The sequence below is a fragment of the Streptomyces sp. NPDC058646 genome, assembly GCF_042716875.1.
Taxonomy (GTDB): domain Bacteria; phylum Actinomycetota; class Actinomycetes; order Streptomycetales; family Streptomycetaceae; genus Streptomyces.
In genome coordinates this window covers 56704-281842 of sequence record NZ_JBHXRK010000005.1, presented here as the reverse complement: position 1 = coordinate 281842, position 225139 = coordinate 56704, and the positions used below count along the sequence as shown (strand labels likewise).

The 225139-nt window shown below is 74.1% G+C and carries 196 protein-coding genes, 1 tRNA gene and 4 pseudogenes (2 of these 201 running past the window's edge); 117 read left to right on the top strand and 84 right to left on the bottom strand.

The features are described from left to right. The 6 genes from ACFWUZ_RS09230 to ACFWUZ_RS09205 form a co-directional block, all read right to left on the bottom strand. Positions 1-1108, bottom strand: the 5' portion of a protein-coding gene (locus ACFWUZ_RS09230; RefSeq protein ID WP_384369609.1) for an acyl-protein synthase. Its footprint begins 41 nt before the window's first position; the window shows 1108 of its 1149 coding nt (coding positions 1-1108); the start codon lies at positions 1106-1108; the stop codon falls past the left edge of the window. After that, positions 1105-2256, bottom strand: a complete 1152-nt coding sequence (locus ACFWUZ_RS09225) for a GNAT family N-acetyltransferase (RefSeq protein WP_384369606.1) — start codon at positions 2254-2256, stop codon at positions 1105-1107. Before ACFWUZ_RS09225 ends, ACFWUZ_RS09230 begins: the two co-directional genes overlap by 4 nt. Next, entirely contained in the window at positions 2253-3725 is a 1473-nt protein-coding gene (locus tag ACFWUZ_RS09220; protein ID WP_384369603.1) for an MFS transporter, read from the bottom strand. Before ACFWUZ_RS09220 ends, ACFWUZ_RS09225 begins: the two co-directional genes overlap by 4 nt. Beyond that, positions 3722-5005, bottom strand: coding sequence for a phenylacetate--CoA ligase family protein (locus ACFWUZ_RS09215; RefSeq protein ID WP_384369601.1), 1284 nt, complete (start codon positions 5003-5005; stop codon positions 3722-3724). Before ACFWUZ_RS09215 ends, ACFWUZ_RS09220 begins: the two co-directional genes overlap by 4 nt. A gap of 242 nt (positions 5006-5247) precedes the next feature. Beyond that, positions 5248-5907 (bottom strand): response regulator, encoded by a 660-nt coding sequence (locus ACFWUZ_RS09210; RefSeq protein ID WP_384369598.1) that lies wholly within the window; start codon positions 5905-5907, stop codon positions 5248-5250. Beyond that, positions 5904-7166 carry a sensor histidine kinase gene (locus tag ACFWUZ_RS09205; protein ID WP_384369595.1) on the bottom strand — a complete coding sequence of 421 codons (1263 nt, stop codon included), beginning with the start codon at positions 7164-7166 and terminating at the stop codon, positions 5904-5906. The genes ACFWUZ_RS09210 and ACFWUZ_RS09205 overlap by 4 nt, the downstream gene beginning before the upstream one ends. A 133-nt stretch (positions 7167-7299) precedes the next feature. Here ACFWUZ_RS09205 and ACFWUZ_RS09200 point away from each other — a divergent pair, with 133 nt between their 5' ends. Both ACFWUZ_RS09200 and ACFWUZ_RS09195 read left to right on the top strand, forming a co-directional pair. Beyond that, positions 7300-8208 (top strand): ABC transporter ATP-binding protein, encoded by a 909-nt coding sequence (locus ACFWUZ_RS09200; protein WP_384369592.1) that lies wholly within the window; start codon positions 7300-7302, stop codon positions 8206-8208. Beyond that, the gene (locus tag ACFWUZ_RS09195) at positions 8205-9062 is read left to right on the top strand and encodes an ABC transporter permease subunit (RefSeq protein WP_384369589.1); all 858 of its coding nucleotides are present in this window, start codon (positions 8205-8207) and stop codon (positions 9060-9062) included. The genes ACFWUZ_RS09200 and ACFWUZ_RS09195 overlap by 4 nt, the downstream gene beginning before the upstream one ends. A 54-nt stretch (positions 9063-9116) precedes the next feature. Here ACFWUZ_RS09195 and ACFWUZ_RS09190 read toward each other — a convergent pair whose 3' ends face one another. From ACFWUZ_RS09190 to ACFWUZ_RS09165, 6 genes are all read right to left on the bottom strand, one after another. Then, positions 9117-10328, bottom strand: a complete 1212-nt coding sequence (locus ACFWUZ_RS09190) for a hypothetical protein (RefSeq protein ID WP_384369586.1) — start codon at positions 10326-10328, stop codon at positions 9117-9119. Between the two features lie 41 nt (positions 10329-10369). Next, on the bottom strand, positions 10370-10504 hold the full coding sequence (locus tag ACFWUZ_RS09185) for a hypothetical protein (protein WP_384369583.1): 135 nt from the start codon (positions 10502-10504) through the stop codon (positions 10370-10372). 51 nt (positions 10505-10555) lie between these two features. Continuing rightward, entirely contained in the window at positions 10556-10732 is a 177-nt protein-coding gene (locus tag ACFWUZ_RS09180) for a hypothetical protein (protein ID WP_384369580.1), read from the bottom strand. A gap of 62 nt (positions 10733-10794) precedes the next feature. Further along, positions 10795-12429 carry a carboxylesterase/lipase family protein gene (locus ACFWUZ_RS09175; protein WP_384369577.1) on the bottom strand — a complete coding sequence of 545 codons (1635 nt, stop codon included), beginning with the start codon at positions 12427-12429 and terminating at the stop codon, positions 10795-10797. A 308-nt stretch (positions 12430-12737) separates the two neighbouring features. Continuing rightward, positions 12738-13643: a 5'/3'-nucleotidase SurE gene (gene surE, locus ACFWUZ_RS09170; RefSeq protein WP_384369574.1), complete on the bottom strand. Its 906-nt coding sequence runs from the start codon at positions 13641-13643 to the stop codon at positions 12738-12740. Positions 13644-13774: 131 nt separating this feature from the next. Beyond that, entirely contained in the window at positions 13775-15028 is a 1254-nt protein-coding gene (locus ACFWUZ_RS09165) for an MFS transporter (protein ID WP_384369571.1), read from the bottom strand. 1154 nt (positions 15029-16182) lie between these two features. On the opposite strand from ACFWUZ_RS09165, the gene ACFWUZ_RS09160 reads away from it, so the two are divergent. From ACFWUZ_RS09160 to ACFWUZ_RS09150, 3 genes are all read left to right on the top strand, one after another. Next, positions 16183-16914: a phosphatase PAP2 family protein gene (locus ACFWUZ_RS09160; RefSeq protein WP_384369568.1), complete on the top strand. Its 732-nt coding sequence runs from the start codon at positions 16183-16185 to the stop codon at positions 16912-16914. Between the two features lie 100 nt (positions 16915-17014). After that, a complete protein-coding gene (locus tag ACFWUZ_RS09155) occupies positions 17015-18673 on the top strand; it encodes a carboxylesterase/lipase family protein (protein WP_384369565.1) in 1659 nt (552 codons plus the stop codon). 63 nt (positions 18674-18736) lie between these two features. After that, positions 18737-19744, top strand: a complete 1008-nt coding sequence (locus ACFWUZ_RS09150; protein WP_384369561.1) for a LacI family DNA-binding transcriptional regulator — start codon at positions 18737-18739, stop codon at positions 19742-19744. 94 nt (positions 19745-19838) lie between these two features. Here ACFWUZ_RS09150 and ACFWUZ_RS09145 read toward each other — a convergent pair whose 3' ends face one another. Next, on the bottom strand, positions 19839-20597 hold the full coding sequence (locus tag ACFWUZ_RS09145; protein WP_384369558.1) for a phosphatase PAP2 family protein: 759 nt from the start codon (positions 20595-20597) through the stop codon (positions 19839-19841). Positions 20598-21642: 1045 nt separating this feature from the next. Beyond that, positions 21643-22596 (bottom strand): alpha/beta hydrolase fold domain-containing protein, encoded by a 954-nt coding sequence (locus tag ACFWUZ_RS09140; RefSeq protein WP_384369555.1) that lies wholly within the window; start codon positions 22594-22596, stop codon positions 21643-21645. A gap of 241 nt (positions 22597-22837) precedes the next feature. On the opposite strand from ACFWUZ_RS09140, the gene ACFWUZ_RS09135 reads away from it, so the two are divergent. Beyond that, complete coding sequence (locus tag ACFWUZ_RS09135) at positions 22838-23359, top strand: ATP-binding protein (RefSeq protein ID WP_384369551.1); 522 nt, start codon at positions 22838-22840, stop codon at positions 23357-23359. Between the two features lie 328 nt (positions 23360-23687). Here ACFWUZ_RS09135 and ACFWUZ_RS09130 read toward each other — a convergent pair whose 3' ends face one another. Next, entirely contained in the window at positions 23688-24422 is a 735-nt protein-coding gene (locus tag ACFWUZ_RS09130) for a carbonic anhydrase (RefSeq protein WP_384369548.1), read from the bottom strand. Positions 24423-24893: 471 nt separating this feature from the next. On the opposite strand from ACFWUZ_RS09130, the gene ACFWUZ_RS09125 reads away from it, so the two are divergent. From ACFWUZ_RS09125 to ACFWUZ_RS09115, 3 genes are all read left to right on the top strand, one after another. Then, positions 24894-26219, top strand: coding sequence for a cytochrome P450 (locus ACFWUZ_RS09125; protein ID WP_384369545.1), 1326 nt, complete (start codon positions 24894-24896; stop codon positions 26217-26219). Positions 26220-26334: 115 nt separating this feature from the next. Continuing rightward, positions 26335-27429, top strand: coding sequence for an amidohydrolase family protein (locus tag ACFWUZ_RS09120; RefSeq protein ID WP_384369542.1), 1095 nt, complete (start codon positions 26335-26337; stop codon positions 27427-27429). Between the two features lie 12 nt (positions 27430-27441). After that, on the top strand, positions 27442-28005 hold the full coding sequence (locus ACFWUZ_RS09115; protein WP_384369539.1) for a hypothetical protein: 564 nt from the start codon (positions 27442-27444) through the stop codon (positions 28003-28005). Positions 28006-28125: 120 nt separating this feature from the next. On the opposite strand, the gene ACFWUZ_RS09110 is transcribed toward ACFWUZ_RS09115, so the two are convergent. Then, a complete protein-coding gene (locus ACFWUZ_RS09110) occupies positions 28126-28863 on the bottom strand; it encodes a hypothetical protein (protein WP_384369536.1) in 738 nt (245 codons plus the stop codon). Positions 28864-29019: 156 nt separating this feature from the next. Between ACFWUZ_RS09110 and ACFWUZ_RS09105 the strand changes: the two genes are divergently transcribed. Next, positions 29020-29709, top strand: coding sequence for a M15 family metallopeptidase (locus ACFWUZ_RS09105; protein WP_384369533.1), 690 nt, complete (start codon positions 29020-29022; stop codon positions 29707-29709). Between the two features lie 21 nt (positions 29710-29730). Here the strand turns inward: ACFWUZ_RS09105 and ACFWUZ_RS09100 are convergent, their stop codons facing one another. Both ACFWUZ_RS09100 and katG read right to left on the bottom strand, forming a co-directional pair. Further along, entirely contained in the window at positions 29731-30996 is a 1266-nt protein-coding gene (locus ACFWUZ_RS09100; RefSeq protein ID WP_384369530.1) for a PP2C family protein-serine/threonine phosphatase, read from the bottom strand. A gap of 138 nt (positions 30997-31134) precedes the next feature. Beyond that, positions 31135-33366 carry a catalase/peroxidase HPI gene (katG, locus tag ACFWUZ_RS09095; RefSeq protein ID WP_384369527.1) on the bottom strand — a complete coding sequence of 744 codons (2232 nt, stop codon included), beginning with the start codon at positions 33364-33366 and terminating at the stop codon, positions 31135-31137. Between the two features lie 430 nt (positions 33367-33796). Between katG and ACFWUZ_RS09090 the strand changes: the two genes are divergently transcribed. Beyond that, a complete protein-coding gene (locus ACFWUZ_RS09090; protein WP_384369524.1) occupies positions 33797-34213 on the top strand; it encodes a Fur family transcriptional regulator in 417 nt (138 codons plus the stop codon). Between the two features lie 108 nt (positions 34214-34321). Here ACFWUZ_RS09090 and ACFWUZ_RS09085 read toward each other — a convergent pair whose 3' ends face one another. Then, positions 34322-34453: a hypothetical protein gene (locus ACFWUZ_RS09085; protein ID WP_384369521.1), complete on the bottom strand. Its 132-nt coding sequence runs from the start codon at positions 34451-34453 to the stop codon at positions 34322-34324. Positions 34454-34828: 375 nt separating this feature from the next. Here ACFWUZ_RS09085 and ACFWUZ_RS09080 point away from each other — a divergent pair, with 375 nt between their 5' ends. From ACFWUZ_RS09080 to ACFWUZ_RS09070, 3 genes and pseudogenes are all read left to right on the top strand, one after another. Next, positions 34829-35845, top strand: a complete 1017-nt coding sequence (locus tag ACFWUZ_RS09080; RefSeq protein ID WP_384369518.1) for a hydroxyacid dehydrogenase — start codon at positions 34829-34831, stop codon at positions 35843-35845. Positions 35846-35918: 73 nt separating this feature from the next. Further along, a pseudogene (locus ACFWUZ_RS09075) lies at positions 35919-36335 on the top strand (carbohydrate ABC transporter permease); the annotation flags it as partial. A 95-nt stretch (positions 36336-36430) separates the two neighbouring features. Continuing rightward, positions 36431-37951 carry an HAD-IA family hydrolase gene (locus ACFWUZ_RS09070; protein WP_384369515.1) on the top strand — a complete coding sequence of 507 codons (1521 nt, stop codon included), beginning with the start codon at positions 36431-36433 and terminating at the stop codon, positions 37949-37951. A gap of 54 nt (positions 37952-38005) precedes the next feature. Here the strand turns inward: ACFWUZ_RS09070 and ACFWUZ_RS09065 are convergent. Both ACFWUZ_RS09065 and ACFWUZ_RS09060 read right to left on the bottom strand, forming a co-directional pair. Continuing rightward, positions 38006-40421 (bottom strand): annotated as a pseudogene (locus ACFWUZ_RS09065) (polysaccharide lyase 8 family protein). Positions 40422-40670: 249 nt separating this feature from the next. Continuing rightward, positions 40671-41927, bottom strand: coding sequence for a Gfo/Idh/MocA family protein (locus ACFWUZ_RS09060; protein WP_384369512.1), 1257 nt, complete (start codon positions 41925-41927; stop codon positions 40671-40673). A gap of 479 nt (positions 41928-42406) precedes the next feature. Here ACFWUZ_RS09060 and ACFWUZ_RS09055 point away from each other — a divergent pair, with 479 nt between their 5' ends. Continuing rightward, positions 42407-42814, top strand: a complete 408-nt coding sequence (locus tag ACFWUZ_RS09055; protein WP_384369509.1) for a luciferase family protein — start codon at positions 42407-42409, stop codon at positions 42812-42814. Positions 42815-42917: 103 nt separating this feature from the next. Here the strand turns inward: ACFWUZ_RS09055 and ACFWUZ_RS09050 are convergent, their stop codons facing one another. Beyond that, positions 42918-43376 (bottom strand): MarR family winged helix-turn-helix transcriptional regulator, encoded by a 459-nt coding sequence (locus tag ACFWUZ_RS09050; RefSeq protein WP_384369506.1) that lies wholly within the window; start codon positions 43374-43376, stop codon positions 42918-42920. A gap of 177 nt (positions 43377-43553) precedes the next feature. Between ACFWUZ_RS09050 and ACFWUZ_RS09045 the strand changes: the two genes are divergently transcribed. Both ACFWUZ_RS09045 and ACFWUZ_RS09040 read left to right on the top strand, forming a co-directional pair. Next, positions 43554-44378, top strand: a complete 825-nt coding sequence (locus ACFWUZ_RS09045) for an SDR family NAD(P)-dependent oxidoreductase (RefSeq protein WP_384369692.1) — start codon at positions 43554-43556, stop codon at positions 44376-44378. A 175-nt stretch (positions 44379-44553) separates the two neighbouring features. Beyond that, positions 44554-45294 carry a PP2C family protein-serine/threonine phosphatase gene (locus tag ACFWUZ_RS09040; RefSeq protein ID WP_384369503.1) on the top strand — a complete coding sequence of 247 codons (741 nt, stop codon included), beginning with the start codon at positions 44554-44556 and terminating at the stop codon, positions 45292-45294. Between the two features lie 245 nt (positions 45295-45539). Here the strand turns inward: ACFWUZ_RS09040 and ACFWUZ_RS09035 are convergent, their stop codons facing one another. The 4 genes and pseudogenes from ACFWUZ_RS09035 to ACFWUZ_RS09020 all read right to left on the bottom strand — a co-directional run. Continuing rightward, the gene (locus ACFWUZ_RS09035) at positions 45540-45791 is read right to left on the bottom strand and encodes an EF-hand domain-containing protein (RefSeq protein ID WP_384369500.1); all 252 of its coding nucleotides are present in this window, start codon (positions 45789-45791) and stop codon (positions 45540-45542) included. 121 nt (positions 45792-45912) lie between these two features. Then, complete coding sequence (locus ACFWUZ_RS09030; protein ID WP_384369497.1) at positions 45913-47415, bottom strand: cellulose binding domain-containing protein; 1503 nt, start codon at positions 47413-47415, stop codon at positions 45913-45915. Between the two features lie 349 nt (positions 47416-47764). Continuing rightward, a complete protein-coding gene (locus ACFWUZ_RS09025) occupies positions 47765-47944 on the bottom strand; it encodes a CsbD family protein (protein ID WP_384369494.1) in 180 nt (59 codons plus the stop codon). Positions 47945-48163: 219 nt separating this feature from the next. Then, positions 48164-48286: pseudogene (locus ACFWUZ_RS09020) on the bottom strand (DoxX family protein); the annotation flags it as partial. 74 nt (positions 48287-48360) lie between these two features. On the opposite strand from ACFWUZ_RS09020, the gene ACFWUZ_RS09015 reads away from it, so the two are divergent. Then, entirely contained in the window at positions 48361-49305 is a 945-nt protein-coding gene (locus tag ACFWUZ_RS09015; RefSeq protein ID WP_384369491.1) for a hypothetical protein, read from the top strand. Here ACFWUZ_RS09015 and ACFWUZ_RS09010 read toward each other — a convergent pair. Further along, positions 49292-50032, bottom strand: coding sequence for a YoaK family protein (locus ACFWUZ_RS09010; protein ID WP_384369488.1), 741 nt, complete (start codon positions 50030-50032; stop codon positions 49292-49294). The genes ACFWUZ_RS09015 and ACFWUZ_RS09010 overlap by 14 nt on opposite strands. 75 nt (positions 50033-50107) lie before the next feature. On the opposite strand from ACFWUZ_RS09010, the gene ACFWUZ_RS09005 reads away from it, so the two are divergent. From ACFWUZ_RS09005 to ACFWUZ_RS08990, 4 genes are all read left to right on the top strand, one after another. After that, positions 50108-50542, top strand: a complete 435-nt coding sequence (locus ACFWUZ_RS09005) for a VOC family protein (protein WP_384369485.1) — start codon at positions 50108-50110, stop codon at positions 50540-50542. A 63-nt stretch (positions 50543-50605) separates the two neighbouring features. Continuing rightward, positions 50606-50758: a hypothetical protein gene (locus ACFWUZ_RS09000; protein ID WP_384369482.1), complete on the top strand. Its 153-nt coding sequence runs from the start codon at positions 50606-50608 to the stop codon at positions 50756-50758. 57 nt (positions 50759-50815) lie between these two features. Next, the gene (locus ACFWUZ_RS08995) at positions 50816-53152 is read left to right on the top strand and encodes an AAA family ATPase (RefSeq protein ID WP_384369479.1); all 2337 of its coding nucleotides are present in this window, start codon (positions 50816-50818) and stop codon (positions 53150-53152) included. A gap of 23 nt (positions 53153-53175) precedes the next feature. After that, positions 53176-53517 (top strand): NTP pyrophosphohydrolase, encoded by a 342-nt coding sequence (locus ACFWUZ_RS08990; RefSeq protein WP_384369476.1) that lies wholly within the window; start codon positions 53176-53178, stop codon positions 53515-53517. A gap of 116 nt (positions 53518-53633) precedes the next feature. Here ACFWUZ_RS08990 and ACFWUZ_RS08985 read toward each other — a convergent pair whose 3' ends face one another. Continuing rightward, entirely contained in the window at positions 53634-54134 is a 501-nt protein-coding gene (locus ACFWUZ_RS08985) for an SH3 domain-containing protein (RefSeq protein WP_384369472.1), read from the bottom strand. A 426-nt stretch (positions 54135-54560) separates the two neighbouring features. Between ACFWUZ_RS08985 and ACFWUZ_RS08980 the strand changes: the two genes are divergently transcribed. From ACFWUZ_RS08980 to ACFWUZ_RS08945, 8 genes are all read left to right on the top strand, one after another. Continuing rightward, a complete protein-coding gene (locus tag ACFWUZ_RS08980) occupies positions 54561-55739 on the top strand; it encodes a sensor histidine kinase (protein ID WP_384369469.1) in 1179 nt (392 codons plus the stop codon). A 34-nt stretch (positions 55740-55773) separates the two neighbouring features. Then, positions 55774-56436: a response regulator gene (locus ACFWUZ_RS08975; protein WP_384369466.1), complete on the top strand. Its 663-nt coding sequence runs from the start codon at positions 55774-55776 to the stop codon at positions 56434-56436. A gap of 52 nt (positions 56437-56488) precedes the next feature. Continuing rightward, positions 56489-56863, top strand: coding sequence for a YbjQ family protein (locus tag ACFWUZ_RS08970; RefSeq protein WP_384369463.1), 375 nt, complete (start codon positions 56489-56491; stop codon positions 56861-56863). A 219-nt stretch (positions 56864-57082) separates the two neighbouring features. Then, complete coding sequence (locus ACFWUZ_RS08965; protein WP_384369460.1) at positions 57083-58414, top strand: VWA domain-containing protein; 1332 nt, start codon at positions 57083-57085, stop codon at positions 58412-58414. A gap of 211 nt (positions 58415-58625) precedes the next feature. Further along, positions 58626-59354, top strand: a complete 729-nt coding sequence (locus tag ACFWUZ_RS08960) for a DUF2625 family protein (protein WP_384369457.1) — start codon at positions 58626-58628, stop codon at positions 59352-59354. A gap of 125 nt (positions 59355-59479) precedes the next feature. Continuing rightward, positions 59480-59962: an LPXTG cell wall anchor domain-containing protein gene (locus ACFWUZ_RS08955; protein ID WP_384369455.1), complete on the top strand. Its 483-nt coding sequence runs from the start codon at positions 59480-59482 to the stop codon at positions 59960-59962. A gap of 41 nt (positions 59963-60003) precedes the next feature. Then, the gene (locus ACFWUZ_RS08950) at positions 60004-60624 is read left to right on the top strand and encodes an RNA polymerase sigma factor (protein WP_384369689.1); all 621 of its coding nucleotides are present in this window, start codon (positions 60004-60006) and stop codon (positions 60622-60624) included. Next, on the top strand, positions 60621-61163 hold the full coding sequence (locus ACFWUZ_RS08945) for a hypothetical protein (RefSeq protein ID WP_384369452.1): 543 nt from the start codon (positions 60621-60623) through the stop codon (positions 61161-61163). Before ACFWUZ_RS08950 ends, ACFWUZ_RS08945 begins: the two co-directional genes overlap by 4 nt. A gap of 183 nt (positions 61164-61346) precedes the next feature. Here ACFWUZ_RS08945 and ACFWUZ_RS08940 read toward each other — a convergent pair whose 3' ends face one another. Continuing rightward, positions 61347-61805, bottom strand: coding sequence for a MarR family winged helix-turn-helix transcriptional regulator (locus tag ACFWUZ_RS08940; RefSeq protein ID WP_384369449.1), 459 nt, complete (start codon positions 61803-61805; stop codon positions 61347-61349). Between the two features lie 208 nt (positions 61806-62013). Between ACFWUZ_RS08940 and ACFWUZ_RS08935 the strand changes: the two genes are divergently transcribed. The 3 genes from ACFWUZ_RS08935 to ACFWUZ_RS08925 all read left to right on the top strand — a co-directional run bounded on the left by ACFWUZ_RS08935 (position 62014) and on the right by ACFWUZ_RS08925 (position 65435). Continuing rightward, positions 62014-63234 carry an MFS transporter gene (locus ACFWUZ_RS08935; RefSeq protein WP_384369446.1) on the top strand — a complete coding sequence of 407 codons (1221 nt, stop codon included), beginning with the start codon at positions 62014-62016 and terminating at the stop codon, positions 63232-63234. Between the two features lie 46 nt (positions 63235-63280). Next, positions 63281-63712: a heme-binding protein gene (locus tag ACFWUZ_RS08930; protein WP_384369443.1), complete on the top strand. Its 432-nt coding sequence runs from the start codon at positions 63281-63283 to the stop codon at positions 63710-63712. Between the two features lie 124 nt (positions 63713-63836). Beyond that, positions 63837-65435: a glycoside hydrolase family 20 protein gene (locus ACFWUZ_RS08925; protein WP_384369440.1), complete on the top strand. Its 1599-nt coding sequence runs from the start codon at positions 63837-63839 to the stop codon at positions 65433-65435. Between the two features lie 3 nt (positions 65436-65438). On the opposite strand, the gene ACFWUZ_RS08920 is transcribed toward ACFWUZ_RS08925, so the two are convergent. Further along, positions 65439-66248 carry an endonuclease I family protein gene (locus ACFWUZ_RS08920; RefSeq protein ID WP_384369437.1) on the bottom strand — a complete coding sequence of 270 codons (810 nt, stop codon included), beginning with the start codon at positions 66246-66248 and terminating at the stop codon, positions 65439-65441. Between the two features lie 727 nt (positions 66249-66975). After that, the gene (locus ACFWUZ_RS08915) at positions 66976-67782 is read right to left on the bottom strand and encodes a glutamate ABC transporter substrate-binding protein (RefSeq protein WP_384369434.1); all 807 of its coding nucleotides are present in this window, start codon (positions 67780-67782) and stop codon (positions 66976-66978) included. Between the two features lie 1242 nt (positions 67783-69024). On the opposite strand from ACFWUZ_RS08915, the gene ACFWUZ_RS08910 reads away from it, so the two are divergent. Then, positions 69025-70815 carry an ankyrin repeat domain-containing protein gene (locus tag ACFWUZ_RS08910; RefSeq protein ID WP_384369431.1) on the top strand — a complete coding sequence of 597 codons (1791 nt, stop codon included), beginning with the start codon at positions 69025-69027 and terminating at the stop codon, positions 70813-70815. A 113-nt stretch (positions 70816-70928) separates the two neighbouring features. After that, positions 70929-71471, top strand: a complete 543-nt coding sequence (locus ACFWUZ_RS08905; protein ID WP_384369428.1) for a TerD family protein — start codon at positions 70929-70931, stop codon at positions 71469-71471. Between the two features lie 45 nt (positions 71472-71516). On the opposite strand, the gene ACFWUZ_RS08900 is transcribed toward ACFWUZ_RS08905, so the two are convergent. Together ACFWUZ_RS08900 and ACFWUZ_RS08895 are read right to left on the bottom strand one after the other, a co-directional pair. Beyond that, entirely contained in the window at positions 71517-73091 is a 1575-nt protein-coding gene (locus ACFWUZ_RS08900) for an alpha/beta hydrolase (RefSeq protein ID WP_384369425.1), read from the bottom strand. 269 nt (positions 73092-73360) lie between these two features. Further along, a complete protein-coding gene (locus ACFWUZ_RS08895; protein WP_384369422.1) occupies positions 73361-73981 on the bottom strand; it encodes a TetR/AcrR family transcriptional regulator in 621 nt (206 codons plus the stop codon). A 182-nt stretch (positions 73982-74163) separates the two neighbouring features. Here ACFWUZ_RS08895 and ACFWUZ_RS08890 point away from each other — a divergent pair, with 182 nt between their 5' ends. The 6 genes from ACFWUZ_RS08890 to ACFWUZ_RS08865 all read left to right on the top strand — a co-directional run bounded on the left by ACFWUZ_RS08890 (position 74164) and on the right by ACFWUZ_RS08865 (position 80598). After that, positions 74164-74985: a phosphatase PAP2 family protein gene (locus ACFWUZ_RS08890; protein ID WP_384369419.1), complete on the top strand. Its 822-nt coding sequence runs from the start codon at positions 74164-74166 to the stop codon at positions 74983-74985. Beyond that, on the top strand, positions 74982-75926 hold the full coding sequence (locus tag ACFWUZ_RS08885; RefSeq protein WP_384369416.1) for a DMT family transporter: 945 nt from the start codon (positions 74982-74984) through the stop codon (positions 75924-75926). Before ACFWUZ_RS08890 ends, ACFWUZ_RS08885 begins: the two co-directional genes overlap by 4 nt. Before the next feature lie 91 nt (positions 75927-76017). After that, the gene (locus tag ACFWUZ_RS08880; protein WP_384369413.1) at positions 76018-76284 is read left to right on the top strand and encodes a GlsB/YeaQ/YmgE family stress response membrane protein; all 267 of its coding nucleotides are present in this window, start codon (positions 76018-76020) and stop codon (positions 76282-76284) included. Positions 76285-76601: 317 nt separating this feature from the next. Continuing rightward, positions 76602-77087, top strand: coding sequence for a ribonuclease E activity regulator RraA (gene rraA, locus ACFWUZ_RS08875; RefSeq protein ID WP_384369410.1), 486 nt, complete (start codon positions 76602-76604; stop codon positions 77085-77087). Between the two features lie 88 nt (positions 77088-77175). Next, a complete protein-coding gene (locus ACFWUZ_RS08870; protein ID WP_384369407.1) occupies positions 77176-78861 on the top strand; it encodes a peptide-N4-asparagine amidase in 1686 nt (561 codons plus the stop codon). A 27-nt stretch (positions 78862-78888) separates the two neighbouring features. After that, positions 78889-80598 (top strand): serine/threonine-protein kinase, encoded by a 1710-nt coding sequence (locus tag ACFWUZ_RS08865; protein ID WP_384369404.1) that lies wholly within the window; start codon positions 78889-78891, stop codon positions 80596-80598. A 73-nt stretch (positions 80599-80671) separates the two neighbouring features. Here ACFWUZ_RS08865 and ACFWUZ_RS08860 read toward each other — a convergent pair whose 3' ends face one another. Together ACFWUZ_RS08860 and ACFWUZ_RS08855 are read right to left on the bottom strand one after the other, a co-directional pair. Then, the gene (locus ACFWUZ_RS08860) at positions 80672-81364 is read right to left on the bottom strand and encodes a transglycosylase SLT domain-containing protein (protein WP_384369401.1); all 693 of its coding nucleotides are present in this window, start codon (positions 81362-81364) and stop codon (positions 80672-80674) included. 401 nt (positions 81365-81765) lie between these two features. Beyond that, complete coding sequence (locus ACFWUZ_RS08855) at positions 81766-82743, bottom strand: dihydrodipicolinate synthase family protein (RefSeq protein ID WP_384369398.1); 978 nt, start codon at positions 82741-82743, stop codon at positions 81766-81768. Between the two features lie 70 nt (positions 82744-82813). Here ACFWUZ_RS08855 and ACFWUZ_RS08850 point away from each other — a divergent pair, with 70 nt between their 5' ends. The 4 genes from ACFWUZ_RS08850 (at position 82814) to ACFWUZ_RS08835 (ending at position 86837) form a co-directional block, all read left to right on the top strand. Further along, complete coding sequence (locus ACFWUZ_RS08850) at positions 82814-83800, top strand: LysR substrate-binding domain-containing protein (RefSeq protein ID WP_384369395.1); 987 nt, start codon at positions 82814-82816, stop codon at positions 83798-83800. 66 nt (positions 83801-83866) lie between these two features. Next, complete coding sequence (locus ACFWUZ_RS08845) at positions 83867-84952, top strand: S-(hydroxymethyl)mycothiol dehydrogenase (RefSeq protein WP_384369392.1); 1086 nt, start codon at positions 83867-83869, stop codon at positions 84950-84952. A 218-nt stretch (positions 84953-85170) separates the two neighbouring features. Then, on the top strand, positions 85171-85935 hold the full coding sequence (locus ACFWUZ_RS08840) for a PIG-L deacetylase family protein (RefSeq protein WP_384369389.1): 765 nt from the start codon (positions 85171-85173) through the stop codon (positions 85933-85935). 68 nt (positions 85936-86003) lie between these two features. Further along, a complete protein-coding gene (locus ACFWUZ_RS08835; RefSeq protein ID WP_384369386.1) occupies positions 86004-86837 on the top strand; it encodes an enoyl-CoA hydratase/isomerase family protein in 834 nt (277 codons plus the stop codon). An 18-nt stretch (positions 86838-86855) separates the two neighbouring features. Here ACFWUZ_RS08835 and ACFWUZ_RS08830 read toward each other — a convergent pair whose 3' ends face one another. Then, positions 86856-87752 (bottom strand): SDR family oxidoreductase, encoded by an 897-nt coding sequence (locus ACFWUZ_RS08830; RefSeq protein WP_384369383.1) that lies wholly within the window; start codon positions 87750-87752, stop codon positions 86856-86858. A gap of 50 nt (positions 87753-87802) precedes the next feature. Next, entirely contained in the window at positions 87803-88972 is a 1170-nt protein-coding gene (locus tag ACFWUZ_RS08825; RefSeq protein ID WP_384369380.1) for a hypothetical protein, read from the bottom strand. Between the two features lie 253 nt (positions 88973-89225). On the opposite strand from ACFWUZ_RS08825, the gene ACFWUZ_RS08820 reads away from it, so the two are divergent. The 6 genes from ACFWUZ_RS08820 to ACFWUZ_RS08795 all read left to right on the top strand — a co-directional run bounded on the left by ACFWUZ_RS08820 (position 89226) and on the right by ACFWUZ_RS08795 (position 95146). Continuing rightward, positions 89226-90200: an NADPH:quinone oxidoreductase family protein gene (locus ACFWUZ_RS08820; RefSeq protein ID WP_384369377.1), complete on the top strand. Its 975-nt coding sequence runs from the start codon at positions 89226-89228 to the stop codon at positions 90198-90200. Continuing rightward, positions 90197-91441 carry an acyl-CoA dehydrogenase family protein gene (locus ACFWUZ_RS08815; RefSeq protein ID WP_384369374.1) on the top strand — a complete coding sequence of 415 codons (1245 nt, stop codon included), beginning with the start codon at positions 90197-90199 and terminating at the stop codon, positions 91439-91441. Before ACFWUZ_RS08820 ends, ACFWUZ_RS08815 begins: the two co-directional genes overlap by 4 nt. Beyond that, positions 91438-92559, top strand: coding sequence for an acyl-CoA dehydrogenase family protein (locus ACFWUZ_RS08810; protein WP_384369371.1), 1122 nt, complete (start codon positions 91438-91440; stop codon positions 92557-92559). The genes ACFWUZ_RS08815 and ACFWUZ_RS08810 overlap by 4 nt, the downstream gene beginning before the upstream one ends. Positions 92560-93323: 764 nt before the next feature. Continuing rightward, entirely contained in the window at positions 93324-93875 is a 552-nt protein-coding gene (locus ACFWUZ_RS08805) for a hypothetical protein (RefSeq protein WP_384369368.1), read from the top strand. Between the two features lie 35 nt (positions 93876-93910). After that, positions 93911-94267, top strand: a complete 357-nt coding sequence (locus ACFWUZ_RS08800; RefSeq protein ID WP_384369365.1) for a tyrosinase family oxidase copper chaperone — start codon at positions 93911-93913, stop codon at positions 94265-94267. A gap of 15 nt (positions 94268-94282) precedes the next feature. After that, on the top strand, positions 94283-95146 hold the full coding sequence (locus tag ACFWUZ_RS08795) for a tyrosinase family protein (protein ID WP_384369362.1): 864 nt from the start codon (positions 94283-94285) through the stop codon (positions 95144-95146). 67 nt (positions 95147-95213) lie between these two features. Here ACFWUZ_RS08795 and ACFWUZ_RS08790 read toward each other — a convergent pair whose 3' ends face one another. Then, positions 95214-95492 (bottom strand): chaplin, encoded by a 279-nt coding sequence (locus ACFWUZ_RS08790; protein ID WP_384369359.1) that lies wholly within the window; start codon positions 95490-95492, stop codon positions 95214-95216. 237 nt (positions 95493-95729) lie between these two features. Here ACFWUZ_RS08790 and ACFWUZ_RS08785 point away from each other — a divergent pair, with 237 nt between their 5' ends. Continuing rightward, positions 95730-97232 (top strand): carboxylesterase/lipase family protein, encoded by a 1503-nt coding sequence (locus tag ACFWUZ_RS08785; RefSeq protein ID WP_384369356.1) that lies wholly within the window; start codon positions 95730-95732, stop codon positions 97230-97232. Here the strand turns inward: ACFWUZ_RS08785 and ACFWUZ_RS08780 are convergent. Then, positions 97210-98454: an alpha/beta hydrolase-fold protein gene (locus ACFWUZ_RS08780; protein ID WP_384369353.1), complete on the bottom strand. Its 1245-nt coding sequence runs from the start codon at positions 98452-98454 to the stop codon at positions 97210-97212. The two genes, ACFWUZ_RS08785 and ACFWUZ_RS08780, sit on opposite strands and share 23 nt — an antisense overlap. Positions 98455-98694: 240 nt before the next feature. Beyond that, positions 98695-99381 (bottom strand): GNAT family N-acetyltransferase, encoded by a 687-nt coding sequence (locus tag ACFWUZ_RS08775; RefSeq protein ID WP_384369350.1) that lies wholly within the window; start codon positions 99379-99381, stop codon positions 98695-98697. A gap of 140 nt (positions 99382-99521) precedes the next feature. Between ACFWUZ_RS08775 and ACFWUZ_RS08770 the strand changes: the two genes are divergently transcribed. Then, on the top strand, positions 99522-100322 hold the full coding sequence (locus ACFWUZ_RS08770; protein ID WP_384369346.1) for an alpha/beta fold hydrolase: 801 nt from the start codon (positions 99522-99524) through the stop codon (positions 100320-100322). 124 nt (positions 100323-100446) lie between these two features. Next, entirely contained in the window at positions 100447-101115 is a 669-nt protein-coding gene (locus ACFWUZ_RS08765; RefSeq protein ID WP_384369343.1) for a (2Fe-2S)-binding protein, read from the top strand. 62 nt (positions 101116-101177) lie between these two features. On the opposite strand, the gene ACFWUZ_RS08760 is transcribed toward ACFWUZ_RS08765, so the two are convergent. Next, positions 101178-102947: a S8 family serine peptidase gene (locus ACFWUZ_RS08760; protein ID WP_384369686.1), complete on the bottom strand. Its 1770-nt coding sequence runs from the start codon at positions 102945-102947 to the stop codon at positions 101178-101180. Positions 102948-103218: 271 nt separating this feature from the next. Then, positions 103219-104622, bottom strand: coding sequence for a cation:dicarboxylate symporter family transporter (locus tag ACFWUZ_RS08755; RefSeq protein WP_384369340.1), 1404 nt, complete (start codon positions 104620-104622; stop codon positions 103219-103221). A gap of 104 nt (positions 104623-104726) precedes the next feature. Here ACFWUZ_RS08755 and ACFWUZ_RS08750 point away from each other — a divergent pair, with 104 nt between their 5' ends. Continuing rightward, a complete protein-coding gene (locus tag ACFWUZ_RS08750; protein WP_384369337.1) occupies positions 104727-106331 on the top strand; it encodes an ATP-binding protein in 1605 nt (534 codons plus the stop codon). Then, the gene (locus tag ACFWUZ_RS08745) at positions 106328-107101 is read left to right on the top strand and encodes a response regulator (protein ID WP_384369334.1); all 774 of its coding nucleotides are present in this window, start codon (positions 106328-106330) and stop codon (positions 107099-107101) included. The genes ACFWUZ_RS08750 and ACFWUZ_RS08745 overlap by 4 nt, the downstream gene beginning before the upstream one ends. Here ACFWUZ_RS08745 and ACFWUZ_RS08740 read toward each other — a convergent pair. Together ACFWUZ_RS08740 and ACFWUZ_RS08735 are read right to left on the bottom strand one after the other, a co-directional pair. Beyond that, complete coding sequence (locus ACFWUZ_RS08740; RefSeq protein WP_384369331.1) at positions 107053-107904, bottom strand: tyrosinase family protein; 852 nt, start codon at positions 107902-107904, stop codon at positions 107053-107055. The genes ACFWUZ_RS08745 and ACFWUZ_RS08740 overlap by 49 nt on opposite strands. Then, a complete protein-coding gene (locus ACFWUZ_RS08735) occupies positions 107901-108290 on the bottom strand; it encodes a tyrosinase cofactor (RefSeq protein ID WP_384369328.1) in 390 nt (129 codons plus the stop codon). Before ACFWUZ_RS08735 ends, ACFWUZ_RS08740 begins: the two co-directional genes overlap by 4 nt. A 302-nt stretch (positions 108291-108592) precedes the next feature. Here ACFWUZ_RS08735 and ACFWUZ_RS08730 point away from each other — a divergent pair, with 302 nt between their 5' ends. Then, positions 108593-109984, top strand: a complete 1392-nt coding sequence (locus ACFWUZ_RS08730; RefSeq protein ID WP_384369325.1) for a glutamate decarboxylase — start codon at positions 108593-108595, stop codon at positions 109982-109984. Positions 109985-110148: 164 nt separating this feature from the next. Here the strand turns inward: ACFWUZ_RS08730 and ACFWUZ_RS08725 are convergent, their stop codons facing one another. Together ACFWUZ_RS08725 and ACFWUZ_RS08720 are read right to left on the bottom strand one after the other, a co-directional pair. Beyond that, a complete protein-coding gene (locus ACFWUZ_RS08725) occupies positions 110149-112599 on the bottom strand; it encodes a Helicase associated domain protein (protein ID WP_384369322.1) in 2451 nt (816 codons plus the stop codon). Between the two features lie 173 nt (positions 112600-112772). Then, complete coding sequence (locus tag ACFWUZ_RS08720) at positions 112773-114407, bottom strand: sigma-70 family RNA polymerase sigma factor (protein WP_384369318.1); 1635 nt, start codon at positions 114405-114407, stop codon at positions 112773-112775. A 392-nt stretch (positions 114408-114799) separates the two neighbouring features. On the opposite strand from ACFWUZ_RS08720, the gene ACFWUZ_RS08715 reads away from it, so the two are divergent. Further along, positions 114800-116977, top strand: a complete 2178-nt coding sequence (locus tag ACFWUZ_RS08715) for a tetratricopeptide repeat protein (protein ID WP_384369316.1) — start codon at positions 114800-114802, stop codon at positions 116975-116977. On the opposite strand, the gene ACFWUZ_RS08710 is transcribed toward ACFWUZ_RS08715, so the two are convergent. Further along, positions 116949-117812 (bottom strand): IclR family transcriptional regulator, encoded by an 864-nt coding sequence (locus ACFWUZ_RS08710; RefSeq protein ID WP_384369312.1) that lies wholly within the window; start codon positions 117810-117812, stop codon positions 116949-116951. The two genes, ACFWUZ_RS08715 and ACFWUZ_RS08710, sit on opposite strands and share 29 nt — an antisense overlap. An 87-nt stretch (positions 117813-117899) precedes the next feature. Here ACFWUZ_RS08710 and ACFWUZ_RS08705 point away from each other — a divergent pair, with 87 nt between their 5' ends. Both ACFWUZ_RS08705 and ACFWUZ_RS08700 read left to right on the top strand, forming a co-directional pair. Beyond that, positions 117900-118550, top strand: a complete 651-nt coding sequence (locus ACFWUZ_RS08705; RefSeq protein ID WP_384369309.1) for a bifunctional 4-hydroxy-2-oxoglutarate aldolase/2-dehydro-3-deoxy-phosphogluconate aldolase — start codon at positions 117900-117902, stop codon at positions 118548-118550. Then, a complete protein-coding gene (locus tag ACFWUZ_RS08700) occupies positions 118547-119569 on the top strand; it encodes a PfkB family carbohydrate kinase (protein ID WP_384369306.1) in 1023 nt (340 codons plus the stop codon). The genes ACFWUZ_RS08705 and ACFWUZ_RS08700 overlap by 4 nt, the downstream gene beginning before the upstream one ends. A gap of 100 nt (positions 119570-119669) precedes the next feature. On the opposite strand, the gene ACFWUZ_RS08695 is transcribed toward ACFWUZ_RS08700, so the two are convergent. After that, positions 119670-121004, bottom strand: coding sequence for a glycoside hydrolase family 18 protein (locus tag ACFWUZ_RS08695; protein WP_384369303.1), 1335 nt, complete (start codon positions 121002-121004; stop codon positions 119670-119672). A 351-nt stretch (positions 121005-121355) separates the two neighbouring features. Here ACFWUZ_RS08695 and ACFWUZ_RS08690 point away from each other — a divergent pair. Next, positions 121356-121429: transfer RNA gene (locus tag ACFWUZ_RS08690), tRNA-Trp, on the top strand. A 143-nt stretch (positions 121430-121572) separates the two neighbouring features. Here ACFWUZ_RS08690 and ACFWUZ_RS08685 read toward each other — a convergent pair. After that, the gene (locus ACFWUZ_RS08685) at positions 121573-122055 is read right to left on the bottom strand and encodes a hypothetical protein (RefSeq protein WP_384369300.1); all 483 of its coding nucleotides are present in this window, start codon (positions 122053-122055) and stop codon (positions 121573-121575) included. A gap of 165 nt (positions 122056-122220) precedes the next feature. Here ACFWUZ_RS08685 and ACFWUZ_RS08680 point away from each other — a divergent pair, with 165 nt between their 5' ends. Then, entirely contained in the window at positions 122221-123723 is a 1503-nt protein-coding gene (locus ACFWUZ_RS08680) for a PE-PGRS family protein (protein ID WP_384369297.1), read from the top strand. 221 nt (positions 123724-123944) lie between these two features. Here ACFWUZ_RS08680 and ACFWUZ_RS08675 read toward each other — a convergent pair whose 3' ends face one another. The 4 genes from ACFWUZ_RS08675 to ACFWUZ_RS08660 form a co-directional block, all read right to left on the bottom strand. After that, positions 123945-124343 carry a VOC family protein gene (locus tag ACFWUZ_RS08675; protein WP_384369294.1) on the bottom strand — a complete coding sequence of 133 codons (399 nt, stop codon included), beginning with the start codon at positions 124341-124343 and terminating at the stop codon, positions 123945-123947. A gap of 143 nt (positions 124344-124486) precedes the next feature. Then, positions 124487-125353 (bottom strand): sugar phosphate isomerase/epimerase family protein, encoded by an 867-nt coding sequence (locus ACFWUZ_RS08670; RefSeq protein WP_384369291.1) that lies wholly within the window; start codon positions 125351-125353, stop codon positions 124487-124489. After that, positions 125350-126507, bottom strand: coding sequence for a dihydrodipicolinate synthase family protein (locus ACFWUZ_RS08665; protein WP_384369288.1), 1158 nt, complete (start codon positions 126505-126507; stop codon positions 125350-125352). The genes ACFWUZ_RS08670 and ACFWUZ_RS08665 overlap by 4 nt, the downstream gene beginning before the upstream one ends. Then, on the bottom strand, positions 126504-127628 hold the full coding sequence (locus ACFWUZ_RS08660; RefSeq protein ID WP_384369683.1) for a Gfo/Idh/MocA family protein: 1125 nt from the start codon (positions 127626-127628) through the stop codon (positions 126504-126506). The genes ACFWUZ_RS08665 and ACFWUZ_RS08660 overlap by 4 nt, the downstream gene beginning before the upstream one ends. A gap of 230 nt (positions 127629-127858) precedes the next feature. Between ACFWUZ_RS08660 and ACFWUZ_RS08655 the strand changes: the two genes are divergently transcribed. After that, positions 127859-128935, top strand: a complete 1077-nt coding sequence (locus ACFWUZ_RS08655; protein ID WP_384369285.1) for a LacI family DNA-binding transcriptional regulator — start codon at positions 127859-127861, stop codon at positions 128933-128935. Then, positions 128932-129765 carry a sugar phosphate isomerase/epimerase family protein gene (locus ACFWUZ_RS08650; RefSeq protein WP_384369282.1) on the top strand — a complete coding sequence of 278 codons (834 nt, stop codon included), beginning with the start codon at positions 128932-128934 and terminating at the stop codon, positions 129763-129765. Before ACFWUZ_RS08655 ends, ACFWUZ_RS08650 begins: the two co-directional genes overlap by 4 nt. 422 nt (positions 129766-130187) lie before the next feature. Here ACFWUZ_RS08650 and ACFWUZ_RS08645 read toward each other — a convergent pair whose 3' ends face one another. From ACFWUZ_RS08645 to ACFWUZ_RS08630, 4 genes are all read right to left on the bottom strand, one after another. Then, positions 130188-131288 (bottom strand): sensor histidine kinase, encoded by a 1101-nt coding sequence (locus ACFWUZ_RS08645; RefSeq protein WP_384369280.1) that lies wholly within the window; start codon positions 131286-131288, stop codon positions 130188-130190. Then, positions 131281-131988 (bottom strand): response regulator transcription factor, encoded by a 708-nt coding sequence (locus ACFWUZ_RS08640; RefSeq protein WP_384369277.1) that lies wholly within the window; start codon positions 131986-131988, stop codon positions 131281-131283. Before ACFWUZ_RS08640 ends, ACFWUZ_RS08645 begins: the two co-directional genes overlap by 8 nt. Positions 131989-132068: 80 nt before the next feature. After that, a complete protein-coding gene (locus ACFWUZ_RS08635) occupies positions 132069-132773 on the bottom strand; it encodes a VanZ family protein (RefSeq protein ID WP_384369274.1) in 705 nt (234 codons plus the stop codon). A gap of 190 nt (positions 132774-132963) precedes the next feature. Continuing rightward, on the bottom strand, positions 132964-134106 hold the full coding sequence (locus ACFWUZ_RS08630; protein WP_384369271.1) for a substrate-binding domain-containing protein: 1143 nt from the start codon (positions 134104-134106) through the stop codon (positions 132964-132966). Positions 134107-134363: 257 nt separating this feature from the next. On the opposite strand from ACFWUZ_RS08630, the gene ACFWUZ_RS08625 reads away from it, so the two are divergent. From ACFWUZ_RS08625 to ACFWUZ_RS08605, 5 genes are all read left to right on the top strand, one after another. Beyond that, on the top strand, positions 134364-136163 hold the full coding sequence (locus ACFWUZ_RS08625; protein ID WP_384369268.1) for a beta-galactosidase family protein: 1800 nt from the start codon (positions 134364-134366) through the stop codon (positions 136161-136163). A gap of 14 nt (positions 136164-136177) precedes the next feature. After that, positions 136178-137248, top strand: a complete 1071-nt coding sequence (gene galT, locus ACFWUZ_RS08620; protein ID WP_384369265.1) for a galactose-1-phosphate uridylyltransferase — start codon at positions 136178-136180, stop codon at positions 137246-137248. Next, the gene (galK, locus tag ACFWUZ_RS08615) at positions 137245-138402 is read left to right on the top strand and encodes a galactokinase (protein ID WP_384369262.1); all 1158 of its coding nucleotides are present in this window, start codon (positions 137245-137247) and stop codon (positions 138400-138402) included. Before galT ends, galK begins: the two co-directional genes overlap by 4 nt. Positions 138403-138508: 106 nt before the next feature. Beyond that, the gene (locus tag ACFWUZ_RS08610) at positions 138509-139459 is read left to right on the top strand and encodes an aldo/keto reductase (protein WP_384369259.1); all 951 of its coding nucleotides are present in this window, start codon (positions 138509-138511) and stop codon (positions 139457-139459) included. Then, a complete protein-coding gene (locus ACFWUZ_RS08605; protein WP_384369256.1) occupies positions 139456-140421 on the top strand; it encodes a D-2-hydroxyacid dehydrogenase family protein in 966 nt (321 codons plus the stop codon). Before ACFWUZ_RS08610 ends, ACFWUZ_RS08605 begins: the two co-directional genes overlap by 4 nt. Before the next feature lie 61 nt (positions 140422-140482). On the opposite strand, the gene ACFWUZ_RS08600 is transcribed toward ACFWUZ_RS08605, so the two are convergent. Together ACFWUZ_RS08600 and ACFWUZ_RS08595 are read right to left on the bottom strand one after the other, a co-directional pair. After that, on the bottom strand, positions 140483-141349 hold the full coding sequence (locus ACFWUZ_RS08600; RefSeq protein ID WP_384369253.1) for an ABC transporter permease: 867 nt from the start codon (positions 141347-141349) through the stop codon (positions 140483-140485). Next, complete coding sequence (locus tag ACFWUZ_RS08595; protein ID WP_384369250.1) at positions 141346-144150, bottom strand: alpha/beta fold hydrolase; 2805 nt, start codon at positions 144148-144150, stop codon at positions 141346-141348. The genes ACFWUZ_RS08600 and ACFWUZ_RS08595 overlap by 4 nt, the downstream gene beginning before the upstream one ends. A gap of 217 nt (positions 144151-144367) precedes the next feature. Here ACFWUZ_RS08595 and ACFWUZ_RS08590 point away from each other — a divergent pair, with 217 nt between their 5' ends. The 5 genes from ACFWUZ_RS08590 to ACFWUZ_RS08570 all read left to right on the top strand — a co-directional run bounded on the left by ACFWUZ_RS08590 (position 144368) and on the right by ACFWUZ_RS08570 (position 148500). Then, entirely contained in the window at positions 144368-145903 is a 1536-nt protein-coding gene (locus ACFWUZ_RS08590) for an ATP-dependent DNA ligase (protein WP_384369247.1), read from the top strand. A gap of 58 nt (positions 145904-145961) precedes the next feature. After that, positions 145962-146639: a helix-turn-helix domain-containing protein gene (locus ACFWUZ_RS08585; RefSeq protein ID WP_384369244.1), complete on the top strand. Its 678-nt coding sequence runs from the start codon at positions 145962-145964 to the stop codon at positions 146637-146639. Between the two features lie 37 nt (positions 146640-146676). Next, the gene (locus tag ACFWUZ_RS08580; protein ID WP_384369241.1) at positions 146677-146862 is read left to right on the top strand and encodes a DUF6126 family protein; all 186 of its coding nucleotides are present in this window, start codon (positions 146677-146679) and stop codon (positions 146860-146862) included. Positions 146863-146941: 79 nt separating this feature from the next. Continuing rightward, entirely contained in the window at positions 146942-148024 is a 1083-nt protein-coding gene (locus ACFWUZ_RS08575; RefSeq protein ID WP_384369238.1) for a dihydrodipicolinate reductase, read from the top strand. Beyond that, entirely contained in the window at positions 148021-148500 is a 480-nt protein-coding gene (locus tag ACFWUZ_RS08570) for a carboxymuconolactone decarboxylase family protein (RefSeq protein WP_384369235.1), read from the top strand. The genes ACFWUZ_RS08575 and ACFWUZ_RS08570 overlap by 4 nt, the downstream gene beginning before the upstream one ends. 79 nt (positions 148501-148579) lie before the next feature. On the opposite strand, the gene ACFWUZ_RS08565 is transcribed toward ACFWUZ_RS08570, so the two are convergent. The 4 genes from ACFWUZ_RS08565 to ACFWUZ_RS08550 all read right to left on the bottom strand — a co-directional run bounded on the left by ACFWUZ_RS08565 (position 148580) and on the right by ACFWUZ_RS08550 (position 152938). Continuing rightward, a complete protein-coding gene (locus ACFWUZ_RS08565; protein ID WP_384369233.1) occupies positions 148580-150226 on the bottom strand; it encodes a GMC oxidoreductase in 1647 nt (548 codons plus the stop codon). 305 nt (positions 150227-150531) lie between these two features. Continuing rightward, positions 150532-150855, bottom strand: a complete 324-nt coding sequence (locus tag ACFWUZ_RS08560; protein WP_384369230.1) for an agmatine deiminase family protein — start codon at positions 150853-150855, stop codon at positions 150532-150534. Beyond that, positions 150837-151091 carry a hypothetical protein gene (locus ACFWUZ_RS08555; protein ID WP_384369227.1) on the bottom strand — a complete coding sequence of 85 codons (255 nt, stop codon included), beginning with the start codon at positions 151089-151091 and terminating at the stop codon, positions 150837-150839. The genes ACFWUZ_RS08560 and ACFWUZ_RS08555 overlap by 19 nt, the downstream gene beginning before the upstream one ends. Before the next feature lie 284 nt (positions 151092-151375). Then, a complete protein-coding gene (locus tag ACFWUZ_RS08550; protein ID WP_384369224.1) occupies positions 151376-152938 on the bottom strand; it encodes an MFS transporter in 1563 nt (520 codons plus the stop codon). Positions 152939-154397: 1459 nt separating this feature from the next. On the opposite strand from ACFWUZ_RS08550, the gene ACFWUZ_RS08545 reads away from it, so the two are divergent. Next, positions 154398-157952 carry a S8 family serine peptidase gene (locus tag ACFWUZ_RS08545; protein ID WP_384369221.1) on the top strand — a complete coding sequence of 1185 codons (3555 nt, stop codon included), beginning with the start codon at positions 154398-154400 and terminating at the stop codon, positions 157950-157952. A 74-nt stretch (positions 157953-158026) separates the two neighbouring features. Here the strand turns inward: ACFWUZ_RS08545 and ACFWUZ_RS08540 are convergent, their stop codons facing one another. Then, positions 158027-158545, bottom strand: coding sequence for a hypothetical protein (locus tag ACFWUZ_RS08540; RefSeq protein ID WP_384369218.1), 519 nt, complete (start codon positions 158543-158545; stop codon positions 158027-158029). A gap of 183 nt (positions 158546-158728) precedes the next feature. On the opposite strand from ACFWUZ_RS08540, the gene ACFWUZ_RS08535 reads away from it, so the two are divergent. The 3 genes from ACFWUZ_RS08535 (at position 158729) to ACFWUZ_RS08525 (ending at position 162601) form a co-directional block, all read left to right on the top strand. Beyond that, positions 158729-159472 carry a hypothetical protein gene (locus ACFWUZ_RS08535; protein ID WP_384369215.1) on the top strand — a complete coding sequence of 248 codons (744 nt, stop codon included), beginning with the start codon at positions 158729-158731 and terminating at the stop codon, positions 159470-159472. Positions 159473-160091: 619 nt separating this feature from the next. Then, positions 160092-161516 carry a cytochrome P450 gene (locus ACFWUZ_RS08530; RefSeq protein ID WP_384369212.1) on the top strand — a complete coding sequence of 475 codons (1425 nt, stop codon included), beginning with the start codon at positions 160092-160094 and terminating at the stop codon, positions 161514-161516. Positions 161517-161638: 122 nt separating this feature from the next. Next, the gene (locus ACFWUZ_RS08525; protein WP_384369209.1) at positions 161639-162601 is read left to right on the top strand and encodes a hypothetical protein; all 963 of its coding nucleotides are present in this window, start codon (positions 161639-161641) and stop codon (positions 162599-162601) included. A gap of 30 nt (positions 162602-162631) precedes the next feature. Here the strand turns inward: ACFWUZ_RS08525 and ACFWUZ_RS08520 are convergent, their stop codons facing one another. Continuing rightward, on the bottom strand, positions 162632-164029 hold the full coding sequence (locus ACFWUZ_RS08520) for a gluconate:H+ symporter (RefSeq protein WP_384369206.1): 1398 nt from the start codon (positions 164027-164029) through the stop codon (positions 162632-162634). A 105-nt stretch (positions 164030-164134) separates the two neighbouring features. Beyond that, positions 164135-164638: pseudogene (locus tag ACFWUZ_RS08515) on the bottom strand (gluconokinase); the annotation flags it as partial. Positions 164639-164776: 138 nt separating this feature from the next. Here ACFWUZ_RS08515 and ACFWUZ_RS08510 point away from each other — a divergent pair. Then, the gene (locus ACFWUZ_RS08510) at positions 164777-165487 is read left to right on the top strand and encodes a FadR/GntR family transcriptional regulator (protein ID WP_384369203.1); all 711 of its coding nucleotides are present in this window, start codon (positions 164777-164779) and stop codon (positions 165485-165487) included. Positions 165488-165578: 91 nt separating this feature from the next. Here the strand turns inward: ACFWUZ_RS08510 and ACFWUZ_RS08505 are convergent, their stop codons facing one another. The 5 genes from ACFWUZ_RS08505 to ACFWUZ_RS08485 form a co-directional block, all read right to left on the bottom strand. Then, positions 165579-165995 (bottom strand): VOC family protein, encoded by a 417-nt coding sequence (locus ACFWUZ_RS08505; RefSeq protein WP_384369199.1) that lies wholly within the window; start codon positions 165993-165995, stop codon positions 165579-165581. A gap of 10 nt (positions 165996-166005) precedes the next feature. Further along, positions 166006-166425, bottom strand: coding sequence for a helix-turn-helix domain-containing protein (locus ACFWUZ_RS08500; protein ID WP_384369196.1), 420 nt, complete (start codon positions 166423-166425; stop codon positions 166006-166008). A 110-nt stretch (positions 166426-166535) separates the two neighbouring features. Then, positions 166536-166916, bottom strand: coding sequence for a VOC family protein (locus tag ACFWUZ_RS08495; protein ID WP_384369193.1), 381 nt, complete (start codon positions 166914-166916; stop codon positions 166536-166538). A gap of 52 nt (positions 166917-166968) precedes the next feature. Beyond that, positions 166969-168870 (bottom strand): ABC transporter ATP-binding protein, encoded by a 1902-nt coding sequence (locus ACFWUZ_RS08490; RefSeq protein WP_384369190.1) that lies wholly within the window; start codon positions 168868-168870, stop codon positions 166969-166971. Positions 168871-168903: 33 nt separating this feature from the next. Then, positions 168904-170085 carry a GNAT family N-acetyltransferase gene (locus tag ACFWUZ_RS08485; protein ID WP_384369187.1) on the bottom strand — a complete coding sequence of 394 codons (1182 nt, stop codon included), beginning with the start codon at positions 170083-170085 and terminating at the stop codon, positions 168904-168906. 95 nt (positions 170086-170180) lie between these two features. Here ACFWUZ_RS08485 and ACFWUZ_RS08480 point away from each other — a divergent pair, with 95 nt between their 5' ends. Next, positions 170181-170603, top strand: coding sequence for a DUF350 domain-containing protein (locus tag ACFWUZ_RS08480; protein WP_384369184.1), 423 nt, complete (start codon positions 170181-170183; stop codon positions 170601-170603). Between the two features lie 89 nt (positions 170604-170692). Here the strand turns inward: ACFWUZ_RS08480 and ACFWUZ_RS08475 are convergent, their stop codons facing one another. Then, positions 170693-171922, bottom strand: coding sequence for an acyltransferase (locus ACFWUZ_RS08475; protein WP_384369180.1), 1230 nt, complete (start codon positions 171920-171922; stop codon positions 170693-170695). After that, positions 171919-172962 (bottom strand): alpha/beta hydrolase, encoded by a 1044-nt coding sequence (locus tag ACFWUZ_RS08470; protein WP_384369177.1) that lies wholly within the window; start codon positions 172960-172962, stop codon positions 171919-171921. The genes ACFWUZ_RS08475 and ACFWUZ_RS08470 overlap by 4 nt, the downstream gene beginning before the upstream one ends. Before the next feature lie 235 nt (positions 172963-173197). On the opposite strand from ACFWUZ_RS08470, the gene ACFWUZ_RS08465 reads away from it, so the two are divergent. Continuing rightward, positions 173198-174181 carry a protein kinase gene (locus ACFWUZ_RS08465; protein ID WP_384369174.1) on the top strand — a complete coding sequence of 328 codons (984 nt, stop codon included), beginning with the start codon at positions 173198-173200 and terminating at the stop codon, positions 174179-174181. After that, positions 174079-174360, top strand: coding sequence for a M23 family metallopeptidase (locus tag ACFWUZ_RS08460; protein ID WP_384369171.1), 282 nt, complete (start codon positions 174079-174081; stop codon positions 174358-174360). The genes ACFWUZ_RS08465 and ACFWUZ_RS08460 overlap by 103 nt, the downstream gene beginning before the upstream one ends. Before the next feature lie 39 nt (positions 174361-174399). Here ACFWUZ_RS08460 and ACFWUZ_RS08455 read toward each other — a convergent pair whose 3' ends face one another. Both ACFWUZ_RS08455 and ACFWUZ_RS08450 read right to left on the bottom strand, forming a co-directional pair. After that, positions 174400-175080, bottom strand: a complete 681-nt coding sequence (locus tag ACFWUZ_RS08455) for a response regulator (protein ID WP_384369168.1) — start codon at positions 175078-175080, stop codon at positions 174400-174402. Continuing rightward, positions 175077-176432, bottom strand: coding sequence for a sensor histidine kinase (locus ACFWUZ_RS08450; protein WP_384369165.1), 1356 nt, complete (start codon positions 176430-176432; stop codon positions 175077-175079). The genes ACFWUZ_RS08455 and ACFWUZ_RS08450 overlap by 4 nt, the downstream gene beginning before the upstream one ends. A gap of 79 nt (positions 176433-176511) precedes the next feature. Between ACFWUZ_RS08450 and ACFWUZ_RS08445 the strand changes: the two genes are divergently transcribed. From ACFWUZ_RS08445 to ACFWUZ_RS08435, 3 genes are all read left to right on the top strand, one after another. After that, positions 176512-177459: an AEC family transporter gene (locus ACFWUZ_RS08445; protein ID WP_384369162.1), complete on the top strand. Its 948-nt coding sequence runs from the start codon at positions 176512-176514 to the stop codon at positions 177457-177459. Then, positions 177456-177989: an HXXEE domain-containing protein gene (locus ACFWUZ_RS08440; RefSeq protein WP_384369159.1), complete on the top strand. Its 534-nt coding sequence runs from the start codon at positions 177456-177458 to the stop codon at positions 177987-177989. Before ACFWUZ_RS08445 ends, ACFWUZ_RS08440 begins: the two co-directional genes overlap by 4 nt. Positions 177990-178060: 71 nt before the next feature. After that, a complete protein-coding gene (locus ACFWUZ_RS08435; protein WP_384369156.1) occupies positions 178061-178453 on the top strand; it encodes a hypothetical protein in 393 nt (130 codons plus the stop codon). Here ACFWUZ_RS08435 and ACFWUZ_RS08430 read toward each other — a convergent pair. The 4 genes from ACFWUZ_RS08430 to ACFWUZ_RS08415 all read right to left on the bottom strand — a co-directional run bounded on the left by ACFWUZ_RS08430 (position 178407) and on the right by ACFWUZ_RS08415 (position 183786). Continuing rightward, the gene (locus ACFWUZ_RS08430) at positions 178407-179489 is read right to left on the bottom strand and encodes a hypothetical protein (RefSeq protein ID WP_384369153.1); all 1083 of its coding nucleotides are present in this window, start codon (positions 179487-179489) and stop codon (positions 178407-178409) included. The two genes, ACFWUZ_RS08435 and ACFWUZ_RS08430, sit on opposite strands and share 47 nt — an antisense overlap. 161 nt (positions 179490-179650) lie before the next feature. Further along, a complete protein-coding gene (locus tag ACFWUZ_RS08425) occupies positions 179651-181177 on the bottom strand; it encodes an FAD-binding oxidoreductase (RefSeq protein ID WP_384369150.1) in 1527 nt (508 codons plus the stop codon). Positions 181178-181503: 326 nt separating this feature from the next. Continuing rightward, a complete protein-coding gene (locus tag ACFWUZ_RS08420) occupies positions 181504-182157 on the bottom strand; it encodes a class I SAM-dependent methyltransferase (protein WP_384369147.1) in 654 nt (217 codons plus the stop codon). 33 nt (positions 182158-182190) lie between these two features. Then, on the bottom strand, positions 182191-183786 hold the full coding sequence (locus ACFWUZ_RS08415) for an IucA/IucC family protein (RefSeq protein WP_384369680.1): 1596 nt from the start codon (positions 183784-183786) through the stop codon (positions 182191-182193). Between the two features lie 144 nt (positions 183787-183930). Here ACFWUZ_RS08415 and ACFWUZ_RS08410 point away from each other — a divergent pair, with 144 nt between their 5' ends. Together ACFWUZ_RS08410 and ACFWUZ_RS08405 are read left to right on the top strand one after the other, a co-directional pair. After that, the gene (locus ACFWUZ_RS08410) at positions 183931-185463 is read left to right on the top strand and encodes an IucA/IucC family protein (RefSeq protein ID WP_384369144.1); all 1533 of its coding nucleotides are present in this window, start codon (positions 183931-183933) and stop codon (positions 185461-185463) included. Between the two features lie 196 nt (positions 185464-185659). Further along, positions 185660-186412 carry a GntR family transcriptional regulator gene (locus ACFWUZ_RS08405; protein WP_384369141.1) on the top strand — a complete coding sequence of 251 codons (753 nt, stop codon included), beginning with the start codon at positions 185660-185662 and terminating at the stop codon, positions 186410-186412. A 45-nt stretch (positions 186413-186457) separates the two neighbouring features. Here the strand turns inward: ACFWUZ_RS08405 and ACFWUZ_RS08400 are convergent, their stop codons facing one another. Beyond that, a complete protein-coding gene (locus ACFWUZ_RS08400) occupies positions 186458-186781 on the bottom strand; it encodes an AsnC family transcriptional regulator (protein ID WP_384369138.1) in 324 nt (107 codons plus the stop codon). A gap of 229 nt (positions 186782-187010) precedes the next feature. Here ACFWUZ_RS08400 and ACFWUZ_RS08395 point away from each other — a divergent pair, with 229 nt between their 5' ends. The 3 genes from ACFWUZ_RS08395 to ACFWUZ_RS08385 all read left to right on the top strand — a co-directional run bounded on the left by ACFWUZ_RS08395 (position 187011) and on the right by ACFWUZ_RS08385 (position 191211). Further along, positions 187011-187970, top strand: a complete 960-nt coding sequence (locus tag ACFWUZ_RS08395) for a SigB/SigF/SigG family RNA polymerase sigma factor (RefSeq protein WP_384369135.1) — start codon at positions 187011-187013, stop codon at positions 187968-187970. A gap of 386 nt (positions 187971-188356) precedes the next feature. Then, the gene (locus ACFWUZ_RS08390) at positions 188357-189418 is read left to right on the top strand and encodes a glycine betaine/L-proline ABC transporter ATP-binding protein (RefSeq protein ID WP_384369677.1); all 1062 of its coding nucleotides are present in this window, start codon (positions 188357-188359) and stop codon (positions 189416-189418) included. After that, on the top strand, positions 189418-191211 hold the full coding sequence (locus ACFWUZ_RS08385; protein WP_384369132.1) for an ABC transporter permease/substrate binding protein: 1794 nt from the start codon (positions 189418-189420) through the stop codon (positions 191209-191211). The genes ACFWUZ_RS08390 and ACFWUZ_RS08385 overlap by 1 nt, the downstream gene beginning before the upstream one ends. 84 nt (positions 191212-191295) lie before the next feature. Here ACFWUZ_RS08385 and ACFWUZ_RS08380 read toward each other — a convergent pair whose 3' ends face one another. Continuing rightward, positions 191296-193491: an MMPL family transporter gene (locus ACFWUZ_RS08380; protein WP_384369129.1), complete on the bottom strand. Its 2196-nt coding sequence runs from the start codon at positions 193489-193491 to the stop codon at positions 191296-191298. 276 nt (positions 193492-193767) lie between these two features. Here ACFWUZ_RS08380 and ACFWUZ_RS08375 point away from each other — a divergent pair, with 276 nt between their 5' ends. The 22 genes from ACFWUZ_RS08375 to ACFWUZ_RS08270 all read left to right on the top strand — a co-directional run bounded on the left by ACFWUZ_RS08375 (position 193768) and on the right by ACFWUZ_RS08270 (position 217354). Further along, on the top strand, positions 193768-194943 hold the full coding sequence (locus ACFWUZ_RS08375; RefSeq protein ID WP_384369126.1) for a sensor histidine kinase: 1176 nt from the start codon (positions 193768-193770) through the stop codon (positions 194941-194943). After that, positions 194940-195608: a response regulator gene (locus ACFWUZ_RS08370; RefSeq protein ID WP_384369123.1), complete on the top strand. Its 669-nt coding sequence runs from the start codon at positions 194940-194942 to the stop codon at positions 195606-195608. Before ACFWUZ_RS08375 ends, ACFWUZ_RS08370 begins: the two co-directional genes overlap by 4 nt. Before the next feature lie 143 nt (positions 195609-195751). Then, positions 195752-195976 (top strand): hypothetical protein, encoded by a 225-nt coding sequence (locus tag ACFWUZ_RS08365; RefSeq protein ID WP_384369120.1) that lies wholly within the window; start codon positions 195752-195754, stop codon positions 195974-195976. A 617-nt stretch (positions 195977-196593) separates the two neighbouring features. After that, entirely contained in the window at positions 196594-199818 is a 3225-nt protein-coding gene (locus tag ACFWUZ_RS08360; RefSeq protein WP_384369117.1) for a TIM-barrel domain-containing protein, read from the top strand. 219 nt (positions 199819-200037) lie between these two features. After that, positions 200038-200955 carry a LysR family transcriptional regulator gene (locus ACFWUZ_RS08355; RefSeq protein WP_384369114.1) on the top strand — a complete coding sequence of 306 codons (918 nt, stop codon included), beginning with the start codon at positions 200038-200040 and terminating at the stop codon, positions 200953-200955. Between the two features lie 251 nt (positions 200956-201206). Beyond that, a complete protein-coding gene (locus ACFWUZ_RS08350; RefSeq protein WP_384369111.1) occupies positions 201207-202985 on the top strand; it encodes an enoyl-CoA hydratase-related protein in 1779 nt (592 codons plus the stop codon). A gap of 70 nt (positions 202986-203055) precedes the next feature. Then, a complete protein-coding gene (locus ACFWUZ_RS08345) occupies positions 203056-204111 on the top strand; it encodes a hydrogenase expression protein HypE (protein WP_384369108.1) in 1056 nt (351 codons plus the stop codon). 95 nt (positions 204112-204206) lie between these two features. Beyond that, positions 204207-205991 (top strand): nickel-dependent hydrogenase large subunit, encoded by a 1785-nt coding sequence (locus tag ACFWUZ_RS08340; protein WP_384369105.1) that lies wholly within the window; start codon positions 204207-204209, stop codon positions 205989-205991. Then, positions 205988-206512, top strand: coding sequence for a hypothetical protein (locus ACFWUZ_RS08335; protein ID WP_384369102.1), 525 nt, complete (start codon positions 205988-205990; stop codon positions 206510-206512). Before ACFWUZ_RS08340 ends, ACFWUZ_RS08335 begins: the two co-directional genes overlap by 4 nt. Then, the gene (locus ACFWUZ_RS08330) at positions 206509-207177 is read left to right on the top strand and encodes a DUF5947 family protein (RefSeq protein ID WP_384369099.1); all 669 of its coding nucleotides are present in this window, start codon (positions 206509-206511) and stop codon (positions 207175-207177) included. The genes ACFWUZ_RS08335 and ACFWUZ_RS08330 overlap by 4 nt, the downstream gene beginning before the upstream one ends. Continuing rightward, entirely contained in the window at positions 207174-207941 is a 768-nt protein-coding gene (locus tag ACFWUZ_RS08325) for a DUF6084 family protein (RefSeq protein WP_384369096.1), read from the top strand. Before ACFWUZ_RS08330 ends, ACFWUZ_RS08325 begins: the two co-directional genes overlap by 4 nt. After that, complete coding sequence (locus ACFWUZ_RS08320; RefSeq protein ID WP_384369093.1) at positions 207938-209380, top strand: hypothetical protein; 1443 nt, start codon at positions 207938-207940, stop codon at positions 209378-209380. The genes ACFWUZ_RS08325 and ACFWUZ_RS08320 overlap by 4 nt, the downstream gene beginning before the upstream one ends. Next, positions 209377-209913: a hydrogenase maturation protease gene (locus tag ACFWUZ_RS08315; RefSeq protein ID WP_384369090.1), complete on the top strand. Its 537-nt coding sequence runs from the start codon at positions 209377-209379 to the stop codon at positions 209911-209913. Before ACFWUZ_RS08320 ends, ACFWUZ_RS08315 begins: the two co-directional genes overlap by 4 nt. Then, positions 209910-210017, top strand: a complete 108-nt coding sequence (locus tag ACFWUZ_RS08310; RefSeq protein WP_384369087.1) for a DUF6893 family small protein — start codon at positions 209910-209912, stop codon at positions 210015-210017. Before ACFWUZ_RS08315 ends, ACFWUZ_RS08310 begins: the two co-directional genes overlap by 4 nt. Before the next feature lie 148 nt (positions 210018-210165). Further along, complete coding sequence (locus tag ACFWUZ_RS08305; RefSeq protein ID WP_384369084.1) at positions 210166-210564, top strand: hydrogenase maturation nickel metallochaperone HypA; 399 nt, start codon at positions 210166-210168, stop codon at positions 210562-210564. 3 nt (positions 210565-210567) lie between these two features. Beyond that, positions 210568-211437: a hydrogenase nickel incorporation protein HypB gene (gene hypB, locus ACFWUZ_RS08300; protein WP_384369081.1), complete on the top strand. Its 870-nt coding sequence runs from the start codon at positions 210568-210570 to the stop codon at positions 211435-211437. Continuing rightward, positions 211437-213818, top strand: a complete 2382-nt coding sequence (gene hypF, locus ACFWUZ_RS08295; protein WP_384369078.1) for a carbamoyltransferase HypF — start codon at positions 211437-211439, stop codon at positions 213816-213818. The genes hypB and hypF overlap by 1 nt, the downstream gene beginning before the upstream one ends. Then, entirely contained in the window at positions 213787-214122 is a 336-nt protein-coding gene (locus ACFWUZ_RS08290; protein WP_384369075.1) for a HypC/HybG/HupF family hydrogenase formation chaperone, read from the top strand. The genes hypF and ACFWUZ_RS08290 overlap by 32 nt, the downstream gene beginning before the upstream one ends. Continuing rightward, positions 214119-215261, top strand: a complete 1143-nt coding sequence (hypD, locus tag ACFWUZ_RS08285; protein ID WP_384369072.1) for a hydrogenase formation protein HypD — start codon at positions 214119-214121, stop codon at positions 215259-215261. Before ACFWUZ_RS08290 ends, hypD begins: the two co-directional genes overlap by 4 nt. Next, on the top strand, positions 215254-216315 hold the full coding sequence (gene hypE, locus ACFWUZ_RS08280; RefSeq protein ID WP_384369069.1) for a hydrogenase expression/formation protein HypE: 1062 nt from the start codon (positions 215254-215256) through the stop codon (positions 216313-216315). The genes hypD and hypE overlap by 8 nt, the downstream gene beginning before the upstream one ends. A 91-nt stretch (positions 216316-216406) precedes the next feature. Beyond that, entirely contained in the window at positions 216407-216757 is a 351-nt protein-coding gene (locus ACFWUZ_RS08275) for a PRC-barrel domain containing protein (RefSeq protein ID WP_384369066.1), read from the top strand. Positions 216758-217102: 345 nt separating this feature from the next. Then, positions 217103-217354 carry a DUF6158 family protein gene (locus ACFWUZ_RS08270; RefSeq protein WP_384369063.1) on the top strand — a complete coding sequence of 84 codons (252 nt, stop codon included), beginning with the start codon at positions 217103-217105 and terminating at the stop codon, positions 217352-217354. Between the two features lie 21 nt (positions 217355-217375). Here the strand turns inward: ACFWUZ_RS08270 and ACFWUZ_RS08265 are convergent, their stop codons facing one another. Then, the gene (locus tag ACFWUZ_RS08265; RefSeq protein ID WP_384369060.1) at positions 217376-217924 is read right to left on the bottom strand and encodes a DUF6328 family protein; all 549 of its coding nucleotides are present in this window, start codon (positions 217922-217924) and stop codon (positions 217376-217378) included. A gap of 230 nt (positions 217925-218154) precedes the next feature. Here ACFWUZ_RS08265 and ACFWUZ_RS08260 point away from each other — a divergent pair, with 230 nt between their 5' ends. Both ACFWUZ_RS08260 and ACFWUZ_RS08255 read left to right on the top strand, forming a co-directional pair. After that, a complete protein-coding gene (locus tag ACFWUZ_RS08260; RefSeq protein ID WP_384369057.1) occupies positions 218155-218730 on the top strand; it encodes a TetR/AcrR family transcriptional regulator in 576 nt (191 codons plus the stop codon). Between the two features lie 10 nt (positions 218731-218740). Beyond that, complete coding sequence (locus ACFWUZ_RS08255) at positions 218741-220264, top strand: MFS transporter (RefSeq protein WP_384369054.1); 1524 nt, start codon at positions 218741-218743, stop codon at positions 220262-220264. On the opposite strand, the gene ACFWUZ_RS08250 is transcribed toward ACFWUZ_RS08255, so the two are convergent. Beyond that, positions 220227-221606, bottom strand: coding sequence for a tetratricopeptide repeat protein (locus tag ACFWUZ_RS08250; protein WP_384369051.1), 1380 nt, complete (start codon positions 221604-221606; stop codon positions 220227-220229). The two genes, ACFWUZ_RS08255 and ACFWUZ_RS08250, sit on opposite strands and share 38 nt — an antisense overlap. A 139-nt stretch (positions 221607-221745) precedes the next feature. On the opposite strand from ACFWUZ_RS08250, the gene ACFWUZ_RS08245 reads away from it, so the two are divergent. Continuing rightward, a complete protein-coding gene (locus ACFWUZ_RS08245) occupies positions 221746-223104 on the top strand; it encodes a M64 family metallopeptidase (protein ID WP_384369048.1) in 1359 nt (452 codons plus the stop codon). Positions 223105-223353: 249 nt separating this feature from the next. Here the strand turns inward: ACFWUZ_RS08245 and ACFWUZ_RS08240 are convergent, their stop codons facing one another. Next, positions 223354-223542 (bottom strand): DUF6381 family protein, encoded by a 189-nt coding sequence (locus ACFWUZ_RS08240; RefSeq protein ID WP_384369045.1) that lies wholly within the window; start codon positions 223540-223542, stop codon positions 223354-223356. Positions 223543-223716: 174 nt separating this feature from the next. Between ACFWUZ_RS08240 and ACFWUZ_RS08235 the strand changes: the two genes are divergently transcribed. After that, positions 223717-224814: a glutamate--cysteine ligase gene (locus ACFWUZ_RS08235; protein WP_384369042.1), complete on the top strand. Its 1098-nt coding sequence runs from the start codon at positions 223717-223719 to the stop codon at positions 224812-224814. A gap of 91 nt (positions 224815-224905) precedes the next feature. Then, a protein-coding gene (locus ACFWUZ_RS08230) for a class II glutamine amidotransferase (protein WP_384369039.1) crosses the window boundary here: on the top strand, positions 224906-225139 show its start. It continues 612 nt past the right edge of the window; only the first 234 of its 846 coding nucleotides appear in the window; it begins with the start codon at positions 224906-224908; its stop codon lies off the right edge, out of view.

The window sequence follows — 225139 nt, the reverse complement described above, 5'->3', positions numbered from 1 at the left end:
AGCTGCGGTTGCGGCTCACCCCGGCACGGCCGTGGACGGTGAACCAGGGGGTCTCCAGTGCGCACCCGCAGGCGTCGCCCGGCTGGAGGGAGGCGAGGTCGCCCATGACCACGCTCTGCGCCGGTACCGAGGTGATGTACGGCGACACGAGGTGCAGGTAGCCCCGCTCCCCGTAGGGCAGGGGTTCGAGCGTGCGGGTCGATCGGATCGTGACCCGGGACCAGACGGGGGCGTGGAGCCGGTGGTGGTCGCACTCGATGTACGGGATGCAGTGCTCCACCGACCCGAAGGTGTCCCGGATCCGCTCGCCCGGGACGCCCAGTTGCTCGGTGACGCGGGCGTACAGCTCCTCCTTGCCGATGCGCCGGTCGGCGTGACCCTTCCAGCCGCCGCCGAGGACGACGAGGGAGCCTTCGGGCAGGCGCAGCGGAGGCAGTCCCATCGCCCGCATCCGCTCCAGGGTGAAGAAGAGGAAGGCCGGGAAGCCGAGGATGCGGACCGGGGCGTCCTCCCGCTCGAAGCGGCGCAGCGCGGCGATGCAGCCGAAGGGGTCGAACTCGTGGTCGCCGCCGGTGTTGCGCAGGGCGTACGCGACGCTGCGCGCCGGGGCGAAGTCGCACAGGTAGTTGTCGGTGAAGGCGGTTCCGAGGTTCAGCGAGGGGGACGGTTCGTAGCTGTACAGGAGGTAGTTGACCTCCTGGTCGGGGGTGATCCAGCCGTTGCGTTCGAAGATCCGGGCGACCATGCGCTGGGCCGAGCGGATGGTCCAGTGGTCGAAGAACATCTGTGACTTCTGGCCGGTGGTGCCGGAGGAGGTCAGGTGCAGCTCGACGTCCTCGCGCGGGACGGAGAGCACCTCGTGCCGCTTGAAGAAGTTCGCGTGGACGAGCGGCGCGCGGTACGGCTCCGCCGGGGGAGTGGCCTCGTACAGGGAGCGGAAGAACGGCGAGCGCTCCACGTGCCAGGCGTGGCTCTCCGCCATGGCCGCGGCGAACAGTTCGTCCTCCGCGGGCCCGTAGGCGTAGGGGTCGGTCAGATCGCACAGCTGTTGTACGTGGGGCAGGAGGGCCGGGTCGGGTACGGCGACCGGCGCGAGATGGGGGTTCATGGGGCAACCTCGGATGGTGTGGGCAGGTGTGTCGACGCCCAGGCCGACACGTAGCAGTCCAGGTAGGGCTGGAGGGACGGTTCGACGGCGACGCCGCGGAAGTCGATGCGCTCGCTGGAACGGGACAGGACCGCGTAGTCGTGGAAGCCGTTGCCGTCGCCGTCGGCGCGCATGGCCGGGTACACGGCTCCGGCGACGAACCCCTGGGCCAGGAAGGCCGAGAGGGCCTCCTGGTGCGCCAGTGGCACCAGGGCCTCGACGTAGCCCGCCCCCGCGCGGGCCAGGGCCCGGGTGACGGGTTCCAGGTACGCGGCCGCGGCGGCCGGGTCGGGGTGGGCCGTCAGCAGGGCGGCGTACCCGCCGGCGCGGTTGAGGTAGGCGTAGACCTCGAACCGGCCGTCCTCGGGGGTGAGCAGCACGTTCGGGGTGTGCAGCGGATAGAACCAGCCCTCGGTGCAGGGGAACCGCTCGCGGAAGCGGCGGCGTACGAAGGCCGGCGCCTCGATCATCTCCAGCCGTTCGACGGCCCCGTGCGGCGCGGGGACGGGGAGCGGGCCGTCGGCGGCCCGGACCCCGGGGTAGCCGATGCCGAGCGCGGCCTCGGCGGTGCGCAGCAACGGCAGCAGCGGGGCCGGCACTTCGGTGACCGGCCTGCGGCGGTCCAGGACCCCCGCGGAGTGACGCGCGTAGAGCGCGAGGCTCTCGCGGCTGCGGAGATCCACGGCGTTGGGCAGGATGCCCAGCGGGCGGAAGCCGTTGCGTGCGACGACGCGCTGCGGACCGGCGCTGACGGTGCGTACGGTCGCGTACACCGAGTCCAGCCGCCCCGTGTCCAGCATCCCGGCGCACAGCGCCCCGGTCAGCGCGGCGGCCAGTCCCCCCGAGCGGTGCCCCGGGTGCACGGCGATCCCCTCCAGGCGGCCGATGCGGCTGCCCGCCTCCCCGTGGATGGCGGCGGACGAGGTGAGGGCGCCTGTGTCGGCGCAGCGGCCGACGAGCCAGAGGGAGTGCGGGTCCGCGATGAGCCGGGCCATCTCGGCCGGGTCGGTGCCGAGGGCCACGGGGTAGTGCGGCCCGTACACGGCGTAGTAGAGCTGGCGCAGTTCGGCGATGTCCGCGCAGGCGGCCGGCGTGATGACGGGGTTCACCGGCTGCCTCCGACGGGTCCGGCCGCCCGGCCGGCACCCGTAGCCGTATCGGTGGTCGCATCCGTGGCCGCGTCCTCGTCCGTGCCGGCCTCCGGGGCCGCGTCCGGGTCGGCTGCGGGCGGCGCGGGGGTACGGGCCCCGAGCAGGGCCAGCGCGCAGGCGGCGGGGGCCAGGCCGATGCCCTGCACCAGGCACAGCGTCTGCGGCGGGAGGAAGTCGCCGGCGACGCCGAACACCAGGGACGCCACCGGCAGGGAGGCCCCCAGCACAGCCTGCATCACGGCGAAGAACCCGGGCTTGTCCGCCGTCGGCACCAGCCGCTGGAACAGGGCCACGAAGCGGACGCTGACGGCCCCGGCGCACCAGCCGGCCACCGCCAGGCATCCCGCGACGGCCAGGCGGTGCGTGACCAGCCCCGGCAGCGCCAGGGCGAGGGCCATCAGGCCCAGGCAGTAGGCTCCGGCGACCGTGGGACGTCCCGGCACGCGTGTACCGGTGAAGGCGCCGATGAGCGCCCCCGCGCCCAGGGAGGCCTCCAGCAGGGCCACGGTCGCGCCACCGCCCCCCAGGACCGAGCGGGTGTAGAGGGGGATGACGACGAACACGGCGGTGGTGAACAGGTTCGCCGCGGTGAAGCAGATCAGGATCCGCCGCACGTAGGGCAGTTCGCCGAGGATGCGGCGCAGCGGGCGCGGCCGGGGCACGGACGGGGCAGGGCCGCCCGCGGCGGCCGGGTCGGGCGCTCCGGTCCGGAAACGGGCGCTCGCGACGAGGACCGCGGCGCCGAGGTAGGCGGCCGCGCAGCCCGCGGCCAGCCCGGCCACACCGGCCCGGTCGACGGTCAGGGCGCCGAGCAGCGCCCCGCCGAGACCGGCCAGGGACTGGGTGGACAGTTCGAAGCCGGTGGCCGTCTCGATGTCGGCGTCGTCGACGAGTTCGGGCACCGAGGTGGTCAGGCAGGGGTCGAAGAACGCCTGGCAGGTGGCCAGGGCGAGGGCTGCGGCGTACACGGAGGCGAGCGGCAGGCCGCCGCCGTGCGCCCACAGCGCGAGCGCGCACGAGGCGGCCCCGGCCAGCAGTGCGGCGGTCCGCAGGATCGAACGGTGGGCGAACCGGGCGACGGCACCGGCCACGACGGGTGCCAGCGCCACGGCGGGCAGCGTGCAGGCCGCCATGAACAACCCGGACGCCAGACCGCGGGAGTCGTCCACCGCGTAGGCGACGATCCACCAGGACACCCCGACCTGGAACATGCGCACGGCGGCCTGGGTGAGGACCTGCCCGAGCCACACGGCCGCGAAGGCGCGGTTGCGCAGGATCAGCGGAGGGCGCCTGCCGCCGGTCCGGGCGCCGTCCCCGGCCGCACCCTCCACCGCGGTGCCCGTGCCCGTGTCCGTGCCGGTGGCGGCTCCGGCGTGTGTCGCGGTCCCGGTCCCGGTCCCGCTTGCGGTATCCGACGAGGCGCTCATGCGGTCGGCCTCTCGTCCAGGACCCGGACGAGCTTGCCCGAGCGGGGGTTGACGGCGAGGTCGCGGTGGCGCGCCCACTCCACCGCCAGCGGGTGCACGAACCCGGCGCGCACACTGTCCGGGTACAGGGGCCGTACGTTCTCCAGCTCCGTGACCACGGCCTCGGCCAGTGCGGCGCGGCCACCCGAGACCTCCCCGGAGGCCTCGCCTGCGGGGGCCGTCGCCAGCCGCAGGACGAGCCCGTCGCGGCCGTCCCACCGCCGGACGACGAGCTGCATGCCGACCACCTGCCCCGCGGTGTCCGCAGCGGCCACCGCGTCCTGGGCGTCCTGCGTGTACAGGGAGACGGGTCCCACCCGTACGCCCTCCTCGGCGCGGCCGAGGATCCGGAAGTGGCCGGGTCCGTCGCCGGTCCACTCGGCGCGGTCGCCGGCGGGGTAGCGGATGATCGGCATGAGCCGGCGGAAGAGGCTGGTGACGACCACCCGGCCGGGCCGGCCCGGCGCGGTGACCGGCTCGTCGGTGGAGTCGTCGAGGATCTCCACGACCGCATGCGGGGTGAAGGCCCGGTGCACCCGGGCGTCGGGGCCGGGGACGGGCCGGCCGAGCAGGCCGGCGTCGACGCTGGCGTACCCGACGGAACGGGCTTCGGCGCGGGGGAACGCGGCGGCCAGCAGCCGGCGCTGGTCGTCGAAGAGGGCCTCGCCGCCGAAGAGGAGCAACTCCACCGAGTCGAGGCGGACACCGCAGGAGACGACCTGTTCGGCGAGCCGGCACAAGGTGGTGGGCGTGCCGGCCACCACCTGGGCGGCGAGATCGCGCAGCGTGGGGATCGTCGACTCCAGCGGTGCGCCGCCGCCGATGGGCAGGCGGACGTTGTCCACGGGCGCGTGGGCGAGCGAGTCGAGGACGAAGAGGAAGCTGGCGTACAGCTCCCCGGCGTAGAAGAGGTCGGCGACGCGGTGTCCCGGTCGCAGACCCGCGTCCACGAGCCCCGCGCCGAAGGAGGTGACGAACGTGCGCCACTCGTCCCGGGTGTAGACGGAGAACTTGGGGGATCCGGTGGTGCCGCCGGTCTTGTAGACCGTGGCCTCGCTGAGCGGGCCGGTCAGGACGCGGCTGTCGTGCAGGGTGTTGGCCGCCCAGAACTCCTGCTGGTCGACCACCGGCAGGTCGGTGAGGCGGTCGACGTGCGGCGGCAGGGATGCGTAGAGGTCGCGGTAGAAAGGCGAGTTGTGACGGGCGAAACGTATGAGGTCCGAGAGCTGCTGGGCGGACATGGGCCTTTGCCTAGGTGACGGAATCGGGACGGGAGTCACGGCGGGCGCGGCGAGAACGAGCTCGCCCACGGGATCGGCCGGTGTGAACGGGGGACCCCCCCCGGCGCCCCCGCCTCCTCGACGCACGCCAGAAGCTGACGCGCAGTCACGATGATGAAACATCAGTGCGCTTGTCACCAAATTGACGTGGTATTTCCGGCCAGCTCAGCCGCGTCCGCCCCTATCTTCCGCCCGCTGCCGGCTCACCGGGACGCGGTGACCAGGCCCGCCTCGTAGGCCAGGATCACCAGCTGCACCCGGTCGCGGGCGCCGAGCTTGGCGAGCAGCCGGGTCAGGTAGGTCTTCGCGGTGGCGATGCTGATGCAGAGTGCGTCGGCGATCTCCGCATTCGACAGGCCCCTGCCGACCAGGGTCAGGACCTCGCGTTCCCGCTCGGTGATCCCGCCGAGCTCCGCACGCGACGGCGGCGTCGCCGCGGGACGGGCGGTGAACTCCTTGATGAGCCGGCGGGTGACACTCGGCGCGATCAGGGCGTCCCCGGCGGCGACGGTCCGGACCGCCCCGAGGATGTCGTCGAGGGCCATGTCCTTGACGAGGAACCCGGACGCGCCGGCGTGCAGGGCCCCGTACACGCAGTCGTCGTCGTCGAAGGTGGTCAGGACGACCACGCGGGCTGAACCCGCGGCCGCGGTGATCAGGCGAGTGGCCTCGATGCCGTCCATGCCGGGCATCCGCAGGTCCATCACCACCACGTCCGGGGCGAGTTCCGCCGCCAGCCGGACCGCTTCCGCGCCGTTGTCCGCCTCGCCCACCACCTCGATGTCCGCGGTATCGGTGATCACCATCTGCAAGGCGGCGCGGACCAGGGGCTGGTCGTCGGTGAGTACGACTCGGATCGTCATGCGGTTCCCGTCTTCGCTCCCGTGCCGGTGCCGGCCGGCACCGGAATCCTCGCCGCGACCCGGAAGCCGCCTCCCGGGCGCGGCCCGGCGGTGAAGTCCCCGTGCAGCAGGGCGACCCGCTCCCGCATGCCGGCCAGACCGTATCCGCTGTCCGTGCCGGTGCCGCCACCGGCTCCACGGTCGGAGACCTCGACGGTCAGCTCCTCCTCGCCGTAGTCGACATCCACCCGGCAGGAATCGGAACCCGAGTGCCGGACGGCGTTGGTCACCGACTCCTGGACGATGCGGAACGCCGCGAGGTCGACTTCGGCCGGCAACGGACGCCGCCTGCCCCGCCACCGCACCTCGACGCGGACCCCGGCGGCGGTGGTCCTCGCGGCGAGCTGCTCCACGTCCGCCAGACCGGCGGCCGGCTGCAGGGGCGCCGGTCCGTGCGCAGGGCCGGTCCGCCCTCCCGCGCGGTCGTGCTGGTCTGCCTGGCGCAGCGCACCGAGCATCCTGCGCAGCCCGGCCAGCGTCTCGCGGCCCGCCTGCTCCACGGTGAGCATCGCCTCGCGCGCCCGCTCCGGCTGGGTCCCGACGACCCTGGCCGCGGCGCCGGCCTGCAGGGCGATGATGCCGATGCTGTGGGCGACGGTGTCGTGCATCTCGCGGGCGATGCGCAGCCGTTCGGCGGTGACGGCCTGGACGGCGGCCCGCGCGTGCAGGTCTTCGGTGTGGGCGCGGGCCTGGTGCACGGAGTTGCCGATGAGCCAGGCGGTGACGGCCGTCAGGGCCACGAACGGCTCCTGGGCGATGCCCGAGCCGACCCCCGCGAGCAGCCGCACGAGGGCGTAGCCGCCGAGCAGCCCGAGCAGCGCGAAGCCCGCGGTGAACGACTCCCGGCGCGGCCGGGTGGCCGCGAGGTAGCAGAGGGCGACGTCCAGGGCCAGGAACTGGGTGGGCGGGATCTCGTCCTGGCGCCAGGCCAGGGTCGATACGGCCGTGCCGGCCATCAGCAGGCCGAACGCCGTGCCGGACCTGCGGCGCAACAGCACGCTGCCGACCAGGACCAGCGCGAAGGCGAGGCCGAGCAGGAGCCTGGCCCCCGGCGGATCCAGCCCGTCCCGTGGGTAGTTGAGCGAGTACGCCTGCTGCGGCGGCATCAGGACGTACTCGACGATCGGTGCCACCGCGGCCGCGTACCACGCCAGGGCCGGCCACAGGCCCGGCGGTATGCGTGTGAGCAGCGGCAACGGCGGGGGCGACGGGGCGGACATGGTGTGATCGTAAGCGCCGTCGCGTGACGGGGCATCGGACCCGGGGCGTACAACCGGGGTCGACACCCGCGCCCGCCGGATGTCACCGCCGGTCCGACGACAGGCGGGGCCTCCCACCGGCACCGTTGTCCACATGATCGAAGTCAATGAGCTGACGAAGCGCTACGGCGGTACCACCGCCGTCCACGGCCTCACCTTCACCGTGCGGCCCGGCCGGGTGACCGGGTTCCTCGGACCGAACGGCGCCGGCAAGAGCACCACCCTCAGGATGCTCCTCGGCCTGCACGAGCCGACCAGCGGCACCGTCACCATCGACGGCCGTGCCTTCCGGGACCGCCCCCGCGGCCTGCGCCACGCGGGCGCCCTCCTCGACGCGCACGACGTGCACGGCGGACGCACCGCCTACGCCCAGCTGTCCGCGCTGGCCCGCAGCAACCGCATCCCGGGCCGCCGGGTGGAGGAGGTGCTGCAGGAGGTCGGCCTCGCCGGCGCCGCCCGCCGCCGCATCGGAGGGTTCTCCCTCGGCATGAAGCAGCGCCTCGGCATCGCGTCCGCCCTGCTGGGCGACCCGCCGGTGCTGCTCTTCGACGAGCCGCTCAACGGCCTCGACCCGGAAGGCGTCAGGTGGGTGCGCGACCTGTTCCGGCGGCTCGCCGCCGAGGGCCGCACCGTCTTCGTGTCGAGCCACCTGATGTCGGAGATGGAACACACCGCCGACGAGCTGATCGTCATCGGCCGCGGCGAGTTGATCGCGGCGGAGAGCCTCGCGGACTTCTCCGCCCGCGGCACCCGGCAGCACGTCACCGTCGGCACGCCCGCCCCAGCCCTCCTGCGGGACCTGCTGGCAGCCGAGTCCGCCGAGGTCCGGGTGGAGGGCGAGCTGCTCACCGTGACCGGTCCGACCGCGGTCCGGATCGGTGAAGTCGCCCTGGAGCACCGCATCCCGCTGCACCACCTCAGCACCGCGTCCCCCTCCCTGGAAGACGCCTTCATGGAACTCACCGCCGACAGCGTCCAGTACCTCGCAGGAGGCTCCCGATGACCCCGCCCACGACCCTGCCGGACACCCCCGCCCGGGACCTCGGCGCCGGCGAACCCGGCGCCCGGTTCCTCGACCTGGCCGCCGCCGAGTGGATCAAGCTCCGGTCGCTGCGCTCGACCTGGACCGCGTACGGGGCCACCGCCCTGGCCGTCATCGCGTTCAACGCGGGCACCGCCTACGACACGTACAGCTACTGGCCGGCCCGGAGTGCGGCGGAGCGGGACGAGTTCGTCCGGAACGGGATCCCGCTGCAGGAGGCGTTCACCGCGAACGCCGCCGTGGTCATGATGCTCGCCCTCGTCGCCGTCGGGGCCGTCACGATCCTCGGCGAGTACGGCACGGGCACCATCCGCACGACGTTCGCGGCCGTTCCGGCCCGCCGTTCGGTGATGGCCGCCAAGGCGGCGGTCCTCGCGGCGGTCACCACCGCCTTCGGCGCGGTCGTCGCGGGAGCCTCCTTCGCCCTGACACAGGCGATCCTCGGTGCCCGGGACGCGGGCGTCCCGATCAGCCACCCCGGCGCGCTGGCCCTCGTCCTGGCCTCCGCCCTCCTCGCCCCCGTCTGCGCGCTCACCGGCATGGCGATCGGCTCCGTCATCAGGCGGACCGCGGCCACGATGACGGTCTCGGTCGTGGTCGTCCTCGTGCTGCCCCTCGTCTTCTCGGACGACCGCCACTGGTCGGCCGTTGCCGGACACGCCACCCTCTACCAGGCGTGGCTCCGGCTCGCGGAGGCCGGACTCCCCCCGACCGCCTACCCGTGGACCGCCGCCGGAGCCTGGACCGTCTACGCCGTGTGGGCGGGCGCCGCGACCGCGCTCGCCGTCACCGGCGTGCACCGGCGCGACCAGTGAACCGCGGGGTGCCGGGGGCGGCCGGCACCCCCGCGGACACCTCCCCGGGGCCGCTCAGTCCTGCCAGTAGAACAGCAGCGTCTGCACATCGAGCGGTTGACGGCTCCCGAAGTGGTAGACACCGAGGTCCGTGACGCGGACCGAGCCGGTGGCCGCGTCGATCCAGCGGAAACCGGCCGCTTCGAGGGCGGCGCGCGCGGCGGGATCTTCGTCGTGGTCCCCCGCGAACCGCCCCAGCGTGCTGATCAACACCTCGCTCCCGTCCCCCCGGTACCCGATCACGTGGTACGTACCGCCACCCTGGCGGTTGGCCTCGCCGCAGGACAGCGGAGGGCGGGGAGCCAGCCCCGCCGCCGACAGCGCGGCCACGGCCAGGGCCAGTTGCTCCTCCTCGTCCGGCGCCGGTGGCGGCTCGGTGCACAGCGCCTCGACCCGCCACCGCGGGTCGCTCTGCTTCTCGCACGTGTGCCCGTACCGGTGCACGATCGCCCGGCGGAGCTCCTCGTCCAGGCCGTCGACCTCCACCCGGGGCCGCCCCAGCGCCTCGTACACGGCCCGGGTCCCGGCCACGTCACCGGTCAGCCGTTGCAGGGCGTACGCGGCCCACAGCCGCGCGTCGGCCGTCGGCGCCCCGGTCAGGTAGGCGCGGACCTGGTCCGGGCACGTCAGCAGGGACTGCGCGAGGTGCGCCACCTGCGGGTCGGGGTCCGCGAGGGCGCCGGTGACGTCCTCGCCGCCGCGGTGGCGCATCCGGACGGCGACGGCCCGGTCCTCCGGGCGGCCGCCGTCGAGCCGGCCGAGCACCGCCTCCGCCCCGTACCGGTCCGCGAGCGCGTCCAGCCCGGCCTCGCCGACCGCCCGATCGGTCTGCCAGGGGCTGAACGCCAGGGTCGCCAGTCCGGCCGCCGCCGTGCGGTCCCCGAGCGCCGCGCGCGCCCGGAGGACCGCCTGGGGCATGCCGTACGACGTCTCCCGGAGCCGGTCCTCGTGGCGCAGCCACGGCAGGAGTTCCGCCCGGTCCGACAGGAGGACCAGCAGGGCCCTGCGGACCGTCCCGGAGCCGGCGGTGTCGCGGACGCAGGCGAGCAGCTCACCGAGCCCGGCCCGCGGCACCCGGCCCGCCAGCGCCTCCACGCAGGCCGTCCGGCGCCACCAGGGCTGCGCGGGGTCGACGGCGCACCGTACGAGCAGGTCGGCGTCGTACGCCCGCAGCCCGGCCGCGTCGGCCCGGCCGGGCTGGGGAGTCAACGTCTCGATGGTCGGCATCCGGGGATGCTACTGCCCGCCCCCGTGACGCCCGAAGGGATTTACTCCCCGGGCAACTCAGGCGACCCGGGGGAGTCCGGGGACTCGGGAGGCACCTTCTCGCCGGTGAAGCCGCTGCACCGGGTGTGCTGGCCGCCCTGCGACACGGTGTACTGCGCGGGCTCGACGTCCGTCATCTGGAATCCGCCGTTCGCCGGGATCTCGAACGAGCCGCCCGCGGCGGTCGGTCAGGACAGGAAGGCGGCTCCCGGCGTGAATCCGCCGCCGGAGAGGTGCACCTTCCCGTCGTCGAGGACACCGGACACGGAACAGGTGGCGGCGGGGGCGGCGGTGGGGGCCGACCGGGCGGTGGCGAGGGAAGCCGGGGCGACGACGAACGCTCCGGCCAGGAGCGGGGCGAGCACGAGGACACGCGCGGGCGGGGGCGCCCGCCGCTCATCCCTTCACGCCCTCGCCCGGCCCTCGCTCAGAGCGGCCGCGGCGGCCGGGTCCGCCAGAAGGCGCACTGGTGGTCCGCCTCGAACGACGTGCTCGTCCGCGTCGCCGCCGGGTCGAGGGTCAGGAAGGTCGCGGCGCCCGGGCCCGCTCCGAAGCCTGCACCCGCCCCGGCCGGCGGCCACGCGGCCTGCCCCGCAACGGCCGGGGCGCCGAACCGGGCGAAGGAACCCCAGTAGCGCTTCATCGCCGTCGCCAGACCGAGCTGGACGGACGTCAGCGGGCGGTCGCCCATGGTGAAGTCGTGCAGATACGCCAGCTCCGCGCTGTGGGCGTTGGCCATGTCCAGCCCCGGGACCTGCGCTCCCGCGAGCGTCGGCGACCGAGGGTCGTCGAACTCGTAGGCGTACGTCGGCACCTGGGCGGCGAACATCCGTGCCGTCCACGCCGTGTGGCAGGCGAACGTGGAGTCGGTCATGACCGCCGAGAGCGCCAGGTAGGGCGAGCCGTGGTCCTTCACCGGATACCGCGCGAGGACCTCCGGACCCGAAGCCCCGTGCTCCGCGAGGACCTGCGCCGCGTACTGCTCCGCCGTCAGGTGGGGCTGCGTCAGCGCGACGAACAGGCGGGCCTCGGAACGGGTGCTCCCGATCATGACCGGCACCTTGTTCCAGGCTCCGCTCCCGATGGCCTGCGCCGGTGCGGCCGGCAGCAGCCCGTCGCCGGACGCCGGGCCCGCGGTCGGCACCGTACGGGCCGCCTCGACCAGCGCTGCCCCGGACACCGCCCGCAGGCACTCCGGCACCCCGGCCGGACCGGCACACCCCGCCCGCGCGGCGAAGGTGCGGGCCTGCGACTCCGCCCGCGCACCGTCCGGCGCACCCAGCAGCGTGCACGGACCGCTCTGCAGCACCGCCCGGTGGAACAGCCCCGCGGCCGACGGCGCGGCCAGCAGCGCACACACGGAACCGCTGCCCGCCGACTGCCCCGAGACCGTGACGCTGCCCGGGTCCCCGCCGAACGCGGCGATGTTCTGCCGTGTCCACCCCAGCGCCGCGATCTGGTCCATCAGCCCGAACGAACCGGAACGGCGCTCGTTCCCGGCGGCCAGCTCGGGCAGGCCCAGGTAACCCAGCTGTCCCAGCCGGTAGTTGATGCTGACGACCACGCTCTGCGTGAGGTCGGCCGTCGTCCGGCCGCCGAACTGGGTCCCCGTCCCCTGGCTGTACGCACCCCCGTGCACCCAGACGATCACCGGCAGCCGGGCTCCGGGGCGGGCCCCTCGGGGCCGGTACACGTCCAGGTACAGGCAGTCCTCGCTGACGGCCGCCGGATCGGCCAGCCCGAACGGGGAGAACTGCAGGCAGGCCGGAGCCTGCCGGACCGCCTCCCGCACCCCGCGCCACCGGGGCGGCGCCTGCGGCGGCCGCAGACGGGCCGCCCCCACCGGGGGAGCGGCGTAGGGGATCCCGAGGAACTCCTGCGCCCCGCCCCGGTCCTGCCCGCGGAGGCCGCCCTGTGCGACGGTCACCACCGGGCGGGGCGATCCGCCCGGCAGTGCGTTCGCCGGGACCGCCGAGGCGAGCAGGGCCGCCAGCGCGAGGGCCGTGCCGAGCAGGGGTCTTGCCGCAGCCGGCCGGATCAGCCGCTGCCAGGGCCTCTTCATGCGTCCGTCCTCCTGGAGGGTCGACGGCCGGGCCGCGGCGGCGAACCGCCGCGCCCCGGCCGTGCGGTGGATGAGGGCGACTCCTCCGGACCGTGCCGGCCCGGCCCGCGGTGCCGGGCAGCGCGGGCCCGGCCGGATCCGGAGGGCCGTCCTGGGCCCTGTCGTCCAAGTGGCGCCTGGCCCGCGACGCCGGCACCGCACCTCGCCGCGTGGTCGGGGCCCCCAGTACGTCCAGTACGCGGGCGCCCCTCCGCCTTGCGATGCACGGCGCCGGACGCCGCGGGCCTGACCGGCGTCGACGACAGGGCCTACGGGCGGAGCCCGGCGAGCAGGGCGGAGGCCGTGGCCCGGTCGGCCGGGCCCGGGTTCCAGTCGGCGTTCATCGGACTGACGGCGATCCTGCCGGCGGCCACGGCCTCGATGTCACCGCCCTTCGCGGCGGGCTTCAGAGCCACCTTCACGCTGACCTTCCAGGTCCCGTCGCCGGAGTCGGTGTAGTCCGGCTGCAGGAAGTTCTGCGGATCCTGGAAGGTCGTCGCGACACCGGCGGCCTTGCCCGTGCCGTCCGTACCGACGACCGGATGGTTGACGTTCAGGCCCACGCCCGTGGGCAGGAGCAGCCCGGACCGGGCCCGGCTGCGCAGCCGGTCGATCAGCTTCACGGTGAAGTCCATCGTGGGACCCATGGCGTTGACCGTCGTGACGGGGTCGGGCACGGTCAGCCCGCCGGTGCTCACCGCGATGGCCGGCACCCCGGACTCCAGTGCGGCGACGGCGCCGCCGACCGTCCCGGAGTGGTTGGCGAGCCCGGCGACGTTCGGACCGAAGTTCGTACCGGACACGACCAGGTCGGGCGCCCGGTCCGCGAAGACCTCGGCCAGTCCGAAGGCCACCGAGTCACCGGGAGTGCCGTCCACGGCCCACACCTTCGGCTCGGGGTGCTGCACTGCGACCGTGGGTGCGTTCGACACCTTCGTGCCCGTGCCGCTCTGGTTCGTGAGCGGGGCGACGATCGTGACGTCGTGCCCGGCCGCGGTCAGCCGCTCGTACGCCTTCCGGATGCCCGGAGCGTCGTAGCCGTCGTCGTTGGTGAGCAGGATCCGCAGCGGGCCGGGGGGCGCGGCCTGCGGTGAGGCGGAGGCGGGCGCCGTACCCGCCAGGGCCGGCGCGCACAGCACCAGGGCGGCCAGCGGCAGAACTCGCGTGCGTCTCACAGAGTGCTCCTTCGAAGAGGGAGGGAGAGGAGGGAGGGTGGGGTGAGGAGGTGGAGACCGGCGGGCGGCGACCCTCGGCGCGCGCCCGCCGGAGTACGGGCCGGCCCGATCCGGGAACGGGCGCGGGGGAGTCAGCGCACGCTGCGGATCGGGAGGATCGCGAGGGCGCCGACGAGGGACAGGGCCCCGCCGACGAGGAACAGCGGGGTGTAGCCGCCCAGGGAGGTGACCACGGCCGACGCGACGAACGGGGCGATGATCTGCGGCCCGGCGTTCGCGATGTTGAGCACCCCCATGTCGCGGGCGGCGTCCTCCGCGCGCGGGAGGACCAGCGTGACGAGGGCGGTGTCGACGGCCATGAAGCAGCCGAACGCGAGGCCGTTGAGCGCGCTGAAGACGAGCATGCCGGTCCAGGTCGGGCTCACGACGGGCACGACCATGACGAGGCCGGCCAGGGCGGCGGACACGCCGACGAACACCTTGCGGCGGTTCCAGCGGTCGGACAGCAGACCGCCGACCACGGTGGACACGGCCATCGCGACCATCGACACCGGGGTGAGGACGGCCATCGCGGCGGGCGGCGTCAGCCCGGAAGGCAGCGCGATGTGGTCGCCGAGGATGTACAGCTGGTATCCGACGACGGAGAAGTACCCGAGGACCATCAGGGCCCGGCCGATGAAGGCCCACCGGAAGTCGTGGCTGCCCAGGGCGGAGAGGAAGGCGGCCAGCTGGGCGCCCTTCGGGGCGGCGGGCGCGGCGGCCTTCGGCTCGGTGCGCGGCAGGTCCCGGCAGAAGGCCGTGAGCAGCACGGCTGCCACGGCGATGATCGCGCCGAAGACGAGGTAGCCGGTGCGCAGGTGCTCCGCGGTCCGGGAGGCGACGAGCACGCCGACCGTGCCGCCGATGGGCAGCCCCAGCCCCACCAGCGCGGAAGCGGTGCCGCGGCGCAGGGCGGGTACCCGGTCGGGCACGATGGCGGTGACGGCGGCCTGGTAGATGTTCATCGTCGCCTGGACCAGGCACCAGCCGATGCCCACGAGCAGGGCGGTGGTCACGTTCCCCAGGAAGGCGAGACCGGCGAGGGAGGCCAGGGCGCCGCCCAGGACCCACGGACCGCGACGCCCGCTGCGGTCGGAGAGCGCGCCGGCTATGGGGTTGAAGGCGGTCGCGAAGATGGCGCTGATCCCGCCGATCAGACCCAGGACGGCGACCTTGTCATCGGGGGCGATCGCGGCGATCTGGGTGGGCAGGAGGACCGAACCCACTCCCATGTAGACCGCCATCATCGCGGAGTTGGCGACCAGCAGGAGGGGCAGGAGCCCGCGCTGACGCGGCGGTTCCGCGGCGGAGGGAGTGAGCGGGTCGGCGATTTCGTTGGTGGCCAAGACGACTCCTCGGGGGACGGTGCGGGGAGGTGGCGAGCAGCGGTGGAGCGGGGGAAGGGCGCCGCGGGGGCGGCGGCTGTGCGGCGGTCAGCGGGGCAGAGGTGGTGCCGGGAGTGGTGCCGGGAGCCACGGGCCGATGAACGTACTCGCCTGGTGTTGTTACACGTGTCACCAGCGGCGCTGGAGACTGTGTAGCACTCATTTCGAGCCACCGCCAGGCCTCGTGGACCGGCGTTGTGCAGATCGTGACCGTCTGGAGATCCACCGTGCCATGACGTGTAACCGATGCGTCCCGGCCGCCGGGGCGGGCCGGTCGTGCCGAAAACCCTCTTGCTCTTGTGGCGGCGGTCACGCATCCGCCATACTCCGTGCCGCACCGCGACGAGCGGGCCGCCGTACGGGCCCCCCGGGGCCGCCTGCCGTACTCCGCCCCGCCCGCGCACACCCTTGCCGTCCCGCGGCGCCCTGCCCCGGCCATCCCGGAGGGCGGGCGCTACGGGGCTGTGGGGATGGCTCCGGGTGCCGGGGTCGACGTGGGCGGGGTGCCGGTGGGCCCGGGTGTCGGTGCTGCCGGTATTGGCGGCGCCGGTGGAGGCGCCGGTCGGTCGCCGCTGCCGGTCCTGCCTGGTGGTGGCGCCAGTCGGTCGTGCGGGTAGGTCGCCCCTGTCGGGGGCGCCTGTCGGTCGTGCCTGTCGATGGCCCTGTCGGTAGCGCCGGTGGTCATCCCGGTCGGCGGTACTGGCCGGGTCGCCCGTTGGTCGCAGCTGTTGGTGCGCCTGTCGGACGTGCCCGTGGCCGCAGTTTTCGGTGTGCCCGTCGGTGGCGTCTGGCGTCGTCCCCGTCGCCCGTCGTGCCTGCGCTCGGCGCGTCCCGGGGGTACTGCCGAGCCGGCCGGTTGGGTGCCGGGTGGCCGCCAGGGCGTGTCCCGTCCCTTCGCGCCGGCCCCCTCGCGGGGATCCGCTCCCTGCGGTCGGGGCCGCCGGAACGGCTCAGGGGCCCGGCCCCGGTCTCCGCAACCCGCCCCTGCTTCCCCCGTATCCGTACGCCTACCCGCGCACCCCTCCGTACCGGCGGGCTGCCCGCCCTGTCGCCCCCGCCCCAGATCCGCCCCCGCGCTTCGTCTCGCCCGGGCGGCTGACCGTGAAAGGCCCGCCATGCAGCATTCGCACTCCTTCGCGCCCCCGCCCCCACCGCTGCGGCCCCCCCTGCACCAGGTGCCTGCGCTCCCGCCCCGTCATGCGCTGGCCTGCGGGGTGGCGCTCCTGTCCGTCTCCCTGGCGACCGCCCTCGTGCTGCGGATCGGCGACCGCCCCTTCTTCCAGGGGCTCGACGACCGCTGGGCGGCCTCCGTGAACGGCTCGGCGGCGGACGGGGGCGGTGGCGGGTTCACCGAGGGGTTCGCCATCTTCCTCGACCGCCTCGGCGGCCCCTTCGGCCTGGTGCTGCCGCTGGCCCTGATCGGCTGCCTCTGCGTCTACGGGCGGTGGCGCTCGGGCCTGTTCGTCTTCAGCGCCTCGGTCCTTGCGAACGTCCTGGTGGTGCTGCCCCTCAAGCAGTTGGCCGACCGGCCCCGTCCGCCGTTCCCGTGGGTCCTGGTGAACGACGGCTCGTACCCCTCCGGCCAGGTGTTCAGCGCGGTGACCCTGGTGTTCACGGTCGCCGTGGTGGTGTTCCCGGACCGTGCGAGGCGCTGGTGGTGGCCGGTCGCGGGCGCGTACGTCCTGGCCATGATGGTGAGCCGTACCTGGCTGCACGCCCAGTGGCTCAGCGACACGTTCGCCGGAGTGGTCCTCGGAGTGGGGGCCTGTCTGGTGCTGTGGCGCGTCTTCGCGCCGATGCTGGAGAGGGAGGCCGAGCGGATGGCCTCGGGCAGGCTCTGGCTGTGACGGCACCTAGGAATATCGAGAATCGTTGACGGTCATAAAATTGACGACATAATCTCGGGGGTGTCGGCGTGCATCCCGTGCGCTCAGGAAGGATCGGCTCATGGCTCATTCCCCAGGCGGGGACCACGTGGTGGTGGACCTCCCCGCAGGACGCCTCCGCGGAGCGACCGAAGGCGAGGTCGCCGTCTTCCGGGCCGTGCCCTACGCCGCACCGCCCGTCGGCGACCTGCGGTGGAGGCCCGCGCAGCCGCACCCCGGCTGGACCGGGACGCGGGACGCCACCGCCGACGGCCCCAGCGCGCCGCAGCCGTACCGGGAGGGCGGCGATCCCGTGCTCGGCGGGCACGGTTCGCCCCCCTTCGACGAGGACTGCCTGACCCTCAACATCTGGACGCCCGCGGCCGACGGTGCCCGCCGGCCCGTCCTCGTCTGGATCCACGGCGGCGGCTTCGTCTCCGGCTCCGGGTCGCTGCCCGGCTACTCCGGGGCCACCTTCGCCCGGGACGGGGACCTCGTCTTCGTCGGCGTCAACTACCGCATCGGACCACTGGGTTACCTCTCCTTCGGAGCCGAGGCGGACGAGGCGGACGAGGCGGACGGAACCGGCGAGGGGCGCGAGGGATCCAATCCCTGGCTCACCGACCAGCTCCGCGCCCTGCACTGGGTGCGGGAGAACATCGCCTCCTTCGGCGGCGACCCCGACCTCGTGACCGTAGCGGGCCAGTCGGGCGGTGCGGTGTCCACCGCCGCCCTCGTCGGACACCCGGAGGCCCGGGGCCTGATCAAGCGGGTGATCCTGCAGAGTCCGCCGTTCGGGCTGGACTTCCCCACCCGGGAAGCCTACGCGGAGCGCGTGGACGCCTATCGGGAACTCGCCGGGACCAAGACCGTGACCGAACTCCAGTCGCTGGACTGGCCCGAGCTGATCGCAGCGGGTCTCGGGCTCTTTGCCCGGACCGTGCGCTGGGGATACTGGCCGACCCCGTTCCTGCCCGTGATCGACGGGACCACCCTGCCGCGTCACCCGGCGGGGAACCTGACGCACGGCGCGGCCGCGGACGTCGACGTGATGATCGGCTGGACGCGCGAGGAGGCCAACTTCGGCTTCGCCCTGGACGAGGGGTACGCCGTCGCGACCCGGGAGCGGGTGACCGATCGGATCGCGGACACGTTCGGAGCCGGCGAGGCGCCCGCGGTGTACGCGGCGTACGAGCGCGCCCGCCCGGGCGCCCGCCCGGCCGACGTCCTCATGGACCTCGTCACGGACGAACTCTTCCGCGTCCCCGCCCTGAAGCTGGCCGAAGCACGGGCGGAGACAGGCCGCCCGGTGTGGGCCTACCAGTTCGACCTGCCCACACCGGCGTACGGAGGCAGGCTCGGGGCCGCTCACTGCCTCGAACTCCCCTTCGTCTTCGCCAACTTCGACCAATGGGCCCACGCGCCCTTCCTCGCCGGGCTGACCCCGGCCGTTCGTGACGGGCTCGCCACCGTCATGCACGAGGCGTGGATCGCCTTCGTGCGCACGGGCGACCCGAACCACCCGGGCCTGCCGCGCTGGGACCCGTACGAGACGCGCACGCGCACCACGATGCGCTTCGACTCGGTCGTCACGGCCCTCGGGGACCTCGCCGGAGCCTCCAGGGTCCTGTTCGGGGACGGGCCCTCCGCCGGTGCGGCCGCCGGTGCCTCCGTCGAGGCAGCCGCCGGTGAGGTGGCCCGTGCCGCCTCCGAGGTGCCGGAACCCCGCCCCACCTCGTGATCTAACTCGTGTAACCTCGGAAGGGAAGGTGCGAACCGAGCAGAAGGAGCGTCGAGGGACGCCATGGCAGAAGAAACCCCCGTCCCCGCGACCACCACCAGCGCCGACGTGGCCCGCCTGGCGGGAGTCTCGCGCGCCACCGTCTCCTTCGTCCTCAACGACACCCAGGGCCACCGCGTCAGCGCCGGCACCCGCGCCCGGGTGCTCGACGCGGCCCGCCAGCTCGGTTACGTACCGCACGCCGCCGCCCGGTCCCTGCGGGCCGGGCGCAGCAATCTGGTCCTGATGCCCGCCTCCGTCTCCGCCATCGGCCGCCTCGTCAGCGACTGGGTCGACGACCTGCACGGCGAGCTCGACCGGCACGGGTACACGGCCGTGCTGCACGCCGGCCGCTTCGCCGACCCCCTCGACGCCGCCCGGGCCTGGGCCGAACTGCGCCCGGCGGCCGTCGTCGCCCTGGACGGCGACCGGTTCTCCGCCCAGGCCGCCGACCTGCTGCGCCGCGCCGGGGTGCGGGGGCTGCTGGCCTTCGCCGCCAGGCCCGTCGAGGGCGTGCACACGGTCGGCTTCGACCACGCCCGCATCGGAGCCACCGCGGCCGAGCACCTCATCGCGCGGGGCCGCACACGGATCGGCGTGGTCATGCCGCAGGAGCGCGGACTCGGCACGCTCGCGGAGCCCCGCCTCGCGGGCGCCCAATCGGTGGCGGCCCGGCACATGGCGACCGTCGCCCCGGTCGAGCTGGCCTACACGCGGGAATCCGCGACCGCCCTCGCCCGGCGCTGGCCGGACCTCGGCCTCGACGCCGTGTTCGCCTACAACGACGAGTACGCCGCCCTGCTGCTGCACGCCTTCCAGGCCGCGGGCATCGCCGTACCGGACGAAGTCGCCATCGTCGGTTCCGACGACCTGGTCCTCTCCGCGCTCCAGCAGCCCCCGCTCACGACGATCCGCCTCGAACTGCCGTCGCCGGCGCGGATCGCGGACGCCGTGCACGAGCTGATCGGCACCGGGACGGGACCGGCGCTGCCGCCCGTCGAAGCCCTCCTCGTCCCCCGCCGGACGTCCTGACCTGCTGACCTGCTGACCTGCTGACCTGCTGACGGGGCGGGCGGGACCTGGTCGGTCCGGCGCGCCCCGTCATCCGGGCCGTCCCGGGCCGGTACTACCGCCTCGCGTGCTGGGGCCGCTCGGCCGGCGGGACGGGGTCCGGGGTGTCCACGGCCGCCCCCCGGCGGTCGTGGACGCGTGCGCGTTCCCGGCCGAGCGCGGGTCCGCAGAGCCACCACGCCAGCAGCCCCGCGCCCGCGCCCGCGGAGGCACCGGCCACGGTGTCGCTCAGCCAGTGCGCGTGCAGCCAGGTCCGGCTCCACATCATGGCCAGCGTGAAGACGGCACCGCCCAACCACCACGCCCGCCGCCGGGCGGCCGGGACCAGCAGGGCTCCGACGAGGACCACGAGCAGGGCCGCCGAGGCCACGTGGCCGGACGGGAAGGAACCGTGGTCGACGCGCACCAGCGGGTCGGCCGGGCGCGGCCGGTCCACCAGGTGCTTGAGCCCCTGGACCACGACCGCGTTGGCGCCGAGGTAGACGCCGAGCAGGAAGGCGGCGGACACCCAGCGCCTGCGTACGAGCATCAGCAGGAGCAGGCCGAGCGGGACGACGGCGCCCAGTGGGCCGCCGAACCAGTTCAGGGCGGCGGCCACGGCCGCGTACAGCCCTTCGTGCGGGCCGCCCATCCAGCGGAGCCAGCGGTCGTCGAGGCCCTGGAAGGGCGGATGCACGACGTCCTGGCGGACGACGAGGCCCAGGAGGGCGGCGCCCCCGAGGAGCAGGAGGCCCAGCGCGAGTGCGCCGCTGCCGCGGGTCGGCCCGGCGGCGCCGGGTCTGTCGGAGGGGGTGGTCACGGGGTGCGTGGACATGAGTGCCTCTCGCGGCCGCGGGCGGGGCCCGCGGCCGTTGACGTGGGAGGGGTGTGGCGCGGGCCACGGGGTGCTGGGGAGGTGGTGGGCTGGGGAGGCGGGGCGCAACCGGGCCCGGCGAGGGCGCCGGCGGTCGGCGGAGGTGCCGGCCGGTGGTTCGTCCGGGCCCGGGGGCCGTGGCCTTGCGGCCCTGAAGGCCTGGACCTGGGCTGGTGGGGTGGTGGGAGCGTTGTGCCGTGCGGGCCCACAGGTCCGTGGCTCCGAGGCCCTGCGGCTGGGTGGCGGCGAGGTCATCGGTCCGTAGGGGGTCCGCGGGTCCGCCGGCGGACCTCAGGGTCGGCGGTTCGTGCGGGCCTGCGGCTGCGGGGTGGCGCGGCCGGTGCCCCGTGCGGGCCCGCCGTGGTGCGGCCGTGTGCGCCGCCCTCGGTGTGGCGGGCTGCCGTAGGGCTGCACGGGCATGCCACCCCGAGGGTGGTGCGGGCCGCTGCCGCACGGCCCGCCGCCCGGGGCGGTGCCGACCCCGCCGCTGTACGGGGCCGAGCCGTACGGACCCGCGGCCGCATCGCCCGCACAGCGAGTGGAGCGACGGGATCGAGGCCCGTAGCCCTGCGGGGCCGAGGCCCCGCAGCGGTACAGGCTCCGGCCCCGTAGCCCCGCGACCCAGGACCACGCAGCTGTACGGGCTCCCGGCCTTGCAGCAGTGCAACCCCCGTAGCCGGACGGGCCTTGGCCCCGCTGCGAAGCCCCGCAGCCGCATGGATGGCTCGGGCCCCCTACGGCCCCTGCCTCGCCGCCGGGCAGGCCGGACCCCGCAGCCGTGTGGCTCGGGCCTCGTGCACGTCCGGCCCCCCGGGTTCGTAGCCGTGCGGGCCGAGGGCTCGCGGCGGTACAGCCCGAGGCCCCGTAGCCGTATGGATGGCTCGGCCCCCTACGGCCCCGGCCCCGGAGCCGTACGGGCTACGAACCCGGGGCCCGCAGCCGTGTGGCCCGGCCCCTCGGGCGAGCGCGGCCCCCGTAGACGTACGGGTCCCGGTGGCGGGGTGGGTCAGGTGGACTTGCCGAGGTGGGTCGCCAGGAAGGTGACGCTTTCGGTGACGATCAGGTCGATGTCCGGGGAGCCGAGGAAGATGTGGTCGGCCCCGTCCACCGGCCGCAGGGTGACCTGGCCCCCGGCGCTGTCGAGGGCCCGCGCCAGCGCCTGGCTCTGGCTGTACGGGACCAGCCCGTCCCGCGTGCCGTGGACCAGGAGGAACGGCGGCGGGTTCGAGCCCTCGGCGTACGTGACCGGGCTCGCCGCGCGGGCGAGCGCCGGGCGCTCGGCCGCGGTGCCGCCGAGCAGGGCCTCGTAGGGGTCCGGGAACTCGGCCCCGCCCGGCATCGGCGGCATCGGGTGGTCGGCGAGGGCCGGCAGGTCCGAGACCCCGTACCAGTCGACGACGGCCAGCACCCCGGTGTCGCCGGAGCCGACTCCGTGCGTGCCTTCCAGGGCGGCGCCGTCCGGGCTGCCGGGACCGACGAGCCCGGCCAGGGCCGCCAGGTGCCCCCCGGCCGATTCGCCCCAGACGCCGATCCGGTCCGGGTCGATGCCCAGCTCGACCGCGAAGGCGCGGACGTAGCGGATGGCGGCCTTCACGTCGTGCAGCTGGGCCGGGAACGGGGCTTCGAGGCTGTGCCGGTAGTCGATGGAGACCAGCGCGAGCCCGGCGCCGAGGACCGCGCCGTGCAGGAGCGCGGCGGGCACGGTCGGCGGCGGGTAGCGGCGGTCGCCCTCCAGCCAGCCGCCGCCGTGGATCCAGACGACCGCGGGGAACGGCCCCTCGCCCGGCGGGAGCTGCACGTCGAGCAGCCGGGGGCGGTAGCCGGGCGTGGTCGCGTACGTGATCCCGTCGAAGTGCCGCACGCCGTCGGCGCCCGTCACGGGCGGTACGGGGGACTGGTACGGCGGGGGCGGCCAGGCCATGTCGGTGAGGTCGAACCCGGCCGGGGGAGATTGCGTCATGGAGACCCTTCCGATGCGGCGCGGCCCTGACGGCCGCCGGGGCCCCGGCGCGGACGCAGGCTTCGTGACGTTTGTCCGAAATGCTTGCGCGGATCGCCGGGGAGGCTTAACGTGTTACACGTGTAATCACAACTCTAGCGACGCATTTCTGCTGACCACAAGCCCACGGGCGAGGCGACTTCCTCACGAGTTACACGAGTTGCTCCAGCGGGTGCGCCGCCTTTCCCTCCGGGAGCACGCCATGCTGACCCCCGCCGGCAGATCCGCGTACCTCGTTCAGCCCCGGGACCCCGGGCCCGCCGTCCCGCCCGGGCCCTCCGTTCCGCACCGGAAGTCGCCGCCCCGGCCGGCCACCTCGGTCCGCGGTTTCGTCCACTGGGTCGCCGATCCGGTCGCGGCGAACGTCCCGCAGGTCAGGGCGCGGCTGCGGGTCGCCCTCGACGAGTGGCGGGTCTCCGGCGACCTGGCGGACGTGCTGCTGCTGGCCGTCGGCGAGCTGGTCGGCAACGTCGTGCGGCACGCGGCCAACGGGCGGATGCGGGTCGCTCTGACCTGGGGCGGCGGGTGGCTCCGCCTGGAGGTTGCCGACCAGGGGGCGTGCCTGCCACGACTGCCCTCTCCGCGGGCAGCGGCGGACCTGGACTCCGAAGGTGGTCGCGGCCTGCTGATCGTGCACCTGCTGGCGACCGAGCGCGGGGGCGAACTCTCCGTGGTGGCGGGCGAGTCGGGCAAGTCGGTCCGCATGCGCGTCCCGGCGGCCTGAGCCGGAGCCGGGAGCCGATCCGTGCATGCCACGGCCGGGCGTTCCGCCCGGCCGGGCGGCGCCTCGGCCGCGGGAACGACGGGGCTCAGCCGCCGTCGGGTCCAGCAGGAGAGCCATCACCCCACCGGGTACCCACTGCTGACGGTCTTTCGGCGGATGAACCTGCGCGCTACCCCGGCCAGCGGTATCCCTTCCAGCCGGTCCGGCTCGTTACGTCCGGTGGGTTCGCCGACGCGCTGTGCCTCGTCCGTGCGGAAGAGGTGACGGCGGGTCCCCGCGCCGGATGCTTCCTCCTCACCCTTGTCCAGGGAGCGGGCCGCCCCGGGGATCAGCCCAGTCGGCGCACCCGCTGGTCGGTCAGTTCGTACCGCGCGCCGACCGCGGTCAGGGTGCCCGCCGCGATCCTGGAGACGAGTTCGGGCTCCGCTGCCAGTCGCGACCGGACGAGGAGCGCGTTCGCCGAGATGGCGGCGTCCACCCGGGCCTCCCCGCTCAGTCCGTGGTCGATCGCGGGACGGATCTGATCGGCCAGGTACTGCATGTGGCCGGGCAGCTGTCCGCCGGTCGCGTCGGCCCGGACGGCGGCCGTCACCGCCCCGCACGACTGGTGCCCCAGCACCACCACGAGCGGGATGCCCAGCTCCAGGACCCCGTACGTGACGCTGGCCAGCACGGCCTCGTCCAGTACCGAACCCGCGGAGCGGACGGCCAGCAGGTCTCCCAGCCCCTGGTCGAAGACCAGCTCCGGCGGAACCCGGGAATCGACGCAGCCCAGGATCACCGCGAAGGGATGCTGTCCCGACACCACGGTCCGGCGCACCGCAGGGGTCTCGTCGGGATGCCGCTCGTGCAGCGTCCGCCAGCGCCGGTTCCCCTCACTCAGCTTGCGCCAGGCCGACTCCGGTGTGGCGGGGCGGGCGCTGTTGGGCCCTGAGGAGGTGGAGGCCGGGAAGGGCGGACGGCCGGAGACCGACCCGGCGCACGCGGCGACCACGCCCGTCAGTGCGGCACGGACGAGCTGCCGCCGCCCCGGGAGCCAGCGGCGTTCGGAATGTGCTGTCATAGGGGAGAAATTAGGTGCTGCGCGGCTCGGACGTGACGTCCGGCGCTCACCCTCGGCCCAGCCTCGGGTGCCTCGTGGGCCGGTCCTGGTCCTCGTCCGCCTGCGACAAGGGACGCGGTACCACCGGCGAACTCCGGGTGGCACGTCCTACCGAATCCACCCCCGCCACCCGCGCGCCTCCGGTCAGGCCGTGCGCATCGTCACCCTGCTGCTGCCCGCGACCACGGACAGCGGCGCCCGCCGCACTCGCCCCGGACGTGGTGCTCACCCAGGACCCGTGCGCCGTCTGCGCCGTCTCCTACGAGGGCGTGGCCCCCTGATCAGCCCCTGACCAGTGCGATCCGGCGCACCGTCAGAACGTCTTCCCGGCGGCGGCACGCTCACTCGAACGAGCCAAGGGCCGTTTCGCCGTCCACCTCCACAGGGAACCGGTGTCTGCGCGGAACGGGAGTCTCACGAAGGGTGTGGAGCATGGCGCAGGAGAACGCGGCACCGAGCGACGCCGGAACCCTGCAGGACATCGTGTCGGCCGTGTCCAGAGGCGCACCCGAGTTCAGGGCGTGCCCCCATCCCGCCTACGCGGCCCTGCGCGAGCAGGCCCCCGTATGCCCGCTGACGCCCCCGCACGGTGTCGAGACCTACCTCATCACCCGCTACGACGACGCCCGCGACGCCCTGTCGGATCCGCGGTTCAGCAAGAACATGCGCGGGGCCATCGACACCTACCACGCCGTGTACGGCAGCTTCTTCGACGCCCTCGACGACAACGTCCTCTTCTCGGACCCGCCCCGCCACACCCGGCTGCGCCGCTCCCTCCGGGGCGCCTTCACCCCGCGGCGCGTCGAGGAGATGAGACCCCGCATCACCGAGATCGCCGAGCACCTGCTCCGGCAGTGCGGGCAGGACAACGAGGTCGACCTGATGCCGTCCTTCGCGTTCCCGCTGCCGATCGCGGTCCTGTGCGAGCTGATGGGCATCCCGCCGGCCGACCGCCCGGAGATCCTGCGGCAGTTCGCCGTCGTGACGCGCTCCCGCTTCGACCCGTCCAAGAGCGCGGAGCTGCGCGTCGCCGAGGAGTGGCTGCAGAACCGGCTCGGGCAGCTCATCGCCGACACCCGCGCGCACCCGTGCGACAGCTTCCTCAGCGACCTGATCCGGGCGGAGGAAGCGCTCGACGACGCGGACCTGATCTCCTCCCTGTGGGTCATCTTCTTCGCCGGCCACAAGACCACGGCGTTCCAGATCGGGAACTCGGTCCTCCACCTGTTGCAGCGCCCCGAGCAGCTGGAGCGGCTGCGGAGCGATCCGGCACTGATCCCGGGCGCCGTCGAGGAGATCGTCCGCTTCGAGGGATCGGTCGAGACCTCGACCTTCCGGTACGCGACCGAGGACGTCGAACTCCGGGGCACGGTCATTCCCGAGGGCTCCCTGGTCCAGATCGCCATCGCCTCGGCCAACCGGGACCCCGGGAAGTTCGACTCCCCGGACGTCCTCGACGTGACGCGCGAGGGGATCCAGGGCACGCACCTGGGCTTCGGCCACGGCACGCACTACTGCCTGGGCGCGCCGCTGGCGCGGCTCGAACTGGAGGTCGCGCTCTCCTGCCTCCTGCGGGAGTTCCCGCAGATGCGGCTGGCGGACCCGCGGGCGGGCGAGGCCGCATGGCTCAGGGGGCCGGTGGCCGCCTTCCGCGGGCTGGAGCGGCTCCCGCTCGTCCTCGACCCGTCCCGGCCGGCCGGGAATCCCCCACCCGTCCCCGGCGCCCCGGCGCTGGCCTCCGTGACCCCGCGGACCTGACCCGCGCAGGCGACACCCCGTACGCGAGACCCGTACGCGAGGTCCGTACGCGTACGCGACCCCCTGTACGCAGACCCTCCGCACGCAACCGAACCCGACAGGTGGTGGCCGGGCCATGCCCGCATATTCGAGTACCTCCGGACTGGGGCTCCTCGGAACGGAAGAGGAAGGACCGCAGACCTCCGCCGCGGGCGCCGCGGTGGGCGCCTCCGCCGCCCGCGACACCGTCGCCGCGGGCCCGGTCGAGGCGCACGGGTACCAGACGAAGATCGACATGCATCACCACTACTGCGCCCCGCAGTGGCGGGAGTGGGCGGTGCACCACGGGCTGATCAAGCCGGAACAGCTGCCGCCGTGGGCGCAGCTCGACATCGAGGCGGCGATCGGCTTCATGGACCGGGCGGGTGTGGCCACCGCCGTCCTGAAGCCCATGCTGCCGGCCCGCTACCCCTCGTCGGCGCAGCTGCGCGAGGCCATCAACATCACCCTCCAGTCGATGATCGAGGTGGCGACCTCGCACCCGGGCAGGTTCGCCTTCTACGTCCCCCTCTTCCTGGACGACCTCGACGCCTCCTCGTGGGCGGTGCGCCGCGGACTCGGACAGCTCGGCGCGGTCGGCGTGAACGTGACGGCCAACTACGGCGGCGTCTACCTCGGGGACCCCGCCTACGACCGCGTGTTCCACGAGCTGAACGAGCACCACGCCGTCGTCGACACGCATCCGCACAACCTCCCGGGCTGCCCTCCGGGCGCGACCACGCTTCCGGGCATCCCGAACTTCATGTGCGACTTCCTCCTGGACACCACCCGGGCCGCGGTCAACATGATCAGCAAGCGCACCCTGGACCGGTTCCCGGACCTCTCGGTGATCCTGCCGCACGCCGGCGGCTTCCTCCCGTACATCGCGACCCGCATGCAGGCCCTCGGCCGGTTCTGCGATCCGCCCGTCGACCCGGCGGCCGTCCGGGACCACCTCCAGCGCTTCTACTACGACACGGCGGGCCCCATGGCTCCGGCGGCGACCCTGCTGACCCAGGTGCCGGCCGACCGCCTGCTCTTCGGCACGGACTGGCCCGCCGCTCCGGCGGACACGGTCACGGACATCGCACTCCCCGCCCTGGACGCGGACCCGTCCTTCACCCCGGAGCAGCTCCAGGGGATCTACCACGACAACGCGCTCCGCCTCATCCCCCAGTTGGCCACCGTCTGACCAGGAGTTCCCATGGCCCGAAGCCTCACCACGGCCGCCGCCGCCCTCGCCCTGGCGGCGGCGACGGCCGTCACCCACGCGCCCGCCGCGGCCGCAGGCCCCGACCGGCACCGCCCCGCCGCCGCCGACCGGGCCGTCACGTACCGGGCGACCGCCCCGTACCTGCTGCACGCCAACGCGGTGAAGGCCGGCTACGTGCCGGACAAGTACTGCGTCGTCGACCGGACGGGGGGTACGGGCGCGCTGGGGTACCCGCACTTCAACCACACCCACGACAACTCCGTCGACCCGGCGGTGCCCGCCGCGCTCTACTACGAGGACGACGGACGCGGCGGCAAGCGCCTCGCCGGTGTCCAGTGGCTGGTCTACGACCGTGACCAGGACACCAGGACGGACGACGACCGCCCCTCGCTGTTCGGCCGCCCGTTCAAGGGCCCCCAGCGCGGGAACTTCCCCGGCCAGCCGGTGCACTACGCACTCCACCTGTGGCTCTGGAAGGCGAACCCCCTGGGCGCGCACGCGACCTTCAACCCCGCGGTGAAGTGCCTGCCCGGGACGACGCGCCCCCAGCCGTGACGCCGCGGCCGGCCCGCCGCGCCGCCGGCGGGCCGGGCCTGCGGGGGCGGGCCGGGCCGGCGGGGGCATGACGGGGCGGCAGCGGGGTAGGCGCCCTGGGCCGGGGTGCGGCTCCGGCCATCAGGGCTGCGACGGGGGCCGCACCCCGGGCGGCAGCCCACCCCGCTCGCCGGCCTCCCCGGACTCCTCTCCGCCGGTCGTGTGCCCGTCGTCCCCCGTGCCCCGTCCGGCGGTCCCTGCCGCGGCCGTTCCCTGCCCGGCCGCCGCGGCTTCCCGCACCGTCCCGCCCCCGGCCTCCCCGGCTGCGCGGACCCGCTCCGAGTCGGCCGGGGGCTGGGCCCCCGTCCCGGTACGTGAGGGCACGCCCGGCGGCCGTCCGTGCTCGTCCACGACGCCGCCCTCGTGCTGGAGCGCGGGCCGGGTCACCGCCGGGCTCCCGCCCCCGGCCCGCGGGGCTCCCTCGCCGGCCTCGTCCGCCGTGTCCGCTCCGCCCGCCGCGGGCTCCCGGGGCATCCGCGCGAGCAGGGTGCGCCTGACCTCCTCTGCCTCCGCAACCGACACCGCGATGCGGCACAGGGCCGCGTCCGGGCCCAGTTCGAGGAGCAGCACCGGCCGGTCGGCCCCCACCGCGACGAAGTCCGCGCCGCCCTCCGGCAGCCGTCTGAAGCCCACGCAGCGCCCCGGGTGCCAGCTGCCCCTGCCGGGCGCCCCGCGCAGCACCCGCCACCAGCTGGACTCCACGGCGACCCGCCGCAGTGCCGACACGGGCACGCGGATCCCGCGGCGGCGCACGGCCGCCCCCTCCCGCAGGGAGAGGCGGACGACCACCTCGGAGCCCTCCACCGACACACGGGCCATGGCTCCTCCTCGGACGCGCCCGGCGTGGACCGTGGGCCGTCGCACACGGCACCCGACCGCTCGTACCGGGCGTCTTACCGGATTGCCCCGTGCCATGCCCTTCGCGGGTCACGGCCTGGGGAGGCGGTGCTGCACGGGGCCGCTTACGGTGATGCGGTGCGCCTTGCCTCACCTGCCGTCGCCGCGGTCGTCGTGCTGTGCACCGCGACGGTCGCCTGCACGAGCGCCTCAGCGCCCCCGCCGCCGGTCCCGTCCGCAGCCCTCGTACGGGCCCCGGGCGACCGGCTGGCCGCCGAGGTGGAGCGGGTGTCGGCCGCCGTTCTGGGGCCCACGTACCGGCCCGGCTGCCCGGTGGGACCCGAACGGCTGCGGCTGATCCGGATGAACCACTGGGGCTTCGACGGCACGGTCCACCGGGGTGAGCTCGTCGTCCACGAGCGGGCGGTCCGTCCCCTCCTCCAGGTTTTCGGGAAGATGTTCGAGGCGAAGTTCCCCCTGCGGCGCATGCGGCCGGTGGCGGCCTACGGCGGTGACGACGCGCGGTCGATGGCCGACGACAACACCTCCGCCTTCAACTGCCGGCAGGTCACCGGGGACGGCGCCCGCCGCTCCCGGCACGCGTACGGGGACGCCGTGGACATCGGCCCGCTGGAGAACCCGTACGTGGACCGCCGGGGCACCGTCCGGCCTCCTGCGGGACGGGCGCATCTGCGGCGCGACCGTCCGGTACCGGGCATGATCCGCCAGGGCGACGCCGTCACCCGGGCCTTCGAGGAAGTGGGCTGGCACTGGGGCGGCCGCTGGTCCAACCCCGATTACCAGCACTTCTCGGCGACCGGCGGCTGAACCGCCCGCCGGGCCGGCCCGTCAGGGCTTCCCCTGGTCCGGCCCGTCCGGCCCGTCCGGCCCGTCCGGCGCCGCGGAGTGCACGGCGTCCGGTCCGGCGCCCTCCGCGTGGTGGGCGGCACGCGGGCGCAGCCGGGCGGCCAGGACGGCCACGTCGTCCTCGGCGTGCTGGGCGTCGAGCCCGTCGCAGACCGCGTCCACGACCTCGGCGAGGCCGGCGCGGGCTCCCACCCGGAGGGCGGCGAGTCTGGCCAGCGAGGCGTCGATGTCCTCGCTGCGGCGCTCCACGAGCCCGTCGGTGTAGAGCAGCAGCGTCTGGTCGGGGGTGAACGGCCGGGCGAGGGCCTCGTACCCGCCCGTCCCGGTGCCCAGCGGCGGCCCCACGGGGACGTCCAGCAGGCTGCCCGAACCGTCAGGGGTGAAGACGGCCGGCGGCAGGTGCCCGGCGCTGGCGAAAACGGCCACGCCCCGGGCGGGGTCGACCCGTACGAGCAGGCAGGTCGCGGGCCTGCGCCCCTCGTCGGACGCGGACAGGGCGTCCAGTTGTCGCAGCACCCGGTGCGGGGCGAGATCGGTGGAGGCGACCTCGCGCAGCACGGAGCGGTACGCGTTCATGTCGACGGCGGCGTCCAGTCCGTGCCCCATGACGTCCCCGACCGCCAGGAGGGTGCGGCCGAAGTGCAGGCGGACCGTCTCGAACCAGTCGCCGCCGACGAGGGCGCGCGGTCCGACGGGCAGGTAACGGCTGGCGGTCTCCAGGTTCGGGTGCGGCCTGCCGGGTTCGGCCACCAGTGCGCGCTGCAGGTCGAGGGCGGTCCCCTCGGTGGCCGCGAGGCGCCGCGCGTGGCCGATGTGGATGCCGGCCAGCCGCGCCGCGAAGTGCAGCGAGGCCATCTCGTGGTCGCCGAACCCGCCGCGCGTGCGGACCGCGACCAGCTCGCCGTAGACCTCACCCGGCCCGGCCAGGGGGACGGAGACGAGGTGCGCCTGCCTGCCCCCCACCCGTCCGGTCCACGTCTCCAGGGGGCGGCCCTGGTCCCGGGCCCTGACCACGGGCGCGATCCCGGTCTCCGGCCCGGCAAGGAGTTCCGCGGAGCCGCTCACCGCGACGCGTTCGGTACGGGCTCCCGGTCCGGTCAGGTGGACCGCCGCGGCGTCGCAGAGCGTACGGGAGAGGAACCCGGCCAACTCCCGGCAGGTCTCGCGTTCGTCCGAGGACGTCCCGATCCGGTCGAGCGCCTCCTCCATGGAGCGCAGCCGCGCCTCCAGCCTGTCCCGTTCCGACACGTGCCTCCCTCGCCCGGCCTGAGGGCATTCCACCAGCCGGCGAGGGTCGCGCGCGTCAAGACGCGGGGTGTTGCGGGCGGGTACGCCATCCGCCCGGGGGTCCGGGCCGGCCGGGGCGGGCCGGCCCGGACACCGTGATCAGACGAGGTCGAACCGGTCCAGGTTCATGACCTTGTCCCACGCCGCGACGAAGTCCGTCACGAACTTCTCCTTCGCGTCGTCACCCGCGTAGACCTCCGCGAGCGCGCGCAGCTCGGAGTTGGAACCGAAGACCAGGTCGGCCCGGGTGCCGGTCCACTTGACCGCGCCGGTGGCGGCGTCGCGACCCTCGAAGTGGTTCTGGTCCTCGGACGTCGCCTTCCACGTCGTGCCCAGGTCGAGCAGGTTGACGAAGAAGTCGTTGGTCAGCGTCCCCGGGGTCGTGGTGAGGACGCCGAGCGCCGAACCCTGGTGGTTGGCGCCCAGGACGCGGAGTCCGCCCACGAGGACCGTCAGCTCCGGGGCGCTCAGGTTCAGCAGGTTCGCCCGGTCGATCAGCAGGTACTCCGCCGGCAGCCGGCTGCCCTTCCCGAGGTAGTTGCGGAACCCGTCGGCGGCCGGCTCCAGCGCGGCGAACGACTCCACGTCGGTCTGCTCCTGCGAGGCGTCCGCCCGGCCCGGCGCGAAGGGGACCTCGACGTCGAAACCGCCGTCCTTGGCGGCCTGCTCGACGGCGGCTGCACCGGCCAGCACGATCAGGTCGGCGAGCGAGATCCGCTTGCCGCCGCTCTGCGCCGAGTTGAAGGACTCCTGGATCCCCGTCAGGGTGCGCAGCACCGTCGCCAGCTGGTCGGGGTCGTTGACCTCCCAGCCGCTCTGCGGTTCAAGACGGATGCGGGCGCCGTTGGCCCCGCCGCGCTTGTCGCTGCCGCGGAAGGACGAGGCCGAGGCCCATGCCGCGGACACCAGCTGGGACACCGTCAGGTCCGAGGCGAGAACCTGACGCTTGAGGGCGGCGATGTCCTCCGCGCCGACGAGCTCGTGCGTCACCGGGGGGAGCGGGTCCTGCCACAGCAGGGTCTCGGAGGGGACCTCCGGGCCGAGGTAGCGCGCCACCGGGCCCATGTCACGGTGGGTCAGCTTGAACCAGGCGCGGGCGAAGGCGTCCGCGAACGCGGCGGGGTCGGCGAGGAAGCGCCGGGAGATCTGCTCGTAGGCCGGGTCGAAGCGCAGCGAGAGGTCGGTCGTCAGCATCGTCGGCGCGTGGGTCTTCGACGGGTCGTGGGCGTCGGGCACGGTGCCCGCACCGGCGCCCTCCTTCGGACGCCACTGGTGGGCGCCGGCGGGGCTCTTGAACAGCTCCCACTCGTAGCCGAAGAGGATCTCGAAGAAGCTGTTGTCCCAGGTGATCGGCGTGTTCGTCCAGATGCCCTCCAGGCCGCTGGTGATCGCGTCGGCGCCCTTGCCGGTGCCGAAGGAGTTGCTCCAGCCGAAGCCCTGGGCCTCCATCGGGGCGGCCTCGGGGTCGGCGCCGACGCTGTCGGCGGGGCCGGCTCCGTGGGTCTTGCCGAAGGTGTGGCCGCCGGCTATCAGGGCGACCGTCTCCTCGTCGTTCATCGCCATCCGGCGGAACGTCTCCCGGATGTCGCGGGCGGCGGAGATCGGGTCCGGATTGCCGTTCGGGCCCTCCGGGTTGACGTAGATGAGGCCCATCTGGACCGCGCCGAGGGGGCTCTCCAGCTCCCGGTCGCCGGTGTAGCGCTCGTCGTCGAGCCAGGTGGTCTCCGGGCCCCAGTACACGTCCTCGTCGGGCTCCCAGACGTCCGCGCGGCCGCCGGCGAATCCGAAGGTCTCGAAGCCCATCGATTCCAGGGCGACGTTGCCGGCGAGGATCATGAGGTCCGCCCACGAGAGGCTCTGGCCGTACTTCTTCTTCACCGGCCACAGCAGGCGGCGGGCCTTGTCGAGGTTCCCGTTGTCCGGCCAGCTGTTGAGCGGGGCGAAGCGCTGCTGGCCGGCCCCGGCGCCACCGCGGCCGTCGCTGATCCGGTAGGTGCCCGCGCTGTGCCACGCCATCCGGACCATGAACGGGCCGTAGTGGCCGAAGTCCGCGGGCCACCAGTCGTGCGAGGTGGTCAGGACCTCGGCTATGTCCTGCTTCACCGCCGGCAGGTCGAGGGTCCGGAAGGCCGCCGCGTAGTCGAAGTCCTCACCGAGCGGGTTGGCCACGGCGGGGTTCTTGGCGAGGATCTTCAGGTTGAGCCGTTCGGGCCACCACTGGCGGTTGCCGCCGCCCTGGGTGGGGTGGGGCGCGCGCTCGTGCGCGACCGGACAGCCACTGCTGCCGTCCGACTTCGCGTCGGTGACGATTGCATCATGGTTCTCAGACATGGGAATCCTTCCGGACCAGGCGGATCATGGTGCTCAGGAACTGCATGCGGGGGAGAACGGTCGGTTCGCGGGGCACGGGGCACACGGCGCGGGCCGCAGAGGGGTCTGTCTGCCCCGGGCCGGCCGGAATCCTCGACGCCGAGGGGGTCACCGCCCCGTACGGTGTCGTGCGACGGGACGGGGGAGGCCTGCGCCTGCGGGTCGGCACCGAGAGGCGCGCGCGGCCTCCCGGCGGTGGTCCGTCACGTTTCAGTCTCCTGCCGCTCTGGAGTCGTCCTGTCCCTTGGCTATCAACTCATCAGATCCTACGATGGACAGATTCCAAGTCAAGAAGCAGACCAAGCCGATATCCCCTCCGATACAGGACGTCCGCCCGGGACGGCCCCCGGTGACCCCGGGCACCCCGCCGAGCCTGAAAAGGTGAGCCGATATGAGTGACCTGCTGGAACGACTGCGTGGACGCGGCTGGCGCCTGACGTCCCAGCGGCGTGTGGTCGCGGAGGTCCTCGACGGCGACCACGTGCACCTCACGGCCGACGAGGTGCACGCCCGCGCGGCGCAGCGGCTTCCGGAGATCTCCCGGGCGACCGTATACAACGCCCTGGGCGAGCTGGTCTCCCTGGGCGAGGTCGCGGAGGTCTCCACCGACGGCCGGGCCAAGCGCTACGACCCCAACGCGCACCACCCGCACCAGCACCTGGTGTGCTCCGGCTGCGGCATGATCCGGGACGTCCGCGCCACCGGTGACCCCCTGGCGGGCCTCCCCGCGGAGGAGCGGTTCGGCTTCACCGTGTCCGGGGTCGAGGTCACCTACCGAGGACTGTGCCCGGCCTGCGCGCGGCGCTGACCTGCCCGCTCCTGTCCCGCGGGTGACAGACGGTCAGGGCCCGCCCTGCGGCCGCCGGGCTCCGGCAGGGGCGGCTGCGGCGGCCGGTCCGGGGCCCCTGCCGGGGGCTCAGGCCCTCCTGAAGCGGTCGTCGTCGTCCACCCGCCGCCACCCGGCCGGGCTCACCGGCCGCGGTACGGTCCTGCCCGCGCGCAGCCATTCGAGTTCGAGCCGGTCGTAGATCGGCGAATCGGACTTCACCCGTGCAGCACCGAGCGCACTGAGCGGTCGCGGTGCCCCAACCGTTGCTTCTGTAGCGAAATGCGTCTCCTGCATGCTGGAGCAACGATCCTGCTGCGCCCGGCGTGGCGGTGCGTGACCGCATCGTCACCGTCGCGTGACCACCTCGGCGCAGGCCTGCGCCACGGGGGCGGGGGGCTCCACGCCGCCCTCCAGCCGCCTCGCACCGCCCGTGTCCAGGCGGAGGGGCGGGTGCCGGTCCGTCCCGCGCCGCCGCCTCCGGAACCGGACGGGCGATCGTATTGACCGAATCGTTGTTTATGATTGATAGTGCTTGACGATCACTACCGGGCTCCATAGAGTCGGGGCGGCCTCACTAGCCGCAAGGAGCACCAGATGCCCGTTCGCCGCCCGCGAATCCTGCTCTCCATGGCCCCCGCGCTGGGTCCCCGTCTGCTGGACGGCCCGACCGCCCGCCGCCTGCACGACGTGGCCGAGGTCGACCTGGACCTGATCGCCGACGACTTCACCGGCCCCGGGGTGGCCCGGGCGCTGGCGGAAGCCGAGGTGCTGCTCACCTTCTGGGGCGCGCCCGCGCTCGACGCGCGCGTCCTCGCCGCCGCGCCCCGCCTCAAGGCCGTCGTCCACGCCGCCGGCTCCGTCAAGTGGCTCGTCACCGACGCCTGCTGGGACCGGGGCGTCCTCGTGTCCACCGCCGCCCGCGCCAACTCCCTGCCCGTGGCCGAGTACACCGTCGCGATGGTCCTCCTCTCGAACAAACGGGTACTGCAGCTGCGGGAGGAGTACCGCAGCGTCCGGGGCAGGCAGCACGACTGGCACCAGCGGTACGCCCACGCGGGCAACTACCACCGCACCGTCGGCATCGTGGGCGCCTCCCGGATCGGCCGCAGGGTGATCGAACTGCTGCGCCCCTACGATCTCGGACTCGTCCTCCACGACCCGTACGTGAGCGAGGCCGAGGCGGCCGGGCTCGGCGCCCGCAGGGTGGGGCTCGACGAACTGTGCGCGACGTCCGACGTGGTCAGCCTGCACGCGCCCGAGCTGCCCGAGACGCGGTCGATGATGGACCGCCGGCGGCTGGCGCTGATGCGCGACGGCGCCACCCTGATCAACACGGCACGCGGTTCCCTGGTCGACGCGGCCGCGGTCACCCAGGAGCTGGTCTCCGGCCGGCTGCACGCCGTCATCGACGTCACCGAACCGGAGGTCCTGCCGGCCGACTCACCGCTGTACGACCTGCCGAACGTGCTGCTCACCCCGCACATCGCGGGCTCGCTGGGCAACGAACTGCACCGGATGGGCGGTTCGGCGGTCGAGGAGATCGCCCGCTACGCCGCCGGCCTTCCGTTCGTGCACGGGGTGCGCCGCGAGGAGCTGCGGCGCACCGCCTGACGCCCTCGCGTACGCCCCTGGCCCATGTCCCCCGACGGCGCCCGGCGCGCCCTGTTCCGCGGTCTGCCCCCAGGCCCTCCTGATCCCCTCCCTCGTCGACCCGTTCGGCGTCTACCTCGCCCGGGTCTTCTCCGAGGGCTACGTCCCGTACGAGGTGATCGAGGCGGCCCGGGTCGACGGCGCGGGCGACGTACGGACCTTCCGGTCCGTCGTCCTGCCCATGCTCGCCCCCGGCTTCGTGACGCTCTTCCTGTTCTCCTTCACCGCCAGCTGGAACAACTTCTACGGCGCGCTGATCATGCTGAACGACAAGGACCTGTACCCGGTCAGCCTCGGCCTGCACATGTGGAACATCTCGATCACCGAGAGCCCCGAGATGTACTCGCTGGCCATCACGGGCTCGCTCGTCGCCGTGGTCCCGCTCGTGATCGCCTTCATCTGCCTGCAGCGCTTCTGGCGCTCGGGCCTGACCGCCGGAGCCGTGAAGTAGCGGAGCCGCGCCCGCGGTCCGGGAAACCGGCCCGGTGCCCGCGGATACGGGGCCCGCTCCGCCGCCCCACCCACGACCGAAGACGGGAGCCCGCCGTGGCCACCTCATCCAGCCCCCGCCGGCACGTGCTGGTCGTCGGCATCGACGGCGTCCGCCTCGACCTCCTGCGCACCGCGCAGACCCCGCACCTGGACGCCGTCGCCGCGGCGGGGTTCCTCGTACCGGTCGAGATCGACGAGGACACACCCACCATGTCCGGACCGTGCTGGGCCACCGTCGCCACCGGCGTGGGCGTCGCCCGGCACGGCGTCCACGGCAACCACTTCGCGGGCCACCCCCTGGCCGTCTTCCCCGACTTCGCCACCAGGCCGGCCCAGGAGGACGGCCGCAGGACCTTCGTGGCGGCCGGCTGGCAGCCGCTGCTGCTGGCCCGTGACGGCGGCCCGCTGTTCGCCGCACCGGCGAGGCTGTCGTACGTCGCCCCGCGCGCGGACACCTGTGAGGACTGGGAGGCCTGCGACGACCAGGTCACCGCGGAGGCCGTGCACGTCCTGGGCAGCGACGACCCCGAGGTCTCCTTCGTCTACCTCGGCGCGGTGGACGAGACCGGCCACCTCCTCGGCTGCGGCGCCGCCTATCTGAGCGCGATCGAGCGGACGGACCAGCGGCTCGGCCGGCTGCTCGCCGCGGTCCGCGCCCGGCCCCGGTACGCCGAGGAGTCCTGGACGGTGATCGCCGTCACCGACCACGGACACCGCGACTCCGGCGGCCACGGCGGACGCAGCGTCCAGGAACGCACGGCCTGGATCGCCTCCTGCGGCCCCGGCATCCCCGCCGGGACCCCCGGCCGCCGACTGCGCTTCCAGGACGTCGCCGCACAGGTGTACGCGTCCCTCGGGCGCACCGCCGACCCGCACTGGACACTCGAAGGGCTCCCCTTCGCCACCCCCGCCCCCCGTCCCGCGGCGGGGCTGCAAGCGGTGCTCTTCGACATGGACGGGACGCTGGTGGACACCGAACCCCTGGGGTGGGAGACGGCGCGAGCGGTGAGCCGGGCACTGGGACATGAACTGACCGAGGCCGACGAACCCTCCGTGATGGGGCGTTCCGCCGCCGACACCGCCCACCACGTCCACCGGATCACCGGCGGCCGGGCCCCGGTCGAGGAGATCGAGCAGGATTTGCTGGCGGGCTTCCGCGAACAGGTCGCCCGCGGACCCCGGCCCCTGCCCGGCGCGCTGCAGCTCCTCGACGCCCTGGCATCCGACGGCATCCCGCTCGGCCTGGTCTCCGCCTCGCACCGGTCCGTCGTCGACCTGGTCCTGGCGGACCTCGGACCGCACCGCTTCGCCGTCACCGTGGCGGACGGCGAGACCCCGCGCTCCAAGCCGGACGCCGACCCGTACCTGGCCGCGGCACGGGCCCTGGGCGTCGACCCGCGCTCCTGCGTCGCCGTCGAGGACAGCCCCGCGGGCCTGGCCTCCGCCGAGGCCGCCGGCTGCGCCGTGCTCGCCGTGCCTTCCACCGCGGCCATCCCTCCGGCGGCGCGCCGTACGGTCCTCGGCGGGCTGACCGCGGCCGATCCGCAGCTGCTCCGCTCCCTGGTGGCGGGCTGACCCGCCACCGCGCACCAGGCCGTCCGCGCCCCACGGGCGGCCTCCGGGCCTTCGTCAGCCCAGCGCCACCTCGATCCGCTGGGTGGCCCCGGCCCGCCCGGTGAGGTCCCCGAAGGTGAGGGCCAGCGAGGACCCGGTACGGGCGGAGACCACGGTGGCCGGCTTGGACAGGACGGCGGCCACGGGACGGTTCCAGGTCACGGTCAGGCCGTTCTGCATCCGCATCGGATCACTGACGCACACGGTCGCGGTGCCGTCTCCCCGCTCCCGCACCAGCACACAGGCGGGCCGGTCGGCGCCGAGCGTGCCGACCGTACGGGCGACCCAGAAGTTGACGGCGGTGACACCGAGCGAGGGGACGCGGACGCCCTGCTGGTCGTTGCCGTTGGCGAGAACCGTCAGCCAGCCGGTGTCGGCGGCCCGCGCGGCGGTGGCCCGGGCGGTCGCCCCGGGCATCAGCACGTAGGAACAGGAGGCCCCGGCCGGGTCGACGCCGTGGTCGAACCAGAGCGTCAGGTAGCGGCGGGTCACGGGGTCGGTGCTGCCCCCGGTGTCGATGTCGCGCCAGGAGCCGGTGCGCGCCTGGCGCAGCGCCTTGACGGCGGCCCCGCCCGGGAAGACGTACCCGCCGTGTCCGGCGATCTGCGCCCAGGCGGCCCCGTCCAGGGTCGCCGACCAGCCGAGCGCGGTGGGCTGGGCGGCGCCGTTCACGGTGAGGGCCTGGGTGCCGCCCGCGCCGAGGTTGCGGTTCTCGACCACGGTCTCGACCGCGGTGCCGTCGGAGCAGCGGACGGAGCCCGCGAGGCACACGATCGCATCCGCGAGACAGAACCAGGACTTCTTCGCGTACAGCGTGCTGGACAGCCCGCGGACGAACTGACCGATGGCGGCGAACTCCCCGTCCGTGGCGCCGCCCACCCAGTTGACGTCCGGCCGCGGCAGGCCCCAGGCTCCGCCCTCCGCGTCCGCGAGCGCCTTCCGGGACACCGTGGTCCCGGGCAGCCGGTACGGGTCCACGGTGGGCCAGAAGGCGTCGGTGTACTGGCCGTTGCCGAAGGTGTCCCCCCACCACTGGAGCATGCCGGCCCCGGCGTGCCAGCCGCGCAGGTTCTCGCCGTTGCCCGTCTCGTAGAGGCCCATCCGCTTCGAGGCCATGCTGATCGACGCCGCCCAGCCCGGCCTGCGGTGGACGGCCCGGTCCATGGAGGGGAACAGCCGGTGGGCGGTCGGCTCGGCGAGGGCGGTGACCGCGGTGTCGTCCTGCACGGCCTTCAGGCGGGCGAGGGCCGCGACGCCCAGGTTCGGTGTCGGTGAGCGCGGGGCTGTAGTAGTCCCGCTGCATCCACCCCTTCACCAGCGCGCGCCAGCGCCGGTTCTCCGCGCCGCTCGCGGCGGCGCCGAGCAGGGCGATGGCAGCCAGGGCGCCGTGGCCGCGGCCGTGGTCGCCGCCCTGGAACCCGTACGGACCGGTCCTCGGGTTGCCCCGGCTGGTGGAGCGTCCTGAGACGGCGTCCATCATCAGGCCGTTGAACAGGAACGGGGCGAAGGACCCCTCCACGGAGTCGAGGACGAGCTGCCGCCGGGGGTCGGTGACCTCCCAGGCGGAGCCCTTCAGCAGGGCGAGGAGGCCGGCCAGTCCGCCGAGCAGGACCACGCCGTAGGAGCCGGTGTAGGAGAGGTGGGTGTGCTGGACGAAGGACCCGTCGGCGTAGAAGCCGTCCCCGGACGTCACGAGCGGGAAGACCGGGGAGAGGGCGTCGCGGGCGAGCGCGATCTTCGCCGCGTTCCTGCCGAGGACGCCGCGCAGGGCGAGCGAACGGCAGAGGTCCACCCGGTTGGCGCCCGTGCTGGTGCCCGTGTAGGAGGCGACGGAGGAGTCCGGTACGAAATGGTCCAAGGCGGCCAGGTATCCGGCGAGCTGCGCGGGGGAGAGCTGGTCGTGGAGGATCGTGCAGGTGTCCAGCAGGCTCTGCGGGGAGCCGATCCGGAAGTCCCACCAGTTGCCGAACGGGCTCTTCGACGGGTTGTAGGCCTGCTGGTGGAGGTGGTCGAGCCCGGCCTTGACCACGGAGGCCAGCGCGGGGTCGCCGGTCGCCCCCGTACCGGGCTGGGCGTAGGCCTGAGCCATCGTGCCCAGCCGGAAGTAGCTGCCGGTGATCGAGGCGGACGCCGTCAGGGGGAGGTCGGGCCAGAGCGAACCGCTGACGGCCGCCATGGTCGCGCGGTGTTCGGCGGCCTGTCTGCCCAGCAGTGCCAGCCTGCCCGCGAAGGGTTCCGCGGACGGGTCGAACCCGTCCCCCAGGACCGTCGCGCGCCACGTGGCCCGTAGGGCGTCGTACGCGTCGTACGCGTCCTCCGCGGCGGAGGACGCACCGGCCGACGCGGCGAGGCCGGCCGAGGGTATCGCGCTCAGCAGTGCGGCGCTGCCGGAGAGGTGGAGGAAGGAACGGCGGGACCACGGGGTGGACATGGAGCCTCCAGAACGGGGCGCGGGCCGGCTCGCCGGAGGGCGGTCACGGCCGCGAGCACGTGCGCGCAGCAGGAGGCGACCGCTCGGCGTCGAAGCGGCGTGGCGCGAGGAAGCGGGGTGGGAGGGTGCCCCCGTGACCGGTTTCTAGCACGCGCGCGAACGACCGCTCAAGAGGCGCGTAAGGGTCGATCCGTTCACACGGTCACGGGCGGATCGGTGACTGTGTTGATCGAACGCTCGTGATATCGCTCACGGCCGGACGGTCTCCACCGTGCGCGCCCGTCGGGCCCGTTCCGCGGCGAGCACGGTCAAGTGGCTGATGAGGGATTCCCGCGGGCCGGACCTCACCGCACCGGGATCGGCCGTGGCGACCGCGCGGACGAAGGCGTCCATCAGGCCGGCGTCCCCGCCCCCGTGGCCTCCGGCGGCGTCCATCGCGCCTTCCGGGCCGAGGCCGATGGCCTCCTCGGTGCGGCTCAGGAAGTCGTAGACCCGCAACGTCCTCCCGTCTCCCCGTAGTTCGCCCAGCGTTCCGAAGATGCGGGTCTGCCGGTCGGCCTGCTCGGTGAAAGCGGTCATGGTGAAGGTGGCGGTGGCTCCGGAGTCGAACTCCATGGCCACCACCTGGTGGTCGACCACGTCGTTGTCGCAGGCGTAGACGCAGCGTCCGTACGGGCCCTCGCGCAGCGCGGTCTCCAGCGCCTGCGGGGTGAACTCGTCGATCACCACGCTCAGTGGCCAGCCGTGCCTGCCGCGGGCCAGCCGTTCGCCGTACTCCCGCTTGGCCGAGTAGGGGCAGCCGGTCTCGACCGCGCAGTCCAGGCAGCGGTCGGCGGCGCCGGCGGGCCGGTTCTCCGGCCGGAAGTGCGAGAGGCGGCCGAAGCTCGACACGCGCACCGGGGGGCCGCCCAGCACGTACTGGAGCCAGTCCAGGTCGTGGCAGGACTTCGCCATCAGCATGGAGGTCGCCTCGTCCGCACGGCGCCAGTTGCCCCGCACGAACGAGTGGGCCTGGTGCCAGAACCCCACCGGTTCCAGGTGCTGGACGCTGACGACCTCGCCGATCCGGCCGGAGTCGACCACGCCCTTCAGGGCCCGCGTGTACGGGGTGTAGCGCAGGACGTGGCCGACGGCGAGGACCACGCCGGCCTCCTCCACCGCGGCCACGATCCGGCGGCACTCGTCCTCGGTCAGCGCCATCGGTTTCTCGAGCATGATGTGGTAGCCGAGCGCGGCGAACGCCAGGACCGGCTCCAGGTGTTCGCGGTCCAGGGTGCAGACCAGCACCGCGTCCGCGACGCGCCCGCGGGCCGCCAGCTCCCGCCAGTCGCCCACCGCCGCTCCTGCCACGAGGGCGTGGTGCGTGGCGAACCGTTCCCGGCGGACCGCGCGCGGCTCGGCCACCGCGACGACCCGCGCCCGTTCCGGATGCGCGAGCGCCCAGCGGGCGTGGGCGGCACCGCGGTCCCCGGCACCGACGACGGCGAGCGTGACTGCGGAGGACATCCGTTCCCCATCCTGACGAACCGGTCCGGTGCGCGAGGCTAGCGACCGCGCAGGCCGGGGACAAGACCGCGGAGGCCGGTGGCGAGGCGGCCTCGTCGGTGTGGCGGCCCGGTCGGCGGGCCGGGCGCCGGACCTGATGGTGTACCTGTGCAATTCGCCGACTCCGGGGACGATCCGGGTGCCGGGATGTATCGTCACGGCCAGGGCCTCGCCGCAACCCCCGTCGGCGAGGCCCTGCCCCCTGCCGGCGCCTCCCGCCCCGCCTTCCGGGCCCCGCGACACCTCCGTTCCGGCCGTCCTGCCGGCGGGCCGACGCCGCTTCCGGCCGGGTGCGCAGCCGCCCTCCGGGCCCTTGTGCAGGGGCCTTCCGTCGCGTTCCGCATACCGCCCCCGACGGGGCGTCACGCGCAGCCCGGCCCGGTCGGCGGTATTGGGCCAGGGGCCTTGTGCGGGGGCTTCCAGGCGTGCAGTCTCGGGGCATGAACACAGCTAGGCACGCCGGTGAACAGCTGAGGAGTTGGCCCGCGCTCAGCGAGGGCCGCCCGGCTTGTGGCGCCGGGCTCGGGCTGAACGCCGGATCGTGGGAGATCGTCCACTTCCACGGGACGCACGAAGCCGATGTCCACCTCACCCGTGCCATGATCACGAGACTCCGGCCGGCCCTCGCCGGCTCCACGGCCATCCGACTGTCCGCCGGATCCGACTGGGTGACGGTGCGTCTGGAGATCAGCTCCGACGTCGACCTGCTCGCCACCCTCGTCAGCGCCGCGCTCAAGGCGGCCACGCGCTCCGCCGAGGACGCGGCCGGGATCGGCCCGCGGCCCGATCCCTGTACGCACCACGCGAGCCGGGGCGCCGCCGTCGTCGTGGGCGCCGCCTGCGCCTGACCCTGCCCGCCCCGGCTCCCGGAGGAGATCACCCGGGCCCGGGCCCCCGACGGCAGGGCTTCGGCCGGTCCGGACGCCCTGTCGAAGCTCCGGGCGGTGCCGGTCAGGCCCCGGGGCGCTTCAGTTTGGCCCAGACGGTCTCCAGGGCCGCGATGTCCTCGTCGTCCAGCCGGTCGTCGAAGACCTCCCGCAGGGTGTTCCGGCGGGTGGCGTCGGCCTCGGCGAAGGCCTGACGCCCCGCGGAGGTGAGCGCGACGCACACGGAGCGGGCGTCGGTGGGGGAGGGGACGCGTGCGACCAGCCCGCGGGCCTGGAGCGCGTCCACCACGCGGGAGACCTGGCTCCGGCTCAGCAGCGTCCTGGCCCCCAGGTCGGAGGCGGCGACCGGCGCGCTCTGACCCTGCAGCCAGAGCATCACCTCGAACCAGGACAGGGGCAGGCCGTGGGCCCGGTTGAGGGCCTGGTCCACCCGGGTGGCGAGGGTGGTGCCGGCCCAGATCAGGCCGTAGAAGGCATGATCGCGGGGGGTGAGGTCGCCCATGCTGAGCTCGGTACGCGCCATGCCGGCAGCCTACCTGTTTGCGTGTGCGTGCACATAAATATATTGTGTGTGCACACACTCAAATATCGCTCGTCTGGAGACGCCGTGAGCACGCAGGCCACACCCCCCACCCCCACCCCCGCCGACGCCGCCACCGGTGCCGCAGCCCCCGCCGCCCCGGCCGGACCGAAGACCGTCCTGATCACCGGGACCTCCTCCGGCATCGGCCTGGCCGCGGCCGTGGCGGCGGCGCGGGCCGGCTGGCAGGTGGTCGCCACCATGCGCGACACCGGCAAGGCGGGTCCGCTGTGGCGCGCCGCCGCCGAGGCCGGGGTCGCCGGACGTATCCGCGTCGAGCGGCTGGACGTGGTCGACCACGACTCCGTCGCCGCCTGCCTGGACGAGGTGCTCGCCGCCTACGGACGTCTCGACGCGGTGGTCAACAACGCCGGCGCGGGGCGCGTCGGCACCATCGAGCAGACCGGCATGGAGGACGTCCGCGCGACGATGGAGGTCAACTTCTTCGGTGTCGTGGAGGTCACCCGGGCCGCCATGCCCCACCTGCGGGCCTCGCGGGGCCGTGTCATCACCGTCACCAGCGTCGGCGGCGTCGTCGGGCAGCCCTTCAACGAGGCGTACTGCGCGGCCAAGTTCGCGGTCGAGGGGTTCATGGAGTCACTGGCACCGGTCGCCGCGAGCGTCGGCGTCACCGTGACCGTGGTCGAACCGGGCGCGGTGGCCAGTGAGTTCGTCGAGAACGTCGGCATCGACCGCGCCGCGATGGCGGCCGCCGCGGGTCCCTACGCCCACGCCCTGCAGGCGTACGTCGACCGCGCGACGAAGACCTTCAGCCAGGCCCAGACCCCCGCCGAGGCCGCCGCGCCGGTCATCGAGGCGCTCACCGCCGAGAAGCCCGCCTTCCGGATCCAGACGTCCGACTGGGCCCGCGACTTCGTCGGCGTCAAGCTCTCCGACCGGGACGGCTCCGCGGTCCAGGGCCTCACCGGCGACTGGATCGTCTGACGCGCCGCTCCTGCGTCGCGCCCCGTCCTGCCCGGCCTCCCCCGCCCCGATTTCCGGCCCGCGGCTCCGCGGCGCCCGGGGACTTCCCGCCGGTCACCGGCTGCCCTCTCGCACGCAGGGCGTGACAATGGGGGTGAGGGATGCGGCTGCCGCTGTGGAGAGGCGGGTCGGTGTGGTGCCGTACATAGCTGTGACCGCCCTGAGTCACGTCGGGCTGATACGCGAGCACAACGAGGACAGCCTCGTCATCGGCCCGTGGACGCTGTGCGCGACCGTGACCCAGAATCCGCAGAGCCTCGTGTTCCCGCTGGGCAGGCCGCTCGTCGTGGCGGTCGCCGACGGGCTGGGCGGGCAGCCGGGCGGTGAGGTGGCCAGCGCGCTCGTGGTCCGCAGGCTGGCTGACCTCGGCCCCGTCCTGGACGGCGCGGAGGCCCTCGGCGAGGCGCTGACCGCCTGCAACAGCGAGGTGTACGCGGCCGCCGACGGCCGTCCGGAGCTGGCGACCATGGGCACCACCGTCGCCGGCCTCCTCGTCCTGGGGGAGACGCTGCTGGCGTTCAACATCGGCGACAGCAAGGTGTACGAGGTCACCTGGGACGGCCTGCGCCAGCTGAGCGTGGACGACAGCCCGCCGCCGCAGCCGGGGATGCGCACGACGTCCGCCGTCACCCAGACGCTCGGCGGCACCCGGGGATTCAGTCCGGTCCAGCCGCACGTGGCCACCCGCGAGGTGTCCGTGGGCGGCCGCTACCTCGTGTGCAGCGACGGGCTGACCGACCCCGTCCCCGGGGAGGAGATCGACCGCATCCTGCGGGTGCACGACGACGGCAAGGCCGCCTTCGAGCTGTGGAAGACCGCCATCGAGGCCGGCGGGCCGGACAACATCACGCTCGCCCTGGTGCGCATCGGCGAGTAGCGGCCGGCGGCTGGCCCCGGCGGACCCCTGCTGTCCGCGCCCCACCCGCTGCACGGCTGGAGCGGGCCGGACGAGGCCCGGGCACCCGCGGAGCACCGCCTTCACCCCGAGGGCCCGCATCCCGCGCCTCACGGCCGGCGCGGAGGGAACCTCCGTCCACGCGGCGAGGGGCGCAGCCGGGCCGGTACGGGTGGCCGCGGCCGTATGCGGCCGCCGGGCCCGGCCGCCCCGCGATCCCGCCGGGGCTACCAGCCGAAGCGGCGGTCGACCTCCCTCGAGAACTCCTCGAAGGTCAGCACGTCGTCGCCGTCCAGGTTCGCCGCGTCGAACAGGGCCGAGGACGCGTCGGCATCGCTCACGCCCCAGAACGGCAGGTCGCCCTGCGCGGCGAGGGTGGGGCCCTTGGAGCGCAGCGCCGAAATCACTTCTGCCCTGGTCAGGCTGCCGTCCGCATTCAGGTCGAGAGCGTCGAACAGCTTGCGGGCCTTCTGACTCATCACATGGTCCCTTTCCGAAGGGGCCTGGCCGGCCACCCACCTCACGGTCAAGAACGACGTGCACCGCGTCCCGGTTCCCGCCCTCCAGCGCCGAAGACGGCGGAACCGGTGCGCGCGGCGGTCACTTCAGCGCCGCGAACGCCTTGGTGAAGGCCAGCGGTTCCTGGAGGACCGAACTGCACGTCGCGTCGGCGTGGCCGACGGCTCCGGCCGGGCACTGCTTGTCCCGCGTCGCCGACCACATCGCCAGCCGGCCGATCCCCTTGGCCGCCGCGAACTCCACGAGCTGCGTGGCGTCCTCGACGGTGAAGATCTCGCTCACCACGTCGTTGACGCCGATCATCGGGGTGACGGCCACGGCCTTCCAGGCCGCCGCGTCGGACAGCCCGAGGACCCCCTTGACCTGCGCCTGCGTGGCCGTCGCCGCCTGGATCGCGTACTGCCCCATGTCCCCGCTGTACGCCGGGCCGTAGTCCATCGCCATGATGTTGACGGCGTCGACGCGGACGCCGTTCTTCCGCGCGTCGGCCAGCAGCGCCACCCCGGGCTGGGTCAGCCCCTCCGGCATCACGGGCAGCGTGAAGGCCACGTCCAGGCCCGGGTGGGACTTCTGCAGCCGGGCGATCGCCTGGGCGCGCCGGGCGTTGGCGGCAGTGTCGGGAAGAGCCGCGCCCTCGATGTCGAAGTCGACCCTGGTGAGCTTGTAGTGGTCGATGACCTTCCCGTACGCCGCGGCCAGCTCGTCGACGGTGGCGCAGTTCAGGGCCAGCTCGTGCCCGGCGGCGCCGCCGAACGACACGCGGACGTCCCCGCCCCCGGCCCGCAGCGCCCCGATCTGGGCGGCGACCCTGTCACTCGCCAGGTCGGTGACGCCGCCCCACAACGGCGCGCAGCCGCCGCCGGAGGTGATGAAGGCGAGGTGGAACTCCTTCACACCCGTCCTGGCCGCCGTGTCGAGGAGGTCGTACGAGGGGTACAGCGAGGTGTCGACGTACGGGGCGAAGCGCGCACCGGCCGCGGGCGGCGCGGGGGCGGGCGAGGTGCTCGCGGTCGGCCGGGAGGTGGGGGAGCTGCTCGCCGTCGGCTTCGGCGCGCCCGTCGACGTGGCCGTCGACGTGGCAGTCGGCGTCGCCGTGACCGTGGGGCGGCTGGTGGGGCGTCCGCTCGGCTGGGCCGTCGCTCCCTGGTCCACCGAGCACTTCAGCCCGTTGATGCGGCAGCCGGTCGGGTCGCCCGGGGTGCCGGTCCCGCTCGTCACGAAGCCGACCGTGACCGAAGCACCCGCGGCCAGCTCCCGGTTCCATCCGGCGGGCTTCACGGTGACGCGCTGTCCGTCGAGCGCGTGGGTGCCGTTCCACAATGATTCGATCTTCGTGCCCGCGGGCAGGTCGAACTGCAGCGTCCAGTCCTGCAGACTCTGCCCCGTGTGGTTGGTGATCACGTACTGGCCGGTGTAACCGCCGCTCCAGGAGCTGGACTTCGTGTACGCGGCCCCGACCGAGGCGGCCTGTGCGGTCCCGGTGAACGCGAAGGCCGCGCCGCCGATCACCGCCGCCGTCAGGATCCCGCCCGTGATCTTCGCCGTACGGCTCGCCCTGCGCCGGTGACCACCTGTGCTGCTCATCGCGTGCCTGCCTCTGTGTTACTGGGGAGTTGGGTGCGGCAGCACGCTAGCCGCCCCGAAACGGACATTCGTTCGCTTCGGGGCGGCGGGTGTGAGTCTTAGGTTCCGCTTAAGGCAGGGGTAAGCGGGGCCTCAGGAAGCGGGAACGGCGTTCCCCTCTGTGACGCCGGAGCGGCCCCGTGGCGTGACGGCCGCCGGGGCCTCCTCCACCAGGACCGCCCCGGGCCCGAGGTCTCATGCCAGAGCGGCTCGTCCCTCGGGCGCCGGCGCCCGGGGAGGCCCGGGCACAGCCGGGCCGCGCCCGGGTTGGTGACGGGCGCGGCCGGGGGTGGGGCAGGAAGCCTCGGGGTCAGTGCTTGCCGCTGGACCGCTTCATCTTGTCGCCGGCCTTCGCCACCGTCTCCTCGGCCTTGCCGCTCATGCGGTCGGCAGTGCCCTCCGCCTGCATGCGCCGGTCGTCCATGGCGCTACCGGCGGACTCCTTGATCTTGCCCTTCGTCTGCTTGGCCTTCGCCTTTGCCTTGCCCATGACGACGTTCCTTCCTTGGGGGAATGTGCACGCCCACCATGCGTCCGAAGTCGCATGTGCGCAATATATGACAAACCTGGCCACTTCCGCCGTTCGGGCCCGCCCCGCCTTCCTGAGCCGGAACAAGGCCCCGCGCGTCGTGTGCCGCCCGTACGCCGTCCGTGCGCAGCCGCCGTCGCCGGACCCGGCCGAGAGGGGCCCCCAGGTGTGCCGTGCCGGTCAGGCCGGGATCGGAGCCGCATCGGTGGCGCCCGGTCTCCGGCCCGCACGGGCGGTGAGCAGGCCGTCCAGGGCGAGGGCGCCGGGGACCGTGAACACCAGCAGGAGAAAGGCCCAGCAGAACGCGCGGAGGCCTCCGGCCGCCCGCAGGGCCGCTCCGGCTGGCGCGGCGCAGGCCGCTGGTGTCCGCTGGACAGGTGACCCTCCTCACCCGTCGCGCCTGGCTGGCGGGGCTGCCGCCCGCCGCGGGCGCCGCCGTCATGGCCGCGGGGATCCTCTCGGTCGGGCTGGACCTGCTCGGACACGAGGCGCTCTCCCTGGCCGCGCTGGCCCTCGCCGTGGTGCTGTGGTGCGTACTCGCCGCGGACTTCACGACCCGGCTGCTGCACGACCGCGGGCGGTTCAGGACCGAAGCCGACACCCCGGCCGCGCTCACCGCCGTGGCCGCAACCACCGTGCTCGGCGCCCGGCTGGCCACGCTGGGCCTGCAGACCCTCGCCGCCGTGCTGCTGGCGCTGGCCGCCGCCCTGTGGCCCGGCCTGCTGACCGCCGTCGTCCTCCACTGGCGGCGCCGCATGCCCGGCGCGGCCTTCCTCGTCTGCGTGGCCACCCAGGGGCTCGCCGTCCTCGCCGCGGTCCTCGCCGCCGAGGGGCGGGGTGACTGGCTGGCCTGGGCGGCCCTGGCCGCCTCCTGCCTCGGGCTGCTGCTCTACGCGGCAGCCCTCGTACGCTTCGACTTCCGCGAGGTGGCGGGCGGTGCGGGCGACCACTGGGTGGCCGGCGGCGCCCTCGCCATCTCCGCCCTGGCCGGATCCAAGCTCACCGCGTCAGCGGTATGGACCGGCGGGGCGCACAGCGCACTGCGCACCGTCACCCTGGTGGCGCTCGCGCTCTCCCTCGTCTGGTACGCCGTCCTGCTCGCCGCCGAACTGCGTCATCCCCGGGCGCAGTACGACATCCGCCGCTGGGCCACCGTGTTCCCGCTCGGCATGACGGCCACCGCCTGTCTCTCCGCGGCGCAACCGACCGGAGTCGACCTGCTGCGCCCCCTGGGCGAGGTCCTGCTCTGGATCGCCGTGGGCGCCTGGCTCCTCACCCTCGTCGCGATGGCCGCCGCCCGCCGGGCCCTCAGCCCGCACTGACCGCCCCGCGCTCCCGGAAACCCAGGACCGCGACCCCCACGAGCAGGACGACCGCCGTCAGCAGGGCCCACCGCGCCCCGTGACCGAGCATCAGCAGCCCCCCGGCCAGCGCCCCGCACAGCAGGGAGCCCACCGACACCAGCCGCCGTACGGACGCGGCTCCCCACGGATCCGCGGCCAGTCCGGTGAGGGTGCGGGTGACCACCGTGGTGGTCAGATCGGGGACGGCGAGCCGGTGCACGACGGCGTTCTGCAGCCCCATTCCGAGCGCCAGCAGCGCGACGACGGCCGACTGGCCGGCCCGGCCCGCCGACGTCGCCACGAGAGCCCCGGCCACGAGCAGGGCCTGCACCGCGACCAGCGGCCCGAACACCCACCGCGCCTCCCGGTCCCGCCGCAGCCGTCCGGCGGCCGTCGCCCCGGCCAGGAACGCGCCCAGCGCCAGCAGGGAGGCCGAGGCGGACAGCTCACGGTCCCCGGCGAGCGCGAAACCGAGGAACGCCACGTTGCCGGTCATGTTGGCGACGAAGACGTGGTCGAGCCCGAGGAAGCTCACGGCGTCCACCAGCCCGCTCACGAAGGTGAGCACGACCAGCAGTGGCGGCAGCACCCCGTGCTGGCCACCCCCCGTCCGCTGGCCGCCCGCCGCGGGCGGACCGTCCGCTCCCCGCGGGAAGAGCAGGGCGGCCAGCGGCCGCAGGACGCCGCGCCGCCCGGTCGACCTCATCGAGCCAGCCCTTCCCGCGGTCCGCCGCGCGCTGTTCCGGTGGCAGCCGCGGACCCGCCTGAGTAGGGTCCCGGCATGGCGTACACGTTCCAGGTGACCATCGACTCGGCCGACCCGCACGCGCTCGCCGACTGGTGGGCCGACGCCCTCGGCTGGGAAGTCGAGCCGAGCGACGAGGGGTTCATCCGCGGCCTGATCGCCGCGGGCCACGCGACGGAGGCCGACACCACCACCCATCACGGCGTCCTCGTGTGGAAGGCGGGCACGGGGATCCGCCACCCGGACGGCCTGAAGGGCGCGCCGCGGGTCCTCTTCCAGTACGTCCCCGAGGCCAAGACGGTCAAGAACCGCGTGCACCTCGACGTCTCCATCGGCTCCGACGACCCGAAGACCGTCATCGACGGCCTGGTGGCCAAGGGCGCCACCTTCCTCCACGACGGCCGGCAGGGCCCCTACACCTGGACCACTCTCGCCGACCCGCAGGGCAACGAGCTGTGCATCACCTACTAGGGACGGGCCGACCGTGCACGAGCCGACGAGCCGGCGCAGCGCGAGCCGGCCGGACTCCACCAGGTGGACGTCATCCTCTCCGGCGCGACCGGCATGATCGGCCGGGGCGCGCTGCGCGCATGCCTGCGCGACGACGCGGTCCGCAGCGTCCCGGCCGCATCCTGCGCCCGCGGGGCGCCAGCCGTCCTGGTCGTCGCGGCGACCAGGCATAATTGACTACCCGGCATCCCCTCCCGCACCTGAGAATGAACCATCTCGAACCGGGAGGAACCCATGAGCCAGGACCACCTGACTCTGCACGACCTGATGCCGGCCCAGGCACTGGCCGAGTCGATCGCCGCGGGGTACGTGACCCGCAAGTCGCACCCCGAACTGCCGCTGTCCCTCTACACCTACACGCGGACCGCCCAGTACGAGGGGGTCTGGGACCAGGTCACCACGCGCTGCCGCGGACTGGTCGCCGACGACACCACGGGCGCGGTCGTCGCCCTGCCGCTCCCGAAGTTCTTCAACGTGGGGGAGCACACGTCCGGCCAGCCGTACGCGCCCGCCCTCCCGGACGAGCCCTTCGAGGTGTACGACAAGGTCGACGGCAGTCTCGCGGTGGTCTTCCACTACGCGGGCCGCTGGCGGGTCGCCTCCAAGGGGTCCTTCATCAGCACCCAGGCGACCTGGGCCCAGCGGCGCCTCGACGGCAAGGACACGTCCGCGCTGCGCCCCGGCGTCACCTACCTCGCGGAGATCCTCTACCCGCAGAACCGCATCGTCGTGAACTACGGCGACCGCCGGGACCTCGTCCTCCTCGCCGCCTTCGGCCGCGACGGCGTCGAGGTGCCGCTCGCCGAGGCCGCGCCCCACTGGGAGGGCATCGGCTCCGTCGTCACCGTGTGGCCCGCCATGCCCCTCGACGAGCTGATCGCGCTGACGGAGTCCAGCACCATGCCCGGTGGCGGCGCGGCCACCGGTACCGACGCCGAGGGCTTCGTGCTCCGCTTCGCCTCCGGCGTGCGCGCCAAGGCCAAGCTGTCCGAATACGTACGGCTCCACCGCGTGCTCACCGGCGTCAACGAGCGGGACATCTGGCGCAGCTACGGCATCCAGCGCTTCGCCGGCCTGCCGGTCAAGCGGCTCGCGCAGGGCCTGAACTGCACCGTCGCCGAGGTCGAGGCCTCGGACGGCAAGCCGCTCGACGCGCTGCTGGAGCAGGTGCCCGACGAGTTCGACGCGTGGGTGCGCGAGGTGATCGCGGGCCTGGAGGAGCGGGCCGCGCGGCACGAGCGGGCCATCGACGAGGCCTACGCGAGCCTCGCCCACCTGGCCGCGGACCGGGGCGCCTTCGCCCGGGCGGTCCAGGAACTGGGCGACCGGGAGGTCCGTCCCGCCATGTTCCGGCGGCTCGACGGCCGGTCGACCGAGCTCACCAGCTGGCGCCACGTGCGGCCGGAGACGGCCGTCCCCTACGCCACCGACGAGGAGGGCACGGACGTGCCCGGAGAAGCGAGCCGCCCGGCGCCGCAGGCCCCGCCGCGCGTCCCCGGCCCGGCGTCGTCCCGTACGGCGGACCCCGCCGCCCGGCAGCCCGCCGTACGCCCGCCCGCCGCACGGCACGACACGGCTGGCGACGGCGCGGCGCGGGAGGCGGACCGCGCTCGGGCCGACGACGGTCAGGACGCCGTGCTGCCCGTCGTGCACGTCATGACCGGGCTGCCCGCCTCCGGCAAGACGACCGCCGCGCGCGCCCTGCAGGCGCAGTCCGGCGGCCGGATGCGCCGCGTCAACCTGGACGACCTGCGGAGCATGCTCGACCTGCCGGACCCCGGACGGAGCCGCTCCTTCGCACACGAGCAGACCGTGCTGGAGGTCCAGGACGCGGCGGTCCGCGCGGCCGTCGCCGGCGGTTTCGACGTGGTGGTCGACAACACCCACCTGACCCAGCACATCCCCAAACGGCTGAAGGCGGCCGTCGGGGGACTCGCCACCTTCGTCGTGCACGACTTCACGGACGTGCCGCTGGAGGAGTGCCTGCGCCGGGACGCCGCCCGGGAGCGCCAGGTCGGCGAGGAGATCATCCGCATCCTGGCCGACAAGCACCAGAAAGCCCGCAAGGGCGGCTGGCGGCTGACGGCCGAGTGGATGAACGGCCGGTCCGACGGGATGGCGGTGCCGCCCGTGCAGACGTACGTCCCCGACCCGGCGCTGCCCCCGGCCGTGATGTGCGACATCGACGGCACCCTCGCGCTGACCGGCGACCGGGGACCGTACGACTTCTCGCGCTGCGAGCTCGACCTGCTCAACGAGTCGGTGCGGCACGCCCTGGACGCCTTCCGGCGCGCCGACGGCGATGTCATCGTGCTGCTCTCGGGGCGCAGCGAGGAACACCGCCCGCAGACCGAGTCCTGGCTGCGGCGGCACGAGGTGCCGTACGACGAACTGTGGATGCGTGCGGCCGGCGACACGCGCCGCGACGACATCGTCAAGGCGGAACTGTTCGACGCGCACGTGCGTCACCGGTACGCGGTACGGGTCTCGCTCGACGACCGGGACCGCGTCGTGGCCGTGTGGCGCCGGATGGGCCTGCCCACCTGGCAGGTCAACTACGGCGATTTCTGACGTCTGACGGACGGGGCGAGGGCATGCTGATCGTGGACGCCGCCAACGTGGTCGGCTCGGTCCCGGACGGCTGGTGGCGGGACCGCAGGGGTGCGACCGAGCGGCTGCGCGACCTGCTGGCGGCCCGGGACGGGGACGAAGAGGTCGTCCTCGTGGTCGAAGGGGCCGCCCGGGGCGTCGAGTCCGTGCCCGGGGTACGGGTGGACCCGGCGCCGGGCAGCGGGGACGACCGGATCGTGGAGCTGGCCGCGGCCCACGCGGACCGCGGCTGCGTGGTCGTCACGGCGGACCGTGCGCTGCGCGAGCGGGTGCGGGCCCTCGGGGTGGAGTGCGTGGGGCCGCGTACGGTCCGCCCGGTGGACTGACCCGCCCGCGCAACGGCCGCCGTCCGGCACCCCGAGGGGCGCCGGACGGCGGCCGGACGGCTGTGGTGCCGCGGTGCGGGTCAGCCGGGCGGTGGCCCGGCGGCCCTCCGTGCGGGTCAGCGGCAGAACTGGACCTGGGACTGGTTCCTGACGTAGCGGGCGGCGACCCAGCGCTCCTCGCCGTACTGGCGGGTCTGCGGGTTCGGGCGGTTCTGCCAGCCGCCGTTCCCCGGGCCGGTCTCGACCGGCCCGTTCTCCACGGGGCCGTTCTCGACGGGCTCGTTCTCCCACGTGTCCCGCTTGTCCTGCAGGCGGAACCAGATGCGGTTGCCGTCGACGGACTCGCCGTACGTCTTGCACCCGATCTCGACCGTGCGGTTCGGCTGCAGCTGACCGACGATCTCCGAGCGGGTGTTCGGCCTGCTGCGGACCTTCAGCGGCCCGCGCGAGACGACCTTGCCGATCACGGACCGGTAGGCGGCCGCCTCGACGGCGGTCTCGTGCGAGGGCAGGGTGGTCATCGGCCCCTCGTCCGCGACGGAGACGCCCGCCCCGACCAGACCGAGCACCAGGCTTCCGGCGGTGAGAGCGAGGATGGTCCTGGTGGGCTTCAGCATGCGCCGGCTCCTCTACGAAGTCATCCGCCCGGCCGCGACACACGGCGCGGGGCGGCAACCGGGGGGTTGCCACGGACGACTATGGCCATGGAGGGGCGCGCAGCCCGGATGACTCACCGCCGTTTAGCCCGATATGCCCAATCCGCGCCATCGGTCGGCCCCGATCCGCCCGGGACCCGGCCGTACGCGGGGCCGTGCCCGCCCCCGAACGGGCACGGCCGCGCGGCGAGGCCCGGGGGGCGGGGCCGGTGCCTGCCGGTGAACCGGCAGGACCGAATCTACGCACACCGGCCCCGCCTGCGCGCCCATCCACGGGTTGAACCCCGCCTACCCCTCCGGCGAGCGACCCTGTACAACCAGCGTGGTACACCAAGGGGGTTGACGTGCAGTTGTCCACAAGCCCGGCAGCGGGTGCGCATCCGGGCCGTGCTGCCGGCCGCCGGCGAGATCGTGTGGGCCGTCGGCTCGCTGTGGATGTCGTCCACACTGCTCCACAACTGGCCCGATCCGCACGGCTACTGGCGGGACAACGACGCGCTCGCCTACGCGCTGCTCGCGGCGGTCTACCTGCCGCTCGTCCTGCGCCGCCGCCACCCCCTGGCCGTGATGGCGAGCACCGGACTCTGGGTCGGCACCTACTTCACCCTCGGCTACTACCACGTGGTCGCCGCCTGCGGCATGGCCACCGCCCTCTACACCGTCGCCTCCCTGTGCCCCCGCAAGGTCTCGCTCAGGTGCGCCGCCGCCACGCTCGCGGTGCTCCTGTGGGGCACCCGCCTCGCCGAGCCCGGCGTCGGCGGGATGAGCGCGGCCTTCGTCACCGTCGCCACCGTCGTCTGCTGGGTCGCCGGTGACGGCTCCCGCCGCCTGCGCGAACTCACCCGCCAACTCCGCCTGGAGCAGGAGGAGAAGGCCCGCCGGGCGGTGACGGAGGAACGCATCAAGATCGCCCGGGAGCTGCACGACGTCATCGCGCACCACGTCTCGGTGATCTCCGTCCAGACCGGCCTCGCCGGGTACGTGTTCTCCTCGGACCCGCCGACCGCCCGGCGGGCCCTGGGCACGATCGGCGACAGCGCGCGCGAGGCCCTGGCGGAGATGCGCCGGATGCTGGTGGTCCTGCGCGAGGACCCGGGCCGGGGGACGGCGGGGCAGGCGGAGCCGGACGCCGGGGAGGCGAACGCCTCCGGAGCCTCGGGGCTCGGGCGGCTGGACGAGCTGGTCCGGCGGGTCGGGGAAGCCGGGGTGCCGGTGGACGTGCGGATCACGGGGACGGCGTACGAGCTGCCGCCCGGGATCGACCTGTGCGCCTACCGCGTGGTGCAGGAGGCGCTGACGAACGTGATCAAGCACGCCCCGGACGCCCGCACCACCGTCCGCGTCCACTACGCCGCGGACGAGGTCCGGGTACGCGTCAAGGACGACGGAAGCCGCCGCGCGCGGCCCCGCCCGCCCGCCGCAGGCAGACCGGCCGGGCAGGGATTGATCGGAATGCGGGAACGGACCACGATCTACCCCGGTACGGTGACGGCCGAACCCGCCTCCGGAGGCGGCTTCGAGGTCAGCCTGCGGGTCCCCGTGCCACGCGCCGGCGGTGGCGCGTGAACAGGACCGGACTACGGGGAAGGAGGGCGTCCGCATGCCGAGCGTGCTCGTCGTCGACGACCAGTTCCTGATCCGGTCGGGGCTGACGGCCCTGCTGGCCGCCGCACCCGGCTTCGAGGTCGTCGGCGAGGCCGAGGACGGTGAGGAGGCGGTCCGGCTCGCGGCGGAGAGACGGCCCGACGTGGTCCTCATGGACATCCGCATGCCCGGCACGGACGGGATCGCCGCCACCGAGCGGATCCTGGCCGCACACGGCACGGCGCCCGACCGGCCCAAGGTGCTCGTCCTGACCACCTTCGACTCCGACGAGTACGTCTTCCGGGCCATCCGGGCGGGCGCGGGCGGCTTCCTGCTCAAGGACACCCCGCCCGACCGGCTGCTCGCCGCCATCATCACCGTGCACGCCGGCGAGATGCTCTTCAGCCCCCGTGCGCTGCGCGGGCTCATCGACGCGTACGCCGTCCCCGTCGCCCGCGCCCCGCACCCGGGCCTGGCCGCGCTGACCCCGCGCGAACGCGAGGTGCTGGGCCTGGTGGGGGCCGGCCTCTCCAACGCCGACATCGCCCGCCGGCTCGTCCTCAGCGCGGCCACCGTCAAGACCCACGTCCACCGGTGCATGACCAAGCTGGAGGTGTCCAGCCGCGCACAGGCCGTGGTCGTGGCCCATGAGTTCGGCCTCGCCGCACGGATGCCCTGACCGCGGCGGCCTCCGGATGCGGGCGGCGGCGGGCGGCGCCACAGTGAGGTCCATGGGCATCGAAGACTTTGGCGGCGGCGCAGGGGCACACGAGACCGGTGTGCTCGTCGTGACGACCAATGACGTTCCCGGCTACCGGGTCGAGCAGGTCATCGGGGAGGTCTTCGGACTCACCGTACGCTCCCGCCACCTGGGCAGCCAGATCGGCGCGGGGCTGAAGTCCATGATCGGGGGCGAGCTGAAGGGCCTCACCAAGACCCTCGTGGAGACCCGCAACCAGGCCATGGACCGGCTCATCCAGCAGGCGAAGGCACGGGGCGCGAACGCGGTCCTGATGATGCGCTTCGACGTGACCGACGCCTCCGATGTCGGGACCGAGGTGTGCGCGTACGGCACGGCGGTCGTCCTGGTCCCGGCCTCCGCGTAGACGTACCCACCGGGCGGTCGTGCAGCGGGCTGCCCGGTCAGCCCCGCGAACTCCCACGACGAGGCGGACCTCGTCCTCGATCCGGCACACCGCCTGGTACGTCGCCACCGCACCCCCGTCCCGCCCGGTACGTCAGGCTCAGGGCCACGAGCGGGGCACCGGCCCCAGGGTCGGTGCCAAGACGCCTGTACCGGGCGGGAGTTGGGCAGACTGGAGGGCGTGACGACACTGAACAAGGGTGCCAACCTGCCGGTCACAGCCATCAGGGTCAGGGCCGTTCTCGCCTGGTCGGCCGGGGACGGCCTGCCCGACGTGGACGGGTCCGCGCTCCTGCTCACCCGCCGCGGACGCGTCCGCTCCGACGCCGACTTCGTCTTCTACAACCAGCCCCGGCACGCCTCGGGAGCCGTCCGCCATCTCGGCAAGCGCCCCGGCGCGGACACCGTCGAGGTCGACCTGGGCGCGCTGGAGCCGGGCATCGAGCGCGTGGTGCTGTGCGCCTCCACGGACGGCGGCACCTTCGGGCAGGTCCCCGGCCTCCACCTGTGCCTGCTCGACGCGGTGTCCGGTGTCGAACTGGCCCGCTTCGAGATGGCCGCCGGACCCGAGACCGCGTACGTGACCGGGGAGCTGTACCGGGGGGCGGGCGCGTGGAAGTTCCGGGCCGTGGGACAGGGGTACGCCAGCGGGCTGGCGGGCCTGGCCACGGACTTCGGCATCAGCGTCGACGAGGACCCGCCGCCGGCCCCCCAGCCTGCCGCCGCGCCCGCGGTGCCCGCGGTACGGTCGGCCGTCGGCGAGGAGCAGCTGCCCGCGGACATGCGTGCCCGCCTGTCCCTGCGCAAACGGCAGGTCGCGGTCAGTCTCGCCAAGCGGGGTGTCGCGGCCCTGGCCGCCCGGGTCGTCCTCGTCCTGGACGCCTCGGGCTCGATGACCGGCCCCTACGCGCGCGGCACCGTCAGCGGCGTCGCCGAACGGATGGCCGCCGTCGCCGCGCAGCTCGACGGACGCGGCGCGATGCAGGCGTGGACCTTCGCCTCCCACCCGGCGCGCCTGCCCGACCTCGTGGTCGGTGACCTGCCCGAATGGCTCCGCCTGCACGTACGGGTCGGCCAGTACAGCCTCTTCGGCCGCAGGAAACCGCCGAAGGGACTGGAACCGGGACAGGTCGACATGCGCACCGTCGGCATCGGGAACGAGGAGCAGAAGGTCATCGCCGAGGTCCGGGCCTTCGTCCGCGCCCACCCCGTACCCGAACCGACCCTGGTCCTGTTCTTCTCCGACGGCGGTGTCTACCGCAACGCCGAGATCGAACGCGAGCTGCGGGAGGCCGTCGAGGAGCCGCTGTTCTGGCAGTTCATCGGCCTGGGCCGGGCCGGGTACGGCGTGCTGGAACGCTTCGACACACTGCCCGGGCGACGCGTGGACAACGTCGGCTTCTTCGCCGTGGACGACATCGATTCGCTCTCCGACGAGGAGTTGTACGACCGGCTCCTGTCGGAGTTCCCGTCGTGGATACGGGCCGCCCGCGCGGCGGGCATCCTGCGCTGACCCCGCCCCGCCGCCGGGCTCGGAAGCGGACGGGCGCCGGCCGGCGCGGCGGCCGACCAGACGGCTGGAGGTCGGGTCCTCGGAGCCGACCCGGCGGGCGACACCGGCGACCGGCCGGTTGCGCGGGCGGATGCGGGCCGGCCGCGAGGCCGGCGACCACCACCGCGAACCTCCGGGCGGGCGGGCGGGGCGGCGGTGCGAGGATGCGGGGATGCGTGAGCTGAGGGAACTGACCGACGTCGAGGACCCGGCCTGGCCGGGGCTCGGCGAAGAACTCGCCGCCGCGGCCGCCCGGTGCGAGCTGCTGCCCGCCGACCCGGACCGGGGCCGGGCCTCGCTCCTGCAGCTGCAGGTCACCGCGCGCTCGTACCTGGGTGCCTTCGTCCTGCACTGCGGCGGCCTGCTCGTGGACGACGGCTGGCTGAGGGTCTACGGCAGCCCCGCCGCCGCTAACGCGCGGGACCTGCCCTCCCTGGCACGGGTCAACGGCTTCCCCGACGTGGTCGATCCGGCCTGGCGGGCGGAGGCCGGACTGGTCCTGGCGCACGACGTGCTCGGCGGCGTCTTCCTCCTCAACGGCCCGGCACCCGCCGGGGCGGGCCGGCCGGGGGCACCGGGCGAGGTGGTCTACTTCGCCCCGGACTCGCTGAGCTGGGAGCCCCTGGGGGCCGGCCACGGGGCGTGGCTGTCCTGGACCGTCTCCGGCGCCCTGGACGGGTTCTACGAAGGCCTGCGCCGGCCCGGGTGGCGGGACGAGGTCCGGGAGCTGACGGGCGGACAGGGCCTGTCGTCCTTCCCTCCGCTGTGGTCCGCCGAGGCCCGCCAGGACCTGTCGGCGACCAGCCTGCGCGCCGTCCCCCTGGCGGAGCTGCTCCGGTCGGGCCGCGATACGGCCGTCCAGCTGGACGGAACGGACCCCGGCTTCCTCGGCGTGACGTGATCCGCGGTCATTTCCCGGTCCGCGAAAAGTTTTTCGGAAACCGCGGCAACCTCGGGCGGGGTCGCGCGTCGTGCGGGGGTGAAGGGCGCAGTTCCGCGCCCTCGACCCGACCGTGGAGAACCACCGTGAAGAACCTGAAGCGCGTCCCCCAGCCCGTCCGCCGTGCGGCCGTCATCGCGGCCGCCACGGGGGTGTTCGTCGCTCTGGCCGGGCCGGCCTCCGCCGCGAACGGGGCGCCGGCCGTGCCCGCTCCGGCCACCAGCCCGGCCGCCACCCCGGCCAGGCCCGCTCCGGCGACGAGCGCCGCCCCGGCTCCGGCCACGAGCGCCGCGCCCGCCCCGGTCGTCTCGACGTCGCCGTCGGCCGGGGGGAGCGCCAAGCCGACCCCGTCCGTGTCGGCGCCGGGCGAGAAGGGCGCTCCGTCGGCCGCGCCGTCGGCCGCCCCGTCGGGCGCTCCTGCGGCCACGCCCTCCGCTGCGGCCGGTGAGGCCGAGCTGGCGCATACTGGCTCCTCCGCGACCACCCTGGCCCTGGGGGCAGGAGCAGCCGGCCTGATCGTCATCGGCGCCGGCGCCCTGTACACCGTGCGGCGCCGCGCCAACGGCTGAGGAATCCCGTGCTCCACCTCGTATCGCCCGCCGGCCCCGCCATGCCCGTCCTCGACCGGGCGTGGCGGGGCCTGTGGTCGTTCCTGCGCCGTGAGGGCTCCGCCCCACCAGCCTCGCCGAGGCCGCTCGGATTCCCGTACGAGCAGGCGAGCGGCTCCGGCCGCGGGGAGCCGCCGCCCCCCACCGTGACCGAGCTCTATCATGCGCACCGGCTGCGGATGGTCCGGCTCGCGGTGCTGCTCGTCGACGACCTGGCCACCGCCGAGGACGTGGTCCAGGACGCCTTCACGGCGCTGTACCGCCGCCACGGGGAGAACATCAGCGAGGTCGACAACGCCCTGGGCTACCTGCGCACGGCAGTCGTCAACACCTCGCGCTCCGTGCTGCGCCGCAGGCGCACCGCACGGGCCTGGACGCCGCCCGCGCAGGCCGACGTACCGTCCGCCGAGGACCACGTGGTGCTGGACGAGGCCCACCGCGAGGTGCTCGCCGCGCTCGGCCGGCTGACGCCGCGCCGCCGGCAGGTGCTGGTCCTGCGCTACTGGGCTGACCTCAGCGAGGCGGAGATAGCGACGACGCTCGGCATCAGCCGGGGTGCGGTGAAATCGAACGCGAGCCGCGCCCTGGACGCGCTGGAACGGATTCTGGAGGGACGGATATGACGCGCGACGGCGAACGGCCCGTCGAGCACCGGCTGCGGGAGGCCCTCGACGCACGCGCGGAGGGGATCGACATCCGCCGGCTGCGTCCCGCGGACCCGCCCGGACCGCACCTGAAGCGGCTGCCCGCCGTACGGCTGCGGCGGTTCGTGCTGCCCTTGGCAGGCCTGGCGGCGGCAGCTGCCGTGGGTGTCGGCCACCTGCTGTTCGCCCCCGAGCCGGCGCCCGGTCCGCAGCCCCCCGCCACGCCGCCGCGGATCACGGGCCCCGGCCCGTCCGCGGAACCGTCGCGTTCACCGACGCCGGCTCCGGCCACGCCGCCGTCCTCGTCGGTGGTGCCGGCCCCCGGTGCGGCCACGTCGGGGGTGCCGGAGCGTTCGCCGACGCCGAGCGCCTCGGGCGCGAGGCCGCCGGCCCCCCGGTCGTCCGTCTCCCCGCCGCCGTCCTCGCCTTCGCCCTCGTCGCTCCTGCCGCCCTCTGCGAGCGCTTCGGTCCCGGCGGGCTCGCCGACCCCGCCGAGCGCGACCGGCAGCACGGGCTGACACCAGGGGTGTCCGGCCGGCCTGGCCGCGCGGGAGCCGATCCGGCCCGGGCGGGCCGGCCCGATACGGCCCGGTGGACCTGACCGGCCCTCCGGCCCTACCGGCCGGACGCCGGCCCGACCAGCCTCACCGGCCGGACACCGGCCCCACCTGCCGGACACCGGACCGACCGGCCGGGGCCCGTTACGAAGGCGTCCGGGTGTTCTCCACCGCCGCGACGAGCGGGGCCAGCCCAGGGTTGCGCGCCGCCGCGTCGAGGGCTTCACGCAGGGCCGCGTCGTTCGTCGGGCGCGCCGCGGCGAGGAGTGCCAGACCGGCCTCGCTCACGTCGGTGTAGATGCCCCGCCGGTCGGTGTCGCAGATGTAGCGGCTCAGCAGCCCGCGGTCCTCCAGCCGGCTGACCAGCCGGGTGGTCGCGCTCTGGCTGAGGACCACCGAGTCGGCGACCTGGTGCATCCGCAGGTGCCCGCCCGGCCCGCTGTGCTGGCGGCTGAGCACGTCGAGCAGCGAGTACTCGCGGACGCTGAGTCCGTGCCCCGCCTGGAGGGCCCGCTCGATGTGCGCCTCGATCCGTCCGTGCAGGAGGGAGAGGGCGCACCAGCCCTGGGAGAGGGCGGTGAGCGCGCTGTCCGTTGCCGTCATGGGCTCCTCCTTCGAAGCGTGCGGTGCCCCCAGGATAGAACACCGGTGCAATAGCCCGCGCTTGCATTTATCCCGCGTCTGCAATTAATGTGGACGCACGTAAGCAGCGGCAGCAATCGCGCCGCATCCCAGGCAGCCGGGTGCCGCACCCCTCCGCACCGGCCCCGACGCATCCGCACCACACCCTCCCCTGAAGGGCACCTCCCCCATGCCTCTCGCACTCCTCGCCCTCGCCATCGGGGCCTTCGGGATCGGCACCACCGAATTCGTCATCATGGGCCTGCTCCCCGAGGTCGCCGGTGACTACGGCGTCTCGATCCCCACCGCGGGCTTCCTGGTCACCGGCTACGCCCTCGGTGTCGTCCTCGGCGCCCCGCTGATGACCGTCCTCGGCACCCGCGTCCCCCGCAAGCGCATGCTGATGCTGCTCATGGGCCTGTTCGTCGTGGGCAACGTCCTCTCCGCCCTGGCCCCCGCCTTCGGCGTGATGCTCGCCGGGCGCGTCGTGGCCTCCCTGGCCCACGGCGCCTTCTTCGGGATCGGCTCCGTCGTCGCGGCGGGACTCGTCGCCCCGGAGAAGAAGGCCGGAGCCATCGCCATGATGTTCACCGGCCTGACCGTCGCCAACGTGGTCGGCGTGCCGCTGGGCACCCTCGTCGGGCAGACCCTCGGCTGGCGCGTCACCTTCCTGATCGTCGCCGCGCTGGGCGTCGTCGGCCTGCTCGGCATCGCCCGCCTCGTCCCCGAACTGCCGCGCCCCGAAGGCGTGCGGATCCGCCACGAGCTGGCCGCGTTCCGCAACGTCCAGGTCCTGCTCGCCATGGCGATGACCGTCCTCGGCTTCGGCGGGGTCTTCGCCGCCCTCACCTACATCACTCCGATGATGACGAACGTCGCCGGCTTCGCCGACGCCTCCGTCACCTGGCTCCTCGTCCTCTTCGGCCTCGGCATGGTCGCCGGCAACCTCGTCGGGGGCCGGTTCGCCGACCGCGCGCTGATGCCGATGCTGTACGTGTCCCTGGGTGCGCTCGCCGTGACCCTGGCCGTCTTCACCCTCACCGCCCACAGCAAGGCCGGCGCCGCCGTCACCGTCGTGCTCATCGGCGCCCTCGGCTTCGCGACCGTGCCGCCGCTCCAGAAGCGGGTGCTCGACCAGGCCGCCGGTGCGCCCACCCTGGCCTCGGCCGTCAACATCGGCGCCTTCAACCTCGGCAACGCCCTCGCCGCCTGGCTCGGCGGCATCGTGATCGCCGCCGGACTCGGCTGGACCGCCCCGAACTGGGTCGGCGCGGCGCTGGCCGCCTCCGCCCTCGCACTGGCCCTCGTCTCCGGCGCGCTGGAGCGCCGGACGGCCGCGCGGACCGGCCGCGCGGCCCGGATCGTCGCGGCCGGAGCCCCCGGGGGCGCCGCCGTACCCGCCCACCACTGATCCGCCTCCCCGTCCCCTCCGCACACCCCTCCCGAGGAGAAACCGCATGTCCGGCACCACCCGCACCGCCGTTGCCCCGCTGACCACCGAGGACGCCGAGCTGCTGCTCGCCGCCGCCCGCACCGCCGCCGGAGCCGCCGGGGTGCCGGTCAGTGTCACCGTCCTGGACGCGGGCGGCCACCTGCTGGCCTTCCGCCGCGACGACCGGGCCGTGCTCATCTCCGGCGAGACCAGCACCCGCAAGGCCTTCACCGCCCTCCAGCTGGACGCGCCGACCGCCGACCTCGTCGACGCGGTGCAGCCGGGCGGGCTCTTCCACACGCTGCCGACCGCCCTGGACCGGCCGCTGCTGTTCATCGCGGGCGGGGTGCCGGTCCACCGCGAGGGCCGACTCGTCGGCGCCGTCGGCGTCGGCGGCGGCGCCCCCGCCCAGGACCACGCCTTCGCCGCCGCGGCACTCGCCGCCCTGGCCGGCTGAGCCGCGCGTGCCGGCGGCCCGCGCCGCCGGGTCGCGCTCCCGCCTCCCCCGTGCCACGTTGGTACGGGGGACAGGCGCGTCCGCGATCCGAGATCCGAGGTTGTTCCAGGTGAAAGGCCACGTCATGGCGACGGCAACCGTCGCCGCGCTGCTCAGCCTGACCGTGCCCGGCTGTTCGGCGGCCTCCGACGAGGCCCGGGCCCCCAACGCCCCGACCCCCGGCACCAGCGCCCCGCCCGCCGCACGGACGGTCCCGGCCGAGCCCACGCCGACACCCACCCCGAGCCCCACCTACGCCCTGTCCACCGCTCCGCGCACGATCCCCGCCGTACGGGAACACGTACCGGCCCGCGGTCCCGGCTGGAAACCCGCGCCCGACGCCCGCGTGGTCGTCGCGCAGGCGGACAAGGCCGCCCTGTCCGACGAGGCCAAGCTGCTCGCCGGTGAGCTGCGCCTGGGATTCTCGGACACGGAGCCGGCACGCCGGGGCGATGTCGAACTCGCCCTGGGCGCCAAGGGCTCCGGCCCGGCCGAGTCGTACGCGCTCACCGTCGGGGACGGCCGGGTCAAGATCACCGGCCCCGACGAGGCCGGGGTGTTCTACGGCACCCGCACCCTCAAACAAGCCGTCAAGGCCGCCGGATCGGCCCCCGAGGGCACCGTGCGCGACGCCCCGGCCAAGCCCCAGCGCGGCCTCAACCTGGACATAGCGCGCAAACACTTCACCGCCGACTGGATCGAGGACCGGCTGCGCGAGATGGGCGACCTGAAGCTCAACCAGCTCGGCCTGCACTTCTCCGACGACCAGGCCTTCCGGATCGAGTCCACCGGCCACCCCGAGATCGTCTCCACACCGCACCTCACCAAGGCGGAGGTGCGCCGGATCACCGCGCTCGCCGAGTCCCTGCACATCACGGTGGTCCCGGAGATCGACTCGCCCGGCCACCTCGGCGCGGTGCTGCGCGTCCACCCGGACCTGCAGCTGCGCGACGTACAGGGCCGGGCGGTGAAGGGCGCCGTGGACATATCCAACCCGGCGGCGGCCAAGCTCGTCGACGAACTCCTGCGCGAGTACCTGCCGTTGTTCCCCGGTGGCGCATGGCACCTGGGCGCGGACGAGTACCAGGCGCTCGTCGTCCGGGACCCGCAGGCCTCCTTCCCGCAGCTCGCCCGCGCCGCCCAGCAGCGGTACGGTCCCTCGGCGCGCGTCCAGGACCTGGCGACGGGCTGGCTCGACGACCGGGCGGACGTGGTGCGTCCGTCGGGCAAGGCGCTCAAGGCCTGGAACGACGGGTTCTTCTCCGGCGGTGTGACCAGCGCCGCCAAGGACATCCAGGTCGAGTACTGGACCGGCAAGGAGATCGGTGCCCGACCGCCCCTGGAGTACCTGCGGGAGGGGCGGAAGGTCGTGAACCTCAACGACGAGTACCTCTACTACGTGCTGGGCCAGCCGAACCAGTTCACGTATCCCACAGGGCGCCGGATCTACGAGCAGTGGACGCCGCTGGTGCTGCGCGGCACGACCCCCGTGCCCGCCCAGTACGACGACCAGATACTGGGCGGGCGCCTCGCCGTGTGGGCCGACCTGGCCGGTGCGCAGACCCAGGCCCAGGTGGCGGACGGCATCCGGCTGCCCCTGGCCGCGCTCTCACAGAAGGTGTGGGACTCCCGCCCGCCGCAGCAGCCCTGGAACGACTTCAAGGCCCTCGCCGACCGCCTCTGACGGTCACCAGATGGAGCCGACCCACTCCGGGTGGTCGATGAACGGGTTCCGGTTGTGCTGGTAGGTGTCGAAGATGACCTGGTTGCGGCGCTGCTCGAAGGCGTCCGGCGGGTCCTGCTGGTGCCACTGCTTCAGCAGGCTGATCCGGCCGTGCGCGGGGGCGGAGCCGTTGTTGACCTTGTCGTTCATCTCCAGGTCGGCGAAGCCGTCGCCTCCCTGGTAGCGGACGGCCATGTAGAGCAGCATCCGCGCGACATCGCCCTTGACGGCGTCGCGCGGTTCGAAGGAGTCGGCGTCGGTGAGGCTGCCCGGGGCCTCGCTCACGGGGCTGCCGCCCTTGTCGAAGTCCTTGTTGCCCCGGGTGCTGTTGACCGTGACGTCCTCGGGGCGCAGGTGGTGCAGGTCGGTGCCCGGTCCGGTGGCGGTGCCGAAGTCGCCGTGGCTCTTGGCCCAGACGTGCTCGCGGTTCCAGTCGTTGGCCCCGCCGCCGTTGGTGGCCTTGGACTGGGAACGGCCGGAGTAGAGCAGGATGACGTTGTTCGGGTTGGCCGGGTCCTGGTCGGTGACCTTCAGGGCGTTCCAGACGCCGTCGTACGAGACCTTGGACTGGGTCCGGATGATCTGGTGCAGGGCGGTCTTCAGCGCGGCGCCGGTCTTGCCCTCGGCGGTGGCGTAGTACGAGTCGACCGTCGCGGCCGAGGCGGCGTGGGGAGCCGCCGCCCGCTGCTGGCCGGCGGAGGCGGTGGCCGGTATCGCGAACAGGGCGGCTGCCGCGAGCCCGGCTGCCCAGGGAGTCAGGCGGGAGATTCTCATGGTGGGGGGTGCCTCTCCACAACGCACCGCTCCCGCCGGGACGGTTGGCGGGATATCAGTGGCAGAGCGAGGCTCACATTGTCATGTGCCCTACAGGTAAAAACCATGTGTCTGCGGTGCAGAGCTGGGGTGTTGACGTTCACCGAGCGCGAACGACCCGCCCTCAGACCCCAGTACGGCCCCCGCATTCCCTGGTGAAGTGGCTGAATCCGGTACTGAGCGGACGTGGTGGGTCCGCCGGGGAAGAAAGGAGCATCAGCGCCCACATCGCGAGGAGTGCGCCGACGATGCCGACGACGATCCAGAGGCTGTTGGCGGAGGACCGTGGTGAGGGCGGCGCCCGGCGCGATGCCGAGCGGCCGGCACGGTTCCCATGCTGCTGCCCTCGGTGGCGACCAGGCGGCGGTAGCCGGGCGGACCGGTGGCGGCGAGCACGAGCAGGGCTCCGGCCTGTGGCACGGCTCGTCCGCAGCGCGCCACGAGGCAGAGGGCGAGCCAGGTGCCACCCGTCCCGCCCGGGGAAGCGGCGACGAGGCCGACAGCTGCTACGCCCGGGCCCAGGCCGAGGCCGTCCTGCGTGAACAGCACCCATGCCAGGAAGAACGCCCCGGACAGCAGGCCGGCCGGGGGAGCGAGCTGTGGCGGCAGGACGTGTCCCACACGCCGGCGCCCCCTGCCGATCCGGACGGTCGGATCGACAGGGGGCGCCGGTGGCTGGTGCCGGCTGTCAGCCGGTGGCGATCGGGGGAGCCGGGTCGAACTTGTAGTCCGGGCCGAAGTTCTTCTTCACGGCCGCTTCCCAGGACCCGTCCTGGACCATCTTCCTGAGCGCGGCGTTGATCTTGCCCTGGAGGGCCTTGTCGCCCTTCTTGAGGCCGATCCCGTAGCTCTCGTTGCTCAGGTTCTGGCCCGTCAGCTTGAACTTGCCCTGGTTGCCCTTCTGGGCCACGTACCCGGCCAGGATGGAGTTGTCCGTGGTCATCGCGTCGACCAGGTTGTCCTGGAGGGCGACGACGCACTCCGAGTAGCCCGGCAGCTCCAGCACGCTCGCCTTGGGGGCCAGCTTGTTCTTGACGTTCTCCGCCGAGGTGGAGCCGGTGACCGAGCAGAGCCTCTTGGAGTTGAGGTCCTCCGCCTTGGTGATGCTGGTGTCGTCGGCGCGGACGAGCAGGTCCTGGTGCGCGACGAAGTACGGGCCGGCGAAGTCGACCTTCTCCTTGCGCTTCTCGCTGATCGAGTAGCTGGCGGCGACGAACTCCACCTCGTTGTACTGGAGCAGCAGCTCCCGGTCGGAGCTGTCGACGCGCTTGAACTCGATCTGCTCCGGCTTGTAGCCGAGCTCCTTGGCGATGTACGTGGCGACGTCCACGTCGAAGCCGGAGAAGATCCCGCCGGGCTCGCGCAGGCCGACGCCCGGCTGGTCGAACTTGATGCCGACGGCGAGGGTCCCCTTGTCCTCCTCGCCGCCGCACCCGGAGGTGGTGAGGGCGAGGGCGATCACTGCGGCGACCGCACCGGCCTGGGGAACCTTCATGCTGCAACTCTTTCCTCGGGACCGCGGGGCGTGGCGCGGGCACCCGTTCCAGCGGTGGCTGGGTGAGGGACCTCCGCACCGCGGGGAACCGCGAGAACGTGGGGGGGGACGTCAATACACGTGTACGAGGAAGCTAGGAAGTCGGCGGGCGCAGCGTCACTAGATCTGAGCAAAACTTGAGGATAACGATCCGGTTCAGCCGCATATTTTGCGGTGCAATCGGCTCTTATCGGGAGAAGGGGGCGGCCGAGGGGGACCGGCTCGGTACGGGACGAGGGAACGCGCTCCTGCTGGGCGAGGTCCAGATCCGGTTCGCCCGCACCCTGCGGCTGCCCGGGTCGGGCACGCACGCGCTGCCACCAGGACTCGGCGAGTTCCCGCTGCGCCGGGTGGAGGACCACCCGGACACGGTCCGGCCGCACTGGCCGGCGAAGGGCGGCGTGGTCCTGCTCGTGGACCTGCGCGAGGCCATGTGGCTCAGCTTCGCCGGAACCGGGGAACCCGCGGCGCTCCAGGTCGGCGGCACGGTGTGCGCCGTGTCGGGCGAGCGGTGGACGGGCCGGCTGGGCCGCACTCCGCAGAACTGCCTGGTCCTGCCCCGGCAGCCGTGGCTCGACGGCATCAGACTCCGGGGACGGGACGGTGCGCCAGTTCGTGGTCGTCCCGCTCGGACTCGGCGCCGCGGTCGAGGGTCAGGTCACCGGCGAGGAGACCACCGGGGGCGGGCAGCTCCAGGCCTTCCCGCCGGCCGCGGGGGAACCGGCCGCGTGGCGGGGGGCGGAGCGGGCCCGCGCATCGCGGTCGGGCCCCCGGGCGCCCGCCGCGCCGGGCGTCCCCGGCGCACCCGCGGCCTTCGGCACCGCCGGAGCGGCGGTACCCCGGGCGACGGCCGCGGCTCCGGGCGGTCCGCCCGCTCCCGCCGCCGCACCCGCGCGCAGTCCACACCCCCTGGACCGAGCCGGGACCGGGCCAGGTCGAGCGGCTCGGGGACGCGCCCCGGGCGGGCAAACCCGTACGGGACGGCGACTGGTGACGGGCAGCCGGGCGTCCGCGGGCCCGCGGCCCCCGGGAACGCATTGCGTATGATCGCCGGCAGCAAGGCCGTAGCGCAGAGGTCGTCGCACCCACGCATCAAGCTGGAGGACGTCGGTTCGAATCCGACCGGCCTTGCGCTTTCCTGACCATGGGCGGCACCGGGGGAACGATGACGACACGGCAGACGGGTGCCGCGGGCGTGCCGCGATGACATCGCGTGCCGAACTGCCCGGCGGCTTCGGACCCGTGGACCTCTTCTCCTGGCAGCGCACCCGCCGCTACGCCGTGCCCGGCTGGATGATCGAGCAGAGCGCCCGACACCGGCTGGCCGGAGACTGGCGGGCGTCCTGCGCGGCCGCGGCCGTCGACATCACCTTCGACCTCGCCGCCCTCAGGTCCCGCTACGGCGCCCCGCTCGCCGAGGCGCTGGAAGACGATCTCCACCACCTCGCACCGGACCTGCTGCGCTGGCACCTGCCCCGGGTGCTCGGCGGCCGCACCACGATCGCCCCCGGCGTGCGGATCGTGCTCGCCCACCTCGGCCGGCACCCCGGCGGCCTCCGTGACCCGGACACGCCGGTGCTGTCCGTCACCACCCCGGCGCAGCGCGGCGCCGCGCAACGGCTGCGCCTGCACTGCGCGCCGCTCGCCGGGAGCGAGCCGTACGCCGACTTCGGCCGCCCCGTCCGGGTGGAGGACTGGACCACGGCCCGCCCGCTCTGGGACGCCCGGCACAGCGCCGGCCTGCGTGCCCGCTTCGGCGCCGGGCCGGGCCGGCTGCCCTTCTTCCACCCCGACGACACCCCCAACGGTCCCGGCGAACTGCCCGTCGCCCCGCCCGCCGACGAACCCGCCGCCGATGCGGCCGCCCGGGCCGAGCGGATCACCCTGCTGCACCTGGCGGGCGACGCCGCCGAGGCCTACGCGGCCGCCGGCATCGAGCGGGACCTGACCGTTCCCGCCCCGGCGCAGCACCGGCCCCCGATCGACCCGGAGCCGCTGCTGAGGCAGGCCGTCCTCGACCTGACCCGGCTGGCGGGGGAGGTCCGCCGTCTGGTGGCGGCCGGCGCGGGCACGAGGTTCCGGGTCGACCCTGCCTACGGCTACGGCTACGGCTTCGAGCTGCACCAGGACGGATCCGGCCCGGACGCCCGGATCCGGGCCCGCGTCGTCACGCGCGACGGGGCGAGGGGGACGCCCCGGCTCCCGCAGTACGCCTGGCAGCGCCTGCCCGACCTCGAACTGGTGCGCTCCGGCCTGATCACGCCCCGGGAGCTGCACCCGCTGGTCGCGGCGGCCCTCTTCCCCGGCAGCGGCCCCGCCGAGGGGCCGCCCGGCCCCGTCCTGCCCCGGCCCGTGCAGGTGCGCTGCGGCAGGGAGTGGCACGAGGTCCGCTCGCGCGGCGGCGTCCTGGAACTGCCGCACGGCCCCGAGGAGCAGCCACGGGAGCGCGCCCGGCCGGCGTCGGGCGGCGAGGCCGCCGGGTGCTTCGCCGTGCGGGAGACGTGGATCACCGGCCGGGGCCGGCTGCCGCGCGCCCTGCGGGCCGAGCAGCGCGAGCTGTTCCTGCGCGCCCAGCACGGTGACACCCCGGGCGTGGTGGCGCTGCTCGACGCGGGCGTCGACCCCCGGGTCCGCGACGGAGGCCGCCGCGGGCTGCTGCACGTCCTGCACCAGCTCGACCACGAGGACCTGCTGCCCAGACTGCTGGAGGCGGGACTCGACCTGGAGGCCCGGGACGGCGAGCAGCGCACCCCGCTGTACGCGGCGGCGCACGACGGCGGCTCGGCCGCCCTGGTCAGGGCCTTCCTGGCGGCCGGATCCCGGATCGACGTCCTCGACCACCGGGAGATGTCCCTGTCCCAGCTCGTGCGCCGCTACCGCGGTCACGACCTGGGCTTCCTGAAGCAGCGGGTGGACGAGGAGCACCCGGGCATCGGTGCCCGGTCGTGGAACCGGTGGCTCGACGAGATGGAGGAGCGGACCCGGCGGGCCTGAAAGGGGCCGGACCATCGGGCCGCGATGGCCGGGAACGTACGGTCGTACGGCCCGAACGGGTACGCACGTGGGAGCATGGCCAGGCAATACCCGGTGTACGGAGGGGGAGTTCGGTGACTGGTGTACGAAAGGGCCTGGCCAAGGTGGAGGTCGCCCTGCGGTGGGATCCCAGCAGCGCGGGCACGCCCGCGAACGACCTGGACATCGTCGCCGCGGTCTACGAGGCGGCCGACCCGCACGGCACACCGGCCTACCTGGTGCACTTCGGCAGCCGCTCGCCCGACGGCACGATCACCCTGAACCGGGACAGCAGCACCGGGCAGGGCTTCGGCTTCGACGAGGTGATGACCCTCGAACTGGACCGGATGGCGGCCCGGTTGGGCCGGGTGGTGGTGGGCGTGGTGATCCAGGGCGCCGACACGGGCCAGGGCCCCACGAAGACGTTCGCGGACATCGCCGGCACGGGGGTGCGGATCCGCGAGGGCCACACGGACCTCGCCGCGAGCGGCTTCGAGTCCGTCCCGGATGCCACCGCTGCCACGGTCGCCGTGTTCACCCGGGACGCCTCCGGAGTCTGGTCGCTCGACGCCGGGCTGCGCGGCTCCGACGCCGACCCGGAGGAGTTCGCCCGCACGATGGGCGCCGCCCGGCCCTGAGAACAGGAGCGGCCCGGCCCTCATGGGCCGGGCCGCTGCGGCGCACTACTCGCAGGTGCCGCCGTCGGCCGGGACCGTGCCGTCGATCAGGAACGCGTCGACCGTCTTGGTCGCGCAGGCGTTCTCCCCGTAGGTGCCGTGGCCCTCGCCCTTGACCGTGAGGCCTATGCCCACGCCCTTGCCGAGCGCGTCGGCCATCCGGCGGGCGCCCTCGACCGGGGTCGCGGGGTCACCGGTGTTGCCGATCACCAGGATCGGTGCGGCGCCCGGGGCGCTCACCTCCGGCTTGGCCCGCTCGCCCTTCACCGGCCAGTCCTGGCAGTCGGCCATGAGCTCCTCGGCCGTGACCTCACCGAAGACGGGGGAGGCCTTGCGGAACTCGGGCACCAGGGCCGCGGCCTGCTCGGCGGTCATCCGGGTGCTGTCGTCGGCACAGGCGATGGCCCCGTGCGCTGCCATGGAGGTGTCGTAACGACCCTTCTCGTCACGGCCCTGATAGCTGTCGAAGGCGAAGAGGAGCAGGTCCCCGGTACCGCTCTGCTGCACTTCGGCGATCCCCTGCAGGAGGTGCTCCCACCGGTCCTCGCTGTAGAGCGTGGCGATGATGCCGGTCTCCGCCATGTCGGCGGTCAGCTTGCGGCCGTCCTTCGTGGACGCGGGCTTCTTCTCCAGCTTCGCCAGCATGGCGTTGATCCGCTCGGCGCCGGTGGTGGCGTTCGGGCCGGTGGGGCAGTTGGCCTTGTACTTCTTCGCGCAGTACTGCATGGCGTGCTCCAGCGCGGTCTGGAAGCCCTTGACCTGGCCGAGGAACTGCTGGGTGGAGTCCTGGGTCGGGTCGACGACGGCGTCGAAGACGGTGCGGCCGACGTTCGCCGGGAACAGGTGGGCGTAGACGCCGCCCAGCTCTGAGCCGTAGGAGATGCCGAAGTAGTTGAGCTTCTGCTCGCCCAGGACCTGGCGCATGAGGTCCAGGTCGCGGGCGGCGTTGGTGGTGCCGACGTGCGGGAGGACCTTCCCGGAGTTCTGCGCGCAGCCCTCGGCGAACTTCTTCCGGCTTCCGGCGGTGTCCGCGGAGGCGTTCAGCGCGTCCATCGTCTTGTCGTCGACGCACTTGACGCCCGCGCTGTTGCCGACGCCCCGCGGGTCGAAGCTCACCAGGTCGTACACCGCGTTGAGCTTCTTGTAGTCCTCCGCGGCCGCGAGGGGGAGGATCTGGACGCCGGAGCCCCCGGGACCGCCGAAGTTGTAGACCAGGGAGCCGATCCGCTTGCTCTGGTCCGTGGCCTTCTTGCGGATGAGGGCGATGTCGATGGTCTCGCCGGCCGGCTGCGCGTAGTCGAGCGGCGCCTTCATCGTGGCGCACTCCCAGCCGGCACCCGGAGCCTCGCCGCCGCCCTGCGCCACAGACGGGGCGGTGCAGCCCTGCCAGGCGGGCTGCTGGCCGGTGAGCGCGGCCGGCAGCGCGGTGGGCGTGGGGCTGGGGGAGGGGGCGGCGCCCTGGGCGGCGTCCTTGGCATCGGTCTTCTTGCCGCCGTCGTCGCAGGCCGTCAGGGCGGAGACCGCCAGCAGGGCGGCGGCGGCGAGTACGGCGGACCGGGTCGGCTGTCTGAGGGGGGACATGCGTGGTGCTCCTGGGGACCGTGCGGATTGATCGTGCGGGCCGCCGCGGCGAAGACCCGGCGTCGGCCCACCGGAACCGTACAGGGGAGCGAATGCGGGCCCGGACCCGGTGTCCGGGGGAGGCGTCCGGGGGCTCCGCGGGGACCGGGCGGCGGTTGCCTCCTCCACGAGGAGCGACCGCCGCCCGGTCCGGGTGGCGCGCTGCCGCCGTCCCCACGAGGCAGCGCGGGCAGGCCGCCGTCCGGTCATCGGGACGGCGGTCCGCCGGTTCAGGGGGCCTGGCCGGCCGGCGGGGTCAGGCCCAGGGCCGGGAGCAGCGCCGCGTCGACGAACCGGACCAGGTAGTCGGCGTCGGCGTAGCGGCCCTCCAGGACGGGTCGGATCCGGAGCACGCCCATCAGTTGGGCCGGCAGGAACTCCACCGCCGGGTGGTCCGCGGTGATCTCGCCCCGCGCCACGGCCCGCGCCACCATGGCGTCGAAGGCCGCCAGTTCGGGTTCCACCAGGGCCTCCCTGAGGGCGGCCTGCAGCTCCTGGTCACTGAGTACGGCGTGCCCCAGTGCCTGGGTGAGCAGGGTGTCGCGCCCCGAGGTGCAGGCGGCGATCGACGCCGCCTCGCGCAGGTCGCCCGCCAGCGTCCCGGTGTCCACCGCGACGAGCGTGCCCCGCCGGTCCGCGCGCAGGGCGGCGGCCACGAGCTGGGGCTTGGTCTTCCACTGGCGGTAGAGCGTGGACTTGCCGCAGCTGGCCCGGGCGGCGACGCCCTCCATGGTCAGGGCCTCGTAGCCGTGCTCGCGGAGCTGGTCCAGCACGGCCTCGTACAGCTCCTGCTCGCGCTCCGGGGTGATCTTGGAGCGCCGCGCGGCGGGAGGCGTCGCGGTCGACGTCATGGGGCGGCTCTCCTCGGGCGTTCCTCGGCGGGTGTCCGTACGCAGTGTACGGGAACGGCAGCGTATCGGTACACCAGCGTATCGATACGCGAATGTATCGATACACTGGCGTGTCGCTGTGCGCGCGGATCCGACCAGCCGCACGACCAGATGCCGAGCAACCAGGAAAGCGAGACCGGGGGATGTCCCACACCACACCTGCCGGACCGGCAGCCGGACCGCGGGCCGCGCGCCGCCGTCTCATACGCGAGTTGCTGCTCGTCGGGGGGTTGTTCACCGTCTACAAGGCGGGCCGGATGCTCTCCACGGACCGCACCGAGGAGGCCTTCCGCAACGCCGCGCGGGTGTGGGACGCCGAACGGTTCCTGCACCTGCCCGGCGAGGGCGGCGTGCAGCGGCTGCTGCTGCACGGGGACGCCCTCGTCCACACCGCGAACTCCTACTACGCGGCCGTCCACTTCCCCGCCACCGCGCTCTTCCTGATCTGGCTCTACGTCCGCCGCCCGGACCACTACCTGTGGGCGCGCCGGGTCCTCGCCGTGCTCACCGGAGCCGCCCTGGTCCTCCACCTCGGCTTCCCGCTCGCGCCCCCGCGGATGCTCGGCGAAGCCCACCTCGTCGACACCGGACAGGTCTACGGGCCCACCGTGTACGGGGCCGCGCCGGCCTCCGACACCCTGGCCAACCAGTTCGCGGCGATGCCCTCCCTGCACTTCGGCTGGGCGCTGATGCTCGCCCTCGGCATGATCGCGGCGACCCGGTCGCGATGGCGCGGGCTGTGGCTGCTGCACCCGCTGGTCACCCTCCTCGTGGTCGTCGCCACGGCCAACCACTACTGGCTCGACGCCACCGTGGCGGCCGTCCTGCTCGGGGCCGCGCTGCTGCTGGTCCCGCGGCCGGGCCCGCCCGGCCGCGGGGCGGAGCCGGCCGCGGACGCCCCCCGCCCCGTACGGGTCCTGCCGCGGCCGGGGAAGCTGCCCGAGGCCGCCGGGGCCGGACGGTGAACGACACCGCCCTCACCGTGGGGCTCTGCCTGGCCTCCGCAGTGACCTACGCGGCCGCCGCCGTCGCCCAGGAGAGGCTCGCCCGCGCCACCGGGGCCCGCACCGCCAGGACCCTGCTCCGCGCCGGCGCCTGGTGGTGGTCGGCCGGGCTGAACACCGCCGCTGCGCTGCTGCACGCGGCCGCCCTGCGGTACGGGCCGCTCACCCTGGTCCAGCCCCTCGGCGCGCTGACCCTCGTGGCCGCCGTCCCGCTGGGCGCGCGCGGAGCCGGGCGCCGGGTGGCGGCCACCGAGTGGCGGGGCACCCTCGCCACGGTCGCCGGGCTCGGCCTGCTGCTGCTCCCCGCTTCCGGACCGGCCCCCGACGACACCCTGACCCTGGCCGAGGCGCTGGCCGTGTCCGGGGCGACGGCCGCCGTCATCCTGATGCTGACCGCCGTCAGGGACCCGCGCTCGGGCCTGCGGCACGCCACCGCGTCCGGGCTGGCCTCCGCAGCCGCCTCGGCCCTGACCCAGACCGTGGCCGTGGCGGCCGGCCGCGGCGGAGCCCTGCTCAGCGTCCGGGTGGCCGCGGTGGCCCTGCTCGTCGTGGTGTTCGCGGTCGGCGGGATGCTGCTGTCCCAGCGGGCCTACCGCGGCGGCGGGCTCGGCGCTCCGCTCGCCGTGGTCAACCTGGCCAATCCGCTGGCTGCGGCCGCCATCGGCATGGTCCTGCTCGGCGAACGCCTCCAGGGCGGTGCGGCGGGGGTCCTGCTGGCCGTCGCCGGAGCCGTCGCCGCAACCCGCGGGGTGCTCCTGCTGACCCCCGCCGCGGTGGCGGACCCCGCGGCAAAGGCGCCCGCCCGGCAGGGGCCCGTGGCGGGGGCGCCCCTCACGGACGCCGTGCCCGTCGCGGTCGTGCCCGTGGCGCCCGTCGCGCAGGGTGGACGGCTGACGGTCTGATCCGCCCGGCGGCGCGGGCGGGAGAACCGTTTCGGCCCCGAACACGTCCTCCACGGTGAACACCCGCACCACCGAAACGGAGTGAACCGGCATGGGGATCGTCAGCTGGATCGTCCTGGGCCTGCTGGCCGGAGCGGTCGCAAAGGTCCTGCTGCCCGGCCGCGATCCCGGCGGCCTGATCGGCACCACCCTCATCGGCGTCGCCGGAGCCTTCCTCGGGGGATGGCTCTCGGCGAAGTTCCTGGACCGGCCGATCCAGACGGAGTTCTTCGACCTCGCCACCTGGGGCGCCGCCGTCGGCGGCTCGCTCGTCCTGCTCATCGGCTACCGTCTCCTCTTCGGCAACTCCCGCGACTGACGCGACCCGACGGGCCAGGGCATGGGCCGGCGCGACCACGTGGCACGGGGCGTCCCCGCGGCTACCGGATCTGGAAGACCAAGGGCGGCCGCTGGTGGGGCGACCCCTACGAGCTCTGCCCCGACGACCTCCGCCGAGCTGACCGGCAAGGCGGACCCCGAGCAGATCACCGCCCTGCTCAAGCGCTACCGGGCCCTCGAACCGCTGACCGTCCCGGCCCGCGGACCGGGCCCTGCCGGGGCGCGCACCGCCGTCCACACTGGCCGCCTGGCCCGACACGACAGCAGCAGTACGAGCAGTGAGGAACCGGCACAGCCATGCGCGTCACCCCCGTCCCCACCAGCGACCTGTACGACGAGCACGGCGAGGCGCTCGGCATCTGCGCCGTCCAGTTCCGGCAGTACGGCGGCCACCGGCAGTTCGCCGGCCCGGTGCGGACCCTCTCCTGCCACGAGGACAACGCCCTGCTGCGCGCGCTCGTGCACACCCCGGGCGAGGGCGCCGTACTCGTCGTCGACGGCGGCGGGTCCCTGCGCACCGCCCTCATCGGCGACCTGATCGGCGGCGCCGCCGAACGCAACGGCTGGGCGGGTCTGATCATCAGCGGCGCGGTCCGCGACAGCGTGGCCCTCGGCGGACTCGGCCTCGGCGTCAAGGCGCTGGGCACGGTCCCGCGCAAGAGCGGCAAGACCGGCGCCGGCACCGTGGACGGGCCCGTCACGATCGGCGAGGTCACCTTCCGCGCCGGCGACACGGTGCACGCGGACGACGACGGCGTCGTGGTGCTCCCCACCGCGCACTGACGTCCGCCGCACGCTGGGGGGCGGGTTCACGCCAAGTCCGCGGAAGCGGTCTGGTGGGAGGCGGGGCTCCGGGTTTCACTGCGGGGCCATGAGACGACACAGGATCATGGGCCTGCTGGGCGCGCTGACCCTCGCCGCGGCCACCCTGGCCGGCACCGCGGGACCCGCGGGCGCCGCCGCACCCGCCTCCCCGGCCGCACCCGCCTCCCCGGCCGCACCCGCCTCCCCGGCCGCACCCGCCTCCCCGGCCGCGACGCCGCCCGCCGAGTTCGGCACCGACTGGCACGACCCGTTCACCGCCGCCCCGCCCGTCACCCGGCCCGCGACCCGGTCCTGCCGGATCACCCTCGCCGAGGCCCGGTTCCGCGACTTCACCCCGTACCGGGGGACCTACGCGCCGCCCGCCGGCTGCGGCGCCGACCACTGGGCCAAGGTCGTGCTGCGCCTCGAAGGCCAGGTCAAGGGCCGCCAGTACGACCGCCTCGGCCACCTCTCCCTCGGCGGGGTGGAGATCCTGCGCACCTCCACCCCGCAGCCCTCGCCCGACGGCATCACCTGGTCCGTGGAGAAGGACGTCACCCGCTACCGCGACACCCTCACCCGGCCGCAGCCCGTCGAGATGCTCATCGGCAACGTCGTCGACGACACGTACACCGGGGTCATCGACGTCCAGGTCACCCTCACCTTCTACGCCGCCGAAGGCCCCACCGGCGCCACCCGCCCCGGGACCCCCGACCGGGTCCTCCCCCTCACCTCCCCCGAGGTCACCACCCCGCGCAACACCGAGCGGCTCGTCGCCGAGGTGTACGCGACCGGCTCGGGCGGCGGCTGCGAGGAGTACTGGTACATGACCACCCCCGAGGCCGCGCCGTACTCCTGCAAGGCGGCCGACGGCCCCTACCGCGAGGTCCGCATCTCCGTCGACGGCCGGGCCGCCGGCATCGCCGCACCCTTCCCCACCGTCTGGACCGGCGGCTGGTCCAACCCCTTCCTCTGGTACGTCACCCCGGGCCCCCGGGCCTTCGACGTACAGCCGGTCCGCTACGACCTGACCCCCTTCGCCGCCCTGCTCAACGACGGCCGGCCGCACCGCGTCGAGGTGTCCGTGGCCGGGGTGCCGGCCGGGCAGAGCGGCTGGAGCACCCCCACCAACCTGCTGCTGTGGCTGGACGAGGGCCGCGAGGTGGTCTCCGGGGCCCTGACCCGGCACGAGGAGAGCGCACCGCAGGCCTCCTCCCGCTGGACCCCCGGCGCCGAGCACCGGCTGGACACCGAGGGCGGACACCACCTGACGGTCGGCGGACACCTGGACACCTCCCACGGGCGGGTCACCACCACCGTCACCCGCGCCGTCCGCAACACCTCGGTGCACCGCTGGACCGAGGGCGAGGACCGTGACGCGCTCACCGCGACCTGGACCGACGAGGAGAGCGTGACCCGGGGGAGGACCACCACCCGCACCGCACGGACCTACACGATGGACGGCGAGACCACCCTGGGCGCCGGGGACCGGCTGCGCACCGTCCTCTCGCTCGGCGACGCCGCGGACACCGTCACCCTGCGCGGCGGCCGCGTCGTCGACCGGGTCCGGCTCGACGACCGGTACACGGGCGACGCCACGTACACGGCGAACGTCCCCCGCGACCAGCGGCACGCCGTCGGCACGACCACGGCCCGACACCGGCTGTACGGCTCCGAGGCCGGGGGCGGGTGCTACGACCGGACCGTGACCACCGTACAGGGGACCGTCACGGCGGACCGCCGCCGCTGCTGACTCCGGCGGCGCCTACGATGACCGGCCATGGACACGAGTGAGGCCGGCAGACGGCTGATCGGCGGACGTTTCGAGCTCGTCGAACCCCTGGGCAGCGGCGGCATGGGCACGGTGTGGCGCGCCCGCGACATCGCGCTGGACCGCGACGTCGCCCTCAAGGAGGTGCGCCCGCCGGACCCGGCGACCGCCGCCGCCCAGCCCGGGCTGGCCGTGCAGCTGCGCGAACGGGCCGTCCGCGAGGCCCGGGCCCTCGCCCGGCTCGCCCACCCGCACGTGGTGACGATCCACCACATCGTGGACCCCGCCGCCGAGGGCGGAGCCGGCGGCGCCGACGCGCACCCGTGGATCGTGATGGAGCTCGTCAGGGGCGGCTCCCTCCACGGCCGGCTGGAGTCCGGCCCGATGCCGGTGGCGCAGGTGCTGCGGCTGGGGCTGGAAGTGCTCTCCGCGCTGCGCGCCGCCCACGCGGAGGGGGTGCTGCACCGCGATGTGAAACCGGCCAACGTACTGCTGCGGCCCGACGGCGGGGCCGTACTGACGGACTTCGGCATCGCGGCCCTGCACGGTTCGGCGGGGCTGACCTCCACCGGCGTGCTCATCGGCTCCCCCGAGTACATCGCGCCCGAGCGCGTGCGCGGGGAGGAAGGGCTCGCCGCCTCGGACCTGTGGTCGCTGGGCATGCTGCTGTACGTGGCCGCCGAGGGCGTGCACCCGCTGCGCCGCGCCACCAGCCTGGCCACCGTGGTCGCCGTCCTCGACGAGCCCATCCCCGCCCCGGTGCGCTCGGGTGCGCTGGGACCCGTACTGGAACGGCTGCTCGTACGGGACCCGGCCGCACGGCCCGACGGCGCGGAGCTGGAACAGCTGCTCCGGAACGCGAGCACTGCTCCGGGAGCGGCTGCCGCACCGGTCGCGCCCCCGCCGGCCCTCGGCCGGTACGGACCTCCGGCGACCCCCGCGACACCGACGCCGTCCCCCTACGGGGGCGCGTACGCGCCCTCGTACGCCTCCCCGTACGCGGCCACGGCGCCCCTCCCGGCGACCCCCGGCCGGCGGCGGCCCCCGGTGCTGCTCGCCGCCGCCCTCGCGGCGGTTGTGACCGCCGGTGTGATCGGGATCGTCCAGTGGCTGCCCGACGGCAGCGCCTCCAACGGCGGCGCGAAGGGCGGAGCACAGGGAGGCGCGAGCGGCGCTCCCGCCGCCTCGGCGCCCGTGCAGCAGTCCGGTGCACCCTCCGCCGGCACGCCCGGTCCGACGGCGCCGCAGACCGGCACGCCCCAGGCGAGCACCCCTCAGGGCAGTCTGCTCGACCCTGCGGGCGTCCGGGCCGCGCTGGCCGCGCTGAAGCAGAAGACGGGCACGACCACCTTCGTGAACCTGCGGATCTACGAGGACTACGTCATCGCCGCGGTCCCGACCGCTCCCGGGGCCCAGACGGTCGACTCCTGGCAGTACCGGGACGGCGACGTCACCCGCACGGGACCGGCCGGCACGGTCAAGGACCGCGCGCCGCTCATCGACATGTCCACGGTCGCGTGGGACGCCCTGCCCGCCCTGCTGGAGCAGTCCCAGCGGGACCTCGGGGTGGCGAACCCCACCTCGCGCTACGTCATCGTCGAGCCCTGGATGATGGACCAGAGCCCGTCCATGCGTCCCTACCTCAGCGACGAGTACGGCCAGGGCGGTTACATCCTCGCCGGCACCGACGGCAAGGTCCGGAAGGTCTACCGCTCCTGAGGCCGGGGGAGCGCCCGGGGCTGCGGACCTCCCCCGCCGACCGGCGGGGGCCGTTCCCCGTTCCCCGGGCTTCCTAGTAAGGCCCGTTGACGTTGTCGATCGAGCCGTAGCGGGCCGCCGCGTAGTTGCAGGCCGCGGTGATGTTGGCGACCGGGTCGTACGAGTTCAGCGAGGTGCCGGGCACGTGATAGGCCTTGAACGTCGGGTCGATCACCTGGAGCAGGCCCTTGCTGGGAATGCCGTTGCGGGCGTTGATGTCCCAGTTGTTGATCGCCATCGGGTTGCCCGAGGACTCCCGCATGATGTTGCGGTGAATTCCGTTGTAGCTGCCGGGAATGTTGTGCTTGGCCATGACGGACAGCGACTCGCGGATCCAGCCGTCGAGATTGTTCGGGTAGGCGGTGGCCGGCTTGGCCGCGGCCGGCTTGGCGGTGCCCTTCGCCTGGGCGCCGACGGCCAGCTTGAGGCCGGGGCGGATCACGGACGGGTTGTCGCCCACGGCGCTGCGGTTCGCCGCGTAGAGCTGCTGCCAGCCGCCGCTCAGGGAATGCTGCGCCGCGATCTTCGAAAGGGTGTCACCGGCGACCACGGAATAGGTGGTGGAAGCCGCGGTCACCTCCACGGGAGCCGCGGTCACCTCCACGGCCCCGGCGGCGGTGGTGCCGACCAGGGGGAGGGCGAGCGCCGCGCCGCCCGTGCCGGCCAGGGCCAGCTTGCGGGTGAGCGGGTTGTGCTTCGGCCGGCGGTGCTTTCCCTTTGCGGGCATGGCGCAATTCCTCACATGGGGGGACGGAGAGGCCCCGGAGGAGGTCGGTTTCGACAGCGGTCCACCGGGAATGAGGGTGACCGTAGGCGAGCCCGCCGCGCCCGAACAAGGCCCGAATTCGACCGGTAGATCGACTTCCTGCTTTCCGCCCCGAAAATGACCTTGAAGGGCCGTTCGCGCAATAGTCAACTTTCTTTCGTGGAAAAGGGAATCGCCCGCTCGGCGGAAATGATGTTGACGCTTTCCGAGTGACTCACATCACGGCTCCGCGGGCGGGTTCCGGCCCCTCCGCACAAAGGGACAAGTCCCCTCTCCGCGGGCTGGATTCGGGCGACCCGCGCGTTGCTGACGAATCGCCCAAATCGGGTGCATTCGGCGGTTCGGCCCCCGTCTGCGGTCCCTCAGAGACCCGCCAGTGACTCCAGGGCGGCCGTCACGGCGATGTCCGAGGCCGGCAGCAGGGGAAGCCGCACGCCGGGGGACGGGATCCGGCCCTGCGCGTGCAGGACGCCCTTGACGACCGCGGGGTTGGGTTCCGCGAAGGCAGCCGAGGACCACCGGGCCAGCGCGTGGCCCAGCGGCCGGGCCCGGGCCACGTCCCCGGCCCGCCAGGCCGCGGCGAGTTCCGCGAACCGGGCCGTCGCCAGGTGCGCCGAGGCGAGGATCCCGCCCGCCGCGCCCAGCGCGAGCAGGGGCGAGAGGTACGCGTCGTCGCCCGCCAGCACCTCGAAGCCCTCCGGCAGGTCGCCGAGCAGGTCCACCGCGTCCTGGCCGATCCCCCCGGCCGCGTACTTCACCCCCGCGACCCCCGGCAGCGACCCCAGTGCCCGCAGCGCGGCCGCGTCCAGCGACTGCCCGGTGCGGTACGGGACGTGATAGACGATCAGCGGAACGGGGCTCACCTCGGCCAGCCTCGAGAAGTGCGCCAGCACCCCCGCGGCCGAGGGCCGTACGAACGGGGGCACGGTCACCAGCGCCGCCCGAGCCTGCGGCCACCGCGCCAGCCGGGCCAGCGAGGCCTCCGCGGCCCGGGTCCCGCTCGCCCCCGCGCCCACGGTCAGCGGCGCCCCCCGCTCTCCGCAGACCCGGGCGCACACGCCGGTGACGAGGTCGCGTTCCGCCTCGTCCAGCGCGGCCGTCTCGGCGGTGGTGCCCAGGGCCACGATCCCGGTGGCGCCCGCGTCGAACACCTCGTGGGCGAGCGCCTCCAGCGCATCGGCCGCGATGTCCCCGGCCGGGGTGAAGGGGGTGACGAGCGGGACGTGGATGCCGTGGAGACCGCCCGAGGGGCCGGTGTCCGAGGGGGCACCGCCCGCACGGTCTCCGGGGAGGCTCCGCGGGAGGTGCCGGACGGTCGTCGCTGCGGTGTCGTGTGTCATGCCTCGACCCTCGCCGGTACCGAGCGCCGAATCCAGTTCGCGTTCCTTACCCCACCCGTAAGCTGAGCCGATGCTCGACGTCCGGCGCCTGCGCCTGCTCCGTGAACTCGCCCATCGCGGCACCATCGCCGCGGTGGCCCAGGCCCTCGCCTTCAGCCCTTCGGCGGTCTCCCAGCAGCTCGGCGTCCTCGAACGCGAGGCCGGCCTGCCCCTGCTCGAGCGCACCGGCCGCCGGGTCCGGCTCACCCCGGCCGGGGAGAACCTGGTGCGGCATGCGGAGGCGGTCCTCGAACGGCTCGAACAGGCCGACGCCGAACTCGCGGAGGCGCGGAGCGGCCTGGCCGGTGTCCTGCGGATCGGCTCCTTCCCCACCGCCACCCGGGCCATCGTCCCGGCCGCCCTGACCACCCTCGCCCGGCGCCACCCGGCCCTGGAGCCGATGGTGTCGGAAACCGACCCGGCGGCGGTCGCGCACGCCCTGCGGGCCGGGGACCTGGACGTGGCCCTGGTCCACGAGTACGACTTCGTGCCCGCGCCGCGCGAGCCCGGCCTGACCGCCGAGCCGCTGTACGCGGAGGCGATGCACCTGGCCACCCCCACTCCGATACCGCCCGGCCCCGGCCCCGTCCCCGGCCCCGGCCCTGGCTCCCGCTCAGGGTCCGTCCCCGGCCTCGGCGCCGTTCCCGATCAGGCCGCGGTCCTGCGCGCCCATGCCGACAGCCCGTGGATCACCGCCACTCCGGACACCCTCTGCCACGCCATGACCGTGCGGGCCTGCCAGGCGGCCGGGTTCACACCTCGCGTGCGCCACCAGGTCGACGAGTTCGCCACCGTCCTGGCCCTGGTCGCGGCCGGGCAGGGCGTGGCCCTCGTGCCGCAGCTCGGCATCGACGGCCACGCCGCCCCGGGGGTCCGCCTGACCCGGCTGGCCATGTCCCGCCGCACCCGGATCGCCTTCCGCAGCGGAGCCGCCGCCCACCCGGCCGTGGCCGCCTTCGCCGCGGCCCTGCGGGCCTCCGTACCGCCGGAACCGGCCGGATCCCGCTCCTCGGAGTGAGGCAACTCCCGTACACCCCGCGGCCCGTGTACGTTCGGACGACAGCCAACGAGAGCGGGGTAGGACGTGACGCATCGCGTACGAGGGGTCATCGCCCGGAGCAAGGGCGCACCGGTGGAGACGACGACGATCCTCGTGCCCGACCCGGGACCCGGTGAGGCGCTCGTACGGGTGCAGGCCTGCGGGGTCTGCCACACCGACCTGCACTACCGCGAGGGCGGGATCAACGACGAGTTCCCCTTCCTGCTCGGCCACGAGGCCGCCGGGATCGTGGAATCGGTCGGGCCGGAGGTCACGAACGTGGCCCCGGGCGACTTCGTCGTCCTCAACTGGCGGGCGGTGTGCGGCACCTGCCGTGCCTGCAAGCGGGGCCGCCCCTGGTACTGCTTCGCCACGCACAACGCCACCCAGCCCATGACACTGGAGGACGGCACCCCGCTCTCCCCGGCGCTGGGGATCGGCGCCTTCGCCGAGAAGACCCTGGTCGCCGCCGGACAGTGCACCAAGGTGGACCCGGCCGCCGCACCGGCCGCGGCCGGACTCCTCGGCTGCGGGGTGATGGCGGGCCTCGGCGCGGCCCTGAACACCGGCGAGGTCGGGCGGGGCGACTCCGTGGCCGTCATCGGCTGCGGGGGAGTGGGCAACGCGGCCGTGGCAGGAGCCCGGCTGGCGGGCGCCTCGAAGATCATCGCGGTGGACCTGGACGACCGGAAGCTGGAATGGGCCCGCGGCCTGGGCGCCACCCACACCGTCAACGGCCGCACGCAGGACGTGGTCCAGGCGATCCAGGCCCTGACCGACGGCAACGGCGCCGACGTGGTCATCGAGGCGGTGGGCCGCCCCGAGACGTACCGGCAGGCCTTCTACGCCCGCGACCTCGCCGGGACCGTGGTCCTGGTCGGGGTGCCCACACCGGAGATGAAGCTCGAACTGCCGCTCCTCGACGTATTCGGCCGCGGTGGATCCCTGAAGTCCTCCTGGTACGGCGACTGCCTGCCCGAGCGGGACTTCCCGCTCCTCGTCGACCTCTACCTGCAGGGCCGCCTGGACCTGGACGCCTTCGTCTCCGAGACGATCCCCCTCGACGGGGTCGAAGCCGCGTTCGCCCGGATGGAACGGGGCGAGGTGCTCCGCTCCGTCGTCGAGTTCTGACGCGCCGCCGGCGTCAGGCGGGCTCCAGGAACGGGCGGGTCAGGTGCGCGGTGGCCGGCCGGGCGCCGCGCTCCGCCGCCCGGGCCGGCGCGCCACCTCCGCGCGCTGGACCCGGCGGGTGCCCGGCCGGGCGACGGGAGTGGGTTCGAAGAAGGTGCCGGTAGCGTCCATCAGGGCCACTACCTGTCCGTGTCGGTCCGTTCGCCTATTGTGCGAGCATGACCGAACGCCTTGATCAGCCAGCTCCCTTGGAGCCCATGCCCACCGACTGGACGCGCGCCCTGGCCGTGGTGGCGCACCCGGACGACCTCGAGTACGGCTGCGCGGCCGCGATCGCGGACTGGACGGACGGCGGCCGTGAGGTCGTCTACCTGCTCGCCACCCGCGGGGAGGCGGGCATCGACACCATCGCCCCCGCCGACTGCGCCCCGCTGCGCGAGGCGGAGCAGCGCGCGAGCGCGGCCGTCGTCGGCGTGTCCCAGGTGGAGTTCCTCGACTACCGCGACGGAGTCGTCGAGTACGGCCTGGACCTGCGCCGCGACATCGCCGCGGCGATCCGCCGGCACCGCCCCGAGCTCGTCATCACCCTCAACCACCGCGACACGTGGGGCGGAGCCGGCGGCGGGGGCGTCTGGAACACCCCCGACCACAAGGCCGTCGGCCGGGCCACGCTGGACGCTGCGGCCGACGCCGGCAACCGGTGGATCTTCCCCGAGCTCATCTCGGACCAGGGCCTGGAGCCCTGGAACGGCGTGCGCTGGGTCGCGGTGTCCGGATCCGTCACGCCGACGCACGCGGCCGACGCCAGCCCGGGCCTGGAGCGGTCGGTGAAGTCCCTGCTGGAGCACAAGGCGTACATCGAGGTCCTGACCGACCAGGACCCCGAGGAGTACGTCCGCGCCTTCCTCACAGGCAACGCCCAGCAGACGGCGGCCCGGTTCGGCGGCCGCCCGGCGATCCCGTTCGAAGTCTTCCCCTGCTGACCCGGGCCTCCCTGGACTGACGCTCCGTCAGATCGTTGTGGGGCCGGGTCCGGGGGGTGCGGGACGAGGTGATCGACACCATCACCACGGACATCGCGGAGGGTGAGGAGCGCCTCCGGCTGGAGACCGCGGACGGCGTCGCGGTCCTCACCCTGTGCCGGCCGGACCGGCTCAACGGCTGGAGCTGGGAGTCCACCCGTCAGCTGGGCCTGCTGGCGGACCGCATCCGCTTCGACCCGGCCGTCCGGGTGGTCCTGCTGCGCGGCGAGGGGCGGGCCTTTTGCGCGGGCATCGACGTGAGCGCCCCTGGCGGAGCCGTCACCGGTGCTTCCGCCGCCGAGCGCACCCGCAACTACTACGAGGGCATCCGCTGGGTCCACGAGCGCTTCGCGGTCCTCGCCCGCCTCCCGCAGCCGGTGATAGCAGCCGTCCAGGGGTACTGCCTCGGCTTCGGCTTCGAACTGGCCCTGATGGCCGACATCCGGGTGGCGGCCGAGGACGCCGTCTTCGCCCTCCCGGAAGCCCGGCTGGGCGTGGCGGTGGACGCGGGCGGGGACCTGCGGATCGCCCGGGAGGCGGGCGCCGGCTGGGCCAAGTACCTGGCCCTGACGGGCCGCCGCATCGACGCGGCCACGGCCGAGCGGCTCCATCTGGTCCAACTGGTCGTCCCGGGAGCCGAGCTGGACTCCACCGCCCGGGCGATGGCGGCCGAGATCGCCGCGAACGCCCCCCTCGCCGTCCAGGGCATCAAGCGCGACGTGGACGCCTATGCCGACGCCGCCCTCCCCGCCGCCCTCGACCGCGTCGCGATGACCGCGGCCCTCACCCTCACCTCGGACGACTGCCGCGAGGGCTACGGCGCCCAGGCGGCCCGGCGCCCGCCGCACTTCGGCGGGGCCTGACCGCGGCCGGAGCGGGAGTCAGCCGCCGAACGGGCCGCGCCCGAGCTGCTCCCGCACGGGGACCACCTCCGGGCTGACCACCGCCCGGCGCTGCCAGTTCGCCCCGTCGACCACCAGGGTGTGGCCCGTGACGAAGCGGGCGTACGGCGAGGCCAGGAAGGTCGCGGCCCAGCCCAGTTCCCGCGGCGCGCCGGTCCGCAGGGCGGGCTGGCGGGAGTCCCGGCCCCCGGGTGCGGCCCGCGCGAGGCCCTCCCGGATGTCCGCGGTCATGTCGGCGTGCGGGAACAGCCCGGGGACGAGCCCGTTGATCTGGATGCCGTAGGGACCCCATTCCACGGCGAGCGTCTCCACGAGGCTCTTCACCCCGGCCTTGGCCGCGGCGCTGTGGGCGAAGCCGGGCCCGCCCGTCCAGGCGTACGAGGCGCCGATGTTCACGATCGACCCGGGGGTGCCCGCAGTGAGGTGGCGGCGGCCGAACTCGCGGGTCACGAACCAGGTGCCCGTCAGGGTGATGTCGACGACCGCCCGCCAGGCGTTGGGCGAGAGGTCCTCGGCCGGGGAGGGGAAGTTGGCGGCCGCGTTGTTCACCAGGACGTCAGGCAGGCCCAGGGCCGCCCCGGCCGCGTCGAAGACTTCTGCGACCCGCCCGGGGTCCCGGATGTCGCAGACGGCCGCCGCCACCCGGCCCGCGCCGGGGACGGCCGCCAGCTCCTCGCGGGCCGCCTCCAGCTGCCCGGAGCGGCGGCCCGCGATCACCAGATCGGCTCCGAGCCGGGCGAACTCGGTGGCGATGGCCTTGCCCAGCCCGGTGCCGCCGCCGGTCACGAGGACCACCTGCCCCGCGTACGAACCGGGAGGCAGGGCGGCGGCGCCGGGCGGCGGCGGCGCGGGCAGACCGCGCGGCGGGTTCTCCATGCGCCCATCGATAGCGTGCGGACGCTCAGATCACCAGGGCGCGGACGGGATCAGCTCTGCGGCGCCTGCGCCTGCTTGCTCGCGCAGGTCCAGATCACGGCACTGCTCGCCCGGGTCTCCCGGTCGATGACGGTGCCGCCGACCCGGTCGTCGTCCGTGGCGGCGAAGGCGCGGCTGAGCGGTACGTCGCCCGGGGCGCCCGCCGGGAAGGGCAGCGCCAGCGGAGCCCCCTTGCCCGGCCAGTAGACGGCCTGGAAGGAGCTGGGCCAGCTCTCCTCGAAGGTGGTGGCGGTGCCGACGGCCACGTTCGTCGACGGGCTGCTGCCCGAGAGCTCCAGGTTGCGGTGGCCGCCGAGCCGGCCCGGGTCGGCGGGCAGGGCGTCGTAGGGCTTCTTCCAGACGGCCGGGGTCTGCTGCGGGTCGTTGCGGTAGTGGTAGTCCTCCAGGCCGACGACCCGGCCGCGGTCGTCGATGTCCTTGCCGATCGTGGAGTACGAGGAGTGGTCGCCGTTCCACACCTGGAGGCTGTACGGCGGGTAGCCGCCGCCGGCGGGCCAGACCACCGGGAAGGTCTTGGTGACCTGGACGTCGTTCTCGTAGTCGATGTAGGAGCCGGTGGCCGTGCCGACGATGTCGCCGCGCTTGTTGATCCCGCTCAGCCGGACGACTTCGGTACCCGGGATCGCGTCGGCGGGAACCGGGAGTTCGCGTACGACCTCGCCGTTCACCCACTCCTTGGCGACGCCCTGGTCGACGGCGACGACCCGGCCGGACTCGTTGACGTCCACGTCCACGGCGTGCCCGTCCGCGACGGGCGCGGTCAGCGCCTCGGAGGTCGCGGAGCCCCGCTGGTGGGTGAAGGCGATCGTCGCGTGGTCCGAGGTGCGGGTGGCCGTGCCCACCATCAGGCCCTTGGCGCTGACGGCCTTGAGGCTGCCCTGGTCGAAGCCGGCGGGCAGCGGGACCGCGTGGGCCGTGTGCTCCGGGCCCGTCCAGTAGGCGGGCCGGCCGCCGCTCGCGCCGACCACGAGGCCGCCGGCGCCGAAGCCCCTCACCGTGCCCCCGGCCAGCCCCGCCACGGCGGGCAGGAGCTCGATGCCCGGGGTGCACGCCGTCGCCCCCGTCGTCGCCGCGGCCGGTCCGGCGGCGGTGACCAGCCCTGCGAGGAGTGCCGCGGCCCCCGCCGCGGCCGTCACGCTTCTCGTCCCGATTCTGTTCACGGTTCAGTCCCCCTGATGGTGCATGTCATATGCCGTATGGCGTCTGCCTGTTGATCCGAAAGCACATGCTGCCCCACCGGGAGACCCTCTGCACACCCGTTTCGTACGGTCGGCAGGGAACGGCCCCGGAGCCGGCCCGCGGCCGCACGGACCGCCTCCGTCGCCCCAGGTGCCCCGATGGGTTCACAGGAAGGCAAGCGACCGCTTAGTATGCCCGCGGAGTGTGTTCCTCGACGGCGGCTGGAGGCCCCGGATGCAGGCATGGCGCGTACATACCCCCGGCGAACCCCGTGAGGCCATGCGCCTCGAGGAGATTCCCGAACCGGTGCCCGGCGAGGGCGAGGTGAAGCTCAGGGTGCTCGCCGCCAACGTCAACTTCCCCGACGCCCTGCTGGTGCGGGGGCAGTACCAGATCCGGCCCCCGCTGCCCTTCACCCCCGGCGTGGAGGTCTGTGGCGAGACCGAGGACGGCCGCCGCGTCATCGCCAACCCGAGCCTGCCCCACGGCGGCTTCGCCGAGTACGTCACCGCGCCCGCCCGGGCCCTGCTCCCCGCCCCGGACGCCCTCGACGACGCCGAGGCTGCGGCCCTGCACATCGGCTACCAGACCGGCTGGTTCGGCCTCCACCGGCGGGCCCGCCTCCAGTCCGGCGAGACCCTGCTCGTGCACGCCGCCGCCGGAGGGGTCGGCAGTGCCGCCGTCCAGCTCGGCAAGGCTGCCGGAGCCACCGTCATCGGGGTCGTCGGAGGCAAGGCCAAGGCCCGCACCGCGGAGGAACTCGGCTGCGACCTGGTGATCGACCGAACCACCGAGGACCTCGTGGCACGCGTCAAGGAGTTCACCGCCGGGCGGGGCGCCGACGTCGTCTACGACCCGGTCGGAGGCGGGGCCTACACCGCCTCCACGAAGTGCGTGGCCTTCGAGGGCCGGATCGTCGTCGTCGGCTTCGCCAGCGGCACGGTCCCCACCCCCGCCCTCAATCACGCCCTCGTCAAGAACTACTCGGTGCTCGGCCTGCACTGGGGGCTCTACGCGGCCAAGGATCCCGCCGCGATCCTCGCCTGCCACACCGAACTCACCCGCCTCGCCACCGAGGGCGTCATCAAGCCGCTCGTCAGCGAACGCGTCCCGCTCACCGACGCTGCCGACGCCGTGCAGCGCCTCGCCGACGGGACCACCACCGGCCGCCTGGTCCTCGTACCGGCCCTGGACGGAGGCACCCGATGACCGGCACGCCCGCTACGCCCCGTACGGCAGGGACTCCCGAGCCGGCCGGCGCGCGCGTCACCGCCGAGGAACTGCGCACCCGCGTACGGGACCTGCTTTCCGCGCACCCGCCCGCGGACACCCCCCGCGAGGACTTCCTGCGCGCCCGCTTCGACGCCGGACTCGCCTGGGTCCACTACCCCGAGGGCCTCGGCGGACTCGGCGCCCCCCGCTCCCTCCAGGGCGTCGTCGACGCCGCGCTGGAAGCCGCCGGAGCCCCCGACAACGACCCGCGCCGGATCGGCATCGGCCTCGGCATGGCCGCGCCCACGATCCTCGCGTACGGCACCGAGGAGCAGAAGCGCCGCTTCCTGCGCCCCCTGTGGGCGGGGGAGGAGGTCTGGTGCCAGCTCTTCAGCGAACCCGGCGCCGGATCCGACCTCGCCGCGCTCGGGACGCGCGCCGTCCTCGACGAGGCCGCGCACGAGTGGGTGGTCGACGGCCAGAAGGTGTGGACCTCCAGCGCCCACACCGCCCGCTGGGCCATCCTCATCGCCCGCACCGACCCGGAGCAGCCCAAGCACCGGGGCATCACCTACTTCCTCTGCGACATGCACGCCCCCGGCGTGGAGGTCCGCCCGCTGCGCCAGATCACCGGCGAGGCCGAGTTCAACGAGGTCTTCCTCACCGGGGTCCGTATCCCCGACAGCCACCGCCTCGGCGCCGTCGGACAGGGCTGGGAGGTCGCCCGCACCACCCTGATGAACGAGCGCGTCTCCATCGGCGGCATGCGCATCCCGCGCGAGGGCGGCATGATCGCGCCGGTCGCCGCCGCCTGGCGCGAGCGGCCGGCCCTGCGCACCCACGCCCTCCACCAGCGCCTGCTCGAACTGTGGGTCGAGGCCGAAGTCGCGCGCCTGACCGGAGAACGGCTGCGCCAGCAGCTGGCCGCGGGGGCGCCCGGCCCCGAGGGATCGGGCATGAAGCTCACCTTCGCCCGCCTCAACCAGGAGATCAGCGGGCTGGAGGTGGAACTCCTCGGCGAGGAAGGCCTGCTGTACGAGGACTGGACCATGCGCCGCCCCGAACTGGTCGACTTCACCGGCCGCGACGCCGGCTACCGCTACCTGCGCGCCAAGGGCAACAGCATCGAGGGCGGCACCAGCGAAATCCTCCTCAACATCGTCGCCGAACGCGTCCTGGGCCTGCCCCCCGAGCCGCGCGACGACAAGGACCTCGCCTGGAAGGACCTGGCCCGATGACCAGCCCGAGCGCCCCCTACGACCTGCTCTACTCCGAGACCGAGGAGGAACTGCGCTCCGCCGTGCGGTCCCTGCTCGCCGACCGCTGCGACGCCGCGAGCATCCTCGCCCGCGCCGAGACCGGCCACCCGTACGACCCCGAGGTGTGGCGGACGCTCGCCGCCGGGATCGGCGCGGCCGGCCTGCTGGTGCCCGAGAAGCTGGGCGGCCAGGGCGCCGGCCACCGCGAGGCGGCCGTGGTCCTGGAGGAACTGGGCCGGGCCGTCGCCCCGGTACCGTTCCTGACCAGCGCGGTCCTCGCCACCGAGATCCTGCTCGGGTGCGAGCCGTCCACGCCCGAGGTGGCGGCGCTGCTCGCGGAGACGGCCTCCGGCCGGCAGGTGTGCGTCCCCGCCCTCCCGCTGACCCTGGCCCCCGGCGCCCCCCTGCCGACCGGGGTACGGGACAGCGGCTCCGGTGCCCTGACCGGCGCCGTGACCTCCGTCGCGGACGCGGTCGCCGCCGATGTCCTGCTGGTGCTCGCCGACACCGGGCTGTACGCGGTCCCGGCGGCGGGGGCCGCGCTGACCGAGCGGGTTCCCCTGGACCTCACCCGCCCGCTCGCCACCGTCACCCTCGACCGGGCCGCCGGCACCCGGCTTGCCGACCCGGCCGTCGCCCGGGCGGCCGTCGCGGGCGCCCTGCTCACCGGAGCCGGACTGCTGGCCTCGGAGCAGCTGGGTTTGGCGCAGTGGTGCCTCGCCGAGACGGTGGCCCACGTACGGACCCGGCACCAGTTCAACCGGCCCGTCGGCTCCTTCCAGGCCCTCAAGCACCGCCTCGCCCGGCTCTGGCTCGACGTGGCCTCCGCCCGGGCAGCGGCCCGGGCGGCCGCCGACGCCCTCGCGACGGGAGCGCCCGACGCGCCGCTCACCATCGCGGTCGCCCAGGCGTACTGCTCGGGGGTGGCGGTCCGGGCCGCCGAGGAATGCGTGCAGCTCCACGGCGGCATCGGCATGACCTGGGAACACCCCGCCCACCTCTACCTCAAGCGGGCCAAGGCCGACTCCCTGGCCCTGGGCACGGCGGGCCACCACCGCGGGCTGGTGGCGGACTTCGCGGAGCTGCCGGCCCCCTGACGGAAAGCGGGTCGCAGCAGCGGTACCGGTCTGCCTCCGGAAGGTCTCCGAGGACGAGGAGCGCGTCACCTACGCCTTGGGGAGACCCGGAGGCCTTCACGCGCCGCCTCGCCCCGGCCGTCGCGGGGCCCCGCGCGGCGGCGCCCGGCGACGGCCGCGTCGACCACCTGTTCCTCAAGGCCTCGCGGAAGATCGACGCGGTGCGCGAGGAGTCCGGCCCATGGCCCGGGCGCGGGCCGAGCGCCAGCCGACCGGACCCGCCGGACGGTGCGGTCGGGCGGCCCCGGGCCGTGCGGCATCGCGGGCGGTGAGGACGGACAGGACGGTGAGGCCCGTCAAGGGGCGCGGGGCCGCCCCGTCCGGAACGTCGGACGGGGCGGGGCATGGCCCGGCCGAACGGCCGATGCGGGGACGGGGCGCGGTGGGGCAGCCTCTGCGGGCGGCCCCCACCCGCCGTCCCCGCTCCGAAGGAGGCGCCGTGCTGTACGCCCCTCCACCTCCTCGGCACAGCCGCCTTCGCCGCCTCCGGCGTGCTCGCCGCGCACCGGGCGAACGGCGTGCTCCCGCCGCTGCCGCTGCGCGAGGAGGTCTGCGCGCCCGCCGCGCCCGCCGCCTGCTTCGGCCTGCACGGGGCCGGGGCACCGGACACGCCGCCATCACCGTCTCCGCGTCCCCGGGCTTCGCGCTGCGCATGGCCGCGGTCCTCCGCGCCCCGCCCCTGCCCCGCCTCCAGCGCGTCCCCGGCTGATCCCTGTGCTCGCCGCATGACGGCCAGCATCACCGCGCTCGACGCCGCCGGGCTCCGCGCCCACCGCGAGGAACTCGCCGCACTCCTGCTCGCCGTCGTGGAGTCCGGATCCTCGCTCGGCTTCCTCACCGGGCTCGACCACGAAGGCGCCGCCGCCTGGTGGGACTCCCTGCTGCCCGCCGTCGAGGACGGATCCCTCGCCCTGTGGGTCTCCCGTACCGGCGGGGACGGCCGGATCGACGGCACCGTCAGCTGGTGCCGGGAGTCCAAGTCCAACGGCCGTCACCGCGCCGAGCTGCGCAAGCTCATGGTCCACCCGGCCGCCCGCGGCAGGGGCACCGCGCGCCCTGCTCGCCGAGGCCGAGGCCGCCGCCGCCCGCGCCGGGGTGGTGCTGTTGTTCCTGGACACCGAGACGGGCAGCGGCGCCGAGCACGTCTACCTCCGCGCGGGCTGGACGGAGGCCGCCACCATCCCCGACTACGCCACCGCCCCGGCCGGCCGCCTGCGGTCCACCACCCTCTTCTACAAGCACCCTCAGGGGTGACCTCGCCCGCCGAGCGGCGTTAGACCCGTAGCCGCCGGCCACGAGCGAGGGAGACCGCATGCAAGCCGCCCTACCACTGACCCGCCGTACGGTCCTGCGCTCGGCCTTCACCGCCGCCGTGCTCGCCGGTACCACGGCCGTCCTGGCACCCGTGCTGCGCGCGCGGCGGCCCCGGCAGACCCTCACCCCGGCCCCGCTCGCCGAGGAGACGTACCGGGGCCGGCACATCGCCGTCGACCGGGCGGGGGTCCGCATCGACGGCCGCCCGCTGCACGTCATGCGCCGTGCCGACGGCAGTTACCTGAGCGGGATCAACCACTTCCAGTCCTATCCGACGCCGCTGGAACTGGCCCGCGCCGCCGTCGACGAACTGGGCACCGCCCAGCTGGCGATGGCCGCCCCGCACCACGGCTGAGGGAGGAGCCCCGCATTGTACATCCGGCAGAACCAGAAGAACCTCACCAGCGCCCAGAAGAAGCGCTTCACGGCGGCCGTGCTGGAGCTCAAGCGCGACGGCACGTACGACCGCTTCGTACGCACGCACGACACGTACTTCGTGCCCGACCGGGACCGCAAGCTCCGGGTCGGGCACATGTCCCCCTCGTTCTTCCCCTGGCACCGGCGCTACCTGCTGGACTTCGAGCGGCAGCTGCAGAGGGTCGACCCGGGCGTCTCGATCCCGTACTGGGACTGGACCACCGACACCAGCCCGGTCTCCTCGCTCTGGGCGGACGACTTCCTCGGCGGCACCGGGCGCGCCGCCGACCGGCAGGTCATGACCGGGCCCTTCGCCTACGCCAAGGGGAACTGGACCGTGACGGTGGGCGTCACCGAGTCCCGGTTCCTCACCCGCAACCTGGGACGGCCGCAGAACCCGATCACGCTGCCCACCCCGGCCGAACTGCAGTGGGCGATCGACGACCCGGTCTACGACACCTCGCCCTGGGACTCCACCGCCACCGCGGGCGGCTTCCGCAACAAGCTGGAAGGCTGGGCCGCCCCCAGGAGCGAGCGCTGGCGCAACCACAACAAGGTCCACCAGTGGATCGGCGGCCACATGACGGGCGGTGCGGCCCCCAACGACCCGGCGTTCTGGCTGCACCACGCCTTCGTGGACCTGATCTGGGACCGCTGGCAGCAGAAGCACCCCCGCTCCGGATACCTGCCGGCCGCCCCCCTCCCGTACGGGGACCTCCAGCGCGGCCGCGTGATCGCCCTGGACGAGCCGATGCCCCCCTGGGACGTCACCCCGCGCGAGATGCTGGGCCACCGGGGCATCTACCGGTACGAATGACCCCGTGGCAGCGGAAAGGGCCCCCGCCCGGTGGCGGGGGCCCTTCAACCGGTCGTACGGTCAGTGATCAGTGACCGTAGCCCTCGGTGTGGTGGTCGCCGCCGCCCGAGGCGTTGACGCAGGTGTTGCCGAACGCCGGGTTCAGCAGGGCGATCACGTTGACGGTGTTGCCGCAGACGTTGACCGGGACGTGGACCGGAACCTGGAGCAGGTTGCCCGACAGGACACCGGGGGAGCCGACAGCCGCACCCTGCGCTCCGGCATCGGCGACGGCCAGACCCGCACCGGCGGCCACGGCGGTACCGGTGACAGCGGTGATGGCGAATGCCTTCGCGATACGCGACATCAAGATCTCCTCGAGAGGTTATGGGGCGCCGCAGATTCTGCAGCATTTGACATGGCATACAACGCAGCAGTGGCCCTGGGGTCACGGCCCGTGCGCCGACCCGGTGACGGCACATCGCACCGACACCGTCCCGGGCCCCTCCCGGACGGGCCCGGGCGCGCCTTGTCAGCCGTGGGACGGCTGTGCGACGGTGCGCGCACGGCACGGGTGCCGGCGGACGGATCCAGGAGGAGACAGATGAGCGCAGCGGGCGGCGGCCGCCCCCGGGTCACGACCCGGTACGGCGTGGTCGAGGGGCGGACCGGCGCGGACGGGACCGCCGCCTTCCGGGGCATCCCCTACGCCGCACCGCCCGTCGGCGCCCTCCGCTTCGCCGCCCCCGCGCCCCCGGCCGCCTGGGACGGCGTACGCGACGCGGGCACCTACGGACCCACCGCGCCCAAGGTCCCCTACGCGGAGCCCTTCGCCTCCCTGCTGTCCGACCCGCAGATCCCCGGGGACGACTGCCTGAACCTCAACGTGTGGACCCCCGCCCCCGTCGGCGGGGAGACCTCCGGGGCCGGGCTGCCCGTCATGGTGTGGATCCACGGCGGGGCCCTCACCCGCGGCTCGTCGGCCGTGCCCGTCTACGACGGCTCGGCCTTCGCCCGCGACGGCGTCGTCCTCGTCTCCTTCAACTACCGCCTCGGAGTGCTCGGTTACGGGCTCTTCCCGGACGCCCCGGCCAACCGGGGCCTGCTGGACCAGATCGCCGCCCTGGCCTGGGTCCGGGACAACATCGGGGCCTTCGGCGGCGATCCGGCGCGCGTCACCGTCTTCGGGGAGTCCGCCGGAGCGATCAGCATCGGCGCCCTCCTCGCCGCCCCGCGTGCCGCCGGGCTGTTCGCCCGGGCCGTCCTGCAGAGCGGGGCCCCCGAGGTGCTGCCCCGGGACCGCGTCCGCACGACGGTCCGGCGGATGGCTTCGCTGCTCACCGTGGAAGCCACTGCCGAGGCCTTCGGCGCGGTCGGCCTGCCCGCCCTGCTCGCCGCCCAGGCGGCCGTGCTGCGCCGGTCCGGCCCGCTGCTCGGCACGGCCGCCTTCGGCCTGGTCACCGACCCCGACACCCTCCCGTACGACCCGCTCGACGCCCTCGCCGGCCCCGGGGCCCCTGAGGCGTCGGCCGATGTCCCGCTGCTGCTGGGCTGGACCGCGCAGGAGCACAGGCTCTGGCTCGCCCCCACCGGCTCCATGCGTCTGCTGGACCGGCTGGGCCCGCTCACGGTGGCCCTCGCACGCCTGCGCAGCGGCAAGGGCCGGGACGCCGTACGGGCCCTGCGGGCCGGACTGCCCGGTGCGGGCCCGGCCGAGATCGCCGGCTCCCTCCTCGCCGACCGGCTGCTGCGCGATCCGCTGCGCCGGCTCGCCGGAGCCCGGCGGACGGCGCCGAGCTTCGTCTACGAGTTCGCCTGGCCCTCCGGCATCCCCGGTCTCGGCGCCTGCCACGCCCTGGAGCTGGGCTTCGTCTTCGACACCCTCGGAGTCCCGGAGACCGCGTGGCTGGCGGGACCGGACGCCCCGCAGGCGCTGGCCGGGGAGATGCACGCGGCCTGGGTGGCCTTCGCCGTGACCGGCGACCCTGGATGGGAGCCGTGGAAGGGCGACGGCCCACCGAAGGTGTTCGGCGGGCCGGAGCGGGAGCAGGGGAGGGGCGAGGGGGAGGTGAGCGCGTCGTCCGCTACTCGACGGGCCCTTCCATGACCTTGCTGATGAACTGGATCGGGCCCTCGCCCATGTTCGGCACGTAGGTCTTGGCGTTGTGCTGGCCGCCCTTGATGACCCTCAGGTCGGTGTGGACGGGGCCCTTGTTGCCGAAGGTCGCGATGAACTTCTGCACGTCCGGCAAGGTCTTCTTGTTGTTCTCGCTGTCCCCGACCTGGAAGGCCAGGTACACGTCCGGGCCCTTGCGGTCGATGAGCTGCTTCGCGAGGACCTCCGGATTGTTCTCGGCCTTCTCCTTGTCGTGTCCCTTCCAGAGGGAGGAGTCCGGGACGATGTCCGGGCCGGAGGCGATCACGGCCTTGAACTTGTCCGGGTGCTTGAGCACGGCCTTCAGACCCGCGAAGCCGCCGGTGGAGGAGCCCATGAAGGCCCAGCCGTCACGGGACTTGACGGTGCGGAAGTTCGCCTTCATCAGGTCCGGGACGTCCTCCGTCAGCCAGGTCCCCATCTTCGGCTGATCGGGTATGTCGGAGCCGTCCCAGTACACGCCCTTGTCGTCCGGCCCCGGGTTGAGCACCGGCATCGCCAGGATGAAGGGCTTGCTCTTGCCCTCGGCGTACCACTTGCTGATGCTCGTCTGGAGGCCCAGGTCGGTGCCCATCCAGTAGTTGCTGGGGTAACCGGCGCCGCCCGGCAGCGCGATCATGACGGGGAAGCCGCTCTGCGCGAACTTCGGATCGTCGTACTCCTTGGGAGCCCAGACCCACACCTTGCCCTTGAAGCCGGACTTCTTGCCGTCCAGCGTGGTGACGGCGACGTGCGTGCCGTCGGGGAGGGTCATCGCATTCTTGAACTCGGCCGTCGGGCCGGTGGGCATCAGCATCTTGGAACTCGACGGCTGCTGGGCCTCGCCCGGCTTGCCCGCGCCGCCGGCCGCCGGCTTCCCGAAGGAGACCGCCGTGCCCTTGTCGGTGAAGGGGGGTATCTCGAAGTGGTTCAGCACGAGCGCCGCGACCCCCGCGAGCGCGAGGACGGCGCCCCCCGCGACCACCCAGCGGCGCACCAGGGACCTGCGCGGGCGCTCCGGCCCGGGCGGCTCCTCCCCGTACCGCGGCTCCTCCTCGTACGGCGCCCCGGGAACCCCGTACGGCTGCTGCTGCCCGCCCCGGGCACCGTACGGCTGTCCGCCGTGGGGCGGTTGCGGCTGCTGTCCTTCCGGCCGGTACGGCTGGTACTGCTGCCCGTCTGGTGCGTGCGACATGTGCGGTGGCTCTCCGGCTGGTGCTGCCCCGGTGGGGCGGGTGGTCTGGGGTGCGCGATCCTTCCGTTCGAAGGATGAACGGACGGAAGGCAGGGTTCCCCACTTTTCCTTTTCTTGGGGTGCCCTAGGGAAGACCGTTGCCCCTGCACGGCGGCGGCCCCCGCCGCGGTCGGCCTCGGCGGAGGACGACCGCGGCGGGGGCCGCGGGAGCAGGACCGTCACGGCCGGGAGCGGACGGGGTCAGGCGGGGACCAGGGTCCGCCGGCGCCGCTTGCGCTGGGCGGCGGCCGACAGCCTCAGCTCGATGATCGACCGTACGGCCGGCCACTCCTCGTCGAGGACCGAGTAGAAGGCGGTACTGCGGACCGCGCCGTCCAGCCCCCGCGAATGGGCCCGGCGGACCCCCTCGCTGGTGAAGCCCAGCCGTTCCATCGCAGCCCGGGACCGTCCGTTGCGGGCGTCCGCGCGCAGGGAGATGCGCCGCACCCCCCAGGTCTCGAAGGCATGGCGGAGCATGAGCAGCTTCGCCTCGGTGTTGATGCCGGTTCCCTGGGCGCCCGGGGACAGCCAGGTGTTGCCGATCTCGGCGGCATCGGGGACCGCAGTCGCCGGATCGCCGAACGGGACCCCGGGCACGGCGGGCCACACCAGCGGCCCCTGCCAGTAGTCGAGCTCCAGGAACCGGGTCGAACCGACGACCCGGCCGTCGGTGGCTCTGACCACCGCGAACGGGACCGAGCGACCCGCCGCCTGATCGGCGAGGGCACGGTCGATGTACTCGTGGGACGCCTGCACGCCGTGGGGTACGGGAGTGAAGGCGTAAGTCGTACGATCCTCGGCCCCGGCCACGGCCAGGGCCTCGGTGTGGTGGGGGGCGAGGGGCTCAAGCCGCACGGTGCGGCCGGCGAGGAGTACGGGTACGGGCACGGAGCCTTCGGTCCTTCTGGGCGGTGGGGTGGTTGCACAGTCTGCGTTTCTGACGTCGCCCCCCGTGCAAAACACGGGTGAAAGGCAACGGGCGGTCAGGTGAACGCGAGTGGCTCAATGTAGCCCCTTAGGGTCCTCTCATGAACCCCTCATTCGGCAATGACGCGCCAGTGATTTTCGACGACTTGGGTCCCCGTGACGGGGTGCCCGTAATCCTGATCCACGGACATCCGTTCAACCGCACGATGTGGTCCCCCCAGACGGCCGCCCTGGTGGCTGCCGGCTACCGAGTGATAGCCCCTGACCTGCGCGGATACGGGGAGAGTCCGGTGAGCCCGGGGGTTTTGCGACTGTCCGGTTTCGCGGACGATCTCGCCGCCCTCCTCGACCTGCTGGGCATCGGACAAGCGGTCGTGGGCGGCGTGTCCATGGGAGGGCAGATCGCCATGGAGATGAGGCTGCGCCACCCGGGTCGGGTCCGTGCCCTCGTCCTCTCCGACACCTCTCCCGTTCCGGAGAGCGAGGAGGGCAGGACATTCCGCCACGCGGTCGCCGAACGGCTCCTCGCCGAGGGCATGGCGCCCTATGCCGACGAGGTGATCGACAAGATGCTGGCGCCCTACAACGTGACCGGCATGCCGGAGGTCGCGGCCCGCGTCGGCGCCATGATGCGGGCCACCGACCCGGAGGGCGCCGCCGCCGCACTGCGCGGACGCGCCGAGCGCCCCGACTACCGGCCGGTCCTCGCCCGGGCCACCGAGCCCTGCCTGGTGCTGGTCGGGGCGGACGACGTCTACACCCCGGTCGCCGAGGCCGAGGCCCTGCACGCGCTGATGCCGCACTCGGTGCTCACGGTCATCGAGGGGGCAGGCCACCTGCCGGGGGTGGAGCAGCCGGAAGCCTTCAACCGGGTGCTGCTGGACTTCCTCGCCCGCCTCTGAGGGCGGGGCGCCGGCGGGTCCGGCGCCCGCTGCGGTGCGGGGGCGGCCGGCGGAGGGCGGACCGGACGGGTCCGACTCCGAGGTCGCCGCCTCCTCCCCGGCGGGCGGCTGAGATCATCCGGGGATGGACGAGGTACTGCGCACACTGGCCGCGGTGGGCCCCTTCTTCGCCGTGCCGTACGGGAGGGAGCCGCCCGGCCCCGGATTCCGGCCGCTGGCCGACCTCTACGGGGACGGGCTCGGCCCGTACGTGGCCGAGGTCGGCAGGCGGATCGGCAGCGGACCGGACCGGGCGGCCGCCTCGACGGCGCAGTTCGGGATCGCCTCGCGACTGTGGTCGATCGGGCTCGGGTGCGTGGCCCTGGCCGGGCGGGTACCGGACCTGGACCCGGACCGTGTCCGGTGGCGGCTGCCCGGTGCGGGTTCGCTGGAGCTGTGGCTCCCGGAGGCCGTGGCGCTGCCCGCGCAGTCCCTGGGCGCGACCGTCCTCGGGAACCTGGCCGTGTTCGACGCGCGGCTGCGGGAGGAGTTCGGGGTGTCGCCCAAGGTGCTGCGCGGCAATGCCGCGTCCGGACTCGTCGGGGCGCTGCGGGTGCTGACCGACCGGGTCGAGGGTGATGCGGCGGTGCGGGCGGCGGCCGCCCTGCTGACCGACGACGGCCCCCTGGCCGGGACCGGCACCTTCGTCCACGAGCCGGGGCTCGGAGTGGCCTTCGTACGGCGCAGCTGCTGCCTCTACTACCGGGTGCCCGGCGGAGGTTACTGCGGGGACTGCGTACTGCGGACCCGCTGACGGCACGGGGCCACCGGGGAGCGGACGCTCCCCGGTGGCCCCGCGAGGTCGTGCCGGACGTCCTAGAAGGTCAGGTTCCAGGAGTCGATCTTGCCGGTGTCGCCACCCGCGTTGTCGTTCACGCGGAGCTTCCAGGTGCCGTTCGCGACCTCGGAGGAGGCGTTGACGGTGAAGACCCGGTTGATGTTGTCGGCACTGCCACCGGCCCGGTTGTGCACGGTGTACGCGGTGCCGTCGGGGGCGATCAGGTCGACCTTCAGGTCACCGGTGTAGGTGTGCACGATGTTCACGCCCACCTTGAGGGTGGCCGGGGCGTTGCCGGTCACCCCGCTGACGGCGATCGGGCTCTCCACGGTGGTGTTGTCGCCGATGGCGAAGTCACCGGCGTTCTCGAAGTACTTGCCGGGGGGCGGGGTGGCGCCGACGGCCTTGAGGGCGTCGACCTGGCCCTCGCCGAAGAAGCCGTTCTTGGCGGTGGTGCCCTTGCACCGGCTGTCCGACGGGCAGGCGACGTCGTTGGCCTGGGTGGCCAGCTTGTCGCGCAGCTGCGCCGGGGTGATGCCCGGGTTGGTGCTCGCCAGCAGCGCGGCCACACCGGCCACGTGCGGAGAGGCCATGGACGTGCCGCTCATGCTGCCGTACTTGCCGCCGGGCAGGGTGCTGTAGATGCCGGTGGCGTCGCCGCCCGGGGCGGTGATGTCGACGACGTTGAGGCCGTAGTTGGAGTACGAGGCCTTGGCCGTGGTGCCCATCGCCGAGACCGTGACCACGCCCGGGAGCTCGGTCGGGATGTCCAGGCAGGCGTTGGTGATGGTGCGGGTGACCGGGGTCGAGTCGTTCGGGCTCTCGGTGTCGGTCGTCTTGTTGGCCAGGTCCAGGTTGGAGTTGCCGGCTGCCGCGACCTGCAGCGAACCCTTGCTCTCCGCGTACTCCTGGGCGCGCTTGACGCCCTCGATGATCGCGGCCTGGTCGGCGTTGTCCGGGCAGTTGAACTGCCACGGGTCGGTGTAATAGCTGTTGTTGGTGACCTGGAAGCCGTGGTCACCGGCCCACATGAAGCCGCAGACGGTGTTCTCGGCGAAGAAGAGCGAGGAACCGGGCTCCGCGATGCGGACCGAGGAGATCTTCACGCCCGGGGCCACGCCGATGACGCCCTTGCCGTTCTTGGCGGCGGCGACCGTACCGGCCACGTGCGTGCCGTGGGTGCCCACGTCACGCCAGGAGCCGGCGCGGGTGTCCGCCTTGCCGTACGCGCAGGAAGCGGAGTCCGCCGCGTTGAAGTTGGGTGCCAGGTCCTGGTGCTGGTCGTCCACACCGGTGTCCAGGATGCCCACCTTGACGCCGGCCGAGCCGGTGGTGACGGCCCAGGCCTGGTCGGCCTTGATCTGGGTCATGTCGACGCGTACCGGCTCGCCCGAGGGAGTCGTGGACTGCGAGGGGTTGGCCGGCAGTGCCGGGTTGTAGGCATCCGCCGGGACGTCCGAGGTGCGGGTGGCACCGACCTGCTGGACGCCGCTGACACCGCGCATGGTGGTGGCGAAGGAGCCGGACGCCGAGTGGGCGACGATCACGCCGATCGCGTCGTAGTGGGCGAAGACCGTGCCGCCGTTGGCGGCGACCGCGGAGCGCACCGCCGAGGTGTCACCCGCAGCGGTGATCACGAGGTAGGCGCGGGTGCCGGCAACCCAGGTCGCACTCTGGGAAGTCGGCGCCGCGGCCTGGGCCGGAGCGGCGGGAGCCGGGGCCGGCGCGGAGGGGGAGACCGGGGCGGTGCCGGCGAGCGCGGCGGGAGCCCCGAGGGTCAGTGCGGCGCCGAGTGCGGCGGCCAGCACCAGGGTGCGTCGAGGCCGGCTGGATATGTGGGGTATCAATGCGTCCTCCGATGACCCGGTGGGTCGCACCTACCGGGCCTTACGAAACGAGTGGTGGACGCAAGATGTCAGACGCGGACCCCGCTGCGGAAGTACCTTTTACAACCCGGGGGTTCGTTTATCGGTGGCCGGGAACCGAGTATGGGTGAGATGTGCGGGTGTGTGCCGGGTCCGGCCGGGCTGGGCACCGTGGGGGCGAGTCCTGCCCGGCCGGACCGTGCGGGCGTACGGGCTAGACCCGTGCGCCGTCCTTGTCGCCGCCCGGCTGGAAGGGCACGGCCTCGGTCTTCTGCGCGCCGCCGGGGGCGGAGCCCGTGGCGGGATCGTCGCCGTGGACGTCGCCGTGGTGGTCGTCGACCAGCGTCGTCTCGTCGAACGGAAGGCGTCCCGCGAGGACTTCGGTGGCCCGCTGGTGATCGAACTCCTTCGTCCACGTCCCGATGAGCACCGTCGCGACCGCATTGCCCGCGAAATTCGTCAGGGCGCGGGCCTCGCTCATGAACCGGTCGATCCCGACGATCAGGCCGACGCCGTCCACGAGTTCGGGCCGGTGGGACTGGAGGCCCCCGGCGAGGGTGGCCAGCCCGGCACCCGTCACCCCGGCGGCACCCTTCGAGGCGATGATCATAAAGAGCAGCAGCGAGATCTGCTCCCCGAGCGTGAGCGGCGTACCCATGGCCTCCGCCACGAACAGCGAGGACATCGTCAGGTAGATCGCCGTCCCGTCGAGGTTGAAGGAGTAGCCCGTGGGCACGGTGATGCCGGTGACCGGGCGCGAGACCCCGAGGTGCTCCATCTTCGCGATCAGCCGGGGCAGCGCCGACTCCGACGAGGACGTGGACAGGATCAGCAGGAACTCCCGGCCCAGGTAGCGCAGCAGCGCGAACACGCTGACGCCCGTGCACACCCGCAGCAGGGTGCCCAGGACCACGAAGACGAACAGCAGACAGGTCGTGTAGAAACCGATCATGATGACGGCGAGGGACTTCAGCGCGTCGAGTCCGGTCGCCCCGACCACCGCGGCGATCGCCCCGAACGCGCCCACCGGCGCCACCCACATGATCATCGCCAGCACCCGGAACACCAGCTTCTGCACGTGCCCGATCCCGCGCAGCAGCGGCTCGCCGGCCCTGCCCATGGCCTGGAGCGCAAACCCGCACAGCAGCGCCACGAGCAGCGTCTGCAGCACCTCGCCCCCGGTGAAGGCGGACACCAAGGTGGTCGGGATGATCCCGAGCAGGAACTCGGGCGTGCTCTCCGCCCCGCCCGCCTTGGCCTGCGCCTCGCCCGCGCTGCGTGCGGCCTCCGTCAGGTGCAGCCCGCTGCCGGGCTCCAGCAGGTTCCCCACCAGCAGGCCGATCGCCAGCGCCACCGTGGACATCAGCATGAAGTAACCCAGCGCGAGCCCGCCCACCGCACCCACCTTGGCGGCCTTGCGGACCGAGCCGATGCCCAGCACGATCGTGCAGAAGATCACGGGGGAGATCATCATCTTGATGAGGTTCACGAAGCCCGTGCCCAGCGGCTTGAGCTCCACGGCCACACCGGGGGCGGCGAAGCCGACGGCGATGCCGAGGAGCACCGCGGCGATCACCGCGATGTAAAGGTAATGCGTTCTGTCGCGTCTGGCGGCCACGATGCCTCCTGGTGGTGAATACGTTCGGGGAGACCATCGCCCAGCCTGTGACCCCGGTCACCCTTGCGTTCATTGAGTTCACGGCCCGGGGCACACTGAGCGCCATGTTCCGTTTGCCCCGCCCGCCGCGCAGCCTCGCCGGCCAGCTCTTCGCCATGCAGGTGCTGCTGGTCGCCGTGGTCGTCGCCGGATGCGCCGTCTTCGCGTACGCGACCGCGCGCGGCCAGGCCGAGGACGCCGCCCGGCGCCAGGCCGGGGCCGTGGCCCGGGCCGTCGCCGACTCCCCGTCGGTCCAGGAGGCCGTACGGGGGGCCGCGCGCGGCACCGACCCCTCGTCGGCGCTCCAGCCGTACGCGGAGCGGGTGCGCGTCGACGCGGGGGTGGACTTCGTCACGATCATGGACCCGGCCGGGCGGCGCTGGACCCACCCCGACCCCCGCCGGATCGGGGAGCCCTTCCTGGGCAACACGGCACCCGCACTCCGCGGCCAGACCTTCAGCGAGACCTACACGGGCACCCTCGGCCCCTCGATCCGGGTGGTCACCCCGCTCACCGACCGGGGCCGGGTGGTCGGCATGGTCAGCGCGGGCATCACCGTACGCGCCGTCAGCGCCCGCCTCGCCGCCCAGCTCTCCGCCCTCGCCTGGGTGGCGGCCGGCGCCCTCGCCCTCGGTGGCCTGGGCACGTACGTGGTCAACGCCCGGCTGCGCCGGCACACCCACGGCATGAACGCGGCCGAGCTGAGCCGCATGTACGACTACCACCAGGCCGCCCTGCACGGCGTCCGCGAGGGCCTGCTCATGCTCGACGGACAGCGCAGGATCACCCTGATCAACGACGCCGGGCGGGAGCTGCTCGGGCTGCGGAGCGGGATGACGGGCACCTCCGTCGCCGACCTGGGACTGCCCGCGCCGATCACCGGCGCCTTGCTCGCCGACCGGCCCCGGACGGACGAGGTGCACCTCACCGCGGACCGGGTGCTCGTCGTCAACAGCTCGCCCGTCGCCGGCGGCGGCCGCCGCGGCACCGTGGTCACCTTGCGCGACCACACCGAACTCCAGGCGCTCACCGGCGAGCTGGACCATGAGCGCGGGTTCACCCAGGCGCTGCGCTCCCAGGCCCACGAGGCGGCCAACCGGCTGCACACCGTGGTCTCCCTCATCGAGCTCGGCCGGGCCGGGGAGGCGGTGGACTTCGCCACCGCCGAACTGGAACTCGCCCAGGCCCTCACCGACGAGGTGGTCACGGCGGTGGGGGAGCCGGTCCTGGTGGCCCTCCTGCTCGGCAAGGCCGCGCAGGCGCACGAACGCGGGGTCGAACTGGTCGTCACCCCGGACAGCAGCGCCGTCGACGGCGCGCCCGGCATCCCGCCCGCCCGGGACCTCGTGACCGTGCTCGGCAACCTCGTCGACAACGCCGTCGAGGCCCTCACCGGGGTCCCGGGCGGGCGGATCGCCGTCACCGTGCGGCCCGACGGCGGCGAGCTGCTGCTGCGCGTCGCCGACAACGGTCCCGGGCTGCCGGAAGGGGCCGCGGCCGACGTGTTCCGGCGGGGCTGGTCGGGGAAGGGGGAGGGGCGGGGCCTGGGTCTCGCTCTGGTCCGGCAGGTGGCCCAGCGGCACGGCGGCAGCGTGTGCGCCGGGGAAGTGCCGGGCGGGGGCGCCGAGTTCACCGTACGACTGCCGCTGGCTCGGGAGGTCCGCGCATGAACGCCACGGGCAGGACGGGACCGGCGGGCACGGCCGGCCGCGGGGCGGCGGAGGGTGACGGGGCCGGGGCGCCCGGGGTGCGGGTGCTGGTGGTGGAGGACGACCCGGTCGCCGCCGCCGCGCACGCGCTGTACATCGGACGGGTGCCCGGCTTCACCGCCGTCGCCGTCGTCCACTCGCTCGCCGAGGCCACCCGGGCCCTGGAGCGGACCCGGGTGGACCTGCTGCTGCTCGACCTCGGCCTGCCCGACGGGCACGGCCTGCGCTTCGCGCGCGGGCTGCGGGCCGCCGGTCACCCCGTGGACGTGATCGTGGTGACCTCGGCGCGGGATCTGGCCGTGGTCCGCGAAAGCGTCTCCCTCGGCGTGGTCCAGTACGTGCTGAAGCCCTTCGCCTTCCCGACCCTGCGCGAACGCCTGCTGCGCTACGCCGAGTTCCGTGGTGCGGCGGGCGAGGCGGCCGGGCAGGACGACGTGGACCGGGCGATGGCCGCGCTGCGGGCGCCGGGCCCCGCGGAGCTGCCCAAGGGGCTGAGCGCGCCCACCCTGGACCGGGTCGCCGCGCTGCTGCGGGCGGCCCCCGAGGGGCTGACCGCGGCGGGGGCGGCCGAGGCGGCCGGCACCTCCCGCATCACCGCCCGCCGCTACCTGGAGCACCTGGTGGACACGGGGCGGGCCGACCGGACCCCCCGGTACGGTCAGGTCGGCCGCCCCGAACTGCACTACCGCTGGCTGGCGGGGGCCGCGGCGGGCTCGGTGTCGAAGGTGTAGAACTTCCGGTGGTCCAGCATGTCCGCCGGGGTCACGTCGTTCCACGGCCGCATCGTGTCGTTCAGGTCCACCACGTTCGCGGTGCCCGCGCCGGGCAGGTACGTGGACTGCGGGTGCCGTGCCTGCCAGTCGGCCCACAGCTTGTCGACGAAGGCGTGGTGCATCCAGAACACCGGGTCGTTGGGGGAGACCCCCGTCGACATCTGGCCGCCGACCCAGACGTGCACCCGGTTGTGCAGGTTGGCGCCGCGCCAGCCCTCCAGGTGGTTGCGGAAGCCGTTCGAGGAGCTGTTCCAGGGGGCCATGTCGTAGACCGGCATGGCGAGTACGGCGTCCACCTCGGCCTTGGTCGGCAGCTGGGCCACGCCGGAGCCGAGGGCGCGCCGCAGGTACGGGCGCCCGTCCACCCGTACGGCTATGTCCCACTTCCCCGTCGCGTACGCGAAGGGCCCGTCGAGGACCTGCCCGTCGCGGGCCCGGCCGGTACCGCCGAGGAAGTCGGGGGCCCAGAGCGAGGAGCGGGCGGTGCGGTCCACCGTCCAGTCCCAGTAGGGGAGCGCCACGCTCGCGTCCACTTTCTGCAGCGCCGCCTCGAACTCCAGCAGGAAGCGCCGGTGCCAGGGCAGGAACGACGGGGATCTGTGCCCGACCCGGTCCCCTGCATCGGTGTCGGCCATGATGAAGCCGTTGTGGGTGGTGACGAAGCGGTCGTAGCTGCCGGTGCGCTTGAGCTCCAGCAGGGCCGCGGTGAAGGCGCGCTTCTCCTCGGGCGTGAGCGAGGCCTGGTTCTTGCGGACGGTCATGCCGGGTCTCCGAACGGGACGAGGGCGGCGCCCTGGAGGTCGCGGACCGCGGCGCGGGCGAGCGAGGCCGGGTCGGAGTAGGTCTCGTAGTGGTTGATCACGCTGATCCAGCTGCCGTCGGCGTTGCGCATGACGTGCAGTTCGCGCCCGTCTATCCGCACGCTGGGCAGGCCGGGGGCGTGGTGTCCGCCGTGGTGACCGCCCGCTCCGGGGGTGATCTGGATGCGGCGGCCCTGGTAGACCTCGTCGACGGTGCGGGCGGCGCCGAAGGCGGCGGGCGTGGACGCGGGGCGGGTGGCTGCCGTCGCGGCGGCAGCGGTGAGACCGAGTGCGGTGAGTGCGCCGGCGGTGGCGCCTAAGGCCTGACGGCGGGTGATCTTGTTCATGGCCCGAGAGGTATCAGGACGGGGGAGACAGGCGGCCGGTATCTGGACATCTGCCGATAAGTTGCCCGTAAAACCAGTTGGATGATCTTCCCGTCCGAGCCGGATCCAACGGCCCGGACGGGAAGATCTGCGGATCAAAGGCTACTGGACGGTAATTTCTGCGGCGACCCGGGGAGGGTATGGAAGGGGTCACACCGCAGAGACGGCCGGAAGCGGTGGTGCCGAGCGGGTCCGCCGGGCCGGGGCGGCCCGCCCCGGGTGACCTCCGCCGGGATCGTCTGTTTCTTCCCTATAGTCCCGATATGGCTCTTCATGAGACGAAGGACACCGGCGCCCCCGATGCCGACACGGACGTGTTCGCATCCGCCCTGAGCGGCCAGATCCTTCCCAAGTACCGGATGCCGGACGACCACTCGTCGACCGAGGTGGTCTACGAACTGCTCCACAACGAGCTCCTCCTCGACGGCAACGCCGCCCAGAACCTGGCCACCTTCTGCACCACCTGGTCGGACGACGGCGTGCACCGCCTGATGAACGAGTGCCTCGACAAGAACATGATCGACAAGGACGAGTACCCGCAGACCGCCGAGATCGAGGCCCGCTGCGTCAACATCCTGGCCGACCTGTGGAACGCCCCGCCGGGCACCGCGGCCACCGGCTGCTCCACCACCGGCTCCAGCGAAGCCGCCATGCTCGGCGGCCTGGCCCTCAAATGGCGCTGGCGCGCCCGCCGCCGCGCCGAAGGCCGTTCCACGGACCGGCCCAACCTGGTCTGCGGGCCGGTCCAGATCTGCTGGGAGAAGTTCGCCCGCTACTTCGACGTCGAGCTGCGCCAGGTGCCGCTGGAGGACGGCGCCACCGGACTGCGGCCCCACCAGCTCTCCGCGTACGTCGACGAGAACACCATCGGCGTCGTCGCCATCCTCGGCGTCACCTACACCTGCGACTACGAGCCCGTGGCCGCGATCTCCACCGAACTCGACCGCATCCACGCCGAACACGGCTGGGACATCCCCATCCACGTGGACGGCGCCAGCGGCGCCTTCGTGGCACCCTTCCTCCACCCCGACGTGGTGTGGGACTTCCGGCTGCCGCGCGTCGCCTCCGTCAACACCTCCGGCCACAAGTACGGGCTCGCACCCCTCGGCGTCGGCTGGATCGTGTGGCGCACTGCCGACCTGCTGCCGGCGGACCTCGTCTTCGACGTGGACTACCTGGGCGGCGACATGCCGACCTTCGCCCTCAACTTCTCCCGGCCCGGCGGCGAGGTCATCGCCCAGTACTACCTCTTCCTGCGTCTGGGCCGGGGCGGCTACCGGCGCGTGCAGGAGGCGTGCGCCGAGACCGCCCAGTACCTCGCCCAGGAGATCGCCGACATGGGCCCCTTCACCCTCCTGTACGACGGCCGGGGCGCCCTCCCCGCGGTCTCCTACACCCTCAGCGACCCCGCCGGAGCGGGGTTCAGCCTCTACGACCTCTCCGACCGGCTGCGGATGAGGGGCTGGCAGGTGCCCTCGTACCCGCTGCCTGCCGACCGCCAGGAGACCGTCATCCAGCGGGTCCTCGTCCGGCACGGGGTGACCCGCGATCAGATCGCCCTGCTCGTCACCGACCTGCGCCGTGCGGTGGAGCACCTGCGGACGGCGCCCCCGCCGGTCCCGGCCGCCGCACCCCGCTCCGGCTTCCACCACTGACCGACGGGCTCCGCCCCCGCGGCCGTGACCGGACATTCGCCGCCCCGGCAGGGGTGTCCGGCAGCCCGCCTCCCCGCCCGCCCGCGCCTGCTCCGGTCCGCCCCTTCCGATCCAGGCCCTGTCGTCACAGTGGCGCGGGCCAGGCGCCACTTCGACGACAGGGCCTAGGGGCTCCCGGCCCCGCCCGGCAGCCGGGGCGTCGGCCACTGCATCCCCAGGGCCGTCAGGGCCTCGACCCGGTCCGGCGTGAGGGAACGCGCCCGCGCACGCTGGTTGGCGATCCAGGACCCGAGGCGCAGCTCCCGGCCGCCGACCCGCTCCACGTGCGCGCGCGGGACCCGCAGGTGCTTCTCGCGGGAACGGAACTGCCGGGCCGCCTCCAGGTGCTCGGCCCAGGCGGTGGCATGGCCGCGGCGCGGCCGCGTCCGCTCCGCCCCGGCCCCGGGGGTCAGCCCGAGGGCGTGCTCCAGGAGCCAGCGCTGGGCCCAGGACAGCCGTTCCCAGGACGAGGCCTGCCCCCGGGCCCACACGCCCAGGTCCTGGCCCTGCACCACCACCTCCCCGGGGCCGAGCGGGAGCCGCCCGCCCCCGTCGAGGTGGACCCGCAGCAGGTGGAAGGCGCGCTGCCAGGCGATGTCCCAGGCCGGGCACCAGGAGGGATCGACGGCGTCGAGGGCCTCGCGGCGCTCCGCCGGGAGTGCCCCGGGCCCCTCGCGGCGGGCGGCGGCCCGCTGGTTCTTCACCCAGACTCCGACGGGCGCGCCGTTCCAGGTCGCCTCGACCGGCGGCAGGAGGTGCCCGTGTTCCGCCGCCCAGGCGCGGGCCGCTGCCAGCCCTTCCTCGAAGGCCACGTCGAAGTGGCTCCACACCATGCCGAGTTCGTCGAGCTGTGCCACCCGCTCCCGGCCGAGCGCGCCCCGCCGATGGGTGCGCCGCGCGTCCGCGATCCACTGCCCGAGCGGGAACCGGGCCGACCCGGGCGGCCACTCCTCGCCGCCCGCCGGGACCCTGTAGGCGAAGGGCACCTTCAGGTCCCCGGCCCGTGCGGCGTAGATCCGGGCCGCCTCCACCCCGCGCCGCCAGTGCTCGCGCTCCGGGTGCAGGACCCGCAGCCGGATGAAGGCGGCCAGCTGCGCCGGGTCCCTGGGCGTGGAGAAGCCGAGCAGGGACCGCGCCCCGCCCGACACCCCGGAGGCGGCGGGGGAGGCCGGGCCCGGGCGGCTCGGCGCCTGCGGCTGGGCCAGGGACTCCACCAGGCGGGTGTCGTGCGCCCGCAGCGCCTCCAGCAGCCGCGCCAGGTCCCCGTACGCCCGCGAGGTCAGCATCGTCTCGGGGGTCTCGCCGGGCCCCAGCAGCACCGGCACCACCAGCGAGGCGACCTTCCCCTCCCCGGGCCGGATCCGCAGCGCCCGCCCCACGGCCTGGACCAGGTCGGGCATGGATCCCCGCAGGTCGGCCCAGAAGACCGAGTCGCACTCCTTGGTGTCCACCCCCTCGCCCAGCACCCGGACACTGCCCAGGAAGGCCTTGTCCGCGATCCTGCCGTCGGCGGTCCGGCCCTCCGCGAAGGCGTCCAGCACCCGGCGCCGGTGAGCCGCCGTGTGCTGCCCGTACAGCCAGTCCGTCCACACGGTGCGCGGATACGCCGGCCGCGCGGACCTGCTCGTGAGCCGCAGCCGCTCCGCCACCGCCGGCAACCCGGCGGCGAAGGCCTCGGCTTCCCTGGTGAGGTGATGGAAGACGAGCGTCCGCCGGAATCCCTGCTCGGCCGCCGCCTTCACCAGCGCCGTCTGGAGCGCGGCCAGCCGTGCCCCGCGCACCGCGTCCGAGCGGCCGTCGCCGCCCAGCAGCACCGCCGCCTGGAAACCCGGGTCGGTGACGTCCACGCACACCACCCGGTACGGGGCACAGATCCCGCGGTCGATGGCCTCCGACAGGGACAGCGTGTAGCAGCGGGCGCCGAACGGGCCCCGCGGATCGTCCTCCATGGAGGCCACCAGCTCGCCGTGTCCGGCAGGACGGCCTCCCTCGTCCTCCTCGCCGTCCTGCCAGACCCGGGGCGTGGCCGTCAGGTACAGCCGCCGGACGGCCGGGATGCGCGCGTTGTCGTGCACCACCGCCCACGGCTTGCCGATCCGCCCGGACGTCCGGTGCGCCTCGTCCACCACGATCAGGTCCCAGCCGGGCAGCCCGGCGAGGTGCGCGCGTTCGACGGTGCCCAGGCCGAGCGAGGCGTACGTGGCGAACACCGTCACCCGGTCCCCGGGGAGGCGGCCCCAGCGGGCCAGTTCGGCCGGATCGGTCGTGGTGGGCGCGCCCGCGTCCTTCTCGGCCAGCGAGCACACGGCGAGGTACCGGCCGGACCGGCCGCCCTCCCGCCAGACCCCGGCGGTCTGCGCGAGCAGGTCCAGCGAGGGCACCAGCACCAGCACCCGCCCGGCCTTCAGCTCCTCGGCCGACCCGACGGCGACCAGGGACTTCCCGGAGCCCGTGGCCATGATCACCTGGGTGCGCAGACCGGCCTCGGGCACCCGGCCCCCGGCGGGCAGCTCCAGGGCCCGCACCACCGCGTCGACGGCCTCGCGCTGGTGCCGGCGGAGCTGCTTCTTCACCATGTCCTCGTCCCCGCCACTCCCGCAGCCCTCGCGGAACCACCCGTGTGATCAGGCCGTTCCGCTCCAGCCTCTATCCCGATCCCATTCTGACGCACGGGGGCGGTCGTGTCGGGTACCGGCGCGGCCCTGCCCCTCGACGCGGGGGCGGGCCCGCCGGAGGCGAGGGAGCGCGGTCACGTGCGGGCGCCGAAGTTCTGCGTCCACCACGGACCGCCCTTGCCCTGGTGGATGCCCACGCCGATGTCCTTGAAGGAGCAGTTGAGGATGTTCGCCCGGTGGCCCGGGCTCTTCATCCAGCTGTCCATCACCTGCTGCGGGGTCTGCTGACCCTTGGCGATGTTCTCGCCGTACGTCGACCAGCGGTACCCGACGGCCGTCGTCCGCTTGCCCGGGTCCGAGCCGTCCGGGCTGGTGTGCGAGAAGAAGTCCCGCGCCGCCATGTCGTCGGAGTGCCCCTGCGCGGCCGTGCGCAGCTGAGGGTCCTCCTGCAGCGGACCGCAGCCGGCCGCCGCCCGCTCGCTGTTGACCAGGGCGACCACCTGGCCCGCCGCGCCCTGCGGCGCGGGAGCCGGAGCCGGGGCGGAGGCGCGCGGCGTCGGCGAGCTGCTGCGCGACGGGGAGGCGCTCGGGCTCGGGCTCGCGGTGGACGGGCTCGGGGAGGCGGAGGCCGAGGGGGAAGCCGACGGGGAGGGCGGAGCAGAGGGGGACGGCGAAGCCGACTCCGAGGGCAGCGCGGCGGGCTCCGTGGCCGACAGTGCGGCCAGCGGGGTGGCGGGTGCGCCGCCGGCCTCCGAACGCCCGGCTTCGGGGAGCGTGCCGAGGTACACCAGGCCACCGCCCGCGACGCACGCGGCGAGCACCGCGCCCCCGATCACCCGGCGGCGGCTCTGCCGCCGCTTGCGGAGCGCGCCCCGGCCGCCGTGGGCGGTGTCGACCGGGCTGAGCTGGTGCGCGGCGTCAGTGAATCCCGCTTCCGTGCCGTCGCCGGTGGCCGAGCCCGCGAGGGCGAAGTCGGCCGCAGCGCCCGCCCGTACGCCGGCCAGCAGGGCCGCCGAGACCGGGACCAGGGCCAGCCCGGCGAGGAGCCCCTCGGCCGGGAGGAGGCCGCTCCACAGCCCGGAGCAGCGCACGCATTCGCGCGCGTGCCGGGCTATTCGCTTGCGCCACAGCGCCGAGGGCCGGCCGTCCCAGCCGGCCGTGACCGTGCGCAGCCCGTCGCACGGGGGTTGCGTGTCCAGCGCCCGCTCCACCACGCGGGCCGCTTCCAGCTGGGCCTTCATCCGCTGCACCCGGACCGCGGTGTGCTGCGGGGACAGCTCCAGGGCCGAGGCCATCTCGGCTCGGGTCAGCTCCCCGGCGCACTCCAGCCACCAGAGCGACAGCAGCGCCCGGTCGTCCGGCTCCAGCCAGCGCGTGGCACGGGCCGTCTCGCGGCGCTGCCCCTCCAGCTGGAGGCGTACGACGGTCAGGTCGGCGAAGTCCGCGCCCGGGTCGGCGATGTCCGCCGCCGTCTCCAGGGTGCTCTCGCCGTAGCCGCTCCGGCGGGCCTGCCCGTAGGCCCGGACGCGGTTCATCGCGATCGCCACCAGCCAGGACCGGAAGCTCTCCTCCGCGCGCAGGCCGCCCAGGCCGTCGAGCGCCCGCAGCATCGTGTCCTGCACCACGTCGTCCACGTCGCAGGAGCCGCCCAGGGCCCGGCCGACGATGTTGTAGACCAGCGGAAGGTAGGCGCTGACCAGCGCGTCCTGCGCGCGGGGGTCGCCCGCGCGGGCCGCTGCCACCAGCTCTGCCGTGTGCTGTGTAGTCATGTGATGAATCCCTGTCCGTACCGGCGGTCGATGATGCCCAATAACTGGGAGACCGTCGAGCGGGGCTCCGATAACACTTATCCCGAGGACTGGTTCCCGGCCTCCCGGGGAGAGCCGTGCGGGTTGTCCGCCGCGGCGCCGACAGCATCGCATTCCACGGCTCGGGCGCCGTCGCCGCCCTCGCCGCCGTGCCCCCGGGGCCGCCGGCGTCCGGGGACTCCGAACCCGTCCGGGAAGTCCGGAGCATCACCTTCTGGAGCCCTCCGTCCCCCGGGTGCCTTCCGGGACCGCGACCCGCGGAGCGGGGAACTCCGGGCGCGGGTCCGACCGTTGAGGTCAACGGACCACAGAACGGCCGAACGGGTGACTCCGAGACGTATGTGGGGGGCGGCATGCCGACGTTGCTCTTACGGGAATCCGGGCTCCTACGGGAATCCGCTCGCACCTGGAGCCGGTTCGCCGCGTGCGCCTCCCTCGCGGCGGCCGTGGCCGGTGCGACCGTCCTGATCGCCGCCCGGCCCAGGCCCGCGGCGCGGCCCGGCGGCGCGGCCCCCGGACCGCTGCTGCGCACCCCGGCCGGGCGGATCCCACGGCTGCGCCACCTGGACCGGCCCGAACCGGTCGGAGCCCGTCCGGCCAGGGACCTTCCCGGGGAGGGCCGGCCGGGGCAGGGCCGTGCGGGGCGGAGCGGGCCGGCGGAGGCCGGCCGTACGGAGGCCCACCGCGGGCGGGACTTCGCCGCGACCCCCGCGTACGTCGAGCGGGACGCGGGGGCGCAGCTGCGCGCGGCCCTGTCCCGGCCCGGGTTCGTGCTGGTGGTGGGCGAGCCGCTGGCGGGCAGGACCCGGCTCGCGTACGAAACCGCCCGTGCGCTCCATCCCCGGCACGCGTTGGTCCGCCCGCTGGACCGCTCCGCGCTGCCCGAGGCCGTACGCGTCGCCGGGCGCCGCCGGCGGGCCGTGCTGTGGCTGGACGACCTGGAGGACTTCCTCGGCGCGGCCGGCCTCACCACCGCCCAACTGGACGCAATGCGACGGGTGGTGGTGGTCGCCACGATGCGGACCGAGGAGTACGTGCGGTACGGGTCCCGCGAGGCGAGCCGACTCGTCGGCTCCGACCAGGACGCCTGGCGGGACGGCCGGGACCTGCTCCGCCGGGCCGTCGTCGTCCGCCTCGACCGGCCGTGGTCCCCCGCGGAGCGGCACAGGGCCGGGGGGCACCGGGGCGATCCGCGGATCGCGGCCGCGCTGGGCGCGGGGGAGCGCTTCGGCGTCGCCGAGGCCCTGGCGGGCGGGCCGGGACTGCCGGCCCGGTGGGAGGGCGGCTGGGCAGCCGGTGCCCGTCCGCGGGGCGCGGCCGTGGTGGCCGCCGCGGTGGACTGCCGCCGCGCCGGACTGCGCCGCCCGGTTGCGGGGGAGTGGCTGCGCGCCCTGCACCCGCCCTACCTGGCCGCGCGCGGCGGCGCGGCCCTGCGGCCCGAGTCCTTCGCGGAGGCCCTCGACTGGGCACGCGCGGCGGAGGGCGCCACCGGGGCCCTGCTGACGGGCGGCCGGGCGCGCGGGTACACCGCCTGCGGCCGCCTGCTGGACGCACCGGGCCTCGGGCCCGTACCCGACCACCTCTGGCAGGGGCTGCTGGCCCTGGCCGGGGCCGAGGACGCCTACGACATGGGGCTCGTCGCCCACCAGGAGGCGCGGCCGGGCCGCGCGGTACTGGCCTTCACCCGGGCCAGGAGCGGCGGGGTCACCGAGGCCGAACTGCCGCTGGCCCTCGCCGTCGGTGACGCGGGACGTCCGCGCAGGGCCGCCGCAGACCTCGCGGGCATCGCCCGGCGGCGGGAACTGCGGCTCGGCCCCCGCCACCCCGCCACCCTCGCCGCCCGCCACCAGCTGGCGCATTTCACCGGGGAGGCCGGCGACGCCCGGGCCGCCGCCGCCCGGTTCGCCACCCTCGTGGCCGACACCCGGGCGGCGCTCGGACCCGGCCACCCGGACACCCTGGCCGCCCGGCACCAACTGGCCTACTTCACCGGCGTGGCGGGCGACCCCCGGTCGGCGGCCCGCCAACTGGAGTCGCTGCTGGCCGAGCGGCTGGCGCTCCACGGTCCGGACCACCCCCACGTGCTGGCCGCCCGCCGAGGCCTGATCTGGTTCCGCGCCCCGCAGGGCTGCTCCGCGGCCGGGACGGCCGAGGCGGAGCGGCAGACGGCGGCGCTGCGCGCGGACGCGGAGCGCGTCCTCGGCCCCCGCGACCCGCACACCCTGGCCGTCCGTGCCACGGGCGCGGCCCTCGCGGCCCGCGCCGGCCGTTCCGCCGAGGCCGTGCGCTCCTGGGCCGCCCTGGTCGCCGACCGCACCGCCGTCCTGGGCGAGGAGCACCCGCACGCGCTGCACTCCCGGCTGGAATGGGCCCGGGCGCTGATCGCCGAGGGGCGGCGGCAGGAGGCCCGCGATCTGCTGGTGGGCACGCTCGCGGTGGCCGGGCGGAGCCTGGAGCCCGGCCACCGGCACCTGCGGCTCGCCCGCGAACTCGGCGCCGCCGTCACAGCAGCGGAGCCAGGGCCTCCGTAACCGCGCGCAGGGCCGGCGCGTACGCCTCCAGCTCCTCGCGGGAGACGAGGAAGGTGACGGTGGTGATGCTGACCCCGCCGAGCGGGCGGCCGCCCGGTCCCAGGACGGCGGCGCCGATGCAGCGGATGGTGGCCTCGTTCTCCTCGTCGTCCAGCGCGAAGCCGCGGGCGCGCACCGCCGCCAGGTCCGTGTGCAGCGCCGCCGCGGTGGTGAGCGTCCTCGGGGTCCGGCGCGGCAGGCCGGTGGCGCGGACCAGGGCCCTCACCTCCTCGGCCGGCAGGTGCGCGAGGACGCTCTTGCCGATCGCGGTGGTGTGCAGGGGCATGCGCATGCCGACCCGGGAGGCCGTCTGGAAGGGCTGGTCGCCCTCCAGCTTCCGGATGTAGGTGATGGTCTGCCCGCTGTGCAGGGCGAGGTGCACCGTCTGGCCGGTGGCCCGCTGGAGCTCGCCGAGGATCCGCCCGATGCTCGGCGGTTCCCCGCCGCTGACCCGTGCGGACAGCTCGCGCAGCCGCGGGCCCACCCCGTAGCGGCTCTCGCCCTCCAAGCGGACGAAGCCCTGCTCGACCAGCGAGGCCAGGATGCGGAAGGTGCTCGACTTCGGGACCGAGGCCGCCGCCGTGACGTCCGTCAGGCGGTGCGGCCCGCCGGGCGCGGCCACCGCCTCCAGGACCCGCAGCGACTTCTCGAGAGCGGTGCCGGCCGCCGAGGTCCGGCCCCCGCGGCTGCGCCCCGACTCCGCCGGCCCTGCCGTGCCGGCCGGCTCCGCCGCCGGTTCCGCAGACGCTTCCGCGGCTTCGCTCTCGCTGTCTGCGTGTGTCGCGTCCGTTGACACGGGATCTCCCGGGCTGTGTAGGGTCTAGACCACATGGTTCCGGCACACGATACCCCGTTCCACTACGTGGAACAGAGGGAGGGTTCCTTGTCCTGCCATCCGTACGCCGTCATAGCCGCCCAGCGCCTGCTGCCCGTGCTGCGCAACGCCGATGCCGACGGGGCGGTCCGGCAGGTCACGGCCCTGCTCGCGGCGGGCTGCCGCGCCGTGGAGCTGACCACCTCCACCCCCGGCTGGGCCGAGGCCGTCACCCGTACCGCCCCGCTCACCGATGCGCACGGCCGCCGGGCCCTCGTCGGCGTGGGCACCCTCACCACCGCGGCGCAGGCCGAGGCCGCCCTGGATGCGGGTGCCGCCTTCCTGGTCTCCCCGTACCCGGCGCCCGAGGTCCGCGAGGTCGCCCGCCGCCGGGCAGCGGCCTTCGTCGAGGGCGGCTTCACCCCGGGGGAGATCGCCTCCGCCGCCCGCTCCGGGGGCGCGGCCAAGGTCTTCCCGGCCCACGTCGGCGGCCCGCGCTTCGTCCGTTCCCTCAAGGCCGTGCTCCCCGAGGCCGTGATCATCCCGACCGGGGGCATCCGGCCGGGCGACGTCCACGAGTGGCTCACCTCCGGGGCGACCGCCGTCGGCATCGGCGACGGCCTGCCCGCCGACCCGGCCGAACTGGCCGCGGTCTTCGCCGAGCTGGCCCTTCCCTGCTGCGCCCGCTGCGCCCACCGCACCCCGGAGCCCCGCCCGTGACCGGGGCCGGGGCGAAGCCGGCCGCGATCCGGTCCACTGCGATCCGGTCCACCGCGACGCCGGGCGGGTACGACGTCCTGGTCCTCGGCGAGGTGCTCGTCGAGATCCACGCAGACGCGGCCCTGCGGGACGCCGCCGACGGGACGCCGGCCCGGATCTCCTACTCCGGCGACGCCCTCAACGCGGCGGCCGCCGCGGCCGCCGCCGGGGCCCGGACCGCCCTTCTGGCCGTCGTCGGCGACGACGAGCTCAGCGTCCCCCTGCTGGCCCGGGCCGCCGCACTCGGCGTGGACGTCTCCCACGTACGGCGGGCCCCGCACCCGAACGGTGCCTACCTGCTCTCCGCCGACACCGAAGGCGACCGCGCGTTCGTCTACTGGCGTACGCGCAGCGCCGGTTCCACCCTGTCGGTCCGCCACATCGCGTCCTGGCGGGACCTGCTGACCGGCTCCGCCGCGCTCATCACCAGCGGCATCACGGGAGCCCTCTCGGCGAGCAGCCGCGCCGCCGTACTGGCCGCCGCGGAGACCGTGCACGCGGCGGGCGGGCACCTCTCGTACGACCCCAACTTCCGCTCGCGGCTGACCGGCCGGGCGCAGGCTCGGGACCTGCTGGCTCGGCTCGCGCCGCTGACCGGCCTGCTCAAGACCTCCTGCCCGGGCGATGCGGAGGCCCTGGTCGGGACCGGCGATCCGCGCGCCGCCGCCGCCCGCTGCCGCGCCCTCGGGGCCCGTACGGTCGCCGTCACCGCCGGCGCCGGCGGGCTGCTGCTCGACACGGGCGGGTCGGTCACCCGTCACCGTGTCCCGGTCAACCCCGCCCCGGTCGACGCGACGGGTGCCGGGGACTGCTTCACCGGCACCGCCACCGCCCGGCTGGCCCTCGGCGACACCCTCGAGGACGCCGTGGCCTACGGCACCGCCGCCGCCTCCCTGTCGGTGTCCGGCCGGGGTGGCACCGGGTACGTCCCGCCCTTCTCCCGGACCGCCGCGCTGGCAGCCGCACACCGGGGCGCGTAGCGGGCCGTTCGGATCCCCGGCGCATGAAGGGCGCCGCCGGGCCGGATCGGTTTCCGCGGCCCGGCGGCGCCGGTCTGTGTGCCTCGCCGGGAGGCCGCTGTCAGCGGCCGCGCAGACCCCGGTCGACGGCCGTCAGCAGCTCGGCGTCGGCGGTGTCCCCGTCCAGCGACCAGAACATCGCCCCGCCCAGTCCCCGGTCACGGACGTACCGGGACTTGGTGCGCAGCACCTGCGGATCGTCGTAGGTCCACAGCGTGGTCCCGTCGAAGAGCCAGGCGTGACCGCCCCGGCGGTCGCGGTGGACCTGGTAGGTCCCCGAACCCGCCAGCTCCTTCAGTTCCTTGTAGTCCTCGTACCCGGCGGCCCAGGTGGCCGGTGCGGGCCCGGCTGCGGGCTGCCCCATGCCGTCCCCGCCGCCGGTGACGCCGGTCCAGCCCTGACCGTAGAACGGCATGCCCACGACCAGCTTGCTCGCGGGCGCGCCGCGCCGCAGCCAGGCGTCCACGGTGCCGTCGACGCTGAAGTCGTTGCGGGCGTGGAGCGCGGACTGCTGGGCGGTGGTCTTCTCGCCGGACACGTGGAAGTCGTAGCCCTGCAGGGTCACGAAGTCCAGGTCGCGCATGATCCGGCGGACGTCGAAGCCCGCGTCGATCTTGGCGGGGGCAGTGGGGACGAAGGCCGTCAGCTCGTACCAGGACTTCTTCCGCTGGCTGCGCGCATAGGCGTCGAGCTGCGTGCGGAACTCCTGCACGAGCGCCGTGAAGTTGCGCTTGTCCTCCGGCCGGAACTTCGTGTCGGCGTCCCCGGCCGAGCCCGGCCACTCCCAGTCCAGGTCGATGCCGTCGAAGACGCCGGCGGCCGCGCCCTCGCCTCCGCGGGCGCCGTCCTGCGGCAGGTTGCCCTTGATGTAGAGGTCGATGCAGGACTCCACGAGGGCCTTGCGGGACGCCGGGGTGAGGGCGGCGTCCGAGAAGTGGGTGGACCAGCTCCAGCCGCCCAGCGAGATCATCACCTTGAGGCCCGGGTGCTTGGCCTTCAGTTCGCGCAGCTGGTTGAAGTTGCCGGCGAGCGGCTGGTCCCAGGTGTCGGCGACGCCGTCGACCGAGTTCGCGGCGTCGAGCGGGCGGCCGTAGTCGGCCCAGGCATCAGCTTCGCCGGGCACGTTCCCGGTGAAGCACTTGCCGTCCGCGCTGACGTTGCCGAAGGCGTAGTTGATGTGGGTCAGCTTGCCGGCCGAGCCGTTCGCGTCGAGGTCCTGGACCTGGAAGTCCCGTCCGTAGACGCCCCATTGGGTGAAGTAGCCGACTTTTCGGTGGGCGCGGTCGTGGCCGCCCGCCCGCTCGTCACCGTGCGCGCCTGCGGCGGGCGCGAAGGCGGTCAGCAGGGAGAGGGAGCAGGCGGCGACGGCCAGTCTGCCGAGCATGCTGCGGCGCATGGGCTTCCTTTGCGGCTGCGGGGAATGTGCGGGTGCGCGTGCGCTGTGCATGCCGGAAACTATTGGTCTGGACCAGAGTGGGTCAAGAGGGCGGGCCGAACTGGACCGGGCGCGGCGACGACATCGGCGGCGCCGGCCGCCGCCGGCCGCCCGCCGTCTCATGCAGCGGACGGCAACCGGATTCGTCGGCCTTCCGGTCCGCCTCGTCCGGTGGGGCGCTGACCAGCGAAAACGTTTTCCTGCGGGGGCTGTTCGATCGCCTTCGGAGCCTCCGGGCCCCGTTTTCCACCCGGTTGCGCAACGAATTCAGTGGATCTTCGGAGCGCGCCGTGTCATCGTTGGTCTCGCCGAAGGGGTGTAGCTCAGCTGGTCAGAGCGCCGGTCTCCAAAACCGAAGGCCGCAGGTTCGAATCCTGCCGCCCCTGCACCATCGAAGTGCCGCTGTGCCGATAACGCCCAGGCAGGATCCTGATCCCGCCTGGGCGTTGCCGTGTTCCCGGGGCTCCGGCGGACCGCCCGCCGGTGGGCGGGCGGCGCGTACGCGTCGCGTCGCCGAAGGCCTGCCCCGTCAGCTGACGATCTCCCAGGCCTCACAGCCGCTGGTCTCGAAGACCTCGCCCTTCTTGACCGTCACGCGGGTCGGACCCTCGGGGTTCCCGTTGGCGATGATCGCGGAGAACTCGCCGGAGTCGTTCTTGTTCCGCGCCCAGTAGCAGTTCGGGATCGAGGAGCTGGAGGGGCCGGGCGTCTTGTAGGTGCCGGCCGCGACGTCCTCGCCGACGAGGTACGTGCCGGGGCCTATGCTCCTCGCCGGTCCGGCCGGTCCGGCCGGTGCGGGTGACGGTGACGCACTGGGAGCGGAGCCGGCGCTGGCGGACGCCAGGATCTCGGCCGTGGCGTCGAGGATCTGCTGATGCGTCAGCTCCGGTGTCGCGGTGACGGTGACGGTGACCGTGACGGTCGGTGCGGGCTGCGCTTTGCTGCCCGCTGAGCTGCAGCCGGTGGCGGCGAGCAGAGCGAGTACGAGCGCTGCCGCGTGGCTGGTGCGCATAGGTCCCCCAAGACGTTGTCGGTGTGGACAGATCATGCGCTGTGCAGCCCGGGTGACCGGCCGGTAGGACCGTTCCGTTACGCATGCGGCGGTGACGGCGCCGGAACGTCGGGCGACGGTTCCACCCCGCGCAGAGCACCCAGCGGCATCGTCTACCGTCCGGGTATGGAAGAAGACCAGGGGGGCGGAGAGTGGGACCGGCTGGAGTACGCGGACACCGTCGGTGACCGGCTGCGAACGGCTCGCCGGAACGGCCTCGTCTGGAACCGTGCCGCCCCCGACGGGATCCTGGTGCGGCTGCTCGACACCACCCCGGCGCTGCTCTGGCGCCGTGACCTGCCCCAGGCGGTGCTGGACGCGGCCGCCGACCACCCGGACGGCGCCGTCCGAGGGCGGCTGGCCGAGGCCGCCTCCCACCTCGGACTGTCTGCCGAGCACTGGTCCAGGCTGCTCCTCGGGGAGCCGCGCCCGCGCATCCGGCACCTGATGCTGTGGGCCGCGGCCGACGCGGGTGCCGCGCTGACGGACCGGGCGTACGAGGTGCTCGCCGCCGACCCGTCCGTCCTGGTCCGCGAGGCGGTGGCCGGGCCGGCCACGCTGCCCCCGCGGCTGCGGACCGTTCTGGCGGCCGACCCGGCCCCGAGGGTCCGGGCCGCCGCCTGTGGCGTGGCCCGCTGGCCGGACCTCGACGAGGCCGTACGCGCCCGTCTGGCCGAGGACCCGGCCCCGGCCGTGCGGACCGCGGTCACCTTGGCCAGGCACGAGGAAGTACCGCTCACGGCCGACTTCTTCGAGGCCGCGGAGCGGGGCAGCCACCTGGTCGGCGGCTACCGGCTGGAGCGCCGCCTCGCCGAACTGCTCACGGCGGACGAGGACCCGCGGACGAGGCGGGCCCTGGCCGCGAACCCGTACCTCGACCGGGACCTCGTCGAACGGCTCGCCGCCGACCCGGACGACGACGTACGCCTCACTGTGTCCACACGGCCCGAGCTGACCGAGGAGCAGCGCGCCGCCGTCCGCGTGGTCGTCGACCCGTCCCGCAACCGGATCCCGCTCCCGTGGGTGGAAGCCCTGCACGAGGACCCGGAGGCCATGTGCCGCCTCGCCGCCTCCGCACACCTCCTGGTGCGCAGCAGCGTCGCCACGGCCCGGCGGCTCCCGCCGGACGTGGTGCAGAGGCTGGCCCGGGACGAGGACCGGGTCGTACGGCTCTTCCTCGCCGAGCGGTGCGACGACGCGCCCTCGGAGTTGCTGCTCGAGGTCTGGCAGTGGTGGGACGGCAGCCTGTCCACCCCCGACCGCCCCTACGGGCACCCGAACTTCCCGCGCCGCGACCTCCTCCGGTACGCCGACCACCCGCACCCGCGCCTGCGACAGCTCGCCCTCGACGACCCGGACTCGACGCCCGGGCTGGTGGAACGCTTCAGCGAGGACCCCGGCGCCGAAGTACGGCTGCGTGCCGCGACCGACCCCCGGCTGTCGCCCGGCACGGCCGTACGCCTGCTCTCCGACCCGGCCTCCGCTGTCCGGGCCGTGGCCGCCCGGCACCCCGCGCTCCCCGTACCGGTCCTGGTCGGGCTGCTCGGCGAGGAGGCGACGGCGGAGGCCGCCGCACGCAACCCGGCCGTGCCGGTCGCGGTCATGGACCGGATGACCCGCACGGCCTGATGACGCGCACGGGCCTGATGACGCGCGGGCCCGGTGATCCGCTCCCGGATCAGGAGGAGCGGCCGCAGCCGTACTACGGGTTGCGTGCCGCGCCCACGGCACCGGCGAAGCCGTTCATGAGTCGGAGCAGCGGCGGACTGCCCCGTGGTCCCCGGCGGGCGGGCGACGAGAGCCGCGGCACATCGAGGCGCCTGCCGAGCGCCGGGGACCGTCGGACGCCCCTATGCGCCGCCGGGTTCCTGGTAGCCGTACGGGCGGGTGATGATCTCCATGCCGTGCCCGGCGGGGTCCGGGAAGTAGACGCCGCGCCCGCCGTCGTTGTGGTTGATCTCGCCGGGCCGCTTGCCGTGCAGATCGGCGTAGTACGGGATTCCGGCCGACCGGATCTTCCCGAACGCCACGCTGAACTCCTCCTCGGAGACGAGGAACGCGTAGTGCTGCAAGGTGATGGACTCGGCGGGGATGGTGACGAAGTCCAGGGTGACGCCGTTGCTGACCTCGACGGGGACGAAGGGGCCCCATTCGGTGCCGACCTCGAGGTCGAGGATGTGCGCCAGGAATCCGGCGGACTCCCTGTTGTCACGGGAGTGGATGATCATGTGGTTCAGTTCTACTGCCATCAGTGAATGCCTCCGAAAGGCACGTCACGGGCGCCTCCATGCCTCACCCAGTCGGTGACCGACACGCGATGCCGTGATCACGATCGTAGGCATCCCGCCGGATGCCGTCCACCCCGTTCCCCTGCGGCCCACCCGCCGGCCGCTCACTCCACGTGTGCGCGGTAGCGTGCGATCACCTCCCGCAGCACCTCCTCGCCGTCCCGGGCCCACAAGCCCGGGTGGAATATCTCGACCTCCACCGGCCCCCGGTAGCCGGCAGCGTCAGCCAGTTCCCTGAAGGCTCGCAGGTCGATCGATCCGTCGCCCAGCTGTCCCCGCCCCAGCAGCACCCCTTCGGGCAGCGGAGTCACCCAGTCGGCCACCTGCACGGACGCGATGCGCCCGCCCTCACCGGCCCGGCGCAAGTCAGCCGGCAGCCGTTCGTCCCACCACAGGTGGTACGCGTCGGCCACCACTCCGACCTGCTCCGCGGGAAACTGCTCGGCGAGGTCCAGGGCCTGGCCGAGGGTGGAGACGACACAGCGATCCGCGGCGAACATCGGATGCAACGGCTCGATGCCCAGCCGAACCCCGTGGGCCGAGGCCCATGGGGCCAGATCGCCGAGGACGTCGGCTATCCGTCCACGGGCCCCCACCAGGTCGCGGTCGCCTGAGGGCAGCCCGCCGGAGACCAGGACCAGCGTGTCCGCGCCGAGTTCGGCCGCCTCCTCCACGGCCCGGCGGTTGTCCTCCAGCGCCCCGGCTCTTCCCGCCGGGTCGGAGGCGGTGAAGAAGCCGCCGCGGCACAGGGAGCTGACGCGCAGCCCGGCGCCGGAGACTATCTTCGCCGTCTCCCGCACCCCGAACCCGCGCACCGGGTCCCGCCAGAGTCCGACCGCACCCACTCCGGCCGCCGTGCACCCAGTGACCAGGTCGGGCAGTGACCACTGGCGGATCGTCTCCTGGTTGAGGCTGAAGCGCGCCGGTGCCGGCCCGGACGCGAGGGCGGGTGTGGGGGAGGAGATGCTCATGACGTCACCCCGTACACCGCGAGCAGCCGTCGCATCCGGTCCTCGGCAAGTTCGGGGTCCGGGAACAGGCCCAACCCGTCCGCCAGTTCGTAGGCCGTCGCCAGATGGGGCAGCGACCGGGCCGACTGCAGCCCGCCCACCATCGTGAAGTGCTCCTGGTATCCGGCGAGCCAGGCCAGCAGGACCACCCCGGTCTTGTAGAAGCGGGTGGGCGGTGCGAAGAGGTGTCTCGACAGGGGGACCGTCGGATCCAGCAACTCCCGGAAGCCCGTGGTGTCCCCCCGGTCGAGCGCGAGCGCGGCCCGGGCGGCGATCGGGGCGATCGGGTCGAAGATCCCCAGAAGAGCGTCGCTGGCCAGCTCGCCGTCACCGGCGATCAGTTGCGGATAGTGGAAGTCGTCCCCCGTGTAACAGCGGACTCCCGCGGGCAGCCGCCGGCGGATGTCGGCCTCCCGCTCCGCGTCCAGCAGCGAGACCTTGATCCCGTCCACCTTCTCCGGGGATTCAGCGATGACCTTCAGGAAGGTGCCGGTGGCCTCGTCGAGGTCGTCGTGGCCCCAGTAGCCGGCCAGTTCCGGGTCGAACATCGGTCCCAGCCAGTGCAGTACGACCGGTCGCGCGCTCTGCCGGAGCAGCCGCCCGTACACCTCCAGGTAGTCCTCCGGGCCGCGGGCTGCGGCGGCCAGAGCCCGCGAAGCCATCAGGACCGCTGCCGCGCCACAGGCTTCCGTGTGCGCCAGCTGCTCCTCGTACGCCGCGGTGATCACGGCCAGGGAGTGCGGAACCCCGGCGGTGAGCTGATCGGTGCCCGCGCCGCAGACGAGCCGACCGCCCACTGCCCTGGCCTCGGCCGCGGAACGCCGGATGAGCTCTGCCGCCGTCGCCCAGTCCAGGCCCATCCCGCGCTGCGCGGTGTCCATGGCCTCGGCGACACCGAGTCCCTGGGCCCACAGGCGGTGACGGAAGGCCAGCGTGGCCTCCCAGTCCACGACCGGCCCGGCCTCGGCCGACGCGGCCAGCGGGTCCGCCACCACGTGAGCGGCCGCACAGAAGATGCGCGCGCCGGCCGGGCCGCAGGTCAGCGGAGGGAAGGGGTCAGCGTTCGGACGGTACAGGCGGTGTCCGCCGCCGGCCGAGGGGAGTCGGATGCTCACAGGGTCACCTCCGGCACCGTCAGCCGCCGGCCCTCGGCCGAGGACCGCAGGCCCAGATCGGCGAGCTGTACCCCGCGCGCCCCGGCGAGCAGGTCCCACCGCCAGGGTTCGTCGAGCACGATGTGCCGCAGGAACAGCTCCCACTGAACCTTGAAGCCGTTGTCGGACGGGATGTTGTCCGGGACCTCCTGCCACTGCGCCCGGAAGTCCTCGCCCTGGGGCAGATCCGGATTCCACACCGGCTTGGGCGTCGTCCCGCGGTGCTGGATCCGGCAGCCGCGCAGCCCGGCGACCGCCGACCCGTGCGTGCCGTCCACCTGGAACTCCACCAGCTCGTCGCGGTGGACCCGGACCGCCCAGGAGGAGTTGATCTGTGCCACGGCGCCGCCCTCCAGCTCGAACGTCCCGTACGCGGCGTCATCGGCCGTGGCCTCGTACGGCTTGCCCGCCTCGTCCCAGCGGCGGCCGATGTGCGTCCGGGTGAGGGCCTGCACCGTGCGGACGCGGCCGAACAGCTCGTGCAGCAGGTACTCCCAGTGCGGGAACATGTCGGCGACGATGCCCCCGCCGTCCTGCGCCCGGTAGTTCCACGACGGACGCTGCGCCGGCTGCCAGTCCCCCTCGAACACCCAGTACCCGAACTCCCCGCGTACTGAAAGGATCTCGCCGAAGAACCCGCCCTCGATCAGCCGCCTCAGCTTCAGCAGCCCCGGCAGGAACAGCTTGTCCTGGACCACGCCGTGCTTGATCCCCCGGGCGGCGGCCAGCCGGGCGAGCTCCAGCGAGGACGCGAAGCTCACGGCCGTCGGCTTCTCGCAGTACACGTGCTTGCCCGCGGCTATGGCCTGCCGTACCGCCTTCTCGCGGGCGCTGGTGACCTGGGCGTCGAAATAGACCTCGACCTCCGGATCGGCCAGCACGGCCGCCAGGTCGGTGCTCACGTGCTGCAGCCCGTGCTCCTCGGCGATGGCGCGCAAGGCAGTCTCCCGCCGCCCCACGAGGACCGGCTCCGGCCACAGTGTCGTGCCGTCGCCCAGGTCCAGGCCGCCCTGCTCGCGAAGGGCGAGCAGCGAGCGGACCAGATGCTGGCGGTACCCCATCCGCCCGGTCACGCCGTTCATCGCGATCTTGATCGTCCTGCGTCCCACGGTGTCCCCTCCTTCGTGCCTGCGACAGGGAAAGCGGGATAGAAAGCGCTTTCATCCCACTCAGGCTAGGGGGGAGGATCCGCTTGATGCAACACTCGTACGAGGGATAGAAAGCGCTTTCGCGATCGAGGAGTATGGAGATCGACGGACCGGATGAGACGATGACCCCGGCTCCCACAGGGGCAGGGAAAGGGAGGTGCACGATGGCGGTGACACTCGCCGAAGTCGCGGCCCGCGCGCGGGTATCGCCCGCGACGGTCTCGCGCGTACTCAACGGCGGCTACCCGGTGGCAGGCGGCACCCGGACCCGTGTCGAGCAGGCCGTCGAAGAGCTCGGCTACATCGCGAACGGTCCCGCCCGCGCGCTCGCGGCCGCCACCTCCGACCTCGTCGGCGTGCTCGTCCACGACGTCGCCGACAGCTTCTTCGGGATCCTTGCCGGTTCCCTCCAGAGCGCCCTCGCACCCGCCGGGGGCTCGGACGCCCGCCGCCTCGCCGTCGTCTGCAACACAGAAGGCGCCCCCGAGGCCGAACTGGCCTACCTCACCCTGCTGGAGGGCCAGCGGGCCGGAGGGGTCGTCCTGACCGGCGGCGCCGTCGAGGAGCCCGGTCACACCGCGGCACTGACCGCCCGCGTCGCACGGCTGGCGGCCGCCGGCGCCCCGGTGGTCCTGTGCGGCAGACCTCCCCTGCCGGTCCCCGAGGAGCTGCCCGTAGCCACCGTGATGTTCGACGACCACGGAGGTGCCTTCCGCCTCACCGAACACCTCCTGTCACTCGGCCACCGGAACATCGCCTACGTCGCAGGCCCCCCGGACCTGAGTACCACCCGGGAACGGCTCGCCGGCCACCGCGCCGCCCTGCTGCGCCACGACCCCTCCCTGCCCGAAGCCTGCGCGCCCCTCACCGTGCACGCCGGGTTCGAACGCGCCGCAGGCTACGACGCCACCCGTGAACTGATACGCCGCGGTGCGCCCTTCACCGCGGTCGCCGCTGCCAACGACACCGTGGCGACCGGTGTCGCAGCAGCGTTGCGCGAGGCGGGCCTGCGCATCCCGGAGGACGTCTCCGTCGCGGGCTTCGACGACCTCCCCTTCTGTGTCGACACCGCGCCCGCGCTGACCACCGTCCGCGTGCCTCTGCGGGAGGCAGGTGTGCTCGCCGCCCACCTGGTCACCGGACGCAGGCTGCCGCCCCCGGGGGGCATCACCACCCTGCCCACCGAACTGATGGTGCGGGGGTCCACCGCCCCGCCGCGGGCGGGAGGGAGCAGCCCGTGAAGTACGCCTTCTCCACACTCGGCCTGCCCGGTTCCCCGCTCGAGCGCAGCGCGGCCCTGGCTGCCGCCCACGGGTACCACGGCCTCGAACTGCGCGCCCACCTTGAGGAGGCGCTGCACACCGGCAGCCCGGCCGCCGCGCGCACCGCGGCTCTGCGGACCGTCGAGGCGGCGGGCGTCACGGTGCTCGGCATAGCGGGATACGCCGAGGTGGCGGCGCCCGGCGACGACGGGCCGGTCCTCGCCGAGCTGCACGCCCTCGTCCGGCTCGCCGCCGACCTGGAGGCCACCGCGGTACGGGTCTTCCCCGGCGGTGCCGGCCTGCCCGAGGCGGCGGCCGACGCCCATGCCGTGCGCAGGCTGCTGGCTGCGGCGCCGTTCGCCGAGCGGCACGGTGTGCGGATCCTGCTGGAGACCCACGACTCGCACCGCACCGGCGCGGCGGTCGCGCGGGTGCTGGACAGGGTCGGGCACCCCGGCGCCGGCGCACTGTGGGACGTACTGCACACCTGGCTGGGGGGCGAGGCCCCGGCGGAGACCCGCGAGGCCCTGGCCGGGCACCTGGGCTACATACAGGTGAAGGACGTCGCGTCGGCCCGGGAGCTCACCCCGCTGGGTCTCGGAGAGGGTGTGCTGCCGCTCGCCGAGGCGGTGGCCGCCGTACCGGGGGACGGCTGGCTCTGCTGGGAGTACGAAAAACGCTGGTACCCGGGAGCCGCCGGACTGGCCGGACAGCTCGCCCGGGGCCGTGCACACCTGGAGGCACTCGTGACGGCGGGTGCCCCGGCCGCTCAGGCCGAACGGCGCAGCCGCCCCGGCCCCACGGCGTAGCCGAAGTCCGGGCCGGGACGCGTACCGCTCCGCCCCGCGCACCAGGTGAACCGGCCGCGCGGGGCGGGTGCGCCCGGTGAACCCGCCGCGCGGGGCGGGCAGTCCCTCGGGCGGCCCGGTGCGACCGAGCACGGCGCACGACCGCCCTCGCCCGACGCCCTTCCCGGTGAAGGCCGTGGGGCTACGAGGGTCGCCTGGAGGGGCCGGGGCGGGGGGCCGGGGCCAGCGCGGGGCACGCTGTACCGGGCCCGCCGGCAGCCCGTCTGCCAGGCGCGCTGCGGGGGTCACGTCTGCCCCGCGGGCTTCCGCACGTGTGCTCGGACCTGGAGGGGCTCCGTGGCGACGTGGCGACCACGCCCGGCATCGCGTGACGTCACGACAGGCCGCAGCAGGGGCCGCTGAGTCCGGCTCGGGGACGATGCCTACGCAGTGCCGGGGAGCCGGACGGTGACGAGGAGGCCGCCGGCGGGGCGGGGGGTGAGGTCGAGGGTCCCGTCGTGGGCGCGGACGATGCTGTGCACGATGGCCAGGCCGAGGCCGACACCGGCGTGCTCGTCGGTGCGTACGCGTTCCGTACCGCGCTGGAAGGGTTCGGTGAGGGTCGGCACCAGTTCCGGTGGGAGCGGACGGCCCGTGTTCTCGACCCGCAGCACGCTCGTGTCACCGTGCGCCTCGGTGTGGACCGTCACGGTACCGCCGACGGGCAGGTTGTGGACGATGGCGTTCTGGACGAGGTTCGCCACCATCCGCAGCAGGAGCTGCGCGGAGCCGCTGGTCAGGGCCGTCCCGCCGGTGACGTCGAGCGTGATCCGGCGCTGTTCGGCGAGGGGAAGCAGCGTTTCGGCGGCTTCTTCGGCGATGAGGGAGAGGTCGACGCGCTCGCGGGTGAAGTCTGCGCGGTCTCCGCGGCTGAGCAGCAGGAGGGCCTCGGTGAGATCGATCGCCCGCGCATTGACGACGCTCAGGCGTTCGACGAGTTCGTCCCGGTCCCGCGTGGGGTCCTTGCGGGCGACGTCGAGGAGCGTCCGCGAGATCGCCAGCGGGGTGCGCAGTTCATGGGAGGCGTTCGCCGCGAACCGCTGCTGCTCGGCGACGTGGGACTCGAGTTGTTCGAGCATCGAGTCGAAGGCGTCGGAGAGTTCACGGAACTCGTCCTGGCGGCCCGTCATGCGGAGCCGGTGGGACAGCGACCCGTTACCGGCCGTCCGTGCCGCAGCCGTGATCTGGGTGAGGGGTGCGAGCATCCGGCCGGCGAGGATCCATCCCCCCACGAGGCCGAGCACCAGCAGGAAGGCCAGGACCGCGGCCGCCCTCGGGGCGAAGACGCGCAGGAGGTTGGACCGGATGGGGAAGACGCCGGGGGTGGGGGTGCCGGAGGGGACGATGAGCGTCGCGCGTTCGGGGACGTAACGCAGGAGGAACACCCACACCGCCGCGAGCAGCAGGACGCCGGCCAGCATCAGGAATCCGGCGTAGCTGAGGGTGAGCTTGGACCGAACGCTCAACCCGGGCGCTCTACGCACGGTCCCCTCCCTCGTCTTCGGCATCGGGTCGAAGGTGCCCGTGCGTGTCGATGCGGTAGCCGACGCCGGGCACCGTGGCGATGACCCAAGGTTCGCCGAGCCGTTTGCGCAGTGCGGAGACGGTGATGCGCACGGCGTTGGTGAGAGGGTCGGCGTTCTCGTCCCAGGCCCGTTCCAGCAGCTCCTCGGCGCTGACGACTCCGCCCTCGGCCGCGACGAGGACTTCCAGCACCGCGAACTGTTTGCGGGTGAGCGCCACGTAGCGTCCGTCGCGGAAGACCTCCCGGCGGAAAGGGTCGAGCCGTAGACCCGCGATCTCGCGGACCGGGGGCCGGGCGTACGCGCGTCTGCGGTCGAGCGCCCTCAGCCGCAGGACCAGCTCCCGCAGTTCGAAGGGTTTGGTGAGGTAGTCGTCGGCGCCGAGCCCGAACCCGGAAGCCTTGTCGTCGATCCGGTCGGCGGCGGTCAGCATGAGGATCGGGATGCCGCTGCCGGAGGCGACGATGCGCCGGGCGACCTCGTCGCCGGAAGGGCCGGGGATGTCGCGGTCGAGGACCGCGAGGTCGTAGGAGTTGACGCTGAGCAGTTCCAGGGCGGAGTCGCCGTCGCCCGCGATGTCGGCGGCGATCGCCTCCAGCCGGAGACCGTCCCGGACGGCTTCGGCCAGGTAGGGCTCGTCCTCGACGATCAGTACGCGCATGTCCGCAGCCTAAGCAGCACACCGTATCCGCGACGTATGCGATGGCGTACGCGAAGACGTGTGCCCACCTGAGCGGAGGATCAGCCTGCCGGTGCGAGCACGGGGCGGGGCCGGTCCGACGGCGCTTCCGCCGCAGCGCGCCACCAGCGGCGGGACGCCAGCGCGGCGAGCGCGGCGCCGGTGGCGTTGACCAGTACGTCGTCCACGGAGGACACCCGGTCCAGCCGCAGGACGTACTGTGCGGTCTCGACCAGGAGCGAGCAGCCCGCCCCGAGCGCCAGGATCCGCGGAACGGACGCCAGCGCCGCGAACCGCATCGGCGCGAAGAACCCCAGCGCCGCGAAGACCAGCAGGTTGCCGGCGATCCCGAGCGGCCCCATCACGAGCAGGTCGCGCAGCGGTTCCAGGCTCACCCGTCCGGGGACGACGCTGGCCCCGGCCCCCGGCATCATGGTCATCCACACGAACGGCACCGTGCCGTGGACCATGCCCACCTCGGCCAGCGACATCCGCCACGCCGATGCGACGCCGGCGGCGCGCCGACCGCGCGCCAGAGCCCACACCACCAGCGCGGCCAACGGAAGCGCGACCAGCGTCATGAGCACCACGCCGTTGAACGTGTCGAAGCAGCCGTGCCACTGCCCGGCCATGCACATCGGAGCGGCCATCATGAGCGGCCGCCGCACGAGGAACGCGGCGCCCGCCACGGCGAGGACCGCCAGGCCGAGGAGCACGATCCTGCGCGTGCGGCGTGGCGGTGCTGACCGGGGTGCGTGGTGGTTCATGCCCCCATGGGAGACGGAGGGCGGTTGCGGTGGCGTATGCGCTTTCCGATACGCCCGCGATACGCGATACGCGATACGCGATACGCGGTACGCGGTACGCGGAGATCCGTCCCCTCCGTGGAACGGGCGGCCCTGAGGACCACGGCCCGCAGGGGGAGGGCCCGGGGGCCGGCCCCCCGGGGCGGACGGGCTACGGGCGGATGGTCAGGCGGGGGAGGAGGTCCAGGTGCTGGCGGGGAGGCTCCTGAGCGGTGCCTGCCGCCGCCGTCGAGGACAGCCGGTCCAGGAGGAGTCCGGCCGCGCGGGCGCCGACCTCGTGCTTGGCCGGTGCCACCGCGGACAGGGGCACGTCGGCCATCCCGGCGACCTCGTCGTCGTACGTGATCACGGCCAGGTCCTCCGGCACCCGCACGCCCCGCGCCTGGAGCCGGGGGATCAGCATGATCGCGTCGGTGTCGCTGTGGATGAGCGCGGCGGTCACCCCGTCCTTCGTCACGGCCTCGTACAGGTAGTCCAGCGTCCGGGCGAACAGCTCCGCATCCGTGAGCGGCGCGGGGCCGGCCGGCGGCCACGGCGGCGCGGGTTCCAGTCCGAGCGCGGTGACGGCGGCCTCGTACCCGGCCCGCAGCCGTGCCGTCGTCGGGGTCGTCCGGCTGGCGAGCGCGATCCGGAGGTGTCCCGCCGCGGACAGGTGCTGCACCGCCCCGGCAGCGCCGTGCGCGTGGTCGGACGACACCCGGTCCAGCGCCGCGGCCGGGTGCCCCGGCGGGGCCCACCGTTCCACCAGGACCGTGGGGACGGGGAGTTCCGCCGTCCACGCGCCCTCCCCGGCCCCGGGGGACCCGGCCTCCCAGTTCGGGGTCAGCAGCAGGCCGTGCGCGCCGGTGGACAGCAGCCGGTCGGCCTGGGTCCGGTCCTCGCCCGGCAGGTAGCGGGTCAGCCCGACTGTCAGCCGCGCCCCCCGGGCCTCGACCGCCTCGCGGGCGCCGCGGACGATGTCGGCGTAGTAGTACTCGGTCGTGGGCACCACCATCCCGATCACCAGCCCCTCACCGGCGCCGCCCGCGACCGCCGGTCTGCCGGACACCCCCGGGGCCGGTGCGCCGGTCGGCACCCGGACCGGCCCGGCGCCCTGCGCCCGGCCTTCCGGCACCCGGCTGATCACCCCGTGCATCCGCTGGATCTCGCCCCGGGCCGCCATCGCCTCGATGTCCCTGCGCAGGGTCACCGGGGAGACGCCCAGCTCATGGGCCAGTTCCGCCACGCGGACGCTGCCGCGCTCCTGGACGAGCGCGAAAACCTGTGCCTGACGTTGGTCCACGTGCGGTCTCAAGGGGTCCCCCTGCGGTCTGCGCCGGTCTGCGGTGGGCGGTCGGCGTCTGCGGTCGGCTGGTCCACCGGTCTGCTGCCGGCCGGTGTGTGGTGCGTGCGGTGTGCCGGTGGGTCCGCGCCGGCAGCGCCATCATAGACAGCTGAACCGATCGATTCGATCGATTCCGATCAATCAGTCATTGACGATGTGCTCGGAACGTTCATATATTCGGCGACGTCCGCACCTCAGGCATCACGATCTCTCCCGGGAGTCAGCGCATGCTCACGCACGACCAGGACGGATTCCGGCGCGCCGACCGCCCCCACCGCATCGTGTCGGGGGCCCTGCACTACTTCCGGGTCCACCCCGACCTGTGGGAGGACAGGCTCGGGCGGCTGCGGGCGCTGGGTGTCAACACCGTGGACACCTACGTCCCCTGGAACTTCCACGAAACCGCCCCCGGCCAGGCCGACTTCACCGGCTGGCGCGACCTCGGCCGCTTCCTGCGCACCGCCCAGGAGCTGGGCCTCGACGCGATAGTCCGCCCCGGCCCGTACATCTGCGCCGAATGGGACTTCGGCGGCCTGCCCGCGCGCCTCCTCGCCGTCGACGGTCTCCACCTGCGCTGCTCCGACCCGCGCTTCGAGGCCGAGGTGGACGGCTGGTTCGACCTCGTCGTCCCCGAGCTGCTGCCCCTGCTCGCGAGCCGCGGCGGGCCGGTGGTCGCCGTGCAGATCGAGAACGAGTACGGCTCGTACGGCAACGACACCCGCTACCGCGCGCACGTGGAGCAGGCCCTCGTGGAGCGCGGCGTGGACTGCCTGCTCTTCACCGCCGACGGCCCCGAGGACGCCATGCTCCAGGGCGGCACGGTCCCCGGGAGGCTCGCCACCGCCACCTTCGGAAGCCGTCCCACCGAGCGCCTCGAAGCCCTGCGGCGCTACCAGAGGACCGGTCCGCTCGCGGCGATGGAGTTCTGGATCGGCTGGTTCGACCACTGGGGCGAGGACCACCACGTCCGCGCCGTCGAGGAGGCGGCCGGCTCGCTCGGCGAACTCCTCGCCACCGGCGCATCCGTGAACCTCTACATGGCCCACGGCGGTACCAACTTCGGCTTCTGGGCGGGCGCCAACCACATCGGCTCCCGCCCCGGCGACCCCGGCTACCAGCCCACCGTCACCAGCTACGACTACGACGCGCCCATCGGCGAGGCCGGGGAACTCACTCCCAAGTTCCACGCGTTCCGCGAGGTCATCGGCAAGTACGTGCCGATGCCCGAGGAACCGCTGCCCGAGCCGCTCCCGCGGATCATCCCGGACCTGGCCACGCCCGCGGGCGCCGTGCCGCTGCTGGACTCCCTCGACCTGCTCGGCGGGCCACCGGTGCTGCGCCCGGCCCCCGAGTCCATGGAACGCCTCGGCCAGAGCCACGGCCTGATCCACTACCGCACCACCGTCACGGGCCCCCGCCCCGCCATGCCCGTCAAGATCGACGGTCTCGGCGACCGCGCGTACGTCTTCGCCGACGGGGTCCCGCTCGGGATCCTCGACCGCAACGCGCCCGACGAGGGGCTCGACCTGCCCGTCGGCGAGGCGGGTGTGGTCCTCGACCTCCTCGTCCGCGCCCAGGGCAGGGTCAACTACGGCCCGCTCCTCGACGACCGCAAGGGCATCTGGCGCGGGGTGCGCCACGGCCATCAGCAGCTGTTCGCATGGGAGATCCGGCCCCTGCCGCTGACCGACCTGACCGGCCTCGCCTTCGCCCCCGGGGCCGCCGCCGAGGCCGCGCCCGCCGGCCGCCCCGCCTTCCACCGCTTCACCCACACCCCCGGGCACGCCCCCGCCGACGGCTTCGTGGACGTGTCCGGCTGGGGCACCGGCCTGGTCTGGCTCAACGGGTTCCTGCTCGGCCACTACGACACCCCGCGCGGCCCGCAGCGCACCCTGTACGCCCCCGGGCCGCTGTGGACGACCGGCGAGAACGAGATCATCGTGCTCGAACTGGAACGCCCCGGCACCGCGCTGCCACTGCTCGACCAGCCCGACCTCGGCCGTCCCACGGTCGTCACCCTCCAGTGAGAGAAGCTCCTCACGTGAAGCGCACCAGCACCCGCCTGGCCGACGGCCGAGACCTCTTCTACTACGCCACCGACACCGACACCGACACGGATCCGGGCACGGACGACGGCGCGCCCCGGGCCTTCCCCGACACCCGCCCGCTCGGCCCGGCCCCGGCGCGGGCCACCGAGGTGCGCCGGGACCCGCTGCTCGGCGACGCCGTCGTCATCGCCTCCCACCGCCAGGACCGCACCTACCACCCGCCCGCCGACGCCTGCCCGCTGTGCCCGTCCACCCCGGACCGTGCGAGCGAGATCCCGGCCCCCGACTACGAGGTGGCCGTCTTCGAGAACCGTTTCCCCTCCCTCGCCGGCGCCACCGGCCGCTGTGAGGTCATCTGCTTCACCCCCGACCACCGCACCTCCTTCGCCGAACTCGACGAGGAGCGTGCCGCGCTGGTGCTGGCCGCCTGGACCGACCGCACCGGCGAACTCTCCGCCCGGGAAGGGGTCCGGCAGGTCTACTGCTTCGAGAACCGGGGCGCCGAGATCGGCGTCACCCTCGGCCACCCCCACGGGCAGATCTACGCCTTCCCGTTCGTGACCGCCCGCACCACGCGCATGCTCGCCACCGTCGCGGAGCACCGGGCCCGCACCGGCGGCAACCTCTTCGACGAGGTCCTGGCCGCCGAACGGGCCGAGGGGACCCGCGTCGTCCTGGAAGCGGAGCACTGGACGGCCTTCGTGCCGTACGCCGCCCGCTGGCCGTACGAGGTCCACCTCTACCCGCACCACCGGGTGCCCGACCTGCCCGCCCTGGGCGACGCGGCCCGGACCGAGTTCCCCGGGGTCTACCTGGAGCTGCTGCGCCGCTTCGACCGGCTCTTCGACCGCCCCGATCCGACCCCGTACATCGCCGCCTGGCACCAGGCCCCGGAGGGTGAGGGCCGCGCCGACTTCGCGCTCCACCTGGAGCTGTTCACCGTCCGGCGAACCGTCGACAAGCTGAAGTACCTCGCCGGGACCGAATCAGGGATGGAGGCCTACATGAACGACGTCCGGCCCGAGGACGCGGCCGCACGGCTGCGGGAGGTGGCGAGCCGGTGAACAGGGCGGCGCACGACTTCAGGGAGCTGTACGGGTACGGGCCCGAGGGGGTGTGGGCGGCTCCGGGCCGGGTCAACCTGATCGGCGAGCACACCGACTACAACGACGGCTTCGCCCTGCCCTTCGCGCTGCCGCAGCGCACCGAGGTGGCTGCCGCCCGGCGCACTGACGGGACCCTCAGGCTCCACTCCGCGGACGTCCCCTCCGGCCCGGTGACCCTCGACCTCTCCGCCCTCGATCCGGCACACCCCCCGCAGGGCGCCGACGGCTGGGCCGCGTACCCGGCCGGGGTGGCGTGGGCCCTCCTGGACGCCGGCCTTCCGGTCAGCGGCGCCGACCTGCACGTCCGGTCCGACGTGCCGACGGGCGCGGGCCTGTCCTCCTCCGCGGCGCTGGAGGTGGCCACCACGCTGGCCCTCACCGACCTGTACGGGCTGCCGCTCACCCGGCCCGAACTGGCTGCGCTCGCCCGGCGCGCCGAGAACGCCTACGTCGGAGTCCCCTGCGGGGTGATGGACCAGATGGCCTCGGCCTGCGCGACCGACGGGCACGCCCTGCACCTGGACACCCGCAGCCTCGACCAGCGCCACATCCCCTTCGACTGCGCGGCGGCGGGCCTGCGCCTCCTCGTCATCGACACCCGGGTCAAGCACGACCTGGCCGACGGGGCCTACGCCCGGCGCAGGGCCTCCTGCCACGAGGCGGCCGCGGCCCTGGGCCTGCCCGCACTGCGCGACCTCCCGTACGACGGGCTGGAGCAGGCGCTGGCCCGTCTCGACGACCCGGTCCGGCGCAGGCGGGTGCGGCACGTGGTCACCGAGAACGAACGGGTCGTACGGATCGAGGAGCTGCTGCGGGCCGGGCGGCTGCGCGAGACGGGCCCGCTCCTCAGCGAGGGGCACGCCTCGCTGCGCGACGACTACGAGGTGTCCTGCCCGGAACTGGACCTGGCCGTCGCCACGGCCGACGCGGCGGGCGCGTACGGGTCCCGGATGACCGGAGGCGGCTTCGGCGGATCCGCCCTGTCGCTGATCGACGCGGACGCCGAGCCGGAGGTGGTCCGGGCCGTCACCCGGGCCTTCAGGGAGGCGGGCCATCCACCGCCCCGCATCACGCCTGCGGCCCCGTCGGGGGGAGCGGCCCGCCTGGTCTGACCGAGGCGGGCGACCGGGGGAACGGGACGGCGAGCGGCGCGCCGGCCTCTCCTAGACTGACCCGATCATCAGTCAGGTGTCGTACGAGTGCGGAGGCACGGAACCCATGCGCTATCTCACCCTCGGCCGTTCGGGTCTGCTGGTCTCTGCCATCGGGCTCGGCTGCAACAACTTCGGCGGACGCCTCGGTGCCCGGGAGACCCGCGCGGTCGTCGACGCCGCCCTCGACGCGGGCATCACCCTCCTCGACACCGCCGACATCTACGGCGGCCGCGGCGGCTCCGAGCGCCATCTCGGGCAGGCCCTCAAGGGCCGCCGCGACCAGGTCGTCCTCGCCACCAAGTTCGGTTACGACGGCGTGGACATGGAGTTCGGACCCGCCGCCGGCTCCCGCGGCGGCCGCGCCTACATCAGGAGGGCCGTCGAGGACTCGCTGCGCCGCCTGGAGACCGACCACATCGACCTCTACCAGCTGCACAGCCCCGACCCGGCCACCCCCGTCGCGGAGACGCTCGCCGCCCTCACCGAGCTGGTCACCGAGGGAAAGATCCGCTACATCGGCCACTCGAACCTCACCGGCTGGCAGCTCGCCGAAGCGGCGCACGTCGCCCGCGAGACCGGGGCGGCGCCCTTCGTGTCGGCACAGAACCAGTGGTCCCTGCTGGAACGCTCGGCCGAACGCGAGCTGGTCCCGGCCGCCCTGCACTACGGCGTCGGTGTGCTGCCCTACTTCCCCCTCGCCAACGGCTTGCTGACCGGCAAGATCCGGCGCGGTGCACCCGTGCCGCCCGGCTCCCGCCTCGAAGGCCGCGACGCGTACCTCACCGAGGAACGGCTCGACGTGGTCGAGGCCCTGGCCGCGCTCGCCGACCGGTACGGCCGCAGCGTCCTCGAACTCGCCGTCGGCTGGCTCTCCGCGCAGCCCGGCTGCGCCTCCGTGATCGCCGGGGCCACCTCCGCCGAACAGGTGCGCGCCAACGCGGCCGTCGCCGACCGCCCGCTGGAGCCCGGACTCCTCGCCGAGATCGAGGCCGTCGCCCCGGACGTGACCGCGTGAAGGGCCTGCTGCGCTGCGCGGTCCTCGACGACTACCAGCAGGCCGCGACCACCCTCGCCGACTGGTCCCCGGTCGCGGACCGGGTCGAGGTCGTTGCCTACACCGACCACCTCTCGCACGAGGACCGGCTCGCCGCACGCCTGGCCGACTTCGACATCGTCGTCACCCTCCGCGAGCGCGTGGCCTTCCCGGCCTCCCTGCTCGACCGGCTGCCCCGGCTCAGGCTGCTCGTCGCCAGCGGCATGCGGAACTCGGTGATCGACTACGCGGCCGCCGCGCGCAACGGGGTCACGGTCTGCGGCACCGGCAGCTCCTCCACCCCGCCCGTCGAGCTGACCTGGGCCCTGCTGCTCGGGCTGGCCCGCGGCGTCGTCGCCGAGTACGACGCCCTGCGCGCGTGCGGCCCCTGGCAGAGCACGATCGGCGCCGACCTGCACGGCAGCACGCTCGGCCTGCTGGGCCTCGGAAAGATCGGCAGCCGCGTCGCCCGGATCGGCCTCGCCTTCGGCATGGACGTGGTGGCCTGGAGCCAGAACCTCACCGCGGAGCGGGCCGCGGAGGTCGGAGTCACCCTCGCCGCGTCCAGGGAGGAACTCCTCGCAGGCAGCGACTTCGTCTCCGTGCACCTCGCCCTCGGCGAACGGACCCGCGGCCTGATCGGCGCCGCCGAACTGGCTCTGATGCGGCCGACGGCCTACCTGGTCAACACCTCACGCGCCGCCGTCGTGGACCAGGACGCGCTCCTGGAGGCCTTGCACTCCGGGACCATCGCCGGCGCGGGCGTCGACGTCTTCGACGTGGAGCCGCTGCCCGAGGAGCACCCGCTGCGCAGCGCGCCCCGCCTGCTGGCGACGCCCCACCTGGGCTATGTCACACGGTCCAACTACGCCACGTACTACGGCGAAGCCGTCGAGGACATCCGCGCCTTCCTCGACGGCTCCCCCGTACGACTTCTCCCGTAGACCCTCCCGGGGGGCGCCCCGGCCGGTACGGGCCGGGACACTCCGGGGAGGGGCAGGCGCGTCAGGACACGATGTCCTTGCGCGAGAACCCCCGGAAGGCGAGCGCGAAGAGCACCAGCGCGTACGACACCGACACCGCCGCCCCCTTGGCCATCCCGCCCCACTCCAGCTGCGGCTGCAAGGCGTCCGCCCAGGCGAACTGCCAGTGCGCCGGCAGGAACTCCCGCCAGGAACCGAGCGCGGTCACCGCGTCCAGCACGTTGCCCACGATCGTCAGCCCCACCGCACCGCCGACCGCGCCCAGCGGCGCGTCCGTCCGCGTGGACAGCCAGAACGCCAGCCCGGCCGTGACCAGCTGCGACACGAAGATGAAGGCCACCGCCAGCGCGAGCCTCGGCACGGTGTCCCCGGCCGGGAGCGCGCCGCCCGTCGGAATCTTCAGCGGCCCCCAGCCGTACGCGGCCGTGCCCGCGGCGAGGGCCACCACCGGCAGCAGCACCATTGCCGCCAGGCTGAAGCCCAGCGCCACCACCAGCTTGCTCCACAGCAGCCGGGCCCGCGGCACCGGCGAGGCCAGCAGGTAGCGCAGCGAGGACCAGCTGGCCTCGGAGGCCACCGTGTCCCCGCAGAACAGCGCCACCGGCACCACCAGCAGGAAACCCGCCGAGACGAACAGGCAGGTCGCGGCGAAGTTCGCGCCGGACGCCGTGGCCGTGTCGATCAGCGTGATCCGGCCGTTCCCGCCCCCCGGACCGTCGTCCGGCCCGCCACCCACCGCGAACGCGATCATCATGATGAAGGGCAGCGCGGCCAGCACCGCGCCCATCACCAGCGTCCGCCGCCTGCGCCACTGCCTCAGCGCCTCCACGCGCAGCGGCAGCGTACGACGCGCCCGGTAGCCCGGGGCCACCTCCTGTACGGCGCTCACGCCGGACCTCCGATCAGGGTGAGGAACGCGTCCTCCAGCCGGCGGTGCGGCCCCACTCCGGTCACCGGCACCTCCAGCCGCACCAGTTCGGCGATCAGCCCCGCGGCCGTCGCACCTTCGAGCCGTACCAGCAGCCCCTCGTCGGAGGCCACCACGGACCCCACTCCTTCCAGCGCGGCCACCTTCTCCACGCCCACCTCGTCCACCGGTTCCGCCAGGGTCACCAGCAGGGTGTCGCCGCCACCGGTGATCTCGGCGACCTCGCCCGCCTGCACCAGCCGCCCGCGGTCCATGACCACCAGGTGCGTGCAGGACTGCTCCACCTCCGACAGCAGGTGGCTGGAGACGATGACCGTCCGCCCGCCCGCCGCGTAGCGGATCATCACGTCGCGCATCTCCCGGATCTGCGGCGGGTCCAGCCCGTTCGTCGGCTCGTCCAGGATCAGCAGGTCGGGCATTCCGAGCATGGCCTGCGCGATCGCGAGCCGCTGGCGCATGCCCTGCGAGTACGTGCGCACCGCGCGTTCCAGCGCGTCGCCGAGCCCGGCGATCTCCAGCGCCTCCGCCATGTGGGAGTCCTCGGCGGGCCGGCCGGTGGCCTGCCAGTACAGCTCCAGATTGGCCCGGCCCGTCAGATGCGGCAGGAATCCGGCGCCCTCCACGAAGGCCCCGACCCGCGACAGCACCGGAGCCCCGGCGCGGACCGCGTGCCCGAACACCCTGATCTCCCCGGCGTCCGGCGAGATCAGGCCCATCAGCATCCGCAGGGTGGTGGTCTTCCCGGCCCCGTTGGGCCCGAGCAGCCCCAGCACCTGCCCCTTCTCCACCCGGAACGACAGGTCGCGCACGGCGTAGCGGTCCTGGGCCTTCGCGTACCGCTTCGTCAGCCCCGTGATCTCCAGCGGAACGTCGGCCGACGCGGCCTCCGGCTGCGGCGTCCCGCCCCGCGCCCCCGCAGCCCCCGGGCCGCCGGTCCGGCGGAACCCGAGCAGTGCGGCGGCCAGCGCGGCCGCGCCCAGCGGCAGCCCCCAGGTCCAGGCGGGCAGCCCGGCGGTGGCGGTCCGTACCCCGTCGGCGACGGGGACGGTCAGCGGGCCCTGCGCCGAGACCGTGTAGGCGGCGGGCGCCGCCGGGGTCGCGTACCCGAGGTCCGTCGCGGCGACGACCAGCCGCAGCCGGTGTCCGGCCTCCACGGAGTGGTCGATCGCCGGCAGCGTGAACTCGACGGTCCGGCCCTCCCGGGCGTCCTCCACCCGCAGGGGGGCGACCAGCTGGTGCGGCAGCACCTGCTGGCGTCCGTCGGGCCCGACGTCGTACACCTTGCCGAACAGCACGGCGCTGCCGTCCGCAGCCGTCGACCTCAGGTGCAGGGTGACGACCGGGGACCCGGTGATCCGCAGGTCCTTGTCCAGGGGCTCCGAATCGAACCGGGCGTTCTGCCCGGGGAAGTCCAGCGAGAGCCCGCCGCCGAAGGCGGCCAGTTGGCCGCCGATGCCGGGCAGGGCGGACAGCGCGGGCGGCGCGCCGCCCGCCGGATGGGCGAAGGTCTGCTCGCGGCCCGTCAGGGCGAACGCGCGCGGACCGGAGGTCAGCCCGGGGTACCGGTCCCCGCTCGCGCCGCGCAGCTGCACCTCGCCGTCGGTGGAGTCGATGCCGCCGGAGCGCGAGACCCGGAACGCCGGACCGGTGTCCGTGCTCCCCGCGGCCCCGTCCTCCTTGAGGTAACGGTCGAACCAGGCCGTCACCCGGGCCTCGACCCGGTCCGCCTCGCGCATGCCGCCGTCATGTCCGCCCGCCGCCCAGTCCACGGAGACCGGTGCGCCGTTCGCGGAGATCGCCCTGGCCATGGCGTCGGCCTGGTCCAGCGGGAAGAGGGAGTCGTCCTGGCCCTGCACGATGAGCGCCGGCACCTTGATGCGGTCACCGACGGCCGACGGACTGCGCTGCTCCAGCAGCGCTCGGGCCTCGGGGTCGGGCTTTCCGGCGACCGCGACCCGTTCGTACATCGCGCAGAGCTCCGGCTGGAAGCGCCCGCAGCCGGGAGCGGGCGCCGGATCGACGGCCCGCGGCCCCTGCTGCGCGGTCCGCTCGGCTTGCGCGGTCCGCTCGGTCTGCTCGGTCCGCCCGCTCTGATCCGTCCCCTCGGTCCGGCCGGGTTGCATGCCCCCGGCGGAACCGGTCGTGAAGAAGATCCCGGCCCAGAGCTTCTTGAAGACGCCGCCCGGGAAGAGGGAGTCCGCCAGGTTCCAGTAGGTGATCTGCGGGGCGATCGCGTCCACCCGCCGGTCGTGGCCGGCGGCGAGCAGCGCGACCGCACCGCCGTAGGAGGCCCCGGACATGCCGACGCGCGGGTCGCCGTCCGCGTCGAGCCGCACCTCGGGGCGGGCCGCGAGCCAGTCCACGAGGCGGGAGACGTCCTTGACCTCGTACGCGGGATCGTTCAGCCCGATCCGGCCGCCGGAGCGGCCGAAGCCGCGCGCCGACCAGGTCAGCACGGCGTAGCCGTCGCGGGCCAGCTGCTCGGCCTGGGCGCGCACGTCGTCCTTGCTGCCGCCGAAACCGTGCCCGAGGAGCACAGCGGGACGTTTCTGCGTGCCGCCGGCGGTGAAGTAGGAGGTGTCGACGGCGACGTCCGGTCCCTGCGGACCGGGCATGTTCACCATCTGGTCCTGGCGGTGCACGGCGGGCGCGTCGTCGGATGCGGCCGAGGCCGTCCAGGTACCGGCCCCCGCGACGACGGCCAGTGCGGCGGCGCCCGCGAGGAGGCGGTCTTGGCGGCGCCGGGGCAGTCGGAGCTTCATGGGTGAACCCTAAACGTCCTGCGCCCCGCGCCCGAGCGCCCGCAGGTGGATGTCCCCACCTTCCCGAGGACTACGCGGGACCGCCGTACGTACCGCGTCCGCGGTACAGCGCGCCGGGCAGGGGACCGGCGGCCGTTGCGGGAGCCCGGTGCCGCCGCCCGCGCCGGGCCACGGCGCCCGACCTGCGGCGTACGCCGTCCCGCGGGAGGATGACCGCATGCTGCTGGCCGAACTCGCACGCGTGTCCGGGGAAGTCGCCGAGGCCTCCGCCCGGTCCCGCAAGACGACCCTGCTCGCGAGGCTCTTCGCCGCCGCCGCCCCCGAGGAGGCAGGCCTGGTGATCTCCTACCTCTCCGGGCGCCTCCCGCAGGGCCGCCCCGGCATCGGCTGGCGCGCCCTCGGCCGGGAGAGCCCGCCGGCGCCGGAGCCCACCCTCACCGTCCGGGCCGTCGACGAGGCGGTGACCGCGCTCGCCGCCGTCTCGGGCAGCGGGGCGGGGGCCCGGCGGAGCCTGATCGTCGACACCCTGCTGGGCGCGGCCACCGAGGCCGAGCAGGCCTTCCTGCGGCGCCTGCTGTCCGGGGAGGTCCGGCAGGGCGCGCTCGACGCGGTCGCCCTGGAAGGCGTCGCCGCGGCGGCCGCGGTGCCGGCCGCGGACCTGCGCCGGGCCGTGATGCTCGACGGCTCGCTGCCCCGGGTCGGCGCGGCCGTCCTGGCCGGTGGCGCCGGGGCGCTCGGCGCATTCACCCTCCGCGTGGGGCAGCCCGTCCAGCCCATGCTGGCCCACACCGCCAAGTCGGTGGGCGAGGCGCTGGCCGCGCTCGGACCCTGCGCCGTCGAGGAGAAGCTCGACGGCATCCGGGTCCAGGTCCACCGCGACGGGGACGACGTCCGCGTGTACACGCGTTCCCTGGACGAGATCACCCAGCGGCTGCCGGAGGTGGCCGAGCTGGCCCGGTCGCTGCCGGGGGAGCGGTTCATCCTCGACGGCGAGGTCATCGGCCGGACGCCGGACGGCCGGCCGGTGCCCTTCCAGGAGATCGCGAGCCGGGTCGGTTCCCGGATCGACGTGGCGGCCGCCCGCCGGACGCTGCCGGTCGTCCCCTACTTCTTCGACGTGCTGGTCTCCGGGGAGGAGGTCCTGCTGGACCTCCCGGTCGGCGAGCGGTACGCGGCCCTGGCCGCCCTGGTGCCCGACTCCGCCCGGGTCCGCAGGCTGCTGGTCGAGGACCCGGTGGCGCAGGCGGCCGAGGCCGATGAGTTCTGGGCCGCCACCCTGCGACACGGGCACGAAGGCGTCGTGGTCAAGGCGCTGGACTCCCCCTACGCGGCCGGGCGGCGCGGCAGGAACTGGCTCAAGGTGAAACCGGTGCACACCCTGGACCTGGTGGTGCTCGCCGCCGAATGGGGCCACGGCCGGCGCACCGGCCTCCTGTCGAACCTGCACCTGGGCGCCAGGGCCGCCGGCGGGACGCACGCCATGCTCGGGAAGACCTTCAAGGGGCTCACGGACGAGATGCTGCGCTGGCAGACCGCCCGGCTGACGCAGCTCGCGACCTCCGACGACGGGTTCACCGTGCGGGTCCGGCCCGAGCTGGTGGTGGAGATCGCCTACGACGGAATCCAGCGCTCCTCGCGCTACCCGGCAGGCGTCGCCCTGCGCTTCGCCCGGGTGCTCAGGCACCGCCCGGACAAGAGCGCGGAGCAAGCGGATACCGTGGAGACCGTGCTCGGGCAGCGCGGCGACGGGTGATTTTGCCTCTGAGGCAAGAGAGATTGCCACCGAGGCAGGCGTCTGGCTCAATCAGGGCATGACTACCGGTCCCACCCCCGGTCCCGAGGACGCGGCCGCGCCGCCCGTGAGCGGTCCCGGCCCCGGCAGCGAGCCCGGCGCCGCTGAACTGCCCGCGGTCGCCCCGCAGCTGCGCGAGCTGCGCCGCCGCACCGGTCTCACCCTGGAGGCCGCCGCCGCGCGGGCCCGGCTCTCTCCCGCCCACCTCTCGCGGCTGGAGACCGGCCGGCGTCAGCCCTCGCTGCCGCTGCTGCTGGGCCTGGCCCGCACCTACGGCACGACGGTGTCCGAGCTGCTCGGCGAGACCCCGGCCGTCGCCGATCCCATCGTACGGGCCGGGGGCCCGGGCGCCCGTGAGGCCGACGGGTGGACGTACTGGCAGGCCGGGGGCGCGGGCCGCGGGATGCAGGCGCTGCGCGTGCACGTCCCGCACGGCCGCAGCCAGGGCGAACTGGTCCGCGTACATCCCGGCGAGGAATGGCTGTACGTGCTGAAGGGGCGGCTGCGGCTGCACCTCGGGGAGACCGAGTACCTGCTGGAGCCCGGGGACAGTGCGCACTTCGACTCGCTCACGGCGCACCGGATCGCAGCGGCCGGCCCCGGCGGGGCCGACCTCCTGTTCGTCCACACCCTGCTGCAGAGCAGCCTCGCCGGTCTGTGCCTCGGCGCGGACACCACCACGACGCACCACCGATAGCCGAGGAGCCGTACCCGTGTCCGAAGGAGAGAACGCCGTGTCATCCGTGTCCCAGGAAGCGCCCGCAACCGCGCCCGCAACCGCGCCCGTCACCGTGCGGGCGCGCATCGAGTCGAAGTTCCCGCGCGGGCTGGTGATCCGGCTGATCGCCTACTTGTTCGTCGGCCATCTCTTCGCCTTCTTCGTCTACCTCCTCTTCGTCCTGGGCGCCGAGAACCAGTGAGGACGGGGGCGCTCGAACGCTCCCGGTTGCACGGCTCACCACTCTGGAAACCTGCAGGTCCTGTCGCTACCCTCCGCGCATGATTTCCACGGTTGTCTGGGGCACCGGCAACGTCGGCCGTTTGGCCATCCGCGCCGTCGAGGCCCATCCCGCGCTGAGACTCAGCGCCGTCATCGTCCACGATCCAGCCAAGGTCGGCCGCGACGCGGGCGAACTCGGCGGACTCGGCCGCCCGTTGGGGGTCGCGGCCACCGACGACATCGAGGCGGTCCTGGCCGCCCGCCCCCGGGCCGTGGTGTACGCGGCCTCCGGGGACGTCCGCCCCGACGACGCCCTCGCCGACATCACCCGGGCCGTCCGGTCGGGCGCCGTGGTGGTCAGTCCCGCCCTGTACCCGCTCTACGACCACCGCAACGCCCCGCCGGAGTTCCGCGATCCGGTCCTGGCCGCCGTCGCGGAGGGCGGCGGCTCCCTGTTCGCCTCCGGGGTCGACCCCGGTTGGGGCAACGACGTGCTCCCGCTGCTGCTCAGCGGTCTGGGGACGACCGTCGACGTCATCCGCTGCCAGGAGATGTTCGACTACTCCACCTACGACCAGCCCGACTCCGTCCGCTACCTCGTCGGCATGGGCCAGCCCATGGACTTCGAGCCGATGATGCTCATGCCCTCGGTGCCGACCATGGTGTGGGGCGGGCAGATACGGATGATGGCCCGCGCCCTCGGCGTGGAACTGGACGAGATCCGCGAGACGTCGGACCGGCGCGCGCTCGACACCACCGTCACCACCAGGACGATGGGGGAGTTCGCGGCCGGTACCCAGGGGGCGATCCGCTTCGAGGTGCAGGGCATCGTCGGCGGCGAGCCCCGCATCGTCATCGAGCACGTCACCCGCATCCACTCCTCCTGCGCCCCGGACTGGCCGGCACCGCCCGACGGGGGAGACGGCGCCCACCGGGTCGTCATCGAGGGCCGCCCCCGCATCGAGGTCACCATCGAGGCCACCGACGAGGGCGAGAACCGCTCGGCGGGCGGCAACGCCACCGCCGTCGGGCGCCTGGTGGGGGCCATCGACTGGCTCGCCGAGGCGGAGCCCGGTCTCTACGACGCCCTCGACGTCCCGCTGCGCCCCGCCATCGGCAAACTCGGAAGGAAGACGTCATGAGGATCGACATCCCCGAAGGCCAGCACCCGATCGAGTACGTGTGGGGCGACATGGTCCCCGGCATCGGCATGGCCGCCGCGAACTTCTCCCTCTCGGTGTACGCCCACACCACGCTGGGGCTGCGCGAGTTCGAGGCGGCCCGGCTGCGCGTCGCGCAGATCAACGGGTGCGTCTTCTGCCTCGACTGGCGCACCGAACGCGAGGGGGAGAAGGTCGAGGAGGAGTTCTCCGAGGCGGTCACCGAATGGCGCACCACCGAGGCCTTCGACGACCGGACCCGGCTGGCCGCGGAGTACGCCGAGCGCTACACCCTCGACCACCACGGCCTCGACGACGAGTTCTGGAACCGGATGACCGCGCACTACAGCCAGCTGGAGATCGTGGAGCTGACGATGAGCATCGGGTCCTGGCTGGCCTTCGGCCGCCTCAACCACGTCCTCGGCCTGGACAGCGTCTGCATGCTGCCCGGGCACTGATCCGGGCGCGCGGGTCCGGGGCCGGTCGGTTCTCCGATCGGCCCCGGTGCCGCTGCGCCCGTCGTCCGGGCCGCAGGGCCTAGAGGTCGGTGGCGATGATCTTCTCGATGTTCCGTTCGGCGAGTGCCGTGATGGTGACGAACGGGTTGACGGTGGTGTTGCCGGGGATCAGTGCGCCGTCGATCACGTACAGGCCGCTGTAGCCGTGCAGCCGGCCGTAGTTGTCGGTGGCCTTGCCCAGGACGGCGCCGCCGAGGGGGTGGTAGGTGAGGTGGTCGCCCCAGATCTTGTTCGTACCGAAGAGGTCGGTCCGGTAGATCGTCCCCTCCTTTTTGTTGATCTTGTCGAAGATGGTCTTGGCCATGTCGATGGACGGCTGCTTCCACGCCGTCTGCCAGTTCAGGTCGACCTTGCCCGCCGCCGCGTTCCAGGTGAACTGGGCGCGATGCGGGTTCTTGGTGATGGAGAGGTAGAAGGAGGCGTAGGTCTCGATCCCCGTCGGCAGGGGGGCCACCTCGGCGAAGGCGCCGCCCGCGTCCCAGTTGTCGATGCCGCCGCAGGGGATGGAGGCCTGGACCTTGCCGGTCGCGTCCCACATGTGGTTGGCGCGCCCGCACATGACGTTGCCGTTCTCACCCCAGCCCTTGCCGATCTCGTCGTTCAGGGCGGGCAGTACGCCGGTGGCCTTCAGTTTGACGAGCAGCTTGCTGGTGCCGACGCTGCCGGCGGCGAAGAACACCCGGTCCGCGGTCACGGTCTTGGAGGCCACGACGGCGCCTTCGGTGTTGAGCTGGTGGAGGCTCACGGTGTAGCCGCCGCCGGCCGCGGGGGCCACCGAGGTTACCTGGTGGAGCGGGGAGATGGTGACCTTGCCGGTGGCCCTGGCCGCCGCGATGTAGGTCTGCTGGAGCGATTTCTTGCCGTAGTTGTTGCCGTAGAGGATCTCCCCGCTGACCGCCGACTTGGGGACGGTGCCGGCGGCCTCCTTCTTCATGTAGTCCCAGTCGTAGACGTCCGGGACGAAGACGAAGGGGAAGCCGGAGCGCTGGGCGTGCTTGCGTCCGACGCGGGCGTACTGGTAGCAGTCCACGGTGTCGAACCAGGCCGGGTCGATGAGGCCGACCCCGAGGCCGGCGTTGGCCCGGGGGTAGTAGGTGTCGTACATCTCGTCGGCATCGACCGAGGGCAGCACGGAGCTGAAGTTCTGCCGCTTGGGCGTGACCGCCATGCCGCCGTTGACGAGCGAGCCGCCGCCCACACCGCGGCCCTGGTAGACGAGGATCCCGCCCATCTCCTCGGCGTCGAGGATGCCCGTGTACTTGGGGACGTTCTTGTCGATCGGGAAACCGAGGAAGTTGCTGAGCGGGGCCTTGGTCTTGGTGCGCAGCCAGTAGGAGCGGTAGTCCGGGCTGGTCGTGTGGGCGAAGATCTTCCCGTCGCTGCCCGGGGTGTCCCAGGCCATGCCCATCTCGACCATGTGGACGTCGATGCCGGCCTGGGCCATGCGCAGGGCCGCGACGGATCCGCCGTAGCCGGTGCCGATCACCAGGACGGGGAGGCGGGCTCCGTCGCCGATCGCGGCGCTGGTGGCGGTGGCTGCCCGAGCCTGTGCCGCGGTGACCTGACCGGCCAGGACAACGGAGCCCAGAATAGAACTCGTTCTAGCGATGAATCCGCGACGGGAAAGCCCATGGGAACCCTTCCCGGGCACGGCATTCTCGGTCATGTGACGTTCCTCACTCTCGGGTGAATGGGAACGAGTTCTACTGCTGCCCGCCTGCGAAGTCACTACATACCTCTAGGTAACTTCGTGACTTTCGGCCGATCACGGCACAGAGCCGGAGCCCTGGCGGCGGTCCGTCCGGTCCGCGACCAGCAGCGATGCGACGGCGGCGACGGCACACCGGGTGGAGGTGCATTCCAGCCGCCACAGCGCCGTGCGGACCGCCGCGCTCCTTCGCCCGGGCTCCGCCACGGGGCGGGTGCCGGCTGCTGCATCGTCGAGCAGCGGATGCCCCCCGCCGCCGCCCATCAGGCGGCCCACGTCGAGCGGGACCGCGCTGCGGCCGGGGAACGCGGCGGCCGGCGCCCGCGCGGCCCCCGCGGCCTTGTCCCGGTCCCGAACCGAGCCAAGACCACCGCGCCGTTGGCGACGTGGAGGTTCAGGTACGAGTCGAGGAAGCCGGGGTTGCCGGAGCGCAGGGTCTCGGGGCCGTCCACCCGGATGACCTGGAGCCGGCGGCCCCTGGCGTCGGTGGCGGCGGACAGGATGGCGAACTGCTCCCGGGTGTCCTTCGCCCAGATGCCGGTGCGGTCGGCGGGCGGAACCTGGACGATCACCACCCCGGGCCGCACGAACCGGGAGGTGACGTCGATGTGGTCGTCGGGATGTCCCGGCCCTTGATTCCCGGCGCCCGGATCATCTTGAAGTTCAGGCCGATCGCGTCCGCCGCCCCGGCGCCGACGCCGCGGAAGACGGCGCCCGAGTCCCGCATCCACAGGGCGGCGACCGGGAGTGAGGAGATGACGGAGACGGAGGAGCCGCAGCGGGCCCGGGCGGTGGCGGCCGCGCCCTCGTCGGCCGCGCACATCAGGACCGGCCCGTAGCGGGTGGCCGTAGGGGCGATCAGGGCGATGTCACCCCGGCGAGGTCGGAGCCCCAGATGGAGCGGCTGGAGGGCCGGGCCATCCAGGTGCGCAAGTGGGGCACGTCATCGAGCGGCACGGTCATCCTGCCGGCGGCGGCCCGTCCAGCCGCCCCGGCGCCCGCCGCGATCGAACGCCGCACGCCCGTCCGGCCGCCCCGGCGCCCGCCGCGATCGAACGCCGCACGTCCCTCCCGCCTCCGACCCGCGGCGACGCGCACCGCCGCGCCTCACCGCCGATCCTCCGGAGCAGGACGCCGGGCCGTCGCGGGTTCGAGCGGCGGCGCGGTCATCGCGCAGTGCGTACGGCACTCCGGCAGGGACCCGCCGGGCGCGGGGGACCGGACGGTCGCCCAGGCCACCACGGCGCCGGCCACGAGCATCCCCGCACACCAGGGCATGGCCCGGCCGAAGGCGGCGTCGAACTGGTCGGCCGAGCGGTACGCCTCCGGTCCCATCCCGGACAGCAGCGGCAGCGCCGCCACCGCCAGCAGCCCGGCCGCGCGCGCCGCCGCGTTGTTGATCCCGCTGGCCAGACCCGCCCGGCCGGGGTCCACCGAGGCCAGGACCGCCGAAGTCAGCGGCGCCACCAGAGCCACCATGCCCATGCCCATCACCAGCAGGGCGGGCAGCACGTCCCGCACGTACGAGGCCTGCGGACCCACCCGCAGCATGAGCAGCGTCCCGGCGGCGCACAGCAGCGGCCCCGCGGTGAGCGGGATGCGCGGGCCGATCCGCTCACCCAGCTCCCCGGACCGCGCCGACAGCAGCAGCATCAGCACGGTCGTCGGCAGCAGCGCGGCCCCGGCCCCCAGCGCCGAGTAGCCGGAGACCACCTGCAGCTGGAGGACGACGAGGAAGAAGAAGCCGCCGAACGCCGCGTACACGCACAGGGTGACCAGGTTGACGGCGGTGAACTGCCGGGAGGCGAAGACGGCGGGCGGCACCATGGGGTCGGCCCGCCTGCGCTCCACCCACACGAACAGCACGGCCAGCACGACGCCGCCGACCGAGGAGGCCACCACCAGCGCGGTGCCGGCCCGGGCTTCGATCAGGGCGTAGGTGAGCAGCGCCAGCGCCGCCGCGCCGAGCACGGCACCCAGCACGTCGAACCGCCCGTGTGCCCGCGGGTCCCTGGATTCCGGTACGTGCCGCAGCGCCACCGGGACGCACAGCACGGCCAGCGGGACGTTCAGCAGGAACACCCAGCGCCAGCCGGGCCCGTCCACGAGCCAGCCGCCGAGGAAGGGCCCCACGGCCGCGCCCACACCGCCCAGCCCCGACCACAGACCCACCGCCCGGGCCCGGTCCTCGGGGTGGATCGACCCCTGGATCAGGGCGAGGGAGCCGGGGGTCAGCAGGGCTCCGCCGATGCCCTGGAGGGCCCGGGCGCCGATCAGGACCCCGGCGTTGGGCGCGAGGCCGCACAGCAGGGAGCCGGCCGCGAACCACACCACGCCGAGCACGAAGATCCGCCGCCGCCCGAAGCGGTCGCCGAGCGCCCCGCCGACGAGGATCAGCCCGGCCAGGGTCAGCAGGTAGGCGTTGACGGTCCACTGCAGGACGGTCAGGTCGGCCCCCAGGTCCTCCCCGATGCGGGGGAGCGCCACGTTGACGACGGTCGAGTCCAGCATCGCCATGCCCGACCCGAGCACGGTCGTGAGGACGATCCAGCGGCCCCGCGCCGTGCCCAGCCGGACCTCCCCTCCCGTGGCAGGGCCGGATCCTGCGCCGGGCCCCGGTACCGGGGGCACGCCGGGGGTGGAGGCGGGTTCACCGGGCGTCGCGGTCATGCCTTCAGGCTGGCGCGCCCGGCGGGGTCCAGCCACCCGGCGGCCCCGGGGCCGCTCGCGTTCAGGGCCGCAGACGGTCACGTCGAGCGTGTAGTGGGCCCCGGACGTGAAGGTCTTCGGCTCGAACGACCGGCTCGTCACGGGGCCGAGGGTCCCGTCGAAGGCCGTGACGCAGATCTGCGCACCGGGGCGGACGGAGTGGCGGGACAGGCTGGCTGGAACCGGTGACCTCGGCGCAGGCCTCCCGGGAGCCCGTCTGGTCGCCGCCCAGCAGGACGAGGCGGCTCCGCTCGGCCCGCAGGCCGCCCTCGGAGTCGTGCCACAGACCCGGGGGCTGCTCCGTGGTGACCACCACGGGAGGATCGCTGCGCAGATCGAGCCAGGACCGGTCCGGGAGGTCCAGCGCTCCCTTCCGGGCCTGCCCCGGCGCGGACGGGCCCTGCGCGGATGCGGACGGGCTCTGGGCCGGTGGGGGCGGGCTCGACGCGGGTACGGACGGGCTCTGGGCGGGTGCGGAGCCCGAAACGGACGGGCGCGGCTCGGCGGGCGTCCGGTCCGGACCGTTCCCGACGACGATCGCGATGATCGCCACGACCGTCCCGGCGATGCCGGCCAGCGCGGAGATCCATGCGGCGAGTTCGTTCCTCCGGTGCCGAGGCCGGGGCGGACGGGCGGATCCGGCGGGACGGCCCGACCCGTCCGTCGTGCCGGGAGTGCCGGGCGGGGCGGCGGGCGCACCACCGGGCGCAGGTGGGCCCGCGGCGGCGGGCCCGGCCCCCGTGCCTGCGGCTCCTGGGCCCGCGGACGCCGTCGTGCCGGGCGCTCCTGTACCCGTGGGTGCTGTCGTGTCGGGCGTTCCTCTGCCCGCGGGCGCCGTCGTGTCGGGCACCGCTGTGCCGGATGCCGTCATGTGGGGCGGCATCATGCCTGGCGCCGCCGCCCACGGGCGTGGCTCGGGCGCGTCCGGCGGAGCGGCGGCGTGAGCGCCGGCATCTCCGGTGACTCCGGCGTTGTCGGCGCCTGCGCCGTCTCCGGAAGCACCCGTCGTCGATGTACCGGCCGTATGTCCCTCAACTCACCCTGCTCGTGGTTCCGTTCGCAGGCGTCCTTCCCGGCGGAGCGGGTTTCAGCCGTGCCGGTGCCGGTGCCGGTGATGCGGTCCACGACGTCACGGGGGGCGCGGGGCCGGCCGTGGACAGCCGCCCCCTCGGACCGACCACCCCGGCGCGAGGGCCCTCCCGCCGCCGGGGTGCGAGCCCGCCGGGGCCCGGCGCGATGCCCGGCGGAGCCGGCGGGCCCCGCGGCCCCGGCAGACCGGGCGAGCGGCGGCGGTGGGGGCGCCGGGACACGGCCGGTTTCGCCCTCTTGTAATGGCCATGACGTCTCCATCAACATGACCCGCGCACGTCACGCGCGCACTTTCCGCACATCCTGCACACCGTGTACGAGGAGACCACACGTGGCCCAACGCAACAGACGACCCTTACGCGCGGCGCTCGCCGCCCTCACCTCGGTCCTGCTCCTGCCCCTCGGTGCGGGCGTCGCCGCCGCCGCGCCGGAGCCCGGGCCCGCGGCCGAGCGCAAGATCGAGGCCAAGCTCCGCGCCCAGCTCGAAGGTTCTGCGAAAGCCGTCTTCTGGGTCTATCTCGACAGCGCCGCCGACCTGACCGCCGCGGGCAAGCAGCAGACCCGCGCCGCCAAGGCAGAAACGGTTCTGCGGGTCAAGAAGGACCACGCCGCGCGCAGTCAGGCCGAGGTCGTCAAGGCGCTGGACGGCGCCAAGGCCGAGTACACCTCGTACTGGATCGTCAACGCCGTCCGCGTCGTCGGGAGCGAGAAGCTGGCCGGGGCCCTCGCGCAGCGTCCCGAGGTCTCCCGGATCGCCGCCGACGACAAGGTCACCCTCCCCAAGCCCGCCGAGGGCAGCCGGGAGAAGGCCGTCGCCGACGCCGTCGAGTGGAACATCGACCGGATCAAGGCCCCCCAGGTGTGGGACCAGGCCGGCGTCCGCGGCGAGGGCATCGTGGTCGCCAACATCGACAGCGGCGTCGACCACACGCACCCCGCCGTGAACAACCAGTACCGCGGCAAGAACGCGGACGGGTCCTACGACCACAACTACCACTGGTTCGACCCCGCGGGCATCTGCTCCACCGCCGCCCCCTGCGACAACAACGATCACGGCACCCACACGATGGGCACCATGGTCGGCGACGACGGAGGCACCAACAAGATCGGCGTGGCCCCCGGTGCCAAATGGATCGCCGCGAAGGGCTGCGAGTCCAACTCCTGCTCCGAGGCCTCCCTGCTCGCCTCCGGCCAGTGGATCGTCGCCCCGACCGACCTGAACGGCCAGAATCCGCGGCCGGACCTGGCCCCGCACATCGTGAACAACTCCTGGGGCGGCTCGGGCGGCGACACCTGGTACCAGGAGATCGTCGAGACCTGGCGCGCCGCGGGCATCTTCCCGGCCTTCTCCAACGGGAACTCCGGCCCGGGCTGCTCCACCAGCGGGTCCCCCGGGGACTACGCGAGCTCCTACAGCTCCGGCGCCTTCGACATCAACAACGCGATCGCGTCCTTCTCCTCACGCGGCGCGGGCCCCGGCGGCATCGTCAAGCCGAACATCGCCGCGCCCGGCGTGAACGTCCGCTCCTCCGTCCCCGGCGGCGGGTACGAGGCCTTCTCCGGCACCTCCATGGCCTCGCCGCACACCGCGGCCGCCGTGGCCCTGCTCTGGTCCGCCGCGCCCGCCCTCGAAGGCGACGTCGTGCAGACCGAGTCCCTGCTGGACGGCACCGCGCAGGACACCGACAGCAGCCAGTGCGGCGGCAGCCCCGCCGACAACAACGTCTTCGGCGAGGGCCGGCTCGACGTGCTCGCCGCCGTGAACGCCGCCCCGCGCGGCGCGATCGGCGCCCTCGGCGGCACCGTCCGCTCCGGCAGCGGCGAACCCGTAGCGGGCGCCAAGATCACCGCCGACGGTCCGATCGACCGCACGACCACCACCGCGGCCGACGGCAGCTACCGCTTCACCGCCCTCTCGGTGGGCGACTACGCGCTGACCGCCGCCAAGTTCGGATACGGACAGCAGACCGCGACGGCGACGGTGACCGAGAACGCCACCGCCACCGGCGACTTCACCCTCACCCAGGCCCCCTCCGGCAAGCTCACCGGCACGGTCTCCTCCGCCGCCGGACCCGCCGCGGGCGCCGCCGTCACCGTCGCCGACACCCCGGTGACCGCGACCACCGACGCGCAGGGCCGCTTCGAGGTCACCCTGCCCCACGGCACGTACCGCGTGAACGCCGTCCACTCCTCCCGCTGCGTCACCGGCGGAACGGCCGACGTCACCGTGGGCGGCGACACCACCGTCGCCGTCGACCTCCCCGAGCGCACCGACGGCTACGGCTACGCCTGCGCCGCCACGGGCGACCGCCCGTACGCCGCGGGAAGCCGGCAGCTCGCGCTGACCGGCGACAACACCACCGAGCGCGTCGACCTCCCCTTCCCGCTGCCGCTGTACGGAAAGACGTACGGCCAGGCCTGGATCGGGACGAACGGCACCGTCAGCTTCGGCGGCAACCACACCGGTGACATCAACGGCGACCTCCCGAGCACGGCCACGCCCAACGCGGCGCTGTACCCGTTCTGGGACGACCTCGTCGTCGGCGCGCCGGGCAGCGGCTCCGGTGTCTTCACCGCCGTCTCCGGCACCGCCCCGCACCGGAGCTACGTGATCGAGTGGCGCGAGGTGTCCCACTGGTCGGCGCAGGCGGAGAAGTTCTCCTTCTCGGCGTCGATCGGCGAGGACGGCACCGTGACCTACTCCTACAAGGACACCGGCGGCACCGGGATCAAGGGCGGCTCCACGGCCACGGTCGGCGTGGAGAACGCGACCGGCACCGACGCCTTCAAGTACTCCTTCAACACCGCGGTCATCTCGGACGGCCTGTCCATCGCCTTCCGGACCACGAAGAGCGGTGTGGTGGCCGGCCGGGTCCTCGACGCCAACGACGGCAACGGCGTCGCGGGCGCCACCGTCACGGTGGGCACCGGCGACTCGGCGGTGTCTGCGACCACGGCGGCGGACGGCGGATACGTCGTCCAGAGCCCGTCGGGCTCGCGGGCCGTCTCCCTCGCCGCGCCGCAGTACGAGTCCGCGCAGGCCACGGTGGACGTCAAGGCCGCCGACGTCACCACGGTGACCCGGTCGCTGCGCACCGGCCGGGTGACGGCGTCCAAGCCGTCCGTGGAGGTCGTCCTCGCGGCGGACCAGCAGCGGACCCGGACCCTGGACCTGACCAACCCGGGCCTCGGCACGGCCTTCACGGTGACCGAGGACGCGGCCTGGCTGACGGCCACGCCCGGGACCGGGAACCTGCCGACGGGCGCGAAGGCCGCGCTCGGCCTCGCGGTGGACACCACGGGCCTGGCCCCGGGGACCGTCCTGACCGCGGAGCTGAAGATCACCTCGGCGAGCGGCCGGAGCCCGGTCCTCACCGTCCCCGTCAAGCTCGTCGTGCCGCGCTACCAGGTCGCCCTCGACGCGGGCTCCGACTACGCGGGCACGGACGCCGCGGGCGACAGCTGGTCCCCGGACCGGAAGTACAGCCCGGGCTCCTACGGCTACCAGGGGAACGCCTCCGTCCAGTCCACCGGCCGCAGCATCGCCGGCACGGATGACCAGCGGCTGTTCCGCAACGCCCGTGAAGGCATGTACGAGTACCGCTTCGACAACGTCCCGAACGGGACCTACACGGTGGAGCTGGGCTTCGCGGAGCTCTCCTCCACCAAGCCCGACAAGCGCGTCTTCGACGTCCTGGCCGAGGGCACGCAGATCCTGCCCTCCCTGGACATCTCCCTGGAGGCGGGCACGTACACGGCCCTGACCCGCACCTACACGGTCACCGTCACGGACGGGGTGCTCAACGTCCGCTTCGTCACGCACGGGGGCTTCGGCAAGCCGCTGCTGAACACCCTGCGGGTGACCGACCGCCCCGACAAGAGCTAGCCGCACGGCCGGGGGGGGCGGGGCTCCGTACGCAGCCCCGCCCCCTCCGGCCTCCCCCCCCGCCCACCGTCCGGTCAGCCGGGGTGCGTCACGCCGAACTCCTCGTCCAGCCTGCGCACGAGGGCGCCGGCGCCGGACCTCGGCCCGGTCTGCCGCGCCACGCGGCCGAGGAAGCCGAGCAGGGCCTGCCGCACCCCCTCCAGCAGTCCGGCCACCTCGCCCCGGCGGCGCTGCGGCACCCCCTGCGAGCCCGTCATCCGGATGACACCGTCCTCCAGGAACTCGACCTCGGGCAGCGGTCCGTGCCCGGTCCACTCCGGCATCCGTCCCTCGGCGAGGACGGCCCAGTCCCGCCAGCTCTCCAGCCCGAAGCAACAGCCGGGAGGAATGCGGACGCCGGTCGCTGCGTCCCGCAGCTGCACCCCGCCGGGCGCGATCAGGCACTCCGCGTCGGCCAGGGCTCCTTCCGCGCCGCTGGCAGCGGCGATCACGGCGAGAGCCCGCTCGACCTCCTGTCCGGTCATCGCGGCGCCGAGCACGAGCAGCGCGGTGCCGTCGTCGGAGATCTCGACCACGGGTTCCATCACGATCATCCGTCGAACCTGCCACAGCACCCGGCCCGCCGCCCACGCGTTTTTCCTCCGGGTGCGCGGCCCGCCCCTGCCGTCCGGAGCGCTGTACGGGGCTCCGTACGGGACCGGCATTCGGGTGGTGGCGGCGCGAGCGCGAGGAGGCGTACCGGGGGAGACGCGACGGGCTCGTTAACGTGGGCGACCATGACGCTCCTGAGCCACCAGGCCGAGGACATCCGGGCCCTCCTGGACCGCGCCGACCCCGGAGCGGTCTGGGCGGTCGGCGGACCCGAGGGCGCCCACGCCGGATCGCACCCCCGGTCCTCCTCGCCGCAGGACGCGGACACGCCCTTCGACGTCGGCGGGCTCACCGCCGTCCTCGCGCTGTGGCCCGTCGTCGGAACCCTCGTCGCCGAGGGCGCGCTCCAGCTGCACACGCCGCTCGCCGCCTACGGGGACACCGGAAGCCCGGTCCCCGCCGGAACCACCGCCCACCACCTGCTCACCCACGCCGACGGCACCGCCGCCCTCACCGGCCTCGCCGAGCACCTCGGCGGGGGCGCCCTCGCCGACCTCGCCACCACCCGCGTCTGGCAGCCGCTCGGCATGACGGGGACCCGCTTCGCGGAAGGCACCCTCCACGCACCCCTGGCCGACCTGGTCCGCTTCCTGAGCCAGGTCGTCGCCCCGGACGACACCGACCGGGCGGCCTGGGCCGCCGAATCCCTGCGCATCCGCACCGGCGAACTGACCCCCGCCCGCGGCCTGCTCTGGCACCCGGCCCCGCACGACGTCTGGGTCCACCCCGCCCCGACCCCCGGCGGCCCGGCCCTGTGGGTCTGTCCGCGCCGCCGCCGCTGGGCCCTGCTGCTCCCCGGCGGCGCCCGGGCCGGCTCGCTGCGCGGCGCCTTCCGCGACGCTGTCTTCGCCCCGGCCGGCGCCCGGTGAACCGGTGCCGGTCACCCTCTGCCCCGCCGAGGAGACCCGGAGCAGCTGACCAGGACCCGCAGCCACCACCGTGACGCACCCGACCGACCACCCCGGGGACGAGATCGTGCCCGGCCTCCGGACCGACCCCGGGGGCGTACGGAGACCCGCCGTCGTGTCGGACGAGCCGACCTCGTCGTCAGCCCCCTCACCCGGACCGGGCACGCTCCCGGCCCGGCAGCCGAACACGTGGCGGCGGAGCTGCCCGACGCGGCCCCCACCGCCCCCAGCTCCGTACGGGCCAGCGCCTCGCCCGTACGGCGGTCTCGCCCTCGACGCCGGCCCCACCACGCTCGTGCGCTGCCACTCGGGCTACCGCTCCGGCCTCGTCGTCGCCCAGTGCCCCGTCGACCGGGGCCCGCCCCCGCCGAAGCCGTCGCGCCGGTGCGCCGCAGGCGCTCGCCGGGGGCCTGCACGGCGCGTTGTTCCCCCGGTACCTCCCCGACGGACCGGGCGCCGTCGTGGCTGCTGAGCGAGCAGGACACCCTCCCGTAGCACTCGGGGCGCGCCGCCCGCGGGGGCGACGTACGGTGATGCCGATGTCGCCGACCGTTGATGTCCCGGCTGCGGAGGTACACGGATGCGTACGGTCCAAGGGGTCGCCCTCGACGGGTTCAGGGCCCGGGTACGGGCCCTCGCGGAGCGCAGCGGGCTGCCCGTACGGCCCGCGCCCCAGGAGGCCGCGGGCAGCGCCCCGCCCGCCGACCGGTACGGCCGGTCCCGCGCCGCCGCCGAGGGGGGCGCCCGGTCCCGCCGCGGCGGGACCCCGGTCGCCGGCCGGGCTCCGGCCGGGGCGGTCCTCGCCGCCGCCCCTCCCGGCCGGCGGACGCCGCTGCGGGACTCGCTCCCCCGCGCCGCCGCCCTCGTCCGCGGCCTCGTGCCCGCCCGCCCCGGCTCGGCCCGCCCCTCCGCCGCCGTCCTGCGCGCCCTGCGGGCCCGGCGCGGGGACGCACCCCTCCTCGTACGCGCCCGCACCGGCCCCGACGTGCTCGTCCTCCTCGCCCCGGGCGACCTGCACCGCTTCTACGCCGAATCCGACGGCGTCCTGGCGGCCGGCACCCCGCAGTCGGCCGGATCCGGCTGCGCCCACGCCGAACCCGGCCGGGAGCAGCGGCCGCTGGGCGAAGACGTGCTGGCCGCGGGCGTCCCCGGACACCGCGCCTGCGACCCCTTCCTCACCGCCGTCGCCGAGGAGGCCCCGCACCTCACCGCCTCCGGCACCCTGGAACTCGCCCGCGCCCGCCACGCCGTGGGCCGCGCCGCCCGCCGGATCGTCCTCGGCGACGCGGCCGCCGCCGACGAGGAACTCGCGGGCTGGCTCGGGCAGTCCCGGCCCAAGAGCCGGACCCGCGCCGCCGGCCGCATCCGGGAGTACGCCCGGCAGGCCGGCCCGGGCACCCTCCTCGGGCGGGCCGCCCGCCGCACCGGCCCCGCCGACCCCTTCGTCCAGGCCCGGCAGTGGCTGCTGGCCATGGACGCCATCCCCGCCACCCTGCTGCGCACCCTGCTCCTGCTCGGCGCACACCCCGCCGAGCAGGACGCGGCCGCCGCCGAGGCCGCGGGGGGCACCGCCCGCGGCGAGCTGCGCAGGCTGCAGGCCTGCGTACGGGAATCCCTGCGGCTCTACCCGGTGGTGCCCGACCTGATCCGGACGACCCGCACCGAAACCGAGTGGCGGGGCGTGCGCTACCCGGCCGGCACCGCCGTCCTGCTGCCCGCCGCCTTCCACCAACGCGATCCCGAACGGGTCCCGGCGGCGCACGTGTTCGTACCCGGTCGGTGGAAGAACCCCGACGCCGACCACGACATCCGGATGGCACCCTTCGGCCACGGCGGTGGCCGCTGCCCGGGCGACCGGCTGGGCCTGCTGGTCACGGCCGCGTTCTGCGCGGAGGTGCTGCGCGGCCACCGGGTCGGGAGGACCCGGCCGGTGCTGGACCCGGTGGGACCACTGCCCACGACGCTCGACCCGCAGGCCGTCCGGCTCACCCTCACCCGCCGCTGACCGCGCTGCCGCCGGCCGCGCCCAGCTTCCCCCGCCGCGTCACCTGCCCCCGACCCCGCGCGGACAGCCGCCGCGACCCGCCCGCCGCCCCCCCGACCCCTGCCGAACCCCGCGAGGATGCCATGCCCGACGCCGCGACCGCCGCGTCCACCCCCGCGCCCGCCGACCTGCTCGTCGACCTGTGCCGTGAACTCGCCGAGACCGCCGACGCGGTCGGTGAGGCCGCCCGCTACGCCTCCGGGCTGGCGCTCGGCGCCCGGCTCCCCGCGACCGCCCTCGCCCGCGGCGGCGGCCGCCGGCTCGGCTGGCGCACCCTGCTGCGCACCCTCACCGACCCGTCGGGCCTCGGCTGGGCCCCGCGCGGCCGGGGGGTGGCACGGGCAGGGAGGCTCGCGGGGATGCTGACGGGCCGCGAGAGCCTCGCGGTCACCGTGGCCGTCTGCGGGCTCCGCGTCCGGATCCGGGCCGCGCGCGCCGCCCGGCCCGAGCTCCTCGACGACCCCGGCGCGGCGGCGGTGCTCCGGGCCGTCGAGGAGGGCCGGCAGGGGGAGGCCACGCGACTGTTCCGGGGCCTCATGCGCGACCGGGGTGCCGGGCCCGCCTTCTCCCTGCTCACCCCGGCCTTCGCCGACATCCTCGCCTGGCACGCCCTGACCGACGCCAACCCCTTCAACGACCACGCAGGATGGCAGGTCGCCACCGGCCGGGCGGTGCCCGCCGATCCGCTCCTCGGGTTGGGTGCCGCCTTCCGGGCCTTCTGCGACCGCGGCTCCGGGCTGCCGGCCGGGCCCTCGGGGCCGCCCCCGCCCGATGCCCGTCCCCCGCGGGCGCTCGCGCCACCGGTTCCGTACGCCCACCCGTGTCCGCATCCGCCTCGGGAACGGCCGGGCAGCCTGCGGGCCCACGCGGACGCCCTGCGCACCCATGCGGTACGGCTGCGCGCGACAGCGGCCGCACCGGCGTGGCGGGGCCGCGGAACCGACATGCGCACCGAGGTCAGGACCCTCGCCGGCCGCTGCGCCCGGGCCGCGGACGGGTTCCTCCTCGCGGCGGCGCAGCTCGGAGAAGGGCACCGGCCGCTCTGAACACGGCACGGCCGGTGCCCGGGGCGCTTGCTACAGGATGAGCGACAGCAGCAGGACGAAGCCGAGGCCGACCACCGAGATGATGGTCTCCATCACCGACCACGTCTTGAGGGTCTGGCCGACCGTCATCCCGAAGTACTCCTTGACCATCCAGAACCCGGCGTCGTTCACGTGGCTGAAGAAGAGCGAGCCGGCGCCGATGGCGAGGACCAGCAGGGCGGTCTCCGTGGTGGACATGCCCGCGGCGAGCGGGGCCACCAGCCCGGCCGCGGAGATCGTGGCGACGGTCGCGGAACCCGTCGCCAGGCGTATGGCCACGGCGATCACCCAGGCCAGGAGCAGGGCGGGTACGGCCCAGTGCGCCGACAGGTCGAGGATCATCCGGCCGACGCCCACGTCGATGAGGGTCTGCTTGAAGCCGCCACCCGCGCCCACGATCAGCAGGATGCCCGCGATCGGGGCGAGGGACTTCTCCACGGTGGTCGACAGCCGTGCCCGGGTGAAGCCGGCCGCCCGGCCGAGGGTGACCATGCCCACCAGCACGGCGGTGAGCAGGGCGATCAGCGGCGAGCCGATGACGTCGGTGACGCGCTGCACCGCGTCGGCCGGGTCGTTGACGACGATGTCGACCAGGGCCTTGACCAGCATCAGGACCACCGGCAGCAGCACCGTGAAGACGGTGGCCCCGAACCGGGGGCGGTGCTCCGGCTCCGCGGAAGGCCGCTGCGCGATCAGGTGCTCGGGGGCCGGGACGTCCACCCACCGCGCCGCGTACCGGGAGAACAGCGGCCCGGCGATGATGACGGTCGGGACGGCCACGAGCACGCCGAGCGCGAGCGTGACGCCCAGGTCGGCGTGGAGCGCGTCGACGGCGACGAGCGGGCCGGGGTGGGGCGGGACCAGCCCGTGCATCACGGACAGTCCGGCCAGTGCCGGGATCCCGATCCGCATCAGGGAGTAGTTGCCGCGCTGGGCCACCAGCAGGACCACGGGGATCAGCAGCACGATGCCGACCTCGAAGAAGAGCGGCAGCCCGATCACCGAGGCGATCAGCACCATCGCCCAGGGCATGGCGCGTCCCCCGGCCCGGGCCAGGATGGTGTCGACGATCTCGTCCGCGCCGCCCGAGTCCGCCAGCAGTCGGCCGAGGACCGCACCGAGCGCGATCAGCATGCCGACGCCCGCCACGGTGGAGCCGAGGCCGGCCGTGAAGCCGGCGACGGTCTGCGCGAGCGGGGCGCCCGCGAAGACCCCGAGGGCGAGCGAACCGACCGTCAGGGCCAGGAAGGCGTGCATCTTGAGGCGGGTGATGAGCAGGACGATGACGGCGATTCCCGCGAGGACGGCGAGGCCCAGCTGGGTGTTCCCGGCCGTGGTGATCGGTCCGGTGCCGGCCGCCGCCAGCGTCTCGGCGCTGAGACTGGTCACGGTGAGGGTTCCTCAGTTCTCGGGTGTGCTGTGGTGGGGTGCGGTGCCTCCGGGCCTGCCGCTCCCGGGCCCGGTGCCCCTGGGCGCGGTGCCCCCGGGCGTGCCGAGCTGCCGCAGGGCGGCCAGTGCCCGGGCGGTGATCTCCTCCGGGGATCCCGACACGTCGACGACGACGCCGGGTTCGTCCTGCTGGAGCGGCTCCAGGGTGGCGAACTGGGAGTCCAGCAGGGTCGTGGGCATGAAGTGGCCCTTGCGGGCGGCCATCCGCTTCTCGACCAGCGGGCGTTCGCCGGTGAGGTGGACGAAGACCGTGCCCGGGGCCGCGGCGCGCAAGCGGTCGCGGTACGCGCGCTTGAGCGCGGAGGCCGACACCACTCCGCCGCGGGTCCCGGCGCGGTTGCGGATCCACTCGCCGATGGCGTCCAGCCACGGCCGCCGGTCCGCGTCGTCCAGGGGGGTCCCGGCCGACATCTTGGCGACGTTGGCCGCCGGGTGGAAGGCGTCGCCCTCGGCGTACGGGATCCCGAGCGCCTCCGCCAGCAGCCTGCCCACGGTCGTCTTGCCCGTGCCGGCCACGCCCATCACCACAATGACGCGCTGGGTGCTCACGCCGTACCTCGCTGTCCTCGTCGGCATCGGTCCGTGTTCGTGGGCACTACTGAAGCGCATTAAGTACTACGTATTCAAGAGTTGTGCGGAAAACGTCGCACCTTTCGTTCGCCCGGGGCGTCACCGTACGCTTACGCCATGACCACGGAAGGCAGCCCGGGGCAGGGCCTCCACTCCCATGTGCTGGACACCCTCGGCCTCGCGATCACGGCGGGGGAGTACCCGCCGGGCAGCGTCCTGCGCACGGACGAGATCGCCGAGCGCTTCGAGGCGTCCCGCACCGTGGTGCGCGAGGTCGTGCGCGTCCTGGAGTCCATGCACCTGGTGGAGTCCCGGCGCCGGGTCGGCGTCACCGTCCGCCCCACCGAGGAGTGGAACGTCTACGACCCGCGGGTCATCCGCTGGCGTCTGGCGGGCACCGACCGCTCCCGCCAGCTGCGCTCCCTCACCGTGCTCCGCTCCGCGATCGAGCCCGTCGCCGCAGGTCTGGCGGCGGCCCTGGCCACCCCCGACCAGTGCGCGGAACTCACGGAGGCGGCCCTCGGCATGGTCCGCACCTCGCGCGGCCATCAGCTGGAGCGGTACCTGCGGCACGACATCGCCTTCCACCGCGTCGTGCTGAACGCCTCCGGGAACGAGATGTTCGCCCGGCTCGGGGACGTGGTGGCGGAGGTCCTGACCGGCCGGACCGAGCACGCGGTGATGTTCCACGACCCCGACCCGGCCGCCGTGACCCTCCACGTCCAGGTGGCCGAGGCGGTACGGGAGGGCGACGCGGCCCGTGCCGAGGCGCTGACCCGGCAGATCGCGGTGGGCGCCCTGGAGGAGCTGGACGTCCTCGCCCCGTAAGGGCTCCGACGCCGACCGCCCCGCCCCCGCGGCGAGCGCGGCGGGGCGGGGCGGTGCTGCGGACAGGAGGGTCAGTTCGCGGGGCGCGGGCTCACCGCGTGCGGGCCTGGGCCACGCGCAGCATGTTCCCGGAAGGGTCGCGGAAGGCGCAGTCGCGGACCCCGTACGGCTGGTCGATCGGCTCCTGCAGCACCTCGCCACCGGCAGCCCGGATGCGCTCGAAGGTGGCGTCGCAGTCGTCGGTCGAGAGGATCACCCCGCGCAGCATGCCCTTCGCCAGCAGCTCCGCCATGGCCTGCTTGTCCTCGGGCGAGGCGTTCGGGTTCGCGAGGGGCGGTTCGAGGACGATGGACACGTCGGGCTGCGACGGCGAGCCGACGGTCACCCAGCGCATCCCCTCGAAGCCGACGTCGTTGCGCACTTCCAGGCCGAGCGCGTCCCGGTAGAAGGTGAGGGCCTTGTCGTGGTCGTCGACGGCGACGAAGCACTGTGAGAGCTTGATGTCCATGGCGTCCACGCTACGACCGGGCGTCCGGCTTCGCTTCTCCGTTCCTGACCGGTCTGGTGAAGACCTTCGCCACGCACGCCGGGATGTCCGCGCCCTGTTCGTGGCCGCGCGCCCGGTACGCGCTCGGGCTCTCGCCCACCAGCTCGGTGAAGCGCGAGCTGAACGACCCCAGTGAGGTGCAGCCGACGGCGAAGCAGACCTCCGTCACCGACAGGTCGCCCAGCCGCAGCAGCGCCTTGGCCCGCTCGATCCTGCGCGTCATCAGGTAGCTGTACGGGGTCTCGCCGAAGGCGGCGCGGAAGCAGCGGGAGAAATGGCCCGGCGACATCAGGGCGGCACGCGCCAGCGCCGGCACGTCGAGCGGCTCGGCGTAGGAGCGGTCCATGAGGTCGCGGGCCCGGCGCAGCCGGACGAGGTCTTCCAGCGTCACCCGACCACGATCCCACGGCGCCGGCCCCCGGCGTCCGCCGCCGGGCCGGACCGGGGCCCGGCCCGCCCGGCGGAACGCGGGCCCGGGTCCTGCCGGGCCGGAAACCCGGCCTAGCTGCCCGGTGCGGTGCGCGGGGTGGTCTGCTGGACGGCCCAGCCGTTGCCGTCGGGGTCCGAGAAGTAGACGAAGGACCCCCAGGGCATGTCCTGGATCTCGGTCACCTCGATGCCGCGGCCCTTGAGGTCGGCGTACGCCTCCTCGATGTCGGCGACCACGACCTGCATGTTGTCCAGGGAACCCGGGGTCATCCGGGTGAGTCCCTTGCCGAGGGCGATCGAGCAGGCCGACCCCGGCGGCGTGAGCTGCACGAAGCGGACGTCCTCGCTCACGGCGACGTCGTGGTCGGCGTTGAAGCCGATCCTCTCGTAAAAGGCTTTGGCGCGGTCGACGTCGGTGACGGGGACGGCGACCAGTTCCAGCTTGATGTCCATCTGACGGCTCCAGGATCGGTAGTGCCCGGACGGGCGGTGGGCCCGTCGGCCATCATGCTCCCGGCGCCGGGACCGCGCTGCCCGAACCGGCACCGGCCGCCGCGAACTGCGTGCGGTACAGCTCCTCGTACCGGCCGTCCGCGGCCAGCAGCTCGGTGTGGGTACCGCGTTCCACGATCCGGCCGTCCTCGACCACCAGGATCTGGTCGGCCGCCTGCACGGTCGACAGCCGGTGCGCGATCACGACGGCGGTCCGGCCGGCGAGGGCCTCGCCGAGGGCCTCCTGAACCGCGGCCTCGGAGGTGGAGTCCAGATGGGCGGTGGCTTCGTCGAGGATCACCACCCGCTGGCGGGCCAGCAGCAGCCGCGCGATGGTCAGCCGCTGCCGTTCACCGCCCGACAGCCGGTAGCCGCGCTCGCCGACGACCGTGTCCAGCCCGTCCGGCAGCGAGGCGACGAGCCCGTCCAGGCGGGACCGGCGCAGGGCCTCCCAGATCTCCTCCTCGGTCGCCCCGGGCCTGGCCAGCAGCAGGTTGGCCCGTACCGACTCGTGGAAGAGGTGCCCGTCCTGGGTGACCATGCCCAGCGTCTCGCGGATCGAGTCGGCCGTGAGGTCGCGCACGTCGACCCCGCCCAGCCGGACCGCGCCCGCGTCCGCGTCGTACAGCCGCGGCAGCAGCTGCGCGATGGTCGACTTCCCGGCGCCCGAGGAGCCGACCAGGGCGATCATCTGCCCGGGTTCGGCCCGGAACGACACCTCGTGCAGGACCTGCGTGCCGCCCCGGGCGTCGAGGGTGGCGACCTCCTCCAGGGAGGCGAGCGAGACCTTGTCGGGGGAGGGGTAGCCGAAGGAGACCCCGTCGAACTCCACGGCCACCGGCCCGTCCGGCACCCGGCGGGCGTCCGGCTTCTGGGCGATCAGCGGCCTCAGGTCGAGGATCTCGAAGACCCGCTCGAAGCTCACCATGGCGCTCATCACCTCGACGCGGGCCCCGGCGAGCGAGGTGAGCGGCGCGTACAGCCGGGTCAGCAGCAGGGCGAGGGCGACGACGGAGCCGGCGTCCAGGGAGCCGCGCAGGGCGTAGTACCCGCCCAGCCCGTAGACGAGCGCCAGGGCCAGCGCCGACACCAGGGTGAGGGCGGTGATGAAGGCCGACTGGGCCATCGCCGTCCGGATCCCGATGTCCCGCACCCGCGCCGCGCGGGCCGCGAACTCCGCGGACTCGTCGGCGGGCCGTCCGAAGAGCTTGACCAGCGTCGCGCCCGGGGCCGAGAAGCGCTCCGTCATCTGCGTACCCATGGCGGCGTTCAGCGTGGCGGCCTCCCGTTGCATGGCCGCCATCCTGGCCCCCATCCGGCGGGCGGGCACCACGAACACCGGCAGCAGCACCAGCGCCAGCAGGGTGATCTGCCAGGAGATGCTCAGCATCACCGCCAGCGTCAGCAGCAGGGTGACGGTGTTGGCGACCACCCCGGACAGGGTGTTGCTGAACGCCCGTTGGGCGCCGATCACGTCGTTGTTGAGCCGGCTGACCAGCGCTCCGGTCCGGGTCCGGGTGAAGAAGGCCACGGGCATCCGCTGCACGTGGTCGAAGACGGCTGTCCGCAGGTCCAGGATCAGCCCCTCCCCGAGGGTGGCGGAGAGCCTGCGGGTCAGCAGTCCCAGCGCCGCCTCCGCGACGGCGATCAGGGCGATGAGGAGGGCGAGGCGGGTGACCCTGCCGGTGTCCCGGCCGCCCACGATGGTGTCCACGACCTGGCTGGCGAGCACCGGGGTGGCCACCGCGAGCAGCGCGGTCACCACGCTGAGCAGGAGGAAGAGGGTGAGCCCGCGGCGGTGCGGGCGGGCGAAGGCGGCGATGCGGCGCAGACTCGCCCGCGAGAGCGGCCGGCGGTCCTGCTGGGCGTTGATCGCGCTGTGCAGCGATGTCCAAGCGGTGACTTCCATGTCCATGCACCGAACGTAGGACCTCGACCGAGCTTCAGGTCAATGCTCCGGTCCCGGACCACCCTCCGGTGGCCTCGGCCGAGGGCGCCGGCACGCTGGTGGTCCACGGGCGCCAGTCCGCCGACTCCGCTGAGATGCAGGCCTTTTGGCTTCCGCCAGCACGATCCCCGGGTGCCCGCCCGCCGCCAGGATCCGCCCGAAGAGCGCGTGCGCCGCGGACTTCGACTCGTACCGCAGCTCCCCGGCCCGCCACGGCCGGCCCGCCAGTTGCGCGAACGGCCGCGTCGGGCCCCACGGGACGAGGGGCAGCCCGGCCCCGGTCTGCAGCGCGGACAGGGCCGGGCGGGCGCGCACGGCGTCGACGAGGCCGGGACCCCGGTCGACGAGGCCGCCGTACACCTCCACCTCCGTCCAGCCCAGCTGGCGGCAGACCAGGGCGGCCCACCCCTCGGGTACCGCCCGCGGCAGGACCAGGGCCGCCGGGTACGGGCTGTAGAACGCGGCCAGGGCGGCGTAGTGGTGCGCGGGCCGCTGCTCGCGGTCCAGCGAGGGGTCGGCGAACTGCGCGTTGAACTCCGCGACGTTGCCCAGGTGCACGGCCCGCCGGCCCCCGGTCCACGCCCGCGCCCAGCCGGCGAGCGGCACGGGCGCCACCTCGGACCGCACCAGGCCCCCGGGGCCACCACCGGCGCCCCCACAGCCCTCAGCCCCGGCCACGCCGCCTCCATCGCCTGCGTGGCCGGTGCCCCCTGCGCCCCCTGGGCCGCATGTGTTCTCCCCGCGGCCCCGGCCGTCGTCGCCGTCGCAGGCCGTCGCCGCCGGTGGCTCGACCGGCACGGCGCCCATGGCCCGGTAGAACCCGGCCGCGTGCGGATCGGCGTCGATCCGCAGCCTGCGCACCCCCAGCTCCACCGCCCGGCGCAGCGCATCGCGGTGGAGCAGCCGCCCCACTCCCCGGCCGATGGCCGCGGGTTCCACGAAGAGCAGTCCCAGTGCCGCCTGCGGGGGCGCACCCTCCAGGGAGGCCAGGCCGAGCAGGTCCCCGCGCCCGTTCTCGGCCACCACGATCCGGCGGGCCGTCACGTCGGCGGGGCCGATCCGCAGTTCTTCCGCGCACGCGGCCAGGAACGCGGCGTCGTAGCCCCAGTGCCCCTTCGACCGCATCACCAGCGCCGTCAGGGCCTCCGCCTCGTCCGCCCGCGCGGCTCTGACCTCTGCCAATTCCTGACCTCCCCATGGTCCGCGGCACGGCCGTGCGATAGATTCGGCCTCCCCACGGCACATCTTTTCCCACCCACCCGGAGACAGGCTTCTCAATGAGCGACATCATCAACGGACTTGGCCGCACCAGCGCCTACGGCGCTCTCGGCCTGGTGCTGCTGATCCTCGGCATCGTGCTCGTGGACGTACTGACGCCCGGGAAGCTCCCGAAGCAGATCTGGGAGGAGCGCAACCGGAATGCTGCCCTCCTGCTCAGCTCCGCGCTGCTCGGCATCGGCGGCATCGTCTTCACCTCGATCTGGACGACGTACGACGACTTCGGAAAGGGCCTGATCTCCACCGCGGCCTTCGGCGTGCTCGGCCTGATCCTGATGGCCGTGGCCTTCCTGGTGCTCGACCTGGTGACCCCGGGCAAGCTCGGCGCCATCGTCGTCGACCCGGAGCCCCACCCCGCAGTGTGGGTCACGGCCTCCTGCAACCTGGCGGTCGCCGCCGTCGTCGCGGCCTCCATCGCCTGACGCTGCACCGGGACCCCCGGCTCACGCTCCACACCGAGAGCGCCGCTCCCTCCGGGAAGCGGCGCTCTCGGCACATCCCGCCCCGGCCGCTACGCGAGGCCCAGCGCGAACACCGCGAACCCCGCCGCGAGCAGACCGGCCACCGTCCGGCGCACCGCCGGGGCCCTGCGCCCCTCCGCCGGCGGACCCTCGAACCGGCGCGCGTACCGGGCGATGCCCACCAGCAGCGCCGCGAACACCGGCATCCACGCCACCCGCGCCACGATCCAGCCCGGACTGTCCGGCGCCGTCGTCAGCCCCGCCAGCTCACCCGCGAACGAACCGGGCACGGCCGCGGCCAGCATCGCCGTCTGGTGCCAGCACAGGATCGTCATCGCGCACAGGTTGATCACGACCACCGGAGCCCACACCGCAGGCCGGGCCAGCAGCCCCGCGATCCGGTCGCGCAGCAGGACCGCAGCCCCCGACTGCGCGGCGGCCAGGGCCGGCACCAGCAGCGACGGCGGGTGCGAGTTGGTCCGCGCCGCGCCCGGTACGCCCACCATCGACGCCGGGTAGTGGAAGACGGTCAGCAGCACGGCGAACAGCAGGCCGCCGCCGGTCAGCAGCAGCCAGGCCCCGCGCCGGCCGATCCGCCCCTCGCCCCAGGCCACGCCCAGCTGGTACGCGAACAGCCAGCCCGGCAGGATGTTCAGCAGGGACAGCCAGGACGGTACGGACTCCGCCGGCGGCCCGTAGCGCAGCAGGTCCACCAGGGCCACGGAGCCGATCAGCGGGAGCGCGGCCCAGCCGCCGAGCCGGCCCGCGGCCCGCACGCAGTACGGGGTCAGGGCGGTGACCACGGCGTACACCCCGACGAACCACAGCGGCTGGATCACCAGCGTCGCCCCGGTCCGCAGCGTGGCCTCCGGCACCCCGGCCGCGTACAGCACCGGTGCGGCCAGCGCCCACACCGCGGTCACCCCCAGCACCGGCCGGCCCAGCCGGACCATCCGGCCCTTCAGCCACGCGCCCACCGATCCCGTGCGGCGCCGGAAGGAAAGGGCGGAGGCGTATCCGCCGACCAGGAAGAAGATGCCGAGCATCTGGAGCACCCAGCTGGCCGGAGCGAGCCCCCCGAGCGCGGTCAGCGGGCTGGCGTTGTGCAGGCCGCCCCCGGTGTCCAGGGTGAACCCGCCGACGAGCCAGTGGCCGGTCGGTACGGCCAGCAGGGCCAGCGCCCGCAGCCCGTCGACCGCCCGGTCGCGGTGGGCGGGGGTCTGCCGCTCGATCCGCTCGGCGGCCTTCCTCAGCGGGGCCAGGGTGGCGGAGGCGCTCATCGGACCTCTCCTTTCGCGATCGAGGTGAAGGCGGCCAGGGACTGGGTGCCGGGCGTGAAGTAGCCGGTGTGTCCCTGCACGTCGGCGGCGGGCACCCGGCGGGCGCCGAAGGCCGGGGAGGTGGGGTCGGTGCCGTGGCCGATGCCCCCGAACGCGACGTTCGGTATGTCGGCGATCCAGTCGGAGGGCCCGCGGGCCGCCCAGACACGGGCGCCGGTCCGCAGGGCGGCGCAATTCTCCGCGCGCATCCCCGGCGAGCCGAGGACGACGAGGTCGGCGGCGTCCGTGTGCCGGGCCGCCAGCCCGCAGACCACCGAGCCGTAGCTGTGGCAGAACAGCGCCGGGTCGGGGGCGCCGACCGCGTCGAGTCCGGCGGTGAACCGGGCCAGCCGCACCGCCCCGGCCTGCGCGAGCCGCCCGTGGGCCGCGTCCAGGCCCACCCCGACCGGCGTCGTGTAACCGGTCCAGGCGATCACGGCGGCGGCCCCGCCCGCGGCCTCCCGCAGCGAACGGGCCATACCGGCCGGCCCGGTGTGCGGGGTGCGCCTGCCGTCGTAGGCGGTGGCGTCGTTGTCCGAGCCCGGCACGATCACCGCGACGTGCGCCGCGTGCTCCAGATCCCCGAACACCTCGGCGACCTGGCCCCGGCCGCGCGGGTCGAAGGCGAGGACCTGCCGGTCCGGCGCGGCCAGCGAGGCGTACCGGGCTTCCCCCGTGGCGGCCGCCGCGAGCCGGTTGGCCTCGTACCGCAGGGACACGGGCGCACCGTCCAGATTGCCCACCACCAGCGGGTGGCGGTGCAGGAGTTCCCGCCGCGCACCCTCCTCCAGCCCGGCGAAGAAGCGGGCCACCTCGCCCGGCGCGGCGGTGGCCGGGTCGGGCAGCGGCCGGCCGGAGACGGTGTCGGCCCGCCAGGCGGCGGTGCCGGGCGGCGGCCCGGTGACCGCGGCCTGGGTGTCGCCCGAGGCCCATCCCGCGGTGCCCGCGACGACGGCCACCGCCAGTGCGGCCGTGCCCAGCGTCCTTGCGAAGCGGCGCATGCCCCTTCTCCTCTCCTCGTGACGAGGAGGAAGGTAGGAAGAAGGTCTCGGACCGTACGTCGGACCGTGGAGCCAAGTCGGAGGTCATACCCCGGTAGGGGGTGGAGGAGACGGAACGTCGGCGCCCGGCCCGCCCGCGGCCGCTGCGGACCCGGGGACGGACGGCCCAGAAGCCTGCCATCATCAGGGAGTTGCGGCCGCAAGCGCCGGACGGGGGACGGTGACCTGGGGGGCGTTGGAGTCCGGAGAACTGTTCAGCGGGCGCTACCAGCTGGTCGAACTGCTGGGCCGGGGCGGGTTCGGAGAGGTCTGGGCCCGGTTCGACCGGGATGCCACGGTCGGCGCCCGCGTACGGCATCCGGGACTCGCCGTCGTCCGCGCGACGGACCGGGACGGCGAACGGGCCTTCACCGTGGGGGAGCCCGTGGACGGCGACGATCTCCACGGCGTTCTCGCCCGGTCGACCGGCGGCCTGCCGCTGGGCGAGGCGCTCCCGCTGTCGCGGAGGCTCGCGGACGCCCTCGGGGCGGCGCACGGGGACTCCGTCGCGCACCTGGGGCTGACGTGGCGCAACGTCCTCCGCCGGCGGAGCGGACTGGTCGCGGTGTGCGACTTCGGGACCACGGGCGCGGGACCGGGCCCCGGCGACATCGGCGGCTGGGGCCTCTTCACCGCTCCGGAGCAGTGGCGCCGCGACCGGGCCGGCGCGCGCGCCGACCTCTACGCCCTGGGCTGCTTGCTGTACGCGCTGTTCACGGCTCGTCCGCCCTTCCGGGGGCCCGGTCCGAAGGAGCTGGGGCACCGCCATCTGACGCAGGAGGCCCCGCTGCTGCCATCGGTCCGTCCGGCCGTGCCGCCCGCGCTGGAGGAGCTGGCCTCGCGGCTGCTGGCCGAGGAGCCGGGTGGACGCCCCTCGGTGGACGAGGCCAAGGACGTCCTGACGCGCCTGGCGCGCGACGGCTCGGCCTCCGCTCCGGACGGCGAGGGGCCGCGCTGGGGTGCGCCGGTGGACGCCGCGCCCGGGGCGCCGTACGGGGCGGTCGGAGCGCGGTGGCCCATGGGCCGTCACAGGGGCGTCGACTCCCCCCGTGCCCTCCGGCACGACCGTCCGGGCCGTTGCCGCGGGGACCGTGGTCTCGGCCGGGCTGGGGCGGGGCCTACGGATACCAGGTCCTGCTCCGGCACGCCGACGGCCTCTACAGCCGGTACGCGCACCTGAGCACCATCTCCGTGAGGTCCGAGCAGCGCGTCGACGCAGGCCGGCGCGTCGGCCGCGCGGCCAGCACGGGCAACTCCAGTGGCCCACACCTCCACTTCGAGATCCGCACCGCCCCGGACCACGGCTCCGACATCGCCCCGGTTGCGTACCTGCGCTCCCGGGGAGTGGACCTCGGCTGACGGTGCGGCGCGGTCACCGGAGGGGCGCGGCCCGGGAGTTCAGGCGCTGTCGCCCGGCCGCACCAGCCCCGCCTCGTACGCGAAGATCACCGCCTGGGCCCGGTCCCGCAGGTCCAGCTTGGCCAGGACCCGCCCGATGTGGGTCTTGACCGTCTGCTCGGCCAGCACCAGATGGGCGGCGATCTCCTGGTTCGACAGCCCGCGCGCGATGAGTTCCAGCACCTCGGTCTCGCGCGGCGTGAGCCCCTTCAGCCGCAGCGCGGGATCCTTGCGCGGCGCGGGTCGCTGCTGGACGAAATCGGCGATCAGCCGCCGGGTCACCGACGGCGCCAGCAGCGCCTCGCCCGAGGCGACCACCCGTACCGCCGCGATCAGATCGGCGGGCGGGGCGTCCTTGAGGAGGAAACCGGAGGCGCCCGCGCGCAGCGCCTCGTACACGTAGTCGTCGATGTCGAAGGTGGTCAGCATCAGCACCTTCGGCCGGCGCACGACCCCGGGCGGCGGGTCGAGGATCTCCCGGGCCGCCGTCAGCCCGTCCATCTCCGGCATCCGCACGTCCATCAGCACCACGTCGGGATGCGTGGAACGTGCCACCTGCACGCCCTGCCGCCCGTCGGGCGCCTCGCCCACCACATCGATGTCGGCCTGGGCCGACAGCAGTGCGGCGAACCCCGCCCGCACCATGGCCTGGTCGTCGACGATGATCACGCGAATGGTCAACTGGCTTCCTCGGTCGGGTCGTTCAGCGGAAGGCGGGCGGCGACCCGGAAGCCGCCGTCGGGCAGCGGGCCGGTGTCGAGGGTCCCCCCGGTCAACCGTACGCGCTCGCGCATCCCCACCAGGCCGTGGCCCGTCCCCGAGACCTCCAGCGGCATCACGGCGCCCCGGGCGGGGCCGTTGACCACGAGGACCAGGACCTCGTCCTCGTCCACGGTCACCGAGACCCGGGTGGGCGCCCCCGGGGCGTGCCGCACCACGTTGGCGAGGGCCTCCTGCACGATCCGGTAGGCGGACAGGTCCACGGCGGGCGGCGCCGCGCCTTCCGCCGCCGCCGCGAGCGACAGCTCCACCGGCTGCCCGGCCCGTACGGTCGCCTCCACCAGCTGCTGCAGCCGGCCGATGCCCGGCTGCGGGGACCGTTGTCCGTCGGCGCCCGTCCCGCCGTTCGCCCCGTCGCCGCGCAGGACCGTCAGCAGCCGCCGCATCTCGCCGAGCGACTCCCGCGCACTGGCCGCGATCGCCTCGAACTCCTCCCGCACCGGCTCTGCCATGCCGGGCAGCCGGTACGGAGCGGAATCGGCCTGCACGGTGATCACCGACATGTGGTGGGCCACCACGTCGTGCAACTCGCGTGCGATCCGGGCCCGTTCCTCCAACAGGGTGCGCCGGGACCGCTCCGCCTCGCTGATGCCCTCCTGCTCGGCGATCCGCTGCTGCGCGTCGCCCAGCCCGCGCAGCGCCCCGGTCAGCGCCAGTACGACCCCCGCGAGGACGAAGAACAGTGCGGCCGTGTTCAAGGAGCCCTGCGGCTGGAAGAAGCCCAGCACCGCCCCGACCGCGCCGGTCGCCAGCCACACCCCGACCAGGGTCCGCACCGACTCGCGCAGCCCGAGGCAGGCCATCAGCGCCAGGTAGCCGACGATGACCATCGGTGTCCAGGGCCAGGCGTGCCCGGCCACCGCGTCCGCGCGGATCAGCAGTACCGCGCCGAGGGTGTCGGCGAGCAGCACCATGCCCCAGGCGGCCAGCGGCCGGGTCGCGGCGAGGAGCAGCGGCACGGTCTGCGCCACGCCGAGCGCGCCGGCCCAGCCGCCGCCCGCCTTGTAGTCGTTGGTGAGGACCGCGATGGTCACCGGCAGCAGCGTCACCACGAAGACGCCGAGCACGACGAACGGCAGCATCCGCTGCCAGGCCCGGGGAGCCTCGGCGAACAGGGGCTGCGCCGCCCGGGCCGGGGTGCGCGCGACCACGGCCAGCTGCGCCGACGCACCGGCCACGCGGGCCGTGCCGGATCCGGAGCGGGCTTTCGCGCGGGTCCGGCCGAGCCGCCGCGCACGGGGTTGGTCGCTCATGATCGGCCAGCCTATGGGTCCGGGGGCCGGAGCGGGGCGGGGATAGGCTGCTCGTCGGTCGATCATGGGGGATCAGGTCATGGGTGGCGCAGCCGCGCTCGAAAAGCTGGTACCGGTGCTGCTCGCTTTCGGGGGCGGGGTGCTGCTTGCCCGGCGCAAGATCATTCCGGCCGAGGCGTCCAAGGTCTTCGCCGACTACGCCTTCCTCTTCGCCGTCCCCTGCTACCTCTTCGGCAACATCTACGCCAGCGATCTCGCGGCCCTCTTCGACTGGCAGGCCATCGGCGGCTACGCCGCGTCGGCCGCCCTCGCGGTGGCCGCGGTCGCCGCGGCGGCCGTCGCCCACGGGCTGCGGGAGCCCCGCGAGGTGGCCCTGCGCGTGATGGCGGGGGTCCAGGTGAACACCGCCTACTTCGCCGTCCCCGTCTTCATCACCGTGTTCGGCACGGCGGCGCCGATCTTCCCGATCCTGCTCTTCCAGGTGTGCGTGCTCTCCCTGGTCGTCATCTCCCTCATGGAACTGGGCCGCGCGGGACCGGCCGCGGGGAGCCGGGGGCGGCAGCTGTCCCGCGCCCTCGGCGCCTCCCTCACCACGCCGCTGGTCCTCGCCTGCAACGCGGGGATCCTGCTCAACCTGCTCTCGGTGCACGTCCCGGCCGTGGTGCTGGACGGGGCCGCCTTCATCGGTGACAGCGCCTCCCCGGTGGCCCTGTTCTCGCTCGGCCTCCACCTCGGCGGCCTCGGTCCCGGTCTGCGGGGCACCAGCCGCGAGGAGATGGCCCTCATCGCCTGCAAGTGCCTGGCCTTCCCGCTGCTGACCTGGGTCGTGTGCGGGGCCGTGTTCGGGGTCCGCGGGGAGTGGCTGGCCCACCTCGTCCTGATCGCGGCCATGCCGACCCCGCAGAACCTGTTCATCTTCGCCCAGCGCTACGACGTGGGCGTCGACCTGTCCGCCTCCGTCGTCATCAAGACGTCACTCGTCTCCCTGCTGTTGCTGCCCCTCTGGCTGCAGATTGCGATGCCATGAGCGAACCGAAGCCCTCCACCGTCCCCTTCGCCTGCGTCACCCTCGGGCTGCTGGCCGCCTGGGCCGTGCACGACCTGGAGGAGGTCGCGACGATGCCCCGCTGGTCCCGTACCCGGGTCCCCGTCCTGCGCGAGCGCCACCCGGGCGTCCCCGACCGGCTCTGGCGGCCGATGGAATCCGTCGACGGCCGCGCGTTCGCCACCGCGGTGGGCCTCATGGGCCTCGTGGTGGCCGCCGCCTCCGCCGACGGACACCGCACCGGAGGCCGCTCCGCCTTCTACCAGAGCGCCCTGACCGGTTTCGGCCTGCACGGCCTCGTCCACCTCGGACAGGCCGCCGCCACTCGCGGATACACCCCGGGCGCGGTGACCTCACCGCTCGTCGTCGTCCCCTTCACCCTCTGGGCCCGGGGCCGGCTGCGGCGGGCCGGAGTGCTGCGGCCCACCCGTCCGCGCGATGCCGTCCAGGGCCTGGCACTGGCCGCCGTGGCCACGGCCGCGGCACACGCCGCGGCGCGCCGGATCCGCTGACCCCCCGGACCTCCGCCCCGGACGGCGGGCGGCGGCTCGTTCCCCCGGCGGGCCCCGCTCGTTGACGGTGCATGGAGATGCCGACCCTCGCGGCGCCCGGTGTCGGGGAACGCGCCGACGCCGTCGCCGATGCCGCCTGCCACCTCTACGACGCCGTCGCCCCCTGGGGCGGCTCGGCGCCCGGCGGGTGGAGCCGGACCGCCGCCGAGGACGCCGCCGAGGCGATCGAGACCACCGCGCACGCCCTCGCGCACACCCACCCGCGCGCCGAGGTCGTCCTCGCACCCGTCCACGCCGCCCTGGCCGACCTGCGCCGCCAGCTGGGCCTCCCGCCCGCCGACCGGCTGACCGCGGAAGGGCTACCGGCGACCCCGCGCACGGTGGGGAACCCGCGCCGGACCCGCTGGGTGCGGGTCCTCACCCCGTCCTTGCCCCGGCAACCGCCTTCTCGTACAACTTCCTGACGTCGGCGCCGAAGTAGGAGCTGTACGAGGTGTCGGCCGTGTCCCCGCCGGTCTTCCAGCCGCCGATCACGCCGATCACGTCACCGGTACCGGTCCGCGCGTCGTAGCGGGTCAGGAACGGCCCGCCGCTCGTCCCACCGGGGTAGCCGGTGCAGTGGATGCGCAGGAAGGAGCCGGGGATCTTCGGGTCGGTGCTGGTGAACCTGGTGGTCCGGTTGACGCACACGCGCGGACGGGCGGCGGACGACGGATGCCCGATCAGCGTGACCCTGGCGTGGGCGTACGCGGCTCCGGTGACCAGGCGGTTCCCGCCGACCACCGCCTCCACCGGGGAGCCGGCCGCGTTCGGCCCGACCTGGGCGAACGCCACGTCGAGGGTGGCGGCCCGGTCGGCGCCCCGGGACACGTAGCGCGGGTCGATCCACACCTTCGCCCGGCCGGCGCTGTTGCGCAGGACCGGGAACAGACCGTACGGCCGCGGCTTCGCCCGCGTGTACCGCGGGACGAAGGCCACTTGGCGGGCGTCGGAGCCGAGCAGGCAGTGCCCGGCGCTGAGCACCAGGTTGCGGCGGGGGGAGGAGACCACGCTCGCGGTGCAGAAGTACGCGCCGGCGCCCTTCATGACGAACATCCGGCCGACGACCGGGATGCCGCCGAAGTCCTGCCCCACGCCCGGGCCCGCGACCGGCAGCCGGGCCGGGACGGGGGCACGGACCGCGGTCCCGGCCGGCGCGGGCACCGGCGCGGGCGCGGGGCCGCCTACGGGGTGCGGCGGGGCCGGCGGGGTCACGGCCGCGGAGGTACCCGGGGTCGAGGCCTGCGGCTGCGCCGGGCCGGCCGGGGCGGGCAGCGCCGCGTCCGGCGGCAGGAGCACGGCTGCGGCCATCCGCTCGGGCGTCCAGAAGGCCGCCGCATCGCGGGCGGACCAGGGGGCGACCGCCGACGGGGCCGCCGGCCCGGCCTCGGCGACGGGCAGCGGCCCCCCGGCCAGCAGCAGCGCTGCGGTCGCCGCGGCCATCGTCAACGTACGTAGCATGCGGGGCTCCTCGTGGCGGTAGCGGGGGGACGGGCGCCCCCGTGGACGGCATGAAAAGACATCGACGGACAGGACGGGTCAGCGAATCGTTCAGATGTGGGCAAATCGGACGGCGTGGGTGGTGTGGACGGCAGGTACGGCCTGAGCGGAGCGCGGACGGTCTAGACGGCCTGGGGGAAGCGGAACAGCCGGCCGGGGTCGTAGGTGCGCCGGACCTCCTCCAGGCGCGGGAGGTTCCGCCCGTAGTAGGCCTCGCGCCAGCCGGCGAGCTTCGGATCGGCGTAGTTCTGGTAGGCGCTGCCGCCCGCCCAGGGCCGCAGGTCCCGCCAGAGCCCGTCGAGCCAGTCCTGGTGCCGGGCCGCCTCCGGAGCCGGCGCCGATCCGGGCCAGGAGACGAGGTACTGGGCGAGGAAGGAGCTGTCGCGGTGCGCGAAGGCGGTGGCGGTGGCGGGCACGCGGTTGACGGCGCCGCCGCAGACCCCGTCGAACTGCACCACGCCCCGCCCGCCGGGCGGCACGGACGACGGGTAGCGGCGGACGGCGTCGAGCACGACGGCGACCGCCGCGTCCGGCAGCCCGGCCCCGCCCCAGAAGTCGGAGCGGGCGGCGTACGAGTCCCTGCCCAGCCGCCCCCGCGGATCCCTGCCGGGGAGGGTGCCCGGCAGGCGGCACTGCGCGGCGCTCCACTCCAGGCAGCCCGCCATGGCACGGACCGTGTCCCCGTACCCGCGGACGGCGGTCCAGCTGTCCCGGGGCTGCCCGCCGACCAGGTCGGACAGCCGGGTGAGCTGGGCGTCCAGCTCACGGCGTCCGTCGAGGCACACCACGCGGACCGCGGGGGCGGGCACGGCCGCGGCGCCGGTCCTGGTGCCGGCTCCCACGACGAACTCCACCTGGCTCCAGAACGGGTCCGGGAGCCGGGCCAGCCAGCGCTGCCATCCGCGCAGCACCGCCGCGGAGTCGCCGGCGGGCCAGTGGAGTTCCGCGAAGGCGCAGTCGCCGGCCGGGTGCGTGGCGAAGCGGAACTCGGTGACCACCCCGAAGTTGCCGCCCCCGCCGCCGCGCAGGGCCCAGTAGAGCCTCGGGTCCGTCCCGGCGGAGACCTCGCGGACGGCCCCGTCGGGCGTGACCACCCGGGCCCCCGTGAGCCGGTCGGCGGTGGTGCCGTACGCCCGCGCGGCCAGGCCCAGGCCACCGCCGAGGGTGAGTCCGGCGATGCCCACCGAAGGACACAGCCCGGTCGGGATGCCCAGGCCGCGCTCCGCGAGCACGGCGTTGACGTCCCCCAGCCGGGCGCCCGACCCGATCCGTACGCCGGACCCCTCGACCCCGACCGACGCCATGGCCCCGGTGTCCAGGACCAGGCCCGCGGCGCGGGTGGACCAGCCTGCGTAGCTGTGCCCGCCGCCGCGCGGGACCACAGCGGCGCCGGAGCGGCGGGCGAAGTCCAGGCAGACGGCCACGTCGCCCGCGTGCGCCGGATAGGCCACCGCGCCCGGCGCGACCGCGTCGTAGCGGGGCTGGAACAGCTGCCTGGCCTCGGGGTAGTCCCGGTCGCCGGGGAGCACCACCCGCCCGTCGATCCCGCGGGCGAGCGCGCCGAAGTCCGGGCCCCGGGCCGCCGCACCGACGGTGGCGAGCACGGCCGCGGCCGCGCTCCCCAGGACCTGGCGGCGATGGAGGCTCATGCCTCCTTCCTGCCACCGCCCGGGCCGATCGCCGGGAAGGCGGGCCCACACACACCGGGCTGCCCCCCGAACGGCCCACGGAGGAATCGATTCGGCTGGTACGAAAAGCAGACCGGTCCGGGAGGTGGCCGCCCGTAGGGTTCCCCATGCCGATCGCGGACCTCAGCACGCGCACCGGCGGATTCGACGCCGGCCCGTACCCCTGTTGCGCCGCGCTGCGTACGGCCGGACCCGTCCACCAGCTGGTCGTGGACGGGCAGCCGGTCCTGGCTGGTCGTCGCCCGGTGGGGCGGCGGGTGGTGGGGTGGCGGCGCGGCCGGCCCGGCTCAGGCCTTGCGGGCCAGCAGGAAACCCTGCGGGGACGCCTCGTCCTCCCCGGGCTGCCGCACCACACGGGCCACCTCGGCGAGCCCCGCGGCGGCCAGCAGCGAGGCCATCAGGCCCGGCGGCGTCGCGTACACGTCCAGGTCGACCGCATGGCCGTACGCGTGCTCCAGGCGGATCTGCTCCTCGCCCGCCTCGAACGCGACCAGCGCGTACCCGCCCGGCGCCAGCACCCGGGCGAACTCCTCGAACACCGCCGGGAGTTCAGAAGGCGGGGTGTGCACCGTGGAGTACCAGGCCAGGACCCCGCCGAGCACCTCGTCCGCGATGTCCAGCGCGGCCATCGAGCCCACCTCGAACCGCAGCCCCGGATAGCTCCGGCGGGCCACCGCCACCATCGCCGGGGACAGGTCGACTCCGAAGGCCCGTACCCCGAGCCCGTCGAGATGCGCCGTCACCCGTCCCGGGCCGCAGCCCAGGTCGGCGACCGCCCGGCCGCCGCCGCCCTCCGCCGCGCACACGTGCTCGGCGAACGCGGCGATCACGGCCCGGTCCAGGGGTCCTTCCGCGAGAGTCGGCCCGAGCAGCCGGGCGTAGTCGACGGCGACGGCGTCGTAGGACGCCCGTACGGCGGTCAGGCGCGAGGTCTCTGTCATGCCCCTGGACAGTAGCCCGCCGGGCGTCACGTCTCACCCCCCGGTCAGCGGATGGGGAAGCTCCGCCCACTGATCGCCGGGGACGCCCGGACTCAGCCGCATCAGGGTGAGCGCCTTGGTGGGCAGGGGAGCGGTCAGCAGGGCCTCGGTGTCGGCGGTGGGGGAGAGGCCCGTCGCCTCGGCGAGGAGTGCCGCGAAGGCGCCGGCCGAGCCGGCGGTGGCGCCGAGCGCCCCCGTGACCAGCGACCCGAACAGCTTGCGGCGCAGGGCGCCGACGTCATCGGTGATCAGCCTGCCCGACAGGGGCGGCACCGGCAGACCGTGCCGCAGCAGGCGGGCCGGGCTGATGCGGATGTCCGCCAGGTCGCGGTATACGAGCCGGACCGGCGCGCCGCCGGAGTCGACGACCACCAGGAGGTTCTGCCCGTGGGCCTCCAGAGCCACCCCGAACTCCAGCGCACGCAGGCACACCGAGAGCGCCAGGCGGGCGAAGGCGGCCTGCCAGGCGGCCGAACGGGCCGGAGGGAAGGAGGCGAGCGCCGCCACCGGCAGCACCCGCTCCCCGGCGGCGGCGTCCGCGTACACCTCGGGCGGCTCCCGCAGCACGGCCGCCAGGTCCGGGCTGTGCGCACTCGCCGCGCCCAGGGTCCGGGTGACGTGCAGCAGGCCGTCGAGCCGCGCGGACAGGGTCTCGGCGAAGGCGGAGACGGCCGCCGCCGTCTCGACGGAGTAGACGGAGATGTCCCGTACGGAGGAGGTCAGCCGCGTGCTCAGCGAGGTCTTCACATGAGCCCCGCCGGTCCGGCCCCTCGCACCCGGACCGTCGTCCCCACCGGCAGCCTCCGCCGCGGGTGCGAGGGTGCGCAGGGACATCAGGGGGTGCGCCGGGAAACCGGGCCGGACCCGGGCGTGGGCGAGCACGTGCGCCGCCTGCCACGGATGCACCGGGATCAACAGCCGCCCCCCGTCCCGCAGCCGCGACGGCCAGTCACCGGTCACCACGCACTCCCCGGCCGGTACGGCGACCAGCCCGAGCTCCACCACCGCCCGGTGCTCGGGCGCGTAGGCGAGCTGCTCGGCCACCGAGAAGCCGGGCCGGGAACGGCAGTTGGGATGGTACGGATGCCCGTCCACCACCCGCTGCTCCCACGCCCAGAGCGGCTGCGCGGCCTCCTCCCGGTCGCCTTCCCCGGCGTCGGGCCGGCGGCCGGCCCGGGAGAGCGCCAGCGAAGCCGTGCTGTCGTCCAGCTCGGCGGCGAACTCCTTCCCGTACGGCACGTCCAGCGCCGTCACCAGCCGTGCGGCCTGCCGGTACGCCGTACCGTCGAGCCACAGCTCGCCGACGTACGCCCGGGTCGCGTACGGATCCGGAAGCGGCCCCTCCAGCTGTTTGCCCCCGGCCAGAGTGAGCAGCAGGCCTCCGGCCCCGCGTTCCCGGCGCACCACCCAGGGCAGGGGCTCGAAGGCCAACGCCCGCCACAGCCGGGTCAGTACGGCAGCCCGGGCGCCGCCCAGCTCCGCCGCGTACGCGGGGGCGAGGGCGGGGCGTACGGAGGCCAGCCCGGCGGCGACGGTCTCCTCGGCCGGGGAGGCGGTCGCGTCGGCACTCGGGTACCTGCTGCGGTCCAGGGTCCTGCTCCTCTCGGGGTACGGGCGGAGGGAGGCGGGTACGCCGCCACGAAGCGATGATCACGCCATCATCGCGGATACTGATGATCACGGCCGGTGATACGCCGCGAATCTCCGGCGCACGGGACGGACCGATTGGAATCAGTGGACCTCAACACCGCCGCAGACGCACACGCCCTGACCCCGCTGCTGAACTGCCTGCTCAGAGAGGTCGCGGAGCCGGCTGCGGAACACGGTGAGGGCACCCACCGGCTGCGCGGCAGCGGCCGGCTGCTCCGGGTGCGGGGCGGTCGGCGCCCCGCACGTCCGGAGCTGCGGAGGGCGGACGGATGGCATCCGCTCAGCCACAGCGAACTGGTCGAACTCACCTCCGGCGAGCTGCGCCGGTACACCGGTGTGTCCAACGACGAACTCCCGGTCGACATGGCCGACAGCCGCGCAACCGTCGCCGCGCTGCTGGCGGCCCGGGCCCAGGCGGCGCCCCCGCGGGACCCGTACCTCCTCTCCGAACAGTCGCTGGTGATGGGCCATCCGCACCACCCCGCCCCCAAGGCCCGGGGCGGAGCGCCGGCCGCGAGCTGGCTGCCGTACGCACCGGAGGCCTACGCCCGGTTCCCGCTGGTCTTCCTCGCCCTGCGGGAGGACCAGGTCGCCGAGGAGGGCGGCCCGTCCGCCGCCACGGCGATCGACTCGCTCGCCGACGCCCTCGACGGTCCGCGCCCGCCCGCCGGCTACCGGCTGCTGCCCGCCCACCCCTGGCAGCTCGAACTCGTCGGCGCCCGGCGCGCGGTCCGTGAGGCCTTCGCCGACGGGCGGCTGCTGCGGCTCGGCGGGAGCCGGCTGCCCGCCTGGCCGACGGCCTCGATCCGCACCCTGTACGTGCCCGACCCGGCCGCCGACCTGTTCGTGAAGTTCAGCCTCGACGTCCGGATCACCAACGACGTGCGCCGGCTGTGGCGGCACGACCTGCTGACCCTGCGCCGCACCGACGCGGCAGCCGAGGAGGGCTTCGCCGCCCTGCGCCGCACCGGCTCCGACGCGGCCTGGCTCGCCGACCGCGGCTACCGCACCGCGGGGTTCGCCTTCGAGGAACTGGCCGTCCTGGTCCGCGACGGCCTGCACGCCCACGTGCTGCCCGGGGCCACCCCGCTGCTGGCCGCAGCGCTCGCGGAAGGCGAACCCGGCAGCCCGCTGGCGCGCACCGCGGACCCGGCCGGCTGGTGGCGCAGGTACCTGCGCCAGGTCGTGCCGCCGGTGCTGGAACTGTTCGCCCGGCACGGGGTGGTGCTGGAGGCGCACCTCCAGAACACCCTGGTCGCCTTCGACGCGTCGGGCATGCCGGTGCAGGCCCTCTTCCGGGACGCCGAGGGAGTCAAGCTCCTGCGGGACCTGGACCGTCCGGCCGCCTGGCAGCGCCTGGTCTACTGCCTGGTCGTCAACCACCTGATGGAGATCGGGGGAGCCCTGGCCGAACGGCATCCGGACGTCTCCCCGTTCGTGTGGCCCGCGGTGCGCGAGGAGTTCCTGCGCTACGACGCCGCCCGCGGACTCCCCGAGACGGCGGAGCTCCTCGCCGCCTCTTCCCTGCCCGCCAAGGCCAACCTGCTGCTGCGTTGGACGAGGGCGGACGGGGCGGCGGCCCGCTACCTGCCGCTGCCGAATCCCCTGCGGGACTAGGTCCAGGCGCCACTTCGACGACAGGACCCAGGGGGGCGTCCTGCCGATCGGTCCGGGTCGGGGACCGGCGGGCGGGGCGTGCGGAATCGGCCAAGGTGGTTCCGTATCCCGGTGCACCCTCACCCAGAGGTATAGACCAATGCTAGGTTGGTCGGGCAGACCGCGCAGTCCTTGACCACCCGTCAGAGGAGAAGCCATGCCCTCCCCTTCGCGGGGCGGCGGCCCGGCCGCCATGCCCAAGTACCAGCGGATCGCCGCAGCCCTGCGCCGCGATCTCGACCGCACCGCACACACGGCCGGCGGCCGGCTGCCCTCCGAGCGGAGCCTGGCCGCCCGCTACCAGGTCAACCGGCAGACGATCCGGGCCGCCTTGCAGCACCTGCGCGAGGACGGGCTCGTCGTGACCGGCCGCAGGGGCACCCGCCCCGTCGCCGGTTCCGTCGCGGCCACCGGCCCTCAGCCGGCGGTCCGTCCGGCGACCCCGGCGCCCGCCCAGAGCTGGCTCACGCTGGTCACCGTACCGCCCTCGCTCGCCGCCCTGCTCGGCATGCGCGGCGGGGACCGCACCCTGGTCCACCACCGGCGCGAGCGCGGCCCGGCGGGGGACGCCGTCCAGCACGCCGCCACCTACCTCAGCCCGGGCGTGGTCGCGCGCACCCCCGAACTGGCCCGCTACCGCGACCGTGCGGCCCGGGTGCGCGACGAGGACCTCGGCCCGCTGCACCGCTGGCTGGAGCGGGCCGCGGCGGACGGACGGCTCGCCGAGACGATCACCATGACCCGCGCCACCCAGCCGCAGGGCCCTTCGCCGACCTGCGGCCTGAGCGTGCGCCGCACCCTGCACGACTCCTCGGGCCGCCTGCTGGCCGTCACCGACCTGTCCTTCCCCACCTGGGACCGCCTCACCTTCCACCGCGACCCGGCGGAGTCCGGCTTCCGCGTGACCTAGGGGCCCCGGCCCCATGACCCGAGGGGAGGCGGGCCGGGCCGCCGGTCAGCCGACGCCGCCCTGGCCGGTGGCGAGGTCCGGGGTCGGGGGGAGGTCGAGGGGGTCCGTCGCTCCGGAGGCGCTGGCGTCCGGGAGGCGGGGCGGGGCGTCCGGGTCCGCCATGGCGCCGGTCAGCAGGGCCAGCAGCCCGGCCACTTGGACGCCCGCCTCCGCGGGATGCCGGAACATGGCACCCGGGGAGATCTCGTACCGGTTGCGCCGGCCGTCGCGGACGCGTCGCAGGTACCCGTCCGACTCCAGGTCGGTGACGATCGTCTGCACGGTGCGTTCCGTCAGTCCGCACACCGCGGCGACATCCCTGAGCCGCACGGCCGGGTCCCGGGCGACGGCTACCAGGACGCGTGCGTGATTCGTCAGAAATGTCCAATTTTGACGCTGCGACATACTCCCCATGGGCTCATGATGCGTCAGTTGATTCATGTGTTGCAAGACGCGAAACAGATTTCCGGTAATTCTTGACGTACGAGCAGAAGAGGTCCACCATCTACGGCAGTCAAGGTCCCGCGCCGCAAGCCGACCAGCCCAAGGAGCGAACCCCATGCCGGTCCCTGCCCCGTCCCCCCGTACCTCCGTGACCTCCAGCGCCTCCGCCGCTCCCGCCGTCGCTGCCGTCCCGTGCCCCCGCCGTAGCGACGAGGCCGCCCGGATAGCGGGCCTGCCGCGGATCGAGGAGCCCCGGGAGGTGGCCCCCGCCGACGCGCGGGAGCTGTCGAGGGTCTTCTTCCGGCGGCTGCGCGAACTGACCGAGGGCACGCCGGAGTACCAGTACGTCCGCAACACGCTCATCGAGATGAACGCCTCACTCGTGCAGTACGCGGTACGCCGCTTCCGCAGCCGCGGCGAAGGCGGCGACATGGAGGACATCGTCCAGGTCGGCACCATCGGCCTGATCAAGGCCATCGACCGCTTCGACCCGGCCCGCGAGAACGAGTTCTCCACCCTCGCCATGCCGTACATCACCGGCGAGATCAAGCGGCACTTCCGCGACACCTCCTGGGCGGTCCGCGTACCGCGACGGCTCCAGGAGCTGCGTATCGACATAGCCAAGGCCAAGGAGGAGCTGACCGTCACCCTCGACCGGTCGCCCACCGTCGCCGACCTCGCCGCCCACCTCAGCCTTTCGGAGGAGGAGGTCATAGAGGGTCTCGTCGCCGCCAACGGTCACACCAGCGGCTCCCTGGACGCGCCGCAGGCCGAACACGGCGAGGGCTCGGCCGAGGGTCACACCCTCGCCGACGTCATGGGCGCGGAGGAGCCGGCCCTGGAGCTGGTCGAGGACATCCAGACCCTGGCGCCGCTGCTGGAGGAGCTCACCGACCGCGAGCGCCGCATGCTGCAGATGCGCTTCGGCGAAGAGCTGACCCAGGCCCAGATCGGCGCGAAGCTCGGCATCTCGCAGATGCAGGTCTCCCGGCTCCTCACCCGCCTCCTGGGCCATCTGCGCGCCTCCATGCTGGAGGACCCCGAGACCCCGGCGGGCGCCGCGCACGCGGCCTGATCCGCCTGCGGCCGGGCCTGACGCGGACCGGACCGGACCGGGCCCGACCCCGCCCGGCGCAGTGCGCCGTACCCCCGCGCAGCACCCCCGCGTACGGGTCGGCCCGGCGGACCTCCGCCGGGCCGACCCGTACGCGGATGCCGGCTTCGTCACACGCGCGCACCGCCCGGGCCCCGAACGCGCCGCCCCGCAGGGTCTCCTACGTGACCTGGCTCACTTCACCGTTTGCTGGGGCGAATGTCGGGCAGCCGCGCCGGTGGAGCGGACCCGTGCCCTCCGGCCCTCGGCCGGAGGGCACGGCGCATGCGGGCCGACCCCGTCCCGCTCCACGGCCGCGCCGGCCCCGCCCGCCGCGTGCCGTCATCGGTACGACCCGCGAGGTGTATGTGTCCACGCTCCAGGCCGAGCACGTGTACAAGGTGTTCGGAAGACGACCCGGCGACGCCGCCACGGCGGTGCGCGCGCTCGCGAGCGGCGCCGACCGCGACGAGCTGCGGGCCGGCGGGACGACGGCCGCGGTCATCGACGCCTCCTTCAGCGTCGAGCCCGGCCAGATCTTCGTCGTCATGGGTCTGTCGGGATCCGGGAAGTCCACGCTGCTGCGCATGCTCAACGGACTGCTGGAGCCCACCGCGGGACGCATCCTCTTCGACGGCCAGGACCTCACCGCGCTCAGCGCGCGCGAGCTGCGCCGCGTACGGTCCACGAAGATCAGCATGGTCTTCCAGCACTTCGCCCTCTTCCCGCACCGCAACGTGCTGGAGAACGCCGCCTACGGGCTGGCGGTCCAGGGCGTCCCCCGGGAGGAGCGCGAGCGGCGCGCCGCCGAGGCGCTGGCCCTGTGCGGGCTCGAAGGCTGGGAGAAGTCCTGGCCCGACGAACTGTCGGGCGGCATGCAGCAGCGCGTCGGCCTGGCCCGCGCCCTGGCCACCGACGCGGAGCTGCTGCTGATGGACGAGTCCTTCAGCGCACTCGACCCGCTGATCCGCCGTGACATGCAGGACCAGCTGCTCGAACTCCAGCGCCGCCTGAAGAAGACGATCGTCTTCATCACCCACGACCTCAACGAGGCCATGCGCCTCGGAGACGGCATCGCGGTGATGCGCGACGGCCGCATCGTCCAGCAGGGCACCGCCGAGGACATCCTCATCCGCCCGGCCGACGACTACGTCGCCTCCTTCATCCAGGACGTGGACCGCTCGCGCGTGCTCACGGCCGACGCCGTCATGGACGAGGCCCCGACCGGCGCGGACGCCTGCGGCTGTCCCACCGTCAGGGCCGACACCCCGCTCGCGGAGTTGTGCTCGGTCAGCGCCCGCGTCCCGCACCCGGTCGCCGTCACCGGCGCGGACGGCTCCGTCGTCGGCTCGGTGCCCCAGGACCGCCTCATCGCCTTCATCGGCGACGAGCAACGGCCGCCGATGGCCTGCGCGGAGGTGGCCGCCTGATGCCCCGCCTGAACCTCGGCTCCTGGGTCGACAGCGGTGTCGACTTCCTCCAGCGCCACCTGTCGTGGCTCTTCGACGCCATCAGCGCGCTCGTCACCGGCCTCTACGACGGCATCGACGCCGTCCTCTCCGCCCCCGCCCCGCTGCTCTTCGCGGGCATCCTCGCCGTCGCGGCCTGGTGGCTGCGCGGCCTGCTGGCGGGCCTGCTCGCCTTCGCCGGATTCGCGCTGGTCGACTCCGTGGGCCTGTGGGACGAGGCCATGTCCACCCTGTCCCTGGTCCTGGTCGCCACCCTGGTCACCCTGGTGTTCGCGATCCCGCTGGGCATCTGGGCCTCGCGCTCCGACCGGGTCAGCGCGGTCCTGCGGCCGGTCCTGGACTTCATGCAGACCATGCCGGCCATGGTCTACCTGATCCCCGGCATCATCTTCTTCGGGGTGGGCGTGGTGCCCGGCATCATCGCCACCATCATCTTCTCCCTGCCGCCGGGCGTACGGATGACCGAGCTCGGCATCCGCCAGGTCGACGGGGAACTGGTCGAAGCCGCCGAGGCCTTCGGCACCGCCCCGCGCGACACCCTCGTACGCGTCCAGCTCCCGCTGGCCCTGCCCACGATCATGGCGGGCGTCAACCAGGTCATCATGCTGGGCCTGTCCATGGTCGTCATCGCCGGCATGGTCGGGGGCGGCGGACTCGGCGGTGCCGTCTACAAGGCCATCGGCAACGTCGACATCGGCCTCGGCTTCGAGGCGGGCGTCTCCATCGTGATCCTCGCCATGTACCTGGACCGGATGACCGGAGCGCTCGGCCGTCACGTGTCCCCGCTCGGCCGGCGCACGCTGGCCAAGGCGCGGGCCGCCGCGACCGGCGCGGCCAAGCTGTGGAACCACCGCCCCCAGCCCGCCTACGCGATCGCCGGGGCCGTGGTCCTCGCCCTCGTCGCCGGAGGCCTGAACACCTTCGGCGGCTCCGCCCGCGAGGACGGCCCCGCCGGCGCCGCGGACATCGGCAAGGGCCGCACCCTGACCATCGGCTACATCCCGTGGGACGAGGGCATCGCCTCCACCTTCCTGTGGAAGGAACTCCTCGAACGCCGCGGTTACAAGGTCGACGCACGCCAGCTCGAAGCCGGCGCGCTCTACACCGGCCTGGCCGGCGGACAGCTCGACTTCCAGACCGACGCCTGGCTGCCCGTCACCCACGCCCAGTACTGGGAGAAGTACGGCAACAAGCTGGAGGACCTCGGCTCCTGGTACGGCCCCACCTCGCTGGAGCTGTCCGTGCCCTCGTACGTGAAGGACGTGCGCTCGCTCGCCGACCTCAAGGGCAAGTCGGGCCGGTTCAAGGGCCGGATCATCGGCATCGAGCCGAGCGCCGGAGCCATGGCCATCCTGAAGGACAAGGTCCTCAAGGAGTACGGGCTCGACGCCGAGTACCAGGTCGTCGACGGCTCCACCCCCGGCATGCTCGCCGAACTCAAGCGGGCGTACGACAAGAAGGAGCCCGTGGTCGCCGTGCTGTGGTCGCCGCACTGGGCGTACTCCTCGTACGAGCTGACCAAGCTGGAGGACCCGAAGGGGGTCTGGGGGGCCGGCGACGGGATCCACACCCTGGCCCGCAAGGGCTTCGCCGAGGACGAACCGAAGGTCGCCGAATGGCTGCGCTCCTTCAAGCTCACCGAGGAGCAGCTGACGGGCCTTGAGGCCGAGATCCAGGAGACCGGCAAGGGCAAGGAGCAGCAGGCCGTCCGCGCCTGGCTGGCCGAGCACCCCGAGATCGACCGGCCGGCCTGATCCCGGAGCGCGCGCCGCGCGGGTCCCCGTACGCAGCCGTACGGGGACCCGCGCGCCGCTGACCGCGCCCGCAGCGGAGGCGGTTCAGCGGACCAGGACGCCCTCCCGCAGCTCCGCCGGGTCCTTTCGCGGCCCCTCGGACCGGGGCCGGGCGGGCCACCAGAGCGCCCGGCCCAGAAGCATCGCGCAGGCGGGCACCAGGACGATCGACAGGACGAACGCGGAGAGCAGGATCCCCAGTGCCGTCGCGAAACCGATCTGCTGGGTGGCCGGCGCCGGGTTCACGGCGAGGCTGCCGAAGGAGGCGGCCAGCACCAGTCCGGCGGTCGCGACGGCCGGGGCGGTGTGCCGCACCGCCCGGGCCACGGCCGCCCGGGCCGGACCGGGCCGCTCCATCTCCTCCCGGATCCGGTCGCTCACCAGGATGTTGTAGTCGGTGCCCAGCGCGACCACGAACAGGAACAGGATCAGCGGCAGCGTGAAGGCCACCCCCGGCCCGTCCAGCGCGTGCTGGAAGACCAGCGCCGAGGCACCCAGCGTCGCGGCGAACCCCAGCCCCACCGCGAGCAGCAGGACCAGCGGCGCGAGCAGGCTCCGCAGCAGCAGGACCAGGATCAGCCCGATCAGGACCGCGGCCACCGGGAACACCACCTTCAGGTCCTTGTCGACCGCCGCCGCGATGTCGGCGAAGACCGCGGAGGTCCCGCCCACATGGGCCTCGGTGCCCGCGGGCCGGTGTGCGGCCACGGCGTCCCGGACCGGACCGGAGGCGAGGTCGCGGGCCTCCCGGCTGTGCGGGCCGGCGTTCGGGAACACGTCGATGCGCGCCGCGAGCCCGTCCCCGCTGAGCACGGCGGGGGCGACCCGGCCCACGCCGTCCACCCTCCCCAGCGCTCCGGCCAGGGTGCCGAGGCCGCCGGCGGCCAGCGTGTTCGCGTCGGGCGCGGTGACGAAGACGGTGACCGGGTCCGAGACGCCGGCGGGCAGGGCCCGGGAGATCTCGGACGCGGTGACCGCGGCGGGCGTACGCGCGCCGCCGTCGTCCGACCCGTAGTCCATCCGGATCCCGGCCACTCCCGCGGTCAGGGCGCCGAGCAGCGCCACGCACACGAGTACCGCCGCCAGGGGGCGCCGGGCCAGCAGGTCGCCGAGCCGTGCCGAACCGCCCCCGCGGGGCTCCCGCGCCAGCGAGCGCGAGGGCCAGAACATCTTGCGCCCCGTGACGGCGAGCAGTGCGGGCATCAGGGTGAGGCTGCCCAGCAGCATCACCAGCACCGAGACGGCGACGGCCGGACCGAGCACCCGGAACTGTCCGAAGGAGGCGACGGCGAGGGTGGCGAACGCGGCGACGATGGTCAGCGCCGCCGAGGTCACCGCCGTCCCCACCCGTCCGGCGACCTCGGCCGCGGCGGCGCGGCCGGACTGGTCCGGCCGCCGTCGCAGCTGCTCGCGGAAGCGGAACAGCAGGAAGAGGAAGTAGTCGATGCCGATGCCGACCAGGACGACGTTGATCAGCTGCGGCGTCGCGGGGTCGAGGCCGATCCCCGTCAACGCGGCGGCCCCGACCACCGTTCCCGTGGCGGCCCCGCCGACGATCGAGACGACGAGCAGCGGCAGCAGTGCGGCGAGGAGGCTGCGGAACACCAGGACGTGCAGCAGCACGATCGTCCCCAGCATCACGATGCCGATGACCGTGGAGCGGGTCTTCTCGGCGTCCGCGGCGTCCACGCCGTCGGCGAGCCCGCCGGTGAAGCCGGTGCGCAGCCCCGCCTGCGCGAACTCGGCGCGGGTGTGCTCGCGGAAGGCCCGGTAGGTGTCGTGGACCCGGGGGTCCTGGGAGTTGCCCGTCAGCTCCACGGACAGCAGCCGGAAGCTGCGGTCGGGGGCCGTCATGGCCGGGCTGACCCGGGGCACCTGGGAATGGTCCGGGGAGAAGAACAGGTCGTCCTCGGACGGGGGCATGACGACCCGGTGGCGGGCCAGCTCGGCGGCCTCATCGTCGATGCGCCGTTCGTCGGCGTCCTGCAACGGCGCGCCGTCCGTACGGGCCACCAGTACGGTCAGCGGGCCGACGCCGGGCTTCGCCCCGAACTTCTCCTCGGCGACCTTCAGCGCGGCGGCCGAGTCGTAGGAGGTGGGCAGGAAGTCCCCGGCGCTGCTCTGTGTGACGCGGAAGACCAGAGCCTGGCCCAGGAAGGTCAGTGCGACGCCGAGCACGGCCCAGAAGGCGATCACCTTCCATGGACTCCTCGTCGAGAATCCGGTCAGGGCGCGGATCACGTGGGTTCCTCCGGTGGGTGCGGGATACGGCCGGCGGATCCCGGCCTGTTCCCAGACCATCAGGCGGGCGGGGCGGGCGCGTCCGGGGGGAGGAGGAGCCGCAGCCCGGGACCCCGGGTCCGGCCGCGGGGCCGGACCAGGACTCCGGTCCCGGTCCGGCCCCCTGCTCCAGGCCGGTGGCAGGGGGAGGGGCCGGTGCCAGAATGGGCCTCGGGGCCGGTCGTGCGTCCGCCGGCACGGGCCGGGAGGGCGGCCGGCGGGGGAGGACCGGCAGTGATGGACAAGGGAGCCGACAGGCTGACCTGGACGCGCCACGACGCGCTCATGGCCATCGCGGCCGCGGCCGTCGACCTGGTGGGATTTTCGCAGGGATCCGTGTCCGGGACGGTGCCCTTCGCCCTCACGGGCGCCTTCGCGGTCGTCCTGGCCGCACTGTCCCTGGTCGCCCGGCGCAGCCACCCGGTGATCGTGCTCGTCGTGGTGCTGGCCCTGGGGGTGGTGTCCAACCTGGCGATCCCGGTGCCCGCACCGCACTTCCCGGTCAGCCTGGCCGTCGCCCTGTACGCGGTCGTCCGGTTCCGCCCCTCCGCGGTGGCCGCCGGTGCCTGCATCGCGGCGGTGCCGCTGCCCTTGGTGGGCCAGGGCGGGATGCTGCTGCCGCCCGGCTGGGGCCTGGTCGCCGATGCGGTGGTGGTCCTGCTGGTCTCCGGTTCGGCCGTGGTCATGAACCGCCGGCAGCGGGAGGCCGAGGGGCAGCAACTGCTGCGGGCGGAGCGCGCGGTGGCCGAGGAGCGGCGCCGGATCGCCCGCGAACTGCACGACATCGTCGCGCACCACATCACCACCATGCAGCTGATGGCGGGCGGTGCGCGGGCCAACCTGGCGCACGACCCGGAGGTGGCCCGCGAGGCCCTGGTGACCCTGGAGGACTCCGGGCGGATGGCCCTGCGCGAGATGCGCCAGCTCCTCGACGTCCTGCGCGCGGGCGAGGAGGACGAATCCGCGCCCGCGGCGCCCCAGCCCGGCGCGGGAGACCTGGACCGGATCGTCACCGAGTCGCGGCTCGCCGGTACGGAGACCGAGTTCACGGTCGACGGCCCGGTCAGGCCGCTGCCGCCGAGCACGGGCCTGACCGTATTCCGGATCGTGCAGGAGGCGTTGACCAACACCCGCAAGCACGCCGGGCAGGCCCGCGCCCGGGTGCACCTGACCTACGGCCCCGGTGAAGTCGCCGTGGAGGTGCGCGACGACGGCGGGGGAGCAGGGGCACCGGCGCCCCGGCAGGCCTCGCCCCGCTCCGGGTACGGTCTGATCGGAATGCACGAACGCGTCGCCCTGCAGGGCGGCACCCTGGAGGCCGCCGCGATCGACGGCGGTGGCTTCAGGGTGGCGGCCCGCCTCCCGGTCCCGGGAGGCGCCGGGGGCGGCCAGGGAGGGGAACGACACCGATGATCCGTGTGCTCATCGCCGACGACCAGCCGCTGGTGCGGCGCGGCCTGGCCCTGATCCTGGGCCCCGACCCGGAGTTCGAGGTCGTGGGCGAGGCCGAGGACGGCGCGCGCGCCGTCGCCCTCGCCCGGCAGGTGCGGCCCGACGTGGTCGTCATGGACATCCGGATGCCGGTCCTCGACGGGGTCAAGGCCACCGAGGAACTGGCACGGACCCTCCCGGAGACCCGGGTGCTGGCCCTCAGCACCTTCGACATGGACGAGTACGTGGTCGCCGCCCTGCGCGCCGGCGCGTACGGCTTCCTGCCCAAGGACATATCCCCGGAGGAGCTGATCGCCGCCGTACGCACCGTCCACACCGGGGAGGCCGCCGTCGCGCCGCGGCTGCTGACCCGGCTCATCTCCACCTACGTACGCACCCCCGTGCGGTCCCGTCCCGCGGCCACGGCGGCCCCCGCGGACCTCACCCCGCGCGAACGGGAGATCTGGCAGCTGATCGCCGTCGGTCTGGACAACGCGGAGATCGCCCGCGAACTGGACATCAGCGTCTCCACGGTCAAGAACCACATCACCGGCATCTTCGGCAAGCTCGGTGTCCGCGACCGCGCCCAGGCCGTCATCGCCGCGTACGAATCGGGCCTGGTGGAGGCCGGCAGCGGGAGCGGTTGATCACCAAGTGCCCCCAAGAAGACCGGAATCCTCCTGGCGACCACACCTCTGACCAGCCAAAACACTGGATGATTCGCCCGTGCGGACGAGGGCCCGTCCATGGCACAGTGCGATCAGCCCAACCGCACGACCAGGGAGCCTCCATGCGTGATCCGCACTCCACGTCCATCGCGGCCGTACCCGAGTGCCCGCCGGAGCCCGGCCCGCTCCCCGGCTGTCCGGCGTGCGGCCGGCCGCCGGAGCGCATCTCGTGGCGCCAACGGCCCGGGGAGCCGGTGGTACTGGCCTTCGACCCCTGCGGCCACCGCGCCTCCTCACCCGCCGCCCCGGTACTGGCGCTCCTGCCGCCCCGAGGTCCCGCAGCCTGACGGCAGCCCCGGGCTGCTCCGGAGGTGCCCGCTCCGAGATCCCCGGCCCTGCTCCTGCGGAGTCCGTCCGCCCCGGGCGATGGGGCGACCTATCGCAGGAGGATCGCCAGCAGCCCCAGGAGCGCCGGGACGGCCCACGTGATGATGCTGACACGATCGACACGGCCAGGCTCACGTGGTGGATCGCCTCCCTGACGTTCTCGCGCAGGGTCTCCGTGGCGCGCTTGAGGCCCTCGGACACCGTGCCCTTGCTCCGGCCGGCCCGCTCGGCGATCTGACGACGGTCGCGCCCTCCAGCCACCTGAGCACGTACTCGCGCTGCTGCTCGGGCAGCTCGGCTACGAGTTCGCCTTCTCGTCCAGCACCTGTCCGGCGTACGGGATCACTCCTGGCGGGCCGGCCGGGACCTCAGCCGGGCGCAGGGGGAGCAGAGCGTGCCCGGTCTGCCCTGCTGCTCGGTGTTCGGACCGCTTGCCCGGTGGGGCTGGGATGCTCGAAGATGCTTGATTGCGGGCGAGTTCAAGCATCTTCCTTCAAGTGGCACCCGTGGAGCGCTATCTTGCCAGGTGCATGCCAAAGCGGTGTGTCCGCGATCCGGACCGCACGAGGAGCTGCCCATGAGACTGCCACGCTTCCGCAGGAGCCACGGTGACCGAGCCGGCCGGGGCGGCCGGGGCCGGGGGAACCACCCGGCCCGCCGAGCCCGTTCCTTACCGCGCCGGCGTTCCCCGGCCGCCGCCGCCCTGCTCGCCGCCGTGCTCACCGTCGCGGGCCTGGCCGCCGCCGGTCCGGCCGCCCCGTCCGCCGCCGCGGCACCCTCCGCCGCCGCGGCCACGGCGGGCGACGTCACCGGCTTCACGCGGTCCGGGAACACCTACACCGTCACGACCTCCAGCGGCGCCAAGGCCCGGCTGGTCATCGCCCGCGAGGACATCTTCCGGCTGTGGCTCTCGCCCGACGGCGCGTTCACCGACGACCCGGCCGGGACCGACCTCGCCCCCACCACCGACTTCGGACCCGTGGAGACCGCCTCCACCGACGCCGGGGCGTACTACCGGATCACCACGGACGCCCTCTCCATCCGGGTCGACAAGTCCCCCCTGCGGTTCGCCGTCTACCGCGCCGACGACACCACCCCCGTCTGGCAGGAGACCCGGCCCACCGCCTTCGGCTCCGGCCGCACCACCCAGTACCTGGCACGCGGTGCGGAGGAGCAGTTCTACGGCACCGGGCTGAGGCTCGGCGAATGGGCGCTGCGCGGCAAGACCGTCCCGGTCGCCGTCGACAACCGGTGGCGCGAGAACGACAACGCCAGCCCCGCACCCTTCTACATGTCCACCAACGGCTACGGCGTCATGCGCAACACCTGGGCCCCGGGCTCGTACGCCTTCGACGCCCCCAGCACCCTCACCCACCAGGAGAACCGCTTCGACGCCTGGTACTTCACCGGGGACTCGCTCAAGTCCGTCCTCGACGCGTACACCGACGTCAGCGGCAAGCCGTTCATGGCGCCGATGTGGGGCTTCGAGCTGGGCAACGCGGACTGCTTCAACGCCTCCAACCCCGCATACCAGGGCGATCACGACCGGCTCCGCCACCAGACCACCCCCGACGTGGTCGGCTACGCCGCCGACGCCCGCGCCGCCGACATGCCCTCCGGCTGGTTCCTGCCCAACGACGGGTACGGCTGCGGTTACACGGCGCCCCTGAAACCGACGGTGGACGCACTGAAGGCCAAGGGCTTCCAGACCGGGCTGTGGACCTCCACCGGGCTCGACGGCATCGCCGACGAGGTGGGCACGGCGGGCACCCGGGGCGTGAAGACCGACGTGGCGTGGATCGGCAGCGGCTACAAGTACGCCTTCGACGGTGTCCAGCAGGCCGTCGACGGCATCGAGCGGAACTCGGACGCCCGGCGCTTCGTCTGGACCGTCGACGGCTGGGCCGGCACCCAGCGCAACGCCGTCGTCTGGACCGGCGACACCCACGGCACGTGGGACGACATGCGCTGGCACGTCCCCGCCCTCGCCGGAGCCGGCCTGTCCGGCCTCAACTACGCGGCCGGAGACGTCGACGGCATCTTCGGCGGCAGCCCCAAGACCTACACCCGCGACCTCCAGTGGAAGGCCTTCACCCCCGCCTTCATGACCATGTCCGGCTGGGGCGCCACCGGCCCGTCCGCCGGCTACCAGGACAAGCAGCCCTGGCGCTTCGCGGAACCGTACCTCTCCATCAACCGCAAGTACCTCCAGCTCAAGATGCGCCTGATGCCGTACCTGTACACGATGAGCCGCGTCGCCCACGAGAGCGGCGTCCCGAGCACCCGCGCGATGGTCCTGGAGTACCCCGACGACCCGGTGGCGCGGGGGAACCTGACCAGCGGCCAGTTCATGGCCGGTGACTCCTTCCTCGTCGCTCCCGTCGTCTCCGACACCTCCGTCCGGGACGGGATCTACCTGCCCGCCGGGACCTGGACGGACTACTGGACGGGCCGGACGTACGCCGGGCCGGGCTGGCTGAACGGCTACCGGGCCCCGCTCGACACCCTGCCCCTCTTCGTCAAGGGCGGCGCCGTCGTACCGATGTGGCCCCAGATGAACCACACCGGGGAGAAACCCGTCTCCACCCTCACCTACGACATCCACCCCCGCGGATCCTCCTCCTTCAGCCTCTACGAGGACGACGGCCTGACCCGCGCCCACCAGTCCGGGGCCTACGCCCGCCAGCGCGTGGACGTCACCGCCCCGGCGGCCGGCTCCGGCACGGTCACCGTCGCGGTCTCCGCCCCCACCGGCACCTACGCGGGCAAACCGGCCTCCCGCGGGTACGAGTTCACCCTGCACGTGGCCTCCGCGCCGACCGCCCTCACCGTGGACGGAGCCGCGCTGCCCCGCCTGACATCGAAGTCCGCCTACGAAGCGGCGGCGACCGGCTGGTACTTCGACTCCGCCGACCGCGCCGGGGTCCTGTGGGTCAAGACCGGCACCACGTCGGGCGCGGTCAGCCTGACGGCCACCGGCATCACCCTCCCCTCGCCCGAGGCGCTGCCGTCCTCCGCCCCGATCGACCGGTCCGCCTGGTCGCTGGTGTCCGCCGACAGCGAGGAGACCGCCGGCGAGGCCGGTGCCGCCCGCAACGCCTTCGACGGGAACCCGGCCACCCACTGGCACACCGCATGGTCCTCGGGCACCCCGGCCGCGCTCCCGCACGAGATCCAGATCGACCTCGGCAGCCGCCACACCGTGGACGGTCTCGGCCACCTGCCCCGGCAGGACGGCGGTGTCAACGGCCGGATCGGGTCCTACGAGGTCTACGTCTCCGACACCACCGCCGACTGGGGGACCCCGGTGGCCAGAGGTTCCTTCGCCGACACGGCCGCCGCCCAGACCACCGCCCTGGCCGCCAAGGCCGGACGCTACCTCCGGCTCAAGGCCCTGACCGAAGCCGGCGGCCGCGGACCCTGGACCAGCGCCGCCGAGATCACCCTCACCGGCCGCCCGGCCCCGCCGCCGTCCGGCGCCACCCTCGTCAACGCCGCCTCCGCGTCCTGCCTCGACCTTCCGCACGGCGCCACCGCCCCGGGCACCGAACCCACCCTCTACACCTGCCACGGCGGTCCCCACCAGAGGTGGACCCTGCACGGCGACGGCCGCCTCACCGGTCTGGCGGGAGTCTGCCTCGACGGCGCGAAGTCCTCCCGCGTCACGATCCGGGCCTGCGACGGCAGCTCCGGCCAGACCTGGCACACAGGAGCCCAGAGCACGCTGCGCACCGGAGGACAGTGCCTCGCACCTGCGGGTTCCGCCACCGCCGATGGCACCCGGCTCACCCGCGCCGCCTGACGGCTCCGCCGCCCAGCGCTGGACCTTCACCCCCTGACCCTCCGCGGAGCGGTGGGTCGGCACCCGTCCCGCCCTCGCCCGGGTCCGGACCACGGGCGAGGGCGGGACGGGTTGCCGCCCGGGCCCTGCACTGATCCTGATCGAGGGCAACACCCAAGTCAATCCTCGTATTTACTCCGCAATCCCAAGGAATCACTTGGGTCTCGTACGCTGATGCCCATGACCCTCGACGATCTGCGCGTGTTCGTGGCCGTCTGCCGCGCCGGCAGTCTCAGCGCCGTCGCCCGAGACCTCGGCTGCACCCAGTCCGCCGTCAGCCAGCACGTCCGCCGGCTGGAGAAGCAGACCGGCACGAGCCTCCTGGAACGCCACGCCCGCGGCGTGGTCCCCACCGAGGCGGGCCGCATCCTGCAGGCGGCCGCCGCCGACGGCATCGCCGGACTCGACGGGGCCCTGCGCCGCCTCGACGACCTCGTACGGGGAGGCGGCGGCTCGGTACGCGTCACCACCGGCGCGACGACGGTGCGGCACTTCATGTCCGAGGCCGTCGTCACCTTCCGGCGCAGCCACCCCGCCGTGAGCCTGGAGTTCCAGACCGAGAACTCCAGCCGGGGCTGCTTCGACGCCCTCACCGCCGACGACCTCGACCTCGCCTGGATCACGATCGGCGCCCCCGTCCGCGGGATCGAACAGCGGCCCGTCATGGAACTGCCCTGGGTGCTCGCCGTGTGCGCCGACGACCCCCTCGCCGCCCGCCCCCGCGTCGAGCCCGCCGACCTCGCCGGGATCCGCCACATCCGGCTGCCCGAGAACTCCACCTCCCGCGCCCACCTCGACACCGCCTTCGCGGAGTCCGGGCTGCGCGTCCGGTCCGACACCAGCGTGGCCGACTGGGACACCGCCCTCCTCCTCGCCGAACTGGGCCTGGGACACGCCGTCGTGCCCGCGCTGCCCGGCTGGCGGGTCCCCGGCAGCGGAGGCCCGCTGCGGTTCGTCCCGATCCCCGCCCTGCCGCCGCTGCCCGTCGGCTGGGCGGTCCGCCGCTGGGCCGCGCTGTCCCCGCCGGCCCGCGTCTTCGCCGACGAGGTCGCCCGTACCTGCACCGCGCGCGCCGCCGCGCAGGCACCGCGCCCCTGAACCGGCCCGCCCCGCACGCCCCACCCGGGTGACCGGCACCCCCGGCCCGCCCCGGGCGTCCTGCGGCCGACTGGCCGCGGGCGGGCCCGCTTTCGAGTGACACCTCAGCTCGGCGCCGGGCGTGCCCCGGCGGTGTGTCCGAGCATCTCAGGCGGCCGGTCAAGTTCTGGTCACGGTCATTGGCTGCATCGATCGGCCGTTCAGCCGGGGCGCGTCGGCGTCACGGTCCCGGGCCGCCGCTGGGAGATCACGTGCACGTCCTGCTCGTCGCGAGTGCCTTCAACAGCCTCACGCAGCGTGTCCACGCCGAGCTGCGCGACCTCGGTCACAGCGTGGCCGTCGAACTGGCCCTGCCGCAGGTCCCGCTGACCGACGCCGTCCGACGCCACCAGCCCGACCTGATCATCGCCCCGATGCTGAAGACGGCCGTCCCCGAAGAGGTCTGGGGCGCCCACACCTGCCTGATCGTCCACCCCGGGCCGGTCGGCGACCGCGGCCCGTCCTCCCTCGACTGGGCCCTCCACGACCAGGTCACCCGATGGGGCGTCACCGTCCTGCAGGCCGACGCGGAGATGGACGCCGGGGACGTCTGGGCCTGCGTCGAATGCCCCGTACCCCCGGTGGCCAAGAGCGACCTCTACCGCGGTGAGATCGCCGACGCGGCGCTGGAAGCCGTCCTCCTCGCCGTCCACCGCTTCGCCTCCGGCACCTACACCCCCCGGCCCCAGCACACCGGGCGCGCGCGCCCCGCCATGCGCCAGGAGCACCGCCGGATCGACTGGCGTACGGACCCCGCCGAGCGGGTCCTGCGGGTCCTGCGCGCCGCCGACTCCCAGCCGGGCGTACGCGACGAACTCCTCGGCGGCGAGTGGTTCCTGCACGGCGGCCACCCCGCCCTCCCCGAGGAACACCTGCGCGGCCGCCCGGGCGAACTGCTCGCCACCCGGGCCGGCGCGATCTGCCGGGCCACCGTCGACGGCGCCGTCTGGATCCCTGAACTGAGGGCCCGCCGCGCACCGGGCGGGCCCGCCACCGTCAAACTCCCCGCCACCGTGGCCCTCGCCGGACGGCTGCCGGCGCTGCCGGAGACGCCGGCCCCGGCGGACACCGGCCCGGACGGGCCGGGCTGGTCCGACATCCGCTACCACGAGCAGGGGCAGGTGGGCTTCCTCTCCTTCTCCTTCCCCGGCGGCGCGATGAGCACCGACCGCTGCCGGCGCCTGCTGGACGCCTACCGGACCGCCTGCACCCGTCCCACCTCGGTCCTCGTCCTCGGCGGCGGCCGCGACTTCTTCTCCAACGGCATCCACCTGGGCGTCATCGAGGCCTCGGCCGACCCGGCCGCCGAGTCCTGGGCCAACATCGACGCCATGGACGACCTCGTCGAAGCCGTCCTCACCACCACGGACCGCCTCGTCGTCAGCGCCCTCGGCGGCAACGCCGCCGCCGGCGGGGCCGTGCTCGCCCTCGCCGCCGACGAGGTCTGGTGCCGCGCGGGCGTGGTCCTGAACCCGCACTACCGGCTGATGGGGCTGCACGGCTCGGAGTACTGGACGTACACCCTGCCGCGCCGCGCCGGCACCGGCGTCGCGGAGCGCCTCACCACCGAGGCCCTGCCGATCAGTGCCGCCGCCGCACACCGCCTCGGCCTGGTCGACCGTACGCTCAGCTGCTCCCCCCAGGACTTCGCCGGGCAGACGGCGCGGCTCGCCACGCACCTGGCCGCCCTTCCCGCAACCGCCTCCCGGATCGCCGCGAAGAAGGCCCGGCGCGAGCGCGACGAGGCGGAGAAGCCCCTGGCCGCCTACCGGGACGCCGAGCTGGCCGAGATGCGGCGGACCTTCCAGGACCCCGACGCCCCCTACCACGCCCTGCGGCGCGCCTTCGTCCGCAAGGAGCCCGCCGCGGCCACACCGCCGCACCTGGCGCGCGCCGTACCCGGCCGGCACACCGCGCCACTGCCCTCACGGCAGCGCACCGTCACTGGACTGGCCCTGTCAGACGGGGCACCCGGGGCGGCCGGCTGTTAGCAAGAAGGGTGAGGTCCGCACGGGCCGCCCGCCCCCCCCACCCTGAAACACCTCCCCGAGGAGGCATCCCATGGCCACAGCAACCAAGGACCCCGTCGAAGATCCCACGATCCACATCCTCTGGATCAACGCCGGCCTGAGCTGCGACGGCGATTCCGTTTCCCTGACGGCGGCCATGCAGCCGAGCATCGAAGAGATCGTGATGGGAGTGCTCCCCGGCCTCCCCAAGATCGCCGTGCACTGGCCGCTGATCGATTTCGAATGCGGCCCCATCGGCGGCGCGGACACCTTCATCGAGTGGTTCTTCAAGGGTGAGCGGGGCGAGATCGACCCCTTCGTCCTGGTCGTCGAGGGCTCGATCCCGAACGAGAGCATCAAGCCCGAGGGCTACTGGTGCGGCTTCGGCGACAACCCGGAGACCGGCCAGCCCATCACCACCAGCGAGTGGATCGACCGGCTGGCGCCCAAGGCCCTCGCCGTCGTCGCCATCGGCACCTGCGCCACGTACGGCGGCATCCACGCCATGGAAGGCAACCCGACGGGCGCCATGGGCGTGCCCGACTACCTCGGCTGGGACTGGACCTCCAAGGCCGGCATCCCGATCGTGTGCGTGCCCGGCTGCCCGATCCAGCCGGACAACTTCTCGGAGACCCTGACCTATCTGCTCTACCAGGCGGCCGGCTCCGCCCCGATGATCCCGCTGGACGACAAGCTGCGCCCCACCTGGCTGTTCGGCGCCACCGTCCACGAGGGATGCGACCGGGCCGGCTACTACGAGCAGGGCCAGTTCGCCGACACCTACGACTCCCCGCGCTGCCTGGTCAAACTCGGCTGCTGGGGCCCCGTCGTCAAGTGCAACGTCCCCAAACGCGGCTGGATGAACGGCATCGGGGGCTGCCCGAACGTCGGCGGCATCTGCATCGCCTGCACGATGCCCGGCTTCCCCGACAAGTTCATGCCGTTCATGGACGAACCCCCCGGCGCCAAGGTCTCCAGCAGGGCCAGCGGCGCGTACGGCGTCCTGGTCCGCAAGCTCCGCTCCGTCACGGCTCACACCGTGGACCAGGAACCCAAGTGGCGCCACACCGGCGGGCAGCTGACCACGGGCTACCGACCGCCCTGGTGAACGCCGCCGCCCGCTCCGCTCCGCAGCTCGGCGCACCGCACCGCCCGCAAAGCACCCAACCCCCCGCTCAGAAGAGAAGGGCCACGGCAGAAACGATGACACCGAAGACGAAGGCGGCCGGAGACGGCAGCGGCCTGGTGGAGATGGCCTGGGATCCGATCACCCGGATCGTGGGCAGTCTCGGCATCCACACGAAGATCGACTTCAAGCAGAAGCGGGTCGCGGAGTGCTACAGCACCTCGTCGGTCTTCCGCGGCTACAGCGTCTTCATGCGTGGCAAGGACCCCCGCGACGCGCACTTCATCACCAGCCGGATCTGCGGCATCTGCGGCGACAACCACGCCACCTGCTCCGTGTACGCGCAGAACATGGCCTACGGGGTGAAGCCCCCGCACCTCGCCGAGTGGATCATCAACCTCGGCGAGTCCGCGGAGTACATGTTCGACCACAACATCTTCCAGGAGAACCTGGTCGGGGTCGACTACTGCGAGAAGATGGTCCGCGAGACCAACCCCGGGGTCCTGGACCTGGCCGAGCGCACCCCGGCCCCGCACGCCGGCGACCACGGCTTCAAGACCATCGCCGACATCATGCGCTCCCTCAACCCCCTCGAGGGCGAGTTCTACCGCGAGGCCCTCCAGGTCAGCCGGTACACCCGCGAGATGTTCTGCCTGATGGAGGGCCGCCACGTGCACCCCTCCACGCTCTACCCGGGCGGCGTCGGCACCATCGCCTCCGTCCAGCTCTTCACGGACTACATGAGCCGCCTCATGCGGTACTGCGAGTTCATGAAGCGGGTCGTCCCCCTGCACGACGACCTGTTCGACTTCTTCTACGAGGCCCTGCCCGGCTACGAGGAGGTCGGCCGCCGGCGGGTGCTCCTCGGCTGCTGGGGCGCGCTCAACGACCCCGAGCACTGCGACTTCACCTACGCCAACATGACCGACTGGGGACGGAAGATGTTCGTCACCCCGGGCGTCGTCGTCGACGGCAAGCTGGTGACCAACGACCTCACCGAGATCAACCTCGGCATCCGCATCCTGCTGGGCAGCTCGTACTACGACGACTGGCAGGGCCAGGAGCAGTTCGTCCGGCAGGACCCGCTGGGCAACCCCGTCGACCCCCGCCACCCGTGGAACCAGCACACCATCCCGGCTCCGCAGAAACGGAACTTCGACGACAAGTACAGCTGGGTGATGTCCCCCCGCTGGTTCGACGGCAAGGACCACCTCGCACTCGACACCGGCGGCGGCCCGATCGCCCGCCTGTGGTCCACGGCCCTGTCCGGGCTGGTCCACACCGACTACGTCCAGGCCACCGGGCACAGCGTCGTCATCACCCTGCCCCGCACGATGACCAAGCCCGAGACCCGCTTCGAGTGGAAGATCCCGAAGTGGAGCAACGCCCTGGAGCGCAACCGCGCCCGCACCTACTTCCAGGCGTACGCGGCCGCCATCGCGCTGCACTGCGCCGAGAAGGGGCTCGCCGAGGTCCGCGCCGGACGCACCCAGACCTGGGAGAAGTTCGAGGTGCCGGACGAAGGGCTCGGCGTCGGCTTCACCGAGGCCGTGCGCGGCGTCCTCTCGCACCACATGGTGATCCGCGACGGCAAGATCGCCAACTACCACCCCTACCCGCCGACCCCCTGGAACGCCAGCACCCGCGACACCTTCGGCACGCCGGGGCCGTACGAGGACGCCGTGCAGAACACCCCGATCTTCGAGGAGAACACCCCGGAGAACTTCAAGGGCATCGACATCATGCGCGCCGTCCGCAGCTTCGACCCCTGTCTGCCCTGCGGCGTCCACATGTACGTCGGCCCCGGCAAGACGGTCAAGCAGATGCACGTCCCCACCGGTCTGAGCGGACTCGGCGGATGAGCGCCGCCGCCGACGCGCAGCGGGCGGGACGCCGGGTCGAGGAGGTCCTCGAGCGGCTCGCCGCCGGAGGCGACCGCCAGGCCTGCGAAGCCGCCGAGGAACTGGTGCGCGTCCTGATGGAGTTCTACGGGGCCGGGCTCGCCCGGATCCTCGAACGGCTCGGCGAGGGTTCCGTGCGGCCGCTGCTCGACGACGAGCTCGTGGCGAGCCTGCTGTCCCTCCACGACCTGCACCCCGAGGACGTCCGCACCCGGATCGGCCGCGCCCTGGAAGCGGCCGGCGACCCGCTCGAACTGATCGGCTTCGACGAGGAGACCGGCGTCCTGCGGGTGCGCTCCGGGGCCGCCGCGAGCGGCTGCGGCTGCTCCGCCACGGCCGGCCCGGACCAGCAGTCCGTCGAGGACGCGCTCGCCTGCTTCGCCCCCGAGGTCACCCGGGTCGAACTGGCGCCCGCCGAGGCCCCACAGCCGGCCCTGCTCCAGATCTCCACCCGCCCCCACAGCCCGGCGCAGGTGCGGTGAACGGGCACCCGGCCCCGGCCCGCAAGGGCACCGCGCGCGGGCTGCGCCGCTTCACGGGCCCGCGCGCCGCCCGCCCGGAGACCTGCGAACTGTGCGGGGTGGTGGTCCCCGAGGACGGCCACCGGCACCTGGTGGAACCGGAGAAGCGCGCCCTGGTGTGCGCCTGCACCGCCTGCGCCCTCCTCTTCGACCGGCCCGGCACCGCCACCGGACGCTACCGTGCGGTCCCGGACCGCTACCTCACCGATCCCGGGCACCCGCTCGACGACGGGGCCTGGGAACTGCTCCAGATCCCGGTCGGCGTCGCGTTCTTCTTCCGCAACGCCGCACTCGACCGGCTGGTCGCCCTCTACCCGAGCCCCGCCGGGGCCACCGAGAGCGAACTCGCCCCGGAGACCTGGCAGGCCGTCCTCGGCGCCGGCCGGCTCGCCGCCCTGCTCGAACCCGACGTGGAGGCGCTCCTGCTGCGCCGCGCGGAGGGGAAGACCGACTGCTACCTCGTGCCGATCGACGTCTGCTACGAGCTGGTGGGGCGGATGCGGCTGCTGTGGCAGGGCTTCGACGGCGGGGCGGAGGCCCGGGAGGCGCTGCGCACCTTCTTCGCGCAGGTGGAACGCCGGGCCAAGGTCCCGGCCGGAACCGGGGCGGAGGCACGGCTGCCATGACCGACACGACCGCAGCGACCGGCACCACGGCGCAGCAGGCGGGCACGACGGAGCCGGAGGGGGCGGCGAACCTCACCTTCACCTGCACCGGCGTGCGCGCCGACCCCTACGCCGCCGGGCCCACCCTCGTCTTCCGGCTGCGCGTCACCGCCGGCCCCCGCACGCGGGTGCACGCCCTCGCCCTGCGCTGCCAGATCCGGATCGAACCGGCCAAGCGCGGGTACGGCCCCACCGAGGCCGAGGGCCTCGCCGACCTCTTCGGCGAACGCTCCCGCTGGGGCACCACCCTGCAGCCGGTGCAGTTCGCCCAGGTCGCACTCATGGTGCCCAGCTTCACCGAGGAGACCGAGACCGACCTGGTCGTCCCGTGCAGCTACGACATGGACATCGCGGCCTCACGGTACTTCAGCGCCCTGGACACGGGCGAGGTGCCGCTGCTGATGCTGTTCTCCGGGACGGCCTTCACCGGAGCCCGCGGATTCCGCGTCGAGCCCGTGCCCTGGGACCGCGAGGCCGCGTACCGGATGCCGGTGGCGGTCTGGCGCGAGATGGTCGAGCAGCACTTCCCTGGCTGCGGCTGGCTCCGGCTGCCGCGCGACACCATGACCGAACTGCTCGCCTTCCGCTCCCGGCACGCCCTCGCCTCGTGGGAGGCGACCGTACGGGCCCTGCTGGACGCGGCGGATTCCGGGAAGCCCCCGCCACCTTCCGGACTGCGCCTCGGCGGAGCCGTCCCGAACGTCACCGGGAGGACGGCGCCATGACCACGACGACCGCACCCGCGGCCCGCTTCGCCACCGCCCGCCAGGTGGCCGACGCCGTCCTCTTCGAGGGCTACGTGCTCTACCCGTACCGGGCCTCGGCGGCCAAGAACCGGCTGCGCTGGCAGTTCGGCGTCCTCGTACCGCCCGCCTGGGGGCCCGCGCACCACGAGCACTCCCTCCAGCAGACCGAGCTGCTGATGGAGCCCAAGGGTGACGCGGTGCTGGCGGTGGAGCTGCGCTTCCTGCACGCCCGCCGCCGCACGGTCCAGCAGGCCCGGGGCGACGGCACCTTCACGGACGTCGCCGAACTGCACCTGGCCGACCGCGTACTCGTCCCCTGGGACGAGGGCGCCGAGGAACGGGTCGAACTGGACGTCCCCGTGGCCCGGCTGACCGGGGACGGCGTCACCCTGCCCTTCCGGCTGCCGGCGGGCGAGGAGACCGAACCCGTCCTGGACGGCGAGGGCCGCGAAGTGGGCCGGCTGCTGCGGCGCACCGAGGAGGCCGAGGGCGCCGTACGGCTGCGCGCCACCGAACTGGGCGGCGCTTACCGGGTGTTCAAGCTCACCGCGGTGGTGGAGAACACCAGTCCGTGGACCCCCGCCGACCGGGACGCCGACCGGGACGCCGCCCTGCCCCGGTCGCTGGTCTCCGCCCACCTGATGCTCGGCCTCAGCGCGGGAACCTTCCTGTCGGTGACCGACCCGCCCGAATGGGCCAAGGGGGCGGTCGCGGACTGCGTCAACCTGCGCACCTGGCCGGTCCTCGCCGGTGAGGGAGGCCGCGCCGATGTGGTGCTGTCCTCTCCGATCATCCTGGAGGACCACCCGGCCATCGCCCCCGAGAGCGCCGGCGCGATGTACGACGCCACCGAGATCGACGAGATCCTCGCCCTGCGCACGTCGGCCCTGACCGACCAGGAGAAGCGCGAGGCGCGCGGAACGGACGCCCGGGCCGCTGCCGTCATCGACCTGGCCGACTCCATGCCGCCCGAAGTGCTGGAGCGGCTGCACGGAGCGGTGCGGGCCCTTCGGGAGATCACCGGCCCGGACGGACCCCCGGAGTTCCGCGAGATCCCCGGGACCGAGAACCTGGACGAACTCCCGGACGAAGAAGCGGTGTTCAGACCGGACACCCCCTGGTGGGACCCGGCCCGGGACGACACCGCCGACCCGCTCCGCGACCGGATCACGATCGACGGCGCCTCGGTGGGGGTGGGCAGCCGCGTACTGCTCCGCCCCGGCCTGCGGCGCACCGACGCCCAGGACCTCTTCCTCCAGGGCAGTACGGCCCTGGTCGAGGCCGTGCTGCACGATGTCGACGGGGGAGTGCACCTCGCCGTCACGGTGGAGGGCGACCCGGGCGCCGACATCCGCCGGGAACAGGGCCGCTTCCTCTACTTCCAGCCCGACGAGGTCACCCCCCTGGAGGACGCGTGAGCGGCAGGACACTGGTCGCGGGCATCGGCAACGTCTTCCTCGGCGACGACGGCTTCGGCGTCGAGACCGTGCGGGCCCTGTCCTCGCACCGACTGCCCGACGGAGTCGAGGTGGTGGACTTCGGGGTACGCGGGGTCCACCTCGCCTACCAACTCCTCGACGGCTACGACACCCTCGTCCTGGTGGACGCCGCAGCCCGCGGCGGCGCCCCCGGCACGCTCTACCTGATCGACGCCGACGCCCCGGGCCCCGCCGGGTCCGAAAGCGCCGTCCTCGACGGCCACCACATGTCACCCGACGCCGTCCTCGCCCTGCTGGACACCCTGTGCGCCGGAACCGGCTCCACCCCGCCCCGCCGCACTCTGGTCCTCGGGTGCGAACCCGCCTGCGTCGAGGAGGGCATCGGGCTCAGCGCACCGGTGGCCGCCGCGGTGCCGGAGGCCGTGCGCGCGGTCCTGGAACTGCTCCGGGACGGGGCCGACAGCAGCCCCGAGGACGACCGGCCCCGCCGTGAACTGAGGAGAACCCCATGATGAAGAAGGCCCTCATCGGCGGCGCGACCGCCGCCGCCCTCGCCGCCGTACTGAAGCAGATCCTCCCGGACCTCCGGCGCTACTTCCGCATGCGTCGCATGTGACGCACGGGTGGCACGAGACGCCGGCCCCGCTGCCCGCCCGCGTGACGCCCCGGCGCCCGAATGGCGTACGGCGCGTGCGGCGGGTCGGCGTGCCGGGCGCGCCGCCCACTTGCTGCCGGTCTAATGAGCCCCGGCAGGACGGAGTCCGATGCACGAGATGTCGATCGCCATGGCCGTCGTGGGCCAGGTGGAAGAAGCCGCGCTGGCCGGCGGCGCGAGCGCGGTGAGCGCCGTTCGGCTCCAGGTCGGCGAACTGGCGGGCGTGGTACCCGACGCCCTGGCCTTCTGCTTCGAACTGGCCTGCGCCGGCACGGTCCTCGAAGGTGCGGCCCTCACCACGGAGTCCGTGCCCGCCCGCGCCCGATGCGGTTCCTGCACCGCCGAATGGCCGGTGGGCATGCCGCCCGAACTGTGCTGCCCCGGCTGCGGCCTGGCCACCGACGTCGCCCTGCTCTCGGGCCGTGAGCTGCAGATCCTCAGTGTGCACTGGGAAGAGGACGGCCCCGCCCCCGCGCACCCCCGCGAACCGATCCCCGAGGAGGCCTGAACCATGTGCCGAGTGGTCGATCTGCGGCAGGCGGTACTCGCCAAGAACGACGAGGCGGCGCACGCCCTGCGCGCCGAACTCACCGCCCGCGGAACCGTGACCGTCAACCTGCTCTCCAGCCCGGGCAGCGGCAAGACGGCCCTGCTGGAACGCGAGCTGCTCCTCGCCCGGGAGCGGGGAGTGGGCGTCGCCGCGCTGACCGCCGACCTCGCCACCGAGAACGACGCGGTACGCCTGGCCCGTTCCGGCGCCCCCGTCAAGCAGGTGCTGACCGACGGGCTCTGCCACCTGGAGGCGGCGATGCTCAGCCGCCACCTGGACGGGTGGCTGCCGGAGGACGCCCGGCTGCTGTTCGTCGAGAACGTCGGGAACCTGGTCTGCCCGGCCTCCTACGACCTCGGGGAATCGCTGCGCGTGGTGCTCGCGTCGGTGACCGAAGGGGAGGACAAGCCGCTGAAGTACCCCACCGCCTTCGGGCTGGCCCAGCTCGTCGTGGTGACCAAGACGGACATCGCGGAGGCCGTCGGCTTCGACGAGGCGGCCTTCCGTACGAACGTCCAGCGCGTGAACCCCGGTGTGGAGGTGGTGCTGACCTCCGCCCGCTCGGGCGACGGGTCGGGCCTCCTGCTCGACCGGGCGCTGGCCGTCGCGGCGGGCGCCGGAACGCACGCGCCCGTCATGGCGCAGCAGCAGCACGGCGGTCACGGGCACCCTCACGACGCCCACGACCACGCCCACGCCCACGACCGCGGTCCGGGCGACCACCACCACGACCATGACCACGACCACCACCACGGTCCGGACGACGTGCACGAGCACGAGCACGACGGCCTTCCCCCGCACGCACACCCCGCCGCGGCGCAGATCCGCTGATGGAGGCCGTGCAACGCCGCCGGGTCACCGTCCGCGGCGTGGTGCAGGGCGTCGGTTTCCGGCCGTACGTGTACACCCGCGCCACCGGGCTGGGTCTCGCCGGGCACGTGACCAACACCCCCGAGGGCGTCGTCGCCGAAGTCGAGGGCACGGCCACGGCCGTCTCCGAGTTCTGCGACCGGCTCGCGGCGGACGCGCCCCCGCTGGCCCTGGTGGACGCGGTGGACCACTGCGAGGTGCCCGTCGCCGGCGGCTGCGGGTTCACCATCGTCGCCTCCCGCACCGGCGGGCCCGCCCGGACGCTGGTCTCCCCGGACGTCGCCACCTGCGCCGACTGCCTCGCCGAGCTGGCCGACCCGGCCGACCGGCGCCACCGGCACCCCTTCATCACCTGCACGCACTGCGGCCCGCGGTTCACCATCGTCACCGGCCTGCCGTACGACCGCCCGCAGACCACCATGGCCCGGTTCCCGATGTGCGCCGACTGCGCCCGCGAGTACGCCGACCCCGCCGACCGCCGATTCCACGCCCAGCCCGTCGCCTGCCCCGCCTGCGGACCCCGGCTGCGCCTGCTCACCGGGCACCCGCCCCGCGAGGACGCCTCGGGAGCCGACCCCGTCGCCGAAGCCCGCCGGCTGCTCGCCAACGGGGCGATCCTGGCGGTCAAGGGCCTCGGCGGCTACCACCTCGCCTGCGACGCAGGCCGGCCGGAAGCCGTGGCGGAGCTGCGCCGGCGCAAGGGCCGCGGGGACAAGCCCTTCGCCCTGATGGCCCGCGAACCGGCCGACATCGAACACCTGGTGCACCTCGGCCCCGAGGAGCGGAGCCTGCTCACCGGGGCCGTGCGCCCGATCGTCCTGCTGCGCCGCCGGGCCGCCGGGAGCGCGGAGGCGGCCGAGGCGGCGGCCCCCGGCTGTCCCGACCTCGGCGTGATGCTCCCGTACACCCCCGTCCACCACCTGCTGCTCGGCCTGCCCGGCGACCCGCCCGGCCCCCGCCTGCTCGTGATGACCAGCGGCAACCTCGCGGGCGAACCGATCGTCACGGACGACGACGAGGCCCTGGACCGACTCGCGGGCCTCGCCGACGCCTGGCTCACGCACGACCGGCCGATCCACGTCCCCTGCGACGACTCCGTCGTACGGCTCTGCGACGGCGAGCAGCTGACCGTACGGCGCTCCCGCGGCTACGCTCCGCTGCCCCTCGCCCTGCCACTGGCGGTCCCCGCGGTCCTCGCCTCGGGCGGGGACCTGAAGAACACCTTCTGCCTCGGCGAGGGGCGCCGGGCCTGGCTGTCCGCGCACATCGGCGACATGGACGACCTGGCCACGCAGTACGCCTTCGAACGGGCCGAGCAGCAGCTGGAGTCCATCACCGGCGTCACCCCCGCCCTGCTGGCCGCCGACCGGCACCCCGGGTACCGCTCCGGTCAGTGGGCCCGGCGCCGCGCCGGCAGCCGGCCGCTCGTCCGCGTCCAGCACCACCACGCGCACATCGCCTCGACGATGGCCGAGCACGGACTGGACGGCGGCCGGAGGGTCATCGGCGTGGCTTTCGACGGCACCGGCTACGGCGACGACGGCGCGGTGTGGGGTGGCGAGTTCCTCCTCGCGGACTACGCCGGATACACCCGCTTCGCCCACCTCGCGTACGTCCCGCTGCCGGGCGGCGACGCCGCCGTGCACCGGCCGTACCGCATGGCGCTGTCCCATCTGCGCGCCGCGGGCATCGACTGGCTGCCGGGCATCCCCTGCGCCGACGCCTGCCCGCCCGACGAACTCCGCGTCCTGGCACGGCAGCTGGAGCGGAACCTCAACTGCGTCCCCACCTCCAGCATGGGCCGTCTCTTCGACGCGGTCTCCTCCCTGGCCGGCATCTGCCACCACGCCGGTTACGAGGCCCAGGCCGCGATCGAGCTGGAGGGTGCGGCCGTCACCGCGGACGAGGCCGGCGCGGGCTACGCCTTCGGGCTGCGCGTCCCGCCCGGCGCCGCCGCGGCCCCCTGCACCGCCGATCCGGCGCCCGTACTGGCGGCCGTGGTGGCCGACGTCCGTGCGGGCGTAGCCCCCGCGGTGATCGCCGCCCGCTTCCACGCCGGTGTCGCCGAGCTGGTCGGCGACCTCTGCGGGCTGGCGCGCGAACGCCACGGCCCGGACACCGTCGCCCTCACCGGCGGCGTGTTCGCGAACACGCTGCTCTCCGCCGCCTGCGCCCGCACCCTGCGGCAGCGGGGCTTCACGGTCCTGCGTCACCGTCACGTCCCGCCGAACGACGGCGGGCTGTCCCTCGGCCAGCTCATGGTGGCGGCGGCCCGCGCCACGGAAGAACACCCACAGCAAGGAGAAGCCCATGTGCCTGGCGGTACCCGGCAGAGTGCTTGACATCGGGGAGAAGGACGGCACCCGCATGGCTACCGTCGACTTCGGCGGCGTGCAGAAGGAGGTGTGCCTGGAGTACCTCCCGGACCTCCAGGTCGGCGAGTACGCCATCGTCCACGTGGGATTCGCGCTCCAGCGCCTCGACGAGGAGTCGGCCCGGCAGACCCTCGAACTCTTCGCGCAGCTCGGCATGCTCCAGGAGGAGTTCGGCGACCCGTGGGAACAGGCCGCAGCGGCCGCGGGCACCGACTGGCCCTTCGCCGACGACCCCGCCGGGGCCGCACCGCAGGAGGAAGTACAGCAGTGAAGTACATCGAAGAATTCCAGGACCCCGACCTCGCCCGCCGGCTGCTCGACGACATCCACGCCACGGTGACCCGGCCCTGGGCCCTGATGGAGGTCTGCGGGGGTCAGACCCACACCATCATCCGGCACGGGATCGACCAACTCCTGCCGGAGCAGGTGGAGCTGATCCACGGGCCGGGGTGCCCGGTGTGCGTCACGCCGCTGGACGTCATCGACAAGGCGCTGGAGATCGCCTCCCGCCCCGATGTGATCTTCTGTTCCTTCGGGGACATGCTCCGCGTCCCGGGCACCGGCCGCGACCTGTTCCAGGTGCGCAGCGAGGGCGGAGACGTACGGGTGGTCTACTCCCCCCTCGACGCCCTGAAGATCGCCCAGCAGAACCCGCAGCGCCAGGTGGTGTTCTTCGGCATCGGCTTCGAGACCACCGCGCCGCCGAACGCCATGACGGTGTACCAGGCGAAGAAGCTGGGCATCGCCAACTTCAGCCTGCTGGTGTCCCACGTCCGGGTCCCCCCGGCGATCGAGGCGATCATGCGGTCGCCGAGCTGCCGGGTCCAGGGCTTCCTCGCCGCCGGGCACGTGTGCAGCGTGATGGGCACGGGGGAGTACCCGGAGCTGGCCGCGCGCCACCGGGTGCCGATCGTCGTGACGGGGTTCGAGCCGCTGGACATCCTGGAAGGCGTACGGCGGGCCGTGCTCCAGCTGGAACGAGGCGAGCACACCGTCGACAACGCCTACGCCCGTGCCGTACGCCCCGAGGGCAACCCGGCCGCCCTCGCCATGCTGGAGGACGTCTTCGAAGTCACCGACCGCGCCTGGCGCGGCATCGGCGTCATCCCCGACAGCGGCTGGCGGCTGTCGTCCCGCTACCGCGAGTTCGATGCCGAGCACCGTTTCTCGGTGACCGGCATCAAGACCCTCGAACCGGCCGCGTGCCGCAGCGGCGAAGTGCTCCAGGGGCTGCTCAAGCCGCACGAGTGCGAGGCCTTCGGCACGCTGTGCACCCCGCGCAGCCCGCTCGGCGCCACGATGGTCTCCAGCGAGGGGGCCTGCGCCGCGTACTACCTCTACCGGCGGCTGGAGATCAAGGCCGCCCCGTCCGCCCCGACCGCGCCGCTGGAGGCGAGCCCCGTTGCCTGACACCGCACTCGACATCACGGGCTGGACCTGCCCGGCACCGCTGCGCGACCGGCCCCGGGTGGTGATGGGCCACGGCGGCGGGGGCGCGCTCTCGGCCGAACTGGTCCAGCACCTGTTCGCCCCCGCCTTCGGCGGCGACGTGCTCGCCCAGCTCGGGGACTCCGCCGCCGTCACCCTCGGCGGCGTCCGGCTGGCCTTCTCCACCGACTCGTACGTGGTGCGGCCGCTGTTCTTCCCCGGCGGCAGCATCGGGGACCTGGCCGTCAACGGCACCGTGAACGACCTGGCGATGAGCGGGGCCCGGGCCGCGTACCTGTCCTGCGGGTTCATCCTCGAAGAGGGCGTCGAGATCGCGGCGGTCGCCCGCGTGGCCGAGGCGCTCGGCGCGGCCGCGCGGGCCGCGGGCGTGGAGGTGGCGACCGGGGACACCAAGGTCGTCGAAGCGGGTCACGGCGACGGCATCTACCTCAACACCGCGGGGATCGGGATCATCCCCGAGGGGGTGGACCTGCGTCCGCAGCGCGTCGTACCCGGTGACGTGGTGATCGTCAGCGGCGAGATCGGCCTCCACGGGGTGGCGATCATGAGCGTCCGTGAGGGCCTCGAATTCGGCGTGGACATCGAGAGCGACTGCGCGGCCCTCGGCGGCCTGGTCGCGAGCATGCTGGCGGTCACCCCGGACCTGCACGTCCTGCGCGACCCCACCCGGGGCGGGCTCGCGGCCTCCCTCAACGAGATCGCGGCCGCCTCCGGCACGGGCGTCGTCATCCACGAGGGCCGGGTACCCGTACCGGAGGCCGTCGCGAACGCCTGCGCGATCCTCGGTCTCGACCCGCTGTACGTGGCCAACGAGGGCAAGCTGGTGGCCTTCGTCCCCCGGCAGCACGCCGAAGCCGTCCTCGACGCCATGCGCGCCCATCCGCTCGGCCGCGGCGCGACGGTGATCGGCGAGGCCGTCGAGGCCCACCCGGGCATGGTCGTGGCACGGACCGGACTCGGCGGCACCCGCGTGGTCGACCTGCCCATCGGTGAGCAGCTGCCGCGCATCTGCTGAGGGCCGGGAGCACACCCCCGGCGCCCGGACCGGGCCGCATGGGGCCGCCATGGCCCGGGTAGGCGGCGGGAGAGGACGAAGGAGGTTCGTCATGGGCTCCCCCATCTGGGCATTCGCCGACAGCTCGGGCCACGCGCCCGGCATGGATCTCGTCGGCTTCAAGGTCGAGGCGTCCGACGGGGCGATCGGAAAGATCGACAAGCACTCCGAGGACGTCGACCGCTCCTACGTGGTGGTCGACACCGGCCCGTGGATCTTCGGCCGCAGGGTGATGATCCCCGCAGGGCTCATCACCCGCGTCGAGCTGCAGGAGGAAGCCGTCCATCTGTCCTGCACCCGTCAGCAGGTGAAGGACTCGCCGGACTTCGGGAGCGGCCAGACCGATGACGACGTCGCCGCCATCCGGATGATCGAGACGCACTACTCCCATCCCCACATGTGAGAGCAGGACACCTGCGGGAGGCCCTCCGAGGTCTCCCGCACCCGGCGCCGCGAGCGTATCCAGCGCCCCGAGACAGTCGAGGTGAGAGCCGTATGGAGTGGACCACCGAACCGGAACCCGAGGGCCCCGGCCCCACGCCCGAGCGCCCCGATCCGGTGCCCCGGGAGCCCGGCCCCCCGGCGCCCGCGGAGCGTCCGCCGGATCCCGGCCGGCCCCCGGCCGAGCCGTCGCCCGTCGAGCGGCCGCCGGTCCCGGAGCCTCCGGACTGACGCCGGGCCGCCGGGCCTTCCGGCACCGCGCGGAGGATGATGGGGGGCGGGACCGAGTCGAGGAGGTGGACGAGCCATGGCCGAGCACGACGGCGGACCGTCGGCGCGCAGACTGGAGGAGGGCCGGCTCCTCAAGGAGCTGGAGGCCATCCACCGCACGCGCCACGAGACCCTGCTGCACGGGTCCGACGACGCGTTGGTCACCCATACGCAGCGGATGAACGAGCTGGAGCACGAGTACGTGCGCCGCCATCCGCAGCGTGCCCAGACGGCGGGCCGCACCCGCTCGGGCGCCCGTGCCCGCAGCGGGGAAGAGGGCACCGCCTAACACGGAGCAGCCGACGGGCTTCTACGGATCGCTGGTGTAGCGCACGCGTGCCCACAGGGGCAGGGCGAACCAGCACAGCAGGTACCAGAGGGCCACGCCCGCCACCAGCCAGGGCACCAGGGCGTTGTTCGTGGCCACCCGCAGGATCAGGAACAGGGCCGACACCAGGGTGGCCAGCAGCAGCACGATGCCCAGGAAGGTCAGCCGCGAGGCCCAGGTGACGGCCTGGAGCTTGAGCCGGCGGCCCGAGACGATGCGGTGGAAGGCCACGGGGGCGATGAGGGCGCCGGTCGCCAGGGCTCCGAGGACGACCGTGACGATGTAGATCGTCTTGTCGGTCTGGGGAAGTCCCTGGAAGTGCGGGGTGAAGACCACCGTCAGGAGGAAGCCGAAGAGGATCTGCACGCCCGTCTGGGCGACCCGGATCTCCTGCACCAGTTCCTGCCACTGCCGGTCCGCGCGTTCCTCGGACGTCTCGTCCCGGCCCTGCCCCTTGTCCTGATCGCTGCCCTGGCCCCTGACCGCCTCCGGGGCCTCGTGCCGGCCCTCGGTCCTGTCGTTTCCCTGCATGGCGCCTCCCTGAACGGGTGTGCCCGCCGGCCGGGCGTGCGTCCGCCGGGCGGCTGCGGCGCGGCGGGTTGCCCAGGGGGAAGAGGAGGCTCCTGGCGGTCGGCGGATCGGGACGGTGTTCCATCGTATCGACGGACCGGAAGGCGGGCCTCCGCAACCATCTCCCGCCCGTGGGTCGGCTTTGCCTCAAGTGAGACAATCTTGTATCGTTCGAGGCGAAGGAGGCTCACATGGTGGGTGAAGAAGAACTACTGGACGGCGCCGCGCGCGTCCTCGCCGGAGACCACAGCGCCTCGATGGTCCAGATCGCGGCCGGCATCGGCACCAGCCGTGCCACGCTCAGCCGCCGCTACGCGACCCGTGAAGCCCTCCTCAAGGCCGTCGCGGTGCGGGCGATCCAGGTGGTCGACGGGTGCCTGAGCCCCCTCGACCTCGACGAGGACGCGGACGGGGAGGCCTTCGACGCCGCCCTCGAGGAACTGGTCCTCGCCCTGATGCCCGCCGCCCACCTCTACGGGTTCACCTCACGGGACGCCACCGTGCTGGCCGACCCGGAGTTCCGGGCCGGCGTGGACCGCCAGGACCAGCGGGCCCTGACCTTCCTCGCCCTGGGCCAGCGGCTGGGACGGCTGCGCGCCGACCTCCCGCCGTACTGGATCTGGTACTCGCTCTGGGGACTGCTCGACGCCGCCGCCGAGGGCGTGCGCGACGGGCACCTCGCCCCCCGCCAGATCGGCCGGCTGGTCCTCACGTCCTTCCTCGGCGGCACCCGGCCCACCGCGGCCCCGCCCGCAGCCCGACCCTGAACGGAACCCCATGCACACCCCCTCGCGGGACCCCCGCCGCTGGATCGTCCTGGCGATCCTCTCCGGCAGCCTCCTGCTCATATCGATGGACACCACGATCCTCAACGTGGCCTTCCCCTCGCTCGTCGGCGACCTCCAGCCCGGCGCCGTGCAGCAGCTGTGGATCATCGACGTCTACGCGCTCGCCCTCTCCGGCCTGCTGGTCACCGCCGGAGCCCTCGGCGACCGCTGGGGCCGCAAGCGGCTCCTCATGGCCGGCTTCGGCATCTTCTCGGCGGCTTCGCTGATAGCCGTCTTCTCCACCGAGGCCTGGCACGTGATCGCGGCCCGCGCCCTCCTCGGCGTCGGCGGCGCCGCCATCATGCCGTCCACCCTGTCGATCCTGCGCAGCGTCTTCACCGACGCCAAGGAACGCGCCTTCGCGCTCGCCGTCTGGGCGGCCGTCTTCGGCGGCGGCATGGCCTTCGGCCCCGTGGTCGGCGGACTCCTGGTCCAGGACCACGGCTGGCACAGCGCCTTCCTGCTCAACCTGCCCGTCGCCGCCGTCATCGTCGTGGCCGGGCTGCGCTACCTCCCCGAATCGCGCGCCCCGCGGGCCACCGGAAGCTGGGACTGGTGGGGCGTCGGCCAGTCCGTCGTCGGCATGCTCGCCCTGGCGGGCGGCATCAAGCAGCTCGGCAAGAGCGGCGCCGGCGACCCGCTGCCCTGGGCGCTCCTCCTCGTCGCCGCCGTCCTGCTCACCGTCTTCGTCCGCCGCCAGCTGCGGCTGGACGACCCGCTGCTCCAGGTACGGCTGTTCGCCAAGCCCGCCTTCAGCGTCGCCGCCACCGCGATCTTTCTGCCCATGGTGGGCATGGGCGCGATCCTGTTCCTGGTCACCCAGTGGTTCCAGTACGGGCAGGGCTACACCCCGCTGGAGGCCGGCCTCAGGCTGCTGCCCGCCCCGCTCGCGCTGATCTGCGCCTCGATGGTGGCGCCCACCCTGATGCACCGCTACGCGATCCGCCACGTGCTCGGCGCCGGACTCGTCGTCCTGGCCGCGGGCATGGCGCTGCCCTGGACCCTCCAGCAGTTCACCGGTCTCGGCTACCCCGCCTTCGCCGTGGCCCTGACCGTCATGGGGGCGGGAGCGGGCATCGCCACCACCGTGGCCTCGGTCACCCTGGTCTCCGCCGCGCCCGCCGCCCAGGTCTCCAGCGCCGCCGCGATAGAGGAGACCTGCTACGAACTCGGCTCGGCCATGGGCGTCGCCATCCTCGGATCCACCGCCGCGGCCCTCTACCGCGGCAACCTCCCCGTACTCGACCTGGACGGCCCGAGCGCCGAGGCGGTACGCGGTTCCGTCGGCGAGGCCGCCCACACGGCCGAGCGGCTGGGCGGCGCCGTCGGGCAGGCCCTGAACGACACCGCCTCGCACGCCTACACCCTCGCGATCACCCCGGCGTTCCTGATGGCCGGAGCCCTGGCGGTCGCCGCCGCGGCGACGACCTGGGCGCTCATCCCGCGCGACCTCCAGCCCACCGAGAACCACTGACGGCCGGGTTCGCGAAGACGGGGGCGGCCGGCGCCGGCCCCAGCGTGGTCGTACCGGGGGCCGCACGGTGGCCCAGCCCCGTGCGGTACGCGTCGAGCGCGGCCTCGGTCCGCCCGGTGCGCCGCAGCAGGTCGCCCAGCAGCCGGCACAGATCGGCCAGGTCGCCCGAGGCCCCGCTGCGTTCCAGCAGGGACAGCGCCTGGACGTAGTGCTCCTCGGCGGTCTCGGTCTCACCGCGCTCCTCGGCCATCAGGCCGAGGAGCCGGTGCGCCCCGCCCGCGTGCACGGCGCCGTGCCGGTCCCCGAGCTCCAGCAGCGAGGACAGGAGCGCGGCGGCTTCCTCGTACCGTCCGAGCTGGCGCAGGACATCGGCCAGCTCCACCTCCACCTGGGCCGTGTACAGCGCGGCCCGCCTGGCCGCCAGCATGTCCCGGGCCGTACGCAGCTCCCGTTCGGCCGAGTCGAGTTGGCCGTTCTGCGCCTGGACGTAACCGCGCATCCAGTGACAGTGCGCCAGATCGGTCCGCAGCCGCAGCTGCCCGTAGATCGCCTGGGCCTTGGCGAGGGAGGCGTCCGCGTCGGCCACCCGTCCCTCGGCGAGGAAGGTCCGGGCGACCTGCCGGTGCATGCCCGCCACCAGGGCCGGATCGCTGACCTGCGGGGCCAGTGCGAGGGCGAGTTCGGCGGCGTGCGCGGCGCGGGCGTGGGCCCCCATGTCGATGTACGGCCCGATGACCGCCGCGTACAGCAGCACCAGCGCCTCGGGGTCGGCCAGCCCGCTCGTGCCCAGCTCGTCGATGGCGGATTCGAGCAGGTAGCAGGCGTACCGCAGCTCACCCGCGAGCAGGTGGGCGACGGCGCGGCCGCGGACGGCCCGTGCGCGGCGGGGGAGCGGCTCCTGGGCCAGGAGGTGCTCGGCCGCCTCGAAGTGCGCCATCGCCTCGGGCAGCCCGCCCGTCTCCAGGGCGCAGTCCCCGAGTCCGAGCAGGGCCTCCGCCTGCTCCGCTGCGAGCCCCAGCCGTTCCGCGTCCGCGAGGAGCTGCCGGTAGCGTGCGGCGGCCTCGTCGGCCGCGCCGGTGGCGAGCGTCTGCTGGGCCTCGGTGAGGGCGAGGCGCAGCTCGGTGCCCAGGTGGGCGGGGCGTCCGGTGGTCAGTTCCTCGTACGAGGTGCCCAGCTGCCCGGCGAGGAAGCGCAGGGCGGTCTCCGAGGGCCGGACCTTGCCCGACTCCACGGTCGAGATGTAGGCGGGCGTGTACGCAGGCTCCGCCAACTGCCGCTGGGTCAGACCGAGTCCGGTGCGCATGCGCTGTACCCGGCGGCCGATCTGGGCCGGTTCGTCCATGGAGTCCCCCTGGTTGCTCGAACTCCCCAGTATTCAGGGGGAGGAGGGCATTGCGCACCCTTCGCGCGCCGCCTAGTTTAAGCACCCGATTCAGTGCACTTATTCAGCCGCTTAACTTCCGTTCCCGGGGGAGGACTTCATGGTCCCAGTCAGACGTCCCACCGTCCGCGCCGCCCTGCGGGCAGCCGTCGCGGGGGTCTGCGCGACCGCCGCACTGCTGGCCGCGGCACCCGCCGACGCAGCCGCCGGCTCACGGGCGGACGCCCGGGTGGAGGTCGAGATACCCGGGCCGGAGCACGGCGACGAGGCCGGCTCCGGGCACCTGCTCGTACCGGCCGCCGGCGGCCGGGCGAAGTCCACGGGCCGCCTCTCCGAGGCCGAGCGGGCCGCCGACGGCGAGGTCACCAAGGTGATCGACAACGGGCCCACCGCGGACCGCCTCGACGTCGTCGTCATCGGCGACGGTTACACCGCCACCGAGCTGGCGGAGTTCCACGCCGACGCCCGGCAGAAATGGGCCGAGGTCACGGCCGTCGAGCCGTACACCACCTACCGCAACCTCTTCAACGTCTGGACGGTCGACGCGGTCTCGCACGACTCCGGCGTCTCCGGGGACCCCGACCCGGCCACCGTGCGCGACACCGCGCTCGGCTCGTACTTCTGGTGCGGGGACATCGAGCGGCTGCTCTGCGTGGACCAGCCCAAGGTCGACTCCTACGTGGCGAAGGCACCGGAGGCCGACCTGGTCATCGTCCTCGCGAACAGCGCCAAGTACGGCGGGGCGGGCTACAACGAGCCCAGCGCGACCCTCGGCTACGCGGGGATATCGACGGCCTCGGCGGGCCACGCCAAGTCCGGCCAGGTCGCCATCCACGAGACCGGCCACTCCCTCGGCAAGCTCGCCGACGAGTACTTCTACCCCGGCACACCGGACTACGAGAAGTACACCGGCCCCGAGCCCGCCGACTCCAACAGCTCCACCCTCCCCGCCGACCGGATGGCCGCGCAGCGGGCCAAGTGGTACCGCTGGCTCGGCGAGGAGTCGCCGGACGGCGGCACGGTCGGCGCCTACGAGGGCGGCGGCTACTTCGTCACCGGCCTGTACCGGCCCACCGACGCCTCGCTCATGCGGGTCCTGGGCAAGCCGTTCAGCCTCCCGGGCACCGAGGCGATGATCGCCGGTTTCTACCGGCACGCGAAGACGCTCACCCCGCTCACCCCGACCGACCGCACCCTGCGGCTGCGCCACACGGCCGAGGCCGCCGTACCCCGGCTGACCGGAGCGGACGGCCGGCAGCTCGTGGTCCGCTGGTACCTGGACGGCAGGGAACTGAAGCGGTTCGAGGGCCGGACCGAGGTGGCGGTGGCCGAGCTGTGGCTCTTCGACCTCCGCACGCACCGGCTGTCGGTCACGGCCGAGGACCGCACCCCCTCGGTCCGCGACCCGGGAGTCGCCCGGACCCTGCGCTCCACGGCCGCCTGGCAGGTCCGTCTCTAGGGTCCGGGGACGCCCGGCCCGCCCCCGCGCGCGACGGCCCAGCTCGTGGTGGGGGCACGGTGCCAGGGCCCGGAGGGCCGCGCCGATCTCGCCGCGGAAGGCTGCCGCCACGCGGACCGGCCGGCGGGGAAACCCCTCCACGGTTCCGGCCGGTGTCCGCGGCGACGGGGCAGTCGCGGCGGACACCGGCCGGAACCGGACGGAGGACGGAGAGGTCCGCCAGGAGGCGGAAGGGAGGAAGGAGGGCGCCTACATGGGGTCCATCCCGCGGTCGTCCATGCCGCTCTCCTTCTCGCCCTGCTCCTGGAGGCGGCGGGCCTTGTCCCGCAGCCGCCGGCTCTCCTCCGGGTCGGTGGCGCGCTCGGCCGCCTCCTTCAGCTCCTTGGCCTTGTCACGCAACTGCTGGGACCGGCCGTGGGAACCGTCTGCAACGCTCATGATCACTCCTAGGATCCGTGGGAGAGCGGGCGGATCCAGCGAAGCAGCAGTAACGTACGAACGCATCTCGAAACGTTACTGAGCGTGATGCCGATTCCTGCGGGCACGACAGGCCGTGAGCAAGGGCAGGCCGGCAGGACGGCACAGCGCGGGACTCGGACATGGACGGTGGTCGTGCGGAGCGTGGGTGTGGAGGAGGAACTCCTCCTCGTGGGAGCCGAGAGCGGGGAGCCGCTGTCCGTCGCGGCCCTGGTCCTGGACGGCGCGGCGCACGACGAGGCCTGCGGCGCCGACCACATCTTCGAGAAGGAGCTGAAGCGCGAGCAGGTGGAGTTCGCCACCCGTCCGGTCACCGCCATGAGCGAGCTGGAGCAGGAGATCAGACGGTGGCGCTCCGTCGCCGCCCGGCACGCGCGGACGGCCGGTGCCGAGGTGGCCGCCCTGGCCACCTCACCCGTACGCGTGACCCCCTCGATGAGCCCCGGCGAACGCTACGCCTGGCTGGCCGAGAGCTTCGGCCTGACCGCCCAGGAGCAGCTGACCTGCGGCTGCCACGTCCACGTCTCCGTGACCTCCGACGAAGAGGGCGTGGCCGTCCTCGACCGGATCCGGCCCTGGCTGCCCGTCTTCACCGCGATGAGCAGCAACTCGCCCTTCTGGCAGGGCGAGGACACCGGTTACGACAGCTACCGCAGCCGCGTGTGGAACCGCTGGCCCTCGGCCGGCCCGACCGAGGTCTTCGGTTCCGCCGACAGGTACCACCGCCAGGTCGCCGCCATGGTGGACACCGGAGTGCTCCGGGACGGGGGCATGGTCTACTTCGACGCGCGGCTCGGCGTGAACTTCCCGACCGTCGAGATCCGTGTCGCGGACGTCTGCCTGGACCCCGCTACGACCGTCCTGGTCGCGACCCTGGTCCGCGGCCTCGTGGAGACCGCGGCCCGCGCCTGGGAGGCGGGCGGGCCACCGGCCCGCACCGGCGTGAGCCTGCTCCGCCTCGCGTCCTGGCGCGCGGCCCGCTCCGGCCTGGAAGGACCGCTGATCCACCCGGCGACCATGCGGGAGACATCCGCGCGGGCCGCCGTGGACGCGCTGTTCGACCATGTACGGGACGCCCTGGAGGACCACGGCGACGCGGCCGCGGTCCAGCGGGGCATCAGCGAGCTCTTCGAGCGTGGCAACGGTGCACGCGTACAGCGGCGGCTGTACCGTGCGAGCGGCGATCTGAAGGCCGTCGTGCGCGCGTGCGCGCAGATCACCGCCACCCCGTAGGGCCGTCCGGCCGATCAGCCGCGCCGTCAGCCGCGCCTGAGGACCCGCCACGGGATTAGGCTCGGACCAGGCCGACAAGGGGATGGTGCTCATGTGTCGCTGGCTCGCCTACTCGGGTTCCCCCATGCTGCTCGACGCGGTGCTCTACCGACCGGAGCACTCGCTCATCAACCAGAGCCTGAACGCCCGCCTCGGAGTCGAATCGACCAACGGGGACGGCTTCGGCATCGGCTGGTACAGCACCGACGGCAGCGGGGACGGCACCCCCGCGGTCTACCGCGACATCGCCCCGGCCTGGAACAACCGCAACCTGCGCGAACTCGCC

What these genes read in the sequence shown, in the direction of transcription:
- ACFWUZ_RS09220 (WP_384369603.1), bottom strand. Translation starts at nt 3,725, where the DNA reads ATGAGCGCCTCGTCGGATACCGCAAGCGGGACCGGGACCGGGACCGCG.
- ACFWUZ_RS09215 (WP_384369601.1), bottom strand. Translation starts at nt 5,005, where the DNA reads ATGTCCGCCCAGCAGCTCTCGGACCTCATACGTTTCGCCCGTCACAAC.
- ACFWUZ_RS09210 (WP_384369598.1), bottom strand. Translation starts at nt 5,907, where the DNA reads ATGACGATCCGAGTCGTACTCACCGACGACCAGCCCCTGGTCCGCGCC.
- ACFWUZ_RS09205 (WP_384369595.1), bottom strand. Translation starts at nt 7,166, where the DNA reads ATGTCCGCCCCGTCGCCCCCGCCGTTGCCGCTGCTCACACGCATACCG.
- ACFWUZ_RS09200 (WP_384369592.1), top strand. Translation starts at nt 7,300, where the DNA reads ATGATCGAAGTCAATGAGCTGACGAAGCGCTACGGCGGTACCACCGCC.
- ACFWUZ_RS09195 (WP_384369589.1), top strand. Translation starts at nt 8,205, where the DNA reads ATGACCCCGCCCACGACCCTGCCGGACACCCCCGCCCGGGACCTCGGC.
- ACFWUZ_RS09190 (WP_384369586.1), bottom strand. Translation starts at nt 10,328, where the DNA reads ATGCCGACCATCGAGACGTTGACTCCCCAGCCCGGCCGGGCCGACGCG.
- ACFWUZ_RS09185 (WP_384369583.1), bottom strand. Translation starts at nt 10,504, where the DNA reads ATGACGGACGTCGAGCCCGCGCAGTACACCGTGTCGCAGGGCGGCCAG.
- ACFWUZ_RS09175 (WP_384369577.1), bottom strand. Translation starts at nt 12,429, where the DNA reads ATGAAGAGGCCCTGGCAGCGGCTGATCCGGCCGGCTGCGGCAAGACCC.
- ACFWUZ_RS09160 (WP_384369568.1), top strand. Translation starts at nt 16,183, where the DNA reads ATGCAGCATTCGCACTCCTTCGCGCCCCCGCCCCCACCGCTGCGGCCC.
- ACFWUZ_RS09155 (WP_384369565.1), top strand. Translation starts at nt 17,015, where the DNA reads ATGGCTCATTCCCCAGGCGGGGACCACGTGGTGGTGGACCTCCCCGCA.
- ACFWUZ_RS09150 (WP_384369561.1), top strand. Translation starts at nt 18,737, where the DNA reads ATGGCAGAAGAAACCCCCGTCCCCGCGACCACCACCAGCGCCGACGTG.
- ACFWUZ_RS09145 (WP_384369558.1), bottom strand. Translation starts at nt 20,597, where the DNA reads ATGTCCACGCACCCCGTGACCACCCCCTCCGACAGACCCGGCGCCGCC.
- ACFWUZ_RS09140 (WP_384369555.1), bottom strand. Translation starts at nt 22,596, where the DNA reads ATGACGCAATCTCCCCCGGCCGGGTTCGACCTCACCGACATGGCCTGG.
- ACFWUZ_RS09135 (WP_384369551.1), top strand. Translation starts at nt 22,838, where the DNA reads ATGCTGACCCCCGCCGGCAGATCCGCGTACCTCGTTCAGCCCCGGGAC.
- ACFWUZ_RS09130 (WP_384369548.1), bottom strand. Translation starts at nt 24,422, where the DNA reads ATGACAGCACATTCCGAACGCCGCTGGCTCCCGGGGCGGCGGCAGCTC.
- ACFWUZ_RS09125 (WP_384369545.1), top strand. Translation starts at nt 24,894, where the DNA reads ATGGCGCAGGAGAACGCGGCACCGAGCGACGCCGGAACCCTGCAGGAC.
- ACFWUZ_RS09120 (WP_384369542.1), top strand. Translation starts at nt 26,335, where the DNA reads ATGCCCGCATATTCGAGTACCTCCGGACTGGGGCTCCTCGGAACGGAA.
- ACFWUZ_RS09115 (WP_384369539.1), top strand. Translation starts at nt 27,442, where the DNA reads ATGGCCCGAAGCCTCACCACGGCCGCCGCCGCCCTCGCCCTGGCGGCG.
- ACFWUZ_RS09110 (WP_384369536.1), bottom strand. Translation starts at nt 28,863, where the DNA reads ATGGCCCGTGTGTCGGTGGAGGGCTCCGAGGTGGTCGTCCGCCTCTCC.
- katG (WP_384369527.1), bottom strand. Translation starts at nt 33,366, where the DNA reads ATGTCTGAGAACCATGATGCAATCGTCACCGACGCGAAGTCGGACGGC.
- ACFWUZ_RS09090 (WP_384369524.1), top strand. Translation starts at nt 33,797, where the DNA reads ATGAGTGACCTGCTGGAACGACTGCGTGGACGCGGCTGGCGCCTGACG.
- ACFWUZ_RS09080 (WP_384369518.1), top strand. Translation starts at nt 34,829, where the DNA reads ATGCCCGTTCGCCGCCCGCGAATCCTGCTCTCCATGGCCCCCGCGCTG.
- ACFWUZ_RS09060 (WP_384369512.1), bottom strand. Translation starts at nt 41,927, where the DNA reads ATGTCCTCCGCAGTCACGCTCGCCGTCGTCGGTGCCGGGGACCGCGGT.
- ACFWUZ_RS09055 (WP_384369509.1), top strand. Translation starts at nt 42,407, where the DNA reads ATGAACACAGCTAGGCACGCCGGTGAACAGCTGAGGAGTTGGCCCGCG.
- ACFWUZ_RS09050 (WP_384369506.1), bottom strand. Translation starts at nt 43,376, where the DNA reads ATGGCGCGTACCGAGCTCAGCATGGGCGACCTCACCCCCCGCGATCAT.
- ACFWUZ_RS09035 (WP_384369500.1), bottom strand. Translation starts at nt 45,791, where the DNA reads ATGAGTCAGAAGGCCCGCAAGCTGTTCGACGCTCTCGACCTGAATGCG.
- ACFWUZ_RS09030 (WP_384369497.1), bottom strand. Translation starts at nt 47,415, where the DNA reads ATGAGCAGCACAGGTGGTCACCGGCGCAGGGCGAGCCGTACGGCGAAG.
- ACFWUZ_RS09025 (WP_384369494.1), bottom strand. Translation starts at nt 47,944, where the DNA reads ATGGGCAAGGCAAAGGCGAAGGCCAAGCAGACGAAGGGCAAGATCAAG.
- ACFWUZ_RS09010 (WP_384369488.1), bottom strand. Translation starts at nt 50,032, where the DNA reads ATGAGGTCGACCGGGCGGCGCGGCGTCCTGCGGCCGCTGGCCGCCCTG.
- ACFWUZ_RS09005 (WP_384369485.1), top strand. Translation starts at nt 50,108, where the DNA reads ATGGCGTACACGTTCCAGGTGACCATCGACTCGGCCGACCCGCACGCG.
- ACFWUZ_RS08995 (WP_384369479.1), top strand. Translation starts at nt 50,816, where the DNA reads ATGAGCCAGGACCACCTGACTCTGCACGACCTGATGCCGGCCCAGGCA.
- ACFWUZ_RS08990 (WP_384369476.1), top strand. Translation starts at nt 53,176, where the DNA reads ATGCTGATCGTGGACGCCGCCAACGTGGTCGGCTCGGTCCCGGACGGC.
- ACFWUZ_RS08985 (WP_384369472.1), bottom strand. Translation starts at nt 54,134, where the DNA reads ATGCTGAAGCCCACCAGGACCATCCTCGCTCTCACCGCCGGAAGCCTG.
- ACFWUZ_RS08975 (WP_384369466.1), top strand. Translation starts at nt 55,774, where the DNA reads ATGCCGAGCGTGCTCGTCGTCGACGACCAGTTCCTGATCCGGTCGGGG.
- ACFWUZ_RS08970 (WP_384369463.1), top strand. Translation starts at nt 56,489, where the DNA reads ATGGGCATCGAAGACTTTGGCGGCGGCGCAGGGGCACACGAGACCGGT.
- ACFWUZ_RS08960 (WP_384369457.1), top strand. Translation starts at nt 58,626, where the DNA reads ATGCGTGAGCTGAGGGAACTGACCGACGTCGAGGACCCGGCCTGGCCG.
- ACFWUZ_RS08950 (WP_384369689.1), top strand. Translation starts at nt 60,004, where the DNA reads ATGCCCGTCCTCGACCGGGCGTGGCGGGGCCTGTGGTCGTTCCTGCGC.
- ACFWUZ_RS08945 (WP_384369452.1), top strand. Translation starts at nt 60,621, where the DNA reads ATGACGCGCGACGGCGAACGGCCCGTCGAGCACCGGCTGCGGGAGGCC.
- ACFWUZ_RS08940 (WP_384369449.1), bottom strand. Translation starts at nt 61,805, where the DNA reads ATGACGGCAACGGACAGCGCGCTCACCGCCCTCTCCCAGGGCTGGTGC.
- ACFWUZ_RS08935 (WP_384369446.1), top strand. Translation starts at nt 62,014, where the DNA reads ATGCCTCTCGCACTCCTCGCCCTCGCCATCGGGGCCTTCGGGATCGGC.
- ACFWUZ_RS08930 (WP_384369443.1), top strand. Translation starts at nt 63,281, where the DNA reads ATGTCCGGCACCACCCGCACCGCCGTTGCCCCGCTGACCACCGAGGAC.
- ACFWUZ_RS08925 (WP_384369440.1), top strand. Translation starts at nt 63,837, where the DNA reads ATGGCGACGGCAACCGTCGCCGCGCTGCTCAGCCTGACCGTGCCCGGC.
- ACFWUZ_RS08920 (WP_384369437.1), bottom strand. Translation starts at nt 66,248, where the DNA reads ATGAGAATCTCCCGCCTGACTCCCTGGGCAGCCGGGCTCGCGGCAGCC.
- ACFWUZ_RS08915 (WP_384369434.1), bottom strand. Translation starts at nt 67,782, where the DNA reads ATGAAGGTTCCCCAGGCCGGTGCGGTCGCCGCAGTGATCGCCCTCGCC.
- ACFWUZ_RS08910 (WP_384369431.1), top strand. Translation starts at nt 69,025, where the DNA reads ATGACATCGCGTGCCGAACTGCCCGGCGGCTTCGGACCCGTGGACCTC.
- ACFWUZ_RS08900 (WP_384369425.1), bottom strand. Translation starts at nt 73,091, where the DNA reads ATGTCCCCCCTCAGACAGCCGACCCGGTCCGCCGTACTCGCCGCCGCC.
- ACFWUZ_RS08895 (WP_384369422.1), bottom strand. Translation starts at nt 73,981, where the DNA reads ATGACGTCGACCGCGACGCCTCCCGCCGCGCGGCGCTCCAAGATCACC.
- ACFWUZ_RS08890 (WP_384369419.1), top strand. Translation starts at nt 74,164, where the DNA reads ATGTCCCACACCACACCTGCCGGACCGGCAGCCGGACCGCGGGCCGCG.
- ACFWUZ_RS08880 (WP_384369413.1), top strand. Translation starts at nt 76,018, where the DNA reads ATGGGGATCGTCAGCTGGATCGTCCTGGGCCTGCTGGCCGGAGCGGTC.
- rraA (WP_384369410.1), top strand. Translation starts at nt 76,602, where the DNA reads ATGCGCGTCACCCCCGTCCCCACCAGCGACCTGTACGACGAGCACGGC.
- ACFWUZ_RS08870 (WP_384369407.1), top strand. Translation starts at nt 77,176, where the DNA reads ATGAGACGACACAGGATCATGGGCCTGCTGGGCGCGCTGACCCTCGCC.
- ACFWUZ_RS08865 (WP_384369404.1), top strand. Translation starts at nt 78,889, where the DNA reads ATGGACACGAGTGAGGCCGGCAGACGGCTGATCGGCGGACGTTTCGAG.
- ACFWUZ_RS08860 (WP_384369401.1), bottom strand. Translation starts at nt 81,364, where the DNA reads ATGCCCGCAAAGGGAAAGCACCGCCGGCCGAAGCACAACCCGCTCACC.
- ACFWUZ_RS08855 (WP_384369398.1), bottom strand. Translation starts at nt 82,743, where the DNA reads ATGACACACGACACCGCAGCGACGACCGTCCGGCACCTCCCGCGGAGC.
- ACFWUZ_RS08850 (WP_384369395.1), top strand. Translation starts at nt 82,814, where the DNA reads ATGCTCGACGTCCGGCGCCTGCGCCTGCTCCGTGAACTCGCCCATCGC.
- ACFWUZ_RS08840 (WP_384369389.1), top strand. Translation starts at nt 85,171, where the DNA reads ATGACCGAACGCCTTGATCAGCCAGCTCCCTTGGAGCCCATGCCCACC.
- ACFWUZ_RS08830 (WP_384369383.1), bottom strand. Translation starts at nt 87,752, where the DNA reads ATGGAGAACCCGCCGCGCGGTCTGCCCGCGCCGCCGCCGCCCGGCGCC.
- ACFWUZ_RS08820 (WP_384369377.1), top strand. Translation starts at nt 89,226, where the DNA reads ATGCAGGCATGGCGCGTACATACCCCCGGCGAACCCCGTGAGGCCATG.
- ACFWUZ_RS08815 (WP_384369374.1), top strand. Translation starts at nt 90,197, where the DNA reads ATGACCGGCACGCCCGCTACGCCCCGTACGGCAGGGACTCCCGAGCCG.
- ACFWUZ_RS08810 (WP_384369371.1), top strand. Translation starts at nt 91,438, where the DNA reads ATGACCAGCCCGAGCGCCCCCTACGACCTGCTCTACTCCGAGACCGAG.
- ACFWUZ_RS08805 (WP_384369368.1), top strand. Translation starts at nt 93,324, where the DNA reads ATGACGGCCAGCATCACCGCGCTCGACGCCGCCGGGCTCCGCGCCCAC.
- ACFWUZ_RS08800 (WP_384369365.1), top strand. Translation starts at nt 93,911, where the DNA reads ATGCAAGCCGCCCTACCACTGACCCGCCGTACGGTCCTGCGCTCGGCC.
- ACFWUZ_RS08790 (WP_384369359.1), bottom strand. Translation starts at nt 95,492, where the DNA reads ATGTCGCGTATCGCGAAGGCATTCGCCATCACCGCTGTCACCGGTACC.
- ACFWUZ_RS08785 (WP_384369356.1), top strand. Translation starts at nt 95,730, where the DNA reads ATGAGCGCAGCGGGCGGCGGCCGCCCCCGGGTCACGACCCGGTACGGC.
- ACFWUZ_RS08780 (WP_384369353.1), bottom strand. Translation starts at nt 98,454, where the DNA reads ATGTCGCACGCACCAGACGGGCAGCAGTACCAGCCGTACCGGCCGGAA.
- ACFWUZ_RS08770 (WP_384369346.1), top strand. Translation starts at nt 99,522, where the DNA reads ATGAACCCCTCATTCGGCAATGACGCGCCAGTGATTTTCGACGACTTG.
- ACFWUZ_RS08765 (WP_384369343.1), top strand. Translation starts at nt 100,447, where the DNA reads ATGGACGAGGTACTGCGCACACTGGCCGCGGTGGGCCCCTTCTTCGCC.
- ACFWUZ_RS08750 (WP_384369337.1), top strand. Translation starts at nt 104,727, where the DNA reads ATGTTCCGTTTGCCCCGCCCGCCGCGCAGCCTCGCCGGCCAGCTCTTC.
- ACFWUZ_RS08745 (WP_384369334.1), top strand. Translation starts at nt 106,328, where the DNA reads ATGAACGCCACGGGCAGGACGGGACCGGCGGGCACGGCCGGCCGCGGG.
- ACFWUZ_RS08740 (WP_384369331.1), bottom strand. Translation starts at nt 107,904, where the DNA reads ATGACCGTCCGCAAGAACCAGGCCTCGCTCACGCCCGAGGAGAAGCGC.
- ACFWUZ_RS08735 (WP_384369328.1), bottom strand. Translation starts at nt 108,290, where the DNA reads ATGAACAAGATCACCCGCCGTCAGGCCTTAGGCGCCACCGCCGGCGCA.
- ACFWUZ_RS08730 (WP_384369325.1), top strand. Translation starts at nt 108,593, where the DNA reads ATGGCTCTTCATGAGACGAAGGACACCGGCGCCCCCGATGCCGACACG.
- ACFWUZ_RS08725 (WP_384369322.1), bottom strand. Translation starts at nt 112,599, where the DNA reads ATGGTGAAGAAGCAGCTCCGCCGGCACCAGCGCGAGGCCGTCGACGCG.
- ACFWUZ_RS08720 (WP_384369318.1), bottom strand. Translation starts at nt 114,407, where the DNA reads ATGACTACACAGCACACGGCAGAGCTGGTGGCAGCGGCCCGCGCGGGC.
- ACFWUZ_RS08715 (WP_384369316.1), top strand. Translation starts at nt 114,800, where the DNA reads ATGCCGACGTTGCTCTTACGGGAATCCGGGCTCCTACGGGAATCCGCT.
- ACFWUZ_RS08695 (WP_384369303.1), bottom strand. Translation starts at nt 121,004, where the DNA reads ATGCGCCGCAGCATGCTCGGCAGACTGGCCGTCGCCGCCTGCTCCCTC.
- ACFWUZ_RS08685 (WP_384369300.1), bottom strand. Translation starts at nt 122,055, where the DNA reads ATGCGCACCAGCCACGCGGCAGCGCTCGTACTCGCTCTGCTCGCCGCC.
- ACFWUZ_RS08680 (WP_384369297.1), top strand. Translation starts at nt 122,221, where the DNA reads ATGGAAGAAGACCAGGGGGGCGGAGAGTGGGACCGGCTGGAGTACGCG.
- ACFWUZ_RS08675 (WP_384369294.1), bottom strand. Translation starts at nt 124,343, where the DNA reads ATGGCAGTAGAACTGAACCACATGATCATCCACTCCCGTGACAACAGG.
- ACFWUZ_RS08670 (WP_384369291.1), bottom strand. Translation starts at nt 125,353, where the DNA reads ATGAGCATCTCCTCCCCCACACCCGCCCTCGCGTCCGGGCCGGCACCG.
- ACFWUZ_RS08660 (WP_384369683.1), bottom strand. Translation starts at nt 127,628, where the DNA reads ATGAACGGCGTGACCGGGCGGATGGGGTACCGCCAGCATCTGGTCCGC.
- ACFWUZ_RS08655 (WP_384369285.1), top strand. Translation starts at nt 127,859, where the DNA reads ATGGCGGTGACACTCGCCGAAGTCGCGGCCCGCGCGCGGGTATCGCCC.
- ACFWUZ_RS08640 (WP_384369277.1), bottom strand. Translation starts at nt 131,988, where the DNA reads ATGCGCGTACTGATCGTCGAGGACGAGCCCTACCTGGCCGAAGCCGTC.
- ACFWUZ_RS08635 (WP_384369274.1), bottom strand. Translation starts at nt 132,773, where the DNA reads ATGAACCACCACGCACCCCGGTCAGCACCGCCACGCCGCACGCGCAGG.
- ACFWUZ_RS08625 (WP_384369268.1), top strand. Translation starts at nt 134,364, where the DNA reads ATGCTCACGCACGACCAGGACGGATTCCGGCGCGCCGACCGCCCCCAC.
- ACFWUZ_RS08610 (WP_384369259.1), top strand. Translation starts at nt 138,509, where the DNA reads ATGCGCTATCTCACCCTCGGCCGTTCGGGTCTGCTGGTCTCTGCCATC.
- ACFWUZ_RS08595 (WP_384369250.1), bottom strand. Translation starts at nt 144,150, where the DNA reads ATGAAGCTCCGACTGCCCCGGCGCCGCCAAGACCGCCTCCTCGCGGGC.
- ACFWUZ_RS08590 (WP_384369247.1), top strand. Translation starts at nt 144,368, where the DNA reads ATGCTGCTGGCCGAACTCGCACGCGTGTCCGGGGAAGTCGCCGAGGCC.
- ACFWUZ_RS08585 (WP_384369244.1), top strand. Translation starts at nt 145,962, where the DNA reads ATGACTACCGGTCCCACCCCCGGTCCCGAGGACGCGGCCGCGCCGCCC.
- ACFWUZ_RS08575 (WP_384369238.1), top strand. Translation starts at nt 146,942, where the DNA reads ATGATTTCCACGGTTGTCTGGGGCACCGGCAACGTCGGCCGTTTGGCC.
- ACFWUZ_RS08570 (WP_384369235.1), top strand. Translation starts at nt 148,021, where the DNA reads ATGAGGATCGACATCCCCGAAGGCCAGCACCCGATCGAGTACGTGTGG.
- ACFWUZ_RS08565 (WP_384369233.1), bottom strand. Translation starts at nt 150,226, where the DNA reads ATGACCGAGAATGCCGTGCCCGGGAAGGGTTCCCATGGGCTTTCCCGT.
- ACFWUZ_RS08555 (WP_384369227.1), bottom strand. Translation starts at nt 151,091, where the DNA reads ATGTGCGCGGCCGACGAGGGCGCGGCCGCCACCGCCCGGGCCCGCTGC.
- ACFWUZ_RS08550 (WP_384369224.1), bottom strand. Translation starts at nt 152,938, where the DNA reads ATGACCGCGACGCCCGGTGAACCCGCCTCCACCCCCGGCGTGCCCCCG.
- ACFWUZ_RS08540 (WP_384369218.1), bottom strand. Translation starts at nt 158,545, where the DNA reads ATGATCGTGATGGAACCCGTGGTCGAGATCTCCGACGACGGCACCGCG.
- ACFWUZ_RS08535 (WP_384369215.1), top strand. Translation starts at nt 158,729, where the DNA reads ATGACGCTCCTGAGCCACCAGGCCGAGGACATCCGGGCCCTCCTGGAC.
- ACFWUZ_RS08530 (WP_384369212.1), top strand. Translation starts at nt 160,092, where the DNA reads ATGCGTACGGTCCAAGGGGTCGCCCTCGACGGGTTCAGGGCCCGGGTA.
- ACFWUZ_RS08525 (WP_384369209.1), top strand. Translation starts at nt 161,639, where the DNA reads ATGCCCGACGCCGCGACCGCCGCGTCCACCCCCGCGCCCGCCGACCTG.
- ACFWUZ_RS08510 (WP_384369203.1), top strand. Translation starts at nt 164,777, where the DNA reads ATGACCACGGAAGGCAGCCCGGGGCAGGGCCTCCACTCCCATGTGCTG.
- ACFWUZ_RS08505 (WP_384369199.1), bottom strand. Translation starts at nt 165,995, where the DNA reads ATGGACATCAAGCTCTCACAGTGCTTCGTCGCCGTCGACGACCACGAC.
- ACFWUZ_RS08495 (WP_384369193.1), bottom strand. Translation starts at nt 166,916, where the DNA reads ATGGACATCAAGCTGGAACTGGTCGCCGTCCCCGTCACCGACGTCGAC.
- ACFWUZ_RS08490 (WP_384369190.1), bottom strand. Translation starts at nt 168,870, where the DNA reads ATGGACATGGAAGTCACCGCTTGGACATCGCTGCACAGCGCGATCAAC.
- ACFWUZ_RS08480 (WP_384369184.1), top strand. Translation starts at nt 170,181, where the DNA reads ATGAGCGACATCATCAACGGACTTGGCCGCACCAGCGCCTACGGCGCT.
- ACFWUZ_RS08475 (WP_384369180.1), bottom strand. Translation starts at nt 171,922, where the DNA reads ATGAGCGCCTCCGCCACCCTGGCCCCGCTGAGGAAGGCCGCCGAGCGG.
- ACFWUZ_RS08470 (WP_384369177.1), bottom strand. Translation starts at nt 172,962, where the DNA reads ATGCGCCGCTTCGCAAGGACGCTGGGCACGGCCGCACTGGCGGTGGCC.
- ACFWUZ_RS08450 (WP_384369165.1), bottom strand. Translation starts at nt 176,432, where the DNA reads ATGAGCGACCAACCCCGTGCGCGGCGGCTCGGCCGGACCCGCGCGAAA.
- ACFWUZ_RS08445 (WP_384369162.1), top strand. Translation starts at nt 176,512, where the DNA reads ATGGGTGGCGCAGCCGCGCTCGAAAAGCTGGTACCGGTGCTGCTCGCT.
- ACFWUZ_RS08440 (WP_384369159.1), top strand. Translation starts at nt 177,456, where the DNA reads ATGAGCGAACCGAAGCCCTCCACCGTCCCCTTCGCCTGCGTCACCCTC.
- ACFWUZ_RS08435 (WP_384369156.1), top strand. Translation starts at nt 178,061, where the DNA reads ATGGAGATGCCGACCCTCGCGGCGCCCGGTGTCGGGGAACGCGCCGAC.
- ACFWUZ_RS08430 (WP_384369153.1), bottom strand. Translation starts at nt 179,489, where the DNA reads ATGCTACGTACGTTGACGATGGCCGCGGCGACCGCAGCGCTGCTGCTG.
- ACFWUZ_RS08425 (WP_384369150.1), bottom strand. Translation starts at nt 181,177, where the DNA reads ATGAGCCTCCATCGCCGCCAGGTCCTGGGGAGCGCGGCCGCGGCCGTG.
- ACFWUZ_RS08420 (WP_384369147.1), bottom strand. Translation starts at nt 182,157, where the DNA reads ATGACAGAGACCTCGCGCCTGACCGCCGTACGGGCGTCCTACGACGCC.
- ACFWUZ_RS08405 (WP_384369141.1), top strand. Translation starts at nt 185,660, where the DNA reads ATGCCCTCCCCTTCGCGGGGCGGCGGCCCGGCCGCCATGCCCAAGTAC.
- ACFWUZ_RS08395 (WP_384369135.1), top strand. Translation starts at nt 187,011, where the DNA reads ATGCCGGTCCCTGCCCCGTCCCCCCGTACCTCCGTGACCTCCAGCGCC.
- ACFWUZ_RS08385 (WP_384369132.1), top strand. Translation starts at nt 189,418, where the DNA reads ATGCCCCGCCTGAACCTCGGCTCCTGGGTCGACAGCGGTGTCGACTTC.
- ACFWUZ_RS08375 (WP_384369126.1), top strand. Translation starts at nt 193,768, where the DNA reads ATGGACAAGGGAGCCGACAGGCTGACCTGGACGCGCCACGACGCGCTC.
- ACFWUZ_RS08370 (WP_384369123.1), top strand. Translation starts at nt 194,940, where the DNA reads ATGATCCGTGTGCTCATCGCCGACGACCAGCCGCTGGTGCGGCGCGGC.
- ACFWUZ_RS08365 (WP_384369120.1), top strand. Translation starts at nt 195,752, where the DNA reads ATGCGTGATCCGCACTCCACGTCCATCGCGGCCGTACCCGAGTGCCCG.
- ACFWUZ_RS08360 (WP_384369117.1), top strand. Translation starts at nt 196,594, where the DNA reads ATGAGACTGCCACGCTTCCGCAGGAGCCACGGTGACCGAGCCGGCCGG.
- ACFWUZ_RS08355 (WP_384369114.1), top strand. Translation starts at nt 200,038, where the DNA reads ATGACCCTCGACGATCTGCGCGTGTTCGTGGCCGTCTGCCGCGCCGGC.
- ACFWUZ_RS08345 (WP_384369108.1), top strand. Translation starts at nt 203,056, where the DNA reads ATGGCCACAGCAACCAAGGACCCCGTCGAAGATCCCACGATCCACATC.
- ACFWUZ_RS08340 (WP_384369105.1), top strand. Translation starts at nt 204,207, where the DNA reads ATGACACCGAAGACGAAGGCGGCCGGAGACGGCAGCGGCCTGGTGGAG.
- ACFWUZ_RS08335 (WP_384369102.1), top strand. Translation starts at nt 205,988, where the DNA reads ATGAGCGCCGCCGCCGACGCGCAGCGGGCGGGACGCCGGGTCGAGGAG.
- ACFWUZ_RS08325 (WP_384369096.1), top strand. Translation starts at nt 207,174, where the DNA reads ATGACCGACACGACCGCAGCGACCGGCACCACGGCGCAGCAGGCGGGC.
- ACFWUZ_RS08320 (WP_384369093.1), top strand. Translation starts at nt 207,938, where the DNA reads ATGACCACGACGACCGCACCCGCGGCCCGCTTCGCCACCGCCCGCCAG.
- ACFWUZ_RS08310 (WP_384369087.1), top strand. Translation starts at nt 209,910, where the DNA reads ATGATGAAGAAGGCCCTCATCGGCGGCGCGACCGCCGCCGCCCTCGCC.
- ACFWUZ_RS08305 (WP_384369084.1), top strand. Translation starts at nt 210,166, where the DNA reads ATGCACGAGATGTCGATCGCCATGGCCGTCGTGGGCCAGGTGGAAGAA.
- hypB (WP_384369081.1), top strand. Translation starts at nt 210,568, where the DNA reads ATGTGCCGAGTGGTCGATCTGCGGCAGGCGGTACTCGCCAAGAACGAC.
- hypF (WP_384369078.1), top strand. Translation starts at nt 211,437, where the DNA reads ATGGAGGCCGTGCAACGCCGCCGGGTCACCGTCCGCGGCGTGGTGCAG.
- ACFWUZ_RS08290 (WP_384369075.1), top strand. Translation starts at nt 213,787, where the DNA reads ATGTGCCTGGCGGTACCCGGCAGAGTGCTTGACATCGGGGAGAAGGAC.
- ACFWUZ_RS08275 (WP_384369066.1), top strand. Translation starts at nt 216,407, where the DNA reads ATGGGCTCCCCCATCTGGGCATTCGCCGACAGCTCGGGCCACGCGCCC.
- ACFWUZ_RS08270 (WP_384369063.1), top strand. Translation starts at nt 217,103, where the DNA reads ATGGCCGAGCACGACGGCGGACCGTCGGCGCGCAGACTGGAGGAGGGC.
- ACFWUZ_RS08265 (WP_384369060.1), bottom strand. Translation starts at nt 217,924, where the DNA reads ATGCAGGGAAACGACAGGACCGAGGGCCGGCACGAGGCCCCGGAGGCG.
- ACFWUZ_RS08260 (WP_384369057.1), top strand. Translation starts at nt 218,155, where the DNA reads ATGGTGGGTGAAGAAGAACTACTGGACGGCGCCGCGCGCGTCCTCGCC.
- ACFWUZ_RS08255 (WP_384369054.1), top strand. Translation starts at nt 218,741, where the DNA reads ATGCACACCCCCTCGCGGGACCCCCGCCGCTGGATCGTCCTGGCGATC.
- ACFWUZ_RS08250 (WP_384369051.1), bottom strand. Translation starts at nt 221,606, where the DNA reads ATGGACGAACCGGCCCAGATCGGCCGCCGGGTACAGCGCATGCGCACC.
- ACFWUZ_RS08245 (WP_384369048.1), top strand. Translation starts at nt 221,746, where the DNA reads ATGGTCCCAGTCAGACGTCCCACCGTCCGCGCCGCCCTGCGGGCAGCC.
- ACFWUZ_RS08240 (WP_384369045.1), bottom strand. Translation starts at nt 223,542, where the DNA reads ATGAGCGTTGCAGACGGTTCCCACGGCCGGTCCCAGCAGTTGCGTGAC.